182 protein-coding genes, 1 pseudogene and 1 riboswitch (2 of these 184 running past the window's edge) are annotated in these 230686 nt (G+C 39.3%); of the genes and pseudogenes, 94 read left to right on the top strand and 89 right to left on the bottom strand.

Translation table 11 applies throughout. The features are described from left to right. The 6 genes from LVD16_RS11925 to LVD16_RS11950 form a co-directional block, all read right to left on the bottom strand. Positions 1-548 carry the 5' end (the start) of a zinc-dependent metalloprotease gene (locus LVD16_RS11925; RefSeq protein WP_233774169.1) on the bottom strand. It extends 1906 nt beyond the left edge of the window, so 548 of the gene's 2454 nt are visible here — the first part of the coding sequence; the start codon lies at positions 546-548; its stop codon lies off the left edge, out of view. 137 nt (positions 549-685) lie between these two features. Continuing rightward, a complete protein-coding gene (locus tag LVD16_RS11930; protein WP_233774170.1) occupies positions 686-1987 on the bottom strand; it encodes a putative metal-binding motif-containing protein in 1302 nt (433 codons plus the stop codon). Positions 1988-2189: 202 nt separating this feature from the next. Next, the gene (gene menB / locus LVD16_RS11935; protein ID WP_233774171.1) at positions 2190-3014 is read right to left on the bottom strand and encodes a 1,4-dihydroxy-2-naphthoyl-CoA synthase; all 825 of its coding nucleotides are present in this window, start codon (positions 3012-3014) and stop codon (positions 2190-2192) included. Between the two features lie 6 nt (positions 3015-3020). Next, a complete protein-coding gene (menD, locus tag LVD16_RS11940) occupies positions 3021-4736 on the bottom strand; it encodes a 2-succinyl-5-enolpyruvyl-6-hydroxy-3-cyclohexene-1-carboxylic-acid synthase (protein ID WP_233774172.1) in 1716 nt (571 codons plus the stop codon). Next, complete coding sequence (locus tag LVD16_RS11945) at positions 4737-5927, bottom strand: chorismate-binding protein (protein WP_233774173.1); 1191 nt, start codon at positions 5925-5927, stop codon at positions 4737-4739. A gap of 4 nt (positions 5928-5931) precedes the next feature. Beyond that, positions 5932-6315 (bottom strand): hotdog fold thioesterase, encoded by a 384-nt coding sequence (locus tag LVD16_RS11950; protein WP_370687641.1) that lies wholly within the window; start codon positions 6313-6315, stop codon positions 5932-5934. Between the two features lie 86 nt (positions 6316-6401). On the opposite strand from LVD16_RS11950, the gene LVD16_RS11955 reads away from it, so the two are divergent. After that, entirely contained in the window at positions 6402-7034 is a 633-nt protein-coding gene (locus LVD16_RS11955) for a histidine phosphatase family protein (protein ID WP_233774175.1), read from the top strand. Here the strand turns inward: LVD16_RS11955 and LVD16_RS11960 are convergent. From LVD16_RS11960 to LVD16_RS11970, 3 genes are read right to left on the bottom strand one after another with little or no spacing between them, the layout of a single operon-like run. Further along, positions 7027-8481: a tetratricopeptide repeat protein gene (locus LVD16_RS11960; RefSeq protein ID WP_233774176.1), complete on the bottom strand. Its 1455-nt coding sequence runs from the start codon at positions 8479-8481 to the stop codon at positions 7027-7029. The genes LVD16_RS11955 and LVD16_RS11960 overlap by 8 nt on opposite strands. Positions 8482-8510: 29 nt before the next feature. Further along, the gene (locus tag LVD16_RS11965; protein WP_233774177.1) at positions 8511-9290 is read right to left on the bottom strand and encodes a zinc ribbon domain-containing protein; all 780 of its coding nucleotides are present in this window, start codon (positions 9288-9290) and stop codon (positions 8511-8513) included. A gap of 5 nt (positions 9291-9295) precedes the next feature. Continuing rightward, a complete protein-coding gene (locus LVD16_RS11970; RefSeq protein WP_233774178.1) occupies positions 9296-10393 on the bottom strand; it encodes a Nif3-like dinuclear metal center hexameric protein in 1098 nt (365 codons plus the stop codon). 81 nt (positions 10394-10474) lie between these two features. Between LVD16_RS11970 and lpxK the strand changes: the two genes are divergently transcribed. The 3 genes from lpxK to LVD16_RS11985 are packed head-to-tail and all read left to right on the top strand — an operon-like array spanning position 10475 to position 14061. Continuing rightward, positions 10475-11509 carry a tetraacyldisaccharide 4'-kinase gene (lpxK, locus tag LVD16_RS11975; protein ID WP_233774179.1) on the top strand — a complete coding sequence of 345 codons (1035 nt, stop codon included), beginning with the start codon at positions 10475-10477 and terminating at the stop codon, positions 11507-11509. Between the two features lie 22 nt (positions 11510-11531). Then, positions 11532-13463, top strand: coding sequence for a putative porin (locus tag LVD16_RS11980; protein WP_233774180.1), 1932 nt, complete (start codon positions 11532-11534; stop codon positions 13461-13463). After that, complete coding sequence (locus tag LVD16_RS11985; RefSeq protein ID WP_233774181.1) at positions 13456-14061, top strand: MiaE family protein; 606 nt, start codon at positions 13456-13458, stop codon at positions 14059-14061. The genes LVD16_RS11980 and LVD16_RS11985 overlap by 8 nt, the downstream gene beginning before the upstream one ends. Before the next feature lie 5 nt (positions 14062-14066). Here the strand turns inward: LVD16_RS11985 and LVD16_RS11990 are convergent, their stop codons facing one another. Continuing rightward, a complete protein-coding gene (locus tag LVD16_RS11990) occupies positions 14067-15326 on the bottom strand; it encodes an asparagine synthetase B (protein ID WP_233774182.1) in 1260 nt (419 codons plus the stop codon). 170 nt (positions 15327-15496) lie between these two features. Here LVD16_RS11990 and LVD16_RS11995 point away from each other — a divergent pair, with 170 nt between their 5' ends. Further along, positions 15497-16735 (top strand): ABC transporter permease, encoded by a 1239-nt coding sequence (locus LVD16_RS11995; protein WP_233774183.1) that lies wholly within the window; start codon positions 15497-15499, stop codon positions 16733-16735. Here LVD16_RS11995 and LVD16_RS12000 read toward each other — a convergent pair. Beyond that, positions 16721-18184, bottom strand: a complete 1464-nt coding sequence (locus tag LVD16_RS12000; RefSeq protein ID WP_233774184.1) for a DUF4062 domain-containing protein — start codon at positions 18182-18184, stop codon at positions 16721-16723. The two genes, LVD16_RS11995 and LVD16_RS12000, sit on opposite strands and share 15 nt — an antisense overlap. Before the next feature lie 270 nt (positions 18185-18454). Between LVD16_RS12000 and LVD16_RS12005 the strand changes: the two genes are divergently transcribed. Further along, a complete protein-coding gene (locus LVD16_RS12005) occupies positions 18455-20797 on the top strand; it encodes an OmpA family protein (protein ID WP_233774185.1) in 2343 nt (780 codons plus the stop codon). A gap of 88 nt (positions 20798-20885) precedes the next feature. On the opposite strand, the gene LVD16_RS12010 is transcribed toward LVD16_RS12005, so the two are convergent. Continuing rightward, positions 20886-22118: an S-adenosylmethionine:tRNA ribosyltransferase-isomerase gene (locus LVD16_RS12010; protein WP_233774186.1), complete on the bottom strand. Its 1233-nt coding sequence runs from the start codon at positions 22116-22118 to the stop codon at positions 20886-20888. A 59-nt stretch (positions 22119-22177) separates the two neighbouring features. Between LVD16_RS12010 and LVD16_RS12015 the strand changes: the two genes are divergently transcribed. Further along, complete coding sequence (locus tag LVD16_RS12015) at positions 22178-23251, top strand: o-succinylbenzoate synthase (RefSeq protein ID WP_233774187.1); 1074 nt, start codon at positions 22178-22180, stop codon at positions 23249-23251. Between the two features lie 5 nt (positions 23252-23256). Here LVD16_RS12015 and LVD16_RS12020 read toward each other — a convergent pair whose 3' ends face one another. From LVD16_RS12020 to LVD16_RS12040, 5 genes are all read right to left on the bottom strand, one after another. Next, entirely contained in the window at positions 23257-25749 is a 2493-nt protein-coding gene (locus LVD16_RS12020) for a CHAT domain-containing protein (protein WP_233774188.1), read from the bottom strand. Next, positions 25733-26692: a hypothetical protein gene (locus tag LVD16_RS12025; RefSeq protein WP_233774189.1), complete on the bottom strand. Its 960-nt coding sequence runs from the start codon at positions 26690-26692 to the stop codon at positions 25733-25735. The genes LVD16_RS12020 and LVD16_RS12025 overlap by 17 nt, the downstream gene beginning before the upstream one ends. Before the next feature lie 89 nt (positions 26693-26781). Continuing rightward, positions 26782-28197 carry an alanine/glycine:cation symporter family protein gene (locus LVD16_RS12030; RefSeq protein ID WP_370687649.1) on the bottom strand — a complete coding sequence of 472 codons (1416 nt, stop codon included), beginning with the start codon at positions 28195-28197 and terminating at the stop codon, positions 26782-26784. Between the two features lie 81 nt (positions 28198-28278). Beyond that, positions 28279-29346: an agmatinase family protein gene (locus LVD16_RS12035; RefSeq protein ID WP_233774191.1), complete on the bottom strand. Its 1068-nt coding sequence runs from the start codon at positions 29344-29346 to the stop codon at positions 28279-28281. 50 nt (positions 29347-29396) lie between these two features. Further along, positions 29397-29897 carry a SixA phosphatase family protein gene (locus LVD16_RS12040; protein ID WP_233774192.1) on the bottom strand — a complete coding sequence of 167 codons (501 nt, stop codon included), beginning with the start codon at positions 29895-29897 and terminating at the stop codon, positions 29397-29399. Between the two features lie 145 nt (positions 29898-30042). Between LVD16_RS12040 and topA the strand changes: the two genes are divergently transcribed. The 3 genes from topA to LVD16_RS12055 all read left to right on the top strand — a co-directional run bounded on the left by topA (position 30043) and on the right by LVD16_RS12055 (position 33464). Beyond that, entirely contained in the window at positions 30043-32355 is a 2313-nt protein-coding gene (gene topA, locus LVD16_RS12045; protein ID WP_233774193.1) for a type I DNA topoisomerase, read from the top strand. Between the two features lie 11 nt (positions 32356-32366). Next, positions 32367-33071: an SIR2 family NAD-dependent protein deacylase gene (locus LVD16_RS12050; RefSeq protein ID WP_233774194.1), complete on the top strand. Its 705-nt coding sequence runs from the start codon at positions 32367-32369 to the stop codon at positions 33069-33071. 141 nt (positions 33072-33212) lie between these two features. Beyond that, positions 33213-33464 carry a hypothetical protein gene (locus tag LVD16_RS12055; protein WP_233774195.1) on the top strand — a complete coding sequence of 84 codons (252 nt, stop codon included), beginning with the start codon at positions 33213-33215 and terminating at the stop codon, positions 33462-33464. On the opposite strand, the gene LVD16_RS12060 is transcribed toward LVD16_RS12055, so the two are convergent. Next, positions 33457-34023, bottom strand: a complete 567-nt coding sequence (locus LVD16_RS12060) for a TlpA family protein disulfide reductase (protein ID WP_233774196.1) — start codon at positions 34021-34023, stop codon at positions 33457-33459. The genes LVD16_RS12055 and LVD16_RS12060 overlap by 8 nt on opposite strands. 202 nt (positions 34024-34225) lie before the next feature. Between LVD16_RS12060 and LVD16_RS12065 the strand changes: the two genes are divergently transcribed. Together LVD16_RS12065 and LVD16_RS12070 are read left to right on the top strand one after the other, a co-directional pair. Beyond that, positions 34226-36460, top strand: coding sequence for a Tex family protein (locus LVD16_RS12065; RefSeq protein WP_233774197.1), 2235 nt, complete (start codon positions 34226-34228; stop codon positions 36458-36460). Positions 36461-36509: 49 nt separating this feature from the next. Then, positions 36510-38264 carry a hypothetical protein gene (locus LVD16_RS12070; protein WP_233774198.1) on the top strand — a complete coding sequence of 585 codons (1755 nt, stop codon included), beginning with the start codon at positions 36510-36512 and terminating at the stop codon, positions 38262-38264. Between the two features lie 76 nt (positions 38265-38340). Here the strand turns inward: LVD16_RS12070 and LVD16_RS12075 are convergent, their stop codons facing one another. Continuing rightward, on the bottom strand, positions 38341-38793 hold the full coding sequence (locus LVD16_RS12075; RefSeq protein ID WP_233774199.1) for a DUF7832 domain-containing protein: 453 nt from the start codon (positions 38791-38793) through the stop codon (positions 38341-38343). A 53-nt stretch (positions 38794-38846) separates the two neighbouring features. Further along, positions 38847-40079 (bottom strand): spore maturation protein, encoded by a 1233-nt coding sequence (locus LVD16_RS12080; protein WP_233774200.1) that lies wholly within the window; start codon positions 40077-40079, stop codon positions 38847-38849. A gap of 289 nt (positions 40080-40368) precedes the next feature. Between LVD16_RS12080 and LVD16_RS12085 the strand changes: the two genes are divergently transcribed. Beyond that, complete coding sequence (locus LVD16_RS12085; RefSeq protein ID WP_233774201.1) at positions 40369-49560, top strand: T9SS type A sorting domain-containing protein; 9192 nt, start codon at positions 40369-40371, stop codon at positions 49558-49560. Between the two features lie 3 nt (positions 49561-49563). Here LVD16_RS12085 and LVD16_RS12090 read toward each other — a convergent pair whose 3' ends face one another. From LVD16_RS12090 to LVD16_RS12110, 5 genes are all read right to left on the bottom strand, one after another. Then, the gene (locus LVD16_RS12090; RefSeq protein ID WP_233774202.1) at positions 49564-50265 is read right to left on the bottom strand and encodes a 16S rRNA (uracil(1498)-N(3))-methyltransferase; all 702 of its coding nucleotides are present in this window, start codon (positions 50263-50265) and stop codon (positions 49564-49566) included. After that, positions 50265-50522 (bottom strand): acyl-CoA-binding protein, encoded by a 258-nt coding sequence (locus LVD16_RS12095; RefSeq protein WP_233774203.1) that lies wholly within the window; start codon positions 50520-50522, stop codon positions 50265-50267. The genes LVD16_RS12090 and LVD16_RS12095 overlap by 1 nt, the downstream gene beginning before the upstream one ends. A gap of 78 nt (positions 50523-50600) precedes the next feature. Continuing rightward, positions 50601-51887, bottom strand: a complete 1287-nt coding sequence (locus LVD16_RS12100) for a citrate synthase (RefSeq protein ID WP_233774204.1) — start codon at positions 51885-51887, stop codon at positions 50601-50603. 88 nt (positions 51888-51975) lie between these two features. Next, positions 51976-52794: a prohibitin family protein gene (locus LVD16_RS12105; RefSeq protein WP_233774205.1), complete on the bottom strand. Its 819-nt coding sequence runs from the start codon at positions 52792-52794 to the stop codon at positions 51976-51978. Positions 52795-52834: 40 nt separating this feature from the next. Beyond that, the gene (locus tag LVD16_RS12110) at positions 52835-53770 is read right to left on the bottom strand and encodes a tetratricopeptide repeat protein (RefSeq protein ID WP_233774206.1); all 936 of its coding nucleotides are present in this window, start codon (positions 53768-53770) and stop codon (positions 52835-52837) included. Between the two features lie 264 nt (positions 53771-54034). Between LVD16_RS12110 and LVD16_RS12115 the strand changes: the two genes are divergently transcribed. Further along, on the top strand, positions 54035-54904 hold the full coding sequence (locus LVD16_RS12115; protein ID WP_233774207.1) for a sigma-70 family RNA polymerase sigma factor: 870 nt from the start codon (positions 54035-54037) through the stop codon (positions 54902-54904). A 75-nt stretch (positions 54905-54979) separates the two neighbouring features. Here LVD16_RS12115 and LVD16_RS12120 read toward each other — a convergent pair whose 3' ends face one another. Further along, positions 54980-55549 carry a hypothetical protein gene (locus tag LVD16_RS12120; RefSeq protein WP_233774208.1) on the bottom strand — a complete coding sequence of 190 codons (570 nt, stop codon included), beginning with the start codon at positions 55547-55549 and terminating at the stop codon, positions 54980-54982. Positions 55550-55786: 237 nt separating this feature from the next. Here LVD16_RS12120 and LVD16_RS12125 point away from each other — a divergent pair, with 237 nt between their 5' ends. Together LVD16_RS12125 and LVD16_RS12130 are read left to right on the top strand one after the other, a co-directional pair. After that, the gene (locus LVD16_RS12125; RefSeq protein ID WP_370687642.1) at positions 55787-56407 is read left to right on the top strand and encodes an inorganic pyrophosphatase; all 621 of its coding nucleotides are present in this window, start codon (positions 55787-55789) and stop codon (positions 56405-56407) included. A gap of 28 nt (positions 56408-56435) precedes the next feature. After that, positions 56436-57035: a superoxide dismutase family protein gene (locus tag LVD16_RS12130; protein WP_233774209.1), complete on the top strand. Its 600-nt coding sequence runs from the start codon at positions 56436-56438 to the stop codon at positions 57033-57035. Positions 57036-57114: 79 nt separating this feature from the next. Here LVD16_RS12130 and LVD16_RS12135 read toward each other — a convergent pair whose 3' ends face one another. The 3 genes from LVD16_RS12135 to LVD16_RS12145 are packed head-to-tail and all read right to left on the bottom strand — an operon-like array spanning position 57115 to position 59547. Next, complete coding sequence (locus tag LVD16_RS12135) at positions 57115-58026, bottom strand: cation diffusion facilitator family transporter (RefSeq protein ID WP_233774210.1); 912 nt, start codon at positions 58024-58026, stop codon at positions 57115-57117. An 8-nt stretch (positions 58027-58034) separates the two neighbouring features. Then, on the bottom strand, positions 58035-59048 hold the full coding sequence (mgrA, locus tag LVD16_RS12140) for an L-glyceraldehyde 3-phosphate reductase (RefSeq protein WP_233774211.1): 1014 nt from the start codon (positions 59046-59048) through the stop codon (positions 58035-58037). A gap of 7 nt (positions 59049-59055) precedes the next feature. Continuing rightward, positions 59056-59547, bottom strand: coding sequence for a hypothetical protein (locus LVD16_RS12145; protein ID WP_233774212.1), 492 nt, complete (start codon positions 59545-59547; stop codon positions 59056-59058). A gap of 71 nt (positions 59548-59618) precedes the next feature. Between LVD16_RS12145 and LVD16_RS12150 the strand changes: the two genes are divergently transcribed. Continuing rightward, the gene (locus LVD16_RS12150; protein WP_233774213.1) at positions 59619-60110 is read left to right on the top strand and encodes a cupin domain-containing protein; all 492 of its coding nucleotides are present in this window, start codon (positions 59619-59621) and stop codon (positions 60108-60110) included. A 35-nt stretch (positions 60111-60145) separates the two neighbouring features. Here the strand turns inward: LVD16_RS12150 and LVD16_RS12155 are convergent, their stop codons facing one another. Beyond that, positions 60146-60991, bottom strand: coding sequence for an alpha/beta fold hydrolase (locus LVD16_RS12155; RefSeq protein WP_233774214.1), 846 nt, complete (start codon positions 60989-60991; stop codon positions 60146-60148). Positions 60992-61148: 157 nt separating this feature from the next. Here LVD16_RS12155 and LVD16_RS12160 point away from each other — a divergent pair, with 157 nt between their 5' ends. Both LVD16_RS12160 and LVD16_RS12165 read left to right on the top strand, forming a co-directional pair. Continuing rightward, on the top strand, positions 61149-61535 hold the full coding sequence (locus LVD16_RS12160; RefSeq protein WP_233774215.1) for a DUF3592 domain-containing protein: 387 nt from the start codon (positions 61149-61151) through the stop codon (positions 61533-61535). A gap of 112 nt (positions 61536-61647) precedes the next feature. Beyond that, on the top strand, positions 61648-63243 hold the full coding sequence (locus tag LVD16_RS12165) for an NADP-dependent glyceraldehyde-3-phosphate dehydrogenase (protein WP_370687643.1): 1596 nt from the start codon (positions 61648-61650) through the stop codon (positions 63241-63243). 67 nt (positions 63244-63310) lie between these two features. Here LVD16_RS12165 and LVD16_RS12170 read toward each other — a convergent pair whose 3' ends face one another. Then, entirely contained in the window at positions 63311-63892 is a 582-nt protein-coding gene (locus LVD16_RS12170; protein WP_233774217.1) for a hypothetical protein, read from the bottom strand. Positions 63893-64075: 183 nt separating this feature from the next. On the opposite strand from LVD16_RS12170, the gene LVD16_RS12175 reads away from it, so the two are divergent. Continuing rightward, positions 64076-64462, top strand: coding sequence for a hypothetical protein (locus LVD16_RS12175; protein ID WP_233774218.1), 387 nt, complete (start codon positions 64076-64078; stop codon positions 64460-64462). 1 nt (position 64463) lies between these two features. Here the strand turns inward: LVD16_RS12175 and LVD16_RS12180 are convergent, their stop codons facing one another. From LVD16_RS12180 to LVD16_RS12195, 4 genes are read right to left on the bottom strand one after another with little or no spacing between them, the layout of a single operon-like run. Continuing rightward, a complete protein-coding gene (locus tag LVD16_RS12180) occupies positions 64464-65150 on the bottom strand; it encodes a LytR/AlgR family response regulator transcription factor (RefSeq protein ID WP_233774219.1) in 687 nt (228 codons plus the stop codon). Further along, the gene (locus LVD16_RS12185; RefSeq protein WP_233774220.1) at positions 65147-66193 is read right to left on the bottom strand and encodes a sensor histidine kinase; all 1047 of its coding nucleotides are present in this window, start codon (positions 66191-66193) and stop codon (positions 65147-65149) included. Before LVD16_RS12185 ends, LVD16_RS12180 begins: the two co-directional genes overlap by 4 nt. Positions 66194-66204: 11 nt before the next feature. Further along, on the bottom strand, positions 66205-66867 hold the full coding sequence (locus LVD16_RS12190; protein WP_233774221.1) for a hypothetical protein: 663 nt from the start codon (positions 66865-66867) through the stop codon (positions 66205-66207). 10 nt (positions 66868-66877) lie between these two features. Beyond that, on the bottom strand, positions 66878-67636 hold the full coding sequence (locus LVD16_RS12195; RefSeq protein ID WP_233774222.1) for a dioxygenase family protein: 759 nt from the start codon (positions 67634-67636) through the stop codon (positions 66878-66880). Between the two features lie 156 nt (positions 67637-67792). Between LVD16_RS12195 and LVD16_RS12200 the strand changes: the two genes are divergently transcribed. The 3 genes from LVD16_RS12200 to LVD16_RS12210 all read left to right on the top strand — a co-directional run bounded on the left by LVD16_RS12200 (position 67793) and on the right by LVD16_RS12210 (position 71949). Further along, positions 67793-69001, top strand: coding sequence for a tetratricopeptide repeat protein (locus LVD16_RS12200; protein ID WP_233774223.1), 1209 nt, complete (start codon positions 67793-67795; stop codon positions 68999-69001). A 160-nt stretch (positions 69002-69161) separates the two neighbouring features. Then, positions 69162-69512 (top strand): hypothetical protein, encoded by a 351-nt coding sequence (locus LVD16_RS12205; protein WP_233774224.1) that lies wholly within the window; start codon positions 69162-69164, stop codon positions 69510-69512. A 130-nt stretch (positions 69513-69642) separates the two neighbouring features. After that, a complete protein-coding gene (locus LVD16_RS12210) occupies positions 69643-71949 on the top strand; it encodes a golvesin C-terminal-like domain-containing protein (protein WP_233774225.1) in 2307 nt (768 codons plus the stop codon). A 37-nt stretch (positions 71950-71986) separates the two neighbouring features. Here LVD16_RS12210 and LVD16_RS12215 read toward each other — a convergent pair whose 3' ends face one another. Continuing rightward, complete coding sequence (locus LVD16_RS12215; protein WP_233774226.1) at positions 71987-73210, bottom strand: RNA polymerase sigma factor; 1224 nt, start codon at positions 73208-73210, stop codon at positions 71987-71989. Continuing rightward, positions 73210-73542, bottom strand: coding sequence for a YciI family protein (locus LVD16_RS12220; RefSeq protein WP_233774227.1), 333 nt, complete (start codon positions 73540-73542; stop codon positions 73210-73212). The genes LVD16_RS12215 and LVD16_RS12220 overlap by 1 nt, the downstream gene beginning before the upstream one ends. Before the next feature lie 113 nt (positions 73543-73655). Between LVD16_RS12220 and LVD16_RS12225 the strand changes: the two genes are divergently transcribed. The 9 genes from LVD16_RS12225 to LVD16_RS12265 all read left to right on the top strand — a co-directional run bounded on the left by LVD16_RS12225 (position 73656) and on the right by LVD16_RS12265 (position 88551). Beyond that, positions 73656-74051, top strand: a complete 396-nt coding sequence (locus LVD16_RS12225) for a globin domain-containing protein (RefSeq protein ID WP_233774228.1) — start codon at positions 73656-73658, stop codon at positions 74049-74051. Positions 74052-74159: 108 nt separating this feature from the next. Next, the gene (locus tag LVD16_RS12230) at positions 74160-74576 is read left to right on the top strand and encodes a globin domain-containing protein (RefSeq protein ID WP_233774229.1); all 417 of its coding nucleotides are present in this window, start codon (positions 74160-74162) and stop codon (positions 74574-74576) included. A 123-nt stretch (positions 74577-74699) separates the two neighbouring features. After that, positions 74700-76412: a hypothetical protein gene (locus LVD16_RS12235; RefSeq protein ID WP_233774230.1), complete on the top strand. Its 1713-nt coding sequence runs from the start codon at positions 74700-74702 to the stop codon at positions 76410-76412. Next, positions 76409-83260 (top strand): hypothetical protein, encoded by a 6852-nt coding sequence (locus LVD16_RS12240; protein ID WP_233774231.1) that lies wholly within the window; start codon positions 76409-76411, stop codon positions 83258-83260. Before LVD16_RS12235 ends, LVD16_RS12240 begins: the two co-directional genes overlap by 4 nt. Beyond that, complete coding sequence (locus LVD16_RS12245) at positions 83260-83454, top strand: hypothetical protein (RefSeq protein ID WP_233774232.1); 195 nt, start codon at positions 83260-83262, stop codon at positions 83452-83454. Before LVD16_RS12240 ends, LVD16_RS12245 begins: the two co-directional genes overlap by 1 nt. Positions 83455-83491: 37 nt before the next feature. Next, positions 83492-85309: a fibronectin type III domain-containing protein gene (locus LVD16_RS12250; protein WP_233774233.1), complete on the top strand. Its 1818-nt coding sequence runs from the start codon at positions 83492-83494 to the stop codon at positions 85307-85309. A gap of 12 nt (positions 85310-85321) precedes the next feature. Beyond that, a complete protein-coding gene (locus LVD16_RS12255; RefSeq protein WP_233774234.1) occupies positions 85322-86488 on the top strand; it encodes a histidine kinase in 1167 nt (388 codons plus the stop codon). 1 nt (position 86489) lies between these two features. Further along, positions 86490-87794 carry a sensor histidine kinase gene (locus LVD16_RS12260; protein ID WP_233774235.1) on the top strand — a complete coding sequence of 435 codons (1305 nt, stop codon included), beginning with the start codon at positions 86490-86492 and terminating at the stop codon, positions 87792-87794. A 10-nt stretch (positions 87795-87804) separates the two neighbouring features. Continuing rightward, positions 87805-88551 (top strand): LytR/AlgR family response regulator transcription factor, encoded by a 747-nt coding sequence (locus LVD16_RS12265; protein WP_233774236.1) that lies wholly within the window; start codon positions 87805-87807, stop codon positions 88549-88551. On the opposite strand, the gene LVD16_RS12270 is transcribed toward LVD16_RS12265, so the two are convergent. The 4 genes from LVD16_RS12270 to LVD16_RS12285 form a co-directional block, all read right to left on the bottom strand. Continuing rightward, complete coding sequence (locus LVD16_RS12270) at positions 88548-92042, bottom strand: PAS domain-containing protein (protein WP_233774237.1); 3495 nt, start codon at positions 92040-92042, stop codon at positions 88548-88550. The genes LVD16_RS12265 and LVD16_RS12270 overlap by 4 nt on opposite strands. A gap of 110 nt (positions 92043-92152) precedes the next feature. Then, positions 92153-92584 carry an SRPBCC domain-containing protein gene (locus tag LVD16_RS12275; RefSeq protein WP_233774238.1) on the bottom strand — a complete coding sequence of 144 codons (432 nt, stop codon included), beginning with the start codon at positions 92582-92584 and terminating at the stop codon, positions 92153-92155. 272 nt (positions 92585-92856) lie between these two features. Further along, positions 92857-93372: a TlpA family protein disulfide reductase gene (locus LVD16_RS12280; protein ID WP_233774239.1), complete on the bottom strand. Its 516-nt coding sequence runs from the start codon at positions 93370-93372 to the stop codon at positions 92857-92859. Positions 93373-93438: 66 nt separating this feature from the next. Then, positions 93439-93810 carry an iron chaperone gene (locus LVD16_RS12285; protein ID WP_233774240.1) on the bottom strand — a complete coding sequence of 124 codons (372 nt, stop codon included), beginning with the start codon at positions 93808-93810 and terminating at the stop codon, positions 93439-93441. A gap of 160 nt (positions 93811-93970) precedes the next feature. Between LVD16_RS12285 and LVD16_RS12290 the strand changes: the two genes are divergently transcribed. Then, positions 93971-95371, top strand: coding sequence for an NAD-dependent succinate-semialdehyde dehydrogenase (locus LVD16_RS12290; RefSeq protein ID WP_233774241.1), 1401 nt, complete (start codon positions 93971-93973; stop codon positions 95369-95371). Between the two features lie 83 nt (positions 95372-95454). Here the strand turns inward: LVD16_RS12290 and LVD16_RS12295 are convergent, their stop codons facing one another. The 3 genes from LVD16_RS12295 to LVD16_RS12305 are packed head-to-tail and all read right to left on the bottom strand — an operon-like array spanning position 95455 to position 97602. Next, on the bottom strand, positions 95455-96705 hold the full coding sequence (locus LVD16_RS12295; RefSeq protein ID WP_233774242.1) for an amidohydrolase family protein: 1251 nt from the start codon (positions 96703-96705) through the stop codon (positions 95455-95457). Continuing rightward, the gene (locus LVD16_RS12300; RefSeq protein ID WP_233774243.1) at positions 96702-97037 is read right to left on the bottom strand and encodes a hypothetical protein; all 336 of its coding nucleotides are present in this window, start codon (positions 97035-97037) and stop codon (positions 96702-96704) included. Before LVD16_RS12300 ends, LVD16_RS12295 begins: the two co-directional genes overlap by 4 nt. Before the next feature lies 1 nt (position 97038). Further along, the gene (locus LVD16_RS12305; RefSeq protein WP_233774244.1) at positions 97039-97602 is read right to left on the bottom strand and encodes a Crp/Fnr family transcriptional regulator; all 564 of its coding nucleotides are present in this window, start codon (positions 97600-97602) and stop codon (positions 97039-97041) included. Between the two features lie 93 nt (positions 97603-97695). On the opposite strand from LVD16_RS12305, the gene LVD16_RS12310 reads away from it, so the two are divergent. After that, positions 97696-98289, top strand: a complete 594-nt coding sequence (locus LVD16_RS12310) for an HD domain-containing protein (protein ID WP_233774245.1) — start codon at positions 97696-97698, stop codon at positions 98287-98289. 94 nt (positions 98290-98383) lie between these two features. After that, a complete protein-coding gene (locus tag LVD16_RS12315) occupies positions 98384-99421 on the top strand; it encodes a hypothetical protein (RefSeq protein ID WP_233774246.1) in 1038 nt (345 codons plus the stop codon). A 67-nt stretch (positions 99422-99488) separates the two neighbouring features. Here LVD16_RS12315 and LVD16_RS12320 read toward each other — a convergent pair whose 3' ends face one another. From LVD16_RS12320 to LVD16_RS12340, 5 genes are all read right to left on the bottom strand, one after another. Continuing rightward, on the bottom strand, positions 99489-100394 hold the full coding sequence (locus LVD16_RS12320) for a VOC family protein (RefSeq protein ID WP_233774247.1): 906 nt from the start codon (positions 100392-100394) through the stop codon (positions 99489-99491). Between the two features lie 110 nt (positions 100395-100504). After that, positions 100505-102085 (bottom strand): tetratricopeptide repeat protein, encoded by a 1581-nt coding sequence (locus LVD16_RS12325; RefSeq protein ID WP_233774248.1) that lies wholly within the window; start codon positions 102083-102085, stop codon positions 100505-100507. Between the two features lie 92 nt (positions 102086-102177). After that, on the bottom strand, positions 102178-102792 hold the full coding sequence (locus LVD16_RS12330; protein ID WP_233774249.1) for a low molecular weight phosphatase family protein: 615 nt from the start codon (positions 102790-102792) through the stop codon (positions 102178-102180). A 9-nt stretch (positions 102793-102801) separates the two neighbouring features. Beyond that, positions 102802-103683 carry an arsenite methyltransferase gene (locus LVD16_RS12335; protein ID WP_233774250.1) on the bottom strand — a complete coding sequence of 294 codons (882 nt, stop codon included), beginning with the start codon at positions 103681-103683 and terminating at the stop codon, positions 102802-102804. Between the two features lie 49 nt (positions 103684-103732). Further along, the gene (locus LVD16_RS12340; RefSeq protein ID WP_233774251.1) at positions 103733-104059 is read right to left on the bottom strand and encodes an ArsR/SmtB family transcription factor; all 327 of its coding nucleotides are present in this window, start codon (positions 104057-104059) and stop codon (positions 103733-103735) included. A gap of 176 nt (positions 104060-104235) precedes the next feature. Between LVD16_RS12340 and LVD16_RS12345 the strand changes: the two genes are divergently transcribed. The 3 genes from LVD16_RS12345 to LVD16_RS12355 are packed head-to-tail and all read left to right on the top strand — an operon-like array spanning position 104236 to position 108435. After that, a complete protein-coding gene (locus LVD16_RS12345) occupies positions 104236-105717 on the top strand; it encodes an ankyrin repeat domain-containing protein (protein ID WP_233774252.1) in 1482 nt (493 codons plus the stop codon). 4 nt (positions 105718-105721) lie between these two features. Then, on the top strand, positions 105722-106207 hold the full coding sequence (locus LVD16_RS12350; protein WP_233774253.1) for a DUF2271 domain-containing protein: 486 nt from the start codon (positions 105722-105724) through the stop codon (positions 106205-106207). Between the two features lie 29 nt (positions 106208-106236). Further along, positions 106237-108435, top strand: a complete 2199-nt coding sequence (locus LVD16_RS12355) for a PepSY domain-containing protein (RefSeq protein WP_233774254.1) — start codon at positions 106237-106239, stop codon at positions 108433-108435. Positions 108436-108469: 34 nt separating this feature from the next. Here the strand turns inward: LVD16_RS12355 and LVD16_RS12360 are convergent, their stop codons facing one another. Beyond that, a complete protein-coding gene (locus tag LVD16_RS12360; protein ID WP_233774255.1) occupies positions 108470-109666 on the bottom strand; it encodes a GAF domain-containing sensor histidine kinase in 1197 nt (398 codons plus the stop codon). A gap of 414 nt (positions 109667-110080) precedes the next feature. On the opposite strand from LVD16_RS12360, the gene LVD16_RS12365 reads away from it, so the two are divergent. Beyond that, on the top strand, positions 110081-112438 hold the full coding sequence (locus LVD16_RS12365) for a tetratricopeptide repeat protein (protein ID WP_233774256.1): 2358 nt from the start codon (positions 110081-110083) through the stop codon (positions 112436-112438). A gap of 5 nt (positions 112439-112443) precedes the next feature. On the opposite strand, the gene LVD16_RS12370 is transcribed toward LVD16_RS12365, so the two are convergent. After that, complete coding sequence (locus LVD16_RS12370) at positions 112444-112782, bottom strand: zinc ribbon domain-containing protein YjdM (RefSeq protein WP_233774257.1); 339 nt, start codon at positions 112780-112782, stop codon at positions 112444-112446. Positions 112783-113019: 237 nt separating this feature from the next. Between LVD16_RS12370 and LVD16_RS12375 the strand changes: the two genes are divergently transcribed. Further along, entirely contained in the window at positions 113020-113544 is a 525-nt protein-coding gene (locus tag LVD16_RS12375) for a lipocalin family protein (RefSeq protein ID WP_233774258.1), read from the top strand. Positions 113545-113603: 59 nt separating this feature from the next. Here LVD16_RS12375 and LVD16_RS12380 read toward each other — a convergent pair whose 3' ends face one another. Beyond that, a complete protein-coding gene (locus tag LVD16_RS12380) occupies positions 113604-114491 on the bottom strand; it encodes a dienelactone hydrolase family protein (protein WP_233774259.1) in 888 nt (295 codons plus the stop codon). Between the two features lie 19 nt (positions 114492-114510). Further along, positions 114511-115002, bottom strand: coding sequence for a hypothetical protein (locus LVD16_RS12385; protein ID WP_233774260.1), 492 nt, complete (start codon positions 115000-115002; stop codon positions 114511-114513). Between the two features lie 193 nt (positions 115003-115195). Between LVD16_RS12385 and LVD16_RS12390 the strand changes: the two genes are divergently transcribed. From LVD16_RS12390 to LVD16_RS12405, 4 genes are all read left to right on the top strand, one after another. Then, the gene (locus LVD16_RS12390) at positions 115196-115444 is read left to right on the top strand and encodes a YlcI/YnfO family protein (protein ID WP_233774261.1); all 249 of its coding nucleotides are present in this window, start codon (positions 115196-115198) and stop codon (positions 115442-115444) included. Continuing rightward, positions 115425-115835 carry a type II toxin-antitoxin system VapC family toxin gene (locus LVD16_RS12395; RefSeq protein WP_233774262.1) on the top strand — a complete coding sequence of 137 codons (411 nt, stop codon included), beginning with the start codon at positions 115425-115427 and terminating at the stop codon, positions 115833-115835. Before LVD16_RS12390 ends, LVD16_RS12395 begins: the two co-directional genes overlap by 20 nt. Positions 115836-116170: 335 nt before the next feature. Then, positions 116171-116572: an endonuclease domain-containing protein gene (locus LVD16_RS12400; RefSeq protein ID WP_233774263.1), complete on the top strand. Its 402-nt coding sequence runs from the start codon at positions 116171-116173 to the stop codon at positions 116570-116572. Positions 116573-116824: 252 nt separating this feature from the next. After that, positions 116825-117475, top strand: coding sequence for an SDR family oxidoreductase (locus tag LVD16_RS12405; protein WP_233774264.1), 651 nt, complete (start codon positions 116825-116827; stop codon positions 117473-117475). Positions 117476-117517: 42 nt separating this feature from the next. On the opposite strand, the gene LVD16_RS12410 is transcribed toward LVD16_RS12405, so the two are convergent. The 3 genes from LVD16_RS12410 to LVD16_RS12420 form a co-directional block, all read right to left on the bottom strand. Next, entirely contained in the window at positions 117518-117727 is a 210-nt protein-coding gene (locus tag LVD16_RS12410; protein ID WP_233774265.1) for a heavy-metal-associated domain-containing protein, read from the bottom strand. Positions 117728-117738: 11 nt separating this feature from the next. Continuing rightward, positions 117739-119952 (bottom strand): heavy metal translocating P-type ATPase, encoded by a 2214-nt coding sequence (locus tag LVD16_RS12415; protein ID WP_255697930.1) that lies wholly within the window; start codon positions 119950-119952, stop codon positions 117739-117741. A 762-nt stretch (positions 119953-120714) separates the two neighbouring features. Next, positions 120715-121281, bottom strand: a complete 567-nt coding sequence (locus tag LVD16_RS12420) for a helix-turn-helix domain-containing protein (protein ID WP_233774266.1) — start codon at positions 121279-121281, stop codon at positions 120715-120717. A gap of 283 nt (positions 121282-121564) precedes the next feature. On the opposite strand from LVD16_RS12420, the gene LVD16_RS12425 reads away from it, so the two are divergent. The 5 genes from LVD16_RS12425 to LVD16_RS12445 all read left to right on the top strand — a co-directional run bounded on the left by LVD16_RS12425 (position 121565) and on the right by LVD16_RS12445 (position 129170). Next, positions 121565-124543, top strand: coding sequence for a PA14 domain-containing protein (locus tag LVD16_RS12425; RefSeq protein ID WP_233774267.1), 2979 nt, complete (start codon positions 121565-121567; stop codon positions 124541-124543). A 140-nt stretch (positions 124544-124683) separates the two neighbouring features. After that, the gene (locus tag LVD16_RS12430) at positions 124684-125427 is read left to right on the top strand and encodes an SDR family oxidoreductase (RefSeq protein ID WP_233774268.1); all 744 of its coding nucleotides are present in this window, start codon (positions 124684-124686) and stop codon (positions 125425-125427) included. Between the two features lie 344 nt (positions 125428-125771). Then, the gene (locus LVD16_RS12435; RefSeq protein ID WP_233774269.1) at positions 125772-126410 is read left to right on the top strand and encodes a cytochrome c family protein; all 639 of its coding nucleotides are present in this window, start codon (positions 125772-125774) and stop codon (positions 126408-126410) included. 50 nt (positions 126411-126460) lie between these two features. Further along, on the top strand, positions 126461-126919 hold the full coding sequence (locus tag LVD16_RS12440; RefSeq protein ID WP_233774270.1) for a (2Fe-2S)-binding protein: 459 nt from the start codon (positions 126461-126463) through the stop codon (positions 126917-126919). A 1-nt stretch (position 126920) separates the two neighbouring features. Next, entirely contained in the window at positions 126921-129170 is a 2250-nt protein-coding gene (locus LVD16_RS12445; protein ID WP_233774271.1) for a xanthine dehydrogenase family protein molybdopterin-binding subunit, read from the top strand. A 55-nt stretch (positions 129171-129225) separates the two neighbouring features. On the opposite strand, the gene LVD16_RS12450 is transcribed toward LVD16_RS12445, so the two are convergent. Next, the gene (locus LVD16_RS12450; protein WP_233774272.1) at positions 129226-129891 is read right to left on the bottom strand and encodes a DsbA family oxidoreductase; all 666 of its coding nucleotides are present in this window, start codon (positions 129889-129891) and stop codon (positions 129226-129228) included. Between the two features lie 219 nt (positions 129892-130110). On the opposite strand from LVD16_RS12450, the gene LVD16_RS12455 reads away from it, so the two are divergent. From LVD16_RS12455 to cobC, 20 genes and pseudogenes are all read left to right on the top strand, one after another. After that, positions 130111-130662, top strand: a complete 552-nt coding sequence (locus LVD16_RS12455; protein ID WP_233774273.1) for an RNA polymerase sigma factor — start codon at positions 130111-130113, stop codon at positions 130660-130662. 149 nt (positions 130663-130811) lie between these two features. Continuing rightward, positions 130812-131741: a FecR family protein gene (locus tag LVD16_RS12460; protein ID WP_233774274.1), complete on the top strand. Its 930-nt coding sequence runs from the start codon at positions 130812-130814 to the stop codon at positions 131739-131741. A gap of 139 nt (positions 131742-131880) precedes the next feature. Beyond that, positions 131881-135465, top strand: coding sequence for a SusC/RagA family TonB-linked outer membrane protein (locus tag LVD16_RS12465; protein ID WP_233774275.1), 3585 nt, complete (start codon positions 131881-131883; stop codon positions 135463-135465). Positions 135466-135478: 13 nt separating this feature from the next. Further along, positions 135479-137044, top strand: a complete 1566-nt coding sequence (locus LVD16_RS12470; protein WP_233774276.1) for a SusD/RagB family nutrient-binding outer membrane lipoprotein — start codon at positions 135479-135481, stop codon at positions 137042-137044. 29 nt (positions 137045-137073) lie between these two features. Next, positions 137074-138297, top strand: coding sequence for a BACON domain-containing protein (locus LVD16_RS12475; protein ID WP_233774277.1), 1224 nt, complete (start codon positions 137074-137076; stop codon positions 138295-138297). A gap of 7 nt (positions 138298-138304) precedes the next feature. Beyond that, complete coding sequence (locus tag LVD16_RS12480; RefSeq protein WP_233774278.1) at positions 138305-140281, top strand: calcineurin-like phosphoesterase C-terminal domain-containing protein; 1977 nt, start codon at positions 138305-138307, stop codon at positions 140279-140281. A gap of 176 nt (positions 140282-140457) precedes the next feature. After that, positions 140458-142887 carry a glycoside hydrolase family 2 TIM barrel-domain containing protein gene (locus LVD16_RS12485; protein ID WP_233774279.1) on the top strand — a complete coding sequence of 810 codons (2430 nt, stop codon included), beginning with the start codon at positions 140458-140460 and terminating at the stop codon, positions 142885-142887. Positions 142888-143254: 367 nt separating this feature from the next. Beyond that, a complete protein-coding gene (locus LVD16_RS12490) occupies positions 143255-143506 on the top strand; it encodes a hypothetical protein (RefSeq protein ID WP_233774280.1) in 252 nt (83 codons plus the stop codon). 53 nt (positions 143507-143559) lie between these two features. Further along, positions 143560-144438: a helix-turn-helix domain-containing protein gene (locus tag LVD16_RS12495; protein ID WP_233774281.1), complete on the top strand. Its 879-nt coding sequence runs from the start codon at positions 143560-143562 to the stop codon at positions 144436-144438. Between the two features lie 83 nt (positions 144439-144521). Continuing rightward, on the top strand, positions 144522-145109 hold the full coding sequence (locus LVD16_RS12500; RefSeq protein WP_233774282.1) for a sugar O-acetyltransferase: 588 nt from the start codon (positions 144522-144524) through the stop codon (positions 145107-145109). Positions 145110-145220: 111 nt separating this feature from the next. Continuing rightward, the gene (locus LVD16_RS12505; protein WP_233774283.1) at positions 145221-145721 is read left to right on the top strand and encodes a cupin domain-containing protein; all 501 of its coding nucleotides are present in this window, start codon (positions 145221-145223) and stop codon (positions 145719-145721) included. A gap of 11 nt (positions 145722-145732) precedes the next feature. Beyond that, positions 145733-146932 carry an NAD(P)-dependent alcohol dehydrogenase gene (locus LVD16_RS12510; RefSeq protein WP_233774284.1) on the top strand — a complete coding sequence of 400 codons (1200 nt, stop codon included), beginning with the start codon at positions 145733-145735 and terminating at the stop codon, positions 146930-146932. A gap of 18 nt (positions 146933-146950) precedes the next feature. Continuing rightward, positions 146951-147808 (top strand): annotated as a pseudogene (locus LVD16_RS12515) (aldo/keto reductase). A 61-nt stretch (positions 147809-147869) separates the two neighbouring features. Beyond that, positions 147870-148205, top strand: a complete 336-nt coding sequence (locus LVD16_RS12520) for a (R)-mandelonitrile lyase (RefSeq protein WP_233774285.1) — start codon at positions 147870-147872, stop codon at positions 148203-148205. Between the two features lie 64 nt (positions 148206-148269). Continuing rightward, positions 148270-148497, top strand: a complete 228-nt coding sequence (locus LVD16_RS12525; RefSeq protein ID WP_233774286.1) for a tautomerase family protein — start codon at positions 148270-148272, stop codon at positions 148495-148497. A 75-nt stretch (positions 148498-148572) separates the two neighbouring features. Continuing rightward, on the top strand, positions 148573-148950 hold the full coding sequence (locus LVD16_RS12530; protein WP_233774287.1) for a DUF2255 family protein: 378 nt from the start codon (positions 148573-148575) through the stop codon (positions 148948-148950). A 108-nt stretch (positions 148951-149058) separates the two neighbouring features. Further along, positions 149059-149243, top strand: a riboswitch (cobalamin riboswitch). Between the two features lie 142 nt (positions 149244-149385). Then, positions 149386-149889: a bifunctional adenosylcobinamide kinase/adenosylcobinamide-phosphate guanylyltransferase gene (locus LVD16_RS12535; protein WP_233774288.1), complete on the top strand. Its 504-nt coding sequence runs from the start codon at positions 149386-149388 to the stop codon at positions 149887-149889. Between the two features lies 1 nt (position 149890). Beyond that, positions 149891-150946 carry a nicotinate-nucleotide--dimethylbenzimidazole phosphoribosyltransferase gene (cobT, locus tag LVD16_RS12540; protein ID WP_233774289.1) on the top strand — a complete coding sequence of 352 codons (1056 nt, stop codon included), beginning with the start codon at positions 149891-149893 and terminating at the stop codon, positions 150944-150946. Further along, positions 150943-151731: an adenosylcobinamide-GDP ribazoletransferase gene (locus LVD16_RS12545; RefSeq protein WP_233774290.1), complete on the top strand. Its 789-nt coding sequence runs from the start codon at positions 150943-150945 to the stop codon at positions 151729-151731. The genes cobT and LVD16_RS12545 overlap by 4 nt, the downstream gene beginning before the upstream one ends. Beyond that, positions 151716-152246 (top strand): alpha-ribazole phosphatase, encoded by a 531-nt coding sequence (cobC, locus tag LVD16_RS12550; RefSeq protein ID WP_233774291.1) that lies wholly within the window; start codon positions 151716-151718, stop codon positions 152244-152246. Before LVD16_RS12545 ends, cobC begins: the two co-directional genes overlap by 16 nt. A 2-nt stretch (positions 152247-152248) precedes the next feature. Here the strand turns inward: cobC and mnmE are convergent, their stop codons facing one another. Next, the gene (gene mnmE / locus LVD16_RS12555) at positions 152249-153628 is read right to left on the bottom strand and encodes a tRNA uridine-5-carboxymethylaminomethyl(34) synthesis GTPase MnmE (protein ID WP_233774292.1); all 1380 of its coding nucleotides are present in this window, start codon (positions 153626-153628) and stop codon (positions 152249-152251) included. Between the two features lie 176 nt (positions 153629-153804). On the opposite strand from mnmE, the gene LVD16_RS12560 reads away from it, so the two are divergent. The 4 genes from LVD16_RS12560 (at position 153805) to LVD16_RS12575 (ending at position 164713) form a co-directional block, all read left to right on the top strand. Further along, complete coding sequence (locus LVD16_RS12560) at positions 153805-155598, top strand: OmpA family protein (protein ID WP_233774293.1); 1794 nt, start codon at positions 153805-153807, stop codon at positions 155596-155598. A 213-nt stretch (positions 155599-155811) separates the two neighbouring features. Beyond that, complete coding sequence (locus LVD16_RS12565; protein ID WP_233774294.1) at positions 155812-159174, top strand: T9SS type A sorting domain-containing protein; 3363 nt, start codon at positions 155812-155814, stop codon at positions 159172-159174. 150 nt (positions 159175-159324) lie between these two features. Further along, complete coding sequence (locus LVD16_RS12570) at positions 159325-161922, top strand: T9SS type A sorting domain-containing protein (RefSeq protein WP_233774295.1); 2598 nt, start codon at positions 159325-159327, stop codon at positions 161920-161922. 160 nt (positions 161923-162082) lie between these two features. Further along, entirely contained in the window at positions 162083-164713 is a 2631-nt protein-coding gene (locus tag LVD16_RS12575) for a T9SS type A sorting domain-containing protein (protein ID WP_233774296.1), read from the top strand. 29 nt (positions 164714-164742) lie between these two features. Here LVD16_RS12575 and LVD16_RS12580 read toward each other — a convergent pair whose 3' ends face one another. The 3 genes from LVD16_RS12580 to LVD16_RS12590 all read right to left on the bottom strand — a co-directional run bounded on the left by LVD16_RS12580 (position 164743) and on the right by LVD16_RS12590 (position 168767). After that, positions 164743-166617: an Nramp family divalent metal transporter gene (locus LVD16_RS12580; RefSeq protein ID WP_233774297.1), complete on the bottom strand. Its 1875-nt coding sequence runs from the start codon at positions 166615-166617 to the stop codon at positions 164743-164745. 27 nt (positions 166618-166644) lie between these two features. Continuing rightward, positions 166645-167301 carry a metal-dependent transcriptional regulator gene (locus LVD16_RS12585; protein WP_233774298.1) on the bottom strand — a complete coding sequence of 219 codons (657 nt, stop codon included), beginning with the start codon at positions 167299-167301 and terminating at the stop codon, positions 166645-166647. Positions 167302-167582: 281 nt separating this feature from the next. Continuing rightward, positions 167583-168767: a glycosyltransferase gene (locus LVD16_RS12590; RefSeq protein ID WP_233774299.1), complete on the bottom strand. Its 1185-nt coding sequence runs from the start codon at positions 168765-168767 to the stop codon at positions 167583-167585. A gap of 36 nt (positions 168768-168803) precedes the next feature. On the opposite strand from LVD16_RS12590, the gene LVD16_RS12595 reads away from it, so the two are divergent. The 5 genes from LVD16_RS12595 to LVD16_RS12615 all read left to right on the top strand — a co-directional run bounded on the left by LVD16_RS12595 (position 168804) and on the right by LVD16_RS12615 (position 180237). Next, on the top strand, positions 168804-169616 hold the full coding sequence (locus LVD16_RS12595) for a 2,3,4,5-tetrahydropyridine-2,6-dicarboxylate N-succinyltransferase (RefSeq protein WP_233774300.1): 813 nt from the start codon (positions 168804-168806) through the stop codon (positions 169614-169616). A gap of 53 nt (positions 169617-169669) precedes the next feature. Then, positions 169670-170485 (top strand): DUF3108 domain-containing protein, encoded by an 816-nt coding sequence (locus LVD16_RS12600; RefSeq protein WP_233774301.1) that lies wholly within the window; start codon positions 169670-169672, stop codon positions 170483-170485. Positions 170486-170541: 56 nt separating this feature from the next. Then, positions 170542-171300: an alpha/beta hydrolase gene (locus LVD16_RS12605; protein ID WP_233774302.1), complete on the top strand. Its 759-nt coding sequence runs from the start codon at positions 170542-170544 to the stop codon at positions 171298-171300. A gap of 77 nt (positions 171301-171377) precedes the next feature. After that, on the top strand, positions 171378-171980 hold the full coding sequence (locus tag LVD16_RS12610; protein ID WP_233774303.1) for a tetratricopeptide repeat protein: 603 nt from the start codon (positions 171378-171380) through the stop codon (positions 171978-171980). Positions 171981-172419: 439 nt separating this feature from the next. Then, entirely contained in the window at positions 172420-180237 is a 7818-nt protein-coding gene (locus tag LVD16_RS12615; protein ID WP_233774304.1) for an NIDO-like domain-containing protein, read from the top strand. Between the two features lie 142 nt (positions 180238-180379). On the opposite strand, the gene groL is transcribed toward LVD16_RS12615, so the two are convergent. Together groL and LVD16_RS12625 are read right to left on the bottom strand one after the other, a co-directional pair. Then, a complete protein-coding gene (groL, locus tag LVD16_RS12620; protein WP_233774305.1) occupies positions 180380-182008 on the bottom strand; it encodes a chaperonin GroEL in 1629 nt (542 codons plus the stop codon). A gap of 40 nt (positions 182009-182048) precedes the next feature. After that, positions 182049-182327 carry a co-chaperone GroES gene (locus tag LVD16_RS12625; RefSeq protein ID WP_233774306.1) on the bottom strand — a complete coding sequence of 93 codons (279 nt, stop codon included), beginning with the start codon at positions 182325-182327 and terminating at the stop codon, positions 182049-182051. Between the two features lie 236 nt (positions 182328-182563). Between LVD16_RS12625 and LVD16_RS12630 the strand changes: the two genes are divergently transcribed. After that, positions 182564-183274 (top strand): hypothetical protein, encoded by a 711-nt coding sequence (locus LVD16_RS12630; RefSeq protein WP_233774307.1) that lies wholly within the window; start codon positions 182564-182566, stop codon positions 183272-183274. Between the two features lie 49 nt (positions 183275-183323). Here the strand turns inward: LVD16_RS12630 and secG are convergent, their stop codons facing one another. The 7 genes from secG to LVD16_RS12665 all read right to left on the bottom strand — a co-directional run bounded on the left by secG (position 183324) and on the right by LVD16_RS12665 (position 190185). Next, positions 183324-183719 (bottom strand): preprotein translocase subunit SecG, encoded by a 396-nt coding sequence (gene secG, locus LVD16_RS12635; protein ID WP_233774308.1) that lies wholly within the window; start codon positions 183717-183719, stop codon positions 183324-183326. Between the two features lie 12 nt (positions 183720-183731). Next, entirely contained in the window at positions 183732-184688 is a 957-nt protein-coding gene (locus tag LVD16_RS12640; RefSeq protein WP_233774309.1) for a DUF8458 domain-containing protein, read from the bottom strand. A gap of 57 nt (positions 184689-184745) precedes the next feature. Beyond that, entirely contained in the window at positions 184746-185240 is a 495-nt protein-coding gene (gene lptE, locus LVD16_RS12645) for an LPS assembly lipoprotein LptE (protein ID WP_233774310.1), read from the bottom strand. Between the two features lie 22 nt (positions 185241-185262). Continuing rightward, positions 185263-186537 (bottom strand): sigma-54 interaction domain-containing protein, encoded by a 1275-nt coding sequence (locus LVD16_RS12650; RefSeq protein ID WP_233774311.1) that lies wholly within the window; start codon positions 186535-186537, stop codon positions 185263-185265. Then, complete coding sequence (miaB, locus tag LVD16_RS12655) at positions 186538-188001, bottom strand: tRNA (N6-isopentenyl adenosine(37)-C2)-methylthiotransferase MiaB (protein ID WP_233774312.1); 1464 nt, start codon at positions 187999-188001, stop codon at positions 186538-186540. Positions 188002-188068: 67 nt separating this feature from the next. Further along, positions 188069-189361, bottom strand: a complete 1293-nt coding sequence (locus tag LVD16_RS12660; protein ID WP_233774313.1) for an anthranilate synthase component I family protein — start codon at positions 189359-189361, stop codon at positions 188069-188071. An 80-nt stretch (positions 189362-189441) separates the two neighbouring features. Further along, positions 189442-190185, bottom strand: coding sequence for a YceI family protein (locus LVD16_RS12665; RefSeq protein ID WP_233774314.1), 744 nt, complete (start codon positions 190183-190185; stop codon positions 189442-189444). Between the two features lie 105 nt (positions 190186-190290). Between LVD16_RS12665 and LVD16_RS12670 the strand changes: the two genes are divergently transcribed. The 12 genes from LVD16_RS12670 (at position 190291) to LVD16_RS12725 (ending at position 213558) form a co-directional block, all read left to right on the top strand. Continuing rightward, positions 190291-190800, top strand: a complete 510-nt coding sequence (locus LVD16_RS12670; protein WP_233774315.1) for a gamma carbonic anhydrase family protein — start codon at positions 190291-190293, stop codon at positions 190798-190800. 162 nt (positions 190801-190962) lie between these two features. Further along, positions 190963-191526 carry a hypothetical protein gene (locus tag LVD16_RS12675; protein WP_233774316.1) on the top strand — a complete coding sequence of 188 codons (564 nt, stop codon included), beginning with the start codon at positions 190963-190965 and terminating at the stop codon, positions 191524-191526. A 12-nt stretch (positions 191527-191538) separates the two neighbouring features. Continuing rightward, positions 191539-192246 carry a rhomboid family intramembrane serine protease gene (locus LVD16_RS12680; protein WP_233774317.1) on the top strand — a complete coding sequence of 236 codons (708 nt, stop codon included), beginning with the start codon at positions 191539-191541 and terminating at the stop codon, positions 192244-192246. 101 nt (positions 192247-192347) lie between these two features. Then, entirely contained in the window at positions 192348-192974 is a 627-nt protein-coding gene (locus LVD16_RS12685) for an OmpH/Skp family outer membrane protein (RefSeq protein ID WP_233774318.1), read from the top strand. Positions 192975-193092: 118 nt separating this feature from the next. Beyond that, positions 193093-196257 carry a HEAT repeat domain-containing protein gene (locus tag LVD16_RS12690; RefSeq protein WP_233774319.1) on the top strand — a complete coding sequence of 1055 codons (3165 nt, stop codon included), beginning with the start codon at positions 193093-193095 and terminating at the stop codon, positions 196255-196257. A gap of 138 nt (positions 196258-196395) precedes the next feature. After that, on the top strand, positions 196396-199524 hold the full coding sequence (locus LVD16_RS12695; RefSeq protein WP_233774320.1) for an nSTAND1 domain-containing NTPase: 3129 nt from the start codon (positions 196396-196398) through the stop codon (positions 199522-199524). Position 199525: 1 nt separating this feature from the next. After that, positions 199526-200605: an outer membrane beta-barrel protein gene (locus tag LVD16_RS12700; RefSeq protein ID WP_233774321.1), complete on the top strand. Its 1080-nt coding sequence runs from the start codon at positions 199526-199528 to the stop codon at positions 200603-200605. Between the two features lie 6 nt (positions 200606-200611). Beyond that, on the top strand, positions 200612-201835 hold the full coding sequence (locus LVD16_RS12705; protein ID WP_233774322.1) for a hypothetical protein: 1224 nt from the start codon (positions 200612-200614) through the stop codon (positions 201833-201835). 79 nt (positions 201836-201914) lie between these two features. Next, a complete protein-coding gene (locus LVD16_RS12710; RefSeq protein WP_233774323.1) occupies positions 201915-210443 on the top strand; it encodes an NIDO-like domain-containing protein in 8529 nt (2842 codons plus the stop codon). 113 nt (positions 210444-210556) lie between these two features. Further along, positions 210557-212533 (top strand): PAS domain-containing sensor histidine kinase, encoded by a 1977-nt coding sequence (locus LVD16_RS12715; RefSeq protein WP_233774324.1) that lies wholly within the window; start codon positions 210557-210559, stop codon positions 212531-212533. Next, on the top strand, positions 212518-212976 hold the full coding sequence (locus LVD16_RS12720; protein ID WP_233774325.1) for a response regulator: 459 nt from the start codon (positions 212518-212520) through the stop codon (positions 212974-212976). Before LVD16_RS12715 ends, LVD16_RS12720 begins: the two co-directional genes overlap by 16 nt. Next, positions 212977-213558, top strand: a complete 582-nt coding sequence (locus LVD16_RS12725; RefSeq protein ID WP_233774326.1) for a hypothetical protein — start codon at positions 212977-212979, stop codon at positions 213556-213558. On the opposite strand, the gene LVD16_RS12730 is transcribed toward LVD16_RS12725, so the two are convergent. From LVD16_RS12730 to rpsF, 15 genes are all read right to left on the bottom strand, one after another. Next, on the bottom strand, positions 213555-214010 hold the full coding sequence (locus LVD16_RS12730; RefSeq protein ID WP_233774327.1) for a hypothetical protein: 456 nt from the start codon (positions 214008-214010) through the stop codon (positions 213555-213557). The genes LVD16_RS12725 and LVD16_RS12730 overlap by 4 nt on opposite strands. 71 nt (positions 214011-214081) lie before the next feature. After that, the gene (locus LVD16_RS12735; RefSeq protein WP_233774328.1) at positions 214082-216004 is read right to left on the bottom strand and encodes a cellulase family glycosylhydrolase; all 1923 of its coding nucleotides are present in this window, start codon (positions 216002-216004) and stop codon (positions 214082-214084) included. Positions 216005-216090: 86 nt separating this feature from the next. Beyond that, complete coding sequence (locus LVD16_RS12740; protein WP_233774329.1) at positions 216091-216786, bottom strand: lycopene cyclase domain-containing protein; 696 nt, start codon at positions 216784-216786, stop codon at positions 216091-216093. Then, on the bottom strand, positions 216786-217262 hold the full coding sequence (locus tag LVD16_RS12745) for a sterol desaturase family protein (RefSeq protein ID WP_233774330.1): 477 nt from the start codon (positions 217260-217262) through the stop codon (positions 216786-216788). Before LVD16_RS12745 ends, LVD16_RS12740 begins: the two co-directional genes overlap by 1 nt. A gap of 2 nt (positions 217263-217264) precedes the next feature. Further along, positions 217265-217741 (bottom strand): SRPBCC family protein, encoded by a 477-nt coding sequence (locus LVD16_RS12750; RefSeq protein ID WP_233774331.1) that lies wholly within the window; start codon positions 217739-217741, stop codon positions 217265-217267. A gap of 4 nt (positions 217742-217745) precedes the next feature. Then, on the bottom strand, positions 217746-219200 hold the full coding sequence (locus LVD16_RS12755) for an SDR family oxidoreductase (protein ID WP_233774332.1): 1455 nt from the start codon (positions 219198-219200) through the stop codon (positions 217746-217748). After that, positions 219200-220495, bottom strand: coding sequence for a cryptochrome/photolyase family protein (locus tag LVD16_RS12760; RefSeq protein WP_233774333.1), 1296 nt, complete (start codon positions 220493-220495; stop codon positions 219200-219202). The genes LVD16_RS12755 and LVD16_RS12760 overlap by 1 nt, the downstream gene beginning before the upstream one ends. A 90-nt stretch (positions 220496-220585) precedes the next feature. Beyond that, entirely contained in the window at positions 220586-221110 is a 525-nt protein-coding gene (gene idi / locus LVD16_RS12765) for an isopentenyl-diphosphate Delta-isomerase (RefSeq protein WP_233774334.1), read from the bottom strand. A gap of 1 nt (position 221111) precedes the next feature. Continuing rightward, complete coding sequence (locus tag LVD16_RS12770) at positions 221112-221948, bottom strand: phytoene/squalene synthase family protein (RefSeq protein WP_233774335.1); 837 nt, start codon at positions 221946-221948, stop codon at positions 221112-221114. Then, positions 221945-223429 (bottom strand): bifunctional phytoene desaturase/3,4-desaturase, encoded by a 1485-nt coding sequence (gene crtID / locus LVD16_RS12775; RefSeq protein WP_233774336.1) that lies wholly within the window; start codon positions 223427-223429, stop codon positions 221945-221947. The genes LVD16_RS12770 and crtID overlap by 4 nt, the downstream gene beginning before the upstream one ends. A 15-nt stretch (positions 223430-223444) precedes the next feature. Beyond that, complete coding sequence (locus tag LVD16_RS12780; protein WP_233774337.1) at positions 223445-223951, bottom strand: RNA polymerase sigma factor; 507 nt, start codon at positions 223949-223951, stop codon at positions 223445-223447. Positions 223952-224092: 141 nt separating this feature from the next. After that, positions 224093-224983 (bottom strand): MerR family transcriptional regulator, encoded by an 891-nt coding sequence (locus tag LVD16_RS12785; RefSeq protein ID WP_233774338.1) that lies wholly within the window; start codon positions 224981-224983, stop codon positions 224093-224095. A gap of 123 nt (positions 224984-225106) precedes the next feature. Then, positions 225107-225550, bottom strand: a complete 444-nt coding sequence (gene rplI, locus LVD16_RS12790) for a 50S ribosomal protein L9 (RefSeq protein WP_233774339.1) — start codon at positions 225548-225550, stop codon at positions 225107-225109. An 18-nt stretch (positions 225551-225568) separates the two neighbouring features. Continuing rightward, positions 225569-225820 (bottom strand): 30S ribosomal protein S18, encoded by a 252-nt coding sequence (gene rpsR, locus LVD16_RS12795; protein WP_233774340.1) that lies wholly within the window; start codon positions 225818-225820, stop codon positions 225569-225571. Continuing rightward, positions 225817-226185, bottom strand: coding sequence for a 30S ribosomal protein S6 (rpsF, locus tag LVD16_RS12800; protein ID WP_233774341.1), 369 nt, complete (start codon positions 226183-226185; stop codon positions 225817-225819). The genes rpsR and rpsF overlap by 4 nt, the downstream gene beginning before the upstream one ends. A 158-nt stretch (positions 226186-226343) precedes the next feature. Between rpsF and LVD16_RS12805 the strand changes: the two genes are divergently transcribed. From LVD16_RS12805 to LVD16_RS12815, 3 genes are read left to right on the top strand one after another with little or no spacing between them, the layout of a single operon-like run. Then, on the top strand, positions 226344-227357 hold the full coding sequence (locus LVD16_RS12805; protein ID WP_233774342.1) for a hypothetical protein: 1014 nt from the start codon (positions 226344-226346) through the stop codon (positions 227355-227357). Positions 227358-227390: 33 nt separating this feature from the next. Further along, entirely contained in the window at positions 227391-228101 is a 711-nt protein-coding gene (locus LVD16_RS12810) for a TIGR04283 family arsenosugar biosynthesis glycosyltransferase (protein WP_233774343.1), read from the top strand. Positions 228102-228111: 10 nt separating this feature from the next. Beyond that, on the top strand, positions 228112-228882 hold the full coding sequence (locus LVD16_RS12815; RefSeq protein WP_370687644.1) for a DUF547 domain-containing protein: 771 nt from the start codon (positions 228112-228114) through the stop codon (positions 228880-228882). 99 nt (positions 228883-228981) lie between these two features. Here the strand turns inward: LVD16_RS12815 and LVD16_RS12820 are convergent, their stop codons facing one another. The 4 genes from LVD16_RS12820 to LVD16_RS12835 form a co-directional block, all read right to left on the bottom strand. After that, complete coding sequence (locus LVD16_RS12820; protein WP_233774344.1) at positions 228982-229440, bottom strand: hypothetical protein; 459 nt, start codon at positions 229438-229440, stop codon at positions 228982-228984. Between the two features lie 39 nt (positions 229441-229479). Further along, positions 229480-229815: an avidin-fold protein gene (locus LVD16_RS12825; RefSeq protein ID WP_233774345.1), complete on the bottom strand. Its 336-nt coding sequence runs from the start codon at positions 229813-229815 to the stop codon at positions 229480-229482. 30 nt (positions 229816-229845) lie between these two features. Continuing rightward, positions 229846-230460 (bottom strand): class I SAM-dependent methyltransferase, encoded by a 615-nt coding sequence (locus LVD16_RS12830; protein WP_233774346.1) that lies wholly within the window; start codon positions 230458-230460, stop codon positions 229846-229848. A gap of 75 nt (positions 230461-230535) precedes the next feature. Further along, positions 230536-230686, bottom strand: partial view of a helix-turn-helix domain-containing protein gene (locus LVD16_RS12835; protein ID WP_233774347.1) — the 3' end only. The gene runs 686 nt beyond the window's last position; the window shows 151 of its 837 coding nt (coding positions 687-837); its start codon lies beyond the right edge, outside the window — the gene reads right to left on this strand; it ends in the stop codon at positions 230536-230538.

Here is a 230686-nt window from a genome sequence, read left to right on the forward strand (position 1 = left end):
TACTCTCTGCGAGTGCTGCTAGATAGGGCACTGATGCTTGATACATCCTTAGTAAAGAAGTCTGTAACTTCGATTAAAACTCCGGTGCTGTCAGGGTTAGTAGCTTCTATATCAAAACTATAAAGGGTAGGCGAGTAGTTGTTAGACGCTACAGATTGATAGATCGGCAAAGTATCATTCGCTACAGCATTGTAGGAAATTGATTTTAGTAAAATCTTTTTATGGAATTTCTCCCATCTGATCAGTTGCTCACCAGTTTTGGTGCCGGCATTGACATAGCCACTGTTGAAATTAGCTCCAATTTTGCTAATTCTGCTTATTAAAAGCATGTCCTTTTCCAGCAGGCTGTCTGGGATTTCATAATATACTTTATCGTCTTTTCTATGTACGGTGAAAAGCCCGGCATCACTTTCTGTGCCTTTAGTAATGATTTTTTCATAGGCACTTTTCTCTTTCTTAGTGCCTTCCGATGCTTGCGACGCTTTTTTGGAAGTTTGGCAGCCAAATACTGCCGAAATAATAATAACTAAGGATAAAATTCTTTTCATGCCCTGAATATAGGCATTAAGAATTAACCAGAGAGGCCTTTTTTGTGAAAGGTAGTATTGTTTTTTAGGGGGAGGGAGTATAAATGCTGCCTCAAATTACTTTTAATGATGAATTTTGAGGCAGCACTAATGAAATGCTATTGTTGGGTAGACCTTTCATAGGAAAAAGCACCTGGATTTGGGTTAGGTCCTTTACCTTCTCCCCAAGAGGTGAATGTGAATATCACATAAATATTGTCTTCTACTAGCCAGGCTCCTAAACGAATGCCTACAATGTCTTTAAAGTTTGGTGTACTTAACTCGCCATTATTGGCTACTTTAATAGTAAAGTTGTTCACTACCTCAGTCACATTTTGGCCATTATTTAAGTTAGTGATCATGGTGACTACATTGTTTAAGCTGTAGAAATGATCAGGCTCACCTAAGGTACCATATAATGTGAAGTTGCTATCCCATTCAGGGTGATCTCCTGAGTTATTCAATATGGCCCATTTTATGCCTTTGGTACCACCAGTTGGTGTGAAATTTAGGGTTGGTGTGCCGTTATAAAAATCATGCTGTATATCATTAGAGCTCGGGTCTTGACCAAATTGATCCTGCCACCACTGATAGTTATAGAAAGGTCTGTTATTCTGTCTGGTAATCACCACTTTATCAGTAATTCTATCCTGGTATTGAGGATTTGTCCAGTCTGCATTGGCAGGCTTGCTAATTGGGGTCATTGGCCCTAACCAGATGTTGGTAATTTCCACTGTTCCATCGCAGTTACTATCTATTCCGTCATTGTCATCTTCTTCTGCTCCTGGATTAATGTCGGCGTTTGAGTCATCACAATCAGTGTCATCCGCTACATATCCTTCAGGCTGCGTACATGCTTCCATGAAATCGTTGGAATCACCATAATTATCTCCATCCGCATCTCTGTACCAGGTTGGGAACATGTCTGGGTTAGCATCTTTGTTGGAGTCATCACAATCTGTGTTGTCAGCTACATAGCCATCAGGTTGAGTACAGGCTTCAGTGGTTACATCTGGGTTTCCAAAACCATCGCCATCGGCATCTTCATACCAGGTAGGGAATGAATCTGGGTTAGCATCTTTATTGGTGTCATCACAGTCAGTGTTATTAGTAACATAACCTTCCGGCTGAGTACAGGCTTCTAATGGTGAATTAGGATCGCCAAAACCATCAGCGTCAGCATCTTTATACCAGGTAGGTAGTGTGTCTGAATTAGCGTCTTTGTTGCTATCATCACAATCGCCACTGTTGGCTACATATCCTTCCGGTTGATCGCAAGAGCGAATAACCTCGTCAGGGTTTCCAAAGCCATCGCCATCAGTATCCTGATACCAGGTAACCTCTGTACAGTCATCATCACCGCACGATGTAATAAAAATTCCAAATAGACATAAAAAAAGAATGGGTAGAGTGCTCTTCATTTAGAAAGAGTTAAAGTGATCAGTATAAACTTATTTACCTTATATGCATAAAATAAGGCGCAAAGGTAACCCAGGGTTTAGTGATATAGCGGTATTTGACGTATTAATTTCTTAAATAAAAAGGCCGCCCGTGTAATTTTCAGGCGGCCTCGTAATTTTATTAAACTAAAGCTTAGATGTGTTTAGTTTCTAGGCTGTAATATCAAGGAAACTTAGGGAATTGCTTAAAGTCAGGATCTCTTTTCTCTAAGAATGCCTTTTTACCTTCTTGTGCTTCTTCCATTAAATAGAACATTAATGTGGCATCACCAGCAAACTCCATTAAACCTCTCTGACCATCTAGCTCGGCATTCAGTCCACGCTTGATCATACGGATGGCCATAGGGCTACGCTGCATAATAATTTGCGCCCATTCTACTCCTTCATCTTCAAGACTTTCTAAAGGCACTACTTTATTTACCATGCCCATGTCTTCTGCTTCTTTTGCAGAATACTGCTTACACAAGAACCAAATTTCTCTGGCTTTCTTTTGGCCTACGTGTCTGGCCAGGTAAGAAGATCCAAATCCGGCATCGAAGCTACCTACTTTCGGTCCTGTTTGACCAAATATTGCATTTTCTGATGCTATTGTAAGGTCACAAACCACGTGAAGTACGTGTCCGCCTCCAATAGCATAACCGTTTACCAAAGCAATTACTGGCTTAGGCAGCTCTCTGATTCTTTTATGTAGGTCAAGTACGTTAAGCCTTGGAACACCGTCATTTCCAACATAACCACCTATTCCTTTTACATTTTGGTCTCCGCCAGAACAGAAAGCTTTTTCACCTTCTCCTGTTAATAAGACCACACCAATATCTTGTCTTTCTCTCACTATGTCCATAGCTTCGATCATTTCCATATTGGTCTCAGGACGGAAGGCGTTATATACTTCCGGTCTGTTGATGGTTATTTTAGCCACTCCATCAAATAGTTCAAATCTGATGTCGTTGTACTCTTTTATGGTCTCCCATTTTCTTTGTTCTGCCATAATCTATTATTTTAAGTCCTTATAGGTCTGTTTAAATTGTTTTAATATTTCAGTATTTGTAGCGCTATCTGATTCTATCTCAAGAATTTTGGCTAAGCCATCATCCTCGAAAAAGGCTTTCAGATAATTATTAAATTTAGTTTTCTTATCACAGTGAAGATACTCAAAACCAAACTCCTGGCATAGGAGCTTCGCGGTTAAAGGCTGCTTGGTTTCAAAGTACTCCTCCAACTCTGGTAGGCGACTAGGGCCATTGATTATTCTGAAAATGCCACCAGAATGGTTGTTAAGTAGCAGTATTCTTAGTTTCGAAATGTCATAGTTATTCCAGAAAGCATTTCTGTCATAAAAGAAGGCCAGATCACCTGTAATGAGCACTTGAAGCTTATCAGAAGCCAGGCAGTGTCCTACAGCAGTACTGTTGCTGCCGTCTATTCCGCTTGTACCTCTGTTGGCAAATACTTCCACTTCTGGTGTAGATACGCTTACAAAATTTGCATAGCGCACGGCCATACTATTGGCCAAATGTAAATCACTATTTTCCGGCAGGCGTTCTATAGTTTCTTTAATGCATTCGAACTCTCCCCATGTCTCTGTAGGGAAGAAGGTTTCGAGCAAACGTTTGGTCTTTCTTTCTTCTATTTGCCATAAATAAAAGAAGTTCTCCTGCTTTTGATTGTGGAAATCAGCTTCCGCCTGAATGTCGGCTATGTGCTTAAAGAACTCTTCTGCGGAGCATCTAATAATCTTGGTTAATGATTGATAGGTGTCTGCCACTTCGCCTTCAGGCTGTATATGCCAGTGCCCTGTTGGTTTATAATTACGAAGTAGCAGCTTAAGGTTTTTAGAAATGGTGGATTTGCCGAAAGTGATCAAGAGATCAGGCTGAAGGCTTTCGTGTAAGCCATTTTTGTCCTGTCCAAGAAAAATGTCTGATCTTTTAATAATGTCCTCAACATCATGCAGATTAGAGATGATGTCGCCCACCACAGGTATTTTCTTCTCTTTGATAATTTGAGTTAAGGATGTGTTTATGGCTATGTTTTTATCTCCTTGCCCACCTACTATTAATATGTGGTTGAATTGATGCCACGAGTTAGTAATGTCATTTATAACCTGATCGCCTAAAGTAGGAGTGGAGGCTATATTGTGAATTACTTTGATGTCTTTTTCATATACTGCTTCTTCATCAGCAGTTGGGTAAAAAGGCTCTCTAAATGGTATATTCAAATGAACAGGTCCATGAGGAAAGCTTTTACTTAGGTTAATGGCCTCTGAAACTATGCGGTAAGCATGCCACTGAGCATCTTTATGTTCCAGCTCAATAGGAAACTGATAACCCTTTTTAATGTGGTTGCCATAAATGTTTTGCTGCCTGATGGTTTGTCCATCCAGTTGGTCTATCCACTCAGGTGGTCTGTCAGCAGTGATAATGAGTAGAGGAATCTGCTGAAAGTATGCTTCTGCCACTGCTGGAGCATAATTATAAGCAGCTGATCCTGAGGTGCATACTAGCACTGTAGGCTGCTTGGTTTTCTGGGCTAGTCCTAAAGCTATGAATGCCGCCGAACGCTCATCGCTGATGGTTCTTGTAGTGATCTCCGGGTGTCTTGCAAATGCCACTGTGAGAGGTGCGCACCTGGAGCCTGGTGAAAGTATGGCCTGGGTGATGCCTAACTGGCTACATATCTCGGCAATATTGTAAATGGGAGTGAGGTTCACCTAGCTTATAATGTTTAGGATGGTGTTCATTTTTATTTCCGTTTCCTCCCATTCCAGTTCAGGGATGCTATCTTCCGTAACTCCTGCCCCGGCGTATAAGGTAGCTTTTTTCGCATCTATATGCATACACCTGAGGTTAACGAATAGAGAAGTGCCATTTTCCGCATTCACTGGACCTAAATACCCCGAGTAATAAGACCGATTGTAATGCTCATTATCGCTTAGGAATTTCTCCGCGGGCTCTAATGGCATTCCACATATGGCTGAGGTAGGGTGAAGCAGCTTAAGCATGGTATCTCCCAACCCTGGGAAACCGGTGGCGTCCATATCAACTTGATATTCAGTCTTTAAATGCAGTAAGTTTCCTGCTATTACAGTTTTTGGGCCTATTTCGGTATAGTCTCTTAATCTTATCTTCTTAAAGCAATTGATGATGTATCTACCTACTAGTGCTTGTTCTTCTATCTCCTTTTGCTTCCAGGCTACATGTGCCAACGGAATTTCAGGGTTATATTTTTGAGTACCGGCCAGCGCCACAGTCTTAAAGGTATTGTCTTTCTCACTAATGAGTAATTCTGGTGTGGCTCCCATCCATATTCCGGTTTTGGATGTGAAAACCAGACTGGTAAATGCAGAGCAATAAGCCGCTGCTAACTTTAAGAAGTTTTCACCTAAGTTAAATGCTTCTGGCAACTCAATTTCTTTAGTTCTGGAAGGAACTACTTTTTGAAAACTGCCCGCTTGTATTTCTTTTACGGATGCGCTTACGAGGTTAATGAATTTCTGTTTTTCACTATCAGAGGAAACAACCTTGATCTTTTGAGTTGTTGATTCCGAAGTATTCTCCTCATAGTTGCTGAGATGCTTTAAAAACTCATCGGTTTTATTGCTTACTTCTAAACCAGAGTTTTTTCTTATGCTAAAATCCTCCCATTTAATGTGCAGATCAGCCTTAATGAAATAAGCACTTTGCTCTTTTTGAAACGGGCTGAGCAGGAAGCCTTCAATATTTTGCTCCAGAGGATTGGTGACGGGTTGAATGTCTGAAGAGAAATCAACCATCATTTCTATATCACTGCTTTCTGGTCGGCTCCAGATAGCAATGGAATGTCCTTCCTTCTGGCAATAGTCTATAGCAGCGTTAATTACTTGGGCTGCAGACTGCTTTTTTATATGATCTAATATTATCAAATTATTAGCTTTTCTTCTCCAAAACTGCCATCGTTATTCTACTAACGCATACCAGTTCATCCTGTTCATTCGTAATTTTTATCTGCCAAACTTGAGTAGATCTTCCCACATGAATAGGTGTGGTGATGCCGTAAACAGTACCACTTCGCACACCTCTTATATGATTAGCGTTAATGTCTAAACCCACACAATAGTACTTAGAGGCATCTATAGAGCATTGTGCCGCTACACTGCCTAATGTTTCTGCTAGTACTACGCTGGCGCCTCCATGCAATAAACCGAAGGGCTGATGGTGCCTATGGTCTACTGGCATTTTAGCTTTTATAAAATCTTTTCCTATTTCTATGAACTCAATATCGAGAAGATCCATCATGGTATTTGCGCTCATATCATTGAGCTGTTTTACGGTTATCTCAGTATTCAGCATAGTAATTGATAAAAAAGGTTAATTTTGCGCCCAAAAATACAGACAAATTGAAAAGCAAAAAAATATATTTAGTAAGACACGGACAAACTGATTACAATCTTAAGGGTGTAGTGCAGGGTAGCGGCATAGACGCTTCTCTGAATGATACCGGAAGAAATCAGGCAGACCATTTTTTTAATGCTTATAAAGATGTTGTATTCGATAAAGTTTACACTTCGGCCTTAAAAAGAAGTGTAGAATCTGTGCAGAAATTTTTAGACCTGGGTTATGATCATGAGCAGCTATCAGGCTTGAATGAAATTAACTGGGGTACCAGAGAGAATATGAAAATTACGCCTGAAGAGGATGCTTACTATTACAGTGTGATCGATGAGTGGCAAAGTGGTAACACTACTTTGAGAATAGAGGGAGGGGAAAGTCCGCAGGATGTATACGATAGACAAAAAGTGGCCTTGGATCATATACTTGCTCAGGAAGATGAGGAAACTATCTTAATATGTATGCATGGAAGAGCAATGAGAGTATTTCTTTGTCAGATGCTTAACTATCCTTTACATTGTATGGATGAATTTGAGCATTCTAATCTTTGCTTATACAAGCTTTCTTATACCGGAAGTATGTTCACAGTAGAGAGTCATAATAACGTGGAGCATTTAGAGGCTCTTAAGGATGTCAATTAAGTTCAGCCAGGGCAGCATTAGCTTTGTTGGTTAAGCTGGTTTCGTATTCATAATCTTTGTATTTCAATACCTTTTCGAAATATGATTTGGCCATTTGATCTAAGCCTTCTTCGAGGTAAATATACCCGAGCTGAAGGCATGAGTTGGGAGCGAAATACCAGTGTTCATTCTTAGCTAAGTCAATAGTGTTTTTGTAATACGTTTTGGCTTTAGAGAGCTTATTGGTTTTGTGATAAAACCGGGCTTTTCTGTAGTCTAATTCGCATTTGTCTTTATCAGAGGTGATTTCAATATCAGAATTTAGAATACTTTCAGCGCGTTCGTAAAAGCCGCCATCAGTCGCTAGCCTTAACTTCATAATTTGAACATTAGGATAGTCATTCTTCGCCAGATTTTTAGCTGCATGTTTGTCTGCTTCGGCATCAGTAGTTCCATTATTTTGGGCTGAAGAAAAGGCCTCTTGAGCTTTTTCAGTCTGGCCATTTAGCCAGTAGGTGAGAAAAAGTTTGTACCACGCATCTTTCAAAAGGTTACGACCTTTGTTTTTCTTGATGAAGAGCTTGAATTTGGCTTCGGCCTTGATATAATCTCCTTTTTGTAGATAAATTTCACCTGCAGTGTAACTGAGTAGGTTAAGATCGAAGTATCCGTCATTCAGATTGGAAAGCCTGTTGTAGACAATTAATGCCTTTTCACCATCAGAATTCTTCATAAGTAATGACATGTAGAGGTATCCGAAGAGCATATTATCATTGACTTTATTGTAAACCTGCTCAAATTCCTGAATTGCCTCCTGGGTCTCATTAAGCAAGTATGATTTTAAAAGGCATCTGATAGCCTCAGCTTCTGCTTGAAAGATGTTGTCTGATTTAGCTAATTTGTTAATTTCATCAATTCCGTCTTCCACGGTCCCTTCCATGCCCAATAAGTGCAAGATCCATTGATATTTGGCAGGAACAGATCCTAAGATAATATGCAGCATGCCAAGCGATTTATAATTAGGAAGAAAATCAGGATAGGTTTCGGTATTTTCCTCTATCAGTTTATATGCCTTTCTAAACTGCCAGGCTGCATCCCATTCATTGCCTAGTTTAAGATTTACAAAGGCACTTTGGAGCTTTAGTTCTGCCAGATAGAATAGTTTATAGGGAGATTCCTCTTTTATGTCTTCAATAGTCTCGTATCGATCTTCGAAGGCTTCAGTGTATGAGGTAAAAAGGCTTTGGTCTTCAGTGAAAAGCAAAATCATGCTTTCCTGCATGTTTTGAAGATAGGAGGAGGCAGCGCGCTTTGTGTCTAGGAGAGAGGTTGTAGCTTCAAACCTTAAAGATAAGATATGATGGTAAGCCTCAATCTCAGATTTATTGAGTGTTAGCGAGGTTTGAGCGAAGGTAAATGAGGTGAAAAGACATAAAAAAAGGTAAGTAGTGATACTTACCTTTTTCATTGAAATAGTGTAATTCAATAAAGCCAAACTTATGCTTCTTTCTTCCTTCTCGTAGTTCTCTTTGGTTTTTCCTCTACCATAGATTCCATATCTACGTCAGCAAGGATTCTACCAGAGTGCTCATCGATCACGATCTTCTTCTTCTCACGGATCTCAGCAATTTTCTGAGGAGGAATAACGATGTTACATCCTTCAGCAGCACCTCTTTTTACAGATACTACTGCAAGCCCGTTAGACAAGTTTGCTCTTAGTTTTTCGTAATATTTATAGAGTTTCGGCTCGATTTTTTTACCCGCTTTCTCTCTATCTTGTAGTAATTTTTCTTCTTCGTCTTTGCTGTCTTCTAGAATCTCTTTAAGCTCTTGTTGCTTATTGTCCAGGTCAGCACTTCTTTCAGAAATCACTTCATTGATTCCCTCAATTTCTTCTTTCTTTCTGTCGATAGCTATGTGCGCTTCCTTGGTTTTTTTCTCAAGGATTTGAATTTCAAGCTGTTGTAGCTCTACTTCTTTAGTAATAGCATCGTACTCGCGGTTATTACGAACGTTGTTTTGCTGCTCAGTGTACTTAGCAATAAGTTTTTCAGCGTCCTTAATTCCGTTTTTATTGTCTTTTATGGATTGCTCCAGAGCTTCAAGTTCGCTATTGAATCTTCCTTGTCTGGTTTTGTATCCTTCTATCTCATCTTCAAGATCCTGAACTTCGTCAGGCAAGTCGCCCCTTAATTTTTTTATTTCATCAAGCTTTGAATCAATGGATTGTAATTTTACGAGAGCCTCGAGTTTTTGTGCAACACTAGTGTTTTCCATGTAATCTATAAGTAGCTAAGTGGATTTGTTACAGTTTCCGATAAATTGAGTGCAAATTTAGTAAATTTTTTACTTAATATCTCATTTATCAAATCTTTTGTGTATACTTCACTTTCATAATGACCTATGTCAGCGATAGTGAGGTGGTTTTCAGCATCAAAAAACTCATGATATTTAAAATCTGCCGTCACATAAAAGTCAGCACCAGCACCAATGGCATTTGGTAATAAAAAGCTTCCAGAACCGCCGCACACCGCAATTGTCTTCACCTTATCCTTCACTAGTTTAGTATGTCTGATGCAGCTGAGGTTCATCTTTTCTTTCAAATATTGAAGAAATTCCTTTGGGGTCATTTCTTTTGATAATTCGCCTACCATTCCTGAGCCTACATCCTGATGAGCATTCTTTAACTGAGTAAGATAATAAGCCACTTCTTCATAAGGGTGGGCATTTTTTAGAGTATTGGTTATTTTTCCTTCCAGGTAAGACGGGAATATCAATTCTACCCGGTCTTCCTGCAGATATTCTTGCTGGTTAACTTCACCGATATGAGGATTAGCAGCGTCATTAGGTTTGAAGCTGCCCGTTCCCTCTACTTTAAAACTGCAGTTAGAGTAATTGCCAATATTGCCGGCGCCGGCTTCATGTAGCGCATCAAGCACAGCATCAGTATTTTGAGAAGGAATATATGTAACTAGTTTGGTCAGTATCTCCGATTTTGGAACCAGCACTTTCGTATTAACAAGGCCTAGTTTATCACAAATTTTCTTGTTCACACCTTGAGAAACATTGTCCAGGTTAGTGTGTATGGCATAAATGGCAATATCATTCTTTATGGCCTTAATAACTGTTCGCTCAATGTAATTCTTCCCAGTAAGAGATTTGAGCCCCTTAAAAACTATCGGGTGATGGGAAATTATTAGATTACAGTTTTTTTGAATGGCCTCTTCTACCACCTCTTCAGTCGTGTCCAGTGTGATTAGCACATTAGTGACTGCCTCAGAAGAGTTTCCGGTAATTAGCCGTGAGTTATCATAGCTTTCCTGATAAGCCGCCGGGGCCACTGCTTCTAAATATTGAATGATGTCTTTTATTTTAGTCATAAATGCCCAAATTTGCGTTGATTTTGGTCGTTTTAAGTCTCGGATCAAAGTTATGGAATAATAGTTTTACATCATTAGTGCATGAATTTTTTAGCAATTATACTTTACCCGTTCTCCTTATTGTATGATATGATTACGCGTTTTCGTAATTATATGTATAACTCGGGACGTAAAACTTCATTTTCTTTTGAAGCTAATGTGATTTCAGTTGGAAACCTTTCGGTGGGTGGTACAGGGAAAACACCTATGATAGAGTATTTAATCAGGCTGCTGGATAAGAGACAGATGGTAACTCTGAGTCGTGGTTACGGTCGTAAAACCAAGGGGTTTCGCATAGCGAATGATGCTGACAGTCCGGCTACAGTGGGTGATGAGCCTTTCCAAATATTTTCAAAATTTAAGGATATTCATGTGGCGGTAGGCGAGGAGAGAGCCATTGCCATACCTTTTATTCTAGCCGAATTTCCTGATACTGAAGTTATATTATTAGATGACGCTTTTCAACACAGACCAGTAAAACCATCATTAAGTGTAATGCTTACTGAGTACAATAAACCTTTTTTTAAGGATTATGTATTGCCAAGTGGCCGTTTGAGGGAAAATAGACATGGTGCTTCCAGGGCTGATATCATAGTTGTGACTAAATGTCCTGAAGACATTAATATAGATGGCTACGAAAGAGAGATCAAAAAATATAATGATCAGGCCTTAATTGCGTTTTCATGTATTGGGTATGGAAAACCTATGAAATGGAATGGCAGTGATGAAGCCTTTGAAAAGAAAGATATTCTTTTGGTGACCGGAATAGCCAATAAGGCTCCTTTGAAGGAATTTCTTCAGCAAAACTATAATATTCAGGCAGAGCTGGAATACACAGATCACCATAAGTACGGGCAACGCAGTTTGAATGAGATTATTAATAAGTTCGATGAAATGCAGTCAGATAATAAAGGTATAATCACTACTGAGAAGGATATAGTGAAACTGAAGCCGCTGATGCAGGAAAAAGGAATTGATATTCCATTATTTTATTTGCCCATAGAGACTACCTTTGCAAAAGGTGGCAAGGCATTTGATGAAACCATTTTGAATTCTATAATCCCTTACTCTAATTAGTACATATTACTTATTTTTGGGCGTGCGTTTAAGAACAAAACTAATTTTATTATTTCTATTGGGGGTATCTATTCATGGCTATGGCCAGATAGAAATACCAGATGAAGAGAATAAGGACCGTATAGGTTCTAATATTCTGGATGACTCCACCAAGCAGATTTATGGACCTACCACCACTCTCTACACCTTTGAGGAGAATATTAAATTTAACAATCCAAGGTTTTGGCCAGTAGATACATCGGTTATTGATCTTCATAAATTTCAATTCACCGTAAAGGAAAATAACTTTTATCAGAACCTGGGTAATATTGGTACGGCTGTGAGTCCTATATATCCAGTACTGCCGACTCAAATAGGAGCAACATCAGGTTTTACAGTTTACGATCTTTACTACAGAGGTCCTGAGAAAATAAAATACTACGATACAAAATCACCATTCTCTAACCTTGGAGTTATCTGGGGAGGCCAGGGAAGGGCTATCACCGAGGCTACTTATGCCAGAAATATAGATGAAAGGTCAGGGATAGGTTTTGATTTCAGGGGATTATATATTGATAAGCAGATACTTAGAACAAGGAGGGGAGATAGAAACGTAGAAGGAATTTATTATTCAGGTTTTGGTCATTATAAAACCAGAAATGGTAAGTATCAATTGCTAGCCAACTTTGTTAGGAACAGACATAATGTAGATGAATACGGGGGCATTTTCTCTGAAGGACAAGGACCTGACGGTGAGATATTCTTTAACGAAGATGCCAGGCAGACTGTACTAGCCGCAGCAGAAACTGATGAACTACGCACCAACTATCATTTATATAACCAATATCAGATCAACGATTTTCTGCAGCTCTATTATGAATTTGATAGGTATAAGCAGCAAAATGATTTCTTGGATAATAACACTAATGAAGACCCTGATCTAAATCCATTTGATTTTTATGTGCTAGACTCTGCTGAGATAAAAGACAGATCAAAATTAATCTATAGGCAGCATGAGTTAGGTGTGAAAGGAGATATTGGGAAAGGCTTTTATATTCTTTATTATAAAGCCAGAGATGTGTTTTTTAGATACAAATACCTCAACCCTGATGAAGTGGGTGTAGAAGCTAACTACCTGGAGAACTATGCCGGGTTTAACCTTAGATTTGGCAATGACTCTGTAAGTTATATCACCGCCTTTGGAGAATATAAACTAGGAGGCGAATATAAATTAGGAGCAGAGATCAGAAATAAGTGGTTTTTTGCCGAAGGATATAGTGTCAAATACTTGCCAGGGTATATTCAGCAGGCTTATAGAGGTAGTCATGACGTCTGGATAAGAGATTTTGATTCGCCGATTTCATCACGTTTGTCGGCAGGTTTAAACTTAAAATTAGGAGACTTAAGAGTAGAGCCAAAAGCAGAATATAATCTACTAACCAATCACGTCTATTTCAGAAAAGATCCTGACGCTGAAGAGGGAACTCAGACCGTGCTGCCAACGCAGGCTTCGGGTGATATCAGTATATTAAAGGGGAGCTTAAAACTGAGTCTGGATTTCTGGAGGGTATTTAACTTCAACGTGTTAGGAATGTATAGCAATGTTAGTGGAGGTTCATCGGATGCTGTGCAAGTGCCCCAAATGTTTGCAAATGCTCAAATCTCTTATCATGATATTCTTATTGATGGTAACCTGGAATGGCAGATAGGCTTTGACGCTCACTGGCATTCTAGTTATTATGCAAATGGTTATGATCCGGTAATCATGCAATATTACACTCAAAGCGAATTTGAGGTGCCAGCTTTTCCCGTAGTGGATGTATTCGTTAATGCCAAAATCAATAGAGGAAGGTTGTTTATAAAATATAATAACCTGGTAGAGCTGGCCAGAAGCAGAGGCTATTTCGCTACTCCTTATTACCTGGGGCAAACCAGTATTCTGGATTTTGGTTTTAAATGGGCTTTTTATGATTGATGAATCTGGCAAGCATGTCTTAGGCTTAGAGCTACCCACTGATCCCAGGTGGGTGAATATTGCTGAGAAGAATATTGAAGATATCCTCATCGATCATGCTTATTGCGAGCAGAAGGCGGCCACATCCTGCATATCTATGATTGTGAGGTTTCCTGAGAAAGAAGAGCTGGTAGATATGCTCACGCCGGTAGTGGCTGAGGAGTGGAGCCATTTTGAACGTGTGCTTGAGGAAATGAAAAAGCGTGGCTATAAGCTCGGGCCTCAGAGAAAAGATGAGTATGTAGCCAAGTTAAATTCCATAGAAAAGAAGGGTGGGAGAAGAGAGCAGCAGCTGGTAGAGCAACTATTGATCAACGCGTTAATAGAGGCCAGAAGCTGTGAGAGGTTCAGGTTATTATGGAAAAATATAGCTGATGAAGAACTCCAGAAGTTCTATTATGAACTCATGGTTTCTGAGGCTAGTCATTACAAGAACTTCCTGCAATTAGCTAAAAGCTATATGCCTGAAGAGTATGTAATGGAAAGATGGAAAGAAATTCTAGCCGCTGAAGCTGAAATCCTTAAAACTTTAGAAGTACGGGGCGACAGAATGCATTGACCTCATCAGGTTTTTTGCTTCTTCTTCTTTGCCGCAGGGAAAAGAATGTTATTCAGAATTAACCTGTATCCTGGTGAGTTTGGATGAATATTTAGATCTGTAGGTTCCTCATTTACTAAGTGTTGATAATCTTCCGGATCATGACCTCCATAGAAGGTCCAGAAACCTTTGCCGAACACACCGTGCATGTATTTCACCTCATTGATGGCTTTACTCTCCGCCATAATGATCACATCACTCTTGATCAAGTTCTTTTTATAGCCAGTAGTCTGCCCATAAAATCCTTTGATCACTCGTGTATGATCCTGGGTGAGCATAGTAGGGACAGGATCCCATTTGGCTGAGAACTCGAATAAGCTGAAATAATCATTTTCTTCACGTAGACCTCTCTCTGCAGGCTGGTTGTCAATATTAGAGAATTCGTATTCATATGGATTTTTAGATATCACGAAGTTCTCAAAAGCGAAGGTATTACTGTAGTTAAGCTTAGATTGTGCCGAAGGGTCTGCAGGGTCACCATCAAACATTCTTTCCACTATGTCCAGTCCATCAGCTGCCAATGCTATATCATAACTGTCTGTAGCAGAGCACATGGCAAAAAGAAAGCCACCGCCACTGACAAAATTCTTAATCTTCTTGGCCACCGCCAGCTTTAAATGAGAAACCTTGCTAAAGCCATGCTTTCTGGCTGATTCTTCAAACTCACGCTGCTGCTCAATGTACCACGGCATGTTTTTAAATGATCGATAAAATTTACCGTACTGGCCTGTAAAATCTTCATGGTGTAAGTGGAGCCAGTCATAAGTAGGAAGTTTATCTAGCAACACTTCGTCATCAAAGACCACATCATAGGGGATTTCAGCATAGGTGAGCACAAGTGTTACTGCATCATCCCACGGTTGCTTACTTTTAGGGCTGTATACCGCTATCTTCGGAAACTTCTCCAACTTCATAATGTCTGTATTGGAAGATGGACTGGCAATTTTTTCGGTGATGCTATTAGATTCTGCATCTGAGATTACCTGATAGCTCACTCCACGTATAATTAGCTCATTTTCAAACTTTTGATAGTATTTAAACATGAAGCTACCACCCTTGTAGTTCAACATCCAGTCTACTTCTATTTCATTTTCAAGTACCCAATAAGCAATGCCATAGGCCTTTAGATGATTGGCCTGCTGTTCATCCATAGGTATGAAAATGTAACTGGCGTAGGTATGTGATGCTATAAAAAATATGACAAGAGTAAAAAGTAGTTTTTTCATATTCCTATCCTCTGGCTATTCTGTGGTTTTGCTAAAGTGAGGGTTTAATTGATGAAGTTCAATATTTCAGCGTTTTATTTAACCGATAAAAAGCTTTTTCGACTAATCAGGTAATTTATAAATGTAACAACGAAAGAATTAATTACTTTAGTTTCATAAATATTGAATTTATGAACCTACTGGAAAACATCAAGGAGGGATTAAGATCAGTTAATGCCAATTTGCTCAGAACTATTCTTACAGCACTTATTGTAGCCATCGGTATCACCAGTTTGGTAGGTATACTCACTGCCGTGGATGGTATTCAGGCTTCTGTGAAAGATAGCTTGTCAGAACTTGGCGTAAATACTTTTGATGTGTATTCAAAGCGAAACAGAGGAGGTAGAAGAAGTGGAATAACTGAGAAAACCGCTCCGGCATTGAAATTAAAGGAGGTGGTGAGGTTTATAGACAATTATAAATATCCTGCTAGCGTAAGTGTATCTACATCAGTTACAGGTAATGCTGAGTTAAAATATGGTTCCGAAAAAACGAATCCTAATGTTTGGGTGCTAGGCGCCAATGATGAATACATTGCACTGGAAGGGCTCAACTTAACCAGCGGAAGGAACTTCTCCTCCATTGAAATTCAATATGGAACAAATGTGGCTATAGTTGGTCCTGACGTAGTAAAGTCCTTGTATAAAGAAAATAAGGATCCCCTCGGTACAGAGATTTCACTTCTGGGAGGAAAATATAAGGTTATAGGTGTATTAGAAGAAAAAGGACAGATAGGAGGCGGAAATGGCCCTGATAACTCGGTCATATTGCCTTTAATCAATGCCAGTAGAATGGGTACAGATAGGGAGCTTCGTTATAATATTACGGTAGGTATTACTAACCCGAATGAGATGGAATTCGCAATGGGTGAAGCTACAGGGCTGATGAGAAAAATAAGACAGGATAAACTGGGAGATCCTAACTCATTTGAAATAGACAAAAGTGAATCACTGGCAGATACAATGGGTAGTATTACAAGCGTACTTAGAATTGCTGGGTTTGTAATCGGCTTCATCACATTGCTCGGAGCCTGTATTGCTCTAATGAATATTATGATGGTATCTGTAACTGAAAGAACCAGGGAAGTAGGTGTAAGAAAGGCACTTGGGGCTACACCTTTACGTATAAGACAGCAATTCATCATTGAAGCAATTGTGGTTTGCCTTTTAGGTGGTGTAGGAGGCGTTTTGCTAGGTGTAGGTATAGGTAATTTATTCGCATCAATTCTGGGAATTGACGGCTTTGTAATGCCTTGGTTATGGATTGGAATAGGACTGGCTGTGTGTATCGTAGTTGGGCTTATTTCAGGATACTATCCTGCTAATAAAGCATCTAGATTAGATCCTATAGAATCATTAAGGTTTGAGTAAATCGGCCTTTTCTTTGAAGTAGCTTTTTAAAGCATCGCCGGTAGTCTGATTTTCAGCTTTGATCACATCAATTTCATTAGTGGAGTAAAATTGGTCAGTTTTTAAAGTTGGCTGACCAAGCACAAGCTTATTCTTGATGCCTTTGTTTCTCCCATAGCCAGGAGCTTTTAAAAGGTCAAGGGCCTTCATTCTTACCCACTGATCATTAGTCTTGCCCTGATAAATAATGGCAGAGTCAAAGGTTCTAAGATTATTGATGTGCCTGTTTCTTTGGTTGAGGATATCGCCTTCAAAGCTGGGGATAATCACTTCAAAACCTTCGCTGGTTAAAGCGCTCTTGATATCAGTAACTTCTTTAGCATCTATCTGATCATAAATGAGATAGATAATTTCATTGCCATTTAAAGCTTGGGGCTTTTCAGTAACTATATCAACTTTCTTATCGATACTTACCTTAATAAACTCCTCTCTTATGATGCCTTTAAAATCTTCCAGAGGTATTTCCAGAATCTCAGCTTCTGATAAGGTCAGATCTCTTTTTATGTTTTCAATGAATGTACGGTGATCATCTTCGGCGGTAGTTTGCCAAGGAGATATCCATATAATACGAGAAAACAGATTCTTGTCCTTTAGTTCCGAGCTTTTCTCCGCAGCGATCTGATTTTGAATGTCTACCACGGATTTGTCAGAGCCTATTGGAGCCTTTCCGTAAGAGTTTCCTATCAAGTGAATGGATACATTACACTTGTCCATTTCTTCTTTTACCTTTCTCTTTAGAGCGCCAGACTCCTCTGGTAAAGCTTGAGAAGGATAAATGGTGTAACCATGCCTTTGAAGCTCTCTCTTAAGTATATTTCTTTGAATTTGTAGGTCTTCTGCGGTCTCTGCCAGGTAGATAGATCTGCCAGATATGATTGATTTTACTTTTGATGATTCTAAGCCTTTTACGCATTTGAGGTTCTCAAACACTTCAAAAGCAAGATCGGTGAACTTCATCCATATTTCATTTTTCAACTCTGGGTCGTAGAAGTTTTTATAATCTACAAACTCATCCAGGTCAGTATCATGCCTGTACAAGGGAAATGATGGAAATAAGTGTAGCATTTCCAGATCAGACATGGACGGTAGCGGACTTTTAATGATTTTAAATATTCTGCATTCCTGATTTTCCTTATTGATGCTAATAAACTCTTTTACGGTTTCTACACACAATTCGCTTTTTATGAAGTCAGGAGAAAGAATGGGGATAATAATATGAACATCTTCGAGGTTGGCCGCTGTAATGGTGTCATGTTCAGATTTTAATAATATATGAGGTTTTTGCCCTAATAGCTCACCTAGCAATTTTTCAAAGATAGATTTAAAATCAACTACCCAACCATTACCACTTTGTAATCTTTGATTATCAGCCTCTGTGTGTAATAAGAGGATGTCTATCTTATCCGGCATATAAAAACAATTAAGCACGAGTCTTACATTTTTCAGACTCTTAAACTTTTATGGTCTACAAAATTCTAAAATTCTGCTACAATTTAATACTTAATTGTTATCAATCAATAAAAATCATTTCAGGCGCGAACGCATTTGCTTAAATATTAGGGTTTTACGCTTACCAAACCCTACTAAAATGTTATTAAGCATACAAAAAGGCAGAATTAATTATTTTTGTAATTATTCTATTGTAATTTATATAGGCTTTTAATAACGTAAAACTCAGGTATGATTAATTTTTTAAGGCAAAGTACAGGTTGTATTTTATTGCTACTGTTCACCATGGTGTCTTTTCAAGGCTATGGGCAAAGTGTAAACAAGAAGGTAGAAGATGCAGACAGGTACTTTAAGATCAGGAACTATGAAGCGGCATTACCTCTTTATCTGGAGGCTATAGAAGGTGGGGCAAAAGATCCAATTGTCTACTATAGAACCGCAGAAAGCTATAAGAATCAGAATGAGATAAATAAGCAGATAAAGGCTATACCTTATTTTGAGATGGCTTTAGAAAAAGGTGGTGATCAGTTACCAGATTACATTTACCTTGATTTGGCAGACCTTTATATGAAGGACGAAAAAATCGAAAAGGGCATTGAAACCTACGGCAGGTATAAGGAGAAGGTAAAGGGAAACAAAGCTGAGGTAGAAAAGGCTGATAGAGCCTTGGAGACTGCTCAGAATGCACTTTCAATGATGAGTAGCCCGAAAAATATTAAGATTTTCAATTTTGGCTCTGTTATTAATTCAGAATATACAGAATATAATCCAGTGGTGTCGGCAGATGAGAGCGTAATGGCTTTTACTGCTCTAAGACCAAATACTGGTAAAACGAGATCTGGAGATAAGTTCATTGAGAAAATTTATATATCATACAACAGTTCTGGGGTATGGTCACAACCAAAAGAGGTAGGAGTTTCAAGTGATTATAATGTGGGAACTGCCGGTATCTCTGCTGACGGACATAGAATGCTAATCTTCATTGGTGGAGCTGCAGATCCCGGAAATATATATTCTATTGATAAAGAAGGGGATAGCTGGTCTAAGCCGGTGACTTTGGGTAGTAAGATTAACAGTAGAGCTCTTGAGACTACAGCAAGTATTACACCTGATGGGAAGACGATATATTTTGCTAGTGACAGACCTGGTGGATATGGTGGACTGGATATCTATAAATCTGTTTTAGATGCCAATGGCGAATGGGGAGCTCCTGTTAACCTTGGGCCAAAAATCAATAGTAAGTATAATGAAGATGCCCCATTCATCCACCCGGATCAATGGACGCTTTTCTTTACTTCTGATGGTCATAACACTATGGGCGGCAGAGATATTTTTGTTGCCAGACTGTTTAATGGAGAGTGGACAGCTCCTGAAAATATGGGTTATCCTATTAATACCACGGCCAATGATAACTACTTTACCTTAACGGCAGATGGAAGAAAGGGCTATTTCTCTTCAGATAGAAAAGGTGGAGCCGGAGATCAGGATATTTATTCTATAGATATGCCTGAGGAGGAGGCCAATATCCCTCTAACTATGGTGAAAGGTAAAATCCTGAATGGTGAGACCAATGAACCAATGGCTACAAAAATCTATGTGATTGATGTTGAGTCAGGTAAAAAACTGGACTATGTTTATCAGCCAGATCCTAAAACTGGTAATTATCTTATCATACTTCCGCCATCAAAGAACTACGATATCATCATAGAGTCAGAAGGGTTTTTGCCTTACACTTTGAATGTTAATATTCCAGGTCAGACATATTTCTATGAGCTTTATCAAAAGATTCTATTGAAAACAATAAAGCAGTTTGATGTAGTGGTAGGGCAGGAAGTAGAAGTTAAGAATGCTTTCTATGACACTCACGAGGATGCAGTAACTGATATCCGTAAGACGCATGAAGCCACACTAATAAAAAATGATAGCATAGATATCTATGATTTAATGGGTGACTTAATCGCTGCTGATGATCAGGCAGGAATTGATTATCTGGTGAGTCTTATCAATATGAAAAACCCTATTGAAGATGTGGAGTTCAATGAGAATGGTATGACCGAAACAGCCTCTCGCGTGTATTATTATGACGAAAGTGACGAGAGTAAGTTTGAGCAGAAGCAAGTGGATGGTAAGACTATCTTTTCATTGCCTACTTTCTATGTTACCGAAGAGGCTGAAAAACAGAGGAATAGAAATAAAAACAGGGCATCCACCTATGAAGCATCTTTGCTGGAGAAGAATTCAAAAGTGTATTTTGATGTGGCTAAGAGCGAATTAAAGGATAACTACAAAACAGAGCTGAACAGCATTTTGGAAGTACTGGAAAAGCATCCTGAACTTGGTGTACAGATATCTGGATATGCTTCATCTGAAGGTAACGCTGATTTTAACAGAGAGCTTTCAAACAATAGAGCTATAGCAGTGCTGGATTATCTTAATACAAAGGGAATTGTGAGAAGAAGAATCATTGCCAGAGGATACGGTGAAACTAAAGATGAGAAATCATCTAAGGAAGAGAGCAGAAGGGTAGAAGTGAAGTTTGTAGACCTTAATGAGCATGGAAGAACACTGAAGTAATTCAGTGGAAATAGATTTAAAATAAGAGGCCAACTAAAATGTTTAGTCAATCTGACTTAATTATGACTTTTTAGTTGGCCTCTTTGTTTTATGGTATCAATAAGGACGAATCCCCATAACTTAAAAATCGGTAGTTGTTATCTAAGGCTTGTTGGTACACTTTACGCCAGTCTTCTCCTATAAAAGCAGCAACCAGTAGCACCAGTGTAGATCCAGGTAAGTGATAGTTAGTGATCAACCCTTTGCAAACTCTAAATATATAGCCTGGGAAAATGAAGATCTCAGTATGCCCTGAAATTTTATCAACACCTTGTTTTATCATCAATTCCTTAATGGCCTGCATTGATTCTTTGGCGCTAGGCAAAGCCTCGTTTTTAAACTGATATGGAAATAACTTTTCAATCAGGAATTCAGTGGACTCCGTTTTAAGCAATTTCACCCCATACCAGTAAAGGCTCTCCAGAGTTCTCATAGAGGTAGTGCCTACGGCCACCACCTGATCATTTTCAATGATAGAGTTCAGGTTCTCCATGCTCACAATAACCTGCTCAGAGTGCATAGGATGCTCTAGCACGTTTTCTTCTTTTATAGGTTGAAAAGTGCCAGCGCTAACATGAAGAGTGAGGTAGTTGAGCTTCACATGATTATTGGTAAGCTTCTCAAGAACAGTATCATTAAAATGAAGCCCGGCCGTAGGAGCCGCTACAGCGCCCTGAGCCCTTGAGTATACTGTCTGGTATCTTTCCTTGTCTTCTTCGCTTACATCACGATCTATGTAAGGCGGAAGGGGTATTTTGCCAGATGCTTCTACTATGTCTACAAAAGGAATTTCTCCTGGCCAGCTAAATGATATTATTTGCTGAGTACGATCGTAAATTTCTGCAGTGAGTGGTATAGAATTGCCATTAATAGACAGCTCCATAGTTAGCTTTTGGCCATACTTCCATTTTTTGAAATTTCCCACCATACAGGTCCATTCACAATGCCCTTCTATAGTCATTGCTTTTGCAATGTCAGTGGTAGGCAAGTGAGGTTCTAATAAGAAAACTTCAATATTTGCTCCTGTATCTTTTTTGAAGTGCAATCTGGCCGGAATTACTCTGGTATTATTGAAGAACAGATTCGTGTTAGCGGGAATGTGCTGATCAAGGGTAAAGAATTGACTATGTTCTATGTTTCCCTTTTTGTAGATCAGAAGCTTAGATTGGCTTCTTTCATCTAAAGGATGTTTGGCTATTTTCTCTTTTGGGAGATGATAATTATAATCGCTCAGTTTAATTTTCTCCAGGCTTTCACTCATAGCCGCAAATATACTTGGCATTCATTGATAAAGTAGGATAAAACTGGCAAATTGTGCCCGAATTAGGCAAATGATCGGTTATGAGCGTAAAGACTTCTTTTAAAAAATATACCCTTGATTTTAAATTTGATGCAGGTACTTCCCGAGGTGTACTGAAAACAAAGAATACTTATTTCATTAAGGTGTGGGATACCGAATCTCCAGAAATCGTAGGTATTGGTGAGTGTGGCCCCCTTAAAGGTCTGAGCGTGGATGATAGAGAGGATATTGTCAGTTGTATCGAAAAGGCTTTACTGCACATGGAAACGTTACCTCAAAATGTGGAGGAGGCTTATTCTTTGGCTGATCAACTGGCCGGGAAGGACCTGCCAGCATTGAGATTTGCTCTAGAAGTGGCCTTTCTTGACCTGATTAAGGGAGGTAAACGATGTGTTTTTGATAATCCCTTTTACCAAAATGAAGCGTCCATACCCATTAATGGACTGATCTGGATGGGAGAGGTGGACTTTATGAAGCAGCAGATAGATAAGAAGATAGAGGAAGGCTATAGCTGCATTAAAATGAAAATCGGAGCCATTGATTTCGATAAGGAGAAGGAAGTGCTGTCCTACATCAGGAGTAAAGGAGATAAGTTGATCTTACGTGTGGATGCTAACGGTGGATTTTCTGCAGACGAGGCTTTAAGAAGACTTGAGCAACTGTCAGAATATAATATTCATTCTATAGAGCAGCCAATTATGAAAGGTCAGTGGGAAGAAATGAGCAAGCTTTGTGCGCAATCACCTATTCCAATAGCTCTGGATGAGGAGTTGATAGGTTGGTATACTAGAGAGGAGAAGAAGGATTTAATTCAAGCAATTAATCCTCAATACCTTATTTTGAAGCCAACGCTTCTTGGTGGTTTCAAATCCTGCAATGAATGGATAGAAATAGCTGAAAAACACAAGATAGGATGGTGGCTCACCTCAGCTTTGGAGTCAAACGTTGGCTTGAATGCCATCTCTCAATATGCTGCTGAAATATCTGCCCCAGGCTATCAGGGCCTTGGTACCGGCCAGCTTTATCATAATAACATCAGTTCTCCTTTAGAAATTGAGAACGGCTATATGATATATAAGCAAGAGAAAAGTTGGGATTACAGAAATATTGATTAACGCAATTATTGACCAATCAAAACAAATGGAGCCCAATAATAAGGGTGAGCATATTCTCCATTGCTGATTAAACTCTTCTTGGCTTTCCTTAAACCATGCACATAATCCTGTTCGGATAGCTCTTGGTAGAAATTGCTCATAAGCTGAGAGGTAGAATTGTCTGCAACACTCCATAACGACACCACAATGTTATCCGCACCGGCATACGTCAGTGCTCTGGAAAGTCCGATAATTCCTTCTCCCTGAGATATTTTCCCTAAGCCAGTTTCGCAGGCAGAAAGTGTAACAAGTTCTGCTTTCATTTGCATGTTGTAGATCTCTCCGGTGTATAGAGAACCGTCATTCTCGCCATCACTATGTAGTAGAATTCTGGAAAGCTCGGGTTTCTGCTCATCAACTACGCCATGTGTGGCCAGGTGGATGATGTCGTATTTGTTTAGATCTTGCTCTTTAAGTTTTTGCTCTTTAGCATCACCTTGTAGGAGAATAGATGGCGTCCAGTTCTGTGATGATAGAATACTTTTGATGTCAGTTATTTCCTTTTCTGTGCCTGGTAATGAAGGTTGGTTAGTAAAAGTGACAGGGGCACATAATAATGCTGATTTACCACCGATAGAATAATTCTTGTTAGAATATAAAATCGAAGAAGGCTGATAGCTGATGTTATACTCATTTACCAGATAATCTAATTCATTATACTGAATAGGTATACTTTTAATCTTACTGGTAGATAATGCCTCGAAGGGTATAGTGCCCAGCCTGCCGGCAGGAATGATAAGAAGGTTTTCTATTCCTTTATCAATTTTAATAGGGAATAAGGTTTTATAAAGCTCATAGGCTGTCATACCGTAGGTCTCATCGTCTTTATAGTAAATTCCGTTTCTAAATCCAGTGAGGTACCTATCAAAATCTTCAGATAACGTGGTGCTGCTTACCTCAAATTTGTCTTTAGTAACATAAAAAGTGTACAGCTTATTAAACCTGTTTTCAATGAAGTAACTAACTAAGGCAGTATTACTTTTGAGCTCATTTTGAAGTTTTACGATTGAAGGAACAGGTACATTATATTTAAGATTATAATACTCAGGATAGTCTTTTTCCAACCTGCTAATAAACTGTTGATATTTCTGTTTCAGGTCGAATAATGCTGAGCTGTACTGTTCTTCTCCCGCTGCAATCTTTTGCTCGTAAAAGGCGATGTTACTTTTTAAATCGTTCTCTTCTTCTAACAGAGCGGAAGGAATGTTGGCAAAGCTCTTGGCAGAAACATCAGAAATAGATTGTAGCAGAACTGCAGACTTATTCTTCTCTGAAAAGTAAAAAGACAACTCGTAAAGAGGCTCTTTTTTAATAGATACTTCCGCCATTTGATAGCATAATCGAACTCCGCTTTCATAAACCTGAACAGCAATGTCGCTCAGCTGTATTTGATCCTGCTCATTGGTTTGAATATGCCTGATATTATCTATTAATGAGTCGCACGATTGTAATGTAGAAAGACTTAGCTTCAAGTCTCTAGGCTTGCGGCTATAAGCGTAATGATAGTCTTCAAAGGCTTGTGATTTGAAGTATAATGAGCTTAGCAGCGTCTGGGCGTTTAGATAGTCCTTAACGCTTGGGTTAACTGTAATGTCAGTATTATTGAACTTGATAGTGTTAGCAACAATGGCATTTTGATAATTAAATAGAGCTTCATCAAAAGAAACCTGTTTGTAATAGACGTTGCCAATTAAGTTGTAATTGTACCCGATATCAGGATGCTTAGCTCCATAGTTATTTTTGTATTCCGCTAGTGATTTGCCATAATAAAGTAGCGCCTCGTCATTATTTTGCATACTTTCAAAAGTTTTACCCAGGTTAAGTAAAACAAAAGCCTTGTTAGGGTGGCCGTCTGGATATAATTTTTCCCAGGTGCTCAGAGCTTCATTCAGATAGTTTTGAGCATCGCCATAGAAGCTCATTTCTCTGTAAATAATGCCGATGTTCGTTTTCAGCTGAGCTATCTTTTCTTCATGTCCACTGAGATCTGTGTACATTTTCAAAGCTTTCTCATAATAATCCAGCGATTGATCGGGGGTATCTGATACCAACCCAAGATCATTGAAAGAGGCTGCGATCTGCTCTTTATTGTTAAGGCCTTCTCTCATTTTTAAGGCTTGAGAAATATATTCGCTAGCCATAAATTGGTCACCTTGAGCCCAATATGTTAAACCTAATCCATTTAGGCTTGCTGCTTGATCTTCGCTGTTTTTAGAAGACTGCTTGTAAGCCTTTTCGTAAAGTTCCTGAGCCAGGTCATTTCGTCCTTTTCTTAAATAAAATTCAGCGGTAGCTAATGGGCATGCATTTGTGGAAGAAGAGATAAGTGTCTCAGCCTCCATGATTTTACCTTCCTTTACAAGAAGACTGATTTTTTCACAGCTGGATTGTGCCCAGCTTGTGAAAGCAAAGCATAAAGAAGCTAAAAGGAGGATTTTTTTCTTAGAATCTAACCACATAGGCAAGAGAAATCACATTATGTCTGGTTAAACCATCAGGATTTACATCACGATCTAATAACTTCTGGCCGTACATGAATTTCAGACTATGGGCAGTGTTGAAATGATAAGCCACATTACCTAAAATGGATAAAGCCATTCCTGTGGTGCCATCTAACTTGTGATAATCCCCCGCATTATCTTTAATTTGATCCTTTGAGAACCTGTAAATAGGCAGAGCACCTATACGAATATCTAAATTAGAAAAGTGAAACGCACGTTCTATTCTGATCATGATATCAGAGCCTCTCTTAACGCTAGTGGCCAGGTCATATTCTCTTATGTAGCTCGGGCTGTGATAATTGTCCCAATCTTCATAATGAAAATCATTTTCATTGTTTTGAACCACTGGAACCTGAATTCCGAAGGCAAACATCCATTTTTTATTAATTAATGAAGCTCCCGCCACTACATCCCAGGTGCCTAAGCTAGTTTGGTAGTACATGGGCAGGGCTTGTTCGGTATTATCTGAAGTAAATTCCGTATCACTGCCGTCTTTCAAGTTCCCATTGTTAGTGGGTATTTTACCTCCTAATGTAGCATTCACATTAAATTTATCAGAGGAGTAAACGTTTCTTGTGAAACTGTATGAAATGTCTCCAAACGAAGAAGTAGATCCTAAATTACCATTCACATACTGGTAGGGTAATTTTATTTGGAAATTGGTTTTTTCATTAATGCCAAAGGTGAAATCCAGTGTGCTTACATTCACCACTGGACTAAGTGTAGTCTTTCCACGATATTGATTTACCTCTAATGCTTTTAATTTGAAGTTAATCTTACGTGTATAAATCTGGCTTGGTCTCATCGCTCCCATGGTGCAGAAACCTGCATCGCTACAACCTTGAGCATAAGTTTCAAAAATAGCCAGAGAAAAGAGAAAAAATAGAGCTAGTCTTTTCATTATTCTGTTTTTTGCGCTCACAAAATAGAAATAAACTTTTATAAATGTATTGTAAGGACCCTATTTTTTATTAACGCTTAATATTAGCGCTATTTCCAATTGGCCGTATTTCCGAAGTATTCTTTAGAGGCTTCTCTCACCTTAGGCGATAAAAGCAGCGCACCAATCATAGTAGGTATAGCCATTAAAGCGAAGGCTGAATCAATAACGCTGATAATAGTAGTTAAAGACGATATAGCTCCGAATATAATCGTGAATACGTAAAAGAAATTATAGTAATGCTGCTTGTCTGCTCCTATTAAATAGCCCATACATTTTGTTCCATAATAAGAGTATGAAAACAAGCTGGTGATTGAGAATATAAGGATACACAGCATCAGTAGATAATGACCGAAACCAGGAAGGGCAGTTTCAAAAGCATTGGCAGTAAGCGTTACGCCATTGCTTTCCGTAGTTTGCCAAACGCCAGTTATAAGAATAGCCAGAGCTGTGAGTGTACAAACAATAATGGTATCAATAAACGGCCCGAGCATAGCCACAAGTCCCTCTCTTACAGGCTCGTGGGTTTTGGCTGCACCATGAGCCATGGGAGCAGTACCTATACCGGCTTCATTAGAGAAAGCGGCTCTTTTGGCTCCAAGTATGATCAAGCCTCCCAGTAAACCTCCAAATATTGGATCTCCACTGAAATTATCAGCTACGGCATTATAATTATCTGCTGTAAAGGCATTTGAGAAGATGAGTCCTAAATAATGAGGAACCTCCGTAATGTTGATGGCCAAAATGCCAATAACAGAAATGAAATAGATCACTACCATAACAGGCACCATTTTACCGGCCACTTTACCTATTCTTTTAATTCCACCAAATATTACCATGGAAACAAAGACCAGGATCACCATTCCTATGTAAAGGTCAGTGTCTTTGAAAGATAAGAAACCTGCGTTAATCTGGCTGCCTTCTATTCCGTTCGGAATCAATAAAATGTCTTGTATAGCTTGTGTTAGCTGATTAGCCTGAAAAATAGGTAAGCATCCGATAAGGCCAAATATGGAGAACATAATGGCCAATGGCTTCCAGTTCTTCCCAAGTCCTTCAGTGATGAAGTACATGGGGCCACCCTGAATTTCACCAGATGAATCTTTTCCCCTGTAAAGAATAGCCAGTGTACAAGTAAAGAACTTAGTGGCCATTCCTACGAATGCGCATACCCACATCCAAAAGATAGCTCCAGGTCCACCAATAGTGATAGCCACAGCTACACCACTTATATTTCCCATACCCACGGTAGCAGCCAGCGCGGTACTCAGAGCCTCATAATGATTGATCTGACCAGGGTCATTAGGATCATCATATTTTCCTCTAAGCACATTCACGGCATGCATAAAGTGCTTAAAAGGTAAAAACCTGGAATAAATAAGGAAATATATACCGCCTCCTAGTAAAAGAAAGAGCAAAGGTGCTCCCCATATCCAACCAGAAAATTGAACGGTGATGGATTCGATGAATTTCAAAGCTAACTTTTTTGTTTAAACAACTAATATAGGATAAATATGACTAATAATTAGGTCGGGCTGATTGAATGCTTAATCGATCATTTTTAACCTGCCCATGGAAACACCCATTAAGCTGCCTAATTGATAAAGTAGTCGTGCTCCTACATTTGCATCCCACTCATCTTCACCAGGAGATACTTCATTGAGGTCAAACCCAATGATTTTCCTGCCTGATCGTACTACCTCCTTAATAAGATAAATCACCTGCTGATATTCCAACCCTCCAGGTACTGGCGTACCGGTATTGGGACACAATTTAGGATCTAATCCATCTATATCGAAACTGATGTAAACAAGCTCCGGAAGCTGGCTGATGATTTCTTTACAGATCAAATTCCAGTTTACACCTTCAAACTGGGCTCTTTTTATATCTTCATCATAATAAGTGAGTACTCGGCCATTAGAATTGTTGATATAATCCACTTCAGCTTCACAGAAGTCTCTTATCCCTACTTGCACTAATCTGGAAACGCCCGGATTTTTAAGCACATTATACATGATGGATGCATGAGAATACTTAAAATTCTCATAAGATTCTCTTAAATCGGCATGAGCATCTATTTGTAGAATGCCAAATGATCCATATTTTTCCGTAAGAGCAGCTATAAAACCTAGTGGAGTACTATGATCACCACCTAGCAAAGCTACAAGTTTGCCTGCCTCAAGATATTGAGCAGCCTGTGCTTTGATGTATATATTGAGTTTTTCACAAATGCTATTAATGGTGTTCGGGATGATTTTTAATTCGTCCGAAATCCATTCTTCTTCATTGTTTTCCAGCCAATTGATATACTGTATGGCCAGGTCTCTATATTTTCGATTCTCTTCTTCGAAACCTTCCGCTACAGGAAGAAGGTGCATTCCCATTTTCCATGAATCAGGAATGTCTCTCAGGAACAAATCTACTTGAGTAGAAGCTTCTAAAATGGCTTTTGGACCATCGGCTGTGCCTGCTTTATAAGATACTGTTACTTCCCAGGGTGCTGGTATTATTACTAAATCTGACTTCTCTAAGCCAAAAGGGAGTCCGAATAAACTTCCTGGAGAACCAGGGCCATTAGGATCGAAATTGGCTATTATTTCCGCTTTGCTTACCATAAGGCTGCAAAAAAAAATAATAATAACGACTTTGACCCAGCGATAGCAAATTAAAAATTCAGCAGGTCAGGATATTCGTAAGAAATGAGGTCTCCTGTGCCTTCTGAGACCATTGCCCAATCATCAAAATCAAACTCGATTCTCACTACACCACAGGTAGTTACATTGCCGATCTCTTCTTTTGTAATATATTCCGCCAGATAACTAACTGAAGGGTTGTGCCCCACTAATACCACATTTTGCCAGTCATTTTTAAACTGATTGATCACTTGCAGCAAGGTACGAGTAGAGGCTTCATATATTTCAGGGTTAGGATGAATTCTATGAGTATCGTATTTTATTTGCTCAGCGATTAATGATGCTGTAGTAAACGCCCGATTAGCAGGACTGGAAATAATAATATCAGGCTGAAGGCTCTGGTGATTTAGGTTAATACCCATTCTCGTAGCGTTCTGAAGGCCAACAGAATCCAGCTCTCTTTCGTTGTCAGTTTGCCCACTTAGCTTCTCCATGGCTTTTGCATGGCGGATAAGAAATAAAGTCTTACTCATAACTTTTGTAAAAATAGTGTTGTTAATTTGCCACTCATAATTGAATCTAGCAAATGTCTGCCCGATTATTTAATTAGGGCAAAAATTTTATCTTTATAGAAAATATAGATATTTCAAACCGAAGGAAGAGTTTTAGCGAAGATATATGGCAAAGAATTTAGTAATAGTAGAGTCACCTGCAAAGGCAAAAACAATTGAAGGATATCTGGGGAAAGACTACAAAGTTACCTCCAGTTACGGGCATGTTAGGGATTTACCTAAAGGTGATAAGGCTATTGATAAAGAAAACGGGTTCAAGCCCACATATGAGATCACAGCAGATAAAAAGGCTGTGATCAAAGATCTAAAGAAATTAGTTAAGGATTCAGAGACAATCTACCTAGCGAGTGATGATGACCGCGAAGGAGAAGCCATTTCATGGCATTTAAAAGAAGCTTTGAACCTTGATGATGCCAGAACAAGAAGGATAGTTTTTAGAGAGATTACTAAAAATGCCATTGAAAATGCTATAAAAACTCCAAGAGGGATCGATATTGATCTTGTAAATGCTCAGCAAGCCAGAAGAGTACTTGACAGACTTGTAGGTTTTGAGCTTTCACCTATCCTTTGGAAAAAAATAAAAACAGGTCTATCTGCTGGTAGGGTTCAATCTGTAGCAGTGAGATTAGTAGTAGACAGAGAGCGTGAAATAGAAAAGTTTGAAGCAAAATCAAGCTTTAAGGTGACGGCTATCTTTGACCTAGGTAATAAGAAAGAATTACATGCTGAGTTAGCCCATAAGTTTGAAACGCAACAAGAGGCCACTGACTTTTTAGAGGCTTGTAAAGATGCTGATTTCTCTATCGCAGACTTACAGAAAAAGCCTAGTAAAAAGTCGCCAGCACCACCATTTACCACCTCTACCTTACAGCAGGAAGCCAGTAGAAAATTAGGATTTTCAGTATCTCAAACCATGACTATAGCTCAAAAGCTTTACGAATCTGGTTTGATATCCTACATGAGAACTGACTCGGTTAATTTATCTGACGAGGCCATAAATGGTGCTGTGGAAGAGATTAAAAAGGAGTTTAGTGAAGAACATGTGCAAGTAAGGAAATATAAAACTAAGTCCAGCTCTGCACAGGAAGCTCACGAAGCCATAAGACCAACTAATTTTGCTAACACGAGCCCTTCGGCAGATAGAAACGGTCAAAGATTATATGAATTGATCTGGAAAAGAGCGATTGCTTCTCAAATGGCTGATGCTCAGATTGAGAAGACTACAGCCACTATCGATATTTCAACCGTTCCTCAGAAGCTTACAGCCACAGGGGAAGTAATTAAATTTGAAGGCTTCCTATCAGTTTATCTGGAATCATCTGATGATGAGGATGATAACGAAGAACAAAAAGGAATGCTTCCTCCTCTAACTATAGGTCAGGAACTTGCCTTGGATGAGATGAAAGCTCGTGAAGGCTTTACTCGTCATCCGGCCCGTTATACAGAGGCAAGTTTGGTGAAGAAGCTGGAAGAAATGGGTATTGGTAGACCGTCTACATATGCACCAACCATTTCAACAGTGCAGAAGAGAAACTACGTGGTAAAAGAATTCAGAGAAGGAAAGGAAAGAGAATACGCTGTAGTAAGACTAAAGAATAAGGAAATTAAGTCTACTAAGCTTACTGAGATAACCGGAACTGAGAAAAATAAGCTTTTCCCAACAAATACAGCCATGGTAGTTACTGACTTCCTGGTAGATCATTTTCCTAATGTGACTAACTATAGCTTTACTGCTGAAGTAGAGAAGCTTTTTGATGAAATAGCACATGGAAAGAAGGAGTGGGATAAAATGATAGAAGATTTCTATTCGGAATTCCATTCAAAAGTTGAGTCTACGGAGAGTATAGAAAGGTCGTCAGTGCCTTCTTCCAGAGAGCTGGGTGTAGATCCTAAAACTGGTAAAAAAGTTATTGCCAGACTAGGCAGGTTTGGCCCGATAGCTCAGCTGGGTGATGAGGAGGATGAAAAGCCTCAATATGCCAGCCTAAGACAGGGTCAGTTTATAGAAAGCATCACTTTAGAAGATGCTCTTGAACTATTTAAACTACCACGCGATCTTGGTGAGTTTGAAGAAAAACCTGTTCAGGCCAATGTAGGAAGGTTTGGTCCATATGTAAGACACAATAATAAGTTCGTTTCTATCCCTAAGGGTGATGATGATCCTTATACCATAGAACTTGATAGAGCCATAGAGCTGATCAAAGCTAAGCGTGAAGCTGATGCTAATAAGTTCATAAAAACATTTGAAGAGAATGAAGATGTTCAGGTTCTTAATGGAAGGTTCGGTCCTTACATCAAGGTAGGTAAGAAGAACGTGAAAATTCCAAAAGATAAGGATCCTAAAGAACTTACACTGGCAGAATGTTTAGAATTAGCAGAAAAAGCACCTGTTAAAAAGGCCAGAGGTAAGAAAAAGTAATTCAAATAGGTATGTCATTAAAGCCCAAAGTAGTAGTTCTTACTGGTGCCGGTATTAGTGCAGAAAGTGGCATACCTACTTTTAGAGATGCTAACGGTTTGTGGGAAGGCCATGATGTAATGGAAGTGGCCTCACCTCAAGGGTGGCATCGGAATAAGGAACTCGTATTAGATTTTTATAACCAAAGACGTAAGGCAGCACTTAATGTGAAGCCTAATGATGGGCACTATGCACTAGTGCGTATGGAAGAAGATTTTGATGTTACGGTTATAACACAAAACATTGATAATCTGCACGAAAAGGCTGGATCTAGCCAAGTTATTCACCTACATGGTCAGTTATTTCAATCAAGAAGCACCTTAGATGAGTCGCTAATTTATGACATGGACCACTGGGAATTGAAAGTAGGAGATAAATGTGAGAGAGGATCTCAACTAAGACCAAATGTAGTTTGGTTTGGAGAAATGGTGAAGATGATGGAGGTAGCAGCCAAATATGCTTACGAAGCCGATGCATTTATAGTAGTGGGAACATCGCTAAATGTGTACCCTGCGGCCGGCTTAATTGATTTAGTAAGTGATAATGTGCCTAAGTATATTATTGATGTAAAAATGCCAAAAGTACAGGAAAAACATAATTTATTTCTATTTGAAGAGTCTGCATCCTCAGGAGTTGAAAAAGTTCGAAAAAACCTTATAAAAGCACATATGAAGTGAAATGTGACTTTTGTCACATAGCATTAATTGGAGTTTTTCTTGATTAATTGGAGAAATTGTAGTAATATCAATTTATAACCAAAACACGTACTACATCAACCTGAGCTTTTGTTTAAAGCTTATTTTCACCTCTTAATTTTTATGAGAAAGTTTCCAAAATTTATAGAAACTACTGATAGAGAAATTCTTAGTATTGACCAATATCGCAGCGGCCGGTTTAAAATTATGCTGGAACAAGGCCTGATAATCTACGATATAAACGACGGACGCTTTTATCGTCGTGATGGGGCAGACAAAGAAGTACCTCTAGAGATACAACCAAGGTTTCCTGACTTATACCGAGATTGGCTGGCAAGCTATAGACACCGATATCCTCATGAAGATGCTAATTGATTAGTTTGTCCAGGAACTTATGGTATTTCTTAGTATCGTAGTTGCGCATGCCCTTTTCTGTAGATACAATATATCCATCTTTAGAAATAATGAATGTGGAAGGAATAGAGCCTGTCTGATAAACTTCTGGCACTGTACCCACTGAAGTATATACAGGAAAGGTGAAGCTTTTCTTGGTGATATAGTTTTGTATTCGTGTATCCGAATCTTTGATGGCGAGCATTACAAATGCTACATTTTCATTGTCTGCATAGGCTTCGTATAAGTCATGGATGCCGGGCATTTCAGCTACACAAGGAGGGCACCAGGTGGCCCATAAGTTCATAAATATTACTTTTCCTTTTAGTTCTGATAGGTGTACGAGGTCACCATTAATGGTGCGCAGTTGTAAGTTGAAGTCAGCTGGTACTTTTGCTGTGGCCTCTGTTTCAGCGTTGAACAAGCCTGTTTGAAGCATTCCTCGTTGTAAAAAGGAGGAGACGTCCTTGTACCATCCGGTAAAATACAATACAGATATTACAACTACGGTTACGAGCCATTCAATATGCTTTTTTTTCATTACAAAATTTCTATTTTGAATACGTGAAATTATTTCATTCCGTTTCTACTATAAAGGTACCAATATTAATAAATATTGATTGGTAAGTATGCGAAGTCATTGCTGCATGTTGTGCATAACTTTTAGTCAGGAGACCGGTCCGGTAAATCAGATTTTTTTAAATTTGTCGGCTTCAAAATGAATAACGATTTAAATATATACAATGGATAAGAATATCTTAATCATAGCTCAGGAGCAAGGAGTGAGCGAAAAGCAAGTGGTTTCAGTGGTAAACTTATTAGATGAAGGTGCTACGGTGCCATTCATTTCCCGATATAGAAAGGAAATGACGGGTAGCCTTGATGAGGTAGCTATTACATCTATTCGTGATAGGGTAGAGCAGCTTCGTGACCTTGATAAGAGAAGAGAGGCCATAATAAAGTCTATAGACAAGCAAGAGAAGTTAACTCCTGAATTGGAAAAAGCTATTAATCAGGCTGAAACTATGGCTGAGCTGGAAGATATTTATTTGCCATTCAAGCCGCGAAGAGTTACCAGAGCCACCAAAGCAAAGGAGAAAGGATTAGAGCCTTTAGCTGAGAAAATATTTAAGCAGGAAGATTTTGATCTTGAAGCATTTGCAGCAGAATTTATAGATGATGAGAAGCAAGTAGCTAGTCTTGAAGAGGCGCTACAAGGTGCTCGTGATATAATGGCTGAGTGGATGAACGAAGATCAGGAAGTGCGTAAAAATATGCGCCAGCTTTTTGAAAAGGAGGGTGTTATCACTTCAAAAGTAATCAAAGGTAAAGAGGAAGAAGGGCAGAAATACAAAGATTACTTTGAGTGGGATGAGCCTATTTCTAAGACTCCTAGCCATAGATTATTAGCTATGAGGAGAGGTGAGAAGGAGATGATTCTAACCTTAGATATTGCTCCAGATGACAATTCTGGTCAGCACATATTGAAAAAACAATTTGTTCAGGGAGCTAATAGTATAGCTCAGCAGGTAGAATTAGCTGCTGAAGATTGCTATAAAAGGCTTTTGAAACCATCAATGGAAACGGAGATAAGAATCAACTCTAAAAATAAGGCGGATGAAGAGGCCATTAGAGTATTCTCTGATAACCTAAGACAGCTGCTACTTGCCGCTCCATTAGGTCAGAAAAATGTACTAGCGCTTGATCCAGGTTTTAGAACCGGATGTAAAGTGGTGGTAATGAACAAGCAGGGTAAATTATTGCATAATGATGCTATTTATCCGAATGAGCCTCAGAAAAGAATTGCTGAATCGGGAGCTGTGGTGAAGCATCTTTGTGAAAAGTTTGATGTTGAAGCTATTGCCATTGGAAACGGAACGGCCAGTAGAGAAACAGAAAGTTTTGTAAAAGGCCTGAATCTCCCTAAAAGTATCATGGTAATCATGGTAAATGAAAGTGGAGCATCTATTTACTCTGCTTCAGAGGTGGCTCGTGAAGAGTTTCCAGATCATGATGTAACAGTAAGAGGTGCGGTATCTATAGGTAGAAGGTTAATGGATCCACTAGCAGAGCTAGTGAAAATAGATCCAAAATCTATAGGAGTGGGTCAGTATCAGCATGATGTGGATCAGAACGCGCTTAAGCATGGTCTAGATGATGTGGTAATGAGTTGTGTAAACTCTGTAGGTGTGGAATTAAATACTGCCAGTAAGGAGCTATTGAGCTATGTTTCAGGTCTTGGACCTCAATTGGCTAAGTCAATCGTTGAGTTTAGAAATGAAAACGGGCCGTTCAAAAACAGAAAATCATTGATTGATGTACCTAGGTTAGGTGCTAAAGCGTTTGAGCAGGCTGCCGGATTCTTAAGAATAAGAGAGGCTGAAAATCCATTAGATAGTTCTGCGGTTCACCCTGAAAGTTACCATATCGTTGAGAAAATGGCCCAAGACTTAGGTTGCTCAGTAAGTGATCTTATCAGTGATGTAAGCTTGAGAAATAAGATAAATCTGAAATCATATGTAACGGAGCAAGTTGGTCTTCCTACGCTGAATGATATCATAGATGAATTAGCCAGACCAGGTAGAGACCCTAGAGAGACTTTCGAAGTGTTTACTTTCCAGGAAGGAGTTAATCATGTTGAGGACTTAAGAGTAGGTATGGAGCTTCCGGGTATTGTGACCAATATCACTAATTTCGGTGCGTTCGTTGACGTGGGTGTACATCAGGATGGTTTAGTGCATGTGAGTCACCTATCTGATTCATTTGTGAAAAACCCGGCAGAAGTAGTAACTGTACAGCAACAGGTGAAGGTAACTGTAGTGGAGGTAGACTTAAATAGAAAGCGTATTGCATTATCTATGAAGAGCGATCCTTTTGGTAAACAGCCAGCTAAACCTAAGAAGAAGAGAGATGAAAATATTCCTGACGGAGATTTTCAGGATAAGCTGAATAAGCTTAAAGGACTCTTTAATAATTAAGAGAGAAATATAAAATCACTATATTCGGGTAAGTTTTGTTGGTATAATTATGAAAAAAATACTTTACTTACCCGTTTTTCTTCTATTCTTCAGTGGTCAAGCCTTTGCTCAGAAGGTTAAATACGATGACCTATTCGCTTTATTAAGCACTAAAAAATACGAGTCTGCAGAGCCTTTTTTAAGGACTTTTTTGGCAGATGAGAAAAATAATGATCATCCCAATGCTCATCTTCAAATGGGCATTTTATACGAGTACAAATCCTCTACTCAAGATGTACTTACTCACAGTGAGGAAAAACTGTACTACCTTGATTCAGCTCTGCTATATCTAAGAAAGGCTAAAACTCTAATAGACGACAAAGAAGTTCGTAAGAATGATGAGCTATATCAGGCCTATCAAAGAAGAGACGTGCGCACGGGCAAAATCGGCATTAAACTGGCAGATGTTCAGCTAGATATAGATAATAAAATCAAGAATATAAATGAGCGTCAGGATAATATCAGAAAGCTGGTAGCTTACTATAATGACATGATTTTGTCTTATGATAGTGCCCGTTACCTATTTACTGAAACCAGAAATAGTTCCCCTAGCTTGAAAGCTCTGTTGTTTCAATCTGGAGTAGATACGGAGAATAAACTTTTGGTTATGAAAGACTACTATCAAAAGTTTCATGAAGCCTATAAAAATTATAAGAATACCACTGGAACCATTGGGAAATATGATCAGTCACTCAATGAAAAAATGATTGAAAACTTTGAAACTGAAGGGGAGAGTGAGACCGACTTTAAACTAGATGTGATTGAGGTATGGAATTACAAAGCTTGGTATGATGGTGTGGTAGAAGTGAAGGAAAAAGATATCACCACTATAAAAGCTGAATTGATTAAAGTGACGTCACAACTTGATGACCTTAGGGCTGAACTTATAAAAGACTCCACGGGATTAAAGGGGAATGTGGACCTCACTTCAATTGGAGATAAAATACACGAGCATGATCGCCTAGCATTGCCATTGCAGGTGTTAAAGTATAAATCTGGAGAGCTTGATTATTTGTCATTTCTAATGGCTACTAAGCAATATACTGACTCGCTTGATATCCGCTATCAGATTGAAGTACTACAGGAGCGAGTATCGCAATGCCAAGGCTTAAAAAGTAAAATCGAATCGATAGAGGCGATCGATATTGATGAAGAGTCAAAGAATTATAATGAATGGGTGGAGAAATTCTATGGAAATACTTCTTCCTTAAAAGATTATGTGGCTGAGAAAGCAACTTGGGTAAAAGCAGAACTTGATAAGAACACCCAATGGTATGAAGATATATTGGTGCGAGATAAATGGTTGATTAATGAAAATGACTCTATTCCTCTTTATTTAAGCGAAGATTTAACATCATCTTATAAGCCTTTGTTAATTGAAGACAAAGCCACAGCAGGAGTAAGAGTAGGAGAGGTTCCTACAGGTTATTTTGTGAAAATAAGTCCTGCAAAAACCACTGAAGGAAAAATAGATATTGTCTTGCCCAAAGATTTTAATATCGATTCAGATGCCTTGTCTGTATTGCTAACCTCAGACGAAGATGGTTTGGTAGATTTTGTCATATATGACACTCCAGGAACTGAAGGAACGCTAGCTGTGATTAGCAAAATATATAAGGTGGATGGCCTGGCGTGGACAAAGTCATTTACTCTTGAAAATGGTGTTGCAGCTGCTGCTTATAAGGCGGGAAATCTGGAGCTGCAACTTGAGGAAGGTGAAAAGGTGGTGATAGACAAAAAAGGAAATATGGTGGAAACCAAATAGATAGATACTTTAGTAATAATAAAGGGCTGCCGGTTGTTACCAGCAGCCCTTTTTATTACAAATTCACATTATATTTTTAGCTTATTAATTTTTTCCAATCATGGAATCGAACATCAATTCTATTCTTGATGCATTCATAATTTTCCCATGAATCGTTCACATGATAAATTGATGGTAATTTTTTTACAAGCGTTTCATCATAATCATTTCTATATAGTCCACCACCATAATAATAGTAAGTAAACATATTTCCATATTTATTGAAAAGCTCATATCCCAGGTATCCATCCCAAATTTCACTCAGAATTGTACAAGATATTTCTCTTCTTTTGAATCTGAAAATCTGCATGTCAGCTTCTTCTTCAAAATACTCCGAATAAAGGTCGTTATCTATTACCCAACCCATGTACATTCCTATGTGTACATAGGCTTGTTCAATAGGAAGCGAGTCAGGAAAATTGCCTAAAAAGTGGGTTTTAGCATTGTCATAAATGGTTTTCTGAATATTCGCCTTCTTTTCGTTCGTCATGTGAAATTCGTATTTAAAAATGATAAATTTTTGAAATTTAAGTAAAATGGACCTTAATGAAAAAACAAATATCCAAAAAGTATAGCTGCTATTATTCCGGCCAAATCGGCTATTAAACCAGCAGTTATAGCATATCTTGTTTTTTTAATATTTACAGATCCAAAGTATACCGCAACGATGTAAAAAGTTGTCTCCGTTGCACCTCTTAATACGCTAGCAAGCTTCCCGGTAAACGAGTCTACCCCATAAGTATCAATAGTTTCTATCATCATACCCCTGGCAGCACCCCCACTTAGAGGCTTCATAAGTGCTGTGGGTAAGGCTCTTACGAAGTCAGTATTGATTCCTGTAAGACCAATTAAATATTCTATCCCACTCATTAAATAATCCATTGCTCCGCTAGCTCTGAACACTCCGATGGCTACCAATATGGCTACTAAATACGGTATGATTTTAATGGCAATTTGGAAGCCTTCTTTTGCGCCATCTATAAAGGTCTCATATAGATTAATTTTTTTTCGTAGACCTAGTGCTATGAAGCAAATGATTAAAGTAAATATAATAAAATTGCTGGCTACCGTAGAGATAGTGCTTATGCGTTCTTGAGGAAGGGTAGTGAAATAATATATAAGAATCCCTATAAGTGTAGAGAAACCTACAAGGTAGGCGAGGATGACTTTATCCAGCAGATTTATCTTCTGATATATTGCTACCGTGATTAGGCCAACCAAAGTAGATACAAATGTCGATAATAAGATAGGTAAAAATACATCTGTAGGATTAGATGCACCCATGACTGATCTATCTACCAAAATGGTAAGAGGAATGATGCTAAGACCCGAAGTATTCAATACTAAAAACATGATTTGAGCATTAGAGGCTACCTCCTGATCTTTATTTATGGTCTGCATCTCCTGCATAGCCTTAAGACCTAAAGGAGTGGCAGCATTATCTAAGCCAAGAATATTAGCAGAGAAATTCATGATAATAGATCCAATGGCTGGGTGGTTGGCTGGTATTTCTGGGAATAATCGTCTGAAGAAAGGGCCTACCAGTCTGGATAGAACATTCACCATGCCTCCTTTTTCTCCAATTTTCATTAAACCTAGCCATAAACTCATCACGCCTGTGAGGAATATTGATATTTCAAATCCGGTTTTAGCCATTTCAAAGGTGGAAGTGACAATGGAGGGGAATACTTCCATGTCTTGAAATACTATCAGTTTGATAAGTGCCACAACAAAGGCTATCAGAAAAAAGGCTACCCAAAGATAATTTAAAATCATACGGACTATCGGTTAGGATGCAAAGGTCTTAAATGGTAGGCATAATACAACTAATTGCTCAATATCTCAGATTGAATAACTGATTATTCAAATTTTCTAATCTTTTGACATGTGTAGCAGGTTACTTTAAATCTGTAGTTGGGTATAAACATTAGTATAAAATTAACGGATTTATTACATTGGATCATTTTTAGGCAAAACGCATTTATTCGAACCCAATTTGACTGCGTTTAATTTTTTAATTAAATGATGATAAAATTTAAATAATCTATTTTAATTATCCCTGATCATGAAAAATCTTTGTTTTTTGGTCCTATTTTTAGGATTTGGTATGAAGGGCATGTCGCAAGAGATGCCGGGAGGTATTGGTAGTGGCACAGGATCAGATGGCAAGCCGCATTTACAAATGTGGTACGAGGCTTCTGATATAGGGTTATCAAACAACTCTTCTGTTACATCTTGGGCAGATAAATCTGGAAATGGTAGAAATATTACTCAGGTAACAGCTGCCGCCAGACCTACAATGAAAACAGCCGCAGATGCTAACTATTCTTTCGACGCTGTTCGTTTCGATGGTACTGACGATTTCTTGAATATCGATGGAAGTGTAATCACTAACACTGATTATACTGTTGTTGCTGTTGCTGCGAGAAGGACAGGAGGAAGAAATGTAATTATGGGTGGAGCTACAGGCTCAACCAATCAAAACTTCCATCCCTATTTTAATTCAAGTACTTTAAATTTACATCACTGGGGAAATGATTATAACGTCGCTTACTCAGGAGGTGCCGGTTCTACGGCAAATGGAACTACGCCAAATTTTGGGGTTTTTGTATTTAATTTATCCAGTACAGGAAGAGAGATGTTCCAAAATGGAACTTCATTAGGTACTGATGGAAGTACTTCTCAATTAACATCTTATTCAGGTGCTGCTCTAGGAAGGATTGCTGCAATCAATGAATTTAGTGACCTTGATATCGCTGAGTTAATAGTCTACTCGGACGATTTAAATTTCGTAGAAATGGTTATTCTACAGAACTATTTGAGTTCTAAGTATGATATACCTATGGATGCGAATGATTTTTATGCTGGAGATACTCCTGGTAATGGTAATTATGATTATCAAGTAGCTGGTATTGGAGCAAATGGTGGACAAGAGTTAAGATCAAATAGCTCTTTGGATCTTACCATAGAGGTGGATGGAAATCCTACAGGATATGGTGTATTATTTGGTAATAATGGGGCTGCTAATGCGGTTTCTACTGCAAATTTAGGTTCAGGTGTGGCTCAAAGGTGGGCTCGTACATGGTATATAGATGAAATAGGGGCTGCTAACGTAAAAGTTGAGTTTGATTTTAGCGAACATTTCGGCAACTACCCATCAGGAGACCCTGATAATTATGTTTTACTAAGATGGTCTGGTTCTTCCTATGATATTGTTTCAATAGCAGCTGTAGATAAAAATGCTGTCGGCAGCAAAATTATATTCGATGTAGCTGATGCATCGCTTACTGACGGTATTTACACGCTGGGAACAGTAGACGCTACAGATAGTCCTGTAACTGGATCATCTAACCAAACCTGGTATAGTTATGCTTCTGGTAACTGGAGTAACCCAGCTACCTGGACCTTAGATGGAGGTGTTATTCCAGATCAAATACCTGCTGGAGGGGGAATACCTTCTTCAATAGATGATGTCGTTATCACTTCTGGCCGTACAGTAACTATGGATTTGGATGATGTAACTGTAGGGAGTGTTGAAGTAGTAGGGGAGCTGGATTTAGGAACTACACATGGCCATGACTTTAATACGATTACTGGTTCAGGAACTATACATTTCGCGGGATACAATCCTGGCGGTGGAGTAGTAGATAATTTCCCTGCTGGTGAAACTACTCAATTTGCGGATAGTCTCGCCGGTGGTACTGTAAGAATTTACGGTACAGGCCTCTCATTAAACCAAAATAGAACTTTTAATGATGTAATTGTTGATCTAAATTCTACATCAAACATTGCCATATTAACTTCTAATTATAGAATCAATGGAGACTTATCACTTGAGGACGGTGTATTCCAGATCAATGATAATTCTTCCACTACAGTAAGAAGCTTAGATATTTACCATAATTTCGATATCAGAAGTTCTGCTTCAGTAAGGGTTGGTACAGGTAATACTGCATCAGGTTACTCTATTCCAGGTGCAATGCCAGCTGCTGGAGCTTATCACGGTATTTATCATCAAATTAATATTTATGGAGACTTCAATAACTCTGGTTCAGCAAGATTCTCCAACCTAAGTGATCCTGTTTATAATCAGTTTACCTCTACCGGAGGTGCTACGGTAACTTTCAAAGGCCGTGAAAATAAAACAGCCTATCTTAATGGTGTAACAGATTTCTACAATCTGGTTGTAGATAAAGGTACAGACCAGACATATACCTTAGAGATTAATTCTACAAATGCTTCAAACTTTAGATTGTTAGGTGCCAACAATGTGGGAAGATACATATATGCACCTTATTCAGAAGCTAATCCTGAAGTGAGAAAAGCTCTTTTCATTAAAAATGGAACGTTAAAGCTTACTGGTAGAGTAAACATTCCATCATTATCTGAGGGTAGTGAGGCAGGCGGAAATGGTGATTACGCCATTGGCGCTAATGGATATTTGTGGATTGATGGAACGAACGTAAGTGTATACAGCACGGCTAGCGATGCTTCTCAGTCTCCAGGTTCCACAGGTGTAAACACAGGATCGGGTAATCAGGCTTTATCAGTATATGGTAAGTTTAGAATTAGTAACGGATTTTTTGGAACACGAAACAGTGCAGGTCTTATTTTCTGGACTGCTGTAAGTGGCGAGGTTCAGGTAGATGGTGGAACGGTAAACGTTTCTCAGCTCAGAACTGCCAATGGTGGCACTGGAGAAAATTCATACATCCAAACTGGTGGAAATGTTTATGTAAGAGGTAGTTCCACAGAGCCTGGAGAAGTTGCTGGTGAATATGCATTGTTCAGTATGCACTTATCAGAAAGTGTTTTCAGAATGACTGGAGGTAATCTTTACGTGTCAGGTGCCAGAGGTCTATCTGATCAAACAGGCAATGCCTCAGGTCAGTATCATGGCGGTGGCCTTATAATAAATTCTGACGAAGGAAAATATGAGGTAACGGGTGGTACTATTCACCTAATTAACAACACAAACGATAATTTTATAATCTCATCAAGAGTTCCTCTTTGGAATGTTGAAATGAGTAAAACAGGTGGTTCTGCCACGCAAATAGATATGCAGGTAGCTACCGCAGGTGGTGGTGGAGCAGGAGAATATAGTACTGTAGATGATCCTATTCTTCGAGTGCTTAACGATTTAACTATTGGCTCAGGAGTAGAGTTTGACCATAACGGATTTAACGTTGAGGTAGGTAGTGATTTTACTGTAGCGAATGGAGGTTCATACCTTTATGATGGTAATAAACATAATACGCTTACTATTAATGGTACAGATAATTCATTAATGTCTCTTTTGAATATTGATGGTGGAGGTAATCCGGGTGAGCAGCAGGTTTTCTATAATTTAATTATTGATAAGCCACACAATAAAACTGTAAGTCTTGCATCTGGTAAAACAGGTAGCGAATATAATGGCTTCCAAAATAACTTATTCAGAGTAAACGGAGAGGCTTTTAAGGTTTTAGGAGGAACGCTGGATCAAGGAAGGCATAGTATCTTGGCTAACTGTGATACATTGGTAAATTATGATGTATTAACAGTTTATAACAGAGCAACTGCAAGTACCGATGCTAATTTCAATGGTAATAATGATCAGTTGAAAATGGCTTCAAATCAGGGGACTCCTACAAATATTGTGGTGATAACAGCTGATACAGCGGTTATCGGTAACCTGAAATATTACATGCAAGATTATATTGTTGATATCAACAGTGATCTGCATGTTCAATATCTTGAATATTCTAATGGTAGACTTAATATTCAGGATAATAATCTGAAAATCGATTATTTTGATGAATCTAAGTCATTTACCAGAGGAGCTCCTTCGGTTAGTGATATGATTGTAACTAACGGAGAGGATTCTGATGGCGGTATTTCTCTATATATAAGTGGGAATAATACTTACAAATATCACTTTGGTTTAGGTTTAACGAATTCTGAGCCTACTTCAAGATATACTCCGGGCACAGTTAACATCAGTGATTTTGTTGATGATGGATATATTACTATTAGACCTGTTGATCAAGTACTTGGAACTACAGTAGATAGTGGAGATATACTTTCTTATTACTGGAAAGTTGATTACACTGGTTTTAGCACTCTTCCTACAGTTACATATACTTTCAAATATTATGATAATGATCTTGATGGATCAGGTAATGAAGGCAACTTTGTAGCGGGTAAAGTATTAGATGTAGTACCATTTACAAGAAATTTTGAAGATGATGGCATTCCTGAAAATGAAGGAGTAAATACTTCATCAAACATCATAACATTTAATGGTCCTGCAGATTCTGGGTTTACCCTAGAGACAGCTAGCTATACAGCTGGAGAAAACCCAAGATTCGTTGGTGCCCCAGAAGTTTTCTATAATACTTTTTCTTCAATAGATAACTGGAATGACGGTACTAAATGGACTAGCAATAGTGATGGTTCGGATGATGGTGTAAATGCTTATCCTCAGGCCGGTGATATTGCCATTATGCAAAGTTACGGACTTACCAACGATAGAGCATGGGTTTATGCTAACGTAAACATAAATGTAGCCAAGTTAATATTTGATAACTCAGCTGGTGGCTGGTTAGCTCGTTTGTGGATGACAAAGAGAAATGCCACTCATAATTTTGGAATTGTGTCAGGTGCAGGTGCACTTTACTTTGAAGCTACTTCTAACCAAATCCCTAACATCACTGATGGTTCTGATTTAGGACTATTCTCAAGTAATCTCGATTCTTACTTCATCTATAAAATGGATGTAGATAATGCAGATGTTGATATGTTAAGCAATATTGATGAGTATCCTAACTTGAGAATTGAGGCCGGTAATGGTCCTGGTGATGATGATAATAGGATTCTTTACACTACTATTCCAATTGTTGTGAATGGTGAGTTAAGAATGGACAGATCCAGTAGATTGATAGCTAATCATGACATAACTGTTCGACAAGATTTGAGAGTTACCTGGCAGGAAAACAGATGTACTTTTGAAATTGGTGACGATAGAGAAGTAACGATTACTGTAGAAGGTGACCTACGATTAGAAGATGGTAACGGAAATGATGATTCTCGTTTCATTGTAAAAAATGATAATCAAGCAGGATACGAGCACAAAGTAAGGATAGGTGGAAATCTTGTTGTTGAGTCTGTTAACGCGGCATCTTCTACTTTTGATTTATACAATGGTGCTGCGCCAAACAACAACGCTATTTTAGAATTTATAAATGATGGCAGTGTTACTTATTCTAATGCCAGCACTATAATTCCAGATTTATATAGGATAGTTGTTAACAAAACCAATCCTCAGGATATAGTAAGTATGGACGGTGACTTTGATCTAAATGGCCCTACAAGTGGAGTTGGTCAGGTGAAAGCCATCGAGTTAATAAGAGGTACTTTTGTGCTTAACCATCCGGACATCACCGTTAATTTAAACACTGGTGATGATAACTTCAGAATTCCGGCAGGAACCACAATGGATGTGACTCAAGGAAAGGCTTTTGTCAGTGGTAATAGTACAGGTATATATGTTGATGGTACATTAGCAGTTTCTGGAGCTAATGGCGAATTAAACATGGATATCAGCGATGCTAGTAACCCAGGAAATGGCTTAGGTCAGGATGGTAATAACTACATTGAATATTCAGCTTCAGGTAGTGCAAGCATGGTTATTACTGATGGAACATTAACGGTTGGTTCGCAGATTAGAAGATCAACTATTGCTACTACTGGTATCTTGAACTATGAGCAAACTGGCGGTCAGGTAGTTGTGGGTAAAAATAATCCATCGGTAGCAGACAGAGGTGTCTTTGAAGTTTTGAATTCTGGAAGCCGATTTGTGTATACCGGAGGTTCATTAACCTTGGTGAAGCAAAATTCTACATCTCCATCTGTAGCAGCATTGATGTTATTGCCAACAGAATTTGATGTTCAACAGCCTATAAACATTGGTAATGCGGATACACCTGTTGGTCAAGATAATTTCGGAATTAATGCAAATATTCCTTTAGATGGTCTGAACATTAATGGAACAAACTCGCCGACAGCATTTATTAGAGTTAATGAGTTAACCTTAACCGGAGATTTAGTAATAGATGCCGGTGCAACATTAGATGCAGCAGGCATTAAGTTGATTCTCGAATCTAATTTTGCTAATGATGGAACATTTGTTCCTTCTACTAACACAACGGAATTTAATTCGGATCAGATTCAAGTGTTAAGCGGTACTGGTACAACTGAGTTCTATAATCTTTCCAAATACGGAGCAGGTGAGCTACAGATACAACAAGATATTCCGGTAACTAATCTATTGAGAATAGCTGAAGGAATAATGAATGATGGTGGCAATGACATTTCTCTTTCAGGGGATGCAATCATTGATGGTACTCATCAGAGCTCAGGAGGCAACGGCCTTATCTTTGAAGGAAGTATTCAGCAGAGATTATATAGAACCTTAGCTGGTACCAGTGACTTAGGAGTTGTTACTATTAATAATGCGAATGGTGTGGTTATTCCAGAAGGTAATGGCTATAATTTCAATGTGAATAATGAATTGCGTATGCAGAATGGTGTGTTTAATATTGGTAGTGCGTTAATAACCATTGGACAGAATGCTAATATCACTCCAGTATCTGCCTATTCAGTTTCTAACATGATGAAGACCAATAGCTCTTTTGCAGATAATGGTGTTAGAAAGATATTCCCTGCGGGTTATACTACCGATTTTATCTATCCCATTGGAGAATCGAAATATACTCCAGTTACTATTGACTTAACAGGTGCAGGATATAGTTCGGGAACATCTGTAGGTAGCATTACTGTAAGGCCTGCTAATGAGTATCACCCGGCTATTGATGAAGGTTCAGACTTTTTCGCTTCAGGCGATATTAACAATGTTCTTCATTATTACTGGACTCTTGAAGCAGATAACTTATCAAGTTTTGTAGGTAATGCTTACTTCCAATATGATCAGAGCGATGTAAAAGTTGCAGAAGGCGGTTACAGTGAGGCAGATTATATAGCAGCTCAGATTCTATATGATAATAACCCAAGTAATAACATCAGCAAATTCACAACGGCGGAAGTTGACGAAGTAAACAACATTATCACATACGACCTTACTGGTAGTGGAGCTGGAATTACCAATTCAGGTATTTCCGGAGATTATTTCGCAGGTATAGATCAGGCTATTCCAAATAATATTGCCACATACATTTCTCAAACAAGTGGGGATGTAGATCAGCCAATATATGATCAACTTGTACCTGGTGGAGGCGCACCAAGAGGAGCTATATTAATTGTGGATACCGGAGATGAAGTAACATTCGAATTAGATGACATCAATCTTTATAGAACTGAAATTAGAGAAGGTGCTACACTAACCGTAGATGGAACTACTGGTCACAGATTAGGTATCATTTCAGGTACTGGTAACTTAAAAATTGTTAGTAACACTTCCAGCGCATCTTTACCGGCCGGTGATTATGGTGACTTCTTCTCTTGCAGTGGAGGTGGCCTTGAGTATGCTGGTACAGGTAGTTATAGTATACTAGGTGGAATTACTAACTTGAGAAATTTATCATTAACTGGATCTGGTCAGAGAAATTTCCCTAATAATAATATTACAATTTGTGAGGACTTTTTGCTAGATGGACCTGAGGTATATTTTCAAAATGATCGTAGACTGGATGTGGAAAATGATTTGATTATAAATTCAGGAGTCTTAGAAAACCCATCAGGTTATGGTAGAATAACTGTTTATGGTAATTTTCAAATAAATGGAGGTGAGTTTAAAGGAGCTTACAAAGGATATACTTATCTAATAGGAGATGCAACGATTTCATCAGGAACCTTGAGAGGAGGTAATTCTCAAATTTTGTATACCTTTAAAAAATTTGAAATTCAAGAAGGGGGAACATTTATAGCTGATAATAGTAGTATCACGTTTCAATCCAGTAGCTCTAATAATTACAACTCTGAAATTATAGGGGATTTTACTGGTGTGAATTCCTTTAATAAAATTAGAATCAATAAGATAGGTAGTCAAAATCGTGTAAATGTTAGGGATAATATTGAAATTACTGAGAGTGTACTTTTCAGTGAGGGAAATATGTATCTGGATGAAGATAAAACTGTTTTATTTGCTGAAGATGCATCTGCCACACCTGCCGCCGGTCTTGACAACTCCTACATTGACGGAAAAGTATCAAAAACCTTAGCCACAGCTGGAGAAAGCTTCATATTCCCAATAGGAAATGGAGGAGTAAGAAGACCTGCAACGGTAAGCAACGTTTCTACCGGAGGACTTTCATGGGAGGCTCAGTATTTCTTGGCTAGCCCTATGGCCGACTCTAGAGTAGATAATTTAACACCAACGAACTCTAACATTAAGACATTAAGTAATATAGAATATTGGGTAATCTCAGACGGTAGCTTAGCATCGACAGGGGAGAATGCGAATGTAGGACTAAGCTGGGGTATGGCTAGTGATGTTTCTACATCAGCTTCGGAGAGAGAAGAACTTGAGGTAATGGTCTGGAATGATGGTACATCCTCATGGGATAATTATGGTGGAGGCACTTTCAGTGGTGGTCATACACAATCATATGGTACCTTCAGCTCTACCTCTAAAGTATCCTTCAGTGAGCATGTATTTACACTTGGCTCAGGTGATGAAGCTAATCCCCTTCCTGTGACTTTAAGATCGTTTACAGGTGAAAATAAAGGTTTGGAGAATCATTTATACTGGACTACAGTTTCCGAGATCAACAACAGCCATTTCGAGCTTGAGAGATCCTCTGATGGTGAGACATTCCAGTTTGTAGCTGAAATAGATGGTTCTGGTACCACTAATGATGTTGTTAACTACAGTTATGTAGATCATAATCCAGTATTTGGAGTTAACTACTACAGATTAAAACAAATTGATTTTGATGGGACAACAACCACGATTAAAACTATCGTGAGGTTAACTGTAGATCAGGATGTCAGAGGTATTAATCTCGTGACTTATCCTAACCCTACAAGTCAGAACAACATTAATATAAGAGTGGCAACAGGCCTTGAAGCTCCTGTAATGATTAAGATGTATGATCTATACGGCAGACCGTGTTATGTGAAAGAGTTTGAATATAATGAGTTAAGTCAGGATATTAAACTTGATGTAAACGGAAGCCTTAAACAAGGAATTTACATCATCAGTGCAGAGCAAGGTGTGATAAAGGATACTAAGAAGGTGATGATACTTAGTAATAACTAAGCATCATCCCATATTAAGTAAATTTAAAGAATGGCAGGCCACAAGGCCTGCCGTTTCTGTTCTTAGGGTACTGTTTCCTAAGGCTACTTTTCTGAAATCACATTCCTGAGCCAATTTCAACTCATTCGCGGTAAAATCACCTTCAGGGCCAATGAGTATACAAGTGTTTTTGCCAGACTGAGCTAACTTAAAAAGCTGGTCAGGATTCTCTTTATCTACAAATGCAATAAACTTTTCATCAGCTCTGACTTCATTAAGAAAAGCGGTTAGGCTATTCATTTCGTTAATGGTTGTCATGAAACGCTGCCCTGACTGCTTCATGGCAGAAATAGCCTTTTTAATGACTCTCTCAGTCTTTAATACCCTTCGCTCGGAGTTCTTGGTTAAGATGAAGCTAACTTCTTGCAAACCTATTTCTACGGCCTTTTCAATAAACCATTCTATCCGATCCATATTCTTGGTAGGGGAGATGGCTATATGAATAGTATAAGAGGGCCTCTCCGCCTGTGAAGAATCAATTATATCAAACTCACACTTCTTATGATGGTTGTTTGTTATACGTGCTTTATAATATCCCCCGGCGCCATCTATCAATTCTATTTCATCACCAATTGAATGCCTTAGAACCTTTACGCAATGTCTGGATTCTTCCTCATCCAGGTGATGGATGCCAGATGGGATATCAGGTTGATAGAATAGTGGCATTAAGCGTATTTAGCTTGAAGTTCTTTTACAAATTGAATGTATTCAGTCTCAGCGTCAGCTGAATCTTTACCTTTGAGCTCAGCCCAGGCATCATGTTTTGCTATTCCTTTAAAATCAAAACCTCCGGGTCTTTCTCCGGTATTGTCTCCCTCCGTAGCCTGTTTAAATAGAGCATATAGTTTCAATAGCTCATCATTAGCAGGTCTTTGAGGTAGTGATTTAGATGCGTTTACGGCGTTATCAAATTCTTCTGTCATGGTTCTAAAATTGTTTTAAATAAAAAAAAGAGGCCTTTGAAATAAAGCCCCTTTAAAATTATAATTTGAATGAGTTGTTTAGCGTTTGTCAGCTCCTACGTAAGGTCTAAGATTCTCACCTACATAGATCTGTCTTGGTCTACCGATAGGTTCGTGGTTCTCTCTCATTTCCTTCCACTGAGCAATCCATCCTGGTAGACGACCCATCGCGAACATTACTGTGAACATGTCTACAGGTATACCTAATGCTCTGTAGATGATTCCAGAATAGAAATCTACGTTAGGATAAAGCTTTCTTTCTACGAAGTACTCATCATTAAGTGCAACTTCTTCCAGACCTTTAGCAATATCCAATACAGGATCATTTACACCAAGCTTTGCTAACACATCATCAGCAGCTTTCTTAATGATCTTCGCTCTAGGATCAAAGTTTTTATATACTCTGTGACCAAAGCCCATAAGTCTGAATGGATCATCCTTATCTTTTGCTTTTGCCATCCATTTTTTAGTGTCTCCACCGTCCTTCTTAATGTTCTCAAGCATGTTTATTACAGCCGAGTTAGCACCACCATGTAATGGTCCCCAAAGGGCGTTGATACCAGCAGAAAGAGAAGCGTAAAGGCTCGCTTGAGATGATCCTACTATTCTTACTGTGGACGTAGAGCAGTTTTGCTCGTGGTCAGCATGTAAGATCAATAGTTTGTCTAATGCGTTCGCAATTACAGGGTCTACTTCATACTTCTCAGCAGGTAGAGCAAACATCATTTTTAAGAAGTTAGAGCAGTAATCCAGATTGTTATCAGGATAATTTACCGGGTGACCAACTTCGTTTTTGTAAGCCCATGCAGCAAATGTTGGCATTTTAGCCAAAATTCTGATAATGCTAAGGTTCACAGCATCAGCAGATCTGTTAGGATCTAATGATTCTGGGTAGAATGCAGTAAGCGATGTAACTAAAGACGACAAAACACCCATTGGATGAGCATTTGAAGGAAACCCTTCAAGTATTTTTTTGATATCTTCATGAACAAGAGTGTGAACTTTGATATCGTTTTGGAATTTAGTTAATTCATCAGTCGTGGGGAGTTCTCCGTAAATAAGTAGGTATGAAACTTCAAGGAAGCTTGATTTCTCAGCTAGTTCCTCAATAGAATACCCTCTATATCTTAAAATCCCTTTTTCTCCATCAAGAAAGGTGATAGCACTTTTTGTAGAGCCAGTATTTTTAAAACCTGGATCTAGTGTTATCAATCCGCTCTCGCCTCTTAACTTTCCAATGTCAATCCCTTGTTCTCCTTCAGTGCCTTCAGTAAGCGGCAACTGATATGAATCGTTTCCAATTTTTAATTCAGCCGTCTTTGACATATTTATCTATGGTTTATATCTGTTTTTAGTAAAAAATAGACCGTGAAATTAGGTAAAAAAAGGGTTAAATAAAAACCGCAAAAATTATCTAATTATTGCCTAAAATCAATGGTAGCCCATCTTTGCCACTACCTACTACAACTACCTTGGAGTTAGTAGATTTAGATAGCTCAAGAGTGGCTTCAATACCACGCATTTTAAGTAATTCCGGTGTTAAACTGTTATTTATAATTTTGTTAGCAATAGCCTCGCCTTCTGCGGCTATTTTCTTTCTTTCTGCTTCGCTTTTTTCCTTTTCTAATCTAAACTGATAGGCTAAGGCCTCTTGCTCTTGCTTCAGTTTATTTTCAATCGCGTTTTTAATCTGCTCTGGCAGATTTATCGACCTTATTAATAACGCTTTCATTTCACAGTTGTTTTGCTGCAAGCTTTTCTCAGTCTCAGCTTTAATCATAGTTTCTACCTCGCCTCTTTTCGTAGAATAGATTTCTTCTGCTGTGAAACGCCCCATTACCTGCCTTACAGCAGACCTTACTTCAGGCACCACTAATGAGGTGACATAGCTGGATCCAAAATTTTCATGTAGGTAGCCGACCTGATCATAAATCGGATGAAATCTTAAGGTTACATCTACATTTATACTTAAACCATTCTTATCAAGCACATCCATTTTTTCTTCAATGGAGCTTTCTCGAACAGTGTAAACATATAGGTTATTCCATGGCGCTTTCATTCCAAACCCAGGTGTAAGAATATTTTCCTTGTCCAATCCACCTCCAAATTTGTAGAAAATCACGCCTCTTTCTCCAGCCTCTATGGTAAAGAAGATGCTAGATGATAATGCGATGATAAGTACAGCTGCAATTACCAGAATGATAATGAATGGTAAGAATTTTCGGTTGTCCATAGTAAGTTATGCTCTTCTGTTTATTAGTTGATGCTTAAAATTAATCACAAGAAGGCATTAATTTATTGTTATCCTCAAAATATCCTAATTCCTTGGCTTTTTCCCATTGGTTGCAGGCGGCTTCCTTTTGGCCCATAACAGATAGACAATTGCCTATCTGAGCATAATACTTTCCTTTGGCTGGTCCCATCTCAATGGCCCTTTCATAATCCTTTATAGCGCTTTCATATTCTTCCATATTCTCATATGTCCGAGCCCTTCTAAAATAGGTTTCAGCTTCAGGCTTTTTCATGGTAGCAATATTATACATGTATATCGCTTCTTCATATTTTTTAAGATTATTTAACGCTTTGGCTTTATATAAATAATACTTGTAAAAACCAGACTTCATGGATAATAGCTCATCTGAAGCTTCTAAGGCTTTTTCGAAGTTTCCAGCCTCAATAAAGGAGGAGTACCTGTAGTATTGATACTTTTCGTTGAGCACTTCTAATTGGTCATCTAGTGCTGGTAGATCATTAAGTTTAAAATCTCCCAAAGGATGGGGAACTATTTGATTGAAAATTTGGTAATAACAAGTGGTATCTTGTGGATGCCTTGAAATATAGCTGTAAAAAAAAGTTTTTGCACTGTCTGGTTTACTGGTTCCCTGATAAGCAAAACCAGTATATATAAGTATATTGTCTATAGAGGCTGGTTTACCTACAATCTTGAAATCTGCGAGGGCTTTTTCATAAGCACCGGATTTTAGATATGCGACCCCCCTCTGATAAATTGCTTTTTGGTTACTAGAATCTAGTTGGATACTGCGGGAAAGAAGATATATAGCAGAGTCAATATTTGTTGAAATTTGATGATAACCAATATCATAATATTGGCGTGCACTTATATCATTTTGGGCATTTGAACAGTTATTAATATAAACAGTAAATAAAAGAGCCAAGTATAGCCATTTACATGCTGGTGTTTGAAGCATTGTAAAATTGGGTTATGATATGAGCGAGTTAAAAAAGGTTAAAATAGTATTTAATTAAAATAATTCTAAGCTGTTTGCCAAAAAATTTGTATTATGCGAAGTTTCCCAAAAACACCGGGTTTTCGCAGCTGAAATACACATTTGTTATGGTATTATGCAGCTCTAAATTTACACAATAATTAGAATTTGGGAACAAATTAACTATTTAATTGTTAATTATCATTGTATATAAAGTAGGACGTAAATATATTAGGATTAAGGAGAATGAGACAACTTAAGATTACACAGTCTATTACAAACAGGGATAGCAGAACCCTGGAGAAGTATTTTAATGAAATTTCGAAAGACGAGTTACTTACACCTGAGGAGGAAGTTGATTTAGCGCAGAGGATAAGAGAGGGAGATGAGGCCGCTTTAGAGAAGCTTGTAAAAGCAAATTTACGATTTGTGGTATCTGTGGCTAAGCAATATCATTACTCTAATAAGATTCCTTTAAATGATTTGATAAATGAAGGTAACCTTGGTTTAGTAAAGGCTGCAAAGAGATTTGATGAGAAGAGGGGATTTAAGTTTATTTCTTATGCTGTATGGTGGATTAGACAATCAATCATTCAGGCTTTGGCTGAGCACTCTAGAATTGTAAGAATACCTTCAAACAAAATTGGTGCGCTTTCAAAAATAGATCAAGCTTCTTCTTTATTAGAGCAGCAGTTTGAGCGTGAACCAACCGATGAGGAATTAGCAGAGTTATTAGATATGTCTGTGGATGAGGTGAGAACTACAGTTCGCTCTCAAACTAAGCAGGTTTCTATTGATAAGCCATTTTCAGAAGATGAAGGAAGTTCTTTGTTAGATGTAATGGAAGATGAAGATAGTAACGAAGTAGAAAATATCGTATACAGCGATTCTTTAAGAAGAGAAGTGACAAGATTACTTTCTACTCTTACAGAAAGAGAAAGAATAGTAATAAGCCAGTACTTTGGATTAAGCGAGAATACAAGCTTATCTCTAGAGGATATTGGTGAGAACTTAGGTCTTACAAGAGAAAGAGTAAGACAGATTAAGGAAAAAGCGCTTAGAAAGCTTTCTAAGAACCCTAAGAATGAATTATTGAAGCCTTACCTGGCTAACTAATATAAAATCATTAGTAACTAAAAAGGGTATCTCATTTGAGATACCCTTTTTTTATGTCCTAATGAATCAGAAGTATTAGTTACTTCTGATGTCTTCTAGTTTATTTCTTTCAGTTTGAAGGTCTCTTCTTAGCTTCATCTGCTTCTCTAAAGCATTGCGCTTATAGTTCTCATATTCTTCATTTAGCCTATCATAGTCAGCGGTCTTCTTACGAGCTGTTTTGCTGTTGTCCTTATACTTGAAGATGATAAATGCCAGAGCTATCACTAACACTACTATTAAAGTATAGGTGATGATTTTGAAGCTTTCCTTTTCAATGTCTATGCCTAACGCCTCAATATGCGTAGCCAGGTAATCTTTCCCTTCGATAGATGCATCTTTTTCTGCTATTGTGCTATTAAGTTTTGCTATTTCCTTTTGTTGGGTGCTAATTTGCGTTTTGGTTTCAGCAAATTTCTGTTTAGACACTGCGAGAGAGTCTTGTACGACCTTCCAAAAGTCTCTTAACTCCGTTTGTTCAATAACCTTGTAGGTTTTGTATGTTCCAGAGTTTTCTTTTAGGTTCGCAAACTGATCATCAAGAGTTTGAGCAGATACGCTATAGCCAACTAAGCAAAAAATTATGAATACTAGTTTTGATTTCATCAGTCAATATTGTTTGAGTAGTTATAATTGCAAAAGGGCACTAAACTAAGTAACAATTTCTATATAAAATAAAGTCTTTCAGCTCAAAAAATGTTTTTTCGTCAAAACACAATTTTTTTCGATGAAGCGGCAGATAAACATAATTTAAAACATTTGAGTTGAACAATCAAAAATACACAGCGTTAGATTTTTAAATTTTAAATAATGGCAAATATGTCCGATAGTTTTAAACCATATATGTCACACCCGTGGCATGGTATTCCTGCAGGTGTGCAGGCTCCTGAAGTAGTTAATGCGTTTATTGAGATGACGCCAGCTGATTCAGTAAAATATGAGATCGATAAGTCTTCTGGGTTTCTTAAAGTAGACAGACCGCAGAAGTTTTCTAACATTGTTCCTGCTCTTTACGGCTTTGTTCCTCAAACCTATTGTGCAGAAGGTGTGGCTTCATTATGTATGGGTGCCACAGGTAAGAAGGATATAGTAGGTGATGGTGACCCTATTGATATCTGTGTTTTAACAGAAAGAAATATTATTCAAGGAAATATATTAGTGCCAGCTATTCCTATCGGTGGTTTCAGAATGATCGATGGTGGAGAAGCTGATGATAAAATTATTGCCATCCTTAAGGGAGATGAGGTTTTTCAAGACTGGCATTCTTTAGAGGATTGTCCGGATTCCCTTATTAATCGTCTTAAGCACTACTTCTTAACTTACAAGCAAATGCCAGGTGAGGAAGCTCACAAGAAAACAGAAATTGCTGCTGTTTATGGTAAAGAAGAGGCTTACGAAGTAATTAAGGCAAGCCAAAGAGATTATGAGCTTCACTACAAATCTGATAAGGTAGCTTCTAAATAATCAAATTTATAACCTAATACTGCCAACTATGAAATTATCTAAACTAGCTATTGTTGTTATAGGATCAACTATAATGGTTTCTTGCGGTCCTTCAAATAAAGGTGAAGATGCTTCATCAAGTGATTCGACTGAAATGTCTTCAGGTGATAATAAACCTGAGGAAAAGGTGATGTTAGAGGCGAAAGCCACCATTAATCCTGCCAGTGGAAGTAACATGCATGGAGAAATGACTTTTACTGATCTTGGTGAAGGTGATGTCACTTTTAAGCTTACTGTAGAAGGAGCAGAGCCAGGAACACATGCGGTTCACTTGCATCAAACGGGTGACTGTAGTGCAGAAGATGCTACCTCAGCTGGTGGTCATTGGAATCCCTCTGATGTTGAGCATGGTAAAAGAGCTGTTGATATGAAGTTCCACGCTGGCGATATAGATAACATGGAAGTAGGAGCGGATGGTAAAGGCGAGTTGACAATGACTATATCTGGATGGAGTATTGGAGGTGCCGATAGCACTAATATTATTGACCATGCTGTAATTATTCATGCCAAAGAAGATGACTTTGCAACACAGCCTTCAGGTGCTGCTGGTAAGAGAGTAGCATGTGGAGTTATTGAAAAAGCAGATTAGTAGTCAACATTACTATAAAACGAAAAAGGGTATGCCATGATCTGGTATACCCTTTTTCGTTTCTAATAGATTCGATTAATTAGTCTTTTTTAATATAATCATGGTTGGTTGGCTCTACATGAATCATTACCTCCAATATTTGAGGTAATTCTTTTTGAATGGCATCTTTTACATCATGCGCTATAGTATGACCTTCGTGTACTGTAAGGTCAGATGTTACCCAAATATGTAGATCAGCATGATACATTACACCCATTTTCCGTAAGTAGCATTTTTCCACCTTATTTACCCCATCAATGTCTAGTGCTAGTGATTTAACCTGGCTTTGAAGTTCAGGTGCTAAAGATTCATCTAATAGCTCGCCGATAGCGGGCCTAATTATGAAATAGGCATTAATAACGATAAATACCGCCGCAAATAAAGCAGCGTAATCATCTGCGGTTTCGTAGCCTTTACCTCCAATAATGGCAATGGAAATTCCTATGAAGGCTGCTGCAGAGGTAATAGCATCACTTCTGTGATGGAAAGCGTCAGCTTTTACTGCTCCACTTTCTATCTCTAAACCAGTTTTTAATACAAATCTGTATAGTAGCTCCTTGCTAATGATTACTACTACAAGAATTACCAACGTATATGGTGCAGGAGTTTTATGAGGCTCCATGATATGATATATACTATCTTTAGTAATTACGTATGCAGCAAAAAGCAGAGCCATAGCTATACCTACAGACACAAGAGCTTCGGCCTTACCATGACCATAAGGATGGTTTTTATCTGGCGGCTTAGATGACCACCTCAGGCCTACCCACATCATGGTAGAGGTGAATACATCACTGGTAGATTCTATTGCGTCAGCAACCAGTGCATATGAGTTGCCCAGAATACCTCCCAAGCCCTTAATAATAGCTAGCAAGCCACTAATTATGATGCCTACCAGGGTGGTTTTTAAGGCCTTTTTAGAAGATTCTTTATGATGGTCTATTTGCGTCATTAAAAACTTTAAATCGAGTATTTATCAATAAGTTGAAGCTCTTCTTCTGTGAAGCCAGACTGATCAAGAGAAGCCACATTTTCTTTCAACTGCTCTGGAGAACTGGCTCCGATAAGTACAGATGCTACCTGCTTTCTGGTAAGAAGCCATGCAATAGCCATTTGAGATAACTTTTGCCCCCTTTTGTGAGCTAATTCTGCTAAAGGCTTAATCTTGGAGAGATTGTTCTCAACAGCTTCTTTTTCTAAATATGTAAAGTTTTTAGCGGCTCTGGAATCTTTAGGTATTCCATCAAGATATTTATCTGTAAGTAATCCCTGTGCCAACGGTGAAAAGGCGATGCATCCCAGGTTGTTATCTTCCAGCGTGTCCAATAAATTAGATTCTACCCATCTATCTAAAATGGAATATCTGGCCTGGTGAATGATAAAAGGCACTTTCAGCTCCTTGAGAATTTTAGCAGCTTCTGCCGTTTGTGTATGTTCATAATTAGAAATACCCACGTAAAGCGCTTTGCCTTGTCTAACAATATCTGCTAAGGCAATCATGGTTTCTTCTAAAGGGGTGTCAGGATCTGGTCTGTGGTGATAGAAAAGATCTACATAATCCAGATTCATTCTTTTTAGACTCTGATCAAGACTTGAGATGAGGTATTTTCTGCTTCCAAGGTTGCCATACGGGCCTGGCCACATATCATAACCTGCTTTGGTAGAAATGAATAATTCATCACGGTATGATGAGAAGTCCTTTTTAAATATAGTGCCAAAGTTAGTTTCGGCAGAGCCGTAAGGAGGACCATAATTATTTGCAAGGTCAAAATGCGTTATGCCTAAATCGAAAGCTGTTTTAAGCATGTTTCGGCCGTTTTCTATGTTATCTACAAAGCCGAAGTTATGCCATAAGCCTAGTGAAATGGCAGGAAGTAATACGCCGCTCTTGCCACAGCGATTGTACTTCATGCTATTATAACGGCTGTCTGAAGCTATGTATTCTTTGTTGTTAGTTTTGTCGTTGATTTGCATTTTATAGTTAGTCTATTGAGTCAATATCGTCATCAGTATCTACTCCAGGAGGATTAAAAAGCCCCCATTGGTCTTTGATGTAGTTCCACTGGTCAAAGTCCCTTATCCATTGGATGAAAAGCAACCTGTATTCTTCAATGGCATCTCTAATCAAATTGAGATATGCCGTTTGGGCAAAGCCTAAGTTTTCAAGCGCGCTACAATGTGCCTGCAGGTCTCTGGCAGCTTTTCTTATCAATGCCGCGTTTTCCATGCGGAGATCGTACAAGTCGGCCGCCTCGGCACCTGCTACTTTTACGGTTAGCTGGGCAGCGTCTTCAAGCATGTATTCTCTGTAGCTAGCCAGCATAAGATTTTCTTCCGGAATAAGGTCAGTGATCTGTTCTGTTAGGTTGTAAATCTCTCTGCCTTTTTGATAGATTGTTAATTCCTCCGGGTTTATACCATGATCATCATCGTCATCGAACATCTGTAGGCTTAGTTGGTCCTTGATAGGCAAAAATATAGTTTCGGCACCAAAGGTGCTAACGAAGAGTAGGTTTTATAATGAGGTGGACCTATCTTTAAACAATGGTAACGGTAGAATATTTAGTAAATAAGCTGCAGCTTGAACCTCACCCGGAAGGTGGATATTTTAAAGAAACATATAGGGCGGATTTGAAATCTGATTTCAATGGCTTTGAAGGTGAGAGAAATGTGAGCACAGGGATATATTTTCTGTTAGAGCAGCTTGATTTTTCGGCTTTTCATAAGATACAATCTGATGAGATGTGGCATTTCTACGACGGGGATACTATGGAGGTGCACATGATTTTTGATGATGGAACTCATAAAGTGGTAAAGCTAGGCCGGGATTTGGAGAAAGGTGAGCTTTTACAGTTTGTAGTACCTGCCGGTGTATGGTTTGGATCTCGGGTAGCAAAAGGAGGTGATTTTAGTCTGGTGGGCTGTACTGTGGCTCCTGGTTTTGATTTTAAAGATTTTGAAATGCCGACCGCAGAAGTGTTGCTTGAGAGGTTTCCTAAGCAAAAAGGAATTATTGAGGAGATGACTAGAAAATGAAAAAGGTGAGTGGCTAAGTCACCTTTTGGCTGCGTTTAAGCTATTTGCATTTCTTCAATTTTAATGAAGTTGATCAATGACTTATTAATGTTATCCATTTCGTTATAATATGAGGCATGAGCAGCGTTATCATAAACGATATATTCAGCACTTTCTAAAAGCTTAGTGGCCTGGTCTGCAGTAGCTTTAATAGGCACAGTTTGGTCTTTCTCGCCATGAATAACCAGGGCAGGAACGTTTATCTTTTGAATTTCTTCTCTAAAATCTGTTTCTCCCCAGGTATGAACTGAGGCAGTGGTGGCTTTCAATGAAGCTTTCAGAGCCATTTCTACCGTCCAGTCTATAACAGGTTGGCTCACTTCTAAACCTTGGTTTACACCATAAAACTCTGGAAAAAAGTCTTTGTAGAAGCTCTTGCTATCGTCTTCTATCTGTTCTATAATATGGTTGAGCGTTTTTTGAGGTACTCCTTCAGGGTTGCTTTCTGTTTTAAGCATGAATGGAGCAATAGAACTCAATAGTACGATTTTGCTCACTCGTTCTTCACCATAGTTGGTTAAATACCTTATTACTTCACCGCCTCCCATAGAGAAGCCTACTAAAATAACATCATGCAGGTCTAGAGAGGTAATTACTGCGTTCAGGTCGGCTGCCAGGGTATCATAATCATATCCTGTTTCAGGTTTGTCAGACATACCGAATCCTCTTCGGTCATAAGCAATGCATCGAAGATTATGCTGCTTGAGGGCGTCCATTTGGAATTTCCACATGTTCAGGTTAAGTGGCCATCCATGGATAAATACTACAGGCTGTCCTTTGCCTTGATCTTCATAGTAGAGGTTGACGTAGTCATCGTCAGTTTTTGATTTGATGTAATCCATGTTTTTAGTTTAAGTTAAGTGTATGTTTAGAACCCTTAAAATATTTGGATTGTTCTGAGGTTCTCTTATAATTTAAAATTATGTAATGAATTTTGGTAATTCTTCGAAACATTATTTCTGAATTTCTGTAAAGAATAATGTTATGATTCATATTTGGATGCCATTATTACTAGGGGCAATCTTATTTGCCATTAACCTGTATCTCTACATCAGGTGCAGGGAGCTAATGAGCAAAGGCAAGCGGACAGATGCCACTGTGAATGATTTCGTTTTTAAGAATGATCTTTATTATCCCATAGTTCACTATACTACCGAGGATGATGAGATGTATTTGAAGAGGTTATCTGGCGGCACCAATCCTCCAAAGTATAAAAGAGGTGACAAGATTCCGATTATTTATCAACCGCATGATCCTGAAAACTTTATAATTGATGATCCGGCCAGTACAGTGAGAATGTATACTATCGGCATGGTAGCCGGGTTAGCTCTCACAGTAGTTTGCGGCCTGGAATGGATCGGTTACATCAATGTCTTTCCTATTTAATTTCGATGAGATATTTTAAGTTCTTGGTGATTAAGTGAAAGAATATTGCCAATTTGGTTATCAGTATTGGATGCGCATTTTATAACATTAAAAACCAACCCGCAAAATGGAAATGACAACTGAAACAATTCCGGCGCAATTTCAAATTCAAAATCTATTACATCAAAATACCTATTTGGTAAACGGTGAGCTAAAGCCATGGACAGGCAAAAGCACAGAAGTTTATTCCTCTATCCGAACAGAAAATGGAGAGGGTGTTTTAGCTCCCACCTTATTAGGTACAATTCCTTATATGACTGAGGATGGTGCTATTGAAGCTCTGGAGTCTGCCTGTGATGCTTATGGTAAAGGGCAAGGAGAATGGCCCACTATGAAGGTAACAGACCGTGTTCGCTGTATGGAGAAGTTCGTAGAGCAGATGAAACTGAAAAGAGATGAGGTGGTGAAATTATTGATGTGGGAGATCGGTAAAAGTCTGCCAGATTCAGAAAAGGAATTTGACCGTACCGTAGAGTACATTTATGACACCATAGAAGATTATAAGCAGCTGGATAGAGACAGTGCCAAGTTTCACAAAAATCAAGGTGTTTATGCTCATATCAGACGGGGGCCATTAGGAGTGGTATTGTGCTTAGGGCCATATAATTACCCGCTCAATGAAACTTTTGCTTTGCTCATTCCTGCCATCATGATGGGCAATACGGCTATTTTCAAACCAGCAAAGCATGGAGTGCTTCTTATTTCACCATTATTAGAGGCTTTTAGGTCTAGCTTTCCCAAAGGTGTGGTGAATATAATTTATGGAAGAGGTAGAGAAGTGGCAGCCCCAATTATGAAAACAGGCAGAGTGGATGTGCTGGCATTAATCGGTAACAGTAAATCTGCTATCGCGCTTCAAGATCAGCATCCTCATAAGAATAGGTTAAGATTAGTCCTTGGCCTGGAGGCTAAAAACCCGGCCATTGTACTGCCTGATGCCGATCTGGATTTGGCTATAGATGAATGCATTGCAGGAACATTGTCTTTCAACGGACAGAGGTGTACCGCTCTTAAGATTGTATATGTGCATGAAGATATAGTAGATGAGTTCAACGAAAGATTTTCCAAAAGAGTTGATGCATTAAAATTTGGTAATCCCTGGGATGATGGTGTGAAGCTTACACCACTTCCTGAACCTGATAAACCAGCATATATTCAGCGACTTATAGACGATGCCACCGCTAAAGGAGCTCAAGTAATCAATAAGAAAGGAGGGGAGACTACTGATAATTATATCTTTCCAGCAGTTTTATATCCAGTTTCTAAGGATATGAGGGTTTACGAAGAAGAACAGTTTGGACCAGTGGTGCCGGTACTGTCTTTCAAAACCATAGATGAACCGCTAAATGATATGGCAGACTCTAACTATGGGCAACAGGTCAGCTTGTTTGGTCATGATGTGAAAACCATCGGACCATTGATAGATACCCTGGTAAACCTGGTATGTAGAGTGAACCTGAATAGTTCTTGTCAGAGAGGACCAGATGTTTATCCGTTTACTGGAAGGAAAGATTCAGCGGTTAGTACACTAAGTGTGCATGATGCTTTGAGATCATTCTCCATAAGAACTTTCGTGGCATCTAAGGATAATGACTATAATAATGAGCTTTTAAACAAGCTTATGGATAGTAAGGCTTCTAATTTTGTTAGTACAGATTACATTTTGTAACTGTAATATAAATAATTGGAAAAGCCCTTCAATTTCAAATTGAAGGGCTTTTCTATTTGTCTATTTCTTAAACATCAATAGGTTCGTCTACTCGGGCTAGCACCAGTACTTTGCTGTTAGTGCTGATATGTTCATATGGCTGTTCATCCAACCCTATCACTTTAAACATTTCCACCAAAAGTCCATTTCTCATAATCTTTAAATATATCTGGTTATTGTTTTCAATAACATGAACTACGGTAGGGCTAAGGTAATATGATCGATCAGTTTTATCACAGTTAGAAAGGTCTGACCAGATGAATTTGGAATTGGTCACCATTCTCCATTCCACAAATTGACAACAACCGGTTTCTGGATAGAAGTTTTTAGCCAACTGACGTATTCTTACCGTATCACTCTTATAATATGAACTGTCATCATTGCAGCTGATATAAACAGACCGGCTAGATATGTGGCTGATATTTTTATTTACAAATTGCTTTACCTTACTCAGTTTTTCATAGTTCAGTGAGCTTGAAGATTCGCTGTCCGGAACTCTCGCTAATCCTGCAGAGTTATTGGAGGCTAAAAAGATCTCGTCTTCTGGAGCCTGACCATAGGTTACAAGGGCAGTGAGAAGAAATGTGGTTAGTATAATTATTGATTTCATGGTGTTCTGATGTTGGTCAATAATTAAAATTCAAATTTTTTGCCAGCCGCCTGAAGGCTTAAAAACGCCGTTTTAGAGGTTTAAAGTGTGAATCAAAATCCACAAAAGTTAATTTTTTGAGTATTTAAGGCCTTTTCCAACTTTTGGTGACAAAGTGGAGTCATATCTATAAATACCAAAGCCATGAAAACATACCTAGCCTATATTATTTGCTTCCTGCTGTTCGCACTTTCATCCTGCGAGAAAGAAGAACAAGCTACCTCTGAGGACTGTGTTTATTACGCCTATGTTCGAGATTTCACAACGCTGGATAATTGCGGATTTTTGTTCGAGCTGGAAAATGGGTCCTATATTCAGGGCGTTTGGAGGTGGGGCTTTTGCGGTACTCCACCTTTGCCTGAGGGTGCTTTAGAGGATCCACTTTGGGGATTTCAATATGAAGATGGAGCCAGGTTGAAAATCGGTTTTACTTATACCAATGATTATTCCTCCAGTTGTATGAAAGGTCGTACGGCTATTATTACTTGCATTGAAAATATTGATCAGCAGCCTGCTGAGGATGAGAAATAACTTAGGGCTTGAATTTTTGCTCAAAATCCGTTTTATAACTTCTTCCAATCGGTAATTCCTGATTAGAAAGGATGACTGATTTGGATTTAACCGTACTTATTTTTTCGAGATTGATCACATAGGATTTGTGAATTCTTAGAAAAGAGGCAGGCAGTAATTCCTCCATTTTTTTCATAGTAAGCCTGGCCACCAGAGGCTTATTATTAGATTCGAAGTGGATTTTAAGATAATCAGCAAGACCCTCTACATATGTAATGTCATCTAAAGCTACCTTATGAATGCTGTAGTCCGCTTTAATGAAGAGGTGGGTAGATGCTTTTTGCTGCTTTTGGTATTCATGATATTCAACAGCTTTATGAATGGCGGCAAGAAATCTTTCTTTTGAGAATGGTTTCAGTAGATAATCAATAGCGCTGAGATTGAAGCCTTCTACTGCATATTCACTATAAGCGGTGGTGAATATTACCATGACATTTTCATCCAGATTTTTATAGAAATCAATACCAGAAATAGAAGGCATATTGATATCTAAAAATAATAGATCTACCTCATTATCAGTGAGAAAGGCTTTTGCTGCACTGGTTTTTGTGAATGTTTCTAATAGCTGAACCTCGTCAGTGGCATCGCAATAGCTCCTTATTATCTCCAGAGGTAGCGGTTCATCATCTATGGCTATGGCTTTGATCATATGAGCTTCAGCTGTAGGTGTGTTTTATAAACATCTGTAGATTCACTAATGGCCAGAGAATATTGGCCAGGATATAGAAGAGCCAATCTTTTCTTGGTGTTTTCAATACCCTGATGGCTCTCTTCGTAATCATGCAGCATAGTTCTTACTTTGTCATTTACTACTGTAAGCAAAAGCTCTTGCTCTAAAATCTTTATTTCGATCTGTATGGTAGAAGGTACATCCGGATTAACACCGTGCTTAAAAGCGTTCTCTATAAATGGCATTAGAGTTAAAGGTGCTATGCGTTTTTGTAATAAATTCCCATCTACAGTATAAATGAGATTTACCGTGTCGTTGATTCTGATCTTCTGTAATTCAATATAGTCATTGATATAATCTATCTCTTTCTGCAATGGAACGAAGGTGTCTGCGGTTTCAGTAACTACATAGCGCATCATTCCGGACAGTTTTAGCAGGCTTTGAGCTGTGGAGTCTGCCTGGTCTTTTACAGCCAGAGCATAAATGTTATTGAGTGTGTTGAATAGGAAATGTGGATTGATTTGTGCCTTGAGGCTTCCTAACTGTGCCGAGTGCTGAGCGGCCTCTGTCTGTAATAGTCTACGGCTGGTTTTTAGAAGTACAGAGAATAAAATCACTGAAATGAAAAGAAAAATCTGGTGACTCATTACCATAAAGAAGTTTCCTCGAGGCTGGGGTGGCCCAGGAAAAGGCCTGCTGGGTGGGTTTTGAATAGTTTCTGGCAAATGTGGTAAAAGGCCTGTGAACCAGCTAGGTACAAAGCAAATAATGGCAAAACTGATAATTACGAATGAGGCATAGGTGACATACTTCTTCTCAAAATAGAATTGAGGTATGAAGTAATAATAATTCAAATAGAATATTACCAGCATCAATAAGTTAGATACAAAATCCCTGATGGAGGGGATAGTTATAGCCATATGATGCTGCTCTGGTGGTTTAGGATAGAGTAGCAAGGGGATAATTAAAAATGCTATTATGCCCACCACATGCCATCCGTACTTCTTCCAAAATGAGTTCAATTCTATCTAATTTATAATTCAGCAATTAAAATAACACCATTGTGAGACAAGGCTTCAAATTCTAATTTACTAACATCCGTTAAAGAAAGCACATCTCTGGTTTCAAGTAATCGTTCTTGAACCTCGAAAACACCTTGAACTATAAAAATTAAGAGATCAGATGGTTCTGAAAAGTTAATATCATCCTCTTGTCTTCCTTCGAATTCACCAATGTGCAGCTTTCCTTTCTTAAATGGGATTACTCGAAGATTATTATGTCCAAGTTTAAAATTAACAATGCTATGGCCAGGTGCACATATGGTCTTTAGTTCTATAAACAGAAAGTTGATGGCATTTTCCTGGTAAGAGTTTTCAATACGTAACTCCTGAGCTTCCTTAAAGCATAGATTGAGAATTTGCTCTACCTGTATTTCCAGATCCTGTTGGTTGAAGCGGCATTTGAGTTGCCCCACCAAAGGTATTATAACTACAGACGATTTAGCTTTTATCTCAAAAACTTGAGTTTTACCAGGATAGATAATCAGGTCGTGCCATTTCTCAATATCTTTAAATGAACGAGAATGCAGATTATTATTAGGGTCAAAAGTATGGAAACTGGTGCCTGATGTAAGTTCATTTACACCTCTTGAAGAAGATAGGTGTAAATGAACTTGGCTGTTATCAATGGTTTTCATTTTACAAAGGTTAAGGTGTAACAACTATAGAGTGCGATAGAGTGAATCCATCTGATACTGATCCACTTATAGAGGAGAGTTCTGTAGCAACACCATCTGAGAATACATTGTCATGTCCATTATAAGTATAGCCACTCATGCCTTTAGTGTATCCATTTTCAGAGCTGGCATTTACTGTTACCACGGCGCTATCATCTCCTTCTGGAAAGGCTATTTGAGTTACTAATAATGATTTTCCGGTGCTGTTATAGATATGCACATGAATATGAGTAGACCTACCACTATACCAACCTGGAAATATAGAGGTAAAGGCTACCATGCCATTGCTGTTAGATATTTGTCTGCCTCTTAGAAAATGCACGGATGAATAATTGGTGTTCTGCATCTGAGTGCCGCCATATTCAGAATAGTTGCCATCCTTATCACAATGCCAGATATCTACAATGGCACCTTCCAGAGGGGCACAGCTGTTGCTGCTGTCTAAAATGGTGATGTTGACCTCCATATCTATTCCAGTTCGGTCACCACGAATGTCAATTCTTTCCAAAGACGCGGGGTCTTTAGTAGGGAAGGGGCCAGCCGTTTCGGAGGCTGTGGTAGAGCATGAGTCCGCAGAAGTATTGTCTTCAGCTGTAGGATCGCCGCCATTGCTGCTGTTGTCACCACCAGTGCTACCTGGTGATGGATCGTCCTGACTCTTGCACCTGCTAAGAATGGGAAGTACCAAACCTGCCATTCCAAGGCTTCTTAAAAATTCTTTCCTTTGCATGTTAATAGTTTTTTTCGTTATTGGGGTGTTAACGCATCTTGTTCAAGGAAAGTGGCCATCTAAAGGCTAATTGCGATGAACGGCATAAGTTTGTCGATTAATGAAAATTATAGCTAGCTCAAAGCACTGTTTTAAGATCATAATTGTTAACGATAAATGAAATCAGGTATTCTCATAGGACTTATAATGTTCTCTATTAATTATATGGGATTAGCTCAGAAGAGGAGTGATGAACATTATGAAAAGGGATTTGAGGCTTATCAACAACAGCATTATCGTGAGGCTGTAGATCACTTTAGTAGGGTAATAGCCATGAGTCCTGATCACTTTGATGCCTACCTATATCGCGCTCACTCACGGGTGCAGATGGATGATTATCAAGGTGCATTCACTGATTTTAGAATTTATCTGGGAGCCTTTCCAGAGGATATTCAAGCCATGTTTTCATACAGTGTGGTCTGTTACCAACTAAAAAGATATACAGAAGCCGAGGAAGGATTTTTAAACGTGAGAGACATGCCGAGAGGGGAAACCACCATGGTGTTTTTCAGAGCTCCGGCCTCTGGTTCTGGTGTAAATAAGGTGTTAACGGCTCAGGGCACTGATTTATCATACCTTTATAACTATTTGGGGCTGACTTATCATGGTTTGAAGCAGTATGACAAGGCTATCGCCTACTATGACTCGGCTTTACGAAATCATCCGCAAGATGCAGATGTTCTGGTAAATAAGGCGCTCAGTTATAGCGACAAAGGAAATGATAAAAAGGCCATTGAAATTATTCAGCGTGCGCTAGAGTTCTCTACCGATCATAGCCTTGGTAAGTACAATTTGGCCATTTTAAAGGAAAGATCTGGTGATTTTAAGGAAACAGAAACATACTTTTCTGAATCTATTAAAGATAACCCACAAAGTCCGTACGGTTATAGGCAGAGAGGGTATAGGCGACTTATGAATAACCAATTTGATAAGGCCGTACAGGATTTTACCATGGCTATAAAACTAAAGCCAGAAGATGCAGAGTCATGGATGAACAGGGCCATTGCTTATGATAAAATGGGCAAGTACGAAAAGGCTTATGAAGACTATTCTCAAACTATAGAGTTGGAGCCTTCTTATGCAAAAGCTTATTTAAACCGAGGTAATCTCTCTCTAAAATTAAAGCAGTATACCGATGCTATTAATGATTACAATGTTGCCATTATTTATGATCATGAATATGGTGTTGCTTTTTATCAAAGGGGTGTAGCCTATCACGGTTTGGGGCAAGATGCACAGGCTTGTCTGGATTTGGAAAAAGCCATTGCTTTAAAGACAGAGGCAGCGGTAAGAGCCAAGGAGAAGATTTGTGGTAAGAAGGAGTAGAGAGCACAATTTTTTCAACCTTGTTTTTGTAGCCACCTTTATTAAATTGCATTGAATCAGTAGTTTAACAATGGTCAATTTTAAAAACCTCTTTCACTATATCAGCTATTTACAATATCCGTGCATGTTAGCCAGCCTCTGGTTTATCATACAACCATATATGCTACTGGCAGACCATAAAGAATTGTTTCTTGATTCGCTCTTATCAAATGCCAATATAACCCTTATGCTTATGGGAGTAGGTGTTAGTTTTGCTTCCTTGCAGGATACTTCAAAAACTCAAAATAAGCTATCGTTAAGAATATATCAGAACCCCAGAAAGAGTAAGCTTTTTTTGATCCTTGTAATAGTATTGATTTTCATCTTTTTGATCGCAGGTCTCATTGGTTTTTTTAGTTCTTCAGAGCGCGCCATTAGCGAACTTTCTATAGGTTCAATTGTGCTGGCCATAGGCATGATGGGTATGCTAAAGGCTGTGGTTGAAATGGCGGAGCATCATAGTATGGAGTGATGACTGTTGAACCGCTCATCTAATCATTTCATAGTTAATAATAGTTAAATTTTTTTATAAAAAATTAATAACATTTCCACTTAAGTTATGTTTGATATTTAAATAATTTAACAAACCTAAATCTTAAGTCATGAATTGTTTTTACAAATTACTTGTGCTGCTACTTGTAGTATCAGCTCAATTATGTATGGCGCAAAATACTGCCAAGTTAGCGCAGTATAATGGTACAACTCGCGCATATTTAGAATACCTGCCGCCTGATTATACAGCTAATGGTGATAAGGTGCCGGCCATCATTTTCTTGCATGGCCATGGTGAGCGTGGAAATATTAATAATACTAACACGGTAATGAACATTGCTAATGTGAATTATAATACACCACCTAGCTTAGTCCAGAATGGAAATGATATGTGCTTTGATGTAGATGGAGAAACTATATGTTTTGCTGTTTTCTCCCCGCAAGAATCTGATAATTACCACAGTTGGGTAGATAAAAATCAAAATCGTAATTCTGTACAACCATTTGTGCAGTTTGTGCTGGATAATTACAATGTAGACCCTGACAGGATTTATCTTACCGGATTTAGTATGGGGGCTGCTGGTGCTTATGAAGCTGCTTTATCTACAGATAATGAGCCTAATTTGTACGCTGCTGTGGCGCCTGTGGCTGGAAAGGCATTTTATAGTGATGTATGTAGAATACCTGATGCAGGGATTTCAGTGTGGGCATTTCATGGTGAAAATGATAATACTGAGAATAGCTTCTATTGGGGTAAGAGAACAATTGATAAGTTATTGGCCTGTGAAGGAGATCTTGATGTAGTGTGGACTCCATACCCTGGCGTTGACCACGTGGGTGCTTGCACAAGGGCCTACAGAGGAGATCATTCTTTGCACAATCCGAACTTATATGAATGGTTTGGTACTAAAGTGCGTGGTGAAGTTGACAGTGTTTATACTCCTCTTGCCCCAGATCAGTTAGCTATTACAAATGTTTCATATGCTCAGGTGGCATTGTCATGGTCTGATAATTCTGACAATGAAAGTGGTTTTCAAATAGAAAGATCAGTAGGAAATAACAGTAGTTACAGTCTTCTCACCTCTACAGCGAGTGGTGTCGAAAGTTATGTAGATACCAATGTAGCCCCTGAGACTACTTACTTTTATAGAATTAGAAGTTATAATACAGCGGGTAATTCTGCCTACAGCACAGAGGTCAGCGTAACCACGGATGCCGTAAATGCTAATTCTACCATAACATGGACAGATGTAGTTGGGCTCACCGTAGAGCTGAATAATGATCTGAGTAAAGGATCTGAATATCAGACCAGTGCTGGTGCCGCTTCTGAAGAAGTCTTAGGAGCAGGTGATGATGGCTGGTTTCAAATAGAAGTTGGAGAAACAGGTTATGGAAGATGGATTGGCTTGTCTGAGGTTAATACAGATCCTACGGGAGGTTCAATTGATTACTGTATTTACATTTCTAATTATGAGCCTAAAATCTTCATTTACGAAGATGGGGTTTCAAAAGGATATAAAGGGGTGTACGCTGAAGGTGATATATTTAGAGTAGAAAGAATAGCAGATACCATTTATTATAAACAAAATGGAAACCTGTTATATAAGTCTTTAACGCCATCATCAACTGACCTTCTGGTAGACGTTCATATTGCTCATAAATTTGGTAAAATTCATAATCCAGCTATCTCTTTTGGTAATGGAGGAGGCAGCCCGGCCCAGACTGTAATTATTGATAATAATGATCCGGGAGTTACTACCAGTGGTGTATGGACTGCAAGTACGGCCGGTTCAACAGATAGGTATGGAGCCGACTATTTTCATGATGGGAATGCCGGTAAAGGCACCAAGTCGATATCTTATAGTGCTAGTCTAACCCCTGGAACATATGAAGTTTATGGTTGGTGGTTTGCCTTTACAAATAGAGCTACTAACGTACCATTTGATATAGTTCATGGTTCAGGTACTTCGACAGTATATATGAACCAGCAGAATAATAATGCTCAATGGGTATCACTAGGAGTCTATACTTTTAACAGCACCGGTGAAGTAATTATTAGAAATGATAATACATCAGGTTATGTGGTAGCTGATGCCATAAAGTTTGTGCCACAAGCCGGCAGTACGAGCAGGTTGGCCAATGGACTTTCTCCCAAAGATTCTGAGAATCAGGCAGTATTATATCCTAATCCTGTGAACTCAAAGTTGAACCTTTCATTAGGACAACATATTGAAGGAGCTGTTAATATTAAGATAATGGATCTGACAGGCCGCATAGAATGGCAAAATGATTATAATGGATCTAATAAGTTAGAGTTGGATTTGTCTGAAATGAAGATTTCGAATGGAGTGAAAATTATTAGCGTCACTCATGAAGGAGAGGAGATACTTGTGAGTAGACTTAAAATTGAAAGATAATACATTTAGGCAGTCAGGAGATTATTCCTGATTGTCTTTATTTTTTTATCAGATCAATTTTTCTTAAAATGGCTTTTCTTTCAACCCCCATGTTAACCTTCTGCAATGCATCCAGATAATAATTAATAGCCAATTCTGCTCGGTCTTGTTTTTCATATAATAAAGCAAGTGCACATAAATAAGAAGGATTCTCCTTAAGCTCTTTCAACGATAATAAGATGTTTAATGCCTTTGAAGTATCTCCCATAAAATGCAATGCAATACAATAGTTTAGTGATATGAAAGGAGATGAGTGCAGCTCAAGTAGTTTTTGGTACAGGTGCACAATACCCGGCCAGTTGGTGGCTTCAAAGCTTGCTGATGTGGTGTGCAGTGATGCTATTGCTGCTTCATAATGATATTTTGACCATTCTTCAGCTAATTGAGACTGGTTGAAATATTTTATTCCCAAACTGATCAATTCCTTATCCCACAGGCTCCTATCTTGATCTTTTAGCTCTATTATTTCACCTAAAGGAGTTAAACGAGCCTTAAATCTGGCAATGTTGAAGATCATGAGTGAGAAAAGAGCCATGGTATCTTTTGTAGCTATATCTTCATGCTCAAGCAGCAGCTGGGTAAGTCGGATAGCTTGTTGGCAAAGGTCTTGTCTTATCAGATCATCCCCCTCAGAGGCCTTATATCCTTCATTGAATATGAGATAGAGTACTTGATGCACTATTTTAAGTCTGGCTTTAGATTGCAACCTGAACGGTACTTTAAGTTGCATTTCTTTGTCTTTTATCAGCTTTCGTGTGCGAACCAGATTCTTCTTTACAGCTTCTACCTTCATGCCCAAAGAGGTAGCAATTTCTTTCTCTTTAAGGCTAGCTAATACTTTCAAGGTGAGTATGATCTGAGATTTTGGAGGAAAGTCCGGATGGCAGCTGGCAAATAGCATTCTGAGCTCATTATCTCGAATTTCCTGTGGTGCAAAGAGCTCCTCTGGTAAGGTTATTCTATCAATGATGGCCTCATTGCTGCTCTTGTTAAGCTTACTAATTTCATTAAGCCCCTTGTTTTTACAAACTTTAAATAGCCACGCCTCGGGGTGATCGGGTATGCCACCTTTACTCCAACTTTTAAAAGCTGAGACAAAAGTATCTTGTACTATGTCTTCTGCCAGTTCCAGGTTGGTGAGCCTGAAATAGGCAGCCAGAGTTACTACCATTTTGCTAAAGTGGCTTTTATACAATTGGTCTATAACTCTGGCCACTTCCATTAGTATTTCATTATTGGTCTAACTTCCAGAGCACCATTGCTTTGAAATACCGGACATGTTTTGCTTAGCTCCACCGCTGCCTCCAGGCTCTCTGCCTGCACCAGAATGTAGCCTGTAATTACTTCTTTAGATTCTATAAATGGTCCATCACTCTCTATACTGTCTTTGGTCATATATTTGCCATAATTATCCAGCGGATCACCGCCAAGGCATTGAGAGCCCAGGCTTTCTACCCATTGTGTATAGGCCTCTATTTCTTGCTGCATTTGTTCTTCAGTAAGCTGGTTAGCTTCAGCGATATTTTCTCTGATAAGGAGTAGGAAGTTGTCCATGTTTTTAAACTTAAGTTAGAAATTAATTTTAGTCTATAGACAATAATTGATTGAAGTTGAGGACAAAAAACATTATATTAATTAAATAATCACACCCTGATAACTCCCAATTTATGAATAAAAGCGAGATTGAGTTAGTGAGAAAGAGTTATAGAAACTGGTCAGATGATCCCAAAATGATTCTCACCTTTTATGATCAGCTACTTAGCTCCGCCCCGGAACTAGCCCCCATGTTTACTAACACTGATATGGAAAAGCATAATCAGCTCTTACGTAAAGTTATCAATACCCTGATAGAGCATGTAGAAGGTGATAAGGAAGCAACAGTCTGGCTTAAAGAGCTGAGACAAATGCACACCAGAGGCCTTGAGATACAGGCTGAATATTTTCCTTTATGGAAAAACTCAATGCTATTTGCAATAGCAGCACATGATGAAGACTGGGAGAAAAAAGTGAACATAGCCTGGAATCATCTTTTTGATGAGGGTATTAAATTTATGGTGAGGTAACAAGCTTTTGGGTATGATATTGATCAGACTTTAGGTTGACCAACCTCCTTCAAATACGCTGCTTTTTACTCTAGCTTTCCGTTCTTAATTTTTATAAAAATTTAAAAAGTGGAACTTAAAACTGACGAGGAAAAAGTGAAACAGGTTCATGATAGCTATGGACGCTGTTTGAGGAATGGTAATCTGGTAGAAACTTTCTACAATTTGTTTATCAGTAGCAGTAATGAAGTGGCGAAGAAGTTTGCTAACACTGATTTTGAAAAGCAGCAAAAGCTGTTAAGACATGGTCTAAACCTAATGATCATGTATGCGGATGGTAATATTGTGGGTAAATCTGGCCTTTCCAGGATACAGCAAACTCATAATCGCCATCAATTAGATATAAACCCTAAATTTTACCCCATTTGGAAACGAAACCTGATAAAGGCTGTGAAGCAGCATGATCCTGATTTTAATGCTGAAATTCAAACTTCCTGGGAGCAGGTGTTGGATCGTGGCATCGAATATATTTCAAAAGGGTATTAAATAGATCTGATGAGCTCATCTATCAATTAGATGGGCTCATCAATCAATTCAAATCATTCAAGTATCAATTCTCCCATATTATAAGGACGTGTTATAGTTATCTTAAGGTGACCTTAAGCCTACATGCCCTTCCGTTACCTCTATATTGTTTGTTTGTTGGTATTTATTACCAATTATTCCTACGCGCAGGATCTTTCAAGTATTGGTGAGGCTCAGCCCTTTAGTTATTCCGGTAATATCAGTAGCAGATTAGTTTTTTATAATGCTTCAGGTATACAAAGCCGACGAGATCCTTTCGGGTATGTATTCAGTGGAGGTCTCAATATCAGTATTTATGAGCTCACGCTACCTTTTACCTTTTCTTATAGTAATCAAGGCACATCTTATGGGCAGCCTTTTAATCAATTTGGCGTAAGCCCTACCTATAAATGGGCTACCGCTCATTTGGGCTACAGAAATATTACTCATAGCTCTATGACATTGGCTGGTCACCAGATGTTAGGTGCGGGTTTTGATTTGAATCCGGATAAACTGAGAGTGTCATTTATGGCGGGAAGGCTAAGGCGCGCGGTTCAGTTCAGACCATTGAGAGATAGCCTTTCTCTGGATACCTTGCTTCAAATACAAGATATACCCATAGCCGAAGATCCTGTCTATAAACGCACCGGATGGAGTGCCAAAGTAGGTTATGGAGATAATAATGGCTTTATCGATCTGATTCTATTTAAAGGAAAGGATGATGCCAGCTCTATTCAGGATGATTCAATAAAGCAGCTTTTTAGACCGGCAGAGAATGCTATCATAGGTTTAAATGCTCAAAAAACTTTCTTCAATAAGCTTACGCTAAGTCTTGAAACCGCTCTCAGTGCCTATACACGTGATAGCGAATCTTTGGTGGAAGGAGAGGACTCTGTAGGCGGGTATAAATTGATTAAACCTTTTATACGGGAAAATGCCACTACATATTATTACAAGGCCATTAAGGCAGCTTTAAATTATAGTGGTAGAGCTTTTAATGTGAGGGCAAACTATGAAAAAATAGATCCGGATTATAAGTCAATGGGGGCCTATTTCTTTACCAATGACAGGGAAATGATAAACGTAACTCCCAATTTTTACTTGCTTAAGAATAAGGTCATTCTCACCAGCGGTATTTCATATCAGAGAGATAACCTGGCCGATAAAAAGCAGTACACTACTAAGCGCTTTATTCCGAGATTAAATATGTCCTACAATCCAAGTGCTCAATTGGGCTTTGATTTAGGCTATCAAAACATGAGGTCAACTCAGGAATCAGGAACTATTGAGCTTACTGATAGTACCAGGATGGCCATGAGCAACCCTGGTTTTACAGCTGGTTTACGCTACAATATCATGGATAGCCTTCGGGTGCACAATTTTATGCTTATGCTCAACAAGTTTAAGCTCAATGATGATAATGTAGTTACTCAGCCATTTAGCGAGTATTCGGCCACCATTTTAAATTTCAACTATAACTTTCTTTTGGTTAAAAAGGAATTGAACCTGAACGTTTCATTAACCACTAATACGCTAACTATCTACACCGGCAAATCCAACTCATTTGGCTTCTCTTTGGGTGCAGGTAAAGGATTTAAGGAAGGAAAGGTTAACACAAACTTTTCCTGGAGTTCCAATTTTTCTGATTACGGAGACTCACACAGTGCCACCTTAGGGGCAGGTATTCAGGCCAGTAAACAGATGACGCTCTCTTTAAATCTAAATTATCTGAAATCCGAACAGGCCACCTTAAGTTACAATGAGTTTACAGGCTTTTTTGAGTGTAGATACACCTTCCCTAAACCTAAAAAACAATGAAACCATTTTTGAAAAATATATGCTTGATAATCTTGCTGTTGGCTCCATTTTTTGCACATGCACAGGAAACGGTAAGTATAAATGTGCAGGTTCTTCCTCCATATGGATCAGGGTTTAATAATTTTGGTAGTAAGGTCATTGTTACACTGAGGAATAACGCTACGTTTCCTATGAATGTGGCGCTGGATGGTCAACTTCAATCTTCCGGGTTAAATATTGATCTCAATCCTTCTTCTGCGGTTTATACCTTAAATGCTCTGCAGGTTCTGCAGGTTACGGGTGCTCAGCTGCAGCCTTATTTTAATGAGATGAATGTAGAGGTAAAAGGTATTACCAAAGATGAACTCTACAGAGGTGATGGTTTGCCTTCAGGAAATTATGATCTGTGCCTAAATGTAATTGAAGCGAATACCGGTGCTGTTCTGGTGAGTAATCCGGGTTGTTTTCCTTTTACTATACTGCAGGAGGCTGGCGAGAACAGTGTGAACCTCACCACCCAGGTTATACCACCTTATTCTACTTATCTAGATGATTATATTAATCAAAATAAGTTGCTGGTTATCCTTCAAAATAAATCCAGAACCCAATCAGAAGATCTAAGACTCATAGGCAGTATTGAGGGTAACAACGGAGTGAGACTGACCATTCCTAATGACTTTATACCTACAGCACCCATCAGATTGGGGCCAGCGCAGACTCTCACTATTACCTCTGCATTTTTAAGGGAATATTTTGATGAAAACACGCTTCGCCTGACCGGTATTGATCGGGAAGGCCTTTATAGGGGAAATGGTTTACCAGAAGGAAGCTATCAGGTTTGCCTGCAGGCGGTAGATTATGAAACGGGAGAGGCCAGGTCTCCGGGCAGTCCCGCTGGCTGTAGTTTTATTGATATCAGGCAATATGAGCCCCCCATGATTATCCAGCCAGTTTGCGATGCTGAAGTGCCCGCGGTTAAACCTCAAAACCTGCTTTTTTCATGGAGTATACCGGCAGGAGTAAGGCCAAATGAAGTTGAGTACATTTTGAAGATAGTTGAGATGTATCCGCAGAATATAAATCCCAATCAGGCAGTGCAAGCTGCTAATGTGCCTCCCTTATTTGAGAAAGTGGTACCTACTAATGCCTACATCTATTCTCTGGCAGACCCACGGTTAGAAGAGGGTAAGCGCTATGCTTTTAGGGTCACAGCTGTTGGCAAAAACTCAAGAAGGAGAAAATCACAGGCTAATTTCCGTAATAACGGTCATAGCGAAGTATGCACCTTTGTTTATGGTAAGAAGAATGTAGTGAATGATTACGTTGCACCTGTTAGTTCACCGCCAAATGGTATTAGCATTAATCCCAAAGGAGTGCTTGTGGCTGGTCCACCATCCACATCTCCGCCGCCTGCAGATAATGATGATGATGCCTGTCTTTCTGGCTGCAGCATTTCGGCCCCAACCAATACCAGTACCAAAGAAATAGCCCCTGGACAGGTAGTTCAAGCAGGCAAATTTAGCATGACAGTAGTTAGCGGAAACAGTGCCCACGGTACAGGAACCATCCCATTGGCGTTTATGAATACGGTAATCAACGTTAGCTGGAACAATATTCAGGTAAATACTGATAATCAGATGTTTGGAGCTGGAAGTAAAATTACTGCAGATATGGACTTGGCAGCGTTGCAGAACAATGCGGTTGTGAATGCACCCATTGATAACCCTAATCTACCTGACGTTTCCGCATTAATGGATATGGTGCAAAGCCCTAGTAGAAGGTATAGCATGTTTTCTCCTGGAAATACCTCTTCTATAGGTCTTCCGCTGGCATATGATAATGGAAACTTTGATTTGATTATTCTTGGAATCATATTCACATCTACAGAAGCACAGTTAAATACAATAGCCGCTGTAGAAATGCTCAGCAGCAGCCAGGCTAATGATTTTTTAACTTTATCTTCTACTTCATGTATCAGGCCTAATGGTTTCGGCCCCAATAATCAGCTCAAGCTACAAATGACTAAGGAGGTGCCCTTCGCTCAGCATGCCTCTATGCAGTTACAAGCCAACACCACTATGGCGGAGTTTTCATGTGCTGGAATAGAGCAGATTACACTAAATGGTAAAATGGTTTTTGATCGTGATTTGGTATTGCCGGTAAACAATTCGGGCAGTGTAATTTCTGGTTCAGAAACGGTAGAAGCTAGCTTTGAGATAGCTGTCACCGATGTTAATAACTGGACCTTTGACCTCACAGCGCTCAATCACCCATTCACTATTCCAGAGTTAGTAGGGATGAAGTTCACTGCCTCGGACATTACTATTGATCAGTCAGATACACAAACACCTAATGGAATGGGTCAGCCTGCTAGCTGGAGAGGTATCTTTATTGGTGAAATCAATATGCAGTTTCCTGACGGGGTATTTAAAAAGAATGGTACACCTCTGAGTATTTCGGTTCAAAATTTTTCTCTTGGTAATAATGGTTTCTCAGGAGAGGTGGACGCCGGTGAAGTGTTGATGAGTATGTCGGAAGGGAAGGTAGGGAGTTGGCCTTTATCCTTAGATGAATTCTCGCTTCAGATCAGTAATAGTTCAATAGCAGGTAGTAATATAAGTGGTAGCCTTAAGCTGCCTATAGCTTCAAATGAATTGAGTTATAATGCCATCTTACTTGCCTCGGAAAACGAATCTCAAACGGTTGATTTTCAGTTTAATGTGCAGCAATCTAATCAGCTCAATGTAGATATGTGGTTTGCTCAGGTGGAGCTGGAAGAAACATCTACCATTGGTATACAAAAAGTTGGTAACACTTACCGGCCTACAGCCGATCTTACGGGTTCAATTTCTTTGGGTTGGGATAATAATAGCGACCCGGATACTAACAATAGTGTTTCAAATTTCAGCCTGCCATCTTTGAATTTTGAGCATTTTACGATAACTGATAATGGTAATAATTTACCTGAAATAAATATAGGAGCTATTGAAAATGCTAATGGTAACGGGGTTGATCTTCAGCTTTCGGTGTTCAGTGCTCATAGTACTACGCCCACTTTTCAAAAGCAAGGTGATTTAATTGGCCTAAGTTTTAATCTGAACCTTGAGCTTATCAATATGGCGAATAGCCTTAATGGGAGTACGGCTTTTACGATTTTTGCTAAGTATACTAACAACAAGTTTGAATACAAAAAGACACAGCTTAACCATATCTCACTTGATGGAGATATAGGTGTGGCTCGTCTGGACGGTTCGATAGACATCTATCAGGATGATGCTAAATATGGTAATGGCTTCAGGGGCGAGATTGAGGTGGTGATCAATGCGTTGGGCGGAGCAGGAATAGATGCTGTACTTCAGGTAGGTAAAGTAGATGGTTTTAGATATTGGTATTTTGATATTATGGCCAACCTGGGGACAGCAGGGTTTAATATTCCGGGAACCATGGCGTCTATCTATGGCATAGGTGGTGGAGCTTACGGTAATATGGCAAGGGATCAGACAGAGGCACAAACAGTTCAGAATCTCAATGCTGTATCTGCATATGATACCTCTCCGGGAGCTAATAAAGATGGGTTGAACTATGTTCCTGATCAGGGAACTTTTGGTTTCAGTGCCGCAGTGGCATTCGGGCTTACCGGGGCCAAGTCTGCATTTAATGGAGATTTAAAGTTCACTATGGAGTTAAAATCTAATGGTGCTGTCAATCATGTGATATTAGAGGGTAATGGTTACGTAATGCAAGATATCACTGATAGAAGCTCTGGCTTGATTACGGGAGGAGTCTATGCTGAGATACAACCGCGTATTCCTAATGCGGCTGAAGGACAAAATGCTGCAGAAAATAGGCCAAACTTCAGGTTTATTGCCGAAATGTCTCTGGATATTGCTTCCGGGCTCATAACCGGTGGTGCTACTTTAGATCTATGGTTTTCTCCACAGGAATGGTGGCTCAAGTTGGGTGAGTGGACTAATGAGGACAAGCCATGGCTAGATGAGAGCCGCAGTCACATAGCGATAGATCTTAAAATAGTAAAGACCGAGTTTCATTCCTACTTTATGATGGGGTCCAATATCCCGGATATGCCAAAAATGCCGTTGAAGGTAAGGAATATATTCGCTGATAAGAAAGAATCTCTTAACCCCTCACCACGCATTGGCTTGCTTTCTACCAATGACCCCGAGGCTGTTCCTGCCAGCCCTGGAATGGCTTTTGGCGCAGGCTCTCATTTTTATGCTGATATAGATTACCTGATTTTCTACGCAGATATTGAGTTCATTAAAGGCTTTGATATTCTTCTTAAAAAATTACCTGCTGGTGCATGTGGGCCAGGGGCTGGTGTGAATGGCTGGTATGCTAAGGGGCAAGCCTACTTTTATCTTTATTTTGATGTAGGCGTGCAACTTAACTTATGGGTTTGGAAGGGTAAGGCTAGCATTTTGGAAGCTGAGGCAGCTGCTACTATCCAGGCTGCGCTGCCTAATCCTACCTGGCTTAAAGGCCAGTTTGCTGTTAAAGGAGAGGTGCTTAACGGACTCTTTGACTTTAATACCAAGTTTAGATTTGAAATAGGAGAGAAATGCGAGGAGGGAAGCTCAAATCCTTTTGAGGAAATGCCTATTGTTTCAGATATCATGCCCAACAAAAATGAACAAGATGTAAGTGTTTATGTGGTGCCTGAGTTGGCTTTTAATTTTCCCAAAGGTAACTTCTCTTATGATGAAGAAGTGGATGGAGAGTTAGTCACAAAGACTTATAAATATATTTTCAAATCATTCGAATTAAAATATAAAGACCCTAATACTAATCAGACTGTAATTATTGATTTAAAGCCTCACATGAATTATCGACCTGATGATCAGTCTGCTACGTTCTATTACCCAGATATGGTGCTGCCTGAGCATACCATAGTGAATTACACTATCTATGTGCAGGGTTGGCAAGTAGCGCCTGGAGCAGATAAAAAAGTGCATGATGAATCACATACAGGAACTTTTAAAAGTGGCTCCTGGCCTAAGCATATTGCTAAAGAACAGTTGGTGCAGGGTGCTCCGCAATACAAGGAAAACTTCTTTAAAAAAGATGATCTGGAAAAAGGATATTTGAAGTTTAGAAACCCTCATAATCATTTTACAAATAAGGCATGGTGGTATGAAGAAGTTTTTAAGCTTGGTCAATACAAAGGGGCATCTTCTGGTAACTTTAAATTTTTTGCGAGATTCAAAGAGTTAAAAACAAATACCATCTTTGATAGAGTTTACACCATGGCTGATGGTGGAAAAAAGATGGAATTCAATGTGCCAGATGGACTTAAAAATAACGATATCTATCAGCTGGAGTTATATGTTAATTACTTGCCTCCTAATGCAGGTGGCCCGGTTACAAATACTAAAAGAACTTATCAGAATATACTGGTAGCTTCTGGTGAAGGCGCTGGTGGCGGTACTGGAAGTTTTGTATATTCAGGTATCTCACAGCAACAGGGCCAGTCGGTTAATAACATGCAGCTGAGTTCAGGCATGCAGGTAATGGCGGCCAACTATAATGCAGTTAATAGCTTTTCTTCAGCACCGAACTCTCCAGAGCCAGAGCCTCCCGCCCCAGGAGTGAATATTTCTCAATTAGTATGGGGAGGTAATGGGGGTGATGGTACTTACATCAAAAGGCAAAAGCAACAGTTAATTTCTAAAACTAAAGGAGATCAAGGGTTATTATGGCCATTATTTGATGATTTACCATGGTATTTCAAAACGAGTAGGTTTAATACATTGCAGGATAAGCTCAATAGTATAAAAACTGGCCCTGTGCTTACTCATGAATATGCAGACAATTTTGAAATGTTCAATAGCAGTGATTTTGTGCATGAGCATGCCTGGGATATTGATGGGAGTAAATATAGAGTGAGAACCAACGTGCCTGTAGTTCTTTTAGAAATAGAGGAAGCTTTTGAAAAACCATATGAAGTTGGCGGATATACAATAACCATTGCTAATAATCAGAATGAGACTATTGATGTGCCACCTCAAGTATCCATCATGAATACCTCCCCGTATGATGACTGGGTAGCTAATCATTTCTATGGCTCACCAGGAGACGCCTTTAAAAGACCAGATGATGATGACTGGGCTAAGCTGGAATATTATGATAATGAAGAAGGTATGTATGTAGATCATTATCAGACTCTTAATATTCCATATCCAGGCATATATTGGGAGAATTTTGAACCGGGGATTGATGGTACACCTTGGTTGCCAACCAGGTTGAGCTCATGTAAATATCTGGGTTCTAGAAATCTGCCTACTGTTTATCAAATGATGAGTAGCACACATAAGCCATTTCAGGAATTCTACCAAAGTATTACTCAAAACGGACCTATAGATTTTCAAAATAAGGAGATCTTCGGTTTTAAGACTACTTTGCTTGAAAATGATAAAATCAATAATGCATTACAGCAGGGTGGGGCACCATCTCCATCAAGCTCATCAATAACAAATCTTTATTTACAAGCTGTATCCATCTCTCCAGGAGTAATGGGAGCTACCTCTTTTAGCTCTAATGCTAAAAGATATATGGCTGTAATAGACTATACTGAATGGGTGACAATGAGAGATTATTACTTACTTCAGAAGTATATATATACCATGAATGAAGAGGAAGAAGGTGTGTTCTTTACTGAATGCCAATCTGGTAAATTGCTCTTGGATATTGAAAATGGTATTAATTGTTATTATCCTGGTATAAAAAACTATGTTAATAATATCATGCATTATTCTCCGAGACCTGGTGGATCTTATTCCATAAAACTGGGCAATGAAGATACCTCTAGAGAATACTTTTTTAGTATAGATCAACTTAATCCTGAGCACTAATGAAAAAGGCATATTTCATATTCTTATCACTCTTAAGCATAATATCATATGGACAGGAAGCAAAGCAGGACACCTTGTATGTGGCTACTCAAAGCTATGGAGATTCTGTAGTGGTGCGATGGGCTCCTGGAAGCACGCATTTGTGGAAGGTAGCTAATAAGGTAGGATATTACGTGGAGAGAAAAAAAAATTAGTGAAACTGACTATAAAAGACTCACTGATGCACCCATAATGCCTTATTCGTTAAAGCAATGGAAATCTCAATGTGATACCACCAATGTGCATGTGGCCACAGCGGCTCAGGTTTTATTAGGAGAGATCATGATGAAACCTCAAGAGGCAGCCACATTTAGTCAAAAATTATTGGCATCTGAAGAGCAAGAGAATAGACTGGCTTTGGGATTATACAGTGCTGAGTTTAATATTCAGGCTGCCAATGGTTTGGCCTTTCGTTATGTAGACAAAGGAGTGGAAAAGGACGGTGATTATTTTTATCGTGTTGTGCTGGCTTCGGATAAAGAGAATGCAAAGGTGCTGGTGAATGGCAGAAGGCAAAAGGTGAAAGATGTGTATGAGCCTAAAGCCGTTATGGAGGTGAAAGCTACTGGTGAAGACGGTGAAATAATAATCAACTGGCCCAAGCAGTACAATGATAATAATTTTTCAGGGTATTTGCTAGAAAGATCTGCAGATGGGAAGTCTTTTGTCCCTCTTATGCAGGTGCCTTTTAAAACGCTTGATTCTGAGGCATCAGAGCATATTTATGCTGATGAGGTAGATGTTTATCAAAAAACATATTATTATCGGATAAGAGGGATTACAAGCTTTGCAGATTTAGGAAGTTATTCTGTTGTAGTTTCGGCGCATGCTGTAGATTTAAATGGTCCGCCACCTCCTTCTTATGTGCTGGCTAAGAGCACCTCAGAGAAAACTGTAGATATAAGCTGGAAAGATAATCCGGATCTTACACCAGATCATGCTGGTTATTTTATAGCCAGAGCGGATAATATTCATGGTCCTTTCACCAAAATTAACGATAAGCCATTTAAGACTTCGATTAAGAACTATACTGATGCTAACCCCATACCTTATAAACCCAATTTTTATGTAATAATAGCGGTGGATAAGCTGGGGAATGAAAAGCAAAGTGTTGCGGCCATGGCCATCCTTGAAGACCATACGCCACCATCTACGCCTGAAGACATGATAGGTGTGATTGATTCCTTAGGGCTGGTGTCACTAGCCTGGCCTTTGGGTAATGAAGAAGATCTTATGGGCTACCGCGTGTATAGAGCTGATCATCCTGATGCTGAGTATCTTCAGGTAACGAATGAAATTATTCCTGGCAACTATTTCTTAGATACTATTCCGTTAAATACCCTTACCAGAAAAGTATACTACAAAGTGGCTGCTTTTGACTTCAACTTTAATCCTTCTCCCTTCTCGTCAGTCTTAGAGTTGGAACGGCCAGATTACATAGCCCCGGTAAAGCCTGTAATTAATGATTTCAGTGTAGTGCAGGACACTATACATCTGTATTGGGCTCAGAGTAGTAGTAAAGATGTGGCTCAGCATATTTTATGGAGAAAACAAGGCCAGCAAGGTCAGTGGATGAAGTTGGCGGAGTTTAATGGAGATGAAAATCATTATGCAGATGTCAATATCGAGTCGGGGCAAAAATATTCGTATGCTTTGGAAGCTATCGATAAAAGTAAGATTCCTTCCGGCAAAGGTACATCTGTTGCTATTAAGTCTGGTGTAGCTCAAGTGCCTATGGTACAGAACCTTAAAGGTCAATTTGATCAGGAGAGTAAGCAATTCATTCTAAGCTGGACATACCAAAGCTCGGAAGACGTGAAATTTGTGATTTACAGAGGGCAGGGAGCTGAGTTGGTGAAGGCTTATGGCTCATCATATGGTAAGGAGAGAAGTTTCGCAGATAAAAAATTCTATCTGGTAAAAGAAGGCTACACCTATCAGGTGAAGGTAATTACAGCTAAAGGAGTAGAGTCTGATCTTAGTGATCCATTTACAGTGTCGTTTAAATAATAGATTCAGGAGTTGGCGGATAAAATTCAAAACATTGAGGACATAATCAATCACTTTGCTATTTCGTTAATGGCGCAAAAGTCTGAAAAAGAGGTGCTTTGGGATTTGGTTAAAAATTGTATCTCTAAGCTCGGGTTAGAGGATTGTGTGATTTACATTTTAGATGAAGAAAGGCAGGTCTTGGTGCAGAGAGCGGCTTATGGTGCTAAGAATCCATACGGGGAAATGATTGTTTCACCCATAGAAATACCTGTAGGAAAAGGAGTGGTTGGGGCTGTGGCTAAAAGCGGCAAGGCAGAGATAGTGAATGATACCACCCTGGACAATAGATACATAAAAGATGATGAGCTCCGCTACTCGGAAATTGCGGTGCCTATTGTTTTGAATAGCAAGGTGATTGGTATCATTGATTCAGAGCACTCTTCTAAAGGATTTTATACCGGTTGGCATTTAAAAGTGTTTACGCTTATAGCGAATCTTTCTGCTAACAAAATAATGTACGTAAGGGCGGAAAAGCAGCTCAAAGAGGAGGAAAAGCAATACTTAGAACTTAAAAATCAGCTGTCCACTTATAGATTGCAGTCATTGCAGGCTCAGCTCAATCCGCATTTTGTTTTTAATTCATTGAATGCCATACAGCATTTTATTTCGGCGAAGCAATCGGACTTGTCGCTGAAGTATTTGTCGTTCTTTGCCAAATTTATGCGACTCTCACTGAAGGCCATACCAGATGATGATATCGATCTATCGGCAGAAATAGATCTGGTTAAATATTATATGGAGCTGGAAAAACTGAGGTTTGGTGATAAGTTTAATTATAATATTCATATACAACCTTCATTAAATTTAAAGCTGTTACGCTCGCCGGTTATCCTTATTCAGCCATTTGTGGAACATGTGGTGGCAAACATTGTGGTAAAAGATTTAAAGCATACTGAGGTGCTGATATCAATATCATCTGAAAATGATTATATTGAATGTGAAATTGGCTATAATGGTATTTCAAATTCCATAGGCCATGAGCGAGAGTGGGAAAGTGCAAATAATAACTCTAAACCCTGGATTGGAATATACGACCGCATCAAAATGCTCAATGCTATGTTTCGGGCAAACCTTCAAATAGAGTATGGTGAGGCCACTCTTAAAATGATTATTCCCATCTGGCTAATGGCCGATTAACTTGAAAACTTTAAACCACATCTGGAATACCGTTAGTGCGTTGGGCACTTCCCCTGATCATCCGGATCATCTCAACAGAAAGCTGATTTTGGGTAACAGAATTTCTTTTATTGCCGGAGTATCATTGTTTCCAATTGCCTTTTTCTATTTGGATGTGCTACCCCAATTTCTGGGCTATTCCCTCGGAAGCATGTTTTGCTTTATGCTGCTGGTATTCAACTATTTCGGTTATATAACCGTGGGCAGGATAATCTTTATGATGGGTGCACCTTTGTTAAGTGCGGTAAACGGAGCTTTCCTTCCAGATTCTATTAGAGATGCTCAGCGGCTGATTATGATGTCAGGAATCACAGTGCCCTTGGTGCTCTTCGGAATAACAGAAAAGAAGTGGATGATCTTCGGTATAGTGTTTACAGCGCTATGCATGATTGCCTATGACTACATGCCCAGATCAGAGGAGTTCATCATACAGATGGATCATCCTGGTTTAGATCCTACCGTGGTACTACTCATAGGGGCATTCGTAAGCTTTATAATCTTTATATCTACTTTTGTCTACCTTCAAAAGCTTAACCTAAGTGCTGAAGAAAAACTAAAAAGTCTGCTTGAGAAGTCTCAGAAGCAACAGCACAAGATAGAGCGTCAGAACGAGCAGCTTGAACATCATAACAGGGAGTTGAGCATCAGAGCATTAAGCGCTCAAATGAACCCTCACTTTCTCTATAATTCACTCAATTCCATTCAGCATTTTCTCACCATAAATGATAAGACCTCATCGTTAAACTATCTCTCAAAATTCGGTAGGCTGATCAGAAAATTTGTGGACTATGCTGACAAAGGCTTTATTCCATTAAGTGATGAATTGGCTCTGTTAAATCATTATCTGGAGCTGGAAAGTTTACGATTTGGAGCTGCCTTCAAATACTATGTGGAGGTAGATGAAGACTTATTGCTCTATAATATTGAAGTTCCTCTACTTCTTATTCAGACCCATGTAGAGAACGCCATTCTTCATGGATTAATGCAGAAGGAAGGGGATAGGAAAGTTCATATCACATTTAAGAAAGATCATAGTCTTCTCTTGTGCGAAGTGGTGGATAATGGCATAGGCCGGGAAAGATCTAAAATGATCAATATGAAAAAGACAGGGTACCACATATCTAAAGGCATTCAGAACTCTCGTGAGCGCATGAAGTTGATGTATCCTGATCTGGATAACTTGCTGATTATTGATGATTTATATGATGATCATGGAGAATCTAGCGGTACCAGAGTGACAATAAAAATTCCTTTTGAAACCATCTAAAATAAATGCTATGTTAAAGACAATTATCGTTGAAGATGAGCCGCATGGAAGGGAAACCCTAAAGAATTTACTCACTGAGTATTGTGAAGATGTGACTATAGCCGCTCTGTGCGGAACGGTCGTGGAGGGCATAGAAGCCATAGACAAAGAGCAACCTGACCTGGTTTTTTTGGATATAGAGCTGCATACAGGAAATGGTTTTGAAGTGCTGGAGCAGGTAAAGAAGCTGAACTTTGAAGTGGTTTTTACTACAGCCTATGAGGATTATGCCATTAAGGCCATCAAGTTCAGTGCTCTGGATTATCTGCTCAAGCCCATAGATATTAGTGAGCTTAAAGAGGCTGTGGAGAAAACCAGAGAGAGAAGGAAAGAGATGGATTACAATAAGAACCTGCATAATCTTGTGAGTAATATCAAAGGGTTTGAGCAAAAGAGAATTTCTCTTTCTACCATGGAGGGAGTTGAATTTATAAAAACTGAAGATATAATACGGCTGGAGGCCAATGGTTCATACACTAACTTTTTTCTGGTGGGAGGGCGAAAACTGGTGGTAAGTAAAAACCTGAAAGAGTATGAAAATCTCTTGTCTGATCATGATTTTTACCGCACGCATTATAGCACACTCATCAATCTGAGACAAGTGGATCGGTACCTGAAACAGGATGGAGGTTGCGTAGTGCTAAAAGATGGCTCACAGGCACCAGTTTCTCAAAAGCGCAAGGAGCTATTTTTTGAAGCTATGAAAATGGCTACCTAAATATCTGTCTGTTTCAGGATCTTCTTGATTACCTCATCCAGATCATTAGCGGAGGTGAGCATGTGATCAAGTAAATTTTTAATGTTTGGAGGAACCTCTGTTTCCATTTCTATTAGATTCATTATGCCTAAGATACGGGCCAATGGCGCTCGGGTCCGGTGAGATTGCATCCAGGCGATAGATTTTAACGCATTATTTTGTTTTCTTATCTCACTTAGCTGTTTTTTAGAGGCAGTTATGTCCAGCACGGCACCCACGGTTCTCACTGGTTTGCCATTCTCGTCTCTCAAAATATGGCAACGATCTACCACATAGGCAGTTTCGTTGGTGGCAGTCAGTATTTTGTATTCTTTGGTCCAGAAAGTGGCTTGAGGGTTTTCCAGAGCTGTACTAATTGAGCTCCAGACATCCTCTGTTTCTCCTTCTAAAATTAATGAGAACCAGCTGTTTTCCAAGTGGTTAAGCTCTTTGGATTTATATCCAAACTGATTTTCATAGTTAGCGCTTCGGGTAATCACATTGGTCTTATGATCCCAGTCCCAAATGATCTCATTGCTAGCCTGCATAGCCAGTTCAAACCTTTCATTACTGATCTCCAGCTGCTTTTCATGCTCCATCTGTTCGGTAATGTCCTGCACAGTTCCTTCAATGAGATAGGGAACGCCATGATCATCCTTTTTCAGATCAAAATGTTGTTTAACCCATTTTAATTCATTGTTTTTAGTAATAATACGGTTTGTGAAAAAATGCTCGGTGGAGGGAAGACCATCTAGCATATGCCTATCATCAGGGTGGAAGGTTTTCTTTATATTTTCCATATTAGGTACAAACTCATGGGGTTGGTAGCCAAATATGGCATAAGTTTCATCTGACCACTCAGCTACGTCATCGGTGAGTTTTCTGCTCCAATATCCTAACTTGGCTATATTTTGGGCAGTTTGCAGTCTGTCATTTGCTTGTCTAAGATTTATCTCTACTTTCTTTTGATCAGTGATGTCTTTGGCTACCATAAATATCACACGCTCTTCTTTCTTAAATTGCGAGGTGCAATGAAACCACTGAACCTTATTGTCTTTACCTATTATGCGTAGTTCCTTATGTACGGTCTTGTGCTGCTCTATGTTTTTCTCAAGAAAGTCAGCAAAAATGCTTTGATCATCAGGGTGCACTAATCGTTCAAAGGGAGTGTTGAGTAGTTCTTCTTCGGAATAGCCCAATATTTTTGAATAGGATTTATTGAGCTTTTTTAAGTTTCCGTCAAAGCCAATAATGCTCAGCAGATCCGATGATATATGAAAGAAATTATTAAATACATCTTCAGTAATCTTGTGCTTTAGAACAGCGCCAATTTGACTACCTACGTGCTGTAACACATCTTTAAGGTAGATTAAATCTTCTGACTTGCTTTTAGAGTGCAATAAAAACGACCCCAGAAACTGATCATTGTATATTATAGGTACACCTAAAGTGGTCTTAAAATTTGCATTTTTGGCTGATTGCCAGCGAATAAAGTCTTTGTTCTTATCGATATTCTTCCAGATTACGGTCTCTTTTTCTTTCCATAAATAACCAGGCATGCCTACTCCATAGCTAAATGAAGTGTGTTTTTGTGAGCCGTGATAGAAACTGATGTCACTGTCATTCTTTAAAGCAAAACTTACCATATTAATCTGCCTGTTGTCAATGGAAGTGATCCAAGCTTCTGCAGCATCTATATGTGCGCGTTGGAGAAGTATGCTTAACGATGCGTATAACCTGATTTCCAATGAACCGGGCTGGCCAATGGAATTAGATAGTGATAGCATAAGTTGCTCTTCCTCTTTTTCAATGACCAGAGAACTAATATCTCTAACAGAGCCGATAAGTCTGGTAGCTTTTCCTTTACTATCTCGAACAATATGTCCCGAATCACTTACTATAGCATAGCTGCCGTCAGCTTTTCTAAAGCGGTATTGCTCTGAGCATTGATCTACGCTATCATTTTCCAGTGCTCTATTTAGCGTAGTGTAAATTCTTTCCTGATCCTCAGGGTGTACCTTGTCTTTCCAAAAGTCACTATCCTGAACTTCATCATCCTCGTATCCGAAAAGAGTATGGAGTGATTCGCCCCATCTTTGGGTCATGCCTAATTCCAGGTTCCAGTCATAAATATGATCTTTACTGGCCTTGGCTATTAGCCTATACCTCTCATTGGCAAGTTGTAATTCATCAGCCTGATATATGTCTTTGGTGATGTCATGTGAAGTGGTGACAATACCATTTACAATGGGATCATTAAGCAGGTTAGACAGTTTGGTAATGAGCCAATGCCATTCGCCATGTGCGTCCTTAAATCGGTAGGGGGGAATGGTGACTATGCGTTCGGTCAATGCCTTAGCCAGACATCTTCTAATACGCGAAACGTCCTCAGGATGAATATAGTTAAATACATTCTGTGAGTATAGCTTTTCCGGATCATAACCAAGCACCGCAACTGATGAAGGACTGATGTACGAGTAGTTTCCGTCAGCATCAATCACAGCAATTAAGTCCAGACCTTCCTGCACCAAAGATCTAAACTTATGCTCACTGTGCTTTACTTTTTGAAGCACGGAATGCACCTCAATTACACGTGTTACAGAGGCTACAAAATTTTCGATGAATAATATATCGCTCTTGCTCCACTTTCTTTCCAGTTCGCAGTCATCAATGCCTATAAATCCATTAAGCTTGTCTTTAATAAAGATAGGGAGCAATACTATAGACATAATTCTTTGAGAATGGAGATAGGCCCTCAAATTGTTATTAGGAAGTTCTGAGGTGATCATGCCGAACTGACGGTTTTCAGCAATATTGTCCATCAAATCAGGGAAATGCTGATAGGTCAAATAATTGACTGAAAGAGCAGGGGTGAATTTGGCCGTCCATTCTATCTTCTTTTCTCCTTCCCAGTCCTCTAAAGACTCGTAGTCATTCAGGCTCTCAAAATAGTAGATACGATCTATTTGTAGGGTTTTGCCTAATACTTCAAAACTTTGATTGAGGGCATCAATTTCACTGATATTAGTGCTGAGCACTTGATTGATGTCTGTAATGGCGTCAAAAATACGCTTATATCCTCTAATTTCGGCTTTTTGATGCAGGTCTGAGGTAATGTCATGGATCATAATCAGAATGTGCTCCTGATTATTATCTAAGTATTTTTCGCCCTGTACTTTAGCGTAGAAAGTTTGTCCGTTTTTTTTTACATGGTTCCATATGGAGCCTCTGTTTGGAGGGTTGATCTGGATCCAATCGATGTATTTGATGTTATCTGTTTGAGAGAATATTCCATCGATGCTCATGGAGCAGAACTCAGGCTCTGAGTAACCGTATTTTATGATCGCAGGTCTGTTTACCTGATCAATTTGAAATGTAGCTGTATTAAAAGATATCACCGGAAATGGTGAAATGTTTAATAAAGTTTCAATTTCACTAAGGCTAACTAGTGAATTTCTGTTTTCTGTCCTCATACTCATTTATAGCGCTTATCTCATATTTAATTTAACGAAAATTAGCTAGAAATGGTAGATGAAAACCGATGGAAAACTCTGAGATTAATAAAAATCTCTCTAAGAAAAATCTATTTAAAGCTTTTCTCTTTAATGTATTCTTCTACATAGTTTTTGAAGTTGTTCAATATTCTTTGCCAGCCAGCTCTCTGACTTTCAGCACTTTCATTAGCACGGAGTTCAAATACTTCTGTAATTCTGGTGAGATTACCATCACTGATGAACGTGATGGTCACAGTTCTGCCATCATCTAATTTGTAGGTCATTAAGGTAGGAGCTTCGAGCTCACCATAATATCCACTGTGCTCAATGATTGTAATACCTTCATTGGTTCCCATGGTATAGGAAAATTTACCATTGGGTTTGAGGTCATTTTTGATTTGAGTAACACTTACAGTATCCGAAGGGCGGCACCATTGTATAATGTGCTCAGGGCCAGTCCATAACTCCCAAACGAGTTCTGGGGTAGATTCAATAAGTACTCTTACAGTTAGCGATTCCATAGGGTCAGTTTAAGTCAGGTACGCGAAAATAATCAATTAAATCATTATTGTATAATAATTTATGTAAGCAATAGTTGCTTTTATTATATTAATATTTTAATTAATTATATTTTTTACCGGCTACGAACTATTATTTACCACCCTTACAGTCTCATAGTCTGTTACTTATATATACGTAGTATAGGTTAATTAAGGATTTAGAAAATTTTCAGTAAGAAGTATTCTTCTATTAATTCAGTAAAATTACTTAAATGATAAGCCTCAAGAGGTCATTATTCACCAAGCGCCTTCAATATTTCAGGCTCGTTAATCTTTATTGCTTTAGGTAATTTTACTTGTCCGTCCGCACCAATTATAATATATCTAGGAATCCAATCCAGATTGATATAACTGGTTAAGGTGTTTTTCCATCCTTGATGTAGCCAATAATTGTCACCGTTTAACTCATATTTATCAATAGATGAAGTCCACTTTCCCTCTTCTTTGTCTAAAGAAATAAAAACAAAGTCCATTTCTGGATGATGCTCCATAAGCTCATGTAGTTCTGGCACGGACACAAGACAATCTCTGCACCAGCTGGCCCAGAAATCAATTAAAAGGTCCTTTCCTTCGTGTCTTTTTAGAATTTCACCGAAGGTTGTAGATGAGCCTGCTAAAGAGGTAAGAGGTAATTGCAAAACACTATCTGGAAAATTCTGAGTGCTCAGATAATCCGGGGGAGGGGCGTGCTGTGCAAATAAGGAAGTTTGTAAAATGAAAGTTAAAGCAGAGACAAGGATTATTTTCATACGCAAATATTTTCTTAAAGATAGTTTACAATCCATCGGAAACCAACCACAATTTACGTGATTTTACTAAGATTTTAATTTCTTCTCGTTCTCTAACTTCCTGAATTTAACCACCTTACCGATAAGCTGAAGCGGCACGGGCCGATCTATAGGAAACTGAACGGCTCCCTTGCTGGTGTTGTAGTCAGAGAATTCTTTGCTGAAGTGCCTGATACCCGATGGCGCAGGATAGAAGCCAATATGGTTTTTGTATGCAACAAAATGAACGAGATTGCCATGATACACAAAGGTGGGTATAGCATATTTCATGGCTTCCTCAGCCTCTGGCACCACCGATAATATTTTTTCTCTGATCTGCTGCAGCTTTTTCTGCACCTCTTCAGGGCAAATCGAAATATATTCATCAATATTTTTCGGAGAAGCATTCATTTTACGCATAGTATAAAGGTACTACAAATTAGCTGGTTGTATGGGTATAACTGCGTCAATTTATATATGTATTTGCGCCTAAAACGCCTGTATTAAGGCTTATGAGAGTAACTATTCGTCATGCATACTGTTTCTATATAAACGCTATGTATAATTAAATAGAAAGATTATGTCAGAACTAATTATAGAACAGGAAGTCTTAAAATCAGTAAATCCTGCTACTGGAAAAGAAATAAAAAGTTATTCATTAATGACTAATGAAGAAGCTTCTACCGCAGTTAAGAATTGTCATGAAGCCTTTTTGAAATGGAAGATGAAAACACCGGAAGAGCGCGCAGAAATTATTGCGGCTATTGGTGAAAAACTCTCTGAAAACAAAGATGAGCTGGCAAAAGTCATGACCGAGGAAATGGGTAAGCTGGTGAAGCATAGTAAGCAAGAAGTAGATCTTTGTGCATCTATTTGCCAATGGACAGCGGAGAATGGCCCTAACGAACTTAAAGATGAGGAAAGAGAACTAGCCAGTGGAACCAGGGGTATCATAACTTATTCTCCTATTGGAGTAATTTATGGTATACAGCCATGGAATTTCCCTGCTTATCAGGTAATTAGATATGCCATTGCTAACTTGATGGCTGGAAATGGAGTTTTGCTAAAGCATGCAGAGTCCGTAACGGGGTCGGCTTTGATGCTGGAGGAAATTTTTAAATCGGCAGGTCTGCCAGATGGTTTGTTTAAAGTTCTCGTTATAGATCATGATCAGTCTGATAGTATCATAGAAAATGAGCTTGTGAGAGGTGTAACTTTAACCGGAAGTGACAAGGCAGGTAAAGTAGTAGCTAAGAAAAGCGCGGAACAACTTAAGAAAACTGTGCTAGAGTTAGGGTCTAATGATGCTTATCTAGTATTAGAAGACGCCGACCTGGAGAATGCTGTGAAAATGTGTGTAAGGGGAAGAATTTACAATAATGGTGAAACCTGCGTAGCTGCAAAGAGATTTGTGGTAGTAGATAAGTTATACGAGGACTTTAAAAAGGCTTTTGTAGAACAGATGAAAGCCCTTAAGGTGGGAGATCCAACTGTGGAAGAAACGAAAATTGGCCCAATGGCTCGTAAGGATTTAAGAGATAAACTTCATGAGCAAGTGCAGAAAAGTGTCGAGCAAGGTGCTGATGTACTTTGTGGAGGTAAGATACCTGAAGGTGAAGGCTTCTATTATCCGGCTACAGTACTGGATAATGTAACTCCTGGCCAGCCTGCTTATGATGATGAGCTTTTTGGACCTGTAGCGTCTCTGATAAAAGCTGATAATGATGAGGATGCGATGAGGATTGCCAACGATAGCCGCTTCGGTCTTGGGGGTGGAATATTCTCTAAAGATGTAAAGAAGGCTGTAGAATTGGCTAAGCACCATTTTGATACTGGAATGGTTTTTATTAATGGCTTTGGCTTAGCACAGCCTAATATGCCTTTTGGCGGTGTAAAAGATTCTGGTTATGGCAGAGAGCATGGCGGTTTTGGTATGAAGGAATTTGTGAATGCTAAGGCAATCAATATTATTCAGGAATAGAATGTAAATAATATATGATAAAGAAAGTCAGGCCTCTTGGGTCTGACTTTTTTATGTTCGTATATGTATGAGGGGTGTCGCTCTTAATGCAAACTTTTATAAATCACCCCATCCTTCATTACAAAAGTCACATTAGTGGTTGCATTTATAGACTTTAAAGGATCACCCTTTACCACCACAATGTCAGCCAGGTAATCAGGTTTAATATTTCCTATATTGTTGAGTTTGAAAATTCTGGCGTTTACGCTGGTCACTGATTTCAGGATGTCCAGGTTGGGCATTCCATACTCGCTCATTAAGATGAGTTCTCTGGCATTTTCTCCATGCGGAAACACACCCACATCACCTCCGGCAATGATGGTGACCTTGTGTTTAAGCGCTCTTTTGAAAAAATCTCTTTTTGCTTTTACTACCTCTGGTTCTGGTTGAGTTTGATCATCCCATCCACGGTAGGTAGATATGGCATAGGTGGCTGCAAGTGTAGGGCAGAGAGCCACGTTCTTTTCTTTCATAAGCGCAAGCACTTCATCGGTGGCATCAGAGCCATGTTCTATGGTGCTCACACCTGCAAGAATTGCCCTTCTCATACCTTCAGCAGTAGAAGCGTGTGCTACTACATCTCGGCCGCTGCTTTTGGCAGTTTCCACTATCAGTTTTAATTCTTCCAAAGAAAATGTAGGCATAGCTTCTTTATTTGCTCCCCATCTGTAATCTGCATATACCTTTACAATATCAGCTCCATGACCAATTTGCTCTCTGGTTACTCTTATTAGATCATTGCCATCGGCAGCCTGTGCACCTAGAACAACCTCTACATCAGGATTATAACCTTTCGGTCCATAGCTCCCGGAGGCTACAATAGCCCTGCCTGCCACCAGCATCCGAGGCCCTGCCACTATACTTGCTTCAATGCTTTGCTTTATGGCTACATCAGCATAGCCAGCGCCTTCAGATCCTAAGTCTCTTATGGTAGTAAAGCCGGCCATGAGGTTTCTATTAGCCATTTGTGCTCCACGTATAGCTCTTAAGTTTTCTGATTCCTTCATCACCTGATCATTCCACTCAGTCTCATTATAAGGATATAGCAGCACGTGAGAATGCGCCTCAATCATTCCTGGCATAATAGTACTATTGCCAAAATTGATCACAGAATCAGCCTGAGTACTGAGTTTTTTAAAGGGTCCTATAGCTGTTATTTTATTGCCTTCTACAATAACAGCATAGTTCTCATGGATTTCTTCTCCATCAAAAAGCCTGTCTGCAGTGAGTAAAATCTTTTGAGAGAAAGTGGTGATTGAAATGAGTGAAAAAGCAAGTGTATAAAGTAATTTCATTTTACAGGGGTAATGTATTTAAAAGCAAAGGTTACGGCCAGGCATAGCAGACCTAGAATAGGATAGGAGGCCCCATTTCTCAAAGCCGAAGCAACTATAGTGGGACTAATATCGCCTGCAGCTGCAATGGCGTCAAAGGCATCTCGGTAGACTTTTGCATAGCCTATCGCTCCGAAAATGACTCCAATAGCTCCTAGTGGAATGAGTGATCTTTTCCTCTCTGGAGAATCTTCATCTTTCGCCAGGTATTGACGAATACCCTGAATGATGATAAAGACTAATAGCAGATATAGTGAAATAGATATCCAGCTGTCAAATAATGGCGGTAACATGTTATAAGAGTCCTCCTTCTTTTAGTTGATGTAGTATGCGGTTCAGGCTTCTCAAGGTTATGCCTAGAAAATTAGCAAAATCCTGTTTAGAAATCATCTCTAATAAATCAGGATTAGCTTCCAGAATGTTCAGGATGTTACTCTCTGCATCATGAGCCCACTGGTAAGCATGCCGTTTAGATTTGTAACTGATTTTATTGGCCAGTGCAGTCATTATTAATCGGTTAAAAGTTTGATCTGTTTGTAAAAGTTGATCAAACTGATCGCGGCGAATTTTATAGACCTCCATATCTGATATGGCCTCTATTGAACAAAAGCTCAGGGTATTAGTAAAAACTTCAACCTCTCCGCAAATTTCACCCGTGCTGAAGAACTCCTGAATAAAGTCTTTGCCATTATCCTCAGATCGGTAGCATTTGGCCAAACCAGAACTGATGATGAAGATATTCTGTACGTTTTTTCTTTGCTCAAGAATGATCTCGCCTTTATTAAAAACCTTTTTAATAAACTGATTATCAGGTGTTTTTATGATGTAATTGAGTAGGTCCTGATTTTTTCTGATCATTTTTTAATAGGGTGGGACAAATGTCCTTTTTGGTAAAAATAATTTAATGTCTATTTGTAACATAGAATTTGAACAATTAATCGATTGAGATTTATGCAAGCGGAAAGATTATTAAAACAGATAGAATTTATAAAGCAGATAGATCAGCTAAAATATATCATGCGTAAAACGCGCCTTTTCAATAGTGATAGGCATGAAAATGACGCAGAACATAGCTGGCATTTGGCTATGATGGCCATTGTACTGGCTGAGCATGCAGATGAAAAGGTAGATTTGCTTAAGGTAATGAAAATGGTCCTTATCCACGATATAGTGGAGATAGATGCAGGAGATACCTTTTTGTATGACAATACCAAAAACCACGTGAATACCGAGGAGGAACTGATTGCTGCCAAACGTATATTCGGTTTGCTTCCAGAAGATCAAGCTACAGATTTAATTGATGTATGGCAAGAGTTTGAGGCTGGAGAAACCAAAGAAGCCAGGTTTGCCAAGGCACTGGATAGGTTGGAGCCAGTAATGCAAAACGTGAGCAATAACGGTGGCACCTGGGCTGAATATGACGTAGAATTATCCAGGGTTATCGATAAGATCTGTGTTATAGAAAAAGGATCGTCTACCTTGTGGGACTACACACAGGAAATAGTAAATGAAAGTGCAGAAAAGGGCATTTTGAGGTCAAAGTGAAGAGTGCCGGGCTGGAAACGGCAATGGAATAGATCTTATGGGATAAAATATTGAATTTCTTGGATAATTTTTTATTTTTAATAAAAAGCCAACTATGATTAGAAGTAAAATATTATTCGTTATTCTGTTGATGCTCGTAGGAGGGACTACTTTTTCTCAAGAATTAACAGAGCAGGAGCAAAAAGCATTTGACATGCTGGCCAACCTTTCATATGAGCTTGGATCTTCTTTTGGCAAAGAAGAAAAGCTATATTTTAAAGGTGAGGCCTATGATGCGCCCTGGAAAGCTAAGCTAGAACCTTTAGAAAGCTATGTAGAAGTACTTAACCAAATAAAGGCAAATGCTCAGCTTGAAACCAACATCGGTAAGTACGGAACCTACCTTAATTTTAGATCAGATGTAGCTACTTCAAAACCCCATTTTGATGAGGTTTTCAGGCTTTTCCTGGCCAAGGAAAGTGTAACTAAGGCCACTGGAGAAGACGTTTCTCTTAATAGCAGGAGAAGAAGTGATGTGAGGAGCCAGGGAGATGGCATATATGCCAGTATAATTTATCAAGTAAAGCCTGATCTTACTGAGGAAGAGTCTTTAAAAGGTAGCATCACTTTGAAAGGTAAGGTAGGAGATGAGTTTAAAACTACGCTGGTTACTAAGGGCGACGTTGGTAAAGAATTTACCGCAGAAGGAGTGAAATATAAGGTGATAAAAATTCATCATAATCTGGTAGTATTAGAGCCGCTTTCAGAGCCTGAAGAAGATATTCTGGACATTCGGTATGAGCATGTAAATGCAAAAGGTGAGAAGCTGGTGAAAATGTCTAAGCAAGAAATTGAAGCAGCTACGGGTGTTAAAGATGACGGCCCTATGAAGATGAGTTTCACAAAATCCGTTATGCCAAGAGAGATTTATAATGCCTTTCAAGAGAAGCCCAACCTTACTTTAGAAGAGTATAAAAGCACTTTTAAAGGCATGATTCTCAATAAAGTACGTGAAGCTCTGGGTAATAGCAATTCAGAGGAAAAATGGAGTGATCTGTATATTATCCTGCATTTGAATGCACCTTTAGATCAGCTCTATTTCTATGAAACTGTTTATAAAAAAGAGGTTGATATTACTCTTGATGTGAAATAGAGGAATGGCATGATCAAAAGAGGTGGCTATTGAGGCTATTCTACTTTTGATCATGCTTTTTTATTGATTAGTGGTTGTATGCTTTTTCTAGCTCGTCTACTTCCAGTTTGCTCATTTGCATCATAGCAACAGTCATTTTTTTTGTTTTAGCAGGCTCTCCATTCATCATCTTGTTCATTAAGAAATTAGGAATAATTTGCCAACTCACGCCAAATTTATCCTCTAGCCAGCCACAGCGGCTTTCGTTACCCTCTGCAGTAAGTTTATTCCAAAAATGATCTACTTCGGTTTGGTTTTCGCATTTTACAAATAAGGAAATAGCTTCGTTAAAGGGCACGTTATTATCCACCCCACTATCCATTATTCTGAACTCAATTCCTTCCAGTTTAAACGAAGCATGTTTTATCATTCCTGTGGGGCCTGGTTCACCTTCTTCATACTTGGCGATCATATCTACGCCAGAATCATTGAAAAGGGAAATGTACAGTTCAATGGCTTCTTGGGCTTTGCCACGATTATCTCCACTAAACATAAGCAGAGGCACTATTTTTTGAGTAGTTTCTGTACTGCCATCGGCAAGCATAAATTGCCACCCAATACCATATTTATCTTCTAACCAGCCATATTTTTGACTCCATGGGTAGGTGTCTAAGGCCATCATTACTTTTCCTCCATCTATGAATTTATTCCATAATTCTTCCACTTCGCCCTCAGTTTCGCATATCACGAAAAAAGAGATAGATGAATTAAATGTAAATTGAGGGCCCGCATCAAATGCATAAAAGCGAAGACCTTCTAATAAAAAGGAACCCGTTTGAATTTTATCGGAAGGAAATGGGCTTTCCTCAGACCATTTTTTGAGCGAGCTAATCTCAGAGTTATTAAAATTTGAGGTATAAAAGTTTATGGCTTCTTCGGCTTGATCATTAAACCATAAAAAAGGGATAATTTTTTGATGTTTTAAAGCTTTCATGGTAGTGACTATTATTCATGTGGATAATCAATTTAGACAAAAATCCTTATTTAATACATTCGTTGCGTTGTACGAATGCGCCACATTAGCGGGGTGATTACGCTGGTCTATTACCTACCAATATTATTCTCAAACTTGCTCAGCTCTCTGGAAATGTCCTGAAGTACTACTGAGATTTTTTCAGAGGTCTGCTGCAGCCTTTCCAGAATGGCCTGGTTATCCTTAGAATCAAACTTTTCATGCTTGATCAGCTGTAAAAGACCTACCAGAGTAACGAATGGCGCCCTAATATTATGGGCCAGATCATGCTGGTAGCTGGATATCTGCTCTAGAGACTTTTCCAGCTCTTCAGTTCTTTCTTTCACCAGCTTCTCCAGGTTATTATTAAGAATGGTTATCTCCTTATTCTTATCTTCGAGGAGATCATTTTGCCTTTTAATTTTATCTCTTTGCTCTTCTACTTCCTTTTTTTGCTCAGTTATAATCTCAGAGTTTTTGAGTTTGCGCTTGTAACTTCGGTAGGATATGATGAGGACCACGGCGAATAACAAAATAATGCCACCGAGCAGAGCAGTCTGTATTTGAGCCGCTTTAAGCTGTGATTGCTGTTCGGAGATTTTAAGATTCTGAATTTCTTCTTTAGCGGCAAATGCTATACTATCAGCTGTTGATTTTTTCTCGTATTCATATTTATACTGCTGCTGCAATATTAATTCCTGATCTTCAAGGCTTTGAATGCTATCTTCATACTTGCGATTAAGCTCCAGCATTTCCAGAGCCTTGGATGACTGATTTAAGGCTTTATAGCTCTCATATAATATTTCTGCTGCGTCAGCAGTGCCTTTTATCAAATGAGTATCTATAGAGGTTGATAACGCTTTCTGACAATAGAAAATGGCCTTTTTATAGTCTTTTAGCTCAAGATATGCTGAGCCGAAGTTGTTATACGCATCCACTAAACCGCGATGATCATCTATTACCTCTATGATTTCAAACCCTTTCTGATAGTAGATCAAAGACTTTTTAAAATCTTTTTTTTCACTGTAAACCCTGCCGATGTTGGCATATGCGTAAGCCCGTTCTCTCTTAAAGTCTTGCTCTATAGCTAGTTCCACCGTAGAATCCAGGTAGGCGAGAGCTTTATCATACTTTTCTAGACCAATGTTTAAAACTCCGAGATTGTGATAGGAGGCAGTGATGATTTTCTTTAATTCGGCACTATTTTCATAATCTGGAGAGCCCTTTACATATCTGATAGCCTGGTGATAGTTGTCAATTGCTTTTCCATAATTTTTGTTTTCATCATTAATCATGGCCAGGTTATTTAACGTGGCTGCGATGCCTTTAACGTCCTTTATCTCTTCTTTGAGCTCAAGGCTTTCATAAAGCTTTTCAGTAGCTTCAGCATATTGACCTAACATATAAAGAGCTGTACCCTGAGTATTTAGGGCCACGGCCATCTGCTTTTTAGATCCTACGGATTTCGCAAAATCATATTGTAACTGAGCATAATAAATGGAACTGTCAGGGGCGCTAAATAGATAGCCTTCCCATGCTAGCAAATTAATAGCGGCTATGCGGCTACTGTCTGGTAATGACTTGTCCTCAAAAGTTTGCTTTAAACTGTCAAGGTTAACTTGCCCAAATACAGAAAACGAGATAAGTTGAAAAAGTATAAAAAAATTTCTCATCGAAGTTTAAAAACTTCAATATAAGCTGAAATGAAAAAAAAGTCTACACTTGTATAAATAAATGTAGAAAATTTATAAAATAAACACATATTTTATAATAATGAAAAGACGTAGAGCATTTCCGCGGCTATTTCCATTGATTTAAAGTCATACTGATCGGCTTCTTCAGCCGTATCGTCATAAGACTTTGGGTCTTCATATCTTACCGCAATTCTTTGTTCAGTACCCGGAATAAATGGACAGTTTTCATCAGCATGAGAGCATGTCATAACAGCAGCAAAAGCCTCGCAATTATTTTCAGCATCATCAAAAAGCTTAGAGAAGGCTTTAATAGGCTGAGCATTATCACTATATGAAACCAGATATAATGGATTGTCATCTCCTGAAGCAGAAACTTTAAATCCGTTTCCTTTTATGGCTTTTACAGCACGTTCGTTAAAGGCTGTAACTTCCACGCCTCCAGAATAACATTTCACAGGAATGGCAAAGTAAGCAGCGGCAGTTTGAGCCCATATTTGGGAGAACTGGCTACGTCTGGAATTATGAGTACAGATAAAATTGAGATGGGCAGTTTCGTTCGAGCTTAGCTTCTTGGAAATATAATTAATGAGTTCCTGAAGTACTGCTTTGCGCTCATCTGAAATTTGTGTTTTCAAAGCTCTCTCAATAGTTTGAGAGAGCTCTGGATAAAATTTAATACTTGACATATCGGTTGATTAACAGCAGCCCGAACCTGGTTCACAACAAGGTTCTGCACTTTCGCCTAACTTTACTTTTGGTTTATCTCTTTTTCCTGGCTTTTCAGCATAAACAGTTACACTGTAAATACCTGTGCCGCCATTATTGAAATGTTTTATCTCATCCTCATTGAGATATTTTGCTAATATATCATTCGGAATTGAAATGGCCTTTTCTTTTTGAATAGTTAGGTTAACAAAACCAGCTTCTTCAATGTATTGCAGATACTCATCTTTTTGAATAGCTCCGGAAACGCAACCTGCGTACATTTCAGCATCATTTTGTAGGGCAGGAGGTAGGGCTCCAATAAGTACAATGTCAGAAATACTAAAATGTCCGCCAGGCTTCAGAGTTCTGAAAATTTCACCAATAACCTTAGGCTTATTGGGTACTAAGTTCAGTACGCAGTTACTCACAATTACATCGGCCACATTATCATTTACAGGCATATCGTCGATGTCGCCTTCTCTAAATTCTACGTTGTTAAAACCTAGCTTTTCAGCGTTAGTTCGAGCCTTGTTAATCATAGCAGGCGTGAAATCTATACCTATCACTTTGCCTTCAGCACCAGTTTCATGACGGGCCACAAAGCAGTCGTTACCAGCTCCAGAGCCCAGGTCTATAACCACATCTCCAGGTTGGATTTGAGCAAATTGTGTTGGTAATCCGCAACCCAAGCCGAGATCAGCATCAGCAACATAGCCATCGGTCTGGTCATAATTGTCATTCATGATATTATAAACCTCCGATGAAGAAGGGGTAGCCCCACAGCAAGAGGCGGCATTAACACTAATTTTTTGCTCCGCGATTTGAGCGTATTTTTCTTTTACTTCGCTTTTTAATTGCTCTTCGGTTTTCATAACTTATTTTGTTATTGCAATATTACGATCAATATATTTAAATTTTTTTTCAACAGCAAGAATCGCCCTGATAAGAGTCGAAAAGAGTGTTGAATTGTTCCTTAATCTGCTTCCATCTTTGCGGATGTATACAGTAGTTAACCCGAGATCCTTCAATGGTACCTTGAATAATGCCAATGTCCTTAAGTTCTCTCAGATGCTGGCTAATTGTGGCCTGAGCCAACCCTAGCTCCTGGACTAAATCTCCGTTTATACAGGCGTTAGCTTTAATCAAATGCTGAATGATAGCAATCCTGGCAGGGTGCGCAAATGCCTTGGCTGCTATGGCCAGCTCATTTTGATCTTCTTTGAATAAATTGGTTTTAGTAACGCCCATTCAATAGTATTTGTATATCGCAATATTACGATATTAAATGAATTGATGTTTCACGGTTGGATAATATTTTATTATTTAAAATTAGTCTAAATAAAAACAATAATATAGATTTGCCTCCTATGATTAAATCAACCAACAAAATTGGGCTGATAAGCCATCAACCTTAATCTGATAATATGAAATCAATAATTACTACCTGTCTATTATTTCTTACAGTTTCTTTGGGATACGGACAGGAGAATATATTTCTGCAAAGAAGTTATTGGGAAAAGTCACCTTCTTTAGATGAGGTGAAGAAAATCATTGAGCAGGGCAATGATCCTGCTGCCTTTAATGCTCACAAGTTTAACGGTATTATGTATGCGATGCTTAGCAAATTGCCTGCGGAGACTGTCATATACATGTTGGATAACTATTCACAGGACATCAATGAACTCACTCATGATGGAAGAAATTACCTGCATTGGGCTGCGATGGGCGGAAGCATAGAACTAATGAAATATCTTGTTGAGCGAGGTGTTGATGTGAATATGGTAGATGACCATGGCTACTCAGTGATCACATTTGCCGCTACTACCGGACAAGCTGATGAGAGGATATATAACTACCTACTGGCTAATGGAGCCAATATCAAGGATGTAAATCACGATGGTGCAAATTCTTTGTTGCTGCTCATCCCTCATCTTTCTGATGATCAGATGATTGATTATTTTATAGATCATGGTTTATCCCTTCAGGATCAGGATGAAAATGGCAATAATGTCTTTTTCTACACAGCCAAAACTGGCAACAAGGATATGATGGATATACTCATTGAAAAAGGGGTAGATTATAAGGCACTCGGTAAAAAAGGAGCTAACGCTATTATAGCTGCAAGTCAGGGCACAAGAAGAAAAACTAATGATCTTAATGTGTTTAAATATCTAGAATCTAAAGGAATAGCACCGAATATAATTACTGAGGAAGGGGTTACACCTTTACATGCTTTGGCTGCCAGGTCTAAAGATGCATCAGTAATCGAATACTTCATTAATAAAGGAGTAGATATTAATCAGGTTGATAACCATGGTAATACCGCACTAATTAATGCCGCGAGCCGCAATGATTTGCAAATAGTGAAGTTGGTAACTATAAAAGAGATCAATCACAAAAATAAGGCTGGGGAAACTGCTCTTGCTAACGCTGTGAGAGGTAATACTATTGAGGTGGTAGAGTTTCTGATCGATAAGGGTGCAGAAGTGAAACTCACGGATGCCGAAGGTAAGACGCTAGGCTATTATCTAGTAAACTCATTCAATGGACAGAATAAAAAAGACTTTGACTCGAAGTTGAGTTTGCTAAAAAAACACGGCTTTGACCCAGCTCGGTCTCAGGCTAAAGGTAATTCACTTTTACATCTGGCTGTTGAGAAGAATGACCTCTCACTGGTAGAAAAGGTTTTGGCCATGAATATTGATGTGAATCAAGTCAATAATGAAGGGACTACTGCATTACAAATTGCAGCAATGAAAGCTACGGATGCTGATATCCTTAAACTATTAGTCTCTAAAGGAGCCAATAAAAAAGTGAAAACCGATTTTGACGAATCTGTTTATGATTTGGCTAGCGAGAATGAAGTTTTGAAAGAGAATAAAATAGACTTACAGTTTTTAAAATAAATCAATGAAGAAGGTATTGAAAGGTATTAGTTTACTGGTCTTAAGCATATGTCTGGCCAGTTGGTCTTATACAGAGTCTGGTAAAAGTTCTTATAAATGCATGGTGCAACTAGTTAATTATGAGGGCGAAGCAGCTTATGTGGCCGTCTCTTTGATTAACCCTGCTGGGGAATATGAGAAAACTTTGCATGTAATGGGTAAAGATGAAGATTGGTATCCTGATCTAACTTCATGGTTTAGTTTTTTCGAGGGTAATACTGATATCGACGGCACCAGCAGTGCAAGCATTGCAGGGGGAGAACGTAGGATTTTAGTTTTGAATATAGATGAGGATAAGTTAGATGCAGGATATCGAATTCGGTTTGAAACGGCTGTAGAAGAGCAGAAATACTATGAGCAGGATATTGAAATTCCTTTAACCAAAGAAGGAATACAAGGTAAGTTCGAAGGTAATGGCTATATCAGATACATCAGAATTATGCCAGGTTAATTACCGCACAATTCATTTTTAGAGTCATTATGATTATTTCTATTTGGAGGTACAGTCATCTAATATTGGCTGTATCTTCTTTTGTTTTTATTCTCATAGCATCTATCACAGGTGTTATTCTGGCCTTTGAACCGGTCTCATATCAGCTTTCAGACTATAAAGTAGATGGTTCAGATCAGGTTTTACTGGCTGATGCCTTTGAAAAGATCCAGACTCATTATGATGAAATCTTTAACTTGAAGGTGGATGAAAATGGATTGGTTTCCGTTTCAGCCGTTGATAAGGAAGGTAATATGAGTGATTTCTACATCAACCCAACCACCGGCGAGCAGTTGGAGGTGGTAGAGGATCAGCAGCCACTTTTTGAGTTCGTAACCAGCTTACACCGCTCTCTTTTTCTTAAAGGTTTCGGACGCTTTTTTATGGGCTTAAGTGCTCTTTGTTTGTCCCTTATAGCCATTACAGGAGTGGTTTTAATCATCAAGCGACAGCAGGGAATAAAGCATTTCTTTTCCAAAATCATCAATGAAAACTTCTATCAATACTACCATGTGTATTTAGGGCGGCTGGTCTTAATTCCTATTCTTATTACTAGCCTTACAGGCACATATTTATTCTTGCAGAGGTTTTCAGTAATACCGGAATCTACTGCGGCTCAATATGATATTAATTATGAAACTCTCAGTGAAGAGCCGGCAGTTTCTCCTGAGCAATTTGAATCTTTTAATAATGTGAAACTGGGAGAATTGAGAGTTCTTGAGTTTCCATTTTCTCCTGATGTAGAAGATTATTATGTACTCAAACTTAAGGATAGTGAGCTTTTAGTTAATCAATACACAGGCGAGGTTATGGATCAAACGGTATATCCGTTCGTGAATATCATTTCAGAACTTAGCCTAACCTTGCATACGGGGCGAGGTAACATTTGGTGGGCTTTGATCCTTGGGTTATCAGCCTGTAGCTTGCCCTTTTTCATATATTCAGGCTTTGTGATGACTTTCAAGCGTAGAGCTTCAAAGATTAGAAACAGTCTACAAAAGGCTGATTGTAAGTATATTATCCTGGTTGGATCGGAGACTGGCACAACCATTCCGTTTGCTATGCAATTACATCAACAGCTGTTAGAAAATGGCCAGTCGTCTTATATCACAGAAATGAATCGATATGAGATGTTTGAAAGTATGGAGCATCTTATTGTTCTTACTTCCACCTATGGTCATGGAGAGGCGCCTGTGAATGCTTCTAATTTTATAAAGCTATTTAAAGACTGCACATCTGAAAAGGCCTTTTCTTTTTCTGTTTTAGGTTTCGGTTCCTTGGCTTATCCAGATTTTTGTCAGTTTGCGAAGGAGGTGGATCTGGAGTTGGGCATGCACCCGCTGAGTAAAAGAAAGATGGAATTGCAGACAGTCAATAATCGTTCTTGGGAGTCATTTCGCCAGTGGGCTCGACAATTATCACAAGTAGATAACTTAAGCCTACAAGTGCCTGCCAAGAATCCTGTTGATCTGAAGCCTAAAAAGGTTCAGGGGTTCACAATTATCTCAAAAACCAAGGCAGAAGATAGTCTAGATGATACGTTTATTATCGAGTTAAGTAATCCTTCGAATAAGATTAAATCGGGTGATCTGTTAGGTATTTACCCTCCAAATGAGAGTGAGAGATTATATTCCATTGCATTGATCAATGGCAATATTATTATAAGTGTAAAAAGACATGAATTAGGTGTCTGTTCTAATTATTTGAATAATCTTAAAGTGGGTGATACTCTGGAAGGCAGCCTCGTGAGAAACAAGAATTTTCATCTTCCAGCAAAGTCTAAGAAAGTGATTATGGTAGCCACTGGAACGGGCATTGCACCCTATTTAGGAATGATCAATGATGGTTTTTTGGGTGACTTGCACCTCTACTGGGGTGCGAGAAATGAGTCTTCTTATGAAATTTACAGACCGTTTGTGGATCAGGCTTTGGCTAATAAAAAGCTTCAAAGCTTCATTCCTGCCTATTCAAAATCAGGTGGCGCAAAAGTGTATGTACAGCATTTGTTGGAAAAAGATGCGCATCTATTAGCTCAAACACTTAAAGACAGAGGTATAATCATGCTCTGTGGCTCTATTTCCATGCAGCGAGAGGTCACCAATGTTCTGGAACGCATTTGTGTGGCGCACAACGGTAAAAAGCTAAGCTATTACCAGAATAAAGGACAGCTTAAAATGGATTGCTATTAAAAAGAAATTGCTGATTCAAAACCCATGCATTTATCTAAGCATCTCTCTTTTCAAGTGTAAAAGTAAAGGTGGTTCCCAGGCCCAATTCTGATTGTATAGAGATATAGCCACCCGCATTTTCTATTATCTTTCTTACGGTTGGCAAACCAATGCCCGAACCTTTTACGCCAAACCTATCCTTCTTAGATACCGTTTTGAACAGGTCAAATATAATGGCCTGGTCGTCTTTAGAAATGCCTATGCCATTGTCCTTAAGGGTAAATTTATAATACTCTTCGTCTTCAAAGCATCTGATTTCAATGACTATTGGATCCTTGTCGTTATAGCGGATACTGTTATTGAGTAAATTCAGAAATATTTGCTCCAGCTGGGTTCGGTTAAAAATGATCTCCTTATGAGGGCATCTTACATCTAGAACAAAGCCCTTTTCAGAGGTGACAATAGATTTGATATTATCAAAAAACTGATCTAGTTGTATCTTATGATATTCAGCAACATTATTTTCGTTTTGATAATACTGTAAAATGCCTTCCACCATAGATTTTATCTTCCTGGCAGAGGTGTTGCTGATATTGATAAGTTCATTGGCGGCTTCTGGTAAATTCTTGCTGTGACCATCAGCCAATAATTCGTTACTCAATAAAATGCTTGTAAGTGGCGATTTAATGTCATGAGATACCACCATGGCAAAGTTCTCCAGATCCTTATTTCTAGCCTCTAAGTGTGTTTTTAAGAGCTTGAGCTCTTTATTAGACTGCCTAAGTTCAAGCAGGTGCATCACATTCTTAGAAAGCATTTTAAGTGCACTCTTCTGATCATCAGTGAGTTGCCTCACCTTAGTATCGATAACGCAAACAGTACCTAAACCGTGACCGTTATTGGCTACCAGAGGTACGCCGGCATAAAAAACTATATCAGGTTTGCCTGTAACTAAAGGATTGTCTTTAAATCGGTCATCCTCCCTGGAGTCTTCAATTATAAAGATATCATTAGGGTGGTTAATAGCATGCGAGCAGAAGGAATGAGCCCTTGGTGTTTCATGAGCATCTAACCCTCTTTTAGATTTAAACCATTGTCTATGCTCATCTACAAATGAGATAAGCGCAATTGGTGTACCGCAAATAGCTGATGCCAGGAAAGTGATATCATCATAATCACTTTCACTTAGCGTATCCAGTATATTATAATTTCTTAAAGTCTCTAACCTTAGCCTTTCCTTATCAAGATTCATCCTTATTATTAAAGTCCAACGAGCTTGCAATTTTATGCAAAATGGTAGCGATTTCAAAATACAAATTTCATCCAAATTGCTGTGAGGAGGGCTAATTTGGCTAATATTAGCAAAGAAATAGCATTATAGATATAACGGATTTTTATTGCTCATGAAAAAAGGAATTAGAGCATGATACTCCATGTATTAAATTGATTTTGGCTCAAAATATAATATGCTTTTATGTGAGTGCTTTGAAAAAATAGAACAGAAGGGTTAATAATAAAATTGAAGGTTACAATAGTGATTGAAATAATATTAAAATTAAACTTTTTGCATTTTTTTGATATAAAATAACCACCATAGGTTGACTACAGCAAGGAGGGATCACTAATTACTTGTAATAGGCTTTATCATTTTTTAAAAATCAACGGCGTGAAATCAATAATCTTATCCATTTCTTTGGCTTTAGTGGCCTGCGTAAGTGCCAATGCTCAGTATCATTTAAGGCTAAAATTCGAGTATTTTGATAAAGATGGCAATGTTCGGCCCGCGATGGAAGGTCGTGAAACGCTATTTCAAGATTACTACATTGTAGAGGGAAGAACCAAATCCGTTTTTGATCAGGGATTTGTAGTAATTACAGATTGCAGTGAGCCCAAGTACAAGAAAGTGATGTATAAGAATGGTGAAAAACAGCCTGATACTGATAAAAAGGCCTTGGAAAGTCGTAAGCTCATTAGCTCGAAGAAGTTGAAAGATACTGAAGTAGTGATGGGATATACATGTCAGTCAGTGAAACATAAATTTGCTGATGGCTCAGTACTGACCTCTTTTTATTCCGATCAAGTGGCGGTTGATCCAGAGCTTTATAATCATAAAGATCATGAAGAGTATGAGTTATTAAAAGATAAGAAAGGAGGGCTGGATCTGAAGTTTATTGTGGAGCAGGAGGGAAGGTCTAAAGTTGTAGCTACCACTGTACTTATAGAGAAAATTGAATACAAGCCGGAAGATTTCGATATGAAGAAATTCCTCAAATCTCATCTGGATGAAAACCAACAGCTATTTACCCAATTGCTTTCTGATTTTAAGTCTAAATACAAATTTGAAGCATTACCAGATGATTTTATAGCCAAGGGAGTGATCTCACAGGGTGAAATCTCTTTTCCAGTAGATCTCAAGGTTAAAAATCCTAATATGATGCTGATGAAAATGGATTTTGGTGCGGCTAGCTTTTTAACAGGTAGTAATGGTAATATGACATGGCAATACAATCCTGTTGATCAAAAAGTGAATGTTACAGATAAAGGTATAGAAGGTTATGATTTCTTAGGTCAGTTTCTTCCTAATTTGACCAAAGACTGGAATGAGTTATCCATAAACTCTTTCATAGATATTGATAGTGCTTATAGAGTGGTGTTTCGCAAGGTTAAGAATAGTAGCAGTTCTGTCTGTTATTTTAATAAAGAAAGCCTATTAATAAGTAAAAAGTTTGATGAAGGCTCATACTATATGTATGCAGACTACAAAGAATTTAATAACTACCCAGCTCCAACAAAATACCAACAGTATTTCTATGGTGAAGAACGGGCAATACTCAATGCTACTTTTGATCAATTTGAATTCAATAGACAGATTGATAATGAGGTGTTTGAAATACCTGAAAATTTAAAGGATAAGGTGGTGGGTGATAAGGCCACGAAGCTGGTGAAATCTGGAAAAAATGCCATTGATTATTTTAATGAGGCAGAAGCTTTGGCTGATAAAGATAATTATAAAGAGGCCATACCATTGTACAAACAGGCTATTCAGCTCAATAATAACATTGCGACTTATCACAATCAGCTAGGGCTGGCATTGCTAGAAACGGAAGATTATTATGGAGCAGTGGCCGAGTTTAGCAGAGCGTTAGAAATAGACCCTGTATTAGCTGTGGCCAAAAATAATCTAGGGTATGCTAAAATGCACTTCGGAGACTTTAAAGCGGCCATTGTAGATATCAATGAAGCAATCAGGCTCGATGGTGAAAATGCCAGCTTCTATTCAAACCGTGCTAATTGCTACTTGAATTTTGATGAATATGACTCTGCATTACTCGACTATAAAATGGTGATTCAATTGGATTCCACTACATTTTTTGGTTATTACAACCTGGCAATGTCATATTATCATCTTGAGAATTACGACAGTGCTATCATGAATTTTGATAAGTCAGAACGGGCAAAATTGTATGCACCAGGGGACTTATTTAATTATAGAGGTATCTGTAATTACAATCTAGAGAATTATGAAGGTGCGGTGGCAGATTTTCAAAAAGCTACAAAATCTGATGAACCGGAATTGATGTATTTCAGTAATCTGGGCCAGACTTATTCAGAGATTGGGGATTCGAAGAAAGCCATAGTAGCCTATAACGAGGCTATTAAAATGGATTCTACTTATGCAGAAGGCCATAATCTAATAGGGTTAGAATATTATAATCAAGAACTTTATAATGAGGCTATTAACTCATTTAACGAGGCCATTGCAATCAATGGAAAAGAGGCTGTATACTACGATAATAGAGCCAGAGCTAAGAGTGAAAAGATGGATTATGTAGGAGCCATTGAGGATCTGTCACATTCCATTAATCTTTATCCGGATGACGCTAGTATTTACTACTTAAGAGGGCTTACCAAACAACATATCAATGAGAAATTTGATGCGTGTTTAGATTTTAAAAAGGCCTCTGAAATGGGATTAGACGAGGCCTCTGATACTATGAATGACTATTGTTTGTCAGGCGGTTGATTAAATTACGCCTTCTTTACAAATTCAGACTTTAGTGCCATAGCACCAAAACCATCAACTTTGCAGTCTATATTATGATCTCCATCTACCAGACGGATGTTTTTTACTTTAGTACCAGCTTTGATAGGTTTTGGGGCGCCCTTTACAGGTAAGTCCTTAGCTATCACTACGTCATCACCATCTTGCAGAGTATTTCCGTTGGCGTCTTTTACTACAGGACCAGCAGCCTCTGCAGCCACATCTTCAGGGTTCCACTCATGGCCACATTCTGGGCACATCATTAATACTCCGGTAGAATAGCCGTAAGGCGAACTACATTCAGGACAAGTTTGTGTTTCAGACATTGCTTTTGTGATTTAAGACGCAAATTTAAATTAATTATTGGGACTGTAAGCGAATTCTACTAGAAAGCGCATTAAAATCAATGTTAGCCAAAGTGTAGTTCGTAAAAATTATAATTTATATATCTTATTTTAAATTATGGGATTACCTTTTGGCCATTTTTTATATTCAGGGTTTCTATGCGTCAAATTATTTGAAAAATCTTGCCGCATTTTATTTTACCTTATAAAAATTTACAAATGAATTTTAAAAAAGTAATCGTAATGCTTTTGTGTGCAAGCCTATTTGTAGCTTGTTCAGATGATGAAGAAGATTTACAGTTAAATAGTGAAATTGAAGGGACATGGAACATGACGGATGTAAGCTACTCAGGAGTCTCGACAACATCAGGGTCTGGAATAACAGTTATTACCACTTATGATGGTAAAGCATACGATCTAGATTACACTGTGGAATTTACCTCAAGTCCAAACAAGATTTTTGTTGATGGTGATTACAATATAAATCTGAAATATACTGTTAGCAGTTCTATAACTGGAGAGATGTCTTATGAACAGAATTTTTCAGGTTATAGCTTCTCAAATGAAGGTGCTTGGGAAATTGAGGGTGATAAACTAATTATAACAGATTCAAATGGTGAGGAACAGGAATATACGATCCTAGAAAAATCTGCCAATAAATTTGTTTTTACCACGGAGCTTAATATTACTACTGGTGGTGGTGGTGCCTCTGATTTGGTAGGACAGTTTACATTAGAGAGATAAATAAACTTTTGATATAACGGAGCCCTACAAATATTTGTGGGGCTCTTAATTATTTAAGATCAGCTCAAATGCTTCTTAAAAAACTCAATAGTTCTGCCCCAGGCTAACTTGGCCGCTTCATCATCATACCGTGGGGTAGTGTCGTTATGAAATCCGTGATTGGCATTGGGGTAGATATGTGCTTCGTAGTCCTTGTCATTCTCTTTCAAAGCCTTCTCATAATCAGGCCATCCTGCATTTACTCTTTCATCCAGCTCCCCAAAATGTAGCAGCAGGGGTGCTTGAATGTTTGGTACTTCTTCCAGAGGAGGTTGACCACCATAAAATGGAACAGCTGCTTTCAACTCTGAAACTTTTACTGCCATCATATTGCTGACCCAACCGCCAAAACAAAAGCCTACAACTCCGACATTGCCACTACATTCATCATTATTTTTTAGATAATTGAATGCGGCTATGAAGTCATTGAGCATCTCATTCTTATCACGTTTACTTTGCAATGCTCGGCCATCATCATCATTACCAGGATAGCCGCCCAGTGGTGTAAGTGCATCTGGAGAAATGGTAATAAATCCCTCTTTGGCAGCTCTTCGGCCTACATCTGCAATGTGTGGGTTAAGCCCTCTATTTTCATGTACCACCACTATACCCGGGAGCTTTCCTTTAGCATTTTTGGGTCGGGAAAGTTGGGCTTTTATAGCTCCGCCACCATCTGGAGATTGATAAGTGATAGTTTCAGTTTCCAGTGCTGGGTCATCTGCTTTGATTACAATATTGTCGCTATAATTCGGCATGATAAAACTCATCAGAGATGCCACTGTAAGTCCACCTACGGCATAAGTAGAGAGTTTCTCTATGAATTCACGTCGCTCCATTTTATTGTGGGCGTAGGCATCATAAAGTTTGAATACCTCCGGGTCAATGCTATTCTTATCAATCTTTTTCATGGTTTAGGGGATTAGTTGCTTATAGAAATATGAGTAATAGCGCCATTATTAAACCTGCCAATGTAAAGTACATTCCTTTCTTAAAAACACTGGTTTTAGGCATGAACATCCAGAAAGAAGAAAGTACAAAAAAGAATAACGATACGCCAAAGAAAATATTCAAAAAGGCTAAAGGTCTACTGCTGGTCGCTTTATGTAAATGAGTCATTTTTTCAAGTACAAAAGGCAATTCTTTTTGGGTATAAGTGGCTGTATGGTTTTTTAGATTATACGATCCATCTCTAAAGTAGGCTGTATCACCTTCAACTTTTTCTACATTAAATCTTCTCATTCCTAATGCTTCACCCAGATTTTCCAGGGTAGTGTCTTCAGGAAGTACTTTGGTAATAGTAGTTACCTTCTTAAAAGTATCTTTGTCTCTGAAGATTAAAACAATACCGCTAATAGCATATACAGCCATAATTCCCGCCAGGAAAAACCCCAAATAGCGGTGATAAATTCTCATTTTCATGTTCATTGCAATCACAAATGTTTAATTGAGCTGGAAAGATAATATTGCCTAAGGAATTGTGGAAGGTAAAATTGATGGGAGGTTAAGATGAATGCCACTATTTCATAACTAAGGTTAAGCTCTGGAATATTCGGGTGTATGTTTTGAAAAACGAAATTTATGTAATACATTTGTAATACAAATTTTTAAGGTTATGATCAATGTTAGAGTAAATAAGGAGTTGGAAGAGAAGCTGAATCAATATAGTCAGCAAAAAAATCTATCTAAATCATCCATAGTGAAAGAAGCATTGGCTCAGTACTTCAAAAAAGAAGAAATGAATCAAACTCCATATGAGCTAGGCGCAGATCTATTTGGTCTGGAGGGAAATGGTGATGCTAATGCTTCTTCGGATTATAAAAAGGCTCTAAAACAAAAATTAAATGAGAAGCATACTCATTGATGCTGGCCCATTAATTGGCCTTTTTAACAAAAGCGATAAATACCATTTCAAAGCACTCCATTTCATTCAGGAATTCAAAGGACAGCTATGGACTACCTGGCCAGTGATCACTGAAGTATCTCACATGCTCGATTTTAGTACAAAGGTACAACAGGCATTTCTCCAATGGATACAAAGAGGCGGATTGAAGGTTTATTCTCTGGAAGCTGAGCACCTAATCAGAATTATAGAACTGACTGAAAAGTTTAACGATGTCCCCATGGATCTGGCAGATGCCTCACTGGTAGTTACAGCCGAGAGCACCGGATTCAATGAGATCGCCAGTATTGACGGTGATTTTTATATCTATCGGGATATTAGGAATAAGTATTTGACTAATGTTTTTATGTGATATTGGTGAGACAGCTTATGCCTTATTGGTGCTAACACTCCCAACTCTAAACTAATCAGGCTAAACATATTTCGTGAAAGTTCCTTATCTTAACTATTGAAAAAGGTTCTCGATTGATTGACCGTGGTAAAGTCACTGAAAAAATTAATTAATACCACTTTTGCAGCTTCACCCGAATGTATACTTGCCATATGCATCCTGACCGAATAAATGAAGTCGTTGCGTTAGAAGAAAAATAGTGGCGTGATGTGTTTTATATCCACCCCGGCCTTCGGCCACCCCTCCTTTTTAAGGATGGGATCAATTGGGGGCAAGTGAATAAGAATTAGATTAAGATGAAAAAAGAGCAACTGTATAATAAACCGGAGCTCAAGGAATTTAGAAAAAACCTGAGAACTAATGGTACGGCAGCAGAAGCTACTTTGTGGAAGGTGCTGAAAAATAAACAGCTAGAGGGAAGAAAATTTAGGAGGCAATATAGTGTGGGAAATTACATCCTAGATTTTTACTGCACTTCTGAGAGACTCTGTATAGAGCTTGATGGCGCGGATCACTTTACTGTAAGTGGGTATGAATATGACAAAGAGCGCACCGCATATCTCAATAGTCATAACATTCGTGTTATCCGTTTCGAAAACAAAGAAGTTTTTGATCATCTTGATGCTCTATTAGAAGAAATCAAACGTAATTTCAACCGCTTATCTGATCCTCCCTTTGAAAAGAGAGGTGTCGGGTAGAACGGAGGGATTGAATCCTGACTCACATAAGCCGTCTACCTGTTTTTGTCCATTGGTTTCCCAAAAATCTATTCAGTCCACTGTACAGAAGTAATTTTATTCTGTTTCGATATGCTGAGCCATAATTCAAGTTCAATTGATTAAGTAACTAATCAAGAATGTTTACCAAAGCTCACTAGACATATGTTCTAAAAAACCCTTCTTCTATTTAAATGTTAAAACATTAATAATTGAATTGAAACAAACAGGAAGATGAAAAAAGTATTAATTATAGGAGCTAACGGTAAAATCGGGAAGATCTTGGTGAGCAAGATGAAGGACGGGGAGGATTTTACTCCGGTGGCTATGATAAGAAAGGAAGAGCAGAAAGATTATTTTAACAATTTGAACGTAGAAACTGTGCTGGAAAGCCTGGAGGGTGAAGTAAAACCTTTATCCGAGGCTATGAAGGGTATGGATGCAGTTGTCTTCAGTGCCGGATCTGGAGGTAATACAGGGCAGGATAAAACACTAACGGTTGATCTAGATGGAGCCGTGAAAACCATGGAAGCAGCCAAACAAGCTGGTGTGAGTAGATATGTGATTGTGAGTGCATTAGGAACTGATGACAGAACTTTTTGGGAGAAAAGTGGCATAAAACCATATTATGTGGCCAAACACTTTGCAGACAAGACTTTAAAATCAATCGGGCTGGATTATACTATTGTAAGGCCCGGCAGACTACTTGATGAGGAGGGAAATGGAAAGATTACCACTGTTGAACCTGCTTCGAAGGAAAGTGTGCCTCGTGAAGACGTGGCAACCGTAATTTATGAGTCTCTTTTAAATGATAGCACTATTGGCAAAATCATTGAGTTCAATCAGGGAGATACAGATATTAAGAATGCTGTAGCCAGTATTTAAATAAAAAAGAATAAGCCGATCATTAGATCGGCTTATTCTTTTTTATACTCTCTCTATCTCAAAGCCTACCTTCTTCACAGCCTGCATCACATCTGCTTCTGATGCTTTTGCGCTGTCTACAGTTAATATTTTATCGGGGTTATCCAGGTCTACTTCCCAGTGGTCAATGCCCTCGGTTTGATTAAGACTTGGGGTGACGCGGCTTAAACATCCATCGCAGTTTATATTGGTTTTGAATTTCATGGTTTCCATATCTGTCAATTTTATAATTTAATACTATTTAATCTTAAACTGTTCAGCACTACTGATACTGAACTAAAAGCCATGGCTGCTCCGGCAATCATAGGGTCTAATAAAAATCCATTAATAGGGTAGAGCAGACCAGCGGCAATGGGAATACCGATCAGGTTATAGATAAACGCCCAGAATAGGTTTTGCCTAATCCCTTTTACGGTTTTATGTGATAGTTTGAAGGCTTTTGGAATGTACTCCAGATCAGAGGTGATCAAAGTCATTTTAGCTACGTCCATGGCTATATCTGATCCGTGCCCCATGGCTATGCTCACGTCTGCCTGGGCTAGTGCCTGGGAGTCGTTAATGCCATCGCCTACCATGGCTACTATTTTCCCTTTTTGCTGGAGCTCTTTTACAAAGTCAGCTTTGTCGGATGGCAATACCTCTGCTTTGAAGTCTGTAACACCCACCTGATTAGCCACGGCCTGTGCCGTTTGCTGGTTGTCTCCAGTGAGCATGAACACTTCTACGCCCATTTCCTTTAGTTTTTTAATAGCAGAAGCAGAACTCTCCTTAATCTGATCAGAAATAGTGATAACGGCTAGCAGTTGCTGCTCATCAGTAAAGAAAATGACCGTCTTCGCTTCATTTTGCCATTGATCAATAGAAGTTTGTAGTGATGAATCTAAAGAAATGCTCAATTCCTTCATCAAACGCTGGCTTCCAACATAATATGTTTGTCCGCTGTCACTCTTTGCTTTTACACCTTTTCCCGTGATACTTTCAAACTCAGTAATTATAGAAGATTTCACTTGAGCATCTTTCAAATAATTAACCACAGCACTCGCCAAAGGATGCCCTGACTGTGATTCGATGGCTAATAAGACGGATTTTTGAGTTTCATCCAGCCACCTAATATCGGCAACTGTAGGCTTGCCTTGAGTAATAGTGCCTGTCTTGTCCAAGATCACAGTATCTACCTTATGAGCCATTTCCAGACTTTCTGCATCTTTGATCAGTATGTTGTTTTGAGCGCCTTTGCCCACGCCAACCATAATGGCTGTAGGTGTTGCAAGACCTAACGCACAAGGACAGGCGATAACCAGAACCGCGATAGAAGTAAGCAGCGCATGGGTAAAAGCATCTTGCTGACCTAAGATCATCCAGGTGATAAATGTGACAATGGAAATAGCAATGATGACCGGAACAAATATGCCGGCGATTTTATCAGTGAGCTTTTGAACAGGCGCTTTGCTGCCTTGGGCTTCCTGCACCATTTTTATGATCTGAGAAAGCAGGGTTTCTCTGCCTACTTTTTCCGCGGTAAACTGGAAGCTGCCTTTTTGATTTACAGTACCTGCAAACACTTTCTCACCTTTTTCCTTAGCTACAGGTACAGGTTCACCAGTAATCATGCTTTCATCTACATAGGAATGTCCACTTGTTACAGAACCATCTACCGCTATTTTATCCCCTGGCTTAACGATCAAGGTGTATCCAGTTTTAACCTCAGCTATAGAAATCTCTTGTTCAGAACCGTTAATAATAGCCATAACAGTTTTAGGTTGTAAGCCCATCAACTTTTTAATGGCCGTTGAAGTGTTTGATTTAGCTCTTTCTTCTAATAATTTTCCTAAAGAAATGAAGGTGATAATCACCACGGCAGCCTCATAATAAACATGAGGTGGTATGCCATGCCTAAGCCAAAATTCAGGAAAGAAGGTATTGAAAACACTAAAGGCAAAGGCAATACCAGTACTCAGTGCAACCAAGGTATCCATATTGGCTTTTCCATGTCTTGCCTGCTTAAAGGCATTGATGAAAAAGCTTCGTCCGAAATAAAATAAAACCGGAATAGTAAGCGCTAAGGATACATATTTTCCGGGCTCCCAATCCATGAAGAACATGCCAATTACCACAATAGGAATAGTAAATAGAGCAGACCAGATGAGTCTGAATTTTACTTGATGATAATGTCTTTGTTGTACTTCTTCCTGGGCCTCTTCTGGGTCTTCTGCATCAATAATCAGGTCGTAGCCCACACCCTGCAAGGCTTCTTTTAAGTTGGCACTGGGTACTTTTTCATCATACTCTACCAAAACAGAATTAGAAGCCAGGTTAACGCTGGCGTTTTTAACACCCTCAGTATGAGATAGTATAGATTCCACACTCGAAGCGCATGAAGCACAGGTCATGCCTTCTACTGGAAAGGTCTCTTTTTTTGTTTTATGATCTAATGTCAATGTTTCCGTGACTTCTTTTTTTAAACTTATGCTACAAAGATCAACAGATCAAGGAGGAAATGTATTATAGTATTTTGTGTTGGTGTTATGATATTTTGTTTGAGGTTGATGTCTGTGACGGTTTTAGTTAATTAATTCAGTATTCATAACTCTGAATGTTTCCTCGACGGTAGTAGAGGTCTATTTATTAAGTAGCTGAGCATAGTATTGAGCTTCTAACCACATAGATTTCTCCTGCTGTCGAAATGACCCAATGGTGATGGATGATAAGTACTCTCAATCCCGCCTTCGTTGTGTGTTATCACCAACGAAACTGCTCACGTTGGGCTAACTTCTTTCATTTTTCATAGCTCGGTTACTTTACTTTTTTGCAATCGACCAAAAAAGTAACAAAAAAGTCTTTCTTGCTGCAAGGTCTTCCGAGAGCTGGATTATTTCATAGATCATAGCTGCCACTAGGGACTTGAGATAAACCTGTTTTTCAATTTTCTTGCATCTCACGACTGGGCAGCAAGAGATTTTCCGAACGGTTTTAGTTTGGTCTTTCTAATTTTGAATGTTTTCTCGAAGGTAGGAGAGGTCTGTTTATTGAGTAGCTCAGCATAGGCTTGAGCTTCTAACTTCAAAGATTTCTCCTGCTGTCGAAATGACAAGAAGCTGAGTAATCTCCGTGGCTTTTAATCACCTCATCCCCAGCCCTTCTCCTCAAGGAGAAGGGGGTAAAGTCCTCTCCTTGAGGAGAGGGTTGCGTGAGGTGAGATCCTAAATCCCATCTAAACTCTTATGTCCGGGCTTATGCATTTGCTTGAAGGCGGTGGGGGTCATGCCGGTTTCTTTTTTGAATTGGGTAGAGAGGTAGGCCACGCTGCTGTAGTTCATTTTGAAGGCTATCTCTGATAAGGAAAGCTCATCATAAAATAGGTATTCTTTTACTTTTTCAATCTTTTGTCGGGCGATGAATTTTTCAATAGTAATGCCTTCCACTGATGAAAAAAGGCGACTGAGGTGGGAGTATTCATGATGCAGTTGCTCAGAAAGGTAGGTGGAAAAGTTTTCTTGTAAGGCTACTTTGTTATGATGTATTTGGTTGATGATCAGGCTTTTGATTTGGGAAATGAGGCTCGATTTTCCTGGTTCCAAGAGTTCAAAGCCCACTTGCTCAAGTTTAACCTTTAGTTTCTCTTTATCACTTTCAGTAATCTCCTTCTCTAAATCTACCTGCCCCAACTGAATTTTTTGCACTTGCAGTTGCATGTCTTGCAGTACATTTTCCACCGCCACAATGCATCGTGGACAAACCATATTTTTTATATAAAGTGTTGATGCCATTTTTTTATAAACGAGTTAACAACGTAACAGGTTTACTATCAATTAGTAAATAGATTTAGCGAGCTAAAAATAAAGAAAAAGTCAAAAATTAATGATTTCAAACTGGTGAGGTTTTCCTTTAATTTATCTCTTTTAAATGTAGCCTTATTTTGGCAGGAAATATGAAATCGATTTCGGAATCTAAAGCCTTCTCATAAGCTACGTAATGATAGTCTGAAAAAGACTAAATGTATCACTTTAACTATGTAATGCGAAGATAATCTTAACCTATAAACCTATTCTCATGATAAAAAAATGTACTACTTATTGGAAATCGGTATTGTTGCTGATTTTCATTTCAACCATATGGAGCATACCTTCCATGGCTCAGATCAGCTGGCCAGAGGATCAGCTGCTGCCGTCTTTTCCTGCACCTGAGCAGACTCAGGACTTAATTATTTTACGTGAATCTTCATCGCAATGGCAGGCTGAGGGCGGCGATACCCAGCATGATACAGGAAGAAATGATGGTGATGGCTGGCTATGTCAGACAGGGATAGATGCCGCTAATGAATACATGGTCATCAGCCCTTCTTACCAATTGTTTGAAGGGCCGAACGTGGCAGAATTTAGAATCAAGGTGGATAATATCACTGCTAATAATGATCCTATAGCCACTTTGGAAGTATACGACGTTACGCTGGGTGAAGTAATAAAGGACTCAACTATTACCAGAATGCAATTTCCGCAGGCAGGTATTTATGCCAACTTTACTATGCCATTTTATTGGGATAATGGAGGCAGCGACTTAAAGCTTAGAGTATTTTGGGAAGGAACCTCTTATACAAAAGTAGACTGGGTATCATTACAGCAAAATCAATCATCAGCAGAGATGTATTTATTTGCCTCGTTGAAAGGAGTTGTTAATAAAACCAAGCCGCGAATTTTTTCCTACGAAGGAGATGCTTTTGCTGAAGGGAGATACACCTGGTTGCAGTCATTGGAGTTAGATTACAATGAAATTGACAACAATTGGGATCTCATTGATAAGTATAAAGAGGAAATAGATGGTCTTATTGTTTATGATCCAGCTCAAATACATACCGTGAATTTAGCCACTACATTGGCTGAAGATCAAAATGCCATTATTGCCTCTCCTGGCCTGTTATCTAAACTAACTTCTGAGCCATATAATTTTCCCATACTCACAGATTTAAGAGGACAATTTAACAGTAAACTAGAGGTTTATCAGGAGTTATATGACACTTATTGGCCTAATATGGATCATAGAGTGCTGGTAGGCTTGAGTCCTAATTTTCATAAGGCATCTTTAAGAGAATATGCGTCAGCGCTGGGTATGGCAGTGATTTGGTTAGACCCTAAGGTCTCTGGTGAGAGTGAGCTATTGAATGATTTTCTTGCTTCAATGCCGGATGAAGCTAATTATATGGGCTGGTGGCCTGAAGAAGGCCCTGGTGTTGAAAGAGGGTCTTTGTATGGTATTTCTACCATTGCCAGTGATTATGCCACTAACCTGACCATGCATAGCGGTTTTGATAGAGAAATAAGAAAGAAGCCGATGCCTGTAAAGCCTGAGTTGGAGAATAAGATTTATGTGGCTTTTATTTTGAGCGATGGTGATAATCTGCAGTTTGTAGAGCACCTGATGCGTAAGTTATGGAATAACCCCGACCGTGGCCGAGTGCCGATTGGATGGACTTTATCACCAGCTATGGTCGATGCTATGCCTGGTGCTTTAAATTATTACTGGGATAGCTCTACTGAAAATGATAACCTCATTTCTGGTCCTTCGGGCTATGGCTATACGTATCCTAATTACTGGACTGATCTTGAAGATTTACAGCAGTTTGCGGCTCGAACCGACGAATATAATAACAAAGCTGGGTTTAACGTAACTACAGTTTGGAATACTATAGTGGGCGGTATCAGTCAGCAGTCTGGAGATGCCTATGCTGAATATGCGCCGTCTTTACTTGGACTAACCGCTCAAAACACGGGTGGCGGACTTACTGTATATAAAAATACGCTACCAGGAATGGCGCTGGCCTGTAATTACTGTACTAATGAGCAGGCTATGAAGGATCATATCAACGGAGGAAGTCAGAATTGGGATGGTAACTCACCGAGATTCTTAATTATTCAGGCACAGCCATGGCAGGGAGTTACACCAACCAGCTTTAAAAACGTAGCGAATTCTCTGGGTGACAACTATAAAGTGGTTCGTCCAGATCATATATTTCACTTGATCAGAGAGGCAAATGGCTTACCCATCGATCCCATAAATGATCCGGTGGCGCATGTTTACACTGACTGTGATTATGCAGGAGACGAAATTCCATTGCCAATAGGTAGTTACACTGCGGCACAATTACAAAACCTGGGAGTTGGCTCTGATGAGATTTCTTCTTTAAAGTTGAACACAGGCTATGAAATGGAGCTTTATGAAGATGATGATTTTGGAGGAAACTCTATCATTGTGAAGTCAGATAATAGTTGTCTTAATAGTGAAAATTGGGATAATAAAGCCACTTCTCTAAAGGTGCGGGGTCTCACGGGAAACGGTGATGGCCTTGTCGGTGAATATTATAATGGCATGAACTTCCAAAATTATGTAGGCTCCAGAGTGGATCCGGAAATTAACTTTAACTGGGGTGGAGGCTCACCTATGGAAGGTGTAGGTATTGATACGGCCTCTATTCGCTGGACGGGATTTATAGAGCCACATTATTCTGAAACCTATACGTTTTATCTCACCAGTGATAATGGTAGAAGACTTTGGGTAAATGACTCACTGGTAATAGATAAGTGGTTAGATGACTGGGATATTACTTACACTGGACAAATTGCCTTACAAGCCGGTGAACAATATGATATTAAAATTGAATATTTTGAAAACTATGGTGGGGCCAATATCAAGTTTGAATGGTCCAGTGATTCACAGATTCGTCAGATAGTGCCACAGTCGCAATTATATACCGAAGAGACGGTAGACCCTGATCCTGAACCAGAGCCAGAAACACCAACTGGTATAGAAAGCCTGAATCAAAATTCATTTTTACCATACCCTAATCCAGCCGATGAAACTCTGAATATTAAAGGATTAAAGCATGATGCGGAGCTTCAGATTTATAATAGGTTGGGCGCAAGTGTAATGCAAGTGCAAGGAACTTCGGTCCCGGTTGGAGATCTCATGCCTGGACTATATATGCTGAAACTCACGGTAGATGGGCAGGAGTTCACTTACAGGTTTATTAAGCAATGATTTAGTTTTATTTATACGTGTGAACGGCCATCCTGGAGAAGATCTGGGATGGCTTTTTTCATTTAGGGCATCACAATTAATTTCAAAAAAATCTGATCACTTCTGTAGTTTCCTTGTTAGGAAAATAAAAAGACTAACCAATGGAAAATATAAAAGGAAAAGTAGTGGTGATCACTGGTGCTAGCAGTGGTTTTGGAAAGATAACGGCGGAATACTTATCGGAAAAAGGAGCTGTCGTGGCACTAGGGGCCCGCAGCACAGATAAAATAGAGAAGTTAGCTAAGGAGATCAATGATAAAGGAGGAAAGGCCATAGCTGTTACTACAGATGTAACGGATAAGGATCAGGTAAAGAAGTTGGTAGATAAAGCGGTAAGTGAATTTGGAAAGATTGACGTTCTCTTAAATAATGCCGGAATTATGCCTCTTTCACCATTAGAATATCTCAAAATTGATGATTGGGACAGCTGTATTGATATCAATATCAAAGGTGTGCTGTATGGTATAGCAGCAGCCCTACCGCATATGAAAGAAAGGAAATCAGGGCAGATCCTTAGCGTGGCGTCTGTAGCTGGACATACCATCAATCCGGGTGGAGCGGTTTATTCAGCTACCAAGTATTCGGTGAGGGTAATTTCTGAAGCCCTAAGAAAAGAGGTGAAACCTTACAATATAAGAACAGGCGTAATAAGCCCGGGAGCTGTTGATACTGGTCTGCCAGATAGCGTTACAGCTGATGATGTAGCTGAAAACATCAAGAAATTCTATTCTGAAAATGCCATTTCAGCAGATTCATTTGCGCATGCGGTGGCTTATATGATCAGCCAGCCGGAAGATGTAGATATCAATGAGGTACTTTATAGGCCGACGAAGCAAAAGTTATAAGCTTTAAACCAAGCAGATTTAGAGGTTGTAGTGAAGTGGTTATTTTCTGCTTTGTTGCAACCTTTTTTTATTCAACATTTTAAAGGTAAGAACCAATTATTTTAACCGTAGAAACAGTAATCCTGAGTGTTCATCAACTAATACGTGATATTCATAACTAATTGTTTGATAATTGTAAGGGCTTGCCTTTCATTACTCGTATATTTAGTTAGAGAAATTCTTTAATTGAAGTTGAAACAACATTTAGGGGATTGCAGTTAGTATAAAAAGTGCTATTGGATGAGGTGGAAGAAGGGTGTAGAGGGGAAAATGGTAGCCCAATAATTAATCTAAATCAAAATTTCATGAGATTATCCTCAAAAAAGGCAGCAAGAACATTTCGTTTGCAGATGTTGCTGGTCCTGTCTATTATCTGTTTTGTGGCTACTGCTTTAACTGTTACCGAAAAGCCTTCAGATGTGGAAACATATCGTGAGAAGCTGGGTAAAAAGAAAGACAGCATAGCCTCAGTAAAAGCTTTCAATAAAGTGTATCAGGTGCTTATGCACCCTCGTTGTATGAACTGTCATCCATCTGGAGATGTTCCTTTACAAGGAAACGACAGCCATATACATACCATGCTCCCTCAGCGCGGTGAAGATGGCAAAGGATTGTATGCTATGCAATGTTCTAACTGTCATCACAGTAAGAGCGTACCGGGTGAAAATACACCACCTGCTAACCCTAACTGGCATTTACCTCCAGCAGATATGAAAATGGTTTTTGAAGGTAAGTCGGCGCATGAGTTAGCAAAACAATTAGTGAACCCGGATCTTAATGGTCACAAGTCTATGGAAGACCTGATAGAGCACGCCAATGATACGCTGGTAAAAACTGGCTGGGCCATGGGTGGAAACAGGATGCCACCGCCATTAACTTACGAAGAGTGGAAGAGCGAATGGCTAAAATGGATTAAAACGGGTGCTTATGCTCCTGCAGAATAATATATCAAACAAGATTTTAAGTAACTTATAAAATATTAAATCTATCAACTATGGCATTATACAACATAAAAGTAAATGGTAGCCAGCATCAGGTGGATGTAGACCCAGACACCCCTTTATTATGGGTGCTACGTGATACTCTGGACTTGGTAGGGACGAAATTCGGATGTGGCGTCGCTCAATGTGGTGCTTGCACAGTACATATGGATGGTAATGCTGTAAGAGCTTGCTCTATGCCTATAGCAGTGGTGGGAGATAAGGAGATCACCACTATTGAAGGGTTATCCAAAGATGGAGATCACCCAGTGCAAAAAGCGTGGTTGGACCATGATGTGCCTCAGTGTGGTTATTGCCAGGCAGGACAGATCATGAGTGCCGCATCATTATTAGCTCAAAATTCTAACCCTTCTGATGCAGAGATAAGAAGAGCTATGAACGGTAACATCTGCCGTTGTGGTACTTATACCAGAATAAACAGAGCAATTAAATCAGCAGCTAAAGAAATGTAATATGGCTAAAATTAAAACACATTTTAATAGAAGATCTTTCTTAAAGGTGGCCACAGCCAGTGGAGCAGGACTTATGCTGCAGTTTAGCTGGATGCCGTCACTTGCCGGAAAGAAAACTAAAGAAGAAATAGACGGAGTATTCAGATTTAATGGATTCATAAAAATCGCCACTAATGGTGATGTAACCATATTTTCTCCAAACCCAGAGATAGGCCAGAATGTAAAAACCTCCATGCCTATGATTGTAGCAGAAGAGCTGGATGTAGATTGGAAAAAGGTAATGGTGGAGCAGGCTCCTCTAAATACTGACCTATACACTCGCCAGATAGCTGGTGGTAGTCAAAGTATCAGACAGGGCTGGAAAGGCTTGAGAATGGCTGGAGCTACAGCTAAGCAGATGCTTAAAGAAGCCGCAGCAAAAGAGTGGGGAGTGCCAGTGAAGGAGATCTCCTCAAGCATGAGCAAACTATCTCATGCTAAAAGTGGTAAGTCTGCCGGATATGGTGAAATGGCTTCAGCGGCCTCTGAAATCAAGGTGCCAGAAGAGGTAGACTTGAAGGATGTTAAGGATTTTAAAATTATCAAATCATCTACCCTTAATGTAGATGGTCAGAATATAGTTACTGGTAAGCCACTCTTTGGTTTAGATTATAAGGAGGATGGAATGCTGATCGCCATGACCATTCACCCACCGGCTTTTGGTTTGAAGCTCAAAGACTTTGATAAGAGCAAAGCGTTAGCAATGCCAGGTATTACTGATGTCTTCACTATTAATCTTTACAAAGATGATTATCTGCAAGGGCCATTTGATATTACTGCCTTTCCGGAATTGATAGTAGTGGTGGGTAATTCCACCTGGCAGGTGATGAAAGCTAAAAAGGCGATCGAGGCTGAATGGGAAAAGTTTGATACTTATGAAGTTACCTCCAAAGGATTTGGCGGCAATAAGGAAACTCGTAAGGTGCCTGCAGGCCTGGAAAACTCTACAGAGCACCAGAATAGCCTAAGGGAGATGGGTTTTAAATCGGCAAAGGAAGCACGTAAAGACGGTGACCCTGAAGCGGTATTTAAAACGGCAGCTAAAGTAATAGAGAGAAGCTATACGGCGCCATTCCTGGCTCACAGTACTATGGAGCCGATGAACTTCTTTGCCAATGTAACGGCAGATAAGGCGGACTTGGTAGGGCCTATACAGACTCCTGAGTTTATGGAGAAAACAGTATCTGAAAGATTAGGGCTCCCGCTAGAGAAAATTGATATTCAGATGACTCGTATGGGTGGTGGTTTTGGTAGAAGGCTTTACGGCCACTTCCTGGTGGAGGCAGCTGTCATTTCACAAAAGCTGCAAAAGCCGGTAAAGCTGATCTATAATAGAGAAGATGATATGACTTTCGGTATTTATCGTCCGGCATATCATGCTTATTATAAAGCGGCATTAGATGAAAATAATAATCTGGTAGCCTTCCAGGTTAGAGCCGGAGGTATACCAGAAAGCCCACTATTTGCTAATCGTTTTCCTGCCGGAGCGGTGGATAACTATTTGGCTGAACAATGGGACACACCAACCAATATTACCATCGGAGCCTTCAGAGCACCAAGATCTAACTTTATGGGTGGTGTGGAGCAGGCTTTCCTTGATGAAGTAGCTGAAGCAGCCGGAAAAGATCCTATAGAATTTAGATTGGAGCTGCTGGAAAGAGCAAAGAATAAGCCTGTAGGTAAGAACAATGACTATGATGCAGCCCGCTATGCTGGTGTATTAGAGCTGGTTAGAGATAAAGCTGGCTGGAAGAAGGGTGATACTTCTAAAAACAGAGGAGTAGCCGCTTATTACTGCCATAACAGCTACGTAGCCAATGTGGTAGACGTAGTTATGGAAGATGATGCACCAATCATTGAAAAGGTTTACTGTTCTGTAGATTGCGGTATCGTGGTCAACCCAATAGCTGCATCTAATATGATGGAAGGTGGCACAGTGGACGGTCTGGGACATGCCATGTATAGCGCCATTACCTTCAAAGATGGTAAGCCAGAGCAAAAGAACTTTGATAAGTATAAACTGATCAGAAATTATAATGCACCAAGAGATGTGCAGGTTGATTTTGTGAAAAACAATATTGATCCTACAGGATTAGGCGAGCCGCCATTTCCACCGGCTATAGGTGCATTGGCCAATGCACTTTATAAAGCCACTGGCAAGCGGTATTACAATCAGCCATTTATGGAGGCTGAGCAAGAGCTGATCATGTAAAATAAAAAAGGCTTACTCAAAAGTTTACTTTTGAGTAAGCCTTTTTTAAACTATTCTATTCTCCAGCCGACTTTTCAAGGGTTTGAAGAAAGGCTTCCACCGGTTGTGCTCCTGATATTCCATATTTCCTGTTGAAAACAAAGAAAGGGACGCCTCTTAATCCTAATTGTGCACCTTCCTGAATATCTTGCTTCACCTGATAAGCATATTCATCATTATTTAAAGCTTCTAATACCTGTTCTTCAGATAGACCAACCTCTTTACCAAGGCCAACCAACACTTCAGTTTCCCCCAGGTTTTTTCCTTCAGTAAAGTAAGATTTAAACATTAATTCTTCCATATCATCACCTAAGCCCTGTTTTTTAGCTAATTGTATCAAACGATGTGCTTTAAAAGAATTGGCCACTTTGGCTATGTCAAAATTGTAATCTAATCCTACTTCTTTGGCCATAGCCACCACATTCTCATGCATCTGACTGGATTGATCGTAGCTTATTCCCTTGGCATCTGCCAAATATTGATATACATTTCCTTCAAAATTGAGGTCCTCGGGAATGCTCGGATCCAGCTGGTAACTTCTCCATTCTATTTCAATAGCATCACCATGCTCAAATTGAGCTAAAGCAGCTTCAAATTTTCTCTTACCTATATAACAGAAGGGGCACATAATGTCGCTCCAGATCTCCACTTTCACTTTTTTATCTAATGTGCTTGTACTCATATCTATTTGTTTGCTTTGTTTATTCTTACTAGCCCTTAATGCTGGGGCTAATGATAGTAAACGGAGTTCAGAGCTCCGGGTTTAGCGGTAATCATCTTATAAAAAGATAAAATATGAATCTGCAGGTTGATAGAAAAAGATCACAATAACTTAATAAACTTACATCTCTCAGAATGGGTAACTCGGCTAGCTTTGTAATAACCTTGAGAGAAGTTTCACATGGCAAACAACACTAAGCAATCACAATTTAAGCGCCTATATGATCTACACTGGCACCACGTGTTCGCTTACGTGTATAACATCATTTCAGATCAGGCACAGGCAGAAGATATCGTTCAGGAAATATTCATTGACGTTTGGAATCGCTTCGATCATCTTGATTTGAAAACTCCTAAAGCTTATCTTCTTCAGGCTGCGAGATACCAGTGTGCTAAGCATTTCAAAAAGAATAAGTTTACACATGTGCAGTTAGACACTGTCATGGATATACTCAACCATTATAATATAGATCTTACCAGAGAAAAGACAGAAGAGCTTGTGAGTGAGATAGCTAATAAGGCTGATGTCTTGCTGCCAGCCAAATGCAAGCAAGTCTTTGAACTCCGATTTTATCATCAGTATAACAACAGAGAAATAGCAGAAGAGCTAGGCCTCTCTGTGAGCACGGTTGAAAATCAGCTGAATAAGGCACTGAAATTATTACGTTTTTCAGTGAATCAGCAGGCCAGTGTGGTTTTAGTAGCTACCACAGTAGGTGTGGCCCTCGTATAGCGGCTTATTACCTTAATGTTTCCTTTCTATTAATGTAAAATTCCCATTTCCGGGTAGAGATTATCTGTTAGTTAAATGTGATTTAGCGCGTAGGTGCAAACAGCAATGAAGGTACTATGTCATTGAAACGATGAATAAAAGTACTTTCAATGGAAGATAAAATAAGAGAGTTTTTTGCCAAATATGCCGCGGGTAAGGCAGAGGAAAAGGAGCAGAAAGCTATCGATGAGTTTTTTAATCAATCTCAAAAAGACGGGCTGTCTTCGGACAAGGTCTATCAGGATGAAATGTTGAAGGCAAGACTGAGTAAAAGCGTCTTTCAACAAACAATTTATAAGGAGAGATCGAAAAGACGTGCTATGCTGGTGGCTGCAGTTGGGGCGCTCGCTATCGTAGCCAATGTTGCTATATTCTTTCTGAACCGAACGCCTGATATGACTCAGGTCATCTCTCATAATGGGGAACAGCTCAAAGTTTTGCTTCCAGATTCCAGTGCTGTGTATCTAAATTCTGGAAGCACCCTTTCCTATGTGCAGGATATGGCTAGTGAAGAGGAGCGTGTGATTCATCTTATGGGAGAAGCTTATTTTGAAGTAAAACGTAATCCTTCCAAGCCATTTATAGTAAAAAGTGAGCACATGAATACCCGTGTGCTGGGTACTCGCTTTGTGGTATCTGATTATGCCGGCGAAGGTCCGTCTGTGACTGTGCGGTCTGGTAAGGTGGGCGTTGATAATCTCAATACCTCAGAAGGCGTGATTCTCACAAAAGATCAACGAGTTTATTATCAAAATAATAAAACCATTACAGCCTCAGTAAATGCGAAAGACTACTACAGCTGGAAAGATGGGAAAATAGTGTTTGATCAGGCTGATCTAAACCAGGTGGTAAGCACTCTGAATAGAAGGTTTAGTAAGGTGAAAATCCATTTGTCAAACCCAGCAGATCAGCAGCTCTTAATTACCGGAAGCTACTATGATGATAACATTGAAAGCGTACTTCGAAGCTTAAGCTTCATATATGGAGTGCAATATTCTATTGAGTCTAACGGACAGATATATCTCAAAATAAATGATTAACCAGATCCCAAAAAGAATTGCCTATGTAGCAAAGAATTACCAGAAAAAAAGAGCTCGAAATCAAGGCCAGTCGATTTCGAGCGAGTCAAATCTTATTAAGCAAAATAAAATATTAACCAGTTTAAAGGTATTGTAATAAATGCAATTATCAACCATTAATTCTAGAAAAGGTTGGATCGGAGTAATACTTTTACTTCTAATAGTGATATCTAACCTCAGTGCTCAGACCCAAAATAGTTCGGGCATAATTGATTTACAAATTAAGGATAAAAAGCTCTCTGAGGTTTTAAAGCTCATTGAGGATAAAACAGATTACGCCGTGGTGTATTCAAATGATGTTTTGAATTATGAACACCCTATTTCATTGAATATCAAGCAGAAACCAGTTTCTGAAATCCTTAAATCTCTTCAGAATCAGTCTCCGATTTTATTTGATATTAATGATGATGTCATATCCGTAAAAATGAAAGAAGGCTATGAGTCAGAGAAGAATACCATAAAAGGAAAAGTTACTGACAGCAATGGAATGGCCTTGATAGGCGCCACTGTGCTAATAAAAGGTACCACCAAAGGTACTACTACGGATGTAGAGGGTAACTATGTTCTGGGTACTGCTCCTGCATATGGTGTTTTGGTATACTCCTACATTGGTATGGATAGCCATGAAGAAAACATTGCCAATAGAAGTCTGATCTCAGTAACACTTAACGAGAAGACAGAGATGATCAATGAGGTGGTGGTTACCGCTTTGAATATTCCTCGTGAAGAAAAGTCTTTGGGATACTCTGTAGCCAAAGTTGAAGGGAAAGAACTATCAAATTCAATCACAGGAAACTGGCTAAATAATATGTCTGGCCAGGTGCCAGGCCTGTTTTTTGCTCAGGCGGGTAGTGGTCCCAGCGGTTCTATTCGTGTAACCTTAAGAGGAGATCAATCTTTGAATTATGGAAGCAATGAGGCGCTATTCGTAGTAGATGGGGTGCCTATTTCTTCAGGCATGACAGCAACAAGAGACGTCTCTAACTATGCTCAGGCCGATGCTCCTGTGGATTTTGGTAATGCTGCCAGTGAGATTAACCCTGATGATATTGAGTCTGTTTCAGTGCTAAAAGGTCCGGCTGCAGCAGCATTATATGGTTCAAGGGCAGCAAATGGTGCTATCATTATCACTACAAAGTCAGGCAGAAAGAAAAAAGGAATAGGAGTGACGATTAACTCCTCAGTAAGCTTTGAGCGCGCTGGTTATTTCCCTGATTTTCAGACAGAATATGGAAATGGATCTGATAGAGGAGCTCAAGAGTATTCACTCTGGGAAATATCTGAGGATATGGCTCCTGACGGAGTGCCGGTATCCAGAAACTATTCTCGCTACACTTTCGGTGAAAAGTTTGATTCTAATGAAATGAGGTATCTATATGCTTCTAAAAATTGGGAAACAGGCGAATTCACAAAGCTGCCATGGCAGTATCAGGATGATTGGTACACAGGCCTTTTTGAAACTGGTGTAACTACTAATAATACCATCACCATCAGCGGAAACAACGGTGAAGGTACTTCTACACGCTTTTCTGTTACTGACTATAGCAATGATTGGATATTGCCTAATACAGGATTCGATCGTCAAACTGTATCATTAGCACTTAAAACACCTGTTACAGACAGGATCAGCCTTAGTACCAAGGTAAACTACTACCATAAGCAAAGTGACAACATGCCTGGGGGTGGCTATGATGAGGTAAATCCTATGTACTCTTTAGTGTGGGGCTTCAATGTAAACAGCATGAAAGACTGGGAGAATGAGTATACCGAAGGTCGCTATAATTATGCTAACTGGTCGGCTCAGGGAGAAAATGGCCAAGGATTAGTTTTCCCTTCAGCGAACTCTTTCAACCCTTACAGAACGCTTTATGAGCAGCTAAGCACTCAGGATAAAGATCGTGTTTTGGGTAACATGACTTTAAGTATTGATCTTTTGAAAAACTTAACCCTGGATCTACGCTCTGGTCTTGATTGGTCAGATGAATTCCGCACACAGAGAAAGCCTTTTTACACGGCAGGATATCAGAATGGCTTTTATAGAGAGCAAAGTGTGAGAAGGTTTGAAAACAATAATGATTTCATGCTAAGGTATCAGAATGATGACTTACTGGAAGGTTTAGGTCTATCGATAATGGCTGGCGGAAACAACAGGGTGAGTAAGTATTATAACAGTAAAATAACGCTGGAGCAATTAGGAGAAGAGGGGATTTACCATACCAATAACCTTCCTCCAGGCGTAAATCCTGATCCTTACAATTATAGAAGTAAGAAGGTGGTGAACAGTTTGTATGGTTTAGTTTCTTTGAGCTGGAATGATACCTACTATCTGGATATCACAGGTAGAAATGACTGGTCTAGTACTTTGGCCAGAGGTTACTGGTCATATTTTTACTCCTCGGTCGCGGGTAGTGTGCTTTTAGATGAGCTATTTGATTTACACACTTCTGCTTCATGGGTAGACCTTTTAAAGGTTCGCTTATCATGGGCTAATGTAGGTAATGACACAGATCCTTATTCATTAGATCAGTATTACGGAAACACTTCATTCCCTGGTGGTTATGTGCTTCCGGGTACTATTCCTGATCCTGAGATTCAGCCTGAAAACGTAGAAAGCTGGGAAGTAGGTGTAAGCGGAAAGCTATTTAGAAACCGCATTTCATTTGATGTTACTAAATATTATGCATCTACTACAAACCAGATTGTATCAGTAAATGTAGATCAGGTTACGGGTGCTACGGGAATGAAGATCAATGCTGGTGAAATCAGAAATGAAGGTATTGAAATAGCCGCTGGTTTTGTGCCTGTAAGAAAGAAAAACTTTGAATGGTCTTTTGATGTAAACTGGTCAAAGAATAACAACAAGCTAGTGAGCTTACAAGATGGTTGGGATCCTGAAGAGCCGCTACAAACAGACATGGGTACCACTATTGGTAACAGAACCTATGTGTATTCTTATGTAGGTCAGGAGATGCATGTTATCTATGGTAGAGGTTTTCAGAGGGCACCTGAAGGTGCATTCTATATTGACGAAAATGGCAACCAGGTAGATGCTTCAGGTATGCATATTGTTAACTCTGATGGATACCCTGTATTAGATGAGGCGCCCGATAGAAGAATAGGGAAGGTTAATCCTGATTGGAGAGCAGGCATGACTCAACGCATCAGATATAAAAACCTTACACTGTCAGCCGTATTTTCCGGTCAGGTAGGCGGACATGCCTTTTCTGTAACCAACTTCGCACTTTCCTATCAGGGTAAGCTAAAGAATTCATTAGAAGGCAGATATGACGGCCTTGTGCATGAAGGTGTAAATGTAAGCACAGATGCAGATGGAAATGTTACTTATCAGAAAAACAATACTGTAACCAGCAGCATTCAGACCTACTATAACACCTATATCTGGAATAGGAATAATACGGAGATGAATACCTTCAGTACCTCTTATCTGAAGTTGAGAGAACTAAGGTTAGACTACAGATTACCGCAGTCCATTTGTCAAAAAACAGGCATTCTACAAAACGCCTCAGTGGGTGTTTTTGCTACTAATGTTTTTTGCCTGTCAGACTTTCCTCAGTATGATCCAGACACAGGTATGCTAAACGGTTCTAACATCTATAAAGGAATCGAATCCATGTCATTTCCTATGACCCGTTCATATGGCTTCAATGTTCAACTCTCATTTTAATAATACCATCAACATGCAAATATTAAAGAGAATACTCACCATCGGGCTCATGGCTTTTATTGTAAGCTGTACCTCCGATTTTGAAGATACAAACACTAACCCGAATACAACTACTGTAGGTGAAATTCAGGCTACGGGTATGTTTGAGCCCTTACTTTATAATGGAGCTAATGGCTGGTTAAATTACACCTGGTTCTGGAATGATGAATTAATTCAGTTTACCGCCTTCACAGGAGGTACTACCAGACAAGAGCATAGATATTTTATCAGCGATGGTAACTGGCAAAGTGTATGGAATTTTTACGCCCGATATGCTAACAATGCTGTGCACATGTATGACCTCAGCGTAGAGCAGGAAGATGAATCTTTACAAGCAGTAGCACTAACCTTAAAGGTGCTTTATATGTCTAACCTTACGGATATGTTTGGCGATATTCCTTATTCTGAAGCCTTTACTGCAAACAAGCCTGGAGGAACTACCAAGCCTAAATTTGATTCACAGAAAGAGGTCTATGAGCAAATGTTTGCTGAGCTAGAAGCTGCCAATGAGCTGTATGCCTCAAACCCTCAATTCAGAAAACCAGAACTTGATGGCATGTATGGCGGATCTATGGAAAGCTGGAGAAAGTTCAATAACTCACTGTATTTAAGGTTATTATGTAGAGTAAGTGGCAGGTCTGAAATGGGAGTTGGTAGTAAAATGACAGAAATGCTCAGCAATCCGGATAGGTATCCTATTTTCACTTCTAATGATGATAATGCTACCGTAATCTTCTCAGGATCTGATCCTTATAGAAATCAGTTTGCGCTGTCTAATGAAGGTGACTTCACCAGTTCTGGTCGTAAGCTTACCGAGCAGTTAATCAAGATGACGGTAGTTACTGAAACGGATGGATCTCAGGTATATGAAGACCCTCGATTAGCCATAATTGGGAAGAAAAACCCAAGTTTAGATACTAATCCTGACGGCATTTGGATTGGAACAGTATCAGGTGGTACTGAGGAAAATCAAGGGACAGATAATAGAGGTTCTTCATGGTTAAATGCAGCTGTATTTTGTAGAGCCGATGCTCCAGGATGGTTCATGGATTATGCTGAGGTTCAGTTTATTTTGGCTGAAGCTGCATTGAAAGGATATATCTCAGGTGGTGAGACTGCCGCCAGAGAATATTATGAGCAGGCCGTTACTGCTTCTATAGAAAAATGGTCTGAGTTTGGTACATATAGTGAGGTGCCTGTGGCTGTTACCTCTGAAGATATAAGCACATTCCTTTCCTCTGATCTGGCCTCTTGGGACACCGCAGGCGATAAAGCTGAGCTTATCGGTAATCAGAAATACCTGGCGTTATTCTGGGTGGGCATGGAAGCTTACCATGAATACAGAAGAACAGGGTTTCCTGAGCTCACTATAGGTCAGGGTACCGTGTATAATGATTATACGCTGCCAACCAGGTTCGCTTATCCTACTACCACCATGGCTACCAATAGTGATAATGCACAGGCTGCATTGCAAAATATGGGTGGTGAAAACAATATGAAAACACCAGTATGGTGGAGTAAGCAAGCCATTGGACAATAATCAATTGATCAAGTTAAAAAGACATACAAATGACAAGTAATAGAATATTAAGCATTGGAAAAATGATGATGTTCATCTTTTCTATAAGCTCACTGTTATTCGTTTCCTGCTCTGATGATGATAGTACAGAGGGTGAAGCCTACTTTACCATTGAAGACAACCCTACTGGTTTAGCAGTAGGCGTGGAAGGTGTTTCAAAAAGTTATGTAGTTCGTTCTAACAGGCCATGGCAAGTGGTGGCACAAGGTGATGCGGATTGGGTGAAACCATTTCCAGCTGAGGGAGAAGATGATGGAATTTTTAGATTTATTGTTGATCCAAATGCAACGTTAGACGCTCGTAATGCCAGTTTTTCTTTCATGGTAGATGGTCAGGAACAGCCGGTTTTATTTTTAGTGGAGCAGGTGGCCAATATGCCTTACATTACTATTATAGATGCAGAAGATGGTTTCACAGTACCTGCTGCAGGTGGCGAACTTAATGTGGGAATAGACGCCAATATAGCATGGACTTACACCATTGAAGAAAATAATTGGATTAGTGAAACGGATGTAACTGACTCACAGATTACTCTGGTAGCCAATAAGAACGCTAAAGACGCGAGAACTGTGAAGCTTACTGTGAGCTCCCCGGATTTTCCTGCGTTAACTCAAGAGGTGTCCATTACTCAGTCAAGAGGAAGTGTGCTTTTGGAAGAGGATTTCAGCTGGTTGTCTTATGGTGATGCCATTCCTTATGTTACTTCTGGGGAGAAACGCTATGACTCGTGGACTGAAGAGGAAAAAAATCGTGGTTGGTATAGTACCCCGGTAGAAGTGTCTTCTAATCAGCAAATTGTCTACGCTCGCCAGGGTTTTGTGAAGCTGGGTAAAACCAATTATGGAGGAGATATGATTTCTCCAAAATTGCCAATCGAAGGCACCGTAACCCTTCAGGTTACTTTCAAAGCGGCCGCTTATATCTCAGCAGGAGGAAATGTTGATGACAGAATTTTAGTGATCAATGCCTTGGGAGCAGGAGAAGCTAGCGTGGCTCAAATGCAGATTGATAATATCCCTAACTCTCAGGCTGAGGATGAAGCAGGGGTGGTGAATGATATCTGGGCAGAAGACAGGAGCTACACATTTACCATTACAGGAGCCACTTCAGATACACAAGTGCAATTTCTTGGAGGTGCCTACGAGTTGAGTGGCATAGGGCAGGGTAAGAACCGCATATTCCTTGATGATATAAAGATTGAAATAGTTGAATAAAAGAGAGATGGATCAAACAAGAAGAAAGTTTATCAAAGCTGGTAGTTTAACTACGTTGTATGGTTTAAGTGGTTTGGGTTTTGGCTTTGTAAGCTGCAAGAAGGATAATGTGATCGATGAGAATAATGTGCTTAATATCAGTGGTGTATCTATTCCTTCAACACTTGATGTTACAGCCGGTCAGGAGGTAACACTCACGGGAAAGGGTTTTAAAATCGGAGACCAAATAGAAATGAAAACTGCAGATAACAGTGCTTTTACAAGCACTGTTATCTCAGTGACAGATACCACTGTAACGTTCCTTTTGCCGGATGGAATTAGCACTGGAAATTATAACCTAACCGTGATCAGGGGGGCTAAAAGCCTGTTTTTAGGAGGAGTGCTAATCAATCTCATTGCTAATGTAGATCTTCCTGATAAAGCAGGAATGACTGTGAAAGGCCTTGTTTATTGTAATGGTGTAGGTGTTGCCGGAGTGGTGGTTTCAGATGGTTATGAAGTGACCACTACAGATGATAAAGGACGGTATTATTTGCCTTCACAAAAGAAAACAGGCTTTGTATTTATCTCAGTGCCTGGTAATTATGAAGTGGTAACGGACGGCAATGCACCGCAGTTTTTTAAGCGACTGAGCAATGCTGTAAATACAGTAGAACAAAAGGATTTCTCATTGATAGAGGCAAATAATGAAAAGCATGTGGTAGTTACTATGGCTGACTGGCACCTGGCCAACCGTAATAATGACCTGGATCAGTTTACCAATAAGGTCTTGCCTGACGTAAATGCCACAATCAATAAATACGCTGCCGATGGCACCAAGGTGTATGTGTTAACACTTGGTGACCTTACCTGGGATCTGTATTGGTATAATAACAATTTTGGACTGCAAGAGTATCTTCCATACATGAATAAGCTGGCTTGTCCGGTTTTTAACCTCATAGGTAATCATGATAATGATCCTTATGTAGCTAATAATGACTGGGAAGCAGAGGCCAAATATAGAGATATCATTGGTCCGACCTACTATTCTTTCAACCTGGGCAAAGTACACTATGTGGTGTTAGATGATGTGGAATATCTTAATTCCGGTGGATCAGAAGGAGTAATTGGAAGTAGAAATTACAATGAGAAAATCGTTTCGGAGCAAATGGAATGGCTGCAGAAGGATCTGGCAACCATTACAGATAAGAGTACTCCAATTGTAATAGCCACTCATACTCCATTGTATAAAAACCCAACTTTGGATGTTAATGGAAATCAGGTTGATACACTTGATCTTTCAAATGGTGGTTCTTTGATTAATAGCTTAAAAGAATTCTCCACAGTTCATGTCCTCACAGGTCACACACACATTAACTACTCAGTGGAGGAGGAATCAAATGTGATGGAGCATAATACAGCTGCTATTTGCGCTACGTGGTGGTGGACAGGGAAGAATGGTTATGCCGGAAACCACATCTGCAAAGATGGAAGCCCTGGTGGCTATGGCATTTGGAAAATGGATGGCCAGAATATCGAGTGGTTGTACAAAGGCATTGGCCATGGAGAAGATTATCAGTTTAGGGCTTATGACCTAAATGAGGTTCATATTACCGCAGCCGAATTTGCTCCTAAATCGTCTGATAGTTTACTTGAGCCTTATGCGGGACCTTATGCACAGAAAAGTTCTGGTAATGAGGTGCTTATCAATGTCTGGGGCTATGATAGTGAATGGAAAATAGAGGTTTCTGAAAACGGTAACAAGCTGGGTGTTGACAGGGTTTATGCTTTAGATCCTTTGCACATCATCTCGTATGATGCACTGAGACTCAATGCGGGAGCCACACCAACAGGTGCTTTTACTACCACAGAAACTGCTCATTTATTTAAAGCAGTAGCTTCAGCGCCTGATTCTACCTTAGAAATAAAAGTAACAGACCGCTTTGGTAATACCTACACTGAGAGTATGGTTAGGCCGAAAGCATTCAGTTATGATATAAGATAGTTTGTTTGATTAAATACGTTTAATTAGTGAAAGGCTACAGAAATTCTGTAGCCTTTTGTATTCTAAGAAAGAAGTGATGGCTTATTAATAAACGTAAATACTACACTTATTATTGCAAAGGTTAAGCCATTCAAGTAGTTTTACCCTTATTTGAAGTTCAAATTTTTATCATTCTCATGATCAAGCGATTATTCATATTTACCATTCTTTTATTTCAAATTCAGGCCGGTTTTGTCAAGGCTCAGGAAAGGAAAGTGCAGACACTAAAAGATGGTTGGAAATTTCACAAAGGAGAGGCTGGGGGAGCAGATCAAGCCGATTTTAACGATGCCAAATGGCAGTCTGTTACGGTACCGCATGACTGGGCTATTTATGGACCTTTTGATAAGGAGATAGACAAGCAGGTGGTGAAAATTGAGCAGAATATGGAAGAAAAGGCCACTGAAAAAACGGGAAGGACAGGTTCTTTGCCATTCACCGGTGTGGGCTGGTATAGAAACCACTTTACTTACACTGTGCCACCAGGCAAGCAGCTCTTGCTCACTTTTGATGGAGCCATGAGCAATGCAAAGGTGTATGTGAACGGAGAGTACGTAGGCTCTCGTGCTTATGGCTATAGCTATTTCTACTTTGATATTACTGACAAAATAAAGCATGGAGAAGAGAATGTAATCGCCGTAAGGCTTGAGAATCAGCCGTTTTCGTCAAGATGGTATCCTGGTGCAGGTTTATACAGAAAAGTACAGTTAATCGAAAAAGATAAAATTAGCTTTCAGCACTGGGGACATTACATCACCACGCCTTTCATATCGGATGATGTGGCCAGAGTCAACATCAAATCAAAAGTGCAGGGCAACGGTTTACATATAGAAACAGAGATTACCGATGCTGACGGAAAGGTGGTAGCTACTCATAAGGAAAGCACTCAATATGATGATGAGTTGGTGCAAAATATCTCCGTATCGAATCCGCATCTCTGGAGTCCGGAAGATCCTTATTTGTACACCGCTACGCTAAAGCTGTTTCAGGGTAACGAATTAAAGGACTCTCAGAATATTCGGTTCGGGATAAGAAGTATTGAGTATGGCAGGGAAAATGGCTTTGTACTCAATGGAAAACCCACTAAGTTCAGAGGCGTTTGTTTGCATCATGATTTGGGTCCGCTAGGAACGGCTGTGAATAAAGCAGCATTAAGAAGACAGCTCACCATTTTGAAAGATTTAGGCTGTAATGCTATTCGCTCTGCGCACAATATGCCATCTATGGAGCAGTTGGAGCTTTGCGATGAAATGGGATTTCTCTTCGTGGCAGAAAGCTTTGATGAATGGAAAAAGCCCAAGGTGGAGAATGGATACAACCTGTATTTTGATGAGTGGGCAGAAAAAGACGTTGTTAACTTGGTACAAGCTACCAGAAATCACCCATGCATAGTGATGTGGAGCGCTGGTAATGAGGTGCCTGATCAGTGGGGGAATGAAGGGGTGAAGCGAGCCAAGTGGCTTCAGGAGATATTTCATAGAGAAGACCCCACCAGACCAGTTACCGTGGGTATGGATCAGGTGAAAGCGGTGATGGAATCAGGTTTTGGGGCTTTGCTCGATGTGCCTGGGCTTAATTACCGCGTGCATTTATATGAAGAGGCCTATGATAAATTCCCACAAGGATTCATCCTCGGCTCCGAAACTGCCTCTACCGTGAGTAGCAGAGGAGTTTACAAATTCCCTGTAGAAAAGGCTGTTTCAAAGCAGTATGATGACTTACAATGCTCTTCCTATGACCTTGAATATTGCAGCTGGTCTAACCTGCCAGAAGATGATTTTGTGCTTCAAGATGATAAGCCCTGGGTAATAGGTGAGTTTGTATGGACTGGCTTTGATTATCTGGGAGAACCTACTCCTTATGATGAATTCTGGCCGTCAAGAAGCTCTTATTTCGGTATGGTGGATCTGGCGGGCATCCCAAAAGACAGATATTACCTATATCGAAGCAGATGGAATAAAGAGGAGGAAACTTTGCATATTCTTCCTCATTGGAACTGGAAAGGCAGAGAAGGAGAGATCACCCCAGTATTTGTTTACACCAACTATAACAGCGCTGAATTATTCATCAATGGCAAAAGTCAGGGTGTTGTTACTAAGAACGACTCCACCAAACAAGACCGCGACAGGCTCAGGTGGATGAATGTAAAATACGAGCCAGGAACAGTAAAAGTGGTGGCCTTTGATGATGCTGGAAAAGCCGTGGCTGAGAAAGAAATAAAAACCGCCGGTGCCCCACATCACATAGAATTACAAGCAGATCGATCCGCTCTAACAGCTGATGGTCAGGATATTAGCTTTATTGCAGCCACTGTGGTAGACAAAGACGGCAACCCATGCCCTCTGGCAGATAACCAACTGAATTTCAAAGTATCAGGAGCCGGCTCGTTCAGAGCAGTATGTAATGGCGATGCCACCTCACTAGAAATCTTCCATCAGCCCACCATGAAAGCCTTCAATGGCAAACTGGTAGTGCTGGTACAGTCATCCAGGAAAGCCGGAGATATAAAACTCACTGTTTCAGGAAAAGGCCTGAAGAAGGCTGAATATTCTTTAAAGGCGGAGTAATGACCTCACCCAAACCCTCTCCTAAAAGGAGAGGGCTTTACACCCTTCTCCTTGAGGAGAAGGGCCGGGGATGAGGTGAAACTAAACACACTCATCTCAGTCATTTCGACGGCAGGAGAAATCCATGAATTAGATTAGTATTTCACCCTAAGGTATTACCGACTGGTCTCAAGTCTGGATATTTGCGTCGAACCATTGCGTTGGGTATTACCTCACCCAAGCCCTCTCCTAAAAGGAGAGGGCTCTTTACTCCCTTCTCCTTGAGGAGAAGGGCTGGGGGATGAGGTGATTAATTTCTTTGTATTCTATAACTACTACTTATTGTTTCCCCTACCTTTACACCTCACTATTTAATTAACAAACACATATGTTCGACGGCTCTGATTATCCAAAATCTCTTGATGAAGAACTCTTTAATACCTGGCTGGAAAATGGCCGTGAGAGCAAAATCAGTTATACTCACCTTCTAGTGGTGTGGGATGATTTTGAGGCTGATTATATGGCGGTTTATGTTGAAGATAGATCGGAGATAGAAAAGTATGAGAAATACGAGTCATCTACAGGGAGAGAATCCCTGGTAGCGGCTTATGATTTGTATTCCGAATCCAGGATTGCCTAAATAATCGTATCAAACTAATCTGATGTTTGGTTTGATTTTCTTAACTTTAATGTATGAGTGAGAAAATTGAAAGATCCGTTTCTGATTTTAATAATGAGCTTAAGCTCAAAGGCTTCAATGTGTTTCAGATTGAAAAAGATGGAAACGCCACGAAAACGTATAGCAGAAAGGATTTTTATAAAATCTGTCTCACCACCGGAAGGAGCATCATCCATTATGCGGACAAGAGTTATGAGCATGAAGGCACGGTCTTGTTTTTCGGAAATCCTCATATTCCTTATTCATGGGAAACGCTTTCTACCACTTATGTAGGCTATACAGTGTTGTTTTCTGAAGACTTTTTGCAACTTTCTAAACACTCAGAAAGCCTTCAGCAGTCACCTTTATTTAAAATAGGAGGTACACCTTTACTCACCATCTCAGAGGCGCAGCGAGAATTTCTTAATGGTATATTCATCAAAATGATCGAGGAGCAGAACTCAGAATATTCATTTAAGGATGATGTGATTAGAAATTACATTCACCTCATTCTACATGAGGCTATGAAAATGGAGCCTTCTGAAAACTTTGAGCAGCACAAAAATGCAGCATCTCGGCTTACTTCTGTGTTTTTGGAATTGCTAGAACGACAATTTCCTATTGAAACCACAGAAAAGCCACTTAACTTAAGGACTGCACAGGATTATGCCAATAATCTTTCTGTGCACGTGAACTATCTAAATCGCGCTGTAAAGGAGGTCACCGGAAAGTCTACCACTGCTCACATCACCGATAGGATAGTTAGTGAAGCTAAGGCTTTGCTGCAGCATACTGACTGGAATATTAGTGAAATCGCCTACTCTCTAGGTTTCGATTATCCGACCTATTTCAATAACTTCTTTAAAAAACACACCGGCTTTACGCCAAAATCAGTACGTGTCACTGAGGTTTGAAATTCTTAATCTTTGATTTGATTCTTATTAACCCATAGCGCTGGGGCTGATCTACCTTTGTCTAAGAACTTAAATATAAAGGTATGAGTAGTTCAAATTTACCATTCTCGGAAGAGAAGATTTTCAAAATGCTTAGGGAGGGAAAGTCTATAGCTATGGATGATCCTGATTATAGTCAAATAAGTAAGGCTGCGGCTGAAATGCGTAAGCTCGTTACCAGGCTAAATCAGGCTGAGGACAAAGATGAGATAAGAGAAATATTGTCGGCAATTATAGGCGCTGAGTTGGATGAAAAAACAAATGTATTTACTCCGTTCTATACCAATCTTGGCATCAATATAAAGCTCGGTAAAAATGTATTTATAAACCACGCTTGCAGCTTCCTGGATATAGGAGGGATTACTATTGAAGATAATGTAATGATAGGGCCTCGTGTCAATATCACTTCAGAAGGCCATCCTATTGATCCATTAGAGAGAAAAACTATGGTTCCAGCCGCTGTAACGGTGAAAGAAAATGCTTGGATTGGGGCCGCGGCCACCATATTGCCAGGTGTTACTATAGGTGTAAATTCCGTAGTGGCGGCAGGTGCAGTAGTAACTCAAGATGTGCCTGATAATGTTGTTGTTGCAGGCGTTCCGGCGAGGATAATTAAACATTTGGCACCATAAAATCACCATTAGTTTGATTTCCTTAATTATAGGTTTGATTCTTATAATAACCCCTCTGCACCATACCTCCTTAATATAGTGTAACCAATTTGATCACTAAAAGAACACATTATGAAGTATAGATTACTCCCCTTTTTGATTGCAATCATCATTATAACAGCAAGTTGTAATCAAAACACAGAAACTACTACTCAAAGCAGTACTGCTGATACTAGTGAAGAGTTAAATTTCATTTTTCCTAAAGGGCAAAAAGGCCCGGATAAAAACTTCACCGGCAATGCCTATAACATTGGCCTGGTGAATGATTCTACACTTACTACCATAGTGGGAAATGTCTATTTCGAGCCCGGCGCACGTAGTAACTGGCATACGCACCCTGCCGGGCAAATACTGATTATCACAGATGGGGTAGGCTATCATCAGATAGAAGGGCAACCTATTCAGGTCATAAAGAAGGGAGATGCAGTGACATGCCCGCCAAATACCAGGCATTGGCATGGCGCCAGCCATGATACAGGTTTGCAGCAGATGTATGTGGTTCCAAACATAGAAAAAGGAGTGGTAAACTGGATGGAGGCTGTAACTGATGAGGTGTACGATCAGGCTAAATAATTAAATAGTATATGGAGGATTTTAATAAAAGAAAACATCCGTCAAGAAGGGCTTTTGTGCAGCAAACGGCGGTGTTGGGAGTAGGGGCTTCACTGGTCAGCCCAGTGAGCTTGTTCGCTCAAAATAATTCAAATCAAAACAAGAACATGAGTAAAAACATAAAAACAAAAGGGTATGCAGCGAAGGATGCATCAGGTAAATTGAGTCCGTGGGAGTTTGAGAGAAGACCTGTAGGAGATAATGATATACTTATTGATATAAAATTTGCTAGCATTTGTCATTCAGATATTCATCAGGAGAAGGGCCACTGGGGCGAGCAGCAGTATCCTCAGGTTCCTGGTCATGAGATAGTGGGCGTGGTAGCCGCTGTAGGTAAAAACGTGACCAAATTCAAGGTGGGTGACAGAGCCGGTGTAGGCTGCATGGTAGACAGTTGTATGGAATGCGAAAGCTGTACCCATGGGGAGGAGCATTTCTGCGAAAGAGGTGAAACTCTATTTACATATGGAGCACCTACGGATGCTGAACCTACGGGAATCACTCAGGGTGGTTATTCAGATAAATTGGTGGTGAGAGATCATTTTGCTGTCCACATTCCAGCTAATATCACTTTTGAAGAGGCTGCTCCATTGCTTTGTGCGGGTATTACTACTTATTCACCTTTAATGAGAGCTCAATTTAAAATTGGAGACAAAGTGGGCATAGCTGGTATTGGTGGTCTGGGACATCTGGCGGTGAAAATTGCAGTGTCTAAAGGTGCTGAAGTTTATGCTTTCACCACTTCTCCGGATAAGGTGGAAGATATTAAATCATGGGGCGTGAAAGAGGTCATCGTAGTTGATAAAGAGTTTAAAAATATGAATGCATATGCTAAGAAGCTCGATTATATGATCAGCACGATTCCTTATCAATTTAATGTAACACCATATGTGATGTGCCTTAAGCCGGGTGGTACATTCACCTTTGTGGGCATGCCAGAGAAGTCTGAAATTACTATTAATAATCTGATGCTGGCATTTGCAAGGGTGAACTTCAATTCATCACTCATTGGAGGTATTCCTGAGACCCAGGAAGTTGTAAATTATTGTGCGGAAAATGGGATTCGTCCGGCAATAGAAATTATTGATGCTGAGGAGATTAACGGAGCCTGGACTAAGGTGATTGATAAAAAAGCCCGCTACCGTTATGTGATCGATGCATCTACATTTTAATCATTAAAACATAGAATTATGACAACATTACAAGAAAACTATACTTTATCTAATGGAGTAAACATACCAAAACTAGGGCTGGGAACCTGGTTAATAGATGATGATAAAGTAGCAGAAGCCGTAAAGGCTGCCATAAAATTAGGCTATAGACATATAGATACTGCACAGGCTTACCAAAATGAGCGAGGAGTAGGTGAGGGTATCAGAGAAAGTGGGATGAAAAGAGAAGAGCTTTTCGTTACTACTAAGCTGGCCGCAGAGGTTAAATCGTATGATGAGGCAGTTAAGTCCATCGATGAGTCGATCAAAACTTTAGGGATTGATTATATTGATATGATGATCATTCATAGCCCGAAACCATGGCAGTAGTTTAAAAGTGATAAGCCTTACTTCGAGGAAAATAAAGCAATTTGGAAAGCTTTAGAGGAGGCGTACAAAGCTGGTAAATTAAAAGCCATTGGTCTATCCAACTTCGAAATAGAGGATGTTCAAAACATACTTGATAGCTGCGAGATAAAGCCTATGGTCAACCAAACCTTGGTGCATGCAGGTAACAGACCCGCTGAGCTGATCGATTTTTGTGAGAAGAATGGTCTTTTGGTAGAGGCATATTCACCAATTGGTCATGGAGAATTAATGAAGAATGAAGAGGTGAAAGCTATAGCTGAAAAGTATGATGTTTCGGTTCCCCAGCTAGGCGTTAGGTATGATTTACAGCTTGGTTTATTGCCATTACCAAAAACAGCTAATCCTGATCATATGAAATCTAACGCAGCTGTAGACTTTGTGATTTCAGATGAAGATATGGATACGCTCAACGGTATTAAGATCAAAGATTACGGTGAGGCCAGCAAGTTCCCGGTATTTGCCAATTAAGTTTTGGCATCTTAAACTGAAGAACGACAAATAATCAAATTATAACTAAAGAATAAACATCATGGAAATTATAAAAAACGGCGAACAGCCATCAGTAAAACCACCCGAAGAGTATTTTACAGGTAGTGTTAGGTTAGATCCTTTATTTGCGAAGAAGGACTCCACCAAGGCTGCCGGAGCATTGGTCACTTTTGAACCTGGTGCAAGAACGGCCTGGCATACGCACCCTGCCGGGCAAACTTTAATTGTGCAGTCAGGAGTAGGTTTAGTACAGCGAGAAGGTGGTCCAATTGAAGAGATAAAGCCAGGTGATATCGTGTGGTTTCCACCTAATGAAAAGCACTGGCATGGAGCCTCAGCTGGTAAGGCGATGAGTCACATAGCTATTCAGGAATAAGTTGATGGAGAGGTAGTTACCTGGATGGAAAAGGTGACTGATGAGCAGTATAAGTCATAATATAATGCCTCATTTACAGATAAAATTATTGGAAGGGAAAACCGAAGAACAGAAGAAAGAACTATCTGATGCTTTGGTGAAAACCGCTATGGAGATACTTCATTATGGTGAGGAGTCATTCTCAGTCTCTATTGAAGATTTTACCTTGGATCAGTGGAAGGGTGATGTTTATCCTAAACAGATTCTGGGAAATAAGAATTTGCTATATAAATATCCGGGAAACGAAATGTGATGCCAGTTTTGGTCATAAATATGCTCACAGGCATTCATGATTTATGAATGCCTGTGAGTTTTAAATCTTTTATTAATGAATAATATACAAGGCTTAAATGTAGAAGAGATTAGGGAGGTTGCTTCTAAAGATGATTTTAAAATTGCCCCTTATTACTCAGATGGTGAAACTTACGGTACTCTCACCTGGATTTGGTCTGTGAGTGTTGAAAATAGGTTGTTTGTAAGAGCGTATAGTGGTGTATCCGGTAGATGGTATCAATCGGCCTTAGCTCAAAAAGCAGGTAAGATTACAGGTGCTGGCCTAGAAAAAAATGTGCGGTTTCAGTCTGTTAAAGACGATGAGTTGAATGATAAAATTGATCAGGCTTACCGAGAGAAATATCATAATAGTTCATATCTGAATTCTATGATGAGTAGTAGGGCAAAGGCAGCTACTATAGAAGTAATATAATTATTGTTGACACCCATCTAGGATTATTCAATCACCTGGATAAACAGGTCTTTAGACCTTTCTTTTTAATTATTCTGGAATCATAGCATTTCCAAAGTTTAAATCAATATCATTGCGCCATGCAATGGTTTTCCTTTATGGGAAATTAAAAGGGAATCCGGTGTGAGTCCGGAGCTATCCCCGTAGCTGTATGCTCTTAAAGGCTACTTTCAAACAAGTCACTGTTATATTTAATGGGAAGGCGGAGAGTAGTGGAGTAAGCCAGAAAACCTGCCCTTCGCATAATGTATAAAGACTTTCGGTGGAAAGGTCAGATATGAATTACATCAATCGTTAGCGTTGCGCCTTTTAATAATGCGCAAGGCCTTATGTTCATATTTATTCAAATAAGCCATTCCACAGAGCATTTATTGATAAATCATGAATTGATTAAAAATGATCTATTATATATCTGGTGGAGAGCGCTCTGGCAAGAGTAGCTATGCGCAGAATCTGGCTTTAAGCCTTTCAGATAATCCTGTTTATCTTGCTACCTCCCGTAATTGGGATGCTGATTTTGAAAAGAGGGTAAAGAGGCACCAAAGTGATCGTGATGAACGATGGGAAAATATTGAGGAAGAAAAGCATATTGGTGCTATTGATCTTCATGAGAAAGTGGTGGTGGTGGACTGTGTTACTCTATGGTTAACTAATTGGTATTCAGATCTTAAGTACGATGTTGAGGCCTGTTTAGAAAGTGGTAAAGCAGAATTGAAACAACTGTTTGAGCAAGATTGTACACTAATTATCATTTCTAATGAAATAGGTATGGGTATACATGCGCAAACAGAGGTAGGACGTAAATTCACCGAGTTACAAGGCTGGATGAATCAATTTATAGCAAATAAGGCAGATGAGGCCGTTTTTATGGTGTCAGGCCTGCCGTTAAAACTTAAGTAACATGATAAACAAGAGCAATTGGGCTATCGAACCAGTACCTCAGGATTTAGACGAGGCTATCTGGAGTAAGATTAATCAGAAGACTAAGCCAGTGGGGGCTCTTGGTGTTATTGAGGAAATTGCATTTAGGGTGGCTCGAATACAACGGAATTTGAGTCCATCGTTAAAGAAACCGACAGTAGTAGTTTTTGCCGGTGATCATGGTATTGCGAAATCTGGAGTAGTAAATCCTTACCCACAAGAAGTTACATATCAAATGGTGATGAATTTTCTGCAAGGCGGAGCGGCAATTAATGTGCTTGCCAGATCTGCAGGTATGAATGTTCAGATAGTTGATGCTGGAGTTAATCATAGCTTTGATAGATCCTTACCCTTAGTTCATGCTAAATTAGGAAATGGCACTAAAGATTATCGTTATGGAAATGCCATGGATCTACACATTGCAGAACAGGGATTAGTAAAAGGTGCAGAAATAGTAAATGATCTGCATAACGTTGGCGTGAATGTTTTCGGTTTTGGAGAAATGGGGATAGGTAATAGCTCTTCTGCAGCGCTAATCATGAGTCATATCTGTAACCTGCCAATTGATGGATGTGTAGGCAGGGGAACAGGCGCGGAAGGAGATTTCCTTAATCAAAAGATTAATACATTGCAAGAGGTCGTGGCTTTTCATCAGCTATCTGAAGAAAGCACATCTCTACAAATCCTGGTAGCCTATGGAGGTTTTGAAATAGCGCAGATGGCTGGTGGTATGCTGAAAGCAGCGTCACTTGGGCATGTTATTTTGGTGGATGGCTTTATTTCTACCAGCGCTTATTTAATAGCACATAAAATTAACCCTGCGGTGAAAGAATATGCTCTTTTTTCTCATCGATCTAATGAACAAGGACATGAAAAGATGCTCCAATTTTTAGATGCTAAACCTATTTTAAGTCTCTCATTGCGATTGGGCGAAGGTACGGGGTGTGCGGCCGCTTTCCCAATCATAAAAATGGCGGTAGATATGCTTAATGATATGGCAAGTTTTGAAAGTGCGGGCGTAAGTAAATCAGAATGATCAAGAGGGAAATACGCATATTTTTTACGGCCTTAATGTTCTACACCAGAATACCCTGTCCGAAATGGGTTGGTCACGAACCAGAGTATATCAATCTGTCGGTCAGGTACTTTCCTCTAATTGGTTGGCTGGTAGGATTCGGCGCTTTTGCGGCCTATTATCTCACAACTTTTTGTCTGAATAGCTGGGTAGGTGTCATCATATCCTCAATTGTAACTGTATTAATGACAGGAGCTTTCCATGAAGATGGCTTTGCTGATGTTTGTGATGGTTTTGGTGGCGGCTGGACCAAGGAGAAAATCTTGATGATAATGAAAGATAGCAGGGTAGGGGCTTACGGAGTAGTAGGATTGATATGCCTCTTTGCTTTAAAGTTCGCTTTATTGATATCCTTATCGGAAGAGTTAGACATGCTATGGATATTCATCACCTGGATTGTAGCACATACCTTAAGTCGTTTCTCAGCTTCCGTTTTCATCTTTACCGACAGTTATGTGCAGGATACAGATGTTTCAAAGGCCAAACCCGTAGCTAATCAGGTGTCTATGAAGAACTTGTGGTTAGCGTCTATATTTTCTGTAGTACCACTGCTGTTTTTGATTATTTACTCTCATCAATGGCCTTTTTTAATCATTTTTGCTGCCCTCACCCTGGTGTTTCTCTATCTCCGTCGCTACTACAACAAGTGGATAGGCGGCTACACCGGTGACTGTCTAGGGGCAGCCCAGCAAATCTTCGAAGTTATTATTTACATGAGTATCCTTGGTGTATGGAAGTTTATTTAATTCGACATACCGCGCCAAAGGCCATGAAGGGCATATGCTATGGTCAAAGCGATGTTGAGCTGGAAGATACTTTCACAGCAGAGGCTGAAAAGGTTTTAGACCAACTTCCGGGAAAGTTCGATGCAGTATACAGCAGTCCCTTATCTCGCTGCAAGCGGCTGGCGGAATTAGTGGTACCAAATCATGTGAAGTATGATAACCGTCTCAAGGAAGTTAATTTTGGCACCTGGGAACTCCAGCCCTGGAACAACATCCCACCATCAGAACTCAATCCCTGGATGAAAGATTTCGTCAACCTATCTCCACCACAAGGAGAGTCATTGCTAGATCTGCATCACAGAGTACTTGAGTGGTGGCAAGAGGTGCAAACTGAAAACCCTGGCAAAATAGCCATCATCACTCACGCAGGAGTTATTCGAGTACTGCTGGCTGAGTTTAGAGGTATTCCGCTAGATAAATGCTTTAGCGATATTTCTGTTGAGTATGGGGAGGTGGTTTGTAGTTCAGTGCTATGATTTTATTTGCCAATACAAAACTTACTAAAGATATTCGCCAACAAATCATCTGTAGTAATCTCACCAGTGATCTCTCCTAAATAATGTAATGACTGCCTAATATCCATAGCTAAAAAGTCGCCAGTGATATTGTTGCCGAGGCCGTTGAGGACATCTTGTAGGGCATTTCTGGTTTTAAGTAGATTGTCATAGTGGCGAATGTTGGTTACTAGGGTGTTGCCAGACTTGAAGTTGTCAAGATTAACCTCTTCTAAAATTCTATCTTTCAAAGCGTCCAGATTCTCTTTGGTGTTAGCGGCTATAAGTATGGATCCCTTTACACCTTCCACAGCTGATTTTAGTTCTGGCTGAGCCTTGTCAATTTTGTTGCCCACCACTATAAACGGAATACCCATATTTTCCAGCTTGTTGATGTCGCGGTTGAAGTCTACAACATTGTCATTGGCCAGGTCAATCATATATATAATAAGAGAGGCCTTTTTCATTTGAGCCTGCGTTCGCTCCACTCCAATTTTTTCAATCGTATCTTCAGTTTCACGAATTCCAGCTGTATCAATAAACCTAAAGGTGATGCCGCCCAGGTTAATTTCATCTTCTATCACATCTCTGGTGGTACCTGCAATGTCAGATACAATAGCCTTTTCTTCGTTTAATAAGGCGTTGAGCAAAGTAGATTTACCAGCATTGGGCTTACCTGCAATTACGGTGGGTACACCATTTTTAATGACATTACCCAGGTCAAAGCTCTCTATTAAGGCGTTGATTACTTTCAGCAAGTTGTTGATCAGGTTCTTTAAGTCATCTCTGTCAGCAAATTCTACATCTTCCTCGCCAAAGTCTAGCTCCAGCTCTATCATAGAGGCAAAATGTATAAGCTCCTCCCTTAGCTGGCGAATTTGCTCGGAAAAGCCACCACGCATCTGGTTAAGAGCGGCTTCATGCGAGGCCGCAGAATCAGAATTGATAAGATCGGCTACAGCCTCAGCCTGGGCCAGGTCAAACTGGCCATTTAAAAAGGCTCTTTTGGTAAATTCCCCAGGTAGAGCCAGTCTTGAGCCGGCAGCTAGAAGAACTTTAATTACTTGCTTTACAATAAAAGGAGAGCCATGACAGCTGATCTCTACGACATTTTCTTTAGTAAATGATTTTGGTCCTACAAATAGAGATACCACCACTTCATCAATCACTTTTTCTCCATCTCGTATAGTGCCGAAATGTAGTGTGTGGGTAGGCTGCTTCTCCAGGTCTTTCCCTTTAAATACACTGTTACATATTTTAATGGCATCATCGCCAGAAAGTCTTATAACCGCTATGGCACCTACGCCTGGTGCTGTAGAAAGAGCTACTATTGTATCTTCAGTGGATCCTATGTGTTGACTCAAAACGTTCCTTATTTTATTGATATGCAAATGTAAGCACATTAAAATATACATGCACTTTTAAGTCAGAGAGATAACGAATAATAGCTATGCTCTTGAACTTCACGTATTAAGCTATTATATTGAACGGTCTTTAGTTTTTTGTAAGAGTTTCGATCATTTTTTTGACTCCATATTTAGTGAAACCATTTTCTTTATTCTTTGTCTGCTGGTTGGCTTTTGTAACATTTAGTAAAGCTCAGGAAGATTCGGTAGCCCTGGCCGAAGAGTATCTTCAGCAGGCTACACAAATATATTCTCAGCAAAAAGAGGCCATAGAAATAGCTAAAGAGTTATTTATAAAGGCAGCAGAGCTAGATCCTAATAATATTACTGCCAACTGGATGGCTGGTAAGTTATACCTTGAAACCATTAATAAAGATCAGGCCCTCAAGTACTTATTACGCATTCAGGAGCAAAAACCTTCATATAGATTTGATATTTGGTACCAAATTGGTCGTGCTTACCATTACGGTTTGGACTTCGATCAGGCGCTGGAGTATTATAAAAAATATGAATATAAAGTTACTCATGATATGCATTACCGTGGCAAGGATAGAGTGCTGCCAGAAGATGTTCGTAGAAGAGTTGTAGAGTGTAATAATGGAAAAGAGATTATAAATCAGCCTGCCCGATACTCTGTGGAAATATTAGAGCCCGGTATTAACTCTGTTTGGCCCGATTATGCGCCAGTTTTGAATCAGGACGAAACAGTAATGATTTTCACCTCTCGCAGACAAGAGGGTAATACCAGTCCGGATGTTGATAAGGATAATTTTTATTTTGAAGACATCTTCATATCCAGAAAAGTGGGTGGAAAATGGAGTGAAGCAGAAAACATAGGTGAGCCTATAAATACTGAATATCATGATGCCAATATCGCCCTGTCAGCAGATGGTAGCAGGTTATATCTATATAAAGATGAAGGCAGGGGAGATATTTATTATAGCGATTTTGTAGATGGAGAATGGACTGAGCCTGAGTTTCTTACAGATAAAATCAATTCTTCAGTGTATTCAGAAAATTCCATCACCGAAACCTCTACTCCTGATTTGGTATTCTATACCAGTAATAGACCTGGTGGTGCCGGAGGGATTGACATTTACATGTGTGTGAAAGATGATAAGGGGCGTTGGTATAAATCAAAAAGCCTTGGACCTATGATTAATACCGAGTTTGATGAAGATAGTCCATTCTTATCATATGACGGTAAAACATTGTATTTCAGTAGTGCTGGTCATAAGGGTTATGGTGGATACGATATCTTCAAATCTGTATATGATAGTTTATCCGGCGAATGGTCTGAACCTGAGAACTTAGGATATCCCGTAAATACTCCGGATGATGAAATCTTTTTCAGAGCCTCAAAAGATGGTAGAGTAGGCTACTACTCTTCAGTGCGTGAGGGAGGATTAGGCTTCACAGATATTTTCCGTGTGAAATATTATGGCTCTGGAAAGAAAATGTCTGGTTCTGAGCTAATTGCTCAAGCTAAGAAAGAAAAAGAAAGAGCTGAAGCTGAAAATAGTAATTCGCAGGATCAACAGCCAGACATTCCTGGTCTGCCTGCAGATGTTCGTTTTGAAGAGCATGAACTCCAGCTAATGGATCATGCGCATCGCATCTATTTCAATGCCTCTCAAAGTGCCATTGATGAGGTGCATAGAGATGAGCTTGACAGTATAATTTCCCTTCTTAATAAGTATAAAGTATTAAATATTAATATTTCAGGATTCGCCAGTGCTGACGGTAATCCGAGATATAACCTACAGCTATCGCAAAAGAGAGCACTCATTGTTCTTGATTATTTTGTAGCGCATGGCATACCAGAGGAGCGGATCATAGCTCAGGGATATGGAGCGGTGAAAAGTGAAGATGGTGCCGACCCCGAAGAAAATAGACGTGCAGATGTAAGTATTGTAGCAGAGGAATGATGAAGTAAAATATTTAAATATTTATAAATATTTCATTGGTCATCCCCAAATAACATAAAATCTTTCCTATCTTTATGTAACATAACTGCCGCCCTGGCGGTTATACGTTCTTTAACTTGTTGGTCAGAAGCTATTTAGTACCTGAAATGGGCAGTGCTATGCCATGTCTTGTTGAATCATACTAAAAATTAATCAATACTAAACGTCTATTATATGAAAGCTTTAATTACTAATTTATCGTTACAGGTATGCATTTTCTTTTGTCTTGGAAGTGCAATAATCGCTAAAGAAAAAATCCCATCCGAAAAATCGATGTATTCAGATCTTGTCAATCTTAATCCATCAGATACTACCGTTGGAACTAGCGTTCAGTTGAACGCAGAAGGAAATCCGTTTCAGGCTCCTGCTCAATATACTTTGGGCGTGGAACTTAGTGGATTTAGTGAATTTAAATTTATGAGGGTATTATCTTCTGACCGAAATGTTAAAAAAGTACGGTTAGGATATGATGAGAACAGCGTATACGGTAATCGCCGAAATGTCGATTATGAATACGTTGAGGTTATTGTTAAAGACTTTAGAGGTGACATCAACTGGTCTAAGATAGAATTTAGGCCAAATAATGATCCTGCTGCTATAGGTATGTCCGTAGCTCCCTATGTGGCTACAGCAGAGGCCTTGGCAGATGGCTGGATTAAAATGACTATCCCCTTGGCTGACTTTGATGACGCCCGTGTTAATTTCAAAAAACTAGAATTCATTTCTTTCCCCTTTAGTGCACAGGCTGGGGTATTCAATCTCGGTGTAAAAGATATCAGTTTTGTTGGTAAGAAAGAGCGTTTCCAATGGTTTGGAGATAAGAAAAATGATAATGCTCATGATGGTACCGGTGCAGGTCTATCACTTGTGGCAGAGATTGAAAGAACTGATTTGCCCGTAGCAGATAAAATAGAAATCCGTAACAGTCTAACAGGCGAAACCTGGGTGGACGAGCAGATGCCATTTGAATTTCATGTTACTCTTAATGAAGGGCAGTATAATTTGTCAGCTATAGTTACTGACAAAGAGGCCGTTGACTATGTTTCAGGTGCTGAGGCAATTAGTGTTGGTGGCGGTATTTCCTTTAATGTAAATGGAGTTTCTTGTGCTAATGTTATGGATGGTGCTATCGATGCTACGGTTAGTGGAGGAGTGGCTCCTTTGAGATATCGCTGGAGCACCGGAGCTACATCTGAAGATTTAAGCGCTTTGTCGCCAGGTATATATGAACTTACCGTTGAGGATGCTCGTGGTAATATTGTGTCCAGGAAAGCTAGAGTTGAGGGTAACGCCCCGCTGATGGGACAATTGAGCGGCTCTTTGTGTTCAGATACAGTTCAGTTGAATATTAGTGGAGGAAATGGTCCTTATTCATATCAGTTTGAGGATGCAGGAGAGGTGCAGTTAGCTGCAGATGTGAAGAGATTAAGAGCCAGGTTTGATGCCACAGCTTCACAAGGATATGGAGTGTTATATATCTTAGATTTCAAAGTGGATAAAGCTGGCTACATGTATGTGTTAGCTTATGTAAGCGGAGAAAGTATACTTGATGGGAAAACAGTTTTAGGTAAGTCAGGCGAAGAAAATTTAATCCTCGTAAAATTAGATGATAATAATAGGGTGCTATGGAAGACCGTTACTAAATCTAATGTTTACTTCCCTTCAGCGGAACCTCGCATTAACCTGGATAGTAATGGTGATATTATTTTTTCATTTAATTCCGGAAACGATGGTGGTAGTTTAAATGCTAATGGTCAGACTATTAATTATCTGGCAAACAGCACTAATCTGTCAAAAATAAGTTCAGGGGGAGAGCATCTTTGGTCTAAATCCTATGATGTGACATCTTCTTTTGTGGATTTAGATGAATTTGATAACATTTTTATAGCTGGCAAGGCTCCTAATACTTTAAAGGTGATTGCTAATGATAAAGATGGAAATGAGACGTGGAGAAATTCCTATAGAGTTATTGATTATCACAATATTCATGGTGTAGAGGCTCATAATAATGAGGCTTATGTGATAGGCTCATTTACTACAGAAATAGATTTTGAAGGCACTAAGTTGAAGAGTGCTGGTAACTATGATTTTTATGTAGCTAAAATTACCGAAAGTGGTGTAAGCTGGGCTAAGAGGGGTGGCGGAACCAATTATGATATTCCTCAGGTAATTAAGATGAACACCAATGGAGAGTTAATATTTGGATTTTCTAGCTTATCATATTATTCCAAATATGAAAACCTCAACTTTACTAAAAATACCTTAGCAGCACTATCATTAAATCCTGATTCTGGTGAGCCTATTTGGTCTAATGCGTTTGTTCAGTATACTCAACCATATCCCTTTCTATATGTTTGGGCTGAAGGCATTGATGTAGATGAGGAAGGCAATATTTATATAAATGGACATAGTCCATGGAGAACAGGAAACGATGGTTTCTATTCTGATCGCCCTGAGCAATTTGTGATCACGTTGAATAAGTCAGGCCGGGTTATAGACCTAATGGCCAGTGATGAGTGGACTTATTCTGATTATGGAGCTTTGGATTATGAAGGTGGCAATGTTTATTGGGCGCAATATGATTATTACAGTGCTGATCAAATAGTTGATATCTATAAATACGGAGCAGAAAATCAAACACATCTGCCTGCGGCTATGCTAGATCAGCCACTATACGTGATGGATGCTAATAGTTGCTCTATGCAGGTGCAGCCACTAGATGATGAGTTTACGCCAACATCAATATGTTATATGTCTGTGGAAGATAATGGTATTAATATCAACTGGTCTGCAGATGAAGCATCAGCTATGGATGTGTACAGAGAAACTAGTCGATTAGATGAATTTGAATATATAGGAACCTCTGAATCGGGTCGAAGTAGCTTTGTTGACGGTTCTGTAGATCCATCAGAAAGAAGTTATCGTTATAAAATTAAGTCTGCTGAAGTTTGTTCAGATAGTGAAGATGCTTTTTCAGAACCTCATAAAACATTGCATCTAACCATAAATAGAGGAAATGCAGGTCAGGTCAACCTGCTTTGGGATAAATATGAAGGCACTTCTTATGAAAGTTTTCAGATTTATCGAGGCTCGTCAAGTTTTGATATGGTGCTTATGGCTGAAATTCCGGCCGGTATGAATACCTATACTGATTACCAGCCAGAGTCGACATCGCAATTTTATCAGGTAGAAGTAGCTGGAGTTGCAAGTTGTGATATTGAGGAGACCAATGCTGTAAATGGCAGAACGGCTGCGGAAAACACTAACAAGATCAAATCTAATATTAAAAACATATATACCAAGGATCATCTCACCCTATATCCTAATCCATCCCGTGGGGTGTTAAATGTAGGTTTCAATTCAAATGGATCTGAGTATCAGCTGCGCGTCATAGATATGAAGGGCGCCGTAAGGTATCAGGCTGTAGTCAGAGAAACCTCCCAAATATATCTAAATAGCCTGTCTAAAGGATTATACACTGTTTTGCTGACCAATAATTCGGGAGAAAGAATGCAAAACAATATTGTGATCGAATAGTTTCGAAAATATAATTTAAATATAAATTTTATAGTAATAATTTATTAATGTATATAAAATTGTATTTAAATTATATTTTATTTAAAATTGAATTATCAAATATAATATATGTAACAATTCTAATACTAACCAACTAAAAACAACTGTTGTATGAGTGCTTTAATTAAAACTGCATGCTTTGCTGCATGCCTCGTTATGGCTACTTTTCTAAGTGTGGCCTCTGCAAATGCCATTACCTTGTCTGGTAGTGATGAATGTCTTGAATATGATAATCCGCCGTCACCAGGTGATGATGACTCATATGTTAATTCTTATATCCGGCTTTTATTTCACGTTAGCCATGAGAGCTGCCCTGGAGCCAATGATGGTGAAGTTTTCGTTTGGACTCTGGGTAATGGTAGCTATGAATTCCCTGTTATTTGGAATACAGGGGCCACAACTAGTACTATTAGTAATTTAAGTCCTGGAATGTATACTGTAACTGCCTATGATTCTGCAGGTAATCAAACTAGGGGGTCGGTAGTTGTTTATGGAGCTTCTGAGCAAGAGGCGGAAGTTGACCTTGAATCAGTGTGTTCTGATGATATAACATTGGATATTAATGGAAACTCTGGTGAGGGCGATTGGTTGATGGGAAGTAGAGGTCAATATTCTTACAGTTATGATGGTGAAAACTATACAAATCTTGCGCTTCAAGATGAAAAAGAAAGGATTCGAGGTGAAGATGAGGTCTTCTACACGGATATGTTATTGACGGAAGAAGGGTCTCTTTATACTTCTTTTTCGTATACCCATTTCTTTGGTACTGTGGAGTTGGATCCATCCTATAATTCTTATTTGGTAAAAGCTAATAAGAGTAATGAGATTGAATGGAGTCAGGGTTTGACTAAGTATATTGAAAATGCTGAATTATCTAAGGATGAAGAAGGTAACATTTATTGGGCATTTGGTTCTTTGGCATTTAGCTGGGAAACTATCGGCGGTGAGGAGATAGCTGTAGAAGGGGTTACTTTAGTTAAATTATCTCCTGATGGTGAATATATTTGGCATAGGTCATGGTCGGATGCTAACTTCCTTATCGGTCTTTCTACTGACTATATGGGGAATGTTTATCTTGCTACAGAATCTTCGGTTTACAAATATAGTAAGACTGGTGTGTCTCAGTGGGTGAAAGAGTATGGTTATTCTGAGTATGTATCATTTGAGGGAGATGTTGTGCAATTTGATGCGAATCCAATGGGTGAGGTTTATTTGGCCGTAGCTACAGGAGATTATCTTACTATTGATTCGGATACCGTGGCTTCAGATTTTGGAATGGCTGTGGCATCTTTAACTACGGATGGTGATTTGCGTTGGGCGGAGACGGCTAGTAAGAGTGATGGAATGACATACGTTTCAGGATTGAAGGCAGGTCCACGTAATCAGCTAGCCGTTGCTTTGGATATTCGTGATGATTCCTTTGCATACGATTACTTTTCACTGGGCGGTAATTTCGGTACTGCTGTATTGAAAATAGATGCCATTAACGGTCAGGCTGCCGATAATTACGTAATGTCAATTTATAGTAATCCCGATTATCATGGATTCTCACAGATTACAGGATTAGCTTTAGATATAAATGGTAATTTATATGTAGCAGGTGAAAACGCCCCAGGTGAAGATACTGGAGATGGGGGAATATACTTATATGGCTATGATGTAGGGGGAAGCATGGTGGTGTCTGAGGAAAGGGAATTCAAATTTCTTTATATGCCCACTCCTTTGGCTACAAACAGAAATGATGTAGCTTGGGCTACCTTCAGTGATATGGAGGCTGTGGCAGCCAGGAAAATGCAAATCATGCAATATGGTCCTCAATCTCAAGCAACAATACCTTACGATGGTCAATCACAAATTTTTGTAAAGAATGTGGCGAACTGTACAATTTCCGTAGAAATTAAGCAGAATGAGTACAAGCCCCTACCAATATGCTACATATCACAGGCTAACAGTAATAATGTAATTCACTGGTCAGATGATGTGGAGGGAACGGTTGATGTTTATAAAGAAACTACCGCTTATGGTGAGTTCGAATATGTAGCTACTTCTTCAGCTGGGCTTAACTACTGGCAAGATGTTAACTCTAATGCTAACATCAGAAGTTATAGATACAAGATAAAACCATCTGATGAGTGTGAGGCTCAGGATTTTTCCGGTGCTCACAAAACCCTTCATCTCACAGCTAACCTTTCCAGCAGAGGGGAGACTAACCTGGTTTGGGAGAAATATGAAGGTTTGGAATATAAGAGCTTCCTGATTTACAGTGGATACAGTCCGCAAAACATGGAGTTTGTAACTGAGATACCAGCCAATTTATTTACATACACAGCCGATTATTCAGTGAGAGGACCATACTTCCAAATAGCCATTGAAGCTGATCTTGATTGTGAAATTGAAGGGTCTGCCAGTGGTGCAAAGGTTGCTCAAGGTGAATCTGGTCTTATCAAATCTAATATCATCAACACCTTAGAGGTGGATGCACTTCATCTATTCCCTGTGCCAGCAAAAGAATATGTGAATGTAGTGTTCAAGGAAGATGGCTCTGATTATCAATTGAAAATGTTTGATGTGAAAGGGGCGGTTAGATATCAGGCTACAGTGAATGAGGCGGTTCAAATACCTGTGAATAGCTTAACTCCTGGTCTTTATACTATTAGTCTGATTAATGCTTCTGGAAAAGCAGAAAGCAGGCACGTGGTGGTTGAGTAGCATTAACAAAAAATCTTAATTTAATATAGCTATAAAAGTAAATTTTATAACTATTTTTTTTTATTAATTAAAAAATAATAATTAAATTATATATAATATAACTATAAAATTAAACTAAGTCTATGTAAAAATTTTAATAACCAACTAAACTATCTTTGTTATGAGTGCTTTAATTAAAACTGCATACTTTGCGGTATGCCTCGTCTTTGCCACATTTTTAAGTGTAGTGCCATTAAATGTTTTCGCTCTTTCTGAGCTTGAGAACGTGTCAAGCAACTTCCCAATTAAAAGTCCCGAGATTATCGAAGGGCCTTATCTCAATTCTTACATCAGGATTTCTTTTATTGTAAATCATGTCAGCTGTCATGGTGCTAATGATGGAAATATATATGTATGGACTACTGGTAATGGTAATTATGAATTTGATATTCTTTGGAGTACAGGATCTACTTCAAATACTCTGACTAACCTAAGCCCGGGTGTATATACTATTATAGCTAGTGATGATGAGGGTAATCAAACCCAGGCTTCTGTGGCTATTTATGATGCGGAGCAGTTAGAGGCTGAAGTTGAGGTTGAATCTATATGCTCAGAAAGTTTAACTCTAAATTTCTATGGTAACACCGGTGCTGGTGATAATGAAATTGGATGGCCAGAACCTGATCCTGGGTATTATGCTTACAGTCTGGATGGACAAAATTATACTAATTTATCTTCGCGGGTTAAAAAAGATCGTGTTCAAGGGGAGGGCAATGTTAGTTGTTCGGATATTGTATTAACAGAGAAAGGATCATTGTATACGGCTTTCACTGGTTCTCATAATTTCGGTACAGAGGAATTGAACCCTGATCTGGAGTCTTACTTGGTTAAGTTAAGTAGAGCAAATGAGATAGAATGGTATCAAGGTGTTACTATAAACGATGAAAATGCTAAAGTTGAGGTTGACGATGCTGATAATGTTTATTGGGCTGTTGGGACTGGGGGCTTCAGTTGGCAGACTATAGGAGATACTGAATTTTATATTGATGGGGTGGCTGTAATAAAGTTATCTGCTGATGGAGATTATTTATGGCATAGAATTTTTCCTCAGGATGATTTTGTGGTTGGGGTGTCAACGGATTTTTATGGCAATGTTTACTTAGCTACTAATAAAAAAATTTATAAGTATGATGAGACAGGATTTCCTCAATGGAGTAAGTCATATAGTTATACGCCATATGGTTTCGCGTCACTTGTTGATCCGAAAAGTAATCTAATTCAGTTTGATGTCAGTGCTACCGGTGATGTTTTTATGGCTGCTGCTAGCGGTACTTACCTGAGTGTAGGTTCGGATTTAGTGGAGCAAAATTTTGGCTTAGCTTTAATTTCTCTTGATTCAGATGGATATCGAAAGTGGTCTAGAAGAGAGGGTTCTGCGAGTGATGAGCTCTATGTGTCAGGGCTTGCGGCCGGACCTGTGGGTGCAGTGGGGCTTGCCTTAGAAATTAGAGAGAAGTTTTTTGAATATGAAGGACATTCTTTTGGGGATTCTTATGTTAACGCCTTCTTATCTTTTGATGCTAATGATGGGGAGTTAAGTCTGCCACGAGCCATAGTGAGGTATGATGATCCAAGTCAACATGATCTGGCTAAAGTAACTGGTCTCGCTGTGGATGTAAATGGTAATTTCTTCCTTACAGGCGTTGATAGCACGGGAAATCAATATAATCCTGGTGGTCAATATTTTATGAAGTTTGATGTGTTTGGTGAAGAAAATTTCTATAACAATGATGACTCTTTTTCTTATTTTGAACACACTCCTCTATCAGCTAATAAAAATGGTGTCGCCTGGGCTGCTCATAGTGTCGGCTCCAATTCTAATCAGGGTAGAATGGAAATAGTAGAGTATGGTCCCCAATCTAGGGTGACTATTCCTTACGCTGGTCAATCTCAGGTTTTTGTGAAAAATGCAGCGGGGTGTGAGGCAGTTGTAAATATAGATTTTGAGGATTTTCAACCGTTGCCAATTTGCTACGTGTCACAAGCAAATGAGAATAATATCATTCTATGGTCGGATGATTATGAAGGCATAGTGGATGTATTTAAGGAGACTACATCTAATGGTGACTTTGAGTTAATAGGTACATCTACTGTTGGGCTAAATTATTTTCAGGATATTAATTCTGATACTGAAGTAAGAAGTTATAAGTATAAAATAAGGCCTGCAGGGGAGTGTGATGCTCAGGAGTTTTCACCGGCGCATAAAACTTTACATCTTACAGCTAATCTTTCAAATAGAGGAGAAACAAATTTGATTTGGGATAAGTATGAGGGGGTAGAGTATAATAGCTTTTTGATTTATAGTGGTTTTAGTCCTGAAAATTTGGAATTTGTAACGGAAGTTCCATCTCATCTATTTACCTACACAGCTGATTTTTCAGTGAGAGGACCATACTTCCAAATAGTCATTGAAGCCGATCTTGATTGTGAAATTGAAGAGGCTGTGAGCGGTGCAAAGGTTGCTCAAGGCGAATCCAATAATCTGATTAAGTCGAACATTCTCAATACCTTGGAGGTGGATGCGCTTCAGTTATTCCCTGTGCCAGCCAAAGAATATCTGAAAGTCTTATTCAAGGGGAATGGCTCTGATTATCAATTGAAAATGTTTGATGTGAAAGGAGCGGTTAGATATCAGGCTACAGTGAATGAGGCGGTTCAAATACCTGTGAATAGCTTAACTCCTGGTCTTTATACTATTAGTTTGATCAATGCTTCTGGAAAATCAGAAAGCAGACATGTAGTAGTTGAATAATATAAAAAAAAAGAAGAGTAGGCTAGGGCCTACTCTTCTCCTCTAACTATAAAAAGTGGAATATTGAGTCTGTGTCTCACGCCACTTACGGTGGTTCCGAATATAATATCCTTAAGCCATCCGTGGCCGTGTGATCCCATCACCAGAAGGTCTGCATCAAATTCTTTAACCAACTTAGGGATGGTTCTTTTTGGATTCCCGTATCCCAAATACTCTGATACTTTGTAGCCAGCGGCTGTAAGTTGGTCTCTGTACTTGTGCAGGTATAAAGCATCTTCAGTAGATTCCAGGTCGTCGATGTCACTTCCCATTACAATAGCTCCGGCTGATTCTACAATATGGATTAATGAGTACTCTGCATTAGTGCCTCCCTGCGCCAAGGCGCTGTTGATAGTTTTGTTATCAATTTTTGAGAAATCAACAGCAATGGCAATTCGTTTGTATTCTTTCTCTTCATGAAAATCCAAAGGCGTGTAGGTGCCGTGAGGAGTTTTGGTGATGTGAATAGGGTGTTCCTTTAAAATAGGTTTAAAAGTAATGTACAAGAGCAGTAATAGCACTGCAATTGCCAATGGTACTATGGTAATCCAGATGAGGTAGGAGTTACTGCCTGCTTCAGCCATCCAGCCTTGGATTTCATCAATTACCAACTTGCCATTTAGCACTACTACTATCGCTGCAATGATCCATGCTGCAACTTGCATCCACAGCTTTATGGCAAACTGACCCATCTTCTTCTTATCAGAGACAAAGTGAATTAGTGGGATTACGGCGAAGCCTAATTGAAGGCTTAAAACAACCTGGCTGAAAATAAGCATTTTCCCGGTTTCTTTTTCTCCGTAGATAGATATTACCAGTAGCGCTGGGATAATCGCTATAAGGCGTGTTAAAAGCCTTCTTAGCCATGGTTGTATACGAAGGTGTAAGTAGCCTTCCATTACAATTTGTCCCGCGAGTGTTCCGGTAATGGTTGAGCTTTGCCCTGCAGCAATCAAAGCCACAGCAAAAAGTATAGACGCCCACTTGGACCCAAGCATGGGGGCGAGCAGCTTGTGAGCATCTTGAATCTCAGCAATGTCATACATGCCGTTGCGGTAAAAGGTGGCGGCGGCCAAAACCAGGATGGCGGCGTTCACAAAAAATGCCATGTTCAAAGCGACGGCAGAATCGATGACATTAAACTTTATGGCAGCCCACATACCCTTGGATGTTGGACTGATCTTTCGGGTCTGAACCAGGGATGAATGAAGGTAGAGATTGTGAGGCATTACGGTGGCTCCAATGATGCCGATCGCGATGTACAAAGCACTGTGATTTGGGATGGTCGGAATGAAGCCTTGAGCAAGCTCTCCCATGTCCGGTTTGGCGAAGAGCATCTCAATGAAAAATGCTCCTCCGATGATGGCCACTAAACTCACAATGAAGGCCTCCATTTTTCTCATGCCATAGTTCTGAAGTATCAGGAAAAGAAGGGTGTCTCCAACGGTCAGACCGACGCCCCAAAGTAGGGGTAAGTCGAAGAGAAGTTGGAGGCCAATGGCCATCCCTAAAACCTCGGCCAGGTCGGTGGCGGCAATGGCAATCTCGGCCAAAATGTACAGGCAAAAATTGACGAACTTAGGGTAGGTCGCTCGTGACGCCTGGGCCAAATCCATCTTCCTTACAAGGCCTAATCGGGCTGAAAGGCTTTGTAATAATACTGCCATTAAATTGGACATTAGCAATACCCAAATTAAGGTGTATCCGAACTCACTTCCACCTGCAATATCAGTGGCCCAGTTGCCCGGATCCATGTACCCAACACTCACCAGGTAGGCGGGGCCCATGAAGGCAAAAAGTTTCTTCCAAAACCCTTTTTTGTTAGTGGCATTTATGGAGGCATTTGCGTCTCCTAATGACTTCATTAAATCGTGCTTATCTGAGATCATAATTTACTCTGCAATCCAAATATTTTCTGATACTTCTTTTGATATAAAAATGGTCCTTTTGTTGTCGATCAAAATCTCTAAAGATCCATCGAATTCTACCTTCTCCATGACCCTGATTTTTGCTCCAATATATACGCCAATTTTACCTACATATTGAAGGAAAGTTGAGCTCGCATCTTTCACTGAAATTACTATTCCTTCCTGCCCATTTTCGCACTGCGAAAGTGGTGTCTGAGGCTTGGCTTTAAACTCACCATTTTCATCAGGAATTGGGTCGCCATGTGGGTCGTATTTTGGGTGTCCGAGAAACTCATCGAGACGCTTAATTAGGAGAGGAGATTTGATGTGTTCCAGTTGCTCCGCAACGTCATGAACTTCGTCCCAATTGAACTTCAATTTCTCCACTAAAAAGGTTTCCCAAAGTCGGTGTTTTCTGATGACTTGGAGCGCTTCTTTTTCACCCGTTTCAGAAATTTTTACGCCCTTATATTTCTGGTAGGAGATGACTCCTTTTGCTGATAATTTCTTGATCATATCCGTGACCGAAGCAGCCTTAGTATTCATGGCTTCGGCAATGGAATTTGTTGAAACCGGAGCGCTGGTTTCTTCAAAAATATGGTAGATAGTTTTTAAATAATTCTCTTCTGTGAAGCTTAACATTTTTTGCTCTTATTTCTAACAAATATAGAAATTTAGATTTATCTAAAAAATTTTTTAAGTATAAATTAAACATTAATGCTAACCTGCCTTTAGGTGCATCCTAATCTTGTTTCTCTGAATTTTTAGGTTAGCCTAAAAATTTGAAATTTGAGTAAAGTGACTATAGCGGAATCATAGTATTAAGGATGTGGAGAATTATGGTGATTTTTGGCCGTTTTTGCAGCCTAAATTGATATTGATTTAAAGCTTAACTTAATATTTATTAAATGCCTGAATAATAGCTATTTATGAATTATTGAATCAATCATTTTTATAAGCTTATTTTCTTCACTTTTCCATAGGATTTCATCCCCTGGAGTGGTCACGTAAAAGGATGAGGATTTCATGGCTTTCATGAGGTCATTAGGAGATGTTTTGTTTGGGGTGAATACAAGGTGGGCGCTGTATCTTTCGCACAGTTCTACCCACTTCGGATGAGGCTGTAAAAGTATCGGTAAGGTACACCCCAGGTACTCATAAATTTTGGTAGGAATGCTGTTCACTGTACTCTTATTGGCAGGGTAAAATACGATGCCGAAATCGGCCTTGGAGATGTGATCTAAAATAACATGATGAGGTACTAGTTCATCACCTCCGATCAGGGTGGTAAATGGGTGGTTTTGTGCTGCTGATTTTAGTCTCTTCACTATGTCTGGCACAGGTGAATATCCTATGATTTCAAGCTGAACTTTCGGCTCGATATTGTGCAGAGATTTTGCCAGTTCTATGGCATCAAAAACACCTGTGCTTTCAGCCAATGTTCCGCTAAAAATTAGCTGAATTTCATCACGGTTTTTTGGACCCATTTTAGTGGGAGAAACGTCTTCCGTTTTGGATAGATTTTCACTCGGATTTTCGTGTGAAAAATGAGTGGTTTTATTAGCCGAAATTGGAAGGTATTTATTCTCTAAAACTGTTCTTTTTTGGCGCCCAAAATGTAGCTCATTTTCATACTCTTTTTCAGCCAAAAAGTAATGGTCTACCAGCGGACTGGTGAGGTACTCTTTGGCTCTTACATAGCCAGCCAAAAGAGGCCGAATTAGCTTTGGAAAATGCTTGGTGTAAAGGATGTTTCTGAAGTGATTTTCTTGAATATCATAGACCACTTTGCAGCCAAAAAGAATCTTGAAAATAGTAGTAGGTAATAGGAGTTCATGGGTGGAAATGATTATAATTTCCGGCTTTATTTGATATAGTTTTTTTAAGTATAAATATGATTTGAATATACGCTTAACACTGATTCTAGGAAAGTGAAAAATAGGATGAAAAGTGATATTATTATTGGAGGGAAGATTTTTTGAATAAAACCCTATGATATTAATTTCATATTTACTTGTTTGGTCTAATGAAAGGCCAAACTTCTCGTACATACGAGTTTCATTTACAGGCTTTAGTACAGATGCTAAAACGAGTTTGTGTTGTTTCATTACAGGTAATGATAATAGAATAATTAATAATTGTTGATGGAATTAAAAGAAATTGTAGAAAACGCCTGGGAAGACAGGTCATTATTAACTGAGAAGGACGTACAAATAGCAGTAAAAACGATAGTGGGAGAGTTGGATGAAGGGTCAAAAAGAGTGGCCGAATTCAATGGCTCAGAATGGGTAGTAAATGACTGGATTAAGAAGGCTGTTATCCTTTATTTTCCGCTCATGAAAATGCAGACTATTGAGGTAGGTCCATTCGAATTTCACGACAAAATTAAGCTAAAAAATAACTATGAAAAGATGGGTGTTAGGGTAGTACCTCACGCCATTGCAAGGTATGGTTCTTTCCTAAGTAGAGGAGTAGTTATGATGCCTTCTTATGTAAACATTGGAGCCTATGTGGACGAGGGTACCATGGTGGATACCTGGGCTACCGTTGGTAGTTGTGCTCAGATTGGTAAGAACGTTCACCTTAGTGGAGGTGTTGGTATTGGTGGTGTATTAGAGCCTGTGCAGGCTGCCCCGGTTATTATTGAAGATAACGCTTTCATCGGATCCAGATGTATAGTGGTGGAAGGTGTAAGAGTGGGTAAAGAAGCTGTACTTGGAGCTAATGTAGTACTTACAGGTAGCTCTAAAATTATAGATGTTACAGGAGATGAGCCAGTAGAAATGAAAGGTTATGTACCTGAAAGATCTGTGGTTATTCCTGGTTCATACACAAAGAAATTCCCTGCTGGTGAATATCAGGTGCCTTGCGCTTTAATCATAGGAAAAAGAAAAGAAAGCACAGATAAGAAAACGTCCTTAAATGACGCTTTAAGAGAAAATAACGTAGTCGTTTAGATTCTGGCACTTACTTTGTTCGTTAATGTGGTATAAAACGAATATAAGTAGCCATGAAAAAATTAATACCACTTTTAATCACATGTATAGCCCTTTCTGCTTTTACTGTTGGAGATGAAGAGGTGTATACCGATGTAGCTAATGATAGTTTCTTTAAAGGGGAAAAATTAGAATACAAGGTCAGTTTCGGTATATTTTCGATAGGTGAGGCAGAAATGGTTATTCAAGATAACTTTTACCGTGTAAACCACAGAGATTGCTATAAGATCGATGTGTACGGTAAAACTACCGGAATGGTAGACTGGGTAGCCAAAGTAGACGATCACTGGGGTGCCTATGTAGATTCTGCCGCTTTAGTTCCACACATTTCCTACCGTAATATTAAAGAAGGGAACTATCGTAAAAATGAAGTAACTCGCTTCGATCACCGCTCCAATCAAATCGAAACCAAGGTGATGGACAAGAAAACTGGTGAATATAAGGAGCCCAATTATTTCTACGCTCCAGAAGATATCAGAGACATGCTCGCCGGCTTTCTTTACATGCGCACCATGGACTTTTCTAACATGAAGAAGAACGAGGTATTCACCGTAAAAGGATTCTTTGAGGATACCTTTTATGAGTTAGATGTAAGATATAAGGACACCGAGAAGATAAAAACCAAGGCTGGTAAATTCAAAGCTATAAAATTAGCTCCCATCATGCCTGATAATAAACTGTTTGACGGAGAGGATTCTATCCTGGTGTGGCTTTCTAATGATAAAAACAAGGTGCCTCTAAAAATTGAAGCTAAAATGTTCATTGGAAGTACAGATGTAGAACTATCTGGATATCACAACTTAAGAAATGAAATAAATAAAATAGATTAACCTTTAATATATATAGCCTTATCAACCTTTTAAAATAACCTAACCAAGACTTACTTATGATAAAACTCTGTCTATCCTTGATAGTTTGTTTACAGTTGGTACTTAACTACCATCAAGTGATTGGACATCCTCAAGAATCTATACATTTTAAATCTGCAGATGGTGTAGATATCACTGCAGATTTATATATCGCTCACGAAAAAACAGCTCCGCTGATCATTCTATTTCACCAGGCTGGATGGAGTAGGGGTGAGTATTTGGAAGTGGCGCCACGTTTTAATGAAATGGGGTTCAATTGCATAGCTGTTGATCTAAGATCTGGAGGGTCTATCAACGATGTTCAAAATGCTACTAATCAAAACGCTTTAAAAGAACTTAAAGCAACTCAATATGCAGACGCCTATAAAGACATGGTGGCTGCTATAGATTATGCTAAAACTAATTACGGCCGTGGAAAAATAATAGCCTTAGGTAGTTCTTATTCATCTGCATTAGCACTAAAATTAGCGGGAGATATGCCAGAGAAAGTAGACGCTGTAATAGCTTTTTCACCTGCGGAATATTTTACGGCACAAGGCAAGCCCAGAGATTACATTACCTCTAGCGCTGTGAAAATAATGCAACCGGTATTCATTACATCTGCCAAAAGTGAAAAGAACAACTGGTGGGGGATTTATGTGGCCATTCCATCTGAGAAAAAGCAGTTTTTTATGCCAGAAACAACAGGAAATCACGGGGCTAAAGCCCTTTGGAGTAAATATAAAGACTCTAAAGACTACTGGTCGGCCGTTAAAACATTTTTAGATACTATTTGATGATTTTTGTCTTACCTTTGCTAACCTCTTGATTAAGCGTGCTTTCACCAACTTATTTTTTAATTTTTTACAATTTTATGCGCAATATTTTAGTAGTAGGATTTTTAATAGCTCTTACCATCTTTTCGAGCTGCAAAGACGAACGTTCCGATTTAGGAGACAAGTATTTTAAAAGTGGAGAGTACGATAAAGCTGTAAAGGCTTACACTGATTATCTTCACCTGGAGCCAACTCATATTAAATCTCTTTATAATAGAGGCAGGGCTTATGAAGAATTAGGTCAGCATGACAAAGCAATTGCAGATTTTAATAAAGTAATCAAAGAAGATCCATTGAATGCAAGTGCTTATTTGAGCCTGGCCAGTGATTTCTATTACAGATTACATGATTATGAGAATACAATCTTCTATGCTGAAAAAGCATTAAAGTACAATGAAGACAATGCTACAGCCCATACTATTAAAGGTAAGGCATTCCAAAAATTAGGAAAGTTAGAGGAAGCTATGTCTGCTTATAATGACGCCATAAGTGTAGATAAGGAGTTTGCAGATGCTTATCTATCAAGAGGTTTGTTGAGAATTCATTTAAAGCAAACGAGCAGAGCTTGTACAGATTTCAAATTGGCTAAATCTTTAGGCTCATCAAGTGCTGATCAGGTAGTTAGCAAATACTGTAAATAGTAGAAAGATAATAGCGAAATAGTAAGGCGAAGTGGTATACCACTTCGCCTTTTTTTGTTTATATACGCTTTAATTGAATTTTTTTAAGGTTGAAAATAATTTTTACCAAATTTGTTAGGGATAAAAGAATCCTCTTATTATCTTAAAGTTATGGCAATAACCATTTATTGTTTCAACCTAAAATGTTTACTAGTCTATTTTGGTTTTACTTAGCGTGAGCTATACGTTCGCCTCGGTTTTATCTAGATGGATCAAGTCTATTTTTTGTCACTTCCTAGGGATCCTTCCCCATTGTTTTTACTACCAATTCGCATCCATAGATAATTTCGAGAATACAACCTTAATTTCTAACAACCTGATTATTACACACATGTGATTGGCTGTACCATGATCTAAGCATTTCGCTGCTGTGCTATAATCAACCTAAAACCGATTTAATATGAAAAACATCTATTTTATAGATAAGGTCGTGCTATACCGGCATTGGCTTTTCTTATTGAGCTTTGTTTTGTCATCATTTATGGTGTCAGCTCAGCAAGCAAGCCAGTCCAGCACCTTCAGGATCAAACTAACTGAAAGTGCAGCCCAGCGACTTGAAAAAAGTGGGATGTCTAAATCAAGACAAGGATACGTTCTTACAGGTGTCGATCAACTAGATGCCTTAAACGCACAATCATCCGTTACTTCAATGAAGCGTGTTTTCAGATCCGCAGGTAAATATGAAGCCAAGCATAGAAAGTATGGCCTTCATCTGTGGTATGAAGTGACAATTTCTAAATCTGCTGCCGGACTGGAAGCTACAAGATCAGCTTATGATCAACTAGCCGAGGTTCAACTTACAGAGGTAGAATTGCCAAAGCGTAAGATTGGCGATGTGGATGGCCCGTATAAAGTTAACGCGCTGGATACTGTGCCCCCAAATGACCCTCAAGTAGGTCTGCAATGGCATTATAATAACACAGGACAAACTGGAGGTACTCCGGGAGCCGACATCAGCCTTTTTCAGGCTTGGGGCTTAGAAACAGGTTCTACTGATGTTATTGTAGCAGTTACCGATGGTGGTATCGATGTAGATCACCAAGACCTTGAAGGTAATATGTGGGTTAACCAGGATGAAATCCCTGGTAACGGCATAGATGATGATAACAATGGCTACATAGATGATATCAATGGTTATGGCTTTGGTGATAACACTGGAGAAATAGCTGGTGATCTTCATGGTACTCACGTAGGTGGTACCGTTGCTGCTGAAACTAACAACGCTATTGGGGTTGCCGGTGTAGCCGGTGGTTCTGGAAGTGATGATGGTGTGAGACTTATGTCTTGTGCGGCCTTCGGAGCTGTTGGTACTGGTGGCTTTGCTGAAACATATATATATGGTGCTGATAATGGTGCTGTAATTTCTCAAAATAGTTGGGGTTATACTCAAGCAGGCAATGTAGAGCCTTCAGTTTTAGATGCAATAGATTACTTTATAGCTGAAGCTGGATACGATGAAAATGGTGATCCTTATGGTCCAATGCAAGGGGGCGTAGTAATCTTTGCAGCAGGTAACAATGGTCAGACAGGAGAATGGTACCCTGGATTTTATCCTGCTACAATTGCTGTGGCTGGAACAGATCACAATGATAACCGTTATGTATCTTCTAACTATGGACCATGGGTAGATCTAGCTGCTCCAGCTGTAAATGTCTACAGTACTTTTCCAAATAATCAATATGGAAGCTTAACCGGTACTTCTATGGCTTGCCCTCACGTTAGTGGTGTGGCCGCTCTTATAGTCTCTAGGTATGCTGGTTCCATTACTCCGGAGCAGGTGAGAGATCGACTGGTTCAAACTACAGATGAAGTAGGCTTGCCAGAAGGTTTTGGTTCAGGAAGATTAAATGCCTTTAATGCCCTTCAGGAAAATGATAATATGGCTCCTGAAGTAATTGATGACCTAGCTGTGGTAGATGTATACCAAAATTCTATCATGCTTACATGGACAGCACCTTCTGATCCTGGAAATGGTTCTGCCAGTGTTTATGATTTAAGATACTCTACTGAGCCTATCACTGAAGCTAATTTTACAGATGCTACTGTGGTGGCAGATGTACCTAAGCCTAAAGCGGCCGGATCTACTGAAAGTATAGAAGTTGAGGCTTTAAATGCTAGCACTACCTATTATTTTGCTATCAGATCTTATGATTTCTTTGGAAATATATCTGATATCTCTAATGTAGCTAGCGGTACTACTGAAAATGCTCCTGTTATAGCTGTTACTCCAGAATCGCTTGATGTTGATATCGATGCGGGTACTAACCCTATGGCTTCAGCTATGATTACTATTTCCAATAACGGTAATGGTGCAAATCTGGAATATGAAATGTCATCAGTGGTTATAAGCCAGAGCCAGTCTTTCACTAATAAATTATTCCCTGGTGATGGTCTGAAGTCTGTTGATATGACTCGCTATGGTGCAGGTAATCCTACTGAAGGTGTAACTACACGTTCTGCCAAGGTTTCACGTACTTCTCAGTATCAGCCTTTGGCAGATGGACTAAATATCGTTGATTCTATTTCTTATGATGAAGGAGACAATGTAGCAGAAGATTTCTTTGGTTTAACTAGTGGAGCTGCCTTTACCAGTGGTGTTCGCTTTGATGTAGATCAAGATTTCTTTACACTAACTCATGTTAAAAACTTCTACAGAACAGAAACATTAGCAGATCCTACTACTATAGTAGAAATCTATAAAGGAGACACGTATATAACTGCTGAGTTATTACTTTCTCAAGAGGTAACTTATTCAAGTGAAGAAGGTGAGTATTTCACTATTCCTTTAGAAGTACCTCAAACATTTGCTCAAGGTGATGTTTTCTGGGTAGTAACTAAGTTCCCTAACGGAATTAACTACCCTCAAGGATCTGACGTTGATTTTACCCCACGTCCAAATACTTTCTTTTATAGTGTAGATGGTGGTTCTAGTTTAGAAGCACTTCCTTATACTTTAAAAGTTAGAGCATTGAGCGCTTCAGGTCTTGGTATCAACTGGATTACTTTTGACCCTCAGGAAGGTTCAATTGCTCCTGGAGAATCAGAAGATGTAGAAGTGAAATTTGATGCTACATATATTCCTAATGGAGAGTATGCTGTAAATATCAATGTAAATAACAATGATCCTAATAATCCAATAGCTACAGTTCCGGCTGATGTAACCATAAGTGGTCAGGTAGCCGATATAATTATTAGCGATGAGTTATTAGAATTTGGAAGTGTTTTCATCGGTAATTCTGAAACTTTACCATTAACCATCGCCAATGATGGCTTAGGTGATTTGGAAATAAGTGAAATTTCTACTTCGGGTTTTGCTTTCTCTGTAGAGCCTTCGTCTTTATCTATAGCTCCAGGTGGAGAGGCTACTGTAATGGTAACTTTCAGCCCGGCATATGCAGGTAATATCAATGGAACTTTGACGCTAAGCAGCAATTCAGGTACTGAAGAAGTTGTGCTAGTTGGAGTAGGTACATCACCGCCTGTAATAGGAGTTACTCCAGACGCGGTATCTGCTACTTTGGATGCTGGTGAAACCACTACTGAGACTATAGAAATTACTAACTATGGTAACTATCCTTTAACATTCTCATTCCCTGAATTAGCAGTTGACCAGTTGTTAGCTGATCCCTCTGTGGAATTGAATAACACTAGTTTCATAGAGTTTGAAGAACTTACCAGCAAAGAGCAGCAGGATACCAGAGTTGGTCATCCAGTGCTACTTGGTGCGGGTGCAGATACAGACTTTGGTTACAAATGGATAGACAGCGAAGAAGCTGGAGGTCCACTTTATGCCTGGGATGATATCTCTGAAACTGGAACTGAGATTAACTTAAATAGTGATGATGGATCTACTGAAGTTGAACTACCATTTACGTTCAGTTTCTATGGTGAAGATCACGATGCGGTATTGGTTGGTTCTAACGGTTATCTAACCTTCGGAACTACAGGTGGAGATTATACTAATGATCAAATTCCTAGTTCAAATACGCCTAATGATTTCATAGCCCCTTTCTGGGATGACCTTCGTCCTGGTTCTGCAAGAGGTAACATGTATTATGAAATTAAGGGTGGAAAACTAATTGTTCAGTACGAAGAAGTAGGAAATTATGCCGCTTCAGGTACTGCTACATTCCAGGTAGTACTTTATAGTAATGGTACTATTAACTTCTACTATAAGAGTATGAGTACTTTGGTGAATAATCAGAGCGCAACAATAGGAATAGAAAATGCTGATGCTTCAGATGGCATGCAAATAGCTTTCAATAGCGAGTATGTTAAAGATAGCTTGGCGGTAACTATTATGCCTCCTTCACCAAATTTCTTAACTGATGCTAATCCTTTAACTGGTATTGTACCTGTTAACTCTTCTGTAACTGTAGAAGTAACACTAGATGCTACTGAATTGAATGATGGTGTTTACATGAATGATTTAATCATTTCTAGTAATGATCCTTTCAATTCTGAGGTTTCAGTGCCATTTGAACTTACTGTAATTGGATATCCTGTAATTGCTGTAGAGCCAGATACAATTGAGTTTGATAGCCTATTCGTAGGTTTAACTCAAACGGCTTCATTAACAGTGGTGAACACAGGGTCTAAAGTTTTAGAAGTATCAAGTATTACTAATTCAGATCCTCAGTTTGAGGTTGATTTTACTGGTCCTGTTTCTGTGGACCCAGGTTCAGGAATTAATGTTCCTGTAACATTTGCTCCTACTACTGTAGGTTTAATCACAGATGAGTTAGTGATCATGAGCAATGATACTGAAGGAAACGAATATCTTACTGTTCCTTTAATGGGAGTAGGGGTAGATCCTCCAGTGATCAATGTATCTCCTGATTCAATAGTAGCTACTGTTGAGGCAGGTGAGATTGCATATGATACACTTACAATTGAAAATACAGGTGGATATGACCTGATTTATTCTCTTGCTGGTACTTATTGGTTCAAAACTGAAGAGGTGCAGCAATCTTCTAATGCCGATATCATTGACTTTGGTAATATTTACCTGGGTAAAGGCGTGGAAGATCCTAGAACTGGTTACCCAGCCAGAAATGGTGGTGGTGCAGATAATAGCTTCGGTTATATCTGGGAAGATAATAAAGACGGTGGTGGTCCTGAGTATGACTGGACTGACATAGAAGGTTCTGGAACCGACATTACAAATGACCTGGTAGAGGTAACTATATTTGGAACATTTGCTGATGGTGCGAAAAAAGTACCTTTAGGTTTCGATTTCACTTTCTATGGAAATACATATGATTCAATTTGGGTATCTGCTAATGGACTAATGTCTTTCACAGAGCCAGGATCAACTATTTCAAATTCTCAAATTCCTACAGCTAACACAGTAAATAATTTAATAGCAGGTCTTTGGGATGATCTTGAGCCAGGTGCAATTCAAGGTACAGTAGTGTATGAAGCATCTGAAGATATGTTCGTTGCCCAGTTTACTGATGTAGCCAGATATGGATCCAGCGCAGAAGGTACAGTTACCTTCCAAATGATTGTTTATCCTAACGGAAACATTAAGCTTCAGTATGCTGATGTGGAAACTGCCAACTTTGATGATGAGGCTACTATAGGTATTGAAAATGCTACTGGTACTGACGGTGCTCAGGTTGTATTTAACAATACTTACGTAGAGGATGGTCTTGCATTGATGTTTGAGCCTCCGGTAATGGGAGTAGTTGCTCCAGGAGAAACTGCCGTTATAGCAGTGGCGCTTGATGCAACAGGACTTAATGATGGTGTTTACACAGATGACGTTGTTATCAGTAGTAACGATCCTGTAACTCCTGAGGTGATCATTCCAGTAACATTAACTGTAAATGGAATGCCTGAAATCACAGCAACTCCAGATTCACTTGATTTTGGAGAGGTGTATGTTCATGCAGATTCATCATTCAGCAAATCACTGGATGTAACAATTACGAACTCAGGTTCTAAGTTGTTAACAGTAGATACAGTTTACATTGATGGACCAGGATTTATGCTTAGTGATTATGAAGCATTTACTTTAGATCCACATGATGAGAAAACTCTTACTGTAACATTTACGCCAGATTCAGTAATGGAGTATACCGCTTCATTAGTATTTGAAAGTGATAGTGAAACTGATAGTTTATATTCCGTAGCGCTTATGGGTGAAGGTGTTATGCCACCAGTATTCACAGTATCTGAAGATTCTATTTACTTAGAATTATTAAGTGACGAGATAGCTACTGATTATATCACGATTGCTAATGATGGTGGTAGCTTATTGACTTATGAGACTGCAGTTCAGTTTTCTTTAGGAGTAAGCACTCAGTCTGCACCTAAGCCAGTAACCTATGAGGGAGCACCTAACTTGCCTATGGCTAGTGCTAATGCTTCACCGGTTGTTGCTAAGGCTAAATTTGATGAAGGTCCGGTATTTACCGATTCTTTAGCTTACGATCCTAATGCAACGGCAGAAGATTTTGTGGGTATCCCTGATCCTACATTACCTTTCTCATCGGCGACTAAGTTTACTGCACCTTCTTCAGGATTCTCACTTACACACTTGAGAAACTTCTACAGAACAGAAGGAAGTACTGAGCCTATCATTCTTGAGGTTTATAAAGGGGGAGCTAACCCAGTAGTGGGAGAGTTGCTTACTTCTCAAGAAGTGACAGGTGGAGGCACAGAAGGTAACTTCGAATTAATAACACTTGAATCTCCTCAGTCATTTGCAGGTGGAGAAACTTTCTGGGTAGTGTTCCATTATCCTACAAGTATTGTATTCTCGCAAGGAATCAATACAGGTATAACAGGTGTTGAAGGTATATTCATGTATAGCAACAATGGTGGCATTAGCTACAATCCAGCTGAGGTTGATCTTCCAGGTGTAGCCTTTAAAGTGAGAGCTTTAGAGTCAGTGGCTGCATGGTTAACTTTATCTCCAGAGTCTGGCGAATTAGCGCCTGCTGAAACTCAGGATATTGAGGCAACTATGAGTGCTGAAATAGCTGGTCCTGGTGAGCATTCTGCTAGTGTGATGATCTATACTAATGATCCATTCAAGCCTATGGCTTCTATTCCGGTAACTATCCATGTGAACCAATTACCTGAGTTTACTGAGTACCCTATGGATACTATCACAGTAAATGAAACTGGTGAAGTTACTGTAACTCTGAAAGCAGTAGATTATGATGGTGAGATTATGGTTTACACTCTTGACGAGATGTATCAAAATGCTACGTTCACAGCTTATGCTGATTCTGCAGTAGTTCATTTTGAGCCTTCTTATGAGCAAAGTGGATATTATACTTTCACAGTTCATGCTATGGATAATAAAGGAGAGATCTCTGAGGTTTCTTTTGTAGTAGAGGTACTAGATGTAAACAGACCTCCAGTAATCGTTAAGGAAATCGGTACTAAAAAGTACAATGCTGGAGATAGCTTTGATGTAATTGATCTGTCTGCTTACATTCAAGATCCAGATAGAGAACCATGTACATTTACTGCTACCGCTATGAGTACAGAAATCATAGACTTAGAAGTAGTTGGTAAATTGTTATACATCACACCATTAAAGAAAGGTAATACTTTCGTGAGCATTATTGCTGAAGATGGAAGAGGTGGTATAATAGGTACATCATTCCAGGTGAAAGTGAAGAAAGCGAATGCTAACCCTGTAGTAGTGAAAGCTACTGAAGATCAGGATTTTGCTTCTGAATCTGAGTCTGTAGTATTCAAACTATCTGAAATGTTTGAAGATCCTGATGGTGATGCTCTTTACTATGAAGCTTCTTCTAGTGATGAGGACGTAGTTACAGTAGTAGTAGCTGAAGATATCCTGGTTATGGTGAAACATAATCCTGGTGAAGCTAATATTACAGTAAACGCCATGGACGGAAAAGGCGGATTAGCATCTACTTCTTTCTTAACGAAAGTAGGAAGAGTAACAGGTGTTGAAGGTGCATTTGACGGTAAAGAAATTGCTCTAAGCAATTATCCTAACCCGATGATGTCTACAACAACTATTTCTTACGTTCTGAAAGATGCTAAGAATGTTAATATCCAAATTCTTACTACTGATGGTAGATTAATAAGAACTTTAGTAAATGAAAAACAAAGTGCTTCTAAGCATGAGTTAGTTCATGATAGAAAAGGTCTTAACCAAGGATTATATTTATATAGAATCCAAGTAGGAGATGAGGTATACTATAGAAGATTAGCGGTTTCTAACCAATAATCAACTTAAACCAAAAGTAAGAGAGGCAGCTTCTTCGGAGGCTGCCTCTTTTTTTGTTTTATCGTTATTCGAAAATTACAGGCATAAAAAAAAGAGGCTTCAAAAACTGAAGCCTCTCTTTATGCTTATGGACGTATTTTGATTACATCATTCCTGGCATTCCACCACCACCTGGCATTGCAGGAGCATGATCAGCCTCAGGGATGTCAGCTACTACAGCTTCAGTAGTAAGTAATAATCCTGCGATAGAAGAAGCATTTTCTAATGCCAATCTTGTCACTTTTGTAGGATCAATTACACCAGCTTTGATTAAGTTTTCGTATTTGTTGTCTCTTGCGTTGTAACCGAAGTCATCTTTACCTTCTCTGATCTTCTGAACGATCACAGAACCTTCCTGACCAGCGTTAGTAACGATAGTTCTCAAAGGAGCTTCGATAGCAAGTCTGATAATATTTACACCAGTAGCCTGATCTTCATTGTCAGTAGCAACATTTTCTAGAGCATCGATAGCTCTGATAAGTGCAACACCACCACCAGCAACTACACCTTCTTGTACAGCAGCTCTTGTAGCGTGTAGAGCATCATCAACTCTATCCTTGATCTCTTTCATTTCTACTTCAGTAGCAGCACCTACATAAAGGATAGCTACACCACCAGAAAGCTTAGCAAGTCTTTCCTGAAGTTTTTCTTTATCGTAATCAGAAGTAGTAGACTCAATTTGAGCTTTGATCTGATTAACTCTTGCATTGATATCATCTTTGTTACCAGCACCGTTAACGATGGTAGTATTATCTTTATCAATGTTTACTTTCTCAGCAGTACCTAAGTACTCTAGAGTAGCAGCCTCTAATTTGTAACCTCTTTCTTCAGAAATCACAGTACCACCAGTAAGGATAGCGATATCTTCAAGCATAGCTTTTCTTCTATCACCAAATCCTGGAGCTTTAACAGCAGCAATTTTCAGAGCACCTCTGATTTTGTTTACTACTAGTGTAGCAAGAGCTTCACCATCTACATCTTCAGCTATGATTAATAAAGGCTTTCCTGTTTGAGCAGCAGCTTCAAGAATAGGAAGTAATTCCTTCATTGCAGAAATTTTCTTATCATAGATAAGGATGTAAGGGTTATCTAACTCTGCTTCCATTTTCTCAGTGTTAGTAACGAAGTAAGGAGAAAGGTATCCTCTGTCAAACTGCATACCTTCTACAGTTTTTACTTCAGTTTCAGTACCTTTTGCTTCTTCAACAGTGATTACACCGTCTTTACCTACTTTATCCATTGCATCAGCAATCATTTTACCGATCTCAGCATCGTTATTTGCAGAGATAGTACCTACCTGAGCAATCTCGTTAGAAGAGTCGATAGTTTTTGATTGTTGCTTAAGGTTTTCAACCACTGCAGTTACAGCTTTGTCTATACCTCTCTTAAGGTCCATAGGGTTAGCGCCAGCAGCTACGTTTTTAATTCCGTGACCGAAAATAGCCTGAGCTAATACTGTAGCAGTAGTAGTACCATCACCAGCATCATCAGCAGTTTTAGAAGCTACTTCTTTTACAAGTTGAGCTCCCATGTTTTCGATTGGATCTTCTAATTCTATGTCTTTCGCAACAGATACACCATCTTTAGTAACTGTAGGAGCACCAAATTTTTTGTCAAGGATTACGTTTCTTCCTTTTGGTCCTAATGTTACTTTAACAGCGTTAGAAAGAGCGTCAACACCCTTCTTTAGCTTTTCTCTTGCGTCAGTATTAAATAATATTTCCTTAGCCATAATTCTAAATGTTTTTATTAATGTCGGTTAGTCGAATAGATTAAACGATTGCAAATATGTCAGATTCTCTCATGATAAGATACTCCTTACCGTCTACTGTAATTTCTGTACCTGCATACTTACCATAAAGAACTTCATCACCTTCTTTAACAGTTAAAGGCTCATCTTTTTTGCCTGTACCTACTGCAATTACTCTACCTTTTTGAGGCTTTTCTTTAGCAGTATCAGGTATGATAATACCAGAAGCTGTCTTTTCTTCAGCAGCAGCAGCTTCTACAAGAACTCTGTCTGCTAGAGGTTTGATATTCACTTGTGACATTTTTGTTATAGGTTTTAATTAAAATTTTAATTCAAATTGCTGCTATGCCTTATTGCACCTTTTATGCCAAGTCTATAGTCCTGACATAAGTTGACATTTTTGCAGTTTTCGGGCTCCAAAACCTGACACGGGTGTTTTAGTATGACAATATTACTCTTGATATGACATGGCATAATGGCAGGGTCTTGCCTCGTTTTGCAATTTTTACTACATTATATGTTTTAATAGTCTGTCATATGGAGAGTTTAAGTACTAATTGGTTCAGTGAAGGGCTCATAGATTATGAGTATAAGAAGTATATTTTACTAGCTTATTTGAAGCATGTAAGGGAGTCTTTCGATCAGCATAAACTGTATCCTTTTCTTTCTGATTTAGTTTCTCACTATAATAATCTGGTCGAGTTTAGAGATAATCAGAGGCAGCTGGAAGATCATCTTTCCAGAGAGCTGCAAGGTATAGATTATAAGAAATTAGAGCTCATATATAAGAAGGTAAAAGAAGATGATGATCTATTCAATCAGATCAAGGAAATCATCGATTTCTCACTGCCTCGTTTAAAATCATCAGTAGAGGAGGGGAAGGAAGTTTATGAGTTAGTGGAGGAAAACTGTGAGTTGCTACCCATTGGTCTTATGCCTCTTTATACTGATGAAGGCTACATGTTTGTGGCCAACAGTGGTAAGAGCACAAATATATATAGGTATGAATTGAAGGCAATAGAAACTAGTACAGCTAAATATAGAGCTCTGAATACTCAGTTTGTGGAGGCTGTGCAGAAGGGGTGGGGCACTACCTATGAGAATATAAAAGTAAGCCTGGCTAGAAGGTTTAAGGATTTGCCTAATCCTGCTACCTTTTTATTTCAGAGTAAAATGAAGTTTCCTTATAACTCTACCATTGAGCCTATAGCCAAAAGGCTTCTGGTCAGGTATATTTCGAAGGCATAAAAAAAGGCGGTCAAATTAATTTGACCGCCTTTTTCGAATGTTTTATAAATTATTCTGCTGTATCGCTTTCAGTAGAAATATCTTCTAGAGAACCTGCATCTTCAGAACCTTCTGCTGGAAGTAAACCTTCGTCATCAGCATCAGTACCTATAGTTGGTAAAGAAGTAGCTCCTTGCTCGTTAGCTCTTTCTCTAAACTCATCTACAGGACCAGTTTGGTTCTTAAATAAGAATGTAGTAGATAAAGTAAGTATAATGATACCTATGGCAAATCCCCAGGTTAATTTTTCTAATAAATCTCCTGTTTTCTTCACACCAATCATATTGCTGGCTCCGGCACCACCAAACTGGCTAGATAGTCCGCCGCCTTTAGAATCTTGTGCCAAGATGATTAAAACAAGTAAAATAGAAGCTAGTATTATTAAGCTTAAAACGAATATTTCCATTATCTCACCCTATTATTTTTGCAAATCTTTAATTTGAGTCGCAAAGTACGACTTTTTTTGTGGAAACTTCCAAATTAATTTTTTATAAATATCAATCGCCTTATCTTTTTTGCCTTGGCTGATTAATATTTTAGCTAAATTTTCTGAAACAAGATCATCATTAAAATGAGTGCTATTTTCAGAAAGATCTTCCTGTGGTTCTGAAGAGGCCTTGGGTTTTGCCTTAATCTTTGGCTCTGCTGATATAAACTGCTCAATTAGCTTATTCTGTTCTTCTTGAGGTGTTCTCTCTGCGGATATCGTCTTATCTTCGGAGGTCGATTTCTTTTTAGTGGTAGTCTTTTTTGTTTTAGTGGTAGCCTTCGGCTTAGTCTCTTTTTTGGCTAGAGCCGCCTTCTTTTTTGTAGCCGTTTTAGCGCTAGCAGTAGTAGACTTAGCTTTTTTAGGAGTAGCTTTTGTTTCTGCTGCGGTAGTTTTCTTCGTCGTTTTTCTAACAGCTTTACGTTTTACTACCTTCTTTTCAGGGTGTTCTGCTTCCCACTCCAGATAAGACTCCTTACTTTTCTTTAAGGCCTCAAGATCACCTAAAACTTTGTCTCTTAATTCATCAGATACACTGTCTTCATTAGAATAGGTAGCCGTGAATCTTTCTTTTTCAGTAACTACCACCGCCGGTTCATGCTCTTCTGCTGCAATAGATTCAGGCTCTGAAACTATTGGCTGCTCAGGTATAACTGGTTGAGATTGAATAACATGTTTTAAGATGGCACGGTCTGTAGCGTACATAGCAGCATAGTTCAACGTCTGGCCAGCAATGCTGGTTTTGGCGTCGTGATTTGCCTTCGCAATGAGCGTATGTAATATCTGGCTGTAGGGGTAGGCTTTAACTATCTCATGTAGTTTGTTCCTATCCTCTTCAGAAATATTATTATAATTTTTGACAATTTTAATAAACTTCTGTTTGTTCAAAGCTGCTGATTTAGATGAAATTAAATTCAAAGTTAGTCAGTAAAAATATATTAAAAATTACCAATTGGCAACCGAGGCATTGAATATATCCAAAATTATCTGATCGAAGATCTCGTCTAACAGCTGTGCCTCTATGGCTGTCAGGTTCTGATCACTGTCAAAATCTTTGTAAAAAGAGAAGCTTTTGTTCTCAAAATCAAACTGATCATCGGTGGTGTTGGCATATGTTACCTGCACAGTAATAGTTAACCTGGTAAGTGCTGAGGTGTTACCTCCAAAGGCATCATTATTATTTGCAGTAGGGGCAATTGGCGATAATCTATAACCTGTAATAGACCCCTCTAATTGCAATTCTCCTTCTTCTTCCACCAAGCCAAGGTTAGTGTTAGATAGGTAATAATCCTTTAGTTTATTGGTAAACGTCTGTGACATATCGGGAGGCCCACCTTCAGCGTCATTATAGAACTGCTGAATGGAAATGGTTTCTGCCGTAATGGCCACACCGGTAAATGAATACACACCACAACCAGTTAGTATTATGGCAGTTATCAAAAAAATGAAAACGGAGTTTAGTTTAAAGATCCTCAAGCTCGTATTGTTTGATTTTTCTATACAAAGTTCGTTCCGAAATACCGAGGTCCTTTGCAGCGTATTTTCTTTTATTGTTATTTTTCATTAAAGCCTTGATAATCAACTCTTTTTCCTTTTTTTCAATGGAAAGAGACTCGTCATCTTCAGTTTCATGAGCTATGTCCTGAATTTCCTGAGAATCATCTTCATAATGGTTTGACTGTTCTGAATTGATATTAAGCAAAACAGGCTCTTCCGTAATATGATTAGTATGGGTAAGGTTGTTATTATCAAGATCTTCAAACAGTTCGCTGTGATTCTCAATGATCTGATGAGCTGAACCTTCATTCTGCAACGCTTCTAACACGAACTTTTTTAATTCGTTCATGTCTTTTTTCATATCAAACAGCACCTTATATAATAGGTCTCTTTCTGATATTCCCTGGTCATTACTTGCGTCTCGGTAAAGAGCTGGTAATGAGTTCCTTTCTGAAGGAAGATACTTTTGAAGTGTTTCTCTATCTATAACCTTATCGTCAGTAGAGAGTACTGATATCTGCTCAGTTAGGTTTTTAAGCTGTCTGATGTTTCCTGGAAAGCGATATTGGAGAAGGCTCTCTTTAGCATCATCAGTAAGCGTAATGGGCTTTACTTTGTATTTTTCGGCAAAATCAGTGGCGAATTTCCTGAAAAGCAAGTCTATATCATTACCACGATCTCTCAAAGGTGGCACATAAATAGGTATGGTGCTTAAACGATAATAAAGGTCTTCTCTGAATTTACCTTCATCCACATATTTCATCAGATTCACGTTAGTAGCAGCTACCACACGAACATCCGTTTTCTGAACTTTGGAAGACCCCACCTTAATGAATTCTCCATTTTCCAGCACTCTGAGTAATCTTGCCTGAGTACCAATGGGCATTTCACCAATTTCGTCAAGGAAAATGGTTCCGCCATTAGTTACTTCAAAGTAACCTTTTCTGGCTTCGTGGGCACCTGTAAATGACCCTTTTTCATGTCCAAAAAGCTCTGAGTCGATAGTTCCTTCCGGAATAGATCCACAGTTAATGGCAATGAACTGATTATGTTTTCTAGGGCTTAGGTGGTGGATGATTTTGCTGAAAGACTCCTTACCACTACCGCTCTCTCCGGTTATGAGCACTGACATGTCTGTAGGAGCCACTTGCATAGCTACTCTCAGCGCATGATTAAGCAAGGAAGAATTCCCTATAATGCCAAACCGTTGTTTTATACTTTGGATTTCAGAATCAATCATCTAGTCAACTATTTTACCAAATAACGTTGCAGGCGAACAATCGTCTACTAAAACATCTACATATTGTCCTTTTTGGTAATGTTTTTTAGGGAATATCACCACTTTATTAGCGGTGTTTCTTCCTTGTAGATCTTCATCTGAGCGTTTAGAAAAGCCTTCTATGAGTACTCTGTGAACCTTTCCGAGATCTCTTTTATTTCTTGCAAAAGCGTGCTCTTGCTGTTTAGCTATTATCTCGCTTAGTCTGCGTTTTTTTACGTCAAGAGGTATATCATCTTCAAATTTTTTGGCAGCCAGGGTTCCTGGTCGTTCACTGTAGAAGAACATATAGCTGAAGTCATATTTCACATAATCCATTAAGGTTAATGTTTCTTTATGCTCTTCTTCGGTTTCAGTGCAAAAACCGGCAATCATATCTGAAGAAATACCGCAGTCTTCACCTATAATTGTGCGAATGGCATCCACTCTCTCCATATACCATTCTCTGGTGTATGTCCTGTTCATCAACTCTAATACGCGGCTATTACCACTTTGTGCTGGCAGGTGAATGTAGTTACAGATGTTTTCATACTTATTCATGGTATGAAGCACCTCATCTGTTATATCTTTAGGGTGTGAAGTAGAGAACCTTACTCTTAGTTCTGGGCTCACTTTGGCCACCATTTCTAAAAGGTTGGCGAAGTTGATGATTTCAGTAACATCAGATTTCTCTAATCTGGCTTTATTATTTATTTCTTCACTCCATTTATAAGAGTCAACGTTTTGGCCTAGCAAGGTCACTTCTTTGTAGCCTTTGTCAAAAAGATCTTGAGCTTCAGCTACAATAGAATGCGGATCACGGCTTCTCTCTCGGCCTCTGGTAAATGGCACTACACAGAATGAGCACATGTTATCACAACCTCTCATAATTGAGATGAAAGCTGTAACGCCATTGCTATTTAACCTTACCGGGCTAATATCTGCATAAGTTTCTTCTCTGGAAAGGAAGGTGTTAACGGCTTTTTGACCATTGTCAACAGTTTGCACTAGATTAGGGAGATCTCTGTAAGCGTCCGGTCCTACTACTAAATCCACTATTTTCTCCTCTTCAAGAAGCTTATCCTTTAAACGCTCAGCCATACAGCCAAGTACACCTATCATCATTTCCGGACGGCTTTTCTTTACTTTATTAAACTGAGATAGTCTTTTTCTTACGGTTTGCTCAGCTTTTTCTCTAATGGAACAGGTATTTAAAAATACCACGTCAGCTTCATTGAAATCAGAAGTGGTATCAAAACCCTCTTTTTTCATGATAGAAGATACAATCTCACTATCAGCAAAATTCATTTGACAGCCATAACTCTCTATATAAACCTTTCGCTCCTTGCCGGTATCTTCTGTTTCAGACACCTTAAAAGTTTCACAAGCCTCTGCGGTCTGATCACTGTCTTTTATGATGTCTATATCTGCTATCACATTGTCCATTTTACGCTCAATTTAAATTGAGCAGCAAAGTTAACAATAAGCACTTAAAGTGACATAATGTCAGTAATTATTTTCCTTTGATTGTTGGTTGGCCGAGGATTTCTAAAAGAGCTTTGGCTTTTAAGAGGCACTCATCATATTCCTTCTCAGCAATGGCATCATAGGTGATGGCGCTTCCTACCTCAAAGGTAAGTGTCTGGCTGTTGGCATTATAAAGAAGGCTTCTAATCACTACGTTGAAATCGAAATCACCATTAGGAGTAATGTAACCCACGGCACCGGAGTACAGACCGCGTTTATTATTTTCGTACTGCTCTATCAGTTGCATTACCTTAACCTTCGGTGCACCTGTCATGCTGCCCATGGGGAAAGCATTTTTTATAGCGTCCACGAAATGAACCTCTGGCTTTATTGAGGAGGTGACAGTGGAAATCATTTGGTGCAGCTGGTTGAAAGTGTAGATGCCGAAAAGTTCCTCTGGCTTTACAGTGCCTGATATTGAGCTTCGGGCTAAATCATTACGAACCAGATCCACAATCATCATATTCTCAGCTAGCTCTTTTTTGTCATTTCTAAGTTGATGCTTGATATCTTCATCTTCTTCAAAAGAATGACCTCTTTTGGCAGTGCCTTTTATGGGTTGAGATACGAGTAAATTGCCCTCTTTCTTTAAGAACCTTTCGGGGCTGGCGCAAATGAGGTGGTTATCATTAAATCTATAGAAAGCTGAAAATGGAGTAGGGGACAACCTTTTTAATTCATGATAAGCTGCTAACGGTTTGAACCCCTGATGTTGAGCCCTGAAGTCAATGCAATAATTGATTTCATATATGTCACCTTCAACGATATGATCTTTCAGCTTTTCCACCTTATATATATACTCATCTCTACTAGTGCCAGCCGTAATCTCCGCAATGTGATTGTTAGCGGTTTTACTGATGTGAGTGGTTTCTATAAAATGAATGAGTTCAATAGGATCATTGTAGCTACTCAGCTCAACTGATTTGTCGCTCCAGGTGATGATGGTTTCAGGTATGAAAAATTCAATGTCTGGAAATTCTAGCCTGTCTACATTACTACTTGAAAGTTGTTCGGTGTGGTTTTTTAAGTCATAAGCTAAATGACCAAATAGCCAGTCTTTATGCTTGCCGTGGAAATTTTTAAGATCTTCAAAGGCATCATTTCCTGAGGTAAAAACCTTTTTGGTTCCGAATGCTAATATATTTTTAAAGCCCTGATGCGGAAATTTTATATGGCAGTGATCATAGAAGGCACAGTGATCATGAGTTGCACCATATGCCAGTGCTTTTTCAATAAAAGCGTCAATATTATTAGGAGTGTATGTGTGCTGTTGCCTCAAATATTCGGAATCCTTATAAAAAATAAAACCGATCCAAAATTAATTGAATCGGTTTAAGATTTTTCTATTCAGGCTATAAATTACATAGCAGCAGCTTCAGAAGCTGAAATGTCAAAAGAAACATTCACAGTATTGTAAATGAATTTATCTTTTGCTTTATCAACGGCTGTAGCTTCATCTCCGTAAGATAGACCCCACTGAGTTCTGTCAATGTTGAATTTAGCTTTTGCTTCTAGCTTATCACCTTCCATGCTTACTTGAGCTGGGAATGATACGCTTAAAGTTTTTCCTCTCATAGTAAGGTTTCCAGTTACTTTGTGAGTAGGAGAAGCTACCATAAATTCTTTAGCATTAGCAGGCTTGTACTCAGAGTCATATTCTTTTTTCACTTTTACTGAATCCTCTTTGCTGTAAGGCTCTACAGAAGTGATTACAAACTCAGCAGAAGGGTAGTTTTCAGTATCAAAGAAAACATCTGATTTTAAGTGAGCAACAAGTTTACCTTGCATATCTTCATCAGACTTTAAATCTTCGTTCTTAATGTTAGCAACATCTAAAGTAATAGTACCGCCTACGATATTTCCACCTTCAACAGCAATATTACCTTGGCTAATAGGAATAGTACCATCATGCTTACCGGTAGGCTTGCTACCAATCCACGCTACTGAGCTTTCCTCAGTGTTTACAGTATAGTCTTGAGAAGCTTCTACTTGTTCTACATCTTTGGCTTCAGAAACTTCAGCATCAGTTCCTTCTTTTTTCTGACCACATGAGGCCAAAATACCAGCTGATATTAAGAAAATAAATAAGCTGTTTTTCTTCATTTCTAATGGTTTTAGTTTGGTTATTTGTATTGTTTCAGTTTAAACTAATATACTACAAAAGTATTAATTTAACTAAATATGCAATACTTGTTTAAACATTAAATTATGGCAATAATAAAAAAAATAAGAGGTTTTTCACCGCAAATGGGTAAAGATTGTTTTTTGGCTGATAACGCAGTAGTGGTGGGTGAGGTTACGATGGGTGACAACTGTACGGTTTGGTTTAACGCAGTGGTGAGAGGTGATGTAAATTCGATCATTATAGGTAATGATACTAATATACAAGATGGCGCCATTATACATTGTACTTATGAAAAAGCGAAGACGGTAATAGGTAACAAGGTATCTATTGCTCATGGAGCTATTGTTCATGGTTGTACTATAGAAGATAATGTGCTAATAGGAATGGGTGCAGTAATCATGGATGATGCCGTGGTTAAAACCGGATCAGTTATAGCCGCAGGTGCCATTGTACTACCTGGTACAATAGTGGAAGAGGGAAACGTTTATGCGGGTATTCCGGCCAAAAAGGTGAAGGATACAGGAGCCCATATGAAAGAGGTGATAGAGCGTACGGCAAGGAACTATCCGATGTACGCAAAATGGTATAATTAAAAATTTTTTAATATAAAAATGCACTCACGGAAGAGGGGTATTTAATTCTTACAAAGGCTGTTAAAGGGAAGGAAAGATTGTGAAATTTTATGCTTGTTATTATTCAGAATTTCTTTTAATTTATATTACGAGTCTTTAAATAAATAATGATAATAGTTTTTTATGGGCCACTTAAATAAAGGATATGATGAGCAGGTACTGCAAGAGTACCTGGAAAAGATGAGGAAAGCAGGTACCAATCATGTGGTGGTAGAGTCAGATGACAATTCTGATGAGTATGTTAATTTTTACTTTGTGGGTAAGTATGAAGGTAGAGATGTTATTTATGATGCCGTTCTTTACACTTTACGCTTACATCATAACAGTGAACTGTATGAAATAGCAGAGCATAGAGCTGCTAAGCATTTTCCTGAATTTAAAAGTATTAAGTACGAGGAAGATGAAAACGGAGATCTTGAAGTTTTAGATCCTTTAGAGGAAGAAATTGGCCTTTTTATGGCAGAGGTAATTACCGAGCTTGAAGAAGAGGGCGAAATCAGGGTGAAAGAGCATGTGGAGCTAGATCCAAATGTGAATTTCGGAGTGGGGTTAGATGCTGGCCTTAACGTGGATAAAATTTCAAAGGATGTTATCACCAAGTTTGTGAAGAGCTATAATGAAGATAGTTTAAAACTTGATGACACCCTTTATGCTTTTCAAACAGAAGATGAAGAGCTTGTAAAATAATCATGTCAATGTATGGAAAAGTCAGGGGTTAAACTTAGAAGAAGTATATATTATACCCTGGCTTTTGTTGCATTTATATGGATCATTAAGATCATAGAATATACCTTTCATTATAATTTCGGAGATTACGGCATCTTGCCCAGAACGCTCAGTGGTTCCATTGGCATTTTTACCGCTCCACTTATACATGGTGATGTTTTTCACCTTCTTTCTAATACCTTCCCGCTGATAACCTTAGGTGTAGGTATATTTTATTTCTATGATAAAATAGCCCCAACAGTATTGCTTCTCATCTATTTGATGACTGGCTTTTGGGTTTGGGTGGCAGCCAGAGAAGCTTATCACATAGGAGCCAGCGGCCTGGTGTATGGCATGCTGACTTTTCTTTTATTCAGCGGTTTTCTTAAAAAAGATACCAAGTCATTAGCCTTATCATTTATAGTATTACTGCTTTACGGAGGATCTTTCTTTACAGGGATCATTCCGGGGGATCATACTGTAAGTTGGGAGTCACACCTCATGGGTGCTTTAGCAGGGCTTTTTTGCGCGGTTTATTTTAGAAATTATACCATCGACGGGAAGGTTAAAAAGACAACTTTAAAAAGAGCAGAGTCTCAATATATATATCATTATACAGATGAAGATATCAAATCTGAAAATGATGATGAGGAGCCACCTTCCTCAAATATAATTTATACTGTAAATTCTCCTTTTAAATAGTTCATCCGAGCAAAATCTGCACGATCTGAAAATGAAGATTAGCAATTCTCTATAATCTTTATTTTATTTGCCGACTAATTTTAAATTAAAAAGTTAATAAGGTGAAAAATCTATCTTTAGTGCTTAATGTCATTCTGATCATTGCGGTTGGTGTGTTATATGTATTACATTTTAATACAGATCACAGTGAAGAAACGAAAGAAGCGGGAATTTTGCAGGCATCAGAATATTCGGTTGCTTATATTAACTCAGATTCTTTAGTGAAGAACTATGAGCTTTTCCAAAAGAAGCAAGAAGAGTTAACTGCAAAGTCTGAGAAGTTGCAAAAAGAATATCAAGCAAGAGCAGAAGGCTTACAGAAAGAAGTGAATGATTATCAGAGAAATGTGAATAACCTAACTATCGGTCAGGCGAAAGCAGTGGAAGAAAATCTGATGAAGAAGCAACAAAATTTGAGAATGTACCAGGAAGGTCTATCTCAGCAGATTATGCAAGATCAGTCTAAAATGAATGAAGAGATTTATACCAAGATTTCTGGTTTCTTAAAAGACTATAGCAGCAAAAGAGGATTAGAGCTTGTGGTTCAATATACTCCTGGTAGTGATATTCTTTATGCTAATGACAGCATGAACATCACAACTAATGTAATAAAAGGATTGAATGAAGCATATAATGCTGAGCTTAATGCACCTAAAGTAGCTGAGACTGACTCTGTTAGCGCTGAGTAATCGGTATATAAAAGTATAAAAAAAGCCCGTCCTTATAAAGGATGGGCTTTTTTTATACAAATGGATTGTATATTACATCTAGTATGCATATATTTTGAAGTATTTTTCAAAATAGAAAATGTTTAAGGCCTTATTTTTAGCTCTCAATGTAAGAAAGGAGGAGGAGAAGCAGGTTTTGTTGCTGTTGGGTAATGGTTTCTTCATGGGGATATTCCTGGCTACCTACCAAATTAGTGCAGAAACTCTCTTTCTAAACCGACTAGAGGAGTACCTGAAAGAAGCGATTATGGTTTCAGGTTTTCTTGGTATAGGGGTAACTGCTCTCTTTGCTACATTACAGACACGTATTGACTTCTCGAAGCTTGCCCTGGGGAACCTCCTGGGGATATTCATATTTACCGCTGGTATTTATCTCTTATTCAGGTTTGGTAATCCTGCCTGGCAAGATATAATGGTATTTATGATGTTCGCCATGATAGGCCCTATGCTCGCAGTAGCTTTACTCGGATTTTGGGGTGTATTCGGAAGAATGTTTGACCTTAGACAGTCTAAAAGAATAATCGGCGGGATAGATATAGGACAGCTTTCGGCGTCAATATTAATATCTTTTTCAATTCCATTTCTAGAGCCGCTTTTACCCAATACTACTTCATATTTATTAATAAGTGGTGTCTGTGTTTTGCTTTCACTGGTTTTCCTGGTATTAATCACCCGTAGATATGATCTAAAGCAGGCGGAGGTTTCATCCAGTAAAACAGAGGCTGCAGGCACTAGTTTAGGTCAACTAGCTAAAAATAAGTATGTTAGGCTGCTTTCAACGTTCCTGTTGTTCTCGATGGTAGCTTTTACCTTGGTGCAATATTCATTTCAAAATGTAGTGGCGCAGCAATATCCTGATGAAGGCGAGCTCAGAAACTTTCTGGCTATTTTCAATGGATCTATACTGGTACTCAGTTTCCTCCTGCAAACCTTCGTAAATGATAAAATTATTGGAGAGTATGGTCTTCAGGTATCTTTGTTGGTGCTGCCGATCATTTTAGGTTTACTCACCATTGGAGCTATTGTGTCAGGAACAATGTTTGGATATTCTCCTTCTGCAGGCACGTTCTTTATATGGTTTTTCTTGTTTGTAGCGTTGAGTCGCTTGTTCAACTTCTCCCTTCGAGACTCTTTGGAGAATCCTACCTTCAAACTCTATTTCATGCCGCTGGATAACAGAATTAGGTTTGATATTCAGACCAAAGTGGAAGGTGTGGTAAACGAGGCTTCCAGGTTTATAGGGGGACTACTCATCATAGGACTATCATTACTTTCATTTTTTGAGCTTATCCACTATTCATTTGCCCTTGTCTTTATTTTAGTTGGCTATTTTATACTCATAGGCAAATTATATTCTGAGTATAGAAACAGAATTAGATTGAAACTTCAAGATCAGCAAGACTCTTTTGATATTGATGTTCTCAGTCCACAAGAAAGGCTTTTAAATAAACTGAACACTACCTTAAAAAGTGGCCATTCTAACAAGGCGGTATTTTCTTATAAACTGCTTGAAAAGTTAGACCCACATAATATACCCAAATATATCAATGCCCTGATGGGTAACGGTACCCGAGCGTTACAGGATTTTGCTCAAAATAAAATGAATGAGATCAAAGGTATCTCAGTTTCTGACCGCTATGTTATTAATATGTCTAGCGACAAGGATAAAAGTGGGAAGAGGTTAGTAAGTGGTACCGACATTTTAGACTTATTACAGTCAGGTAATGTTACCAAGGCCAGGTTAAGCAAGCTTTGCAAATCGGAAAATAGTGAGGATAGGCAATATGCTTCCGAGCTATTAGGAAATAGCGAAGACATGGAAAATATCTCTTTCTTAATTGAGCTTTTGCATGATTTAGATCCTAAAGTAAGAAACAGTGCCATTAAAACTGCTCAGAAGAAATATAACCATGAGGTGCTTAATGCATTGATTGAGAACTTAAGTTATTCTGCTTATAGTATTCAGGCTGGAAATACCCTGACTTTTATTGGAAAGGAAGCTCTGCAGGCGTTAGATGCTGCCTTTTATAAATCAGGACAGTCTTATCAGGTCATGCTCAAAGTGGTGCAAATTATCGGTAGAATAGGAGGGGATGATGCTAAAGAACTACTTTGGAATAAAATAGATTTCCCAGATAAGTTGCTGATGTCTCAGGTGCTATTGGCCTTAGGTATGAGTGAATTTAAGGCTAGTGTTAGTCAGATACCACGTATAAAGTACGGTATAGAATCAGATATTGAAGATATAGCCTGGAATATTGGGGCTATTACTGAGGTTACTCTGGAGCATTTCGGGAAGGAGATAAAGCAAGCGTTGGAGGAGGAAATCCTATATGATATTGAGCACATATACATGCTGTTATCCATGCTTTATGATACTAAATCTATCCAGCTGGTAAAGCAGAACATTGAGAGCGGTACCAATGAAGGTGTTACCTATGCTATTGAGCTGCTAGATGTTTTCCTTTCTGAAGACTTAAAACAGCGAATTATTCCTGTATTAGATGATCTTAACTTTGCCGAGAAGTCGAGAAAGCTGGAGCTATATTATCCGAGACAAAGACTGGATTCAAGATTGGTGCTTAAGTTCTTGTTAAACAGAGATTTCGCTCAAACTAATCGTTGGACCAAGGCGTGTATCATATTCCAGATAGGCCTCTTAAAAATCAATGATTTTTCTTACGATCTCATAGCTAACATATTTAATCCAGATAGTCTTATCAGAGAAATAGCAGCCTGGGCATTGTTCGAGATTGACCCGACACTTTATGTAAACAATGTTAAAAGACTAGATAAAAACATAAAGAGGGATTTAGATGAACTTGTATTGTCATACAACAAGAAAAAGAGGGGATGGCGATCTCTTAAGTTTGAAAAAATTATATTCCTTAAAAATATACCTGTATTTAAAGGTGTGTATGGCCTCACTATAGCCGGGGTGGTGGATGTTATAGAAGAGATATTACTTCCAGAGGGAGAGACATTGGCGGTGGATGAAACTTACAATGATAATTTTTATATCGTTTATTCTGGCTCCATTAATGTCTATGAGGATGGTAAGGTAAAAGGCGATACTAAAACAGGAGAATTTATAGGAGAGTTAATCACTTCTTCTAAAAACATAAGCTCTCACCTGATTATAGCAGTGAGAGACACGGTATTATTTAGAATTAAGAAAGATAACTTTTATGAGCTGCTTGCAGATGATGTGCAGTTGGCTGATAAAATTGTTGAGTATGTATAGGTTGATGGTCACAAATTATAGTTTTCTTAGCTTTTGTATGCTTAATAAATTTATTTTAAGTAGTTTGTGCTTTTGTTTTTTATTTAAGTTGTTACAATATTGTTCTTACTTTTTGAACTGTAGATTAGTCCGCACTGAATGCTAAATTATGATGTGAAAATAGGGGATCAGGGCTCTGCAGAAGGGGGAATCTATCATAGTGGTAGGCTGGGAAATAATCCATTTCCAGGTCTTAGACCATTTAGTATAGACGAGTGTCACCTATTTTTTGGCCGAGAGGGGCAGGTAGATGAAATATTAGTGAAGCTGGCGAATAACCGTTTTATCACTGTAATGGGTTATTCAGGCAGCGGTAAGTCTTCATTAATGTATTGTGGGCTTATTCCGGTCCTTCATGGTGGTTTCATGACCAACACCGGTCCAAACTGGAATGTAATAACCACACGTCCTGGTCTAAACCCTATTGATAATCTTGCAGAATCACTTTTAAAAGCATCACCAGATTATAATGATAAAACTGCTGAAGAAAAGCTGGTAAGCAAATCAGTTATTTCCTCTATTCTAAAGAGTGATACTGAGGGGCTGATCAAGGCAGTTAATAGAATCCAAAAAGACAGTAACGAGAACACACTTATAGTTCTTGATCAATTTGAAGAGCTTTTCACCTATCAATCGGAAGATGATGATGATGTAGATGAAGAGTCTAAGATATACGTTAACCTATTATTAGAAGCTTGTCATAATCCAGAATCTCCGATATATCTGGCACTCACTATGAGATCTGATTATGTGGGAGAGTGTGCGGTTTTCCCTGGTCTTACTCAGATGATCAATCAGAGTAATTACCTGGTGCCACAGATGACACGAGATCAGAAGCGAATGGCCATTGAAGGGCCAGTTGCTGTTGGTGGAGGACACATCTCAAATAGGTTAGTAAAGAGATTACTTAATGAAATAGGTGATAATCAGGATCAGCTGCCTATTATGCAGCACGCGCTGATGCGTACCTGGGACTATTGGGTGAAGAACCATGAGGAAGGTGAGCCGCTGGATCTGAGACATTATAATGCCATTGGAAAAATCAGTGAAGCTCTGTCGCAACATGCCAACGAGGCCTATGATGAGCTTGAACCTCATGAAAAGGAAATCGCTGAGATACTTTTTAAAAGTCTTACAGAAAAAACAAATGATAACTTCGGAAGAAGGATATCAGTAAAGCTTTCATTAGTTTCAGAGTTAGCCAACGTTAATGATTCTGATGTAATTGAAGTAATAGAAAAATTCAGACAGCCTGGCCGTTCATTCCTAATGCCGGCTGCCCATGTGCCTCTGACTGCAGACTCCATCATTGAGATTTCTCATGAAAGTTTAATGAGAATCTGGACTCGCCTGAAGGTTTGGGTTGAGGATGAACACGAATCTGCCATGATGTACCGTCGTTTATCTGAAGCGGCAGCTATGTATCAGGTGGGTAAAACTGGGTTGTGGCGTCCACCAGATTTGCAGTTGGCATTAAACTGGCAAAACAAACAAAAGCCTTCCCGAGTATGGGCTCAAAGATACGATGTTGCCTTTGAGAGGGCCATTGTGTTTCTTGATACCAGTAGAATAACCTACGAGGCAGAGCAAAAGAATCAGGAGCTTCTGCAAAAGAGATTGCTGAAAAGAGCCAAGGTAGTGGCTATTATATTGGCTGTGTTTTTGGTGATTTCTATCTTCTTATTCTTATTAGCTTTCACCAATAATATTGAAGCCAGAAAGCAGGCAGATATAGCCATTGTAAAAGAGGAGGAAGCCAGAGAACAGCGGGATAAAGCTAAGGCAAATGAAAAAGAGGCCAGAGAACAGAGAGTTTTAGCCCAGGAGAGAGAAAGGGAAGCCACTATTTCAAGACAAGAAGCTATTGAGGCTTTAGCCGATGCCGAGAAACAGCGTAACTATGCGTTGCAGCAATATTTGTATGCACAGCAACAGACTGATCTCGCTGAATCTGAAAAGCAAAAGGCCGATTCCGCCAGACTAGAGTCAGAAGCTCAGGCGGTGCTAGCCAGAGTGAATAAAGAAAGGGCAGAACAGCTTCTTTATCAGTCAATTGCGCAATCTATGGCCGTGAAATCACTGGAGATAGAGGACGATAACTTGAAAGGACTATTAGCTCAGCAAGCTTATACTTTCAATAAAGACTATGAAGGTAGGGAGTATGATCCATATATCTATAATGGCTTATATTCTGCATTAGCCCAGATCAAAGGTAAGGTATATAACACTATCGATGGTAAGCAGCGAAACTCTATTAAATCCGTAGTATTTAAGCATTCCGGAGATGGTTTCTACAGCACGGGTAGTGAAGGTAAAATTGTTTCTTCTTCCATTTCCGAGCCTGATAATTCAGTGATTGTGGCTAGTAATCACTATCCTAACAGAGTACTAACTATTAGTGAAAATGACGAGTGGCTAGTGAGTGGTAGCGATAGTACGTCTATACAGATTTATAACCTGAAACAAGGACAGAAAAAGCCTACTCTAATTAGAGGTCATGAAAGCTTCATTAATGACATTAAATTTATACCAGGTACTAATAACTTCATCAGTGTAGGTGAGGATGGTCAGGTAAGAATCAATAATGTTATAGATAAGAGTAGCAAACTTCTAACTACTACACCAGAGCCATATAAAGTAATTGCCATGCACCCTGACGGTACTATGTTCGCAGCTGGTACAGTAAGTGGGAAAGCTGTTCTGGTAGATTTGAGTGATGGAAGAAAAAGGGTGTTGGTGAACAAAGTAAATACTCCTGTGCATGCCGTAGCCTTTAATCCTGGTGGTTCGGAATTAGCCGTTGGTGACGAAAATGGAACCATTGCCATTTATAATATGGAAACAAGAAAGCTGATCAAGGATTTCGTAGGGCACAAAAGCCGTATAAGTTCTTTAAAATACAGTTATGATGGTAAGCTACTGGCTTCTGCCAGCCTGGACCACACTATACAGATGTGGGAGACCAGAAAATATAGCGAACTTCCGCTGAAAATGTCAGATAACGATGATTACGTGTGGGATATTCAATATAGCCCCGACTCTAAGTACCTACTGGCTGCTTGCGGTGATGGTGAACTTAGAGTATGGCCTACTCATCCGTCATTAATGGCCAAAGAAATGTGTGATATTTTGGTGCGAAATATGACTGAGGACGAATGGAAAGCTTATGTAGGACATGGAGTTCCTTTTCAAAATACATGTATGAATTTAATGCTAAACCAGTATTAATATGAGACTAAGGATTTTTACTGTTCTTATGCTTCTTATAACTGTTGGTTACGGTGTTAGAGCACAGTCATGTACGGAAACTCTCAACACAGCCAGACAGAATTTTGAAGAGGGGCATCTCTACGTAATTGAAGAATTGCTGGAGCCTTGTTTGAAAAAGGGATTTAATCGAGATCAAAAAATCGAGGCATATCACCTGCTTACCCGTACCTTTCTCTTTATTGATGAGCCGGAAAAGGCAGAGGAGAGTTATCTTAATTTATTAAAATTAGATCCTGAATACAAGCCGGACCCTGAAACTGCTCCTATAGACCTAGTTTACCTTAGTGAGAAGTTTACTACTACACCTATTTTCACCTTACATGGAGGCATAGGGGCAAATTTAAGCACTATTCACGTCCTAGGTAATTATGGAGTGGATAATACTGCTGAGTCAAGAGAGTCTTACAGTGAAGGGGGCGGTGTGCAGATAAGGGTAGGAGCAGATTTAAATATTAATTCTCATCTGAGCCTGGGTATAGAGCCTACTTTCATTACGCGTAGCTATAGCTACCAGAATATCTTATTTATGGTAGACGAGCAAAATTATATGGAGAATCAGGCATTGGTTCAATTGCCGGTAATTTTGAAATATCGCATTGAAAAGAACAAATGGAGACCGTTTATTTATGCTGGTTTTGGCTCAGAATTTTTAATCAATGCCAGAGCTCAAATTACTTACTATGATAAAAACCAGGATTCTCAAACGGAATTTCCTGTAACAGGACCGGAATTGAACATTTCCAAAATTCGAAAAAGGCTCAATAGTTATGTGCTGTTTGGAATAGGTACCAACTACAGAATTGGTTATAACTACATTTATATAGATGCTCGTTACACTGGCCAGTTAAGAAATATGGTGGATCCTGATAATCAGTATAATATAACTGATTTTGACTATACCTATGGATACATCGATGATGATAAGAGGCTGAGTAATTATGCCATTACTGTAGGTTATGTTTGGCCTTTATATAAGCCTAGAAAATTAAGAAAGTACACGAAGGAAGGATTTTTTAGTCAAATTTTCCGAAATGAATAGACTTGGATGATGAGGTATTTATTTTCTATAATGATTGCGTTGGCCCTATTTGCCTGTGATACTAAAGATAGTGTCACAGAAAGATACCGTCATTATTTTATAAAATATTATGGGGAAGATGGCAACCAGGAAGGTATAGACTTCGAGATGGTTGATGATGGCTTTTTGGTGTTAGGAAATAATGTTACCAATGGTACTGTGTTCATTGCGAAAACAGATCAATTAGGTAATGAATTATGGCATAAAGAATATGGTACCGGTATAGAAACGGCAGTGGAGATGGTCATCGGTGCATCTGGCGAGTATGTGATCGTAGGAAACTTAGCGGTGTCAGAGGCTGATGTAGACATTTTTGTGTGGAAGATTGATGATAATGGAGAGATACTCAATAGTCAAACATTTGGATTGGAGGCTTCAGATGATGTAGTTAATCCAGATTCTGTTACCATAGAACGAGCTGTTAAAGTAGTTAATGTGTCAGATGGTGGTTTTGTAATATCAGGTTTTACCAATTCGGTAGCAACTGAAGATGCAGACGACTTGTACGATATTTTCACTATCAAGTATGATAATAACCTCCAAAGGTTAGTTACTTGGAAGAATATATATGGTTGGGATGGAGTAGATGAAGGTGTACAGGCTCTTGAAACAGAAAATGGCTATGTCTTCTTTGGTACTACAGATCATAAACCGACAAGCAACACACCTCAAGCACTTTCTAACATGTATCTATTCCCCACTAACTGGGTAGGGGATCAGACATCTGACTTCCCTCTTCAATTATATGGTACTACTAATGTAGAAAGCGCGGCCGATATTATATCACTTAGAGGAGGTGGCTATGCTATGGTGGGTACCAGCTATCCTGGGGTAGATGATAAAAGGATATACGTAGCTCGTATTTCTAGTAATACTGACAGATTATTTGAAAAGACTTTAGAAGAGGTGCCCAATGTGGAGGCCAAATCAATTTTAGAATCAAGTAATGGAGATTTATTAGTGCTAGGTACTTGCATAGCTGATAACCATGATGATATTGCCTTGATAAAGTTGAAATCTGATGGTAGCTTTTTGTGGTCTAAGTCTTTTGGAGGTGATGATGACGACAAAGGAGGGGTAGTAAAAGAGATTTCAGATGGTTCCATAGTATTTGTAGGAACTGTAGAGCTCGGAATTCAAACTAAGGTGTGCCTTATTAAGGTGACTGAAAAAGGAGAATTTAAGCTATAACCAGTAGTTAATCAGGTTACTTATAGATATTTAGCATTATAAAAAGTATTATATTTTAATACTCCTAGCCTAAGCATTCATGATAAATAGCTCAACTAAAATCAACGGCAATTCTATTATAACACGCTTGTTATTATTTCAAGCTGGGTTAGTGATTGCGCTAAGCATTTTTGCCTTCCAGACAGGGTATGGGCAGTGTGGTTTTTCAGGATTGGCATCTAGCTACTGCTCGGACGATGCGGCAGTGACTCTATCTGAGTTTACATCAGGAGGAGCCTTTTCAGGTAGTGGCATTTCTGGAAGCGTTTTTACACCAATCACCGCTGGAGCAGGAACACACACCATTGATTATATTAATACGAATATCTATTCAGTAAATACTTCGGGAGCATTTGCCCCATTTATTTCAGGAACAGGTTGGACCACAGTTAGTTATGGCGCTGGCGATTTAGAGGATACTGACGATCAACTTTCAACCGCGGTTAACTTAGGTTTTTCATTTGATTTTTTTGGAAGTAGCTATACTCAATTATTTGTGTCTTCAAATGGCAATGTAGCTTTCACTTCTTATGTAGAGGCTGCATTTAATTCAGCAGTAATCCCATCTACAGCTTCTCCTGATAATATGATTGCGCTGGTAAGAGCGGATCTGGATCCCTCAAAGACAATTACAGATAAAATCGAATATCGGGTTGAAGGAGTAGCTCCAAACAGGATATTTATTCTCAATTATGAGGGCGTAGAATATAAAGCCAATAGCGATGTGGTGGATGTGCAGTTGAAACTATTTGAGACTACAAATATTATAGAAATACATACTACGCTCAATAACGCTACGCTTGAAAGCAGTTTGCAAGGTATAGAAAATGCATCTGGAACAACAGGCTATACAGTTCCTGGAAGAAATAATCAGTTATGGTCTACTACCAATGATTTCGTTGCTTTCACTCCATGTTCTGATAGTAAAAGTGTGACAGTATATGCTAATCCATCTGCCAATGCCGGAACAGGCGGTGATGTTTGCGGTAAAGATGCCGCAAATCCCTTCGGCTTATCCGCAGTAGCCAGTTCAGGAACAGGCTTATGGAGTCAGGTTAGCGGCCCTGGATCAAGCACATTCTCATCCGCGAGTTCAGCTACCAGCAATGTAACAGCCAATACTTATGGTACTTATGTTTACCGCTGGACAGAGACCAATGGCACTTGTGTCGATTTTGATGAATTGACAGTGGTTTATTATCAGCCAACAGTAGCCGATGCCGGCCCAGCGAGCCAGGACGAATGTGATTTAAACATCAATTTGTCAGGGATACAAAGCATTTCAGGTAGCAGTGCCAGCTGGACAGTTACCAGTGGCAATGCAGCAGACATCAGCTTTAGTAATGCGAATATCTTCAACCCGGTAGCTACATCAACTGCTTATGGTACTTACACGCTTCAACTAACAGAAAGCAATGGAACCTGCAGCAGCACCGACAATATTGTAGTAACATTCACCGAGCAACCTGCAGCCGATGCCGGAACAGGTGGCAATGTTTGCGGTAAAGATGCAGGCAACCCCTTCAGCTTATCCGCAGTAGCCAGTTCAGGCACAGGCTTATGGAGTCAGGTTAGCGGCCCTGGATCAAGTACATTCTCATCCGCGAGTTCAGCTACCAGCAATGTGACAGCTAACACTTATGGTACTTACGTTTACCGCTGGACAGAGACCAATGGCAGTTGTGTTGACTTTGATGAGGTAACAGTGGTTTATTATCAGCCCACCGTTGCCGATGCCGGCCCAGCCAGCCAGGAAGAATGTGATTTAAACATCAATTTATCAGGAATTCAAAGCATATCAGGAAGCAATGCCAGCTGGACAGTTACCAGTGGTAACGCAGCAGACATCAGCTTTAGTAATGCTAATATCTTCAACCCGGTAGCCACTTCAACTACTTTCGGTACTTACACGCTTCAACTTACAGAAAGCAATGGAACCTGCAGCAGCACCGACAATATTGTAGTGACATTCACAGAGCAACCAGTAGCCGATGCCGGAACAGGTGGTAGTATATGCGGTAAAGATGGAGGTAATCCCTTCAGCTTATCCGCAGTAGCTAGTTCAGGAACAGGCTTATGGAGTCAGGTTAGTGGCCCTGGATCAAGTACATTCTCAGCCGCAAGTTCAGCCACCAGCAATGTAACCGCCAATACGTATGGCACTTACGTTTACCGCTGGACAGAAACTAATGGCACTTGTGTTGACTTTGATGAGGTGACGGTGGTTTACTATCAGCCAACAGTAGCCGATGCCGGCCCAGCCAGCCAGGAAGAATGTGATTTAAACATCAACTTATCAGGAATTCAAAGCATCCCAGGCAGTAGTGCCAGCTGGACAGTTACCAGTGGCAATGCAGCAGATATCAGCTTTAGTAATGCAAATATCTTCAACCCTGTAGCTACATCAACTACTTACGGTACTTACACGTTTCAACTAACAGAGAGCAATGGAACCTGCAGCAGCACCGACAATATTGTAGTAACATTCACCGAGCAACCTGCAGCTGATGCCGGAACAGGTGGCAGTGTCTGCGGTAAAGATGCCGCAAATCCATTCTCCTTATCTGCAGTAGCCAGTTCAGGAACAGGCTTGTGGAGTCAGGTTAGCGGCCCTGGATCAAGTACATTCTCATCTGCTACATCAGCAGCTAGTAATGTAACAGCCAATACTTATGGTACTTACGTTTACCGCTGGACAGAGACCAATGGTACTTGTGTTGATTTTGATGAAGTGACAGTGGTTTACTATCAGCCCACCGTTGCCGATGCCGGCCCAGCGAGCCAGGAAGAATGTGATTTGAACATCAACTTATCAGGAATTCAAAGCATATCAGGCAGCAGCGCCAGCTGGACAGTTACCAGTGGTAACGCAGCAGATATCAGCTTCAGTAATGCGAATATCTTCAACCCGGTAGCTACTTCCACTGCTTACGGTACTTACACGCTTCAACTTACAGAAAGCAATGGAACCTGCAGCAGCACCGACAATATTGTAGTAACATTCACCGAGCAACCATCTGCCAATGCAGGTTCAGGTGGCAATGTCTGCGGTAAAGATGCTGGCAACCCTTTCAGCTTATCCGCAGTAGCCAGCTCAGGTACAGGCTTATGGAGTCAGGTAAACGGCCCTGGATCAAGTACATTCTCATCCGCGAGTTCAGCTACCAGCAATGTAACCGCCAACACTTATGGCACTTACGTTTATCGCTGGACAGAGACCAACGGCAGTTGTGTTGATTTTGATGAATTAACAGTGGTTTACTATCAGCCAACAGTAGCCGATGCCGGCCCAGCGAGCCAGGAAGAATGTGATTTGAACATCAACTTATCAGGAATTCAAAGCATATCAGGCAGCAGCGCCAGCTGGACAGTTACCAGTGGTAACGCAGCAGATATCAGCTTCAGTAATGCGAATATCTTCAACCCGGTAGCTACTTCCACTGCTTACGGTACTTACACGCTTCAACTTACAGAAAGCAATGGAACCTGCAGCAGCACCGACAATATTGTAGTAACATTCACCGAGCAACCATCTGCCAATGCAGGTTCAGGTGGCAATGTCTGCGGTAAAGATGCTGGCAACCCATTCAGCTTATCTGCAGTAGCCAGTTCAGGTACAGGACTATGGAGTCAGGTTAGTGGCCCTGGATCAAGTACATTCTCATCCGCGAGTTCAGCCACCAGCAATGTCACTGCCAATACTTATGGTACTTACGTTTATCGCTGGACAGAGACTAATGGCAGTTGTGTTGACTTTGATGAAGTGACAGTGGTTTACTATCAGCCCACCGTTGCCGATGCCGGCCCAGCGAGCCAGGAAGAATGTGATTTGAACATCAACTTATCTGGAATTCAAAGCATCCCAGGCAGCAATGCCAACTGGACGGTTACAAGCGGAAATGCAGCGGACATCAGCTTCAGTAATGCAAATATCTTCAACCCGGTAGCTACTTCAACTACTTACGGAACTTACACGCTTCAACTAACAGAAAGCAATGGAACCTGCAGCAGCATCGACAATATTGTAGTAACATTCACCGAGCAACCAGTAGCTGATGCCGGAACAGGTGGTGATGTATGTGGTAAGGACGCAGGTAATCCCTTCAGCTTATCTGCAGTAGCCAGCTCAGGTACAGGACTATGGAGTCAGGTAAACGGCCCTGGATCAAGTACATTCTCATCCGCGAGTTCAGCCACCAGCAATGTCACTGCCAATACTTATGGTACTTACGTTTATCGCTGGACAGAGACCAACGGCAGTTGTGTTGACTTTGATGAGGTAACAGTGGTTTATTATCAGCCCACCGTTGCCGATGCCGGCCCAGCGAGTCAGGAAGAATGTGATTTAAACATCAACTTATCAGGAATTCAAAGCATCTCAGGCAGCAGCGCCAGCTGGACAGTTACCAGTGGCAATGCAGCAGATATCAGCTTCAGTAATGCAAATATCTTCAACCCGGTAGCTACTTCAAGTAATTACGGTACTTACACGCTTCAACTAACAGAAAGCAATGGAACCTGCAGCAGCATCGACAATATTGTAGTAACCTTCACTGAGCAACCAGTAGCTGATGCCGGAACAGGTGGCAATGTTTGCGGTAAAGATGCAGGCAACCCCTTCAGCTTATCAGCAACTGCCAGCTCAGGTACAGGACTATGGAGTCAGGTTAGTGGCCCTGGATCAAGCACATTCTCATCCGCGAGTTCAGCCACCAGTAATGTAACTGCTAATGCTTATGGTACTTATGTTTACCGCTGGACAGAGACTAATGGCAGTTGTGTTGACTTTGATGAGGTAACAGTGATTTACTATCAGCCCACCGTTGCCGATGCCGGCCCAGCTAGCCAGGAAGAATGTGATTTAAATATCAACTTATCAGGAATACAAAGCATCCCAGGCAGCAATGCCAGTTGGATAGTTACCAGTGGCAACGCAGCAGACATCAGCTTTAGTAATGCGAATATCTTCAACCCGGTCGCTACTTCCACTGCTTATGGTACCTACACGCTTCAACTAACAGAAAGCAATGGAACCTGCAGCAGCACCGACAATATTGTAGTAACATTCACCGAGCAACCAGTAGCTGATGCCGGAACAGGTGGTGATGTATGTGGTAAAGACGCAGGCAACCCCTTCAGCTTATCTGCAGTGGCCAGCTCAGGAGCAGGCTTATGGAGTCAGGTTAGTGGCCCAGGATCAAGTACATTCTCATCCGCCAGTTCAGCCACCAGCAATGTGACAGCTAACACTTATGGTACTTACGTTTACCGCTGGACAGAGACCAACGGCAGTTGTGTAGATTTTGATGAAGTGACTGTAGTGTTTAATGAAGATCCTCAAGTTGTTTCAGTGGAGCACGATGGCGATGTGTATTGTGAGCCAGGTGTTATTGAATTGAGTGGAATCATAGGAGGTGGAGCCACTACCGCTAATTGGTCATTGATCAGTGGAGGTACGGGTACTTTGAGTGCTAGTAGCCTCACTGGATCTGTAGTGACAGCCAATTATATTCCTCAGTCTGGAGAATTTGGAGCCTTAGTATTCAGATTAACTACTAACGATCCTGCTGGTCCATGTAATGCTGATTTTATGCAGGTAACGATCACCACTAATCCTACTGCAGAGGTTTACGCAGGAACAGATGATGAAATCTGTGAAAATGAAGTTTATACCCTCAACGGCACTATGGGAGGAGCAGCTAGCTCCATCACCTGGAGTGGAGGTACGGGTACTTTTTCAAATATTAATGATCCGGCAAGTACTTATACACCGAGTCCTGCAGATATAGCTGCTGGTTTTGTAACACTAACCATTAGCTCTAACGATCCTGATGGCGCTGGGCCATGTACATTGGTGAGCGATGATGTAATTATAACCATCAACGCACTGCCAGAAGTCGCATTAACGGGTTTACAGTCTGTCTATGCCGAAAATGATCCAGTTGTATTAATGGAAGGATATCCTTCTGGAGGTACATATTCTGGACCTGGTGTGCAGCCAGGAACTAATGAATTTGATCCTGCTGCTGCCAATATTGGTACCGGTACTCCAAATGCAATAGTCTATGCTTACACAGATCCGAGCGGATGTTATAATACTGATACAGTAGGTGTTATAGTAAATCCAGCTACCAATATCAACTTTATAGTTGATGGGGCAACTCAAGATGGGGCAGGGAATTTTCAGGTTTGTGCTAATCAAGGTGATGTTAGATTAATAGGTAATCCTTCAGTGGCCAGCGGAATTGCCCCTACAGAGTTTCTTAGTGATACCACAGGTCTCGTTAGTTTGATAGGAGGTAATTATTATTTAAAAACTGATGGCTTAGTTTCAGGTATTTATGAGGTTACTTATAAATACACGAATTCGGAAAGTGTTACTTCTATTAGAAAGCGTAATGTGCATATTCTTGCCAGTCCGGTTTCAGGTTTTAGTGTTACCAATGCCTGCTCTGCAGATTCTATTAATTTTACTGATGAGACCTTTATTCCAAATACACCATTTGCCACTAGCCTGGTAAGTTGGAACTGGAACTTCGGTGATGGCAGCGCTAATGCCACGGTTCAAAATCCTAAACATAAATATGCTACACCAGGTATTTACACTGTTACTCTTATAACGTCTAATGACAGGCAGTGTACTGATATTTATACACGTGATATTAGAGTAGGAGAGTTGCCAGATGTAAGCTTTAACTGGGCTTCTATATGTAATAATCAGGCTACCGACTTCCAGGATATGACTGAGTCGGTAGATATCAGCTCCTTTGATTCCTACCAATGGGATTTTGGTGATGGAAATATAATCACAGGTGCACCAGGGGACCTAATACCTGCGGGTGCTAATGGAGGTAGAACTGCCGGCACATTTAAAGATCCTTCACACGATTATGATGCCACGGGTAACTATGATGTTACACTGGAAGTGACTACCAATGATGGTTGTGTAGCTTCGGCCACTCAAACCTTATTCATTTTACCATACAACACCGTAACACCAAACCCTCAAAGTGCTTATTTTGAGAATTTTGAAAATGGTACCGGCGGTTGGGTGGCAGCTGCTAATGTGATTAATGCCAGCGACACTTCATGGGTATGGGGTGTAGCTGATGGCGACGTCATTACGAGTCCTGGAAATAATGTGTGGTGGACCGGTGGAAATGATAGAGGTTATTACAATAGCGAAGATTCTTATGTCTATGGACCATGTTTTAATTTATCACAATTAAAGCGACCTATGATCTCTCTAGATGTACAGTTTGATACTCAGGATGGATTTGACGGAGCTGTAATACAATACAGCACAAATCAAGGGTTAACCTGGTATAATATTGGAGATATCAATGAAGGCATAGAGTGGTATAACCAACAAGGTATTATTGGCCGTCCTGGAGATAATGATAGTTACTCGATAGCGAATTACAATGAGGGTGACAAAGGCTGGACAGGTCTTACCGAAGAGTGGCTTTCTGCAAGATTCAGTTTAGATGATATACCAAAAGAAGAGAGAAATTTGGTGAGATTCCGAATTGCCTTTGCCAGTGATGCTAACAACCCTATAGATAAACATCATGACGGGTTTGCGTTTGATAATATTTATATCGGAGATAAAGCGAAGAAAGTGCTTCTGGAGCATTTTGTAGACTCCGAGTTGGATATTAGTAACCAATCCATAGGTTATTTTGAAACGCTGGAAAATGAAACGTTGCCCGTTGAGAACCGTGACTTTGTAATGCTCCAATATCATATTGACGATTCTGGAGAAGATCCGTTAAACGATGATAATGAATCAGATCCTAGTGCAAGAGCTATTTATTACGGAGTGTCCCAGGCTCCAGTGGCAATTTTAGATGGAGAAAAGTACACAACGCCATTTGATATTGATCAGGTAGAGATAGAGAAACGAGTACTTGATGCTTATTTCGATATCGCTATTGATACGCTTTCAGCTACTTCTACTTCAGTGCAGGCAGAAGTTACAGTTACCGCTTTAAGAGACTTCAACGAAGAGGTTATTGTTCACCTGGCAGTAGTAGAAAATGACATTGTTTTAGGTAATGGCACCACCTATAGTAAAGTGCTCAAGAAGTTACTCTTTGGAGGCGAAGGAGAAAGTTTGAATATCACATGGACAAATGGTAGCTCCAAGACCTTACGAGGTGAGTGGGAAATCAATACCAATCTTTATAATGGTAGCAAGTTGCAATACGTAGCATTTGTACAAAACAGATCTACCAAAGAGGTCTATACAGCTGCAGAAATAGATATTTTCCCTAAAATGTCTGGAGAGATTACTGGAATCAGAGCTCTTTCCTATGATATGGTAAGCATATACCCGAATCCAGCTTCGAATACTGTGAACTTCAAGTTTAAAAATAACTTTAATGATAAGTTATCATACAAGTTGGTAGATCAGCGAGGTATCGAAATGCTAGATGGTAACTTCACTTTGGATAACAACTCTTCAAGTATTGATGTATCAAAGTTGGCCGGAGGAATATACTACGTTATAATCTATCAGGATGACCAGCAAATCATGTTTACTAAAATAGCTGTGACTCACCGCTAAGGATAAAATAGATTCAATTAATTGTGATTTAATCAATAATTAATTGAATCTATTTCATTATATTCATACTCTATTTAGTCAAGGCATTTGTTGAAAGATTAATTCTAATGGTCATGGCCGGAAAGAGTAGCGGTGGTGTTAAGACCAAATTGAGGTCGGCATTGAATAAGGTCTCTTCTTATTTAATGTATTTCATTTTTTCCCTGGGTATTCTAGTAATTGTAGGCTGGTTCCTAGATGTAGAATGGATAAAGAGGCCTATTCCCGGGCTGGTAGCTATGAATCCGCTTACAGCTATCTGCTTTATCTTAACGGCAATTGCTTTCTGCTTAGGGTCTAAAAAGAAATCATTTTCTTATTTCGTAGCAGTTCTAACGGGTACAATTGTTATAGGTCATCTTATTCTGCTAATTCTGGATACTTCATTTCAATTAGATCAATTGGTGTTTAAGGGAAGGCTCTGGGTAGAGGCTGAAGGTACTGTATCTAACCGTATGGCTCCGAATACTGCCATTTGCTTTCTATTGAGTAATGCAGCCATTATCCTCCTTAAAAGGGATTATTTGCCATATGTGACTCAAATATTAGCATTGTTAGTCATTATTCTTGCTGGTTTTTCCATTATAGGGTATGCCTATAAAGCTGAAGAATATTATGGGATGTTAGAGTATTTTCCAATGGCCATTCATACTGCCATTGGTTTTTTCTTATTGCAATTGGCCCTGTTATTTAGAACATCTAACAAAGCCATTATGCGGGAAATAACAAGCCCTTTAACGGGTGGCTTTATGGCCAGGTTACTATTACCATTATCCGTTACAGTAACGTTTTTGGCTGGATTTTTTGCTTCGTTATCACATAGATTACTCATTATTTCTGATGAGCTGGGTATTACTCTTGTTATATGTACGCTCATTATTTCAAACGGCTTTTTCATATGGAAAGCTTCTGCCAAGATAAATCAGAAGGAGAAACTGAGAATAAAGGCTGAAGAGAAGAATTTGCTCACCTCTACATTGTTAAAATCCAGTATTAACAGTCTAAATGATATGTCTATTATATCTATTGATAAACAATATAGATGTATAAGTTTTAATACCAGTTTTCAGAAAGGTGTAAGAAAAATTTATGGCGTGGAGATAGATCATGGTCAATCTCTTTGGTCAATAATTTTAAATGAAAAAGAGCGATTAGAGTTAAAGGATAAGTGTAAAAGAGTATTTAAAGGAGAGATCATTACTGAGGAAAAATTCATTAAAGAAATTAACGCCTGGCATGAGAAGAAGTACCGTCCTATTTATGATCATAATCATGATATCATAGGCATGACACTGTTTGTGTCAGACATTACAGAAAGGCGTGTTAGAGAGGCGAAGCTGGAAGAAGCCAATAAGGAATTGGAGGCTTTTTCGTATACCGTTGCTCATGATCTAAGAGCTCCGCTTAGAATAATAGATGGGTACATCACTATTTTAAATGAAGATTATAAAGATTTGGATGAAGGAGCCCAGAGGCTTTTTGAGGTAATTTCACGAAATGCGGTGAAAATGGGTAACCTTATTGACGAACTACTATCATTTGCCAAGTTAGGCAGGCAGAGCTTAAGTCTAAGTCATGTAGATTTTGAGAAATTAATTAATGAAGTGCTGTCTGAACAGATAAGCCTTATGGAAAATCAGAATATTGAGGTAATCATAGGTAAAATAGAAAACTTTAACTGTGACAGGGCCCTAATTAGACAAGTCTTAGTTAATCTAATTTCTAATGCTCTTAAATATTCACAAAAAAAGGATAAAATTATTATTGAAATAGGTTGTTTTGAAAATAATAATGAAATTACATATTATATTAAGGATAATGGTGCCGGGTTTAACATGCAATATTCTGATAAAATTTTTGGTGTTTTTGAAAGATTACACAAAGATTCGGAATTTGAAGGCACTGGGGTTGGTTTGGCAATAGTACAAAAAATAATTAAAAAACATGGAGGTGAAATTTGGGCGGAGGCTGAAGAAGGTAATGGCGCTACTTTTTATTTTACAATGCCTCAGGAACAAACTGTAACTCAAGAAATATGGACACTGAACTAGTTGAATTGTTGTTGATAGAAGATAATCCTCATGAGGCAGAACTGACCATTCGTAATTTGAGGAAGAATAATCTGGCTAATCATATGAAGCACATCGATGATGGTGCTGAGGCTCTCGATTTTATCTTCGGCCAAGGTAAATATGCGTCAGAGAAAGACTGGAATTTCAATCCTAAGCTTATATTATTAGACCTGAAGCTACCCAAGATTGGAGGCATAGAAATCTTAAAACAGGTAAAGGCGGACCCTAGAACTAGAAACATTCCAATAGTAATATTAACCTCATCTAACGAACTTCCTGATATAGACCGATGCTATGAGTTAGGAGCTAATAGCTACATAGTAAAACCGGTTAACTTTAATGATTTTTCTAGAGTGATCGGAGAGCTAGGCATGTACTGGGTGATAACCAATCAACAACCAAACCCCGTTTCCGATTTATAAATGAAGAAATATTTAGGTGAAGGTCTTCTAATCGTATTCAGCGTTTTGTTTGCCCTCTTTATCAATAGCCTTGCTCAGAAGTACCAAACTTCACAAAAGGTAAAGGTGGCTAAAGAAAGTTTGCTCAAAGAAATGGAGCAGAATCAGGTAATCATGACGCAATGGAAAGAGAAGCATTCCAAAATACTAAAGCACATTGACGAAATTATCAAAAACGATTCCCTTCAGGAAGAATTAATAAAGGACCACTTTTTAGATATTGGAGCATTAACAGGTCAGGAGAATCTCATAAGTTCTCTGGTTACCAGCACCGCCTGGGAAACGGCTCAAGCCACTCAAATACTTTCCGAGCTTGATTTTGATACTACCCAGGAGTTAACTTATGTATATGAACTCCAAAATTCAATTATTAACAGTACGCTCCCAGATCTGGTAGACATTTATTTTCAAAGAGAAACTCATAGAAAAGAAAGCCTTCTGCCAACTCTGATTCAGTTTAAACTTCACTTTAATGAGATAGTAGGGCAAGAGACGCTGCTGGTCACTTTATACCCTGGAGCTATTGAGAAATTGCAGGACTAGTTTAATGTAAAAATGGTTTGAATAAACTCAGGGAGCGACTCATTAGTCTTGGGCTCTTTAGACAGGGAAATATTGAGCATAACGGGCTGAATATTGACTACACCATAAACGATGATTTTATAATATATCTCACCTTTGTTTTTATAACTGATTTTATAGCCTTCCAAATCATAATCAAAAGAGGTGCAGCTGATTTCTTTCTTTGAGAATTTCTTCAGCTTGTCTTCCAATTGATCAATAAATTGCTCAGGCATGGACTTGAGCATTAGGTTGTTCATGTATAGCCATTGTACAACATAGCCATCGCAATTGACCTCCTGCTCTCCACTTATTTGACATTCTGACGGTGGTGTGAGGATAAAGCCGCAGTAATCTACCTCTGATGCATCCTGAGAGAGGGCCGAGTATGATATGAATAAAGAACAGAGAAAAATTAATTGTAAATACCGCATTTTAGCTAATCTTCAACTTAGTATTAATATAGTAATTTTTCTCTGAACTTATATTTTCAATTATGGTATGATTACTTTTTAATCAGTTGCAAAGTTTGCACTTCATCTTTCTTATGGATTTTCAATAGGTAAATCCCACTTTTTAGCTCAGAACCAAATTGAAGCTCATTGCTTGTAGGTGTAAATGTATTGATCAATTTTCCACTGCTGTCCAGAAGTTCAAGTTGTTGAACGCTTTCCAAAGATTCTAATCTGATATTAAAATAATCATGACTTGGGTTGGGGTACAGAACTGAAATGTTCTGATTTTCTAAATCATTTCCCAGTCTTGCTGACGTGATACATGCCGGAGCTGAGGCATTGTTTGAGAAATAAATATAGAAACTGCCGGTTTTACTTACCATTACCAAGTTACCACCATCAAAATTGACCCAATAGCTTCCATCTAAACCATTAAATCCACTGCCTGATATAGTCACATCTGGTTGAGATTGATTAAATGATTGGGAGAGGTTTGGTCTCAGGTCTTTCCACCAGGTAGGTACACCGTTATTAGTTTGAATGGAAAACTGATACAAGCCATTATTCTGAAGATCCCAGTTGATGGTGAAATCTGCCACATTACTCAGGTTTGGTCCTCCGCTGGAAACATGGGCGTAAGTGTACCGTTGTTGCCCTGAGGGCAGAGGAGAGTTACGAGGAGTATTAAAAGAACATCCGCCACCTCCAGGATTAGAACTTACCGTGATGGTTACCGAGGCATTATCTGAGTTTCCATGGCCGTCATTCACCGTGAGTGTAACTGTGAAATTACCATTAGAGGTAAACGTGTGACTTACATTGGCACCAGATCCCGAGCTTCCGTCACCGAAGTTCCATGAGTAGGACAGGGCGTCGCCGTCAGGATCGGTGGAGCCAGTACCACTAAAGTTAACTGAGAGAGGAGCGGTGCCAGAGGTTGTGCTGGCGTTAATAGAGGCGGTAGGAGCGCCGTTCCCGCCTCCGCCTATGGTAGTGCCCCAGTTTTTCATTATATCGCGTACAAACACTCCGGATGTTGTGAGGTCACCAGTGCTCCACCCACCTGTGCTGCTGGCACCTGGTTTCAGTATTGAAGCGCCTTCCACCTTGTCATGCACTGACCAGTTTACATGAGTAATGCCATTGGCTTTTAGAAATTGCATCCAGGAATTAGTTTCATTTACTGCAACAGCACCATCGCCATTGGCGTTCACAGTTCCATATTCGGTTACCATTATGGCAATGCCATTGTTCATAGCTGTGGTAGCTTTGTCTCTTAAATACTGACCATGTGTACCAGCATAGAAATGCAATGAATAGGCGATATTAGCATATCCTGTAATCGGATTTTGAGAGGCCACATCTACATCCTGTGACCAGGTGGGTGAACCCACTACAATCAAATTATCAGGATCTATGGCTCTTATCGCAGCTATAACTGCCTCAGCATAAGGCTTCACCTGCCCGCTCCATGATGCTCCACCAAGTGGCTCATTATAAATCTCATAGATTACGTTGTTGGTGTTGCCATAGGTGCTAGCCATTTCCTGGAAAAAGCTGATCGCCTGAGATTGATAATTTTCCGCATTATGCGAATGCCAATCTATTATCACATAGATTCCTTCAGAAATTGCGGCATCTACCACAGCTTTTACCCGGTTTTTATTGCCGGTAGGGTCAGTTAAGTAGCCTCCGTCGGCTTCTACCCCCATAGCCGCGCGTACTATGGTAGCTTCCCAGTCATTCTTTAGCCAGGATACGGTGCCCGAGTTGTAAAATCGTTCTGCGCCCCAACCGGTATTACTCCAGAAATAGCTGTTGCCGGCGAAGCTTTTTTCTTGCCCACCACTTAAAATGCGATTGCCACTTACTGTGAGGGGAGGTTGAGCTTGTAAAAGGGTTAAGGTAAAGGTTAATACAATAGCCAATAAGACTTTGCTTACAGCAAAGAATTGCGTCTTCACGTGTGTCATAAATGTATATGTTAGGTTGAACTTTGATTAATAATGTAACAATACACTTAAGCAATGGTCAGCTCATGTAAGATAATAGTGAAGACTCAATTTTTATGGGCGAGTTTTTTCTGGAAATAGGTATAAAGTTCAGTATTCATGACAAGTAATAGCATGCCATAGAAGGTATCTTCCACAGGTATGGTAAACATTCTAATATCAAGGTTTTCCTCGTTGTTATACCAAACCACCTCTTCTGGGATGAAGCTTCCTGTTAATATGCCATTGATGATGAAAAATGGTATGAGTATAATAAGAAAAGTTAGATAGAATCTTTCCAACGGAATATCCAAAAGCAGCAGTACCAGGAGCAAGACCGACAGGCTGATGAAAGTGGTGGAAGTATAGGCCTTGGATAAGTTTAATAGAGCGATTGAAAATAATGAAATAATTAAGAGGCCGCTGATGATTTTGTGTATTGGTTTTAATGGAGGACGACTAACCAGATGGCCCATGGCAAAATAGGTGAAGGTACAGGCATAAGGTATAGTGATAAAGAATAACCATTCTTCTATGGGCAGGCCAAAGAAGTATAACCCTGAGAGGTATCGTGGATTAAAACCCCAAACCCCCCATTTGGTGAATTGAACATCCCATACAATGAAAATTACGGCAGGAATTATAATGGCAGGAACCAATGCCTTCCATGTTTTAGAGAAGTTTGCTTTTTTATAAAAACTGCACAAAAACGGGACTGATATAGCTCCAAGATTGAGCATTAAATAAAGCCATTTATCGCTCATTAGCCTTGTTTGATGTCGCGGTTTTCAAACTTTTTAGGAGCATACAGGAATCCAAAAGCCTCACAATCTTCTTTCGTATGCTTCTTATGATGGATATGGTGCGCTTTTATCATTCTATTGAGGTATTTGGAACGATTACGTGGCCACCATTTTACTCTTTGGTGAACAATGATATCATGAAAGACCATATAGAATAATCCATAACACAATATGCCTATGCTTACCGCAATAAGATATGGATTATATACCACCAGAGTGGAATAATAAAACAAGCTGATGCACGGAATGCTAAATACCAGCGCAAAGAGATCATTACGCTCCAGCGTATGGTTATGATGCTTATGGTGAGATCTATGCCAAGACCAAAGGAAACCATGCATAATGTATTTATGAGCAAACCAGGCTACTCCTTCCATAAATAGAAAGACGCCAATTACTATGGCTGCACAGATAATTATTAACAATGCTTGAGGCATACTTAAACAGTTACGGGTTTAGCTTTAAAATAGTCTTCTAGTATTTTATATCTGTGTTCGAAAATGCTTTTTACCTGCTTTTCTACAAATAGCCAGTTGGCAAACCTACCAATAGGTCCAAAAGGAATAGCATAATTAACGATGTCCGTCATGAGCACACCACCGGGCGTTTCCTCGAAATGATGCTGGTGGTGCCACATAGCATATGGGCCAAACCGCTGCTCATCTACAAAGAAATGAGGCTCACTTACATGGGTGATTTCGGTAGTCCACCTAACAGGCACTGAAGGCAAAACGTTCACAATATACTTTATGATCTGACCAGGATACATGCGGTCTCCACCAGAAATATATTTGATGTTAAAACCCATGTGTTCGGGTGTTATCTTAGCCAAATTTTTAGGCGTAGAGAAAAAACCCCATGCTTCAGGCAGGCTTATAGGCAGCTCTTGCTGTCTCGTTAAATTATAAACTTTCATCCTCTCAACTTAATTTCGTGTTCACTATGTTTTTTGCCATCTGCGGAAAGATGAGGAAGTGGAAGGGGAGTACACCATACCAATACATTCTGCCCCAAATACCCAGTGGCCTAAAGGTGGCTTTTTGAATAAGAGTGCTTTTGCTTCCATTTTCTTTGATTTTAAACTCCAACCAGGCTTCTCCGGGAAGTTTCATCTCTGCATATAACAGCAACCTTCTTTCTTTTCTATCTGCCAATAACACCCTCCAGAAATCCAGCGAGTCTCCGGCCTTTAAATCAAATTGACTCCTGCGACCTCGTCTCAAACCTACACCGCCTACCAGTTTATCTAGAAAGCCTCTGATCTTCCATAAAGAATTACCAAAATACCAGCCTCTGGTTCCTCCAATAGACCATAGGTTCTCTTGCACTTCATCAGCACTTCTTGAAAACTCGATTTTTCTGATGTCATGAAAGCAACCATGCTCGGGTACATCCACAAAATCCATGAAGTCAGTTTTGAAGCGTTTACTGGTGACTGCATCGGTCCAGCTGGAGATGACATTCTTCTGACTAATCTTACTAAAAGCCATTTCTAAGGCCTCTTTGTAGGTGTATTTTTCTATACAAACCACCTCATCAATGCCTTCATTCTCCACTATGACGTCATGTTTCATACTGTCTACCAGATTCCTGGCTAGCGGGAAGGAGGTGGAAGTAACGAAATAAAGCCAGAATGATGATAGCTTTGGGGTAAGCACTGGCACTGATTGGATATGCCTGCTAAGCTTCCTTACCTCGGCATACTTATATAGCATCTGCTTATAGGTGAGCACATCCGGTCCACCGATATCGAAAACTTTATCAAAGGCCTTTTCTTTGTTTAGTACTCCAGCCAAATATTCCATTACATTCCTTATACCTATGGGCTGGCATTTGCTCTTAAGCCATTTCGGAGCCAGCATTACGGGTAGCTTTTCAACCAGATCCCTGATGATTTCAAACGAAGCGCTGCCAGACCCAATGATGATAGCAGCTCGTAAAACTGTAACTGGCTTCTCACTGGTCTTTAAATATTCTTCTACCTGCTTTCTCGATTCTAAGTGTTCAGATAGTTCATCAGCATTGGTGATGCCGCCCAGGTAAATGATCTGTTTTGCCGTTGTGTTCTTTATATAGCCTGCAAAATTCAATGCGGTCTCTTTTTCTTTCTCTGAAAAACCAGAGTAGGAGCTGGTAAGAGAATGCACCAAATAATAAGCAGCATCGATATCCTTCGGAAGCATATCCAGGCTTTTCGGGTCTGAAAGGTCGGCCTCTTTCACTTCTACCTGACGTAGGAAATCATCATCAAAGTCATCCCAATCGAACCTTCTTTGGTCTCTGACCATACAAACTACCTGATGTCCATCATTTACCAGGATGGGGAGCAATCTTCGTCCTATATAGCCTGTGGCACCTGTTAAAAGAACTTTCATTAGTTAATGGCTGCTTTATATTTCTCTAATGTGCGCTCACGTGCTTCCTTATGGTCTACCATAGGTTCAGGATACTCGTCAGTGTCATATTCAGGTATCCACTTTTTTACATACTTAAGTTCGGCATCAAACTTCTTTAGCTGAGACTCAGGGTTAAATATTCTGAAATAAGGTTGAGCATCTGTTCCTGTGCCCGCTGCCCATTGCCAGCCGCCGTTGTTAGAGGCTAATTCATAATCAAGTAGCTTCTCTGCGAAGTAAGCTTCGCCCCATCTCCAATCTATAAGTAGATGTTTGGTCAGAAAGCTGGCTACAACCATTCTCACTCTGTTGTGCATATATCCTGTGGTGTTCAGTTCTCTCATGCCGGCGTCTACCATAGGATACCCGGTTTTGCCTTCACACCACTTTTTGAAGTCTTTTTCACTGTTTCTCCATCTTAGACTGTCATATTTGGTTTGAAAGTTTTCATTGACAACTCGTGGAAAGTGCCACAGTATCATTTGATAGAACTCTCTCCATATCAGTTCATTAAGGAAGGTGTCGCTGGTTTCTCTGGCGTGAGAGGCTACTTTTCTTATGCTTACAGTTCCATGCCTTAGATGAATGCCCAGCCTCGAGGTGCCTTTTTCGGCAGGATAGTCCCTCATTTTTGCATATTCCTTCAAGGTTTTGTCACTTACATGAGTAGATGGAATTTCTATATCAGACTTTTCAAACCCCAGTTCTTTCAGTGAGTAGAACTTCAGCGTTTTGTTCTGATAAAAATTGGTGAAATAAAGCGCTGATGATACACTTTCAAAATCCTGTTTAGTGGCTTTTTTACGCCATAATTTACTGTATGGAGTAAAAACTACATAAGGATCTCCGTCACTTTTAACCACTTCATCTTTTTCAAAGATGACTTGATCTTTAAAAGTATGGAAGCTTATGTCATTCTTTTCCAGAAGCTTACCAATATTTTCATCACGCTCTCTGGCGTAAGGCTCGTAGTCATGGTTGGTATAAACCCCTTCGATTTCGTAATCTTTAATGATCTCTTTCCAGGCCTTTTCAGGGCTGTCATATTTTATAAGCAGTGAGCTTCCTTTTGATTTCAGGTCTTCATTGATGCTGGTAAGCTGATCATGTATGAAGTTTACCCGAGCATCATCTTTTGGGAGCTCATCGAGTATGTTTTTGTCAAATATAAAAAGTAGTAATACTGGTAAATCCTGCTCCAAGGCTTCATGCAAGCCTATATTATCATCTAGTCTTAAGTCTCTTCTAAACCAGAATACGTTTATTTTATCCATATCTAATAGTTTCTGATCATGCCTGTTCAGAGCACGATCTTTTGCTTAATAAATGTTGGAATAAAAACAGCTTCCGGCCGGGGGATGTTTTTAGGCGAGCTTCAGGTGCTTTACCTTCTCAGGAAAGCTTTCCATAATAATCTGAAACCAACGGGTAAACAACTCAGGCTGAGCCTTTAGCTTGTTTTGTAATTCCTCAAGTCCTATGTATTTCCAATCAGATACTTCCTCTGTATTGATATTAGGTTCGTTGTCAGAATGGGCTATGAGTACGTGGTCCAGCTCGTGTTCACTGAGTCCGTTATCAAAGGATACGGAGTAAATGAATTTGTATAGAAATTCTGGATCAGCTTCCATGCCCATTTCTTCAGCAAGCCTTCTTTTGGCTGCCTCTTCAACGGTTTCTCCTTGTCTGGGGTGGCTACAGCAGGTGTTGGTCCATAGGTCAGCAGAATGGTATTTATGAGAAGCTCTTTTCTGAAGAAGCATTTCTCCGTTAGAATTAAACACTAACAGCGAAAAAGCTCTGTGTAATAAACCCTTCTCATGTGCTAGCATTTTCTCCTCAGTACCAATCTCCTGGTCTCTGGAATCGACCAATATAACCTTCTCCATTCTAAAGTAAGTTTAACCTATGTTTCAGATAGGTGTAAAATAACAAAGAAAATTTCTGTTGATTGGGTATTCTTATCCTTCTTTTCATCACGTGGGCAGAAGGTGTTCTTTTTATCTTTTTAAATAGTGCGTAATAATAGATGTAGGCCAGATATACACCGAATTTGGCACTGTAGGGTAGCTTTTTAATGCCAGCAAGTCCCATTTTAAAGTCTTTTTCAATATCGGCCTCTATTTCTAATTTATGGCTATCGTTAAAATATTGCAGCTCTACGCCTGGGAAGTATGTTCTTCCTAGTGTGAGGTAGTCATCTCTTAAATCTCTTAAGAAGTTAATTTTTTGGAAGGCTGACCCCAGTTTCATGGCGTAAGGCGAAAGCTCATCATATTGCTTTTGTTCTCCATTACAAAAAACTCGAAGGCACATGAGCCCCACCACCTCAGCCGATCCAAGGATATATTCTTCGTATTTAGAAGAATCATAGGTGAGTGGATTAAGGTCCATTTCCATACTATATAAAAACTGATCTATGAGAGAGGTTTCTATGTTGTATTGTCTTACCACCTGCTGAAAGCTATTGAGAATAGGGTTCAGGCTAATACCTTCTTCAATGGCTCTGTAGGTGTCATCTTTGAATCTCTGGAGCAGACTTTCCTTATCATATTCATGAAAGGTGTCTACTATCTCGTCAGCGAATCTTACAAATCCGTAGATGGCGCAAATAGGGTCTCTCAGCTGCTTATCCAGACAGCGTATACCCAATGAAAACGAAGTGCTATACTGATGTGTAGTTATTCTGCTGCACTTAATGGATACCTGGTCAAATAACTCTTTCATGAATGTTTGTTGGTTAGCTTAATGATTTCTTTAGCTGCTACTTCACCGGAAATGATAGCGGGGGGAACACCCGGCCCTGGCACGGTGAGCTGTCCTGTGTATAATAAGTTACGAACTTTTTTGCTGTGCATTGAAGGTTTTAGTATGGCAGTTTGCTTTAAAGTATTTGCTAAACCGTATGCGTTTCCTTTAAAGGCATTATAATCCTCTATAAAATTTTTATGAGCGTAGCTACGCTTGAAGATTACATGCTCTTTGATGGATTGCTTAGTAAGCTTTTCTAACCTATCTAAAACCAGATCATAATATCTATTTCTAGTGTCCTCATCATCTTCTAAACCTGGAGCTACAGGAATTAATATGAAGAGGTTTTCCATGCCCTCAGGTGCGCAGTCCGTATCTGTTTGTGAAGGACAGCATACATAAAATAATGGTTGAGTAGGCCACTGCGGCTTCTCATATATTTCAATGGCATGCTGCCTAAATTCTTCATCAAAGAATAGAGTATGATGTAGAAGGTTTTTAAGCCTTTTGTTTACACCTAAATAGAATATTAATGATGAGGGAGCCATTTCACGGTTATCCCAGTATTTCTGATCGTATTTTCTAAATTGCTTAGGAAGTAATTGCTGCTCTACATGATTGTAGTCTGCGCCTGCCAAAATATAATCGTGGCTTACTTGCTGATTACTGTGATTGACGCCCAGCGCTTTTTGACCATTCATCCATATACTCTCTATGGGAGTATCAAACTGGAACTCTACACCTAGTGATTGAGCCAGTTTATACATGGCTTCTACTATGCTATGCATACCACCTTCAGGATACCAGGTACCCAGACTCATGTCAGCATAGTTCATAAGGCTGTAGAGAGCGGGCGTTTTCTCGGGCATAGCACCCAGGAAAAGCACGGGAAACTCCAAAAGCTGAATCAGCTTCGGGTTTTTAAAAAACTTCCTTATATAATCGGAAATAGAATTAAAGACATGTAGCTTAAATACCCCTTTTACTAATCTGCTGTCAAAGAATTCGGTCACAGACTTGCCTGGTTTGTATACCAGATCATTAATGCCGACTTCGTATTTATATTGACCTTCTTTTAGAAATGCTTTGAGCTGATCAGCACTACCTTTTTCTATAGACTCGAATAACTCATAGAGTTCATCCATAGTGGCGGGTACATCCATGATGTCATCCTCGCCGAAGTAAATGCGATAGGAGGGGTCTAACCTTTTTAAAGAGTAATAATCTGATGTGGTTTTACCAAAATGGTTGAAAAACTTTTCAAACACATCTGGCATCCAGTACCAACTGGGACCCATATCAAAAGTAAACCCCTGAGAAACGAACTTGCGTGCTCGTCCACCAGGGGTAGAGTTTTTCTCGTAGACCTTAACTTTGTATCCTGAATTGGCTAGATGTGAGGCGGCTGAAAGACCCGAGAACCCCGAGCCAATTACAGCGATACTTGTTTTAGTCATTTAGTTCTTTCATAGTTACCTGGCGTATGCCACCAGCTTTTTCTGTATCTCTTTTCGTGCGTGAAAAATTCTGTTCTTAACGGTACCAATTGGAATTTCAAGATGATCAGCTATTTCATGATATTTATAGCCGTCTACGTGCATTCTAAATGGTTCTAATAAGTCAGATTTCACGTCGTTTACACAGTTCATGATATCCTCGTACTCGTACGAAGTATCCGGAGAGTGAAAAGTGTAATCATCAGCAACATTTAAATAGTAAAGCTCTTTTGTGTCATCATGAGTAGTTTTTGCTCTTTGTGCTTTTCTGTAGTTGTTTATGAACGTATTTCTCATGATGGTGTAAAGCCATCCTTTTAAATTTGTATTCTGCTTAAATTTATCTCTATAGGTCAGCGCCTTTAGCACTGTATCCTGAATTAAGTCTTCTGATTCCTCCTGATCTTTTGTAAATCTTCTTGTGAATAATTCTAAAGTATCTTTTAAAGAGGCGATTCTATGGTTAAACTCAACAGCGGTCATAATTGTTTAATGAATTTAATGAAATGTTAAACAAGATTAAATTTTAAGACTAACTTTTTTTAGAATTATTCAATCGGGTAAGGCTGAATAATGCACTCAAGTCAGTGTATTGACCATAAGATGAAAAATCATGCTAGAATCTTAGCTGTTCAGATTTCCTTCGAATATTTTTTTTAATTCGTGGATAGAATAAAATAGATCGATGTTTTTTGGTGTTTGGAGGATGTTATTTGTAATGTTTCTACCTGAAATATATAGGTGTGACTTGGGGAATTTGCGGGAAAATAGGGTAAAAAATTCCACACTCCAGTTCTCAGAAGTCGAGACTGAACTAATGGTAACTAAATATTCAGGTTGAACTTTTGTTATGCAGGTTTCCAGGTCTGACAAGGGTACATGCTGTCCAAGATAGATGGTTCTATAGCCCATGTTGCGAAGCATGTAATTACAATACAACAATCCTAGCTCATGAAGTTCCTCAGGAGGTAAAAATAAAATCACTTTTTTTCTATCAGGCTCATTTACAGGCGGTAAATTATCGATAGCTACGATGAATTTTTGCCTGATAAGGTTAGAAATAAAGTGTTCCTGAATGGGGGAGATGTTATTAGATAGCCAGAGTATGCCTATCTTCTCCAGGAATGGGTATATAATGCTCAGTACAGTATTATCAAAGCCAAACTGACTGATGTAGTCATTCAACAAAGCTTCGAACAGCATCTCGTCCATATCTACCATGGCTATGGACAGCTGATCAATGTAGGTGCTATAGTTAGAGTTCTGCTGACTTACCTCGTCTATTTCATGGGCCAGAGCATCCTGCGTAAGGGCTACAATATTGGAAATTTTATAGCCATGGTTATACAGGATCGCAATGTTGAGAATTCGTTTTAAGTCTTCGTCAGAATAAAAGCGGATGTTGGATGCGGTTCTTTTGGGTTTGATCACCTGATACCGCTTTTCCCATATGCGTATAGTATGAGCTTTAATGCCTGAAAGTTGCGCAAGCTCTTTAATACTGTATTTACTCATGAGGTAGAATGGGAAACTTTATTTTATCAGGATACTAACAGTGAAAGTGAGAGAATGTTGTAGAAAGGGCATAAAAAAAGCCTTGATGTAAACACCAAGGCTTTTTCTTATAGTATTTCTGAATTACTCAGCTATAACGTTAATTTTAACATCGTGCTTCACATCTCTATGAAGGTCGATAGTAGCTGTGTACTCTCCAAGATCTTTGATATTTTCGTTGAAAGAGATTTTCTTCTTGTCAATATCAAATCCTTTAGATTTTAATTTTTCAGCTACCTGAGTAGTAGTGATAGCACCGAAAATTTTACCGCTTTCACCAGCTTTCGTACCGATTTCGATAGTCATATCGCCAATTTTAGCTGCAATTTCTTCAGCATCTTTCTTTATTTTTTCTGCTTTGTGGGCTGCTTGCTTGATGTTCTCAGCGATCATCTTAGAGTTAGATTTGCTAGCAATGATAGCAAAACCCTGAGGAATCAAGTAGTTGCGACCGTAACCTGGCTTCACCTCTACAGTGTCATTCTTGTAACCAAGTCCTTGTATATCTTGTTTTAATATTACTTCCATGATAATTAAGCTCTTTTCTTATTTTAAAGAATCGGTTACATATGGCAATAAAGCTATGTGTCTAGCTCTTTTTACTGCCTGAGATACTTTCTTTTGGAATTTTAAGCTAGTACCAGTTATTCTTCTTGGTAAAATTTTACCTTGCTCATTTACAAACTTCAACAAGAAATCAGGATCCTTGTAATCGATGTATTTGATACCGTTTTTCTTGAAACGGCAGTATTTGTTCTTGTTTTCGTTCCTGTTTACAGGTTCGTTCATTAATGTCATGATGCTGGCTCCTCCTTAGCCTTCTTCTTATCTTTTCTAAATGCTCCTTTTCTACGCTTTTCGTTATACTCGATAGCGTGCTTGTCTAAAGAAACTGTAAGGAATCTCATGATTGCCTCGTCTCTTCTAAACTCAGTCTCTAATTTGTCTACAAGCTCAGGATTCGCCTCAAATTCAACCAGGTTATAGAAACCAGTAGATTTATGCTGGATAGGATAAGCCAGCTTTTTTAGTCCCCACTGTTCTTCATTGATGATGTTTGCTTCACCATCTTTCAATACCTGTACGAATTTTGCGACAGTATCCTTCATCTGCTCCTCAGACAAAACGGGATTTAAAATGAATACCGTCTCGTAATTTTTCATAAAATCAGTATTTTATAAGTGATTAAAATTTTGGTCTGCAAAACTAGTTATTCTTTTTTATAAATCAAAAATACCCTTAATATTACTTCATGCTTTTATCGGGTTATCACAGACTAATTTTTGTATTTCTTACCATTACAGGGCTCTGCTCTAATCTCATGGCGCAATCGGCAAACGACAATATGAAGGAAGCTATCCGCCTTAATGTAGGAAAACCGGTCAATTCTCATACTGAGAAGAATACGGTGGAGGCTGCATGTATTAATGAGGAACTAACCGGAAAATGCATTAAGTACCATAATGATCAATGGTATATATTTAATACAGATAGCGCTTCACATTTATATATTAATATCTCTGATCAGAAATGCCGTGATTTACTGGGGGTGCAGTTAGTAGTGTTTGAAGGCGATCTTTGCCAGCCTCATACCTACAGCATGCTATCCTGTGTTTCTCTGGCTACCCAGGACGATATTTTTGTTGAGCTTGAAAACCTCAAGCCTCACCACGACTACTGGATTAATATTGATGGCTATTTACATGACTTTTGTGCCTTCGCTCTGGAAGTTAATGCTAAGCCAAACGGTGTATCGGCTGAGAAAGTGGAGGTGCTGAATGACTTTGAGGCTCAGGCCAATGGTAATAAGGTATTATTAGAATGGAGCATCCCTGATTCTCTGCTACAGCAATGTAAGGGAACCAAAATACAGCGCAGAGAGCAGTCAGCGTTTAAATTCGGTGAATTAGAGGAGGTGCCCATGAACTACAATGCTTTCGGAAATGCACAGCAGGATTACTTTTACACCGATAGTCTTTTTAGACCAGGTACATATTATTACCGATTGATACTTGAGCTTCAGGGAGAAAGAAACTATTTGGTGAAAGAGGTATATTTCCATATTTCTGATGGGCCTGATAAAATCACCTTGCCGCTGGATTTTGACAAGGGATCGGAAATTCAGATTACCATTATTGGTGGTGAACCTTCAGAGACGCTGAGCGAATATCATTTTGGCTATAGCCCTGCTGATGATAGAGAACATGTATTATTTACTGACCAATTTCTTGCAAAGGGGATACGATATGTGGAAATTAAGGTGGTGGATTTAGACCATGATTACCATCAGACATATTATGCTGATTTAGAGAAGGGTATAGTGAAACGTTATTAAAATCCTTATTGAATAAAACTTCGTAACTGGTTTATGGAAATTTCCATTATCATTCCTACGTATAATGAAGAAGCCAATATTCTCCCTTTATTACATTTTTTAGAAGAGGAAATTAGCGGTAAGTCGGCTGAGATTATTGTGATTGATGGAGGTAGCACTGATGCCACCAGGACGAGGGTGATGGAAACATCCGCCAGATTTATGCTAAGCGAAAATAAGGGCAGAGCTTTTCAGATGAACGAAGCTGCTGAGGTGGCCAAAGGAGACCTTTTGTATTTTGTGCATGCAGATACCAGGCCGCCGGTAGGGTTTTATGAACATCTACTTAATGCTGTCAATAATCGAATCAAAGCGGGCTGTTTTACATCAATTTTTGATTGGGCGCATCCTTTTTTGCGATTTTGTAATTGGTTTTCGAGGTTGCCTTTTTGGTTTTGTAGGGGCGGTGGGCAAACACTATTTGTAAACAAATGGTTATTCAAGCACCTGGAAGGTTTCGATACTTCTATGATGATCATGGAAGAATACGATTTTATAGAGCGGGTGAAAGAGGTGGAGAGATTTAAGGTGATTAAGGAAAACGCCATATCCTCTGCCAGAGATTACCGGGCTAACGGAGCTGTAAGGCTTCAGATGATCTATGCCTATGTATTTTTCTTATACTCCATTGGAGCATCTCAGGAGAAAATGGTAAAGACCATTAAAAAGCATGTGGTAAAACCTTCTAAATCATGTATAGATTAAACGAAAAATAATGAAAGCTGTGATTAAATATATGTTTATTCCTTTGATGCTTATATCTGTAATGGCTTGTAATAGTACAGCCAGAAGCAGTTCGGCTGAGCCTCCGTCTCATAAGCTTTGGGATGAACTAGTGAAGAGGCACGTAGATGCAGAAGGATTAGTAGACTACAAAGGCTTTGTAAAAGATAAAAAGCAGCTGGAAGAATACCTGAGTCAGGTAAGTAGTCATGCACCGGATAAGGCAAAATGGTCTAAGGCTGAGCAGCTGGCCTATTGGATCAATGCTTACAATGCATTCACTATCAAACTGATAGTTGATAATTATCCAGTGGAAAGTATTCAGGATCTGCACCCTACTTTGAAGATTCCTGGAATTAATACCGTGTGGCACAAGAAGTTCTTCAAAATAGGAGGCAAGGAGAGCAGCCTTGACGAGATTGAGCATGATATACTTAGAAAGGAGTTTAATGAACCAAGAATACACTTTGCCATTAACTGCGCGTCATACTCTTGCCCTCAGCTTAGGAATGAAGCTTATACCGCACCGAAGATTGAACAACAACTGAAAGAGCAAGCCATATCATTTGTTAATGATGGTAAGCGTAATAAAATAGAGAAAAATCATGTTGAGCTATCCAAGATATTTAGCTGGTTCACCAAGGATTTTACTAAAAAAGGCGATCTGATCGATTTTCTAAATCAGTACAGTAAAGTCAAAATCTCCAAAGATGCAGATATAGATTATCTGGATTATGACTGGAGGTTGAATGAGCAGGAGTAATTTAATCCTTACTAGATCGTTTTTTTTACTTTAATTAAAAGTTCTGGATAATAAGAAAGTAAAAGGGTAGCCACACCAGTGCAGACAGAGTATCTCAAATCATGCATTCCATATAATACTGGAACCTAAACGGCTAATAAACTTACGGAAATCTTGGAGCTGATTATCTTTTTCAATTGATTTTAGTGATAGCTTAAACCGTTTTCCTTTAATCGTTCGCAGATACATGATTGTGCCATTTTGTAAAGAATTGTATACGCAATAAGCTCCAAATAGAAGCGGAATCACAGGTATTACAATTTGTTCAATATATATCGTATGCAGAGTTCCATTGACATATGCGAGATAAAGCTTTACTGAATAGTAGATGAAGAAAAGAACCAGGCCCAAGCCAATAGTAAAAATAACACCCCAATTTTTCAATTCCTTTCCCTTTTTCACTTCTATTTTTAGGATCTCAGAGAATAATATGCTTTTATAGTTAAAGCGGTCTCGTAGTAAATGAATACCCTCATCAGATAGTCCGAATTCTTTTGTTTCAAAAATATAGCTGTTCATGTTGTATAGAATTGATTTTGGATAGTTTAATTTAATATATCATATCTCCTCCAATAAGGATTCACCATGGGACATATCTCCTGAGGTCCATTGCCATTTTTCATGTAGGCGTACCTTGCCGGAAGGTAAAACCTCAGGTGTAGACTGACAAATGCCAGTCATCAATTCACCTTTAGCGTTGATTTGATGGTACCTCATGTTGATGTTTCCATCTTCATCTACCAGGCCAATGAGGTGTCCTTTTTTGATCTGACTACCGCTATATTCACAGGTTAAAATATTACCCTCCTGATGATAATGGAAAATAGTATCCTCGGATATCTCACCATTTTCAGAGTTGCTCAGTGGTCTAAACTTTTTATGGTGGTAGTTCATAGTTGGGTGGTTTAAGTCATTGCAAATTACTTATAATTTCTTTCCTACAAACCTCACCACGGAGCCTGTGCCGTTATGATACTTTCCCTCTGATAGCTCATTGAGTTCTTCCTTCAGGTATAAGTTTTCATAATTGCAGAAATCATTTTCTATTTCTTCTGTAGAAAAAAGAGTCTCCAGGTCTCTGGGGCCTCCTACGGCAGGATTTTGCTGCACTATGGGTAGGTGACTTTTGCTAAATGCTTCAAATATGATGATGCCACCAGGCTTAAGGTATAGATTCAGTTTTTGGTGTAATTTTGACTTGATCGGGCCTGGAAAGTGAGCATAAATGAGCCCTATAGCATCAAAGCTGCTTTCTTCAAATGAGAGGTCATTCAGATCGCCAACAATGTATTGCAAGGGCACCTGCTTGTCTATGGCCAGAGCCATTGCCTTTTTTTTTCCTTCTTCGCTTAAATCCATGCTAGTGACGTCCCAGCCTTTTTCAGCGGCAAATACACCATTTCTGCCTTCACCATCTGCCGGCATTAGTATTTTTCCAGGGCTTAATTTTTCTAACCAAAGCTTAAAGAATTCATTAGGAGCGGAGCCGTAGGCAAAACCGGTTTCTTCGTAGCGATCATCCCATTTTTGTTTTGACATATCAGTTGTGTTTTTTGGTAAAGGTAAGGTTGCGAAAGGTAGGTAGGATAGGAGATATGTGAAATACAATAGTACTTATTTGTACTTCTTGCGGAATGCTTCTGGTGAAAGGTCCATATGCTTTTTGAAAAACCTGATAAAGTAAGAAGGATCAGTATATCCCAGGTGATAAGCGATTTCATTGACCTGGTTATTAGTAGTGAGTAGGTGTCTCTTAGCTTCCAGA

The organism is Fulvivirga ligni, assembly GCF_021389935.1.
GTDB lineage: Bacteria > Bacteroidota > Bacteroidia > Cytophagales > Cyclobacteriaceae > Fulvivirga > Fulvivirga ligni.

Bases quoted from the DNA above. Each gene is read 5' to 3' on its own strand.
- LVD16_RS11930 (WP_233774170.1), bottom strand. From the start codon at position 1,987: ATGAAGAGCACTCTACCCATTCTTTTTTTATGTCTATTTGGAATTTTT.
- menB (WP_233774171.1), bottom strand. From the start codon at position 3,014: ATGGCAGAACAAAGAAAATGGGAGACCATAAAAGAGTACAACGACATC.
- LVD16_RS11950 (WP_370687641.1), bottom strand. From the start codon at position 6,315: ATGAGCGCAAATACCATGATGGATCTTCTCGATATTGAGTTCATAGAA.
- LVD16_RS11960 (WP_233774176.1), bottom strand. From the start codon at position 8,481: ATGAAAAAGGTAAGTATCACTACTTACCTTTTTTTATGTCTTTTCACC.
- LVD16_RS11965 (WP_233774177.1), bottom strand. From the start codon at position 9,290: ATGGAAAACACTAGTGTTGCACAAAAACTCGAGGCTCTCGTAAAATTA.
- LVD16_RS11970 (WP_233774178.1), bottom strand. From the start codon at position 10,393: ATGACTAAAATAAAAGACATCATTCAATATTTAGAAGCAGTGGCCCCG.
- lpxK (WP_233774179.1), top strand. From the start codon at position 10,475: ATGAATTTTTTAGCAATTATACTTTACCCGTTCTCCTTATTGTATGAT.
- LVD16_RS11985 (WP_233774181.1), top strand. From the start codon at position 13,456: ATGATTGATGAATCTGGCAAGCATGTCTTAGGCTTAGAGCTACCCACT.
- LVD16_RS11990 (WP_233774182.1), bottom strand. From the start codon at position 15,326: ATGAAAAAACTACTTTTTACTCTTGTCATATTTTTTATAGCATCACAT.
- LVD16_RS11995 (WP_233774183.1), top strand. From the start codon at position 15,497: ATGAACCTACTGGAAAACATCAAGGAGGGATTAAGATCAGTTAATGCC.
- LVD16_RS12000 (WP_233774184.1), bottom strand. From the start codon at position 18,184: ATGCCGGATAAGATAGACATCCTCTTATTACACACAGAGGCTGATAAT.
- LVD16_RS12005 (WP_233774185.1), top strand. From the start codon at position 18,455: ATGATTAATTTTTTAAGGCAAAGTACAGGTTGTATTTTATTGCTACTG.
- LVD16_RS12010 (WP_233774186.1), bottom strand. From the start codon at position 22,118: ATGCCAAGTATATTTGCGGCTATGAGTGAAAGCCTGGAGAAAATTAAA.
- LVD16_RS12015 (WP_233774187.1), top strand. From the start codon at position 22,178: ATGAGCGTAAAGACTTCTTTTAAAAAATATACCCTTGATTTTAAATTT.
- LVD16_RS12020 (WP_233774188.1), bottom strand. From the start codon at position 25,749: ATGTGGTTAGATTCTAAGAAAAAAATCCTCCTTTTAGCTTCTTTATGC.
- LVD16_RS12025 (WP_233774189.1), bottom strand. From the start codon at position 26,692: ATGAAAAGACTAGCTCTATTTTTTCTCTTTTCTCTGGCTATTTTTGAA.
- LVD16_RS12035 (WP_233774191.1), bottom strand. From the start codon at position 29,346: ATGGTAAGCAAAGCGGAAATAATAGCCAATTTCGATCCTAATGGCCCT.
- LVD16_RS12040 (WP_233774192.1), bottom strand. From the start codon at position 29,897: ATGAGTAAGACTTTATTTCTTATCCGCCATGCAAAAGCCATGGAGAAG.
- topA (WP_233774193.1), top strand. From the start codon at position 30,043: ATGGCAAAGAATTTAGTAATAGTAGAGTCACCTGCAAAGGCAAAAACA.
- LVD16_RS12050 (WP_233774194.1), top strand. From the start codon at position 32,367: ATGTCATTAAAGCCCAAAGTAGTAGTTCTTACTGGTGCCGGTATTAGT.
- LVD16_RS12055 (WP_233774195.1), top strand. From the start codon at position 33,213: ATGAGAAAGTTTCCAAAATTTATAGAAACTACTGATAGAGAAATTCTT.
- LVD16_RS12060 (WP_233774196.1), bottom strand. From the start codon at position 34,023: ATGAAAAAAAAGCATATTGAATGGCTCGTAACCGTAGTTGTAATATCT.
- LVD16_RS12065 (WP_233774197.1), top strand. From the start codon at position 34,226: ATGGATAAGAATATCTTAATCATAGCTCAGGAGCAAGGAGTGAGCGAA.
- LVD16_RS12070 (WP_233774198.1), top strand. From the start codon at position 36,510: ATGAAAAAAATACTTTACTTACCCGTTTTTCTTCTATTCTTCAGTGGT.
- LVD16_RS12075 (WP_233774199.1), bottom strand. From the start codon at position 38,793: ATGACGAACGAAAAGAAGGCGAATATTCAGAAAACCATTTATGACAAT.
- LVD16_RS12080 (WP_233774200.1), bottom strand. From the start codon at position 40,079: ATGATTTTAAATTATCTTTGGGTAGCCTTTTTTCTGATAGCCTTTGTT.
- LVD16_RS12085 (WP_233774201.1), top strand. From the start codon at position 40,369: ATGAAAAATCTTTGTTTTTTGGTCCTATTTTTAGGATTTGGTATGAAG.
- LVD16_RS12090 (WP_233774202.1), bottom strand. From the start codon at position 50,265: ATGCCACTATTCTATCAACCTGATATCCCATCTGGCATCCATCACCTG.
- LVD16_RS12095 (WP_233774203.1), bottom strand. From the start codon at position 50,522: ATGACAGAAGAATTTGATAACGCCGTAAACGCATCTAAATCACTACCT.
- LVD16_RS12100 (WP_233774204.1), bottom strand. From the start codon at position 51,887: ATGTCAAAGACGGCTGAATTAAAAATTGGAAACGATTCATATCAGTTG.
- LVD16_RS12105 (WP_233774205.1), bottom strand. From the start codon at position 52,794: ATGGACAACCGAAAATTCTTACCATTCATTATCATTCTGGTAATTGCA.
- LVD16_RS12110 (WP_233774206.1), bottom strand. From the start codon at position 53,770: ATGCTTCAAACACCAGCATGTAAATGGCTATACTTGGCTCTTTTATTT.
- LVD16_RS12115 (WP_233774207.1), top strand. From the start codon at position 54,035: ATGAGACAACTTAAGATTACACAGTCTATTACAAACAGGGATAGCAGA.
- LVD16_RS12120 (WP_233774208.1), bottom strand. From the start codon at position 55,549: ATGAAATCAAAACTAGTATTCATAATTTTTTGCTTAGTTGGCTATAGC.
- LVD16_RS12125 (WP_370687642.1), top strand. From the start codon at position 55,787: ATGTCACACCCGTGGCATGGTATTCCTGCAGGTGTGCAGGCTCCTGAA.
- LVD16_RS12130 (WP_233774209.1), top strand. From the start codon at position 56,436: ATGAAATTATCTAAACTAGCTATTGTTGTTATAGGATCAACTATAATG.
- LVD16_RS12135 (WP_233774210.1), bottom strand. From the start codon at position 58,026: ATGACGCAAATAGACCATCATAAAGAATCTTCTAAAAAGGCCTTAAAA.
- mgrA (WP_233774211.1), bottom strand. From the start codon at position 59,048: ATGCAAATCAACGACAAAACTAACAACAAAGAATACATAGCTTCAGAC.
- LVD16_RS12150 (WP_233774213.1), top strand. From the start codon at position 59,619: ATGGTAACGGTAGAATATTTAGTAAATAAGCTGCAGCTTGAACCTCAC.
- LVD16_RS12155 (WP_233774214.1), bottom strand. From the start codon at position 60,991: ATGGATTACATCAAATCAAAAACTGACGATGACTACGTCAACCTCTAC.
- LVD16_RS12160 (WP_233774215.1), top strand. From the start codon at position 61,149: ATGCCATTATTACTAGGGGCAATCTTATTTGCCATTAACCTGTATCTC.
- LVD16_RS12165 (WP_370687643.1), top strand. From the start codon at position 61,648: ATGACAACTGAAACAATTCCGGCGCAATTTCAAATTCAAAATCTATTA.
- LVD16_RS12170 (WP_233774217.1), bottom strand. From the start codon at position 63,892: ATGAAATCAATAATTATACTAACCACATTTCTTCTCACTGCCCTTGTA.
- LVD16_RS12175 (WP_233774218.1), top strand. From the start codon at position 64,076: ATGAAAACATACCTAGCCTATATTATTTGCTTCCTGCTGTTCGCACTT.
- LVD16_RS12180 (WP_233774219.1), bottom strand. From the start codon at position 65,150: ATGATCAAAGCCATAGCCATAGATGATGAACCGCTACCTCTGGAGATA.
- LVD16_RS12190 (WP_233774221.1), bottom strand. From the start codon at position 66,867: ATGAAAACCATTGATAACAGCCAAGTTCATTTACACCTATCTTCTTCA.
- LVD16_RS12195 (WP_233774222.1), bottom strand. From the start codon at position 67,636: ATGCAAAGGAAAGAATTTTTAAGAAGCCTTGGAATGGCAGGTTTGGTA.
- LVD16_RS12200 (WP_233774223.1), top strand. From the start codon at position 67,793: ATGAAATCAGGTATTCTCATAGGACTTATAATGTTCTCTATTAATTAT.
- LVD16_RS12205 (WP_233774224.1), top strand. From the start codon at position 69,162: ATGCTACTGGCAGACCATAAAGAATTGTTTCTTGATTCGCTCTTATCA.
- LVD16_RS12210 (WP_233774225.1), top strand. From the start codon at position 69,643: ATGAATTGTTTTTACAAATTACTTGTGCTGCTACTTGTAGTATCAGCT.
- LVD16_RS12215 (WP_233774226.1), bottom strand. From the start codon at position 73,210: ATGGAAGTGGCCAGAGTTATAGACCAATTGTATAAAAGCCACTTTAGC.
- LVD16_RS12220 (WP_233774227.1), bottom strand. From the start codon at position 73,542: ATGGACAACTTCCTACTCCTTATCAGAGAAAATATCGCTGAAGCTAAC.
- LVD16_RS12225 (WP_233774228.1), top strand. From the start codon at position 73,656: ATGAATAAAAGCGAGATTGAGTTAGTGAGAAAGAGTTATAGAAACTGG.
- LVD16_RS12235 (WP_233774230.1), top strand. From the start codon at position 74,700: ATGCCCTTCCGTTACCTCTATATTGTTTGTTTGTTGGTATTTATTACC.
- LVD16_RS12240 (WP_233774231.1), top strand. From the start codon at position 76,409: ATGAAACCATTTTTGAAAAATATATGCTTGATAATCTTGCTGTTGGCT.
- LVD16_RS12245 (WP_233774232.1), top strand. From the start codon at position 83,260: ATGAAAAAGGCATATTTCATATTCTTATCACTCTTAAGCATAATATCA.
- LVD16_RS12250 (WP_233774233.1), top strand. From the start codon at position 83,492: ATGCCTTATTCGTTAAAGCAATGGAAATCTCAATGTGATACCACCAAT.
- LVD16_RS12265 (WP_233774236.1), top strand. From the start codon at position 87,805: ATGTTAAAGACAATTATCGTTGAAGATGAGCCGCATGGAAGGGAAACC.
- LVD16_RS12270 (WP_233774237.1), bottom strand. From the start codon at position 92,042: ATGAGGACAGAAAACAGAAATTCACTAGTTAGCCTTAGTGAAATTGAA.
- LVD16_RS12275 (WP_233774238.1), bottom strand. From the start codon at position 92,584: ATGGAATCGCTAACTGTAAGAGTACTTATTGAATCTACCCCAGAACTC.
- LVD16_RS12280 (WP_233774239.1), bottom strand. From the start codon at position 93,372: ATGAAAATAATCCTTGTCTCTGCTTTAACTTTCATTTTACAAACTTCC.
- LVD16_RS12285 (WP_233774240.1), bottom strand. From the start codon at position 93,810: ATGCGTAAAATGAATGCTTCTCCGAAAAATATTGATGAATATATTTCG.
- LVD16_RS12290 (WP_233774241.1), top strand. From the start codon at position 93,971: ATGTCAGAACTAATTATAGAACAGGAAGTCTTAAAATCAGTAAATCCT.
- LVD16_RS12295 (WP_233774242.1), bottom strand. From the start codon at position 96,705: ATGAAATTACTTTATACACTTGCTTTTTCACTCATTTCAATCACCACT.
- LVD16_RS12300 (WP_233774243.1), bottom strand. From the start codon at position 97,037: ATGTTACCGCCATTATTTGACAGCTGGATATCTATTTCACTATATCTG.
- LVD16_RS12305 (WP_233774244.1), bottom strand. From the start codon at position 97,602: ATGATCAGAAAAAATCAGGACCTACTCAATTACATCATAAAAACACCT.
- LVD16_RS12310 (WP_233774245.1), top strand. From the start codon at position 97,696: ATGCAAGCGGAAAGATTATTAAAACAGATAGAATTTATAAAGCAGATA.
- LVD16_RS12315 (WP_233774246.1), top strand. From the start codon at position 98,384: ATGATTAGAAGTAAAATATTATTCGTTATTCTGTTGATGCTCGTAGGA.
- LVD16_RS12320 (WP_233774247.1), bottom strand. From the start codon at position 100,394: ATGAAAGCTTTAAAACATCAAAAAATTATCCCTTTTTTATGGTTTAAT.
- LVD16_RS12325 (WP_233774248.1), bottom strand. From the start codon at position 102,085: ATGAGAAATTTTTTTATACTTTTTCAACTTATCTCGTTTTCTGTATTT.
- LVD16_RS12330 (WP_233774249.1), bottom strand. From the start codon at position 102,792: ATGTCAAGTATTAAATTTTATCCAGAGCTCTCTCAAACTATTGAGAGA.
- LVD16_RS12335 (WP_233774250.1), bottom strand. From the start codon at position 103,683: ATGAAAACCGAAGAGCAATTAAAAAGCGAAGTAAAAGAAAAATACGCT.
- LVD16_RS12340 (WP_233774251.1), bottom strand. From the start codon at position 104,059: ATGGGCGTTACTAAAACCAATTTATTCAAAGAAGATCAAAATGAGCTG.
- LVD16_RS12345 (WP_233774252.1), top strand. From the start codon at position 104,236: ATGAAATCAATAATTACTACCTGTCTATTATTTCTTACAGTTTCTTTG.
- LVD16_RS12350 (WP_233774253.1), top strand. From the start codon at position 105,722: ATGAAGAAGGTATTGAAAGGTATTAGTTTACTGGTCTTAAGCATATGT.
- LVD16_RS12355 (WP_233774254.1), top strand. From the start codon at position 106,237: ATGATTATTTCTATTTGGAGGTACAGTCATCTAATATTGGCTGTATCT.
- LVD16_RS12360 (WP_233774255.1), bottom strand. From the start codon at position 109,666: ATGAATCTTGATAAGGAAAGGCTAAGGTTAGAGACTTTAAGAAATTAT.
- LVD16_RS12370 (WP_233774257.1), bottom strand. From the start codon at position 112,782: ATGTCTGAAACACAAACTTGTCCTGAATGTAGTTCGCCTTACGGCTAT.
- LVD16_RS12375 (WP_233774258.1), top strand. From the start codon at position 113,020: ATGAATTTTAAAAAAGTAATCGTAATGCTTTTGTGTGCAAGCCTATTT.
- LVD16_RS12380 (WP_233774259.1), bottom strand. From the start codon at position 114,491: ATGAAAAAGATTGATAAGAATAGCATTGACCCGGAGGTATTCAAACTT.
- LVD16_RS12385 (WP_233774260.1), bottom strand. From the start codon at position 115,002: ATGAAAATGAGAATTTATCACCGCTATTTGGGGTTTTTCCTGGCGGGA.
- LVD16_RS12390 (WP_233774261.1), top strand. From the start codon at position 115,196: ATGATCAATGTTAGAGTAAATAAGGAGTTGGAAGAGAAGCTGAATCAA.
- LVD16_RS12395 (WP_233774262.1), top strand. From the start codon at position 115,425: ATGAGAAGCATACTCATTGATGCTGGCCCATTAATTGGCCTTTTTAAC.
- LVD16_RS12400 (WP_233774263.1), top strand. From the start codon at position 116,171: ATGAAAAAAGAGCAACTGTATAATAAACCGGAGCTCAAGGAATTTAGA.
- LVD16_RS12405 (WP_233774264.1), top strand. From the start codon at position 116,825: ATGAAAAAAGTATTAATTATAGGAGCTAACGGTAAAATCGGGAAGATC.
- LVD16_RS12410 (WP_233774265.1), bottom strand. From the start codon at position 117,727: ATGGAAACCATGAAATTCAAAACCAATATAAACTGCGATGGATGTTTA.
- LVD16_RS12420 (WP_233774266.1), bottom strand. From the start codon at position 121,281: ATGGCATCAACACTTTATATAAAAAATATGGTTTGTCCACGATGCATT.
- LVD16_RS12425 (WP_233774267.1), top strand. From the start codon at position 121,565: ATGATAAAAAAATGTACTACTTATTGGAAATCGGTATTGTTGCTGATT.
- LVD16_RS12430 (WP_233774268.1), top strand. From the start codon at position 124,684: ATGGAAAATATAAAAGGAAAAGTAGTGGTGATCACTGGTGCTAGCAGT.
- LVD16_RS12435 (WP_233774269.1), top strand. From the start codon at position 125,772: ATGAGATTATCCTCAAAAAAGGCAGCAAGAACATTTCGTTTGCAGATG.
- LVD16_RS12440 (WP_233774270.1), top strand. From the start codon at position 126,461: ATGGCATTATACAACATAAAAGTAAATGGTAGCCAGCATCAGGTGGAT.
- LVD16_RS12445 (WP_233774271.1), top strand. From the start codon at position 126,921: ATGGCTAAAATTAAAACACATTTTAATAGAAGATCTTTCTTAAAGGTG.
- LVD16_RS12450 (WP_233774272.1), bottom strand. From the start codon at position 129,891: ATGAGTACAAGCACATTAGATAAAAAAGTGAAAGTGGAGATCTGGAGC.
- LVD16_RS12455 (WP_233774273.1), top strand. From the start codon at position 130,111: ATGGCAAACAACACTAAGCAATCACAATTTAAGCGCCTATATGATCTA.
- LVD16_RS12460 (WP_233774274.1), top strand. From the start codon at position 130,812: ATGGAAGATAAAATAAGAGAGTTTTTTGCCAAATATGCCGCGGGTAAG.
- LVD16_RS12465 (WP_233774275.1), top strand. From the start codon at position 131,881: ATGCAATTATCAACCATTAATTCTAGAAAAGGTTGGATCGGAGTAATA.
- LVD16_RS12470 (WP_233774276.1), top strand. From the start codon at position 135,479: ATGCAAATATTAAAGAGAATACTCACCATCGGGCTCATGGCTTTTATT.
- LVD16_RS12475 (WP_233774277.1), top strand. From the start codon at position 137,074: ATGACAAGTAATAGAATATTAAGCATTGGAAAAATGATGATGTTCATC.
- LVD16_RS12480 (WP_233774278.1), top strand. From the start codon at position 138,305: ATGGATCAAACAAGAAGAAAGTTTATCAAAGCTGGTAGTTTAACTACG.
- LVD16_RS12485 (WP_233774279.1), top strand. From the start codon at position 140,458: ATGATCAAGCGATTATTCATATTTACCATTCTTTTATTTCAAATTCAG.
- LVD16_RS12490 (WP_233774280.1), top strand. From the start codon at position 143,255: ATGTTCGACGGCTCTGATTATCCAAAATCTCTTGATGAAGAACTCTTT.
- LVD16_RS12495 (WP_233774281.1), top strand. From the start codon at position 143,560: ATGAGTGAGAAAATTGAAAGATCCGTTTCTGATTTTAATAATGAGCTT.
- LVD16_RS12500 (WP_233774282.1), top strand. From the start codon at position 144,522: ATGAGTAGTTCAAATTTACCATTCTCGGAAGAGAAGATTTTCAAAATG.
- LVD16_RS12505 (WP_233774283.1), top strand. From the start codon at position 145,221: ATGAAGTATAGATTACTCCCCTTTTTGATTGCAATCATCATTATAACA.
- LVD16_RS12510 (WP_233774284.1), top strand. From the start codon at position 145,733: ATGGAGGATTTTAATAAAAGAAAACATCCGTCAAGAAGGGCTTTTGTG.
- LVD16_RS12520 (WP_233774285.1), top strand. From the start codon at position 147,870: ATGGAAATTATAAAAAACGGCGAACAGCCATCAGTAAAACCACCCGAA.
- LVD16_RS12525 (WP_233774286.1), top strand. From the start codon at position 148,270: ATGCCTCATTTACAGATAAAATTATTGGAAGGGAAAACCGAAGAACAG.
- LVD16_RS12530 (WP_233774287.1), top strand. From the start codon at position 148,573: ATGAATAATATACAAGGCTTAAATGTAGAAGAGATTAGGGAGGTTGCT.
- LVD16_RS12535 (WP_233774288.1), top strand. From the start codon at position 149,386: ATGATCTATTATATATCTGGTGGAGAGCGCTCTGGCAAGAGTAGCTAT.
- cobT (WP_233774289.1), top strand. From the start codon at position 149,891: ATGATAAACAAGAGCAATTGGGCTATCGAACCAGTACCTCAGGATTTA.
- LVD16_RS12545 (WP_233774290.1), top strand. From the start codon at position 150,943: ATGATCAAGAGGGAAATACGCATATTTTTTACGGCCTTAATGTTCTAC.
- cobC (WP_233774291.1), top strand. From the start codon at position 151,716: ATGGAAGTTTATTTAATTCGACATACCGCGCCAAAGGCCATGAAGGGC.
- LVD16_RS12565 (WP_233774294.1), top strand. From the start codon at position 155,812: ATGAAAGCTTTAATTACTAATTTATCGTTACAGGTATGCATTTTCTTT.
- LVD16_RS12570 (WP_233774295.1), top strand. From the start codon at position 159,325: ATGAGTGCTTTAATTAAAACTGCATGCTTTGCTGCATGCCTCGTTATG.
- LVD16_RS12575 (WP_233774296.1), top strand. From the start codon at position 162,083: ATGAGTGCTTTAATTAAAACTGCATACTTTGCGGTATGCCTCGTCTTT.
- LVD16_RS12580 (WP_233774297.1), bottom strand. From the start codon at position 166,617: ATGAAGTCATTAGGAGACGCAAATGCCTCCATAAATGCCACTAACAAA.
- LVD16_RS12585 (WP_233774298.1), bottom strand. From the start codon at position 167,301: ATGTTAAGCTTCACAGAAGAGAATTATTTAAAAACTATCTACCATATT.
- LVD16_RS12590 (WP_233774299.1), bottom strand. From the start codon at position 168,767: ATGAAACAACACAAACTCGTTTTAGCATCTGTACTAAAGCCTGTAAAT.
- LVD16_RS12595 (WP_233774300.1), top strand. From the start codon at position 168,804: ATGGAATTAAAAGAAATTGTAGAAAACGCCTGGGAAGACAGGTCATTA.
- LVD16_RS12600 (WP_233774301.1), top strand. From the start codon at position 169,670: ATGAAAAAATTAATACCACTTTTAATCACATGTATAGCCCTTTCTGCT.
- LVD16_RS12605 (WP_233774302.1), top strand. From the start codon at position 170,542: ATGATAAAACTCTGTCTATCCTTGATAGTTTGTTTACAGTTGGTACTT.
- LVD16_RS12610 (WP_233774303.1), top strand. From the start codon at position 171,378: ATGCGCAATATTTTAGTAGTAGGATTTTTAATAGCTCTTACCATCTTT.
- LVD16_RS12615 (WP_233774304.1), top strand. From the start codon at position 172,420: ATGAAAAACATCTATTTTATAGATAAGGTCGTGCTATACCGGCATTGG.
- groL (WP_233774305.1), bottom strand. From the start codon at position 182,008: ATGGCTAAGGAAATATTATTTAATACTGACGCAAGAGAAAAGCTAAAG.
- LVD16_RS12625 (WP_233774306.1), bottom strand. From the start codon at position 182,327: ATGTCACAAGTGAATATCAAACCTCTAGCAGACAGAGTTCTTGTAGAA.
- LVD16_RS12630 (WP_233774307.1), top strand. From the start codon at position 182,564: ATGGAGAGTTTAAGTACTAATTGGTTCAGTGAAGGGCTCATAGATTAT.
- secG (WP_233774308.1), bottom strand. From the start codon at position 183,719: ATGGAAATATTCGTTTTAAGCTTAATAATACTAGCTTCTATTTTACTT.
- LVD16_RS12650 (WP_233774311.1), bottom strand. From the start codon at position 186,537: ATGATTGATTCTGAAATCCAAAGTATAAAACAACGGTTTGGCATTATA.
- miaB (WP_233774312.1), bottom strand. From the start codon at position 188,001: ATGGACAATGTGATAGCAGATATAGACATCATAAAAGACAGTGATCAG.
- LVD16_RS12665 (WP_233774314.1), bottom strand. From the start codon at position 190,185: ATGAAGAAAAACAGCTTATTTATTTTCTTAATATCAGCTGGTATTTTG.
- LVD16_RS12670 (WP_233774315.1), top strand. From the start codon at position 190,291: ATGGCAATAATAAAAAAAATAAGAGGTTTTTCACCGCAAATGGGTAAA.
- LVD16_RS12675 (WP_233774316.1), top strand. From the start codon at position 190,963: ATGGGCCACTTAAATAAAGGATATGATGAGCAGGTACTGCAAGAGTAC.
- LVD16_RS12680 (WP_233774317.1), top strand. From the start codon at position 191,539: ATGGAAAAGTCAGGGGTTAAACTTAGAAGAAGTATATATTATACCCTG.
- LVD16_RS12690 (WP_233774319.1), top strand. From the start codon at position 193,093: ATGTTTAAGGCCTTATTTTTAGCTCTCAATGTAAGAAAGGAGGAGGAG.
- LVD16_RS12695 (WP_233774320.1), top strand. From the start codon at position 196,396: ATGCTAAATTATGATGTGAAAATAGGGGATCAGGGCTCTGCAGAAGGG.
- LVD16_RS12700 (WP_233774321.1), top strand. From the start codon at position 199,526: ATGAGACTAAGGATTTTTACTGTTCTTATGCTTCTTATAACTGTTGGT.
- LVD16_RS12705 (WP_233774322.1), top strand. From the start codon at position 200,612: ATGATGAGGTATTTATTTTCTATAATGATTGCGTTGGCCCTATTTGCC.
- LVD16_RS12710 (WP_233774323.1), top strand. From the start codon at position 201,915: ATGATAAATAGCTCAACTAAAATCAACGGCAATTCTATTATAACACGC.
- LVD16_RS12715 (WP_233774324.1), top strand. From the start codon at position 210,557: ATGGCCGGAAAGAGTAGCGGTGGTGTTAAGACCAAATTGAGGTCGGCA.
- LVD16_RS12720 (WP_233774325.1), top strand. From the start codon at position 212,518: ATGGACACTGAACTAGTTGAATTGTTGTTGATAGAAGATAATCCTCAT.
- LVD16_RS12725 (WP_233774326.1), top strand. From the start codon at position 212,977: ATGAAGAAATATTTAGGTGAAGGTCTTCTAATCGTATTCAGCGTTTTG.
- LVD16_RS12730 (WP_233774327.1), bottom strand. From the start codon at position 214,010: ATGCGGTATTTACAATTAATTTTTCTCTGTTCTTTATTCATATCATAC.
- LVD16_RS12735 (WP_233774328.1), bottom strand. From the start codon at position 216,004: ATGACACACGTGAAGACGCAATTCTTTGCTGTAAGCAAAGTCTTATTG.
- LVD16_RS12740 (WP_233774329.1), bottom strand. From the start codon at position 216,786: ATGAGCGATAAATGGCTTTATTTAATGCTCAATCTTGGAGCTATATCA.
- LVD16_RS12745 (WP_233774330.1), bottom strand. From the start codon at position 217,262: ATGCCTCAAGCATTGTTAATAATTATCTGTGCAGCCATAGTAATTGGC.
- LVD16_RS12750 (WP_233774331.1), bottom strand. From the start codon at position 217,741: ATGAAAGTTTATAATTTAACGAGACAGCAAGAGCTGCCTATAAGCCTG.
- LVD16_RS12755 (WP_233774332.1), bottom strand. From the start codon at position 219,200: ATGAAAGTTCTTTTAACAGGTGCCACAGGCTATATAGGACGAAGATTG.
- LVD16_RS12760 (WP_233774333.1), bottom strand. From the start codon at position 220,495: ATGGATAAAATAAACGTATTCTGGTTTAGAAGAGACTTAAGACTAGAT.
- idi (WP_233774334.1), bottom strand. From the start codon at position 221,110: ATGGAGAAGGTTATATTGGTCGATTCCAGAGACCAGGAGATTGGTACT.
- LVD16_RS12770 (WP_233774335.1), bottom strand. From the start codon at position 221,948: ATGAAAGAGTTATTTGACCAGGTATCCATTAAGTGCAGCAGAATAACT.
- crtID (WP_233774336.1), bottom strand. From the start codon at position 223,429: ATGACTAAAACAAGTATCGCTGTAATTGGCTCGGGGTTCTCGGGTCTT.
- LVD16_RS12780 (WP_233774337.1), bottom strand. From the start codon at position 223,951: ATGACCGCTGTTGAGTTTAACCATAGAATCGCCTCTTTAAAAGATACT.
- LVD16_RS12785 (WP_233774338.1), bottom strand. From the start codon at position 224,983: ATGAGTAAATACAGTATTAAAGAGCTTGCGCAACTTTCAGGCATTAAA.
- rplI (WP_233774339.1), bottom strand. From the start codon at position 225,550: ATGGAAGTAATATTAAAACAAGATATACAAGGACTTGGTTACAAGAAT.
- rpsR (WP_233774340.1), bottom strand. From the start codon at position 225,820: ATGACATTAATGAACGAACCTGTAAACAGGAACGAAAACAAGAACAAA.
- rpsF (WP_233774341.1), bottom strand. From the start codon at position 226,185: ATGAAAAATTACGAGACGGTATTCATTTTAAATCCCGTTTTGTCTGAG.
- LVD16_RS12805 (WP_233774342.1), top strand. From the start codon at position 226,344: ATGGCGCAATCGGCAAACGACAATATGAAGGAAGCTATCCGCCTTAAT.
- LVD16_RS12810 (WP_233774343.1), top strand. From the start codon at position 227,391: ATGGAAATTTCCATTATCATTCCTACGTATAATGAAGAAGCCAATATT.
- LVD16_RS12815 (WP_370687644.1), top strand. From the start codon at position 228,112: ATGAAAGCTGTGATTAAATATATGTTTATTCCTTTGATGCTTATATCT.
- LVD16_RS12820 (WP_233774344.1), bottom strand. From the start codon at position 229,440: ATGAACAGCTATATTTTTGAAACAAAAGAATTCGGACTATCTGATGAG.
- LVD16_RS12825 (WP_233774345.1), bottom strand. From the start codon at position 229,815: ATGAACTACCACCATAAAAAGTTTAGACCACTGAGCAACTCTGAAAAT.
- LVD16_RS12830 (WP_233774346.1), bottom strand. From the start codon at position 230,460: ATGTCAAAACAAAAATGGGATGATCGCTACGAAGAAACCGGTTTTGCC.